Here is a 229,165-nt window from a genome sequence, read left to right on the forward strand (position 1 = left end):
GACGCGGAACGACGGCAACTGGGCGCGCATGGTCCAGGGTGGCACCCAGTCGAACACGCTCGATCCTCCGGTCCTCGTCACCACCGACAACACCTACCACATGGTGTGGGACTTCAACCTTGCCGGTACGCCGAGCGTGACTACCTCGATCAACGGCAATGTGATTGACACGGCCTATGCCGGTGACGGCGGCTCGCTGTTCTGGCAGACTGGTGGCAACGAGTTGACGCACCTGAGTCTGGCCCTTGTGAAGGACTTCCGTACCGCGCCGTTCGGTATGACCCTGCAGCTGGATAATTTCCTGATTACGGCGGTTCCGGAGCCGGCGAGTTTGCTGCTGGTCGGCCTGGCGGGTCTCTTCATCCGCCGCCGCTAAGGCACTATTGCCGCACGATCCTTCAGGACTCGTCGGCCAATTCTAAGCGTTCCTCGCAGTGGGCGAAGCTTCTGGGCTTCGCCCGCTGTATTGGGGGCCACTTCCAAGTGGCGGCCGCCGGGCCGGATGGTGCACTGAATCTCGATTGTGGCGCGTGTGGGCATGACGTCGCGCCCACGGCGCGCGACAATAACAGGATGCGATGGCGGAGATTCCGACGTTGGCTGCTCTGGTTGCTGCTGCTGCTGATCGTGGCGGGCAGTGCGGGCTACCTGTACCTTACGCGACCGGCCGCGCTGCGCGCGAAGCTGCTCGGTGCCCTGGCGGCGGCCGGGTTCGAGGGGCTCGACGCGGGACGTGTACGCTTTAGTCTGTGGGGAGTGCTTCGGGCTGAAGACGTGACGTTGGGGGCGTATCCCGGGGTACGGACGGTTGTGCCGGTGATGGTCGAAGGGTCGGCCGCGCCGCTCGTGCAGGCCGGGAAGGTAGATATCAACCTCAATCTGACGGCGCTGATATGGGGTCGGCTGGAAGTCGACGAGTTGCGCCTGGCGGGTGTGCGCATCGTAATCGGTCTGCCGGCCGAGGCACGCACCTCCGAGGATCCACCCGTCGAACTCTCCGCTGCACTGCGGGTCGAAGCGTCACCTAATCCCCAATTACCGCCGATACGGGTTGTGGATGCGGACGTGCGAATCTACAACGTCACGGCGGGGCAGGGGCGGCTCGCACACCGGCGGATGGTGAGTGTGCATGGACGCCCCCAGGGGGCAGGCAGTTACCTCTTCACGGCGACAGACCTCAGTTCGCCTGGTCCGGAGATGACCTGCGCGTGGGAGGCCGACACGCACACGGTGAAAATCTCGGGGTTCGCAAGCGACCTGACGCTCCTCGCACGCTTGGCCGACGCAGACGATCGTTGGTATCCGCGCTTCGCCCCCGCCGGCCGACTCCTCATTGAGGAACTTGCGTGGCGCTGGTCCGGGGATGAAGACGGTGTCGCCCCAAGATGGTCGCTGGCGGACGCGGAGTTGGCGTGGACAGATGGGCGGATTGTGTTGCCGCTGGAGGGGGAGGAAGGTGGCTGGCCGCGCGGTGCAGTGGCAGGACCGTTCGTGGCGTGTGAGGTCGACGAGTTGAGGGTCAGCTTCCGTGGGGCGCCAACCGGGGCGGTGGGTGTGTGGTCGGTGCGGGGTGCCGGACGCTGGCGCACCGGGGATTGGCGGTTCGAGAGCGAGGTTCGCGTTCCGGCATGGTACGCCTGGAGAGAAGCGGAGATCGCATCGGCCGAGGCCGAATTTATGAATATCCCGGTACCTTGCCCGGAGGTCTTTCCGGCTTTCGTACGTTCACCCCAATTGCCAGGTGCGCTCAAGGCACTCTTCCGCGACTATGCCCCTGCGGGCGCTGTGGACCTGCGACTCGCACTGCATCCAGCGGGCTACACAGAAGATGCCGCCCAGGGAGTGCGTGAACGCCTGGAGCTGGAGGTTCGGCCACGCAGTGCATCGTGTGAAGTGGTTCACTTCCCGTACCGCGTCGAGGAGCTGACCGGGCTGATTCGCATGGTCGCTGGGCGCATCGAGTTGCTCGAACTTCGCGGACGGCGTGGCTCGGCGGAGTTGGTGATGACCGGGGTGATTGCGGATACGTCGCGTGAGACGGGGTTCGACCTGGAAGTAAGGGCGAGTGCCGTGCCATTGGATGCGGCGTTGTATGCCGCACTGCCGGAGCGTTATCAGGGTTGGTGGCAGCAGGCCGAACCGACCGGTACGTGCGCCGCGATGGTTAGGATTCGTCGGCCGCCCGGCTCGCCCGAGACCGGGCCGCTGTTGCCGGAGGTGCAGGTTACGACGGAGTTGAAGGGTGCGGGGCTTGCGTTGGGCGACGGGAGCCGAATCGAGGAGGCGCACGGGCGCCTGCGGATTGATGCGGATGGACTGGAGATCGAGGAACTGGCGGGGCGGTGGAACGACGCGGAATTGCGACTGGCAGGCCGTGTGCTGCCGGGCGCGGATGGCAGCGAAATCGACGTGGATGTGGAGGTATACGGGTTATCCGTCGAGCGCGCGGTGCAGTTACCTGGTGGCGGGGAGTATGAATTCACAGGGCGCGTGGATGCCACGACTCATTTGCGGCGTACCGCTGGGAAAGGTGCGGAAGAGTCGGTCAGCGCGCCGCAGCCAGGCCTGGTGGGTTTCGAAGACGACTACCGTGCCGAGGTACGAACCGGCGTGCTGCGCAGTGCGGCTGGATCGTGGCAGGTGGTTCGGGGCACATTGGAGCGCGTCGCCGGCGTCGAGCGGTTGCGCGACCTGGGGCTGGAGCAGTCGTCGCCGCCCGGTCCCGCCCGCGCTGAGTTGGCCGGGCGGTGGAGCGCCGCGGGTGGGGTGGAGTTCCTGCTGGATGCGAGCGCCGCCGATATGGGTGCTTTGCTGGGTCAGGTAATTGCTGCCGACTGGTTGGCCGGGCTGGGATTCGCGGGGCCGGGCACGTTACGTGTGCAGTCGTGGCCACTGGACCAGGATCGCAGTGCGCTGGGGGCACAGGTATACGCTGCATTCCTTCATGGGACGTGGCTGCCGCTGAAGCTCTGGGACGTGAAGCTGACGGCCGAACTGGAAAGGGAGCACTTGCGCGTTCCGCAAGCACAGGCACGCATACCAGGTGGCGGGTATGTGCGGCTCTGGCAGGAAGAGGCGGGGCGCTGGGATGGTGAAGCCCGGGAACTCGACTGGAAGCTGCAAGCGCACGAAGTAGTCGTTGATGCCACTGTACGGCCGTGGCGCACCGATGTGCAGGTACTCATGGATAAACTGGCGCTCACCGCGCGGTTTGACCTTGGTCTGGACCGGTTGCACCTCCGGTGGAACGGTGATGAGATGGTGGTGGCAGCGGCGGGTGAGTTGGACTTCCGCGACAGCTCGCTGTGGCTGGGGCTCACACTGGACCGTTGTGTAGGGAAACTGACCGGTGGAGCCACGTTTGCCGGAGGAACGCTCGCAACGACCGATACAACGCTGGAACTCACGACCGGGCGGATCGCGGGTCGCGCGATCCAGGATCTGCAGACGCGGCTGGTCTATCCCGCCTGGGATGGGAGTGTGGAATTACTTGGTCTGCGCGGCACACTCTGCGGCGGCCAAGTCCGTGGCAGTCTGCGTCTCGATCCGCCGGCCGAAGCCTACGAACTGCTCCTGCAATTGCACGATGTGGCCGCCGCGGAGCTTTGGCCCACGGTGCCGGATGGGGTGTCGAGTACACCACCGAAGCGCGGCCGGATCGATGGGGACATCTGGCTACGCGGGCAGGGCAACACGCTCGCGACGTGCGGCGGCGGGGGCGTCGTGCGGCTGCGTGGTGCGGCACTGCTTGGAACGCCGGTCATCATGCGCCTGTTCACGGTTGCCCAGGCCGAAGCGGGCGACGAACTCGACGAAGCCGCGGTACGGTTCCGCTGGATGGGTACGCGCATCGAGTGCGAGCGAATCGATATCCGCAGCCCGCTGCTGCGATTCGTCGGCTCGGGAACGTGGGACATCGAGACGGACACGCTGGATCTGACGTTGTGGGGGGCGCCACCGGAACGGTGGCCCCGGCTGTTGCTGCTCAGCACGCTGGTGGATCTGGCTGGCCAGGAACTGGTGCAATACCGCGTGCGCGGCACCGTGGCTGCGCCGGAGATAACGGTCGAGCCGCTTCATCGCGTCGGCCGCGTGTTGGGTCAGATGCTTGAGGAACTGCGGGGATTGGAGCGCGTCGTACCTATTCCAGGTAGCCCAGATCGCTGAGGCGCTGCTCGAGGATGCGGCGTTCCTCGTCCGTGTACACCGGCTCGGCGGCCTTGCGCACGATCTGCACCGGCGGCTCGGATTCGACGACGGGCTCGACAGTGAACGCCTCGGTGAGCACGCGGCCCTCCATATCGACGGGGACGCGCAATCCGAGCGCCGCCAGGGCGGTCGGCGTGAGATCGACGATGTGGCCTTGGATGCGGGCGCCGGCCTTCACCAGCGGACCGCCCAGCGCGACGATACCCTCCATGCGGTGCGTTCCCTCCAGCCGGTCGAGAGGGCACCAGCGGACCGCACGGAGGCCGCGGATTTTGCGTACCACGGCCAAGCCGGGATGCGGCGACAGCATCAGGTCTGGCAGGTTGGGGTTGTTCTCACGCGGACAGCGGTATAGCTGTTCGGCCTTATGCACGGCGCGAAAGACTGGGGTGGACTGTCCGTTGGGGTGGCGCACGGTAGCGCGCCGCAGCCGCTCAGCCAACTCATCGCGCAGCGCTTCGTACTCCGACTCCGGAACGATGCCATGCGGACCCCGACCGCGCAGGTTGATATACAGGTAACCGAAGATGCCGGCGTGCATGACGCAGGCGCGGGTGCGGCTCCAGTCCACGGCCAAATCGCGTTCGATCCCGCGGCTACCCTGCTCGAACCGAGTGACACGGCCCTTTGTCAGCCGGTGCCACCAGTGCTGTGCGCGTGTCCAACCCTGGTTCCAGGGGCTGCGTAGCTTGAGATAGCCCCACTTCTGGAGTAGCAGGTTGGGCTGCACCTTGCCGTCGAGACTGCCGTGCCCGTGGTCGGACATGACCAGCACGGTGGCCTGCTGTTGGGCGGCGTACTCGAACAGCCGGCCACAGGCCTCGTCGAGTTTCGTGAAACACTGCGCCGCCAGTGCGGCCTCGGTTGGGTAGCGCTCGCAGTAGCGCGGGTCGAGGTACTTCCAGGCCTTGTGCTGTAGGTTGTCGACGAGCTTGAACACGACCATCAGGACGTCCCAGCCAAAACGATCGCCGAAGTGGGTCGTGAGCTTGACGCCCTGGTCAAAACTGCCCGCGATGTAGTCGAGATTGTCCTTGAGTTGTTCGAGCCGGCCGATGGCCGTGCGGCGCCAATTGGTGCGGTAATCGTAGTGGGGGAGCAGGCGGAAGATTTCTTCCTTCAACTCCGGCGGGTAGGTGAACTGGGCGTCCACACTGGGTGTTTCAAATCCGCTGATCATGAAACCGTTGACGGGTTTCGGTGGGTAGGTCATCGGCACGTTGATGCTGCCCACCCGCAGACCCTTCTCACTGAGCAGTTGCCAGACCGTCTTTTCACGAATTTCGTAAGTGCTGTTAAAAGTCAACGAGTGATTGAAAGCGTCGTACGTTTCGAAATCGAGGATGCCATGCCGTCCGGGCCCCTTGCCGGTCATGAAGGTCGTCCAGGCCGCGGGCGTGATCGGGGGCTCTGTCGAGTAGAGCACGCCGGCCGTTCCCTGGGCGATGAACCGCTGGAGCTGGGGCATCCGCCCGGCCGCCATCAGCGGATTCAGCACATCAAAAGTGGCACCGTCGAGACCGATGATCAGCAACCGCTCGGCAACCGCACGGAGCGGCCGCGGGGCACGCGGGGGGGGCGCGGCCTGCGGGGATACGGTCGAGGTCGGAGTGGTCATGTCGCTCCCTGGGTCCTGGTGCGACCAACGCGGTTCGCACGGGGCGCAGCATTGTAGCATAAGCTACGCCTTGCGTGTCCATCTTTTCGCGCCGGCCCGTTGGCAGGCGCTTCCCGCCCGCTCCGCAAAGCGCGGGAAGTGTACCACTGTCTGCCGGACCTGAGTAGAGTGCTTGCGGGCGGAGTGATGCCAGGCGAGTTGCTGGCGACAGGGGTGCGGACTAGGCTTAGGGGTCTCCCTGAGCGTGTCGCGCGGAGTACGCGGCGGCGGGAGCGTTGCCGGATAGGCCGTCCCATCATGCCCAAGACCACCAGGAAGCGTCCCGATACCGCGGGTCAGAAACGCAGTCAGGCCCTGCCGCAGTCCGCCCGGCCGCAACCCAACCGGCGCCGCGCGCCACAACCGGCACCACCGCCAGTCGTGGGGTTTGTATCGCTCGGATGTGCGAAGAACCTGGTCGATTCGGAAAAGATGCTCGGGCAGTTGGCGGAGTCCGGGGCGGTGCTGACGGGGGACGAAAGTGTGGCCGACACGATCGTGGTGAACACCTGCGGCTTCCTGGAGGCCTCGCGGCAGGAGGCGCTGGGAATCCTGCGTGAGTTGGCGGAGCGCAAGCGGCAAGGGGAACTGAAGCGCATCGTTGTTGCCGGGTGCCTGGTGCAGCGCGACGGCGAGAAGTTGTTGGGCGAGGTGCCGGAGATCGATGCGTTGGTGGGCGTGAATAACCGCGACGATGTAGTGCGCGCGGTTTGGCGGCACGAGCGGGAAGCGGCCCTGGATCGCTACATGGGGGAATATCACCCCCAGCCTTGGTCGGACCAGGGCCGGCTGCGGCTGACCCCGCGCCACTACGCCTACGTGCGGATGAGCGAGGGCTGCGACCAGAAATGTACCTTCTGTACGATCCCCTCCATTCGTGGCCCACTGCACTGCAAGACGCCGACGGAGCTGACGGCGGAGTGCCAGGAACTGCTGGCCGATGGCGTACGCGAATTGATCCTGATTGGGCAGGACACGACGAGCTACGGCCGGGATATCGGTTTTGCCCCCGGTCTGGCGGGGTTGCTGCGGCACCTCGATGCGAATTGTGCGACGGCGAAGTGGATCCGGCTGATGTATGTGTACCCGTCGATCTTCACGGACGAGATGATCGCGGCGATCGCCGAATGCGCCCGCGTCGTGAAATACATCGACATCCCGCTGCAGCACATGCACGACCGGGTCCTCAAGGCCATGGGGCGGCGCGTCACGCGGCAGCAGCAGGAGAAACTGCTGGAGAAGCTGCGGGCCCGGATTCCTGGAGTCACAATTCGCACGACCTTCATCGTCGGCTTCCCAACGGAAACGGAAGCCGAATTCGCCGATCTGGAGCAGTTCGTCCGCGACTTCGGTTTTGATGCGGTCGGCGCGTTTCAGTACTCGTTCGAGGCAGAGACGCCCAGTGGCCGCATGGCGGGCCACCTGCCCGCCGAGGTGAAGCAGGAGCGGCACGCGCGCCTCATGCTCGCGCAGCAGGAGATCGCCTTTGCAGCGGCCCGGAGGCGCAAGGGGGAGACCCTGGAAGTGGTGGTGGACGAGGTGCGCGGGGCAACGGTTGTGGCGCGGCACGCTGGGCAGGCCCCGGAGGTCGACGGGGTTTGTCTGCTACCGGGTACGGCCGGCCAGCCGGGTGAGTGGCTCACCGCCAAGTGCGTGGGTTCCGAAGGTTACGATCTTGTACTCAGGCCCGTGCGGGCGCGGTTGCCCCTGGCGCGCTGACCGCCGGTCATTGCACGCTGTGTGGGAGGCACTACAGTACCGCCCGCGATGGATGCGACCGCATTTCCCCATCTCGCCGCTCTGCTGCCCGGATTGCTGGGGCAATTCACCTTCACCTGGGAGGCGGTCCGCGCCGGCCCTTACGAACCCATTGCCTGGGGGGATTGGCATGGTTTCTGGCTGAGCCGTTTCTTCGCCGAGCACTTCCTCGTCGTCTACTGCGCGCCGCTGTTGCCGGTCCTGCTGCTGCTGCGAGGGGATGGTCTGCGGCGCGGCGTCGTGGTCACCGCACTCCTGTTTCTCACCTACGTGTTCGGTGCGTTGTACGCGGGACTCTGGCTGCTGACGTGCCTGGCGCTGCACGCATTCGCCGAGCGCTTCGCGATCGAGGCACAGCGCAAAGATGTGCTCCAGATCGGCCCACCGTTGGCCGCGATCGGCGTGGTGGGCGGTTGGTACGCGTTGACCATGGCGCTTGGGAAGGTCTCAATGCCCGAGGCCTGGAACACGGCCTTGCATGCGAACTTCCCCTGGGTCTACCCGCTGGGCGCGCGCGGCTGGGATTGGGAGCCGGTGTTTGTGTACCTGTGGGGCGGGGCGCCTGCTGGTTCGGTCCCGGGGTTGTTCGCCGCGCTCTTCTGGGATGTGCATTTCGTGGGGACGGCCTACCTCGCGGTCCGCATGTTGCACTACCTCTCGGAGATCAAGCGGGGGAACCTGCCGGCCGCCCAGCGTACACGGCTCAATTTCCTCGCCTATGTCTGCTACGCGCCGACCCTGATCCAGGGTCCGATCGAGCGTTTCGCGCCCTTCCAACAGGCCATGGACACCTGCCATGCGCAGCGGTGCTGGGCGAACGTGCCGCCGGCCCTGGGGCGCCTCATGCTCGGGCTGGCCAAGAACCTGCTTGCCAAAACCTATCTGACCCAACTGCTCTGGTACGAATTTCACCTTGGCCAGGACAACCTGCTGTGGCGCAGCCCGGAGGAGATCGGGAGTTTCTGGCTGTTGTACCTCAGCCCCGTGCTCATACTGCTGAAGCTCTACCTCGAGTTCAGCGGTTACTGCGACATTGCGGTCGGCTGCTCGCGGCTGCTCGGCTTCCGGCTGGTGGAGAACTTCGACCAGCCGTGGTTGGCCACGAGTCTACGAGATTTCTGGCGGCGCTGGCACATCAGTCTGTCACTGATCCTGCGCGACTACGTCTACATCGCACTGGGCGGCAACCGGCAGCGTGCCACGCTCAATTTGTGCCTCACGTTCTTCCTGTGTGGCATCTGGCACCGGCTCATTCTGCAGGTTGGCGTGTGGGGACTCCTCATGGGCCTGATGGTGGCGGTCAATCAAGGGTGGGTGGATCGGACAAAGCGCTGGGATGCGCAGCCGGAACAGGGGCTGGGACGCGTCCGCCGGCTGTGGTTGCGCTGTGCGCCGCTGCCCCAGATCGCGGCCTGGTTGCTCACGATGCACGCTTTCTTCGGTTCACTCCTGATCTTCTTTGGCGGTTGGGGTGGGGTGCGCGTACTCGGGGAGCTTTTGCGACGGATCGTAGCCGCGGGTGTGGCCTTCTGTTCCTGAGTCATTACCGGTGAGATTAAGAAAACTTTGTGGCGCAACCGCTCTCGGCGGATCATTTGCTGTTCGTGTTGACCAGTGCGGGTATACTGGATTCGCCTGTTCGGACGGCATGCGCCGTCCTTGCTGATGTCAGAGTTGCAGGGTTGGAGAGAGGCGGCGCTCCGCAGGTATGTTCCTCGGGCCGATTGTACGTACTTGGACACCGGTTGGGTTCTCCGTGCGCGCCGGCAGTGTCATGCTGCTTGGCCTGCTAGCGATCGGAACCTGGCGCGCGAATGCGCAGCCGAGCGAACTACCGGAACTTGTTGTCGTGATCGGCTCATCCGTCCTCCCCACCGATGCCGTGCTGGGACTACCCGATACGCGGGTGGGGGATACGCTCGTCATCGACCTGCGGCTGGAGAACCGGGGGGACCAGACCGTTTACTTCGAGGGGGAATCGATGCTGACGTTCGATGGACCGGCCTCCTTCGCCTTGCTCGAAGCGCCGCAGGTGATGGTGATCGATCCTGGGGAAATAGCGAAAGTGCGGTTGAGCTTTTTTCCGCTGCGACCGTGGGCGTACACTGCGGCCCTCGAGTTTCGCACGCTGGTGCCGACTGAAAGTACACCGACCGGCGACTTCCACCTCGAATTCGCTGGCCGGGGGCGGGTCCTCGACTGCAATTGGAATGGCGTGGATGATGAGATTGACCTGCTGAACGCTTTCAGCGCTGATTGTGACCAGAACGGGGTGCCCGATGAGTGTGACATCGAACTCGGACACCTCGCCGATCTCGACGACAACGGCGTCGCTGACCTTTGCGATCCCGACTGTAATGACAATGGCTACCCCGATGGCTACGAACTACTCAGGGGTTGGGAGAACGACTGCAACCTCAATGGCCGACCCGACCGATGCGATATTGCGAGTGGCGACTCGCTTGACCTGAATCACAACGGTATTCCGGATGAGTGCGAAGCGGACTGCAATGGCAACGGAATTCCGGACGACCTCGACATCGCCCTGGGTCTGAGCTCCGACTGCAATGGGAACGGCATTCCCGACGAATGCGAACTGGCCGACGGCCTGCTCGAGGATTGTGACGCCAACGGCATCGCCGATCTGTGCGAGCTCGACAGTGATGGCGACGGCATCATCGACGCGTGTGACAACTGCCCGTCTGTCTACAACCCGGACCAGCTCGACAGCAACGGTGACGGCACGGGCGATGCCTGCGCGAAGAAGGATGACACCACGAAACCAGGCGATAGCGATATTCCGGATGATGGCGGTGCACCCGGCGACGGCGGCCAACCTCCGGGCGGGGATGCGGGCGATGGCACCACTCCGCCGGCACTCGGTGACGACGACGGTCACGGTCCGGAAGACCTGCCTCCCAACAATGAGGATGCGACCCTCCCCGATCGCATGGTTGAATTCCCGGACGAACTGGGCTGCGGCGGACCGCTCTGCGGAGCCGGCCTCGCTCCGTTGCTGCCGTTGATGATCCTGGGGCTGGGCTCGTGGAAAGTGCAGCGCCGCCGTCAGGCCGGCGCCAGCCGCCCGTGCCGATAGCGCCACTCCCCGTCGACCAGCGTGCCTACCGCTCGCGATCGCACCCGCCAGCCGTCAAACGGCGTATTGCGACTGCGCGAGCGCATCTCGCCGACCGCAATGGTCCACTCCAGGTCCGGATCGAGCAGCACGATGTCGGCGGGCTGATCGACGGCCAGGGTCCCGCCCGTGACGCCGAGCAGGCGGGCCGGGTGGGTTGACAGCGCCGCGATCAGTTGCGGCCAGTCGATGCGCCCAGACTCGATCAGCGCCCGGACGAAGAGGGGCACAGCGGTTTCGAGGCCGATGATGCCGAAAGGCGCATCCGCAAACTCGTGTTCCTTGTCTTCTGCCAGGTGCGGCGCATGGTCCGTGACCAGGCAGTCGATCGTGCCATCCGCGACACCCGCAAGACACGCCTCGACATCCGCCTGGCTGCGGAGCGGCGGCTTCATCTTCATATTCGTGTCGTAGCCGGCGCAGGCCTCATCCGTCAACAGCAGATGATGAGGGCACACTTCGGTGCTGACGCGCTGTCCACGCTGCTTTGCCGCCCGCACCATCGCCACCGCGTTCGCAGTCGAGACATGCGCTACGTGGTAGCGTACTCCGGCCTGCGCCGCGAGCAGGATATCGCGCTGCACCATCACGTCCTCGCTGAGGCCGGAGATGCCCGCCAGGCCCAGGCGCGTGGCCGTGGCACCGGCATGCATGACGCCGCGCCCGGAGAGGGTGGGGTCCTCGCAGTGCTGGATGAAAAGGCGCTCGAACATGCTGACGTAGCGCATCGCCCGCAGACAAACGCTCGCATCGGCCACGCCGCTGCCGTCGTCGCTGAAGGCGATTGCGCCCGCCCGCACCATGAGGCCGATTTCGGCGAGTTCCTTCCCGCCCCGCCCCTCGGTCAAGGCGCCGATCGGGTAGACGCGCGTATGGGCGGAACGGGCCGCCTGCCGCAGGACGAACTCGATGGCGGAATCGTTGTCCAGCGGTGGTTCGGTGTTCGGCATGCAAGCCACGGCCGTAAAGCCGCCCGCGGCGGCCGCAGCCGTGCCGCTCTCAATGGTCTCCGCTTCCTCGTAGCCCGGCTCGCGCAGGTGGACGTGCATGTCAATCAGGCCCGGCGCGACGATCAGGCCGGCGGCATCGATGACCTCGTCGGCATCGGCGGGGGCGCGTCGACCCAGCGCGGCGATCTTGCCATTGCGCACGGCGAGGTCGGTGATCTCGTCGATTTCCTGGGCCGGGTCGATTACCCGCCCACCGCGGATCAGGAGGGTCTTGGTCATGTGCTGTTGTCGCCACGGGCTGGGGTCGTAGCGCGCCGCCGCACGGCGGCCACGCCGGGCGGTATCATAACGCTGCTGGCGGTGTGTGCCACGGAAGCATCAAGGTCGGCCCAGCGCGCAGTTTCCGGCCAGGCAGGAAGTGGACTGGCACAAGCTGGAGGTGCTCGGCGTGGTGCCGCGTTTCGAAGACCGCCTGTGCGCCGGGCCGCTGGTGCTCGACGGTGCGGTCGGCACCGAGCTAGAGCGGCGGGGTATCCCCTGCGAGTTGCCGCTGTGGTCCGCGCACGCGCTTCGCACCGCACCTGCGGTGGTGGCCGCGATTCACACCGACTACGCCCGCGCCGGAGCGGAGCTGCTGGTGGCGAACACGTTTCGGACGAACCCGCGGACCTTGCGGGCCGCCGGAAGCGCGGCAGAGGGTCCGGAGCTGTGTCGGCGGGCGGTCGCGCTGGCTCGCGCCGGTGCGGCGGCGGCGGATCGACCGTGCTGGGTCGCCGCGAGCGTGGGCCCGGTAGAGGACTGCTACCACCCCGAGCGGACGCCGGGTGCGGAGGCGCTGGCGGCGGAGCATGGGGAGTGGGCGGACTGGCTGGCGTTTGCGCAGCCGGACTTGGTATGGATTGAGACGATCGGGACGGTGCGGGAGGCGGTTGCGGCGGCGGCCGCAGCGCGGGAGCGTGGGCTCGCGTACGGCTTGTCGCTGATGCTGCGGGCGGATGGGGCGCTGCTCGGCGGGGAGACGCTGGCAGAGGCGGTGCGTGCGGTCGAACCACTGGGGCCGGTCGCGCTAGGTCTGAACTGCATCCCGCCAGCAGGTGTTTCGGAACTCTTGCCACATCTGCGGGCGCTGACGGGCGTACCGCTGGCGGCGTACGCGCACATCGGCAACCGGGTGCCGCTGCGGGGCTGGTCGATCGCAGAGCGCCCGACACCGGAAGCGTATGCGGCCTGCGTGGCGGAGTGGATCGAGGCGGGGGCGACGGTGGTCGGCGGGTGCTGTGGAACGACGCCGGCGCACATCGCAGCGGTGGCGGCAGTGGTGCGAAGGCGCGAATAGCGCAGATCATCGGCCAGTCGTCAGCTCGCGACGGCGGCCGCATATACGACCCGGACTCTTGTCTCCCGGTTGGGGAAACACTGGATTGCGAGGACGATGGGCGACAGTGCCATCCATACGATACGTCGAGTCGTATGCAGCTAGGGCACGGCTCGGTCCTGCGTCGCGGTCCAGTCGCACTCCATCAGCACGTAGTCCGTCGCGGTCAGGCCGAGCGCGCGGTATACCTCCTGCGCGCGATCATTGTCGCGGTCGACGTACAGCCGCAGGCCGCAGACGTGTCCAACGGCGCGTGCCCGCCGCTCTACTTCGGCGTGCAGGGCGCGGAAGACGCCGCGGCCACGCTGCTCGGGGGCGACATAGACGCTTTGAATCCACCAGAAGTCGCCGTCGCGCCAATCGCTCCACTCGTAGGTGACGAGGAGCTGGCCGACAACGATGCCCTCCACCTCGGCGACGAGGTAGAAGCCGCGGGCGGGCTCCGCGAGGACGCGCTCGACTCCACGGCGGACGGCGGCGGGGTCGAGCCGGCGGTGCTCGGTCTCAGCGGCCATGGCGACGTTGTAGGCCGCGAGCGTGTCGCGGTCGGTGGGTGCGGCCGGGCGGATGGAAAGCTCGTTCGACATCGCCTAACGTACCTGCAATTCAGTCCCCCGAGACGCGGAGCACGCGGGCAGTATACCGGTTCCACGCGGCTCCCGCGCGACGACTTCCGAGACTCCCTGATGCGAGTCGGGGGATAGGACGGTGTGCCGGCGTCTTGGATCCCCACGACCTTGGGCGCGTGATGCGGCGAGGAGTCGAACCGTTTTATGAGCGACGACTGGAACGGCAAGCGTGTCACCGTGATGGGGCTTGGACGCTTCGGCGGTGGCGTTGGCGTCGCCCGTTGGCTGGCAGCACAGGGGGCGCGTGTGACGGTCACCGACAAGGCCCCGGCAGCAGCACTCGCCGAGTCCGTCGCCGCCCTCGACGGCCGCGGCGTGACCTTGCGTCTGGGTGAACACGTTGCTGAGGATTTCGCGGCCGTCGACCTGGTGGTTGTCAATCCCGCCGTACCGGACACCTCCGAATTCGTGCAGTGCGCTCACGCGGCCGGCGTAAGTGTGACGACCGAGATCAACCTCTTCGTCGAGCGCTGCCGCGCCCGTTGTATCGGGATCACCGGCAGCGTCGGCAAGTCCACGGTCACGGCGATGACCGGCCACATTCTCGGAGTCGCGTGCGCCGCCGAAGAACCCGCGGCACGACCGGGGCGGCGGGTCTGGGTAGGGGGCAATATCGGGTGTTCGCTGCTGGATATGCTGCCGGAGATCGCCACGGATGACCTCGTCGTGCTGGAGCTCTCCAGTTTCCAGCTCCAGCGCACGCCGCTCGTGCGTTGGAGCCCGCACATCGCGTTGCTGACCAACATCACACCGAATCACCTGGACTGGCACGGGACGTTCGCGGCCTATGTGGCGGCCAAGCTGAACATCCTGCGATACCAGGATCCGGCGCGGGACGCGATCATCATGGCCGACGAACCGGTTCTGCGGGGCATGATCGACCAGCTCTTCGGCGACGTCTCGGGTGTGTGGCGCTACGGCCTGGATGGCGATCGGCCGCGCGCCATCCAGCAATCCACCGCCGCCGTTGATTGCGACGACCGGCGCATCGCCTGGCCGAACCTCGAGCTGGCCGTTCCTGGCCGGCACAACCGGCTCAACGCGGCCGCGGCGCTGACCGTCGCATACGCATTGGGAGTGCCGGGCGATGTAGCGGTGGCGGCCCTGCGGACATTCGCGGCGCTACCGCACCGCTTGCAGAGAGTGGCGGAGGTCGAGGGGGTGGCGTGGTACGACGACTCGAAATCGACTACGCCGGAGGCCGCGCTGACGGCGCTCGCCGCGTTCGAGCGGCCGGTGCTGGTCATCCTCGGCGGCTATGACAAAGGCAGCGATCTGGGGCCATTGGCGATTGAGGTCGCGCGCCGGGCGCGCTTCGCCGCCTGCATCGGCAAGACCGGTGCGGGGCTGGCGGTGGCGATCGCGCGGGCCGGCGGTGTCGCTGAGGATTGTGGTACGCTGGCGGTGGCGGTGGCGGCCTGTCGGGCGCGGGCCCAAGTGGGCGACGTGGTCCTCTTGTCGCCGGCCTGCGCATCGTGGGACCAGTTTGAAGACTATCGCGCGCGGGGTTTGGCGTTCGCGAATTTGGCGCTGGCGGGTGCGGATGTGCCGCAGTGATGCGCACCACACGACCGGATCTTGCGACACCGGCGGCCCGCAGCGCCTTTCGCCGCGCGCTGCTTGCGTGGTATCGGCGGAGTCGCCGCATACTGCCTTGGCGGGCGACGTGTGATCCCTATGCCGTGTGGGTCTCGGAAATCATGCTCCAGCAGACCCGTGTAGAGACCGTCGTTCCCTATTACGAGCGCTTTCTTGCTGTGTTCCCGGATGTGTACCGGCTCGCGGCTGCGGATGAGCAGCACGTGCTCGAGCGCTGGGCAGGGCTTGGGTATTATCGCCGGGCGCGCCTCCTCCACCGGGCCGCGCGCCAGATTGTCGCGGAGCGGGACGGTGTGCTGCCGTCCCGTGCTGCGGATTGGCAGGCGCTGCCGGGGATCGGGCGTTACACCGCGGGCGCGATCGCGAGCATCACCACTGGTGAAGTCGTGCCGGCAGTCGATGGGAACGTGCAACGGGTGCTGGCGCGCCTGCTGCGAATCACGGCACCCGTGAACCACCCGGCCACTGAGGCGCGCCTGTGGGACCATGCCGCCGCGCTTGTCGCGCCGCGCACCCCCGGAGATTTCAACCAGGCGCTCATGGAGCTGGGCGCGCGGGTCTGCACACCGCGTGGCCCCCACTGTGGGGACTGCCCGGTGCGGCGCTGGTGTGCGGCCACAATTTCCGGAGTGTCGGATGCGCTGCCGGTGAAGACCGGGCGGACACGCGTGCGCCCGGTCCGCGCGGCCGCGGCTGCAATCCGGGGGCGGGCGGGGCTGCTGCTGGTACAGCGGCCGGCGGAAGGGTTGCTGGCCGGGCTATGGACCCTGCCGACCGTGGAACTGGCGGATGGCGCGGATGCGGTCACGATGTTGAGCGCGGGCCTGGCGACGCAGTTGGGGTGTTGTGTGCCCGTCAGTGGCGCGGTCGGGGTCGTGACCCACCAATTCACGCATCGCCACCTTACATTAGAGGTCTATGCCGCGCGCTGGCCGGTTGGCGGGCGCCTCGCGCGGGCCCGCGTGCCGGCCCGTTGGGTTGATCCGGCCGCACCGGACGGACCGCTCGCCACGGTGGATCGGAAGATCTTGGCGCTGGTGTGCGCGCAGGAATCCCTCACCACGACTACCGAGCGGGTCGTGTAGCCCGCTACTGCTCGTCTTCATCCTCGGGCAGTTCCAGCGGGGTGACTTCTTCCTCTTCCTCGGGCTCCTCCGGCAACTTGGCGAGGCGCTCACGGGCGCGTGAGGCGGCCTGCGTGTCCGGGTGGGTGTCGAGGATGCGGTCGTAGAGCTCCCGCGCACGGGTGTACATCTCGATGCGGGCGAAGCGGTTGGCAAGGTCGAGCCAGCGATCCGCCTCCTCTTCGGCACGCAGCTTGGTGATGGCACTCAGCGCTTCAGGATCGTTGTTGATTCGGTCAATCGCTTCTTCGGCGGCCTTGGCAGCATCGCTGCCGGCGTACTCCTCGGCCGCGCGCCGGTAAAGCCGCAGGGCCTCGATGTAACGGCGGCTGGCCTCGTGATCGCCGGCTTCGTCGTTGAGAATCTCCCCGCGCACATTGTCGAGAGCCGACCGCATCTTCGGTCGCAGGCGGGCATCGCCCATGATCTTGCCGATCTCGGTCTCGGCCTCGCCGCGGACCGCCTCCCCTTCGAATCGCACGCTGATCTGTGACAAGATACGGATCGCGTCGTCCTGGTTATTGGCGCGGATGGATTCCTGGGCCTCTTCAAGCCACTTCTTGGTCGCTTCGAGAATCTCCTTGAGCAGCTCGTCCACCTCCTTGCCGAGCGCGTCTTCCTTCGTCACCAGCTTCTCGAGCGCTTTGGTCTGCGTATAGGCCCGGCCGAGATCCTTGCGCAGCATGAATTCGCGCACCTTGCGAATCCGGTTACGCAGCGACTGCTCATCGGTGCCCTCCGGCGGGGTACGTCGCATCTGCGCACGGACCTTGCCCTCGAGATCAAAGCCGGGGTGGAATTGGTCGGTGAGGCGTCCGCCCGTGTCGAGCATGAGCACCCAGGGGGGTCCCGGTATGCGATAGCGATCCGTGTCAGCTTCGTACCCGACGATGAACTTGACTTCCTTGCCCTTGATGACGCCTTCGGCCTGCTCCTTTTTCTGCTTGGTCAGGCCGATGATCACTACGCCTGCGCTGCCGAACTTGGTGTGCGCCGCGTTCATGATGTCGATGCTGTCAGCGGCGCTGACGGTGTCAAAGCAGAAAATCAGCACAATGCGGCTGCGGAAGCCCGCGAGTGTCGGCGTACCGGAGACGTTCTCCCACTGCTGGGCCCTGAGATAGGGCACGGGTTCGCCGATGGTGACGTTGGTCGGGCCCTCATCGCGGCGCTCATCAGGGGGCTGCCCCGGCGGGGGCTGGCCGCCACCGGGCGGGGCCTCTTGGGCGGTGACGATGCCACCGGCGCAGAGGAGGGTGAGTCCGCCCAACAAGCGGGCGAGCAGGGTACTGGGCAGGCGTGTCGACAGCATCGGGAGCTACCTCCAGGCGCGGGCTGTACCACGGCCCGAGGGACGGGCCCGCACGCGCTGTGGGAGGATACCGCGACAGCCCGGGAGTCGCCAAGCGCGCGCCTGGCAGAAGTACCCCGTGCACCTACCGGCAGCCGCGTTGTCGGGGCGTGGGACCGGGACTATCATCGACCGACACCGAGGCCCCCGGGGCCGCAGTACGTACCGATCGATGCAATCAGGAGTTGAGCGGCGATGAAGATCACCATCACCTACTGCCAACAGTGAAACTACCTTCCGCGGGCCTCCAGTTTGGCGGCCGAGCTGAAGGATGTCTACGGTGTGGACGCGGAGTTGATCGCGGGCGCCGGCGGCATCTTCGACGTTAGGGTGAACGGCAAGCTGGTGTTCAGCAAGCACGAAGTCGGGCGTTTTCCGGAGCATGCGGAAGTGCTGGATGCCGTGCAGCCGTTCGCACCCCCCGGGTAGTCATCACGGCCCCGCACACGGCCGCTCAAGCCGGGCGGCCACCGGTTCGGACCGAAGGCGGTGAAGATGCGCGTGGCGTTGACCGGGGCAACGGGATTTCTCGGTCGCTACCTCCTGCGTGAGTTGGTCGCGGGTGGGCATACCTGCCGGGCCTGGTATCGGCCGGCGAGCGACCGCAGCGGGTTGGACGACCTACCGGCCGGGCAGGTGGAGTGGGTTCCCGGCGACTTGGCGGATCCGGCCGCCGGTGCCGCACTGGTGCCGGGTTGCGATGCCGTCGTGCATAGTGCGCTGCAATGGTTGCGGTCGAACGGGCAGCGGGGCGACGACGACGTGCTGCATTTCGTCGAGCGGAACGTACTCGGCACGCTGCGACTGATCGAAGCCGCGCGGGCTGCCGGTGTGCCCCGGTTCATCTTCATTTCCACGTGCGCGGTGCATGAGCGGATTCTCGCCGATCGGCCACTGGATGAAGCCCACCCGCTCTGGCCAACCGGGCATTATGGTGCCCACAAGGCGGCGCTCGAAAAATTCGTGCACAGCTATGGGTTCGGACAGGGCTACGACATCTGTTCGCTCCGCCCCACGGGTATCTATGGCCTGGCCCACCCGGTCGAACAGAGCCGCTGGTTCGACCTAGTGCGTAGCGTGGTGCGCGGCGAGCGTGTGGTGTGCGAGCGCGGCGGGAAGGAAGTGCATGCCGCCGATGTGGCGCGGGCGGTCAGCATCCTGCTGACGGCCACGGGGATCGCCGGTGAGGCCTACAACTGCTACGACCGCTACGTCAGCGCGTTCGAAGTGGCGCAGCTTGCGAACGAACTGTCCGGCGGGCGCGCCACGCTCGAGGGTCGCCAGACGCATCCGCAACATCAGATCGATACCGGCAAACTGCGCGCACTCGGAGTAACCTTCGGGGGGACGGACCGGCTGCGCGCGACAGTTGCGGAATTGGTGGCGGTCGCGCGGCGCTAGGAATTCGGTCGCTTGTCGCGTACTCCACCGCCCAGCAATGTGAAAGGTCTCACGGCATGCAGACGGTGGCGCTCACGATCGCCGGCTCCGATCCTTCGGGTGGGGCGGGCCTCCAGGCAGATCTGAAGACCTTTCATCGGCATGGGGTCTACGGCCAGTCGGTCGTCACGCTGCTCACGGTGCAGAACACCCGTGCGGTTGCTGCGGTGCAGTTGCTGTCCCCGGATTTCGTCCTGCAGCAGCTCGACGCTGTGCTCACGGACATTCCACCGGGCGCCGCGAAGACCGGAGCGCTCGGCAGCGCTGCGCTCATCGCGGCCATTGCGGACCGCGCTGCGGAGTTCACGTTCCCGCTGGTGGTCGATCCGGTCATGGTTAGCAAGCACGGCGATCCGCTGCTGCCGCCGGATGCGGTGGCGGTGTTGCGAGAGCGCCTGCTTCCGCTCGCTACCGTCGTGACGCCGAACCGTTTCGAGGCGGCCGCGCTGGCGGAGATGGAGGTGACCGACCTCGCGAGCATGGAGCGCGCTGCGGCGGCCATCGGGGCCCGCGGGCCGCGGGCCGTACTCGTGAAAGGCGGCGATCTGGCGGGAGCCGCGGTGGACGTGCTGTGGTGCGATGGGACCCTCCAGCACTTTACCCTGCCGCGCGTACCGACTGTCCACACGCACGGCACGGGTTGCGCCTACTCGGCGGCCATCACCGCCCGCCTGGCCCTCGGGATGACGTTGCCGAAAGCCGTGGCCGCGGCCAAGGTGTTCGTCACCGCGGCGATCCAGTCCGCGCCGGGGCTGGGCCGGGGGCGCGGACCGATCAACCTGCTCGTAGAACCTTGACGGGCATCGGCTCTCACCCGCGATAGAAAGCGCGGATCGCGTCCACCACGGTCTGCTGCTGGGTCTCCGTCAGCTCCGGGTACATCGGCAGCGCCAACACTTCCGCCGCGGCCCGCTCCGCATGCGGGAACTCACCCTCCCGGTGGCCGTACTCCGCGAAGCACTTCTGCAGGTGCAGCGGCAGCGGGTAATACACCCCGTGGCCGACTTGCCGCTGCTTCAGGAACGCGGCGAGTTCGTCGCGACGCTCGCACCGTAGCACATACTGATGGTAAACGTGGCGGCCGAAGCGCTCGACCGGCGGCTGGACGTATTCCGGCACAAGTCCCGCCTCGGCGAGCAGCGCGTTGTAGCGGGCGGCCCGGGTCCGGCGGGCTTCGGTCCACGCATCGAGGCGGCGCAGCTTGATCGTGAGCAGGGCGGCCTGCAGCGCATCGATGCGGAAGTTGCCGCCGACCATGTCGTGATAGTAAGTGTGGCCGCTGCCGTGGATGCGCAGCTTGCGGGCCGTCTCGTGCAGTTCGGCGTCGTTGGTCGTCAAGGCGCCGGCATCACCGAGGGCCCCGAGGTTCTTGGTGGGATAGAAACTCAGCGCCCCGAAAGTGCCGAAGGAGCCCGCCTGCCGGCCGGACGGGTCGGTGGCGCCGATCGCCTGGGCGGCATCCTCGATGATCGGCAGGTCGTGCCGCTGCGCGACCGCGAGCAGCGCGGGCATGTCGGCAAGCTGGCCGTAGAGATGCACCGGCATCAGCACCTCGGTCCGGGGCGTGATGAGCGTTTCGGCCTGGCGGACGTCGAGGTTGTAGGTTTCCGGGTCGATGTCGCAGAAGACCGGTCGCCCGCCGAGGCGGTGGACCGTGCCGGCGGTGCAGAAGAAGGTGAACGTCGGGACGATGACCTCGTCCCCGGGGCCGACGCCGAGGGCCATCAGCGCGACGAGCAGCGCGTCGGTACCGGAAGACACCCCCAGGGCGTGCTGCGTGCCGCAGTAGGAGGCGAGGGCCGACTCAAATGCGGTCACCTTCGGACCGAGGATGTAGTAGCCCGACTCCGCAACGGCGGTGAGCTCGGCGAGAATCTCCGCCCGCAGCTCGGTGAACTGCGCGGCGAGGTTGAGCGGGGGAACGGGGGTCGGGGTCACGTCGGGAGAGACCGCATTTCCGGGGGCAGCCATGCCAACTCCTTAGTATCTGGCCAGCGCGCCGCCGTCGGTGCACGGCGGTCGGAGTACCGCAGTCGGAGTGCCGCCGTCGGACGCGCAGTCGGTATTCTAACCGTCCGCCGCCAAAGTCACGCGCCCGCCCCGCCCCAATGTGCGACGTCGACCATGGGGGGCCGACGCCGGCCATCCTCATGGCGGCGCGCACCCCGCTCCGCGGCGCAGCGTGGGAGTGAGCGATTCGGCCACCGCGCGACCCGCACGTTCCGCCGAGTATGGGGAAGCCTGCGCCCCGCCGGGGCGAAGAGGAAGGGTAAGAGACCCCTTTCCACGGGTTCCGCCTTGGCGGGCTGCGCCGCGCCGCCGCCCCATCCGTGGCTACAACCCGACGCCTCGTTGGGGCGTTCAGAGCGGATCAAAGTCCGGCTTCGCCGTCCTCGATCTGCATGATGGCCGTTAATGCGAGTGTGCTTTGCGGAGTGCGCTTACTTGACAAGCGACGAACGAGCAAAGATGCTAATGCAATGAACACTTCAACTCACGACATCAACAATGGCCAATCCGAGCATACGTTTGCAACTCTTCTTCGAATTATCGAGAACTTACTCGACGGGGTGGACGGCTACGAGTCGGAGTACGGCGACCTTCGATACTGGAAGCCAAAGAGCGTGGAAGAGGCGCGGCGATTGTTAGAAACTGTGACAGCCGCTCGATAAGCCGGTTTCTCACGGAGTTTCTTAGTTCGCACTCCCATACGATAAGCACCCGCCAGCCGTCACGACGCAGAGCGGCGATCGTTTGCTGGTCACGCTCGCGGCTCTTACTTCGCTTCTCTTTCCAAAACACGACGTTGGTGGTCGGCGTGCTGCGACCTCGCTTACAGCCGTGCATGTGCCAGTAGCAGCCGTGAACGAAAATCACTGCGCGACGCGAGCGAAACACCAGGTCGGGTTTGCCCGGCAGGTCAGGAGCGTGGAGCCGAAAGCGGAATCCCAAGCGGTGCGCGGTGCTGCGAACGATCAACTCCGGCTTGGTGTCCTTGCTGCGTATCGCTGCCATGCACCGGCGGCGCTGCGCGGGCGAGAGGGTATCGGCCACGGCGCAGCCCTCACTTCCCGCCGGGCTTGGGGCCGAACTTCTTGGTGAGGAACTTGTAGACCTCCAATTGCACGTTGCGGGGCTGACGGCGGATAAGCGCCATCGCGCTGATCGCGTCGCGCGACGTGGGCACTATCAGATTCGCTTTGTCCTTGTTATACCCCTTACACACGGCCCGGAGATTGTGTTCCTCATCCGTTCCGCCCTGACTGATCGGAATCACGTGGTCGATTTGCAAGCGGCACCTCTTGCCCGGTTCGCAGCCGGATTCCTCGCCCGCACCTGCGCCGCATACTTGGCAGGTGTAGCCGTTCCGTTCGAGGATTAGTCGGCGCAATTTGTCCCCGATGGCTCGGGAGATAACCGGTCGAAGGGCAAGCGTCTCCAGCAAGTACTCACTTGGCTTTAAATCCTCACGGTCGTTGTGTGTGAGAATCTGCATGCCGAATTCGTCGCGCAGCTCGCGGACCCGGCGCGCCCACTCGCTCACATCAGCGCCAGCGGCATCCCGCAATTGTTTGGCAGTTAGGACTACGCCCACATTGGCTTCAAAGAAAGCCTTGAGCTTTGCACGCGCACCCTGTCTCTTGCGGCTCTTCTTCATCGAGCCGCTCCCGCGATGCACTGAAAAGCCGACTGGCTGGGCAGAATGCTGAGCATTTCGGCGACATGCTCCGCGATTGAGCGTCCGAGCACAGGCGGGACCGCGTTGCCGATCTGCACGCCGACGTTGATCTTGGTCCCGCAAAACTTGAAAGTGTCCGGGAACGACTGCAACAACGCCGCTTCCAGGTGGGTAATGGGTCGGTGGGCGACGGGATGAAGGTAGCGGCCCTTCTCGGGCTTATAGAACTCGGTGCGGATCGTGACCGACGGACGATCCCACCACAGCCGGCCGAACAAGTCCGTTCCGCCTTCGGTCTTGCGCTTCCAGCAGTCGGGCATCAAGTCGAGCGGAAGATTCCAACGGTTCCCGCCCGTCGGGATGCTGCGATAGCGGGCCAGAGATTTGGCTGTGGGATTGCGTCCGATGTGCCAGTTGAAGCCCGTCGGCTCGATGGGCAGATGTCCGATGGCATCGCGGACGGTGCGCCAGCGGGGCAGGTGCTGATTCAGGAGATTCCGTTTGAGGGGGTCAACGTGCGTGGGTGTCGGGAACGAGGGCTCGCCTATCCGCGAGCCGATGACGATGGCACGCTTGCGGGTCTGCGGCACGCCGTAGTCGGCTGCGTTCAACACGCGACCTTCCACTTTGTAGCCCAGCGACTCTGCAAGCCGCTTCATCTCAACGAACTCGGCGGATTTGAGTAGCGGGGGAACATTCTCCAGCACGAATACCTTTGGCCGAGCCTGTTCAACGCATCTGAAGTAGTGCCGCCAAAGTTGGTTGCGGGGATCGTTCGGCACCCGCTCCCCGAGATTGCTAAATCCCTGGCATGGTGGGCCACCGGCGACCACATCGGCCTTCGGAAACTTCTCGATCTCCTGAATCGCGCAGTTGAGCACACGATCCGTAATGTTCGCTCGCAAGCTGTCGCAGGCGTCGCGGTCCCATTCATTAGCCAGCACGGTTCGGTACCCAGCATCCTTGAACCCGAGGGCCATGCCGCCGCACCCAGCGAAGAGTTCGATCACGCACGGCCCGTCGCCCTCGGGTTCCGCGTCGAACCGGAACGTCGCCGGACAGTCGCGGGCTTGCTTCGTGTCGCAGGGCGTGATCCGGAAGCGGTGCGAACCGATCCGCTCGATCGCCACCGTGTCACCCGGCTTGATGCCGTGTTTGGCGAAAAACTCGCGCGCCCACGCGCGCTCACGGAAGAAGCGGCGCGGCTTGCCGGTCTTGGCGTCCGTCGGGATATCCGTCAGCACGGGCGCGGCGAGTCCGTCCACGTCGAGCCGGAGCAGCTTGCCGCGCTTGCCGTTCTTCGTGGCCGCGCCGTAGCAGTCCGCCGGAAAGAAGTCGGCATGGCCGGTCAGGTTCAGGTGGTTCTGCCGGAGATTTCCGGCGGTCACACACACCAGCCGCTTTCTATGTCCGACGCGTCCGCTCATGGTGGGGTCTCATTGGGATGACGCCGATTGTAGCGAGATTCGACCCGGTCCGTACCGCTGGTGGTCGTTGGAATCCTACCGGGAAACTCGGGACGGCTTCAATCGCCTCGTTTGCCCCTCGTTGCTGCCGGTCGGCGCCGCCCGTTACACTGTCCCGATGAACCGACTCGATCAGGCCTTTGCCCAGTTCCGCGCCGCCGGCCGCCGCGGTTTGCTGCCCTATATCACCGCCGGGTACCCGGACTGCGAGACGACCGTCGAGATCCTGGCGCGGCTCGATCCGGCGGTCTGCGTCGCGGCCGAGGTGGGCATCCCGTTTTCCGACCCGATCGCCGATGGCCCGGTGATTCAGACCTCCTTCTCACGGGCCCTCGCGGGCGGCTTCCGCTGCGACGACCTGCTCGCGGCCCTGCGGGTCGGACGCGGCCGCATCGCGGTCCCCGTCCTGGCGATGGTGAGCTACTCGATCGTCTACCGCCGCGGCCCCGCCCGCTTTGTGCGCGACGCGGTGGCCGCCGGCCTGGACGGTCTGATCGTGCCCGACCTCGCCGTCGAGGAAGCGGCCGAGCTTTCCGACCTATGTGCTGCGTCCGATTGCGGGCTGGTGCTGCTGGTGGCGCCGACGACCGAACCGCGGCGTCGGGCGGCGATCGCGGCGCTGTCCCGGCCGTTCCTGTATTACCAAGCGCTCGCCGGCGTGACCGGGGAGCGGTCCGCACTGCCGGCCGACCTGGCCGCGCACGTCGCGGAACTGCGCGGCAGCACGGGCAAGCCGATCTGCATCGGGTTCGGCATCAGCACGGCGGACCACGTGGCCCAGGTCTGCGAGGTCGCCGACGGGGCGATCGTTGGCAGCGCGCTGGTGCGGCGGATGAACGCGCTCGTGTCGGCCGGTGCGGCGGGGGCAGCCGTGGCGGAGGCCGTCGCCGCCGGCGTGGAGGAGCTGGCACGCGGGTTGCCGGCGCCGCGGGCGTGACATCCGTGTCCGGTCGCGGACTGGCAGGTGTTGCGCGAGCCGGATAGACTGCGGACGGGCGCGGACCCGCACCGGAGAACACCCGCTATGGCCGTGAAACTGCACGGGCGTCACCTGCTCTCGATGAAGGATCTCACCGGGGAGGAGATTACCGCGGTGCTCGATCGGGCCGCGGCGCTCAAGGCGGACCGCGCGGCCGCACACGCCGCCGCCCCGCTCCGCGGTCAGACGCTCGGCATGCTGTTCCAGAAGCCCTCGCTGCGCACGCGGGTGAGCTTCGAGACCGGTATGACGCGGCTGGGGGGCCACGCGATCTACCTCTCACCCGTGGACTTCAAGATCGGCGAACGCGAGACGGTTGAGGATATCGCACTCGTGCTGTCACGGTACGTGGACATCCTGATGGCGCGGGTCTTCGGGCACGACATTGTCGTGGGGTTAGCGCGGCATGCGACCATTCCGGTGATCAACGGGCTGAGCGATTTCGAGCATCCGTGCCAGGTGCTGGCCGATCTGCTGACGATACGCGAGCGGAAGGGGCGTCTCGCCGGGCTGCGGGCAAACTACATCGGGGACGGCAACAACATGGCGCATTCACTGCTCTACGGGGCGGCGGGCGTTGGCATGCACATGACCATCACCGCGCCCGCCGGCTTCGAGCCCGACGCGCGCGTTGTGGCTGAGGCCACGGAGCTCGGGCGCACGACAGGGGCCGAGATCCGCGTCGTACACGAGCCGGCGCGCGGCGCGCGCGACGCTGACGTTGTTTTCACCGACGTGTGGGCGTCGATGGGTCAGGAAGCCGAGGCCGCGACGCGCAAAGAGAAGTTCCGCGGCTTCCAGGTCAACGCGGACCTGCTGCGCTACGCTCGCCCGGATGCCGTAGTCCTGCACTGTCTGCCGGCGCACTACGGCGACGAGATCGACTACGCGACCTCGCGCACGCCGAATTCGGCCATCTTCGACCAGGCCGAGAACCGGATGCATGCGCAAAACGGCCTCCTGGTGTTGCTGGCGGGCCGCTAGCAAGGAGCGCGGCACCCGAATGGAATCTGAAGCTCGTGCGCCGGCCCGCCCGAGGCGCCTGTCCGGCCCCTTGTTTCTGTTGGAGCCCCCCATGTACCGTTACACGTTCCTGTGGTCTGCTGCGTTGGTCACCCTGGTTGCGTCGACCAATCCGTTCGCCGCCGGCGACGACGCCCCGCTGCGCTATCCCGAGACCCGCAAGATCGACCAGGTCGATACGCTCTTCGGAGTCGAGATCGCCGACCCGTATCGCTGGCTGGAGGATCTCGATGCGCCCGAGACCGCGGCGTGGGTGGCGGCGCAGAACGAAGTCACCTTCGGCTTCCTCGCGGGAACACCCGGGCGCGACACACTGGGTGCCCGCATCACGGCGCTGATCGACTACGAGCGCTACGGCCTGCCTTCCAAGGAGGGTGGCCGCTACTTCTACAGCCGGAACGACGGACTGCAACCGCAATCCGTCATCTATGTCGCCGACCGGCTCGACGCCGAGCCGCGCGTGCTGCTCGACCCGAACAAGCTCTCCGCGGACGGCACCATCGCGGTGCGCGGCACGTTCGTAAGCGACGACGGCCAGTGGCTGGCGTACACCCTCACCAGTGGCGGCTCGGACTGGAACGAGATTCGCGTACGCAATGTCGAAACCGGTGAGGATAGCGAAGACCACATCCGGTGGGTGAAATTCTCCGGCGCGTCGTGGACCCGGGACAACGCGGGCTTCTACTACACCCGCTACGACGAGCCCACGGGTAACAAACTGGAGCAGGTCAATCGCTTCCCGAAGCTCATGTACCACCGCCTCGGCACAGCGCAGTCCGAAGATCGTCTTGTATATGAGCGTCCGGACCAGCCCGACTGGGGCATCGGTGGCGGTGTCACCGAGGATGGCCGCTACCTCATTATCTACCTGTCCGAGGGGACGAAGCGCGAGAACCGAATCTACTACCAGGAGCTCACCAGTGAGTCCCCCCGGACGGTTCCGCTGCTGGATGAAGCGGATGCGCAGTACAGCTTCGTGGGCAACGACGGACCGCGCTTCTGGTTCTTCACGAACCTGGAAGCGCCGCGTGGCCGGCTGGTCGAGATCGACATCCGCCAGCCCGAGCGCGTGAACTGGAAGGAGCTGATTGCGGAGGCCGCGGATACGCTCCAGGGAGTCAGTGCCGTCGGCGGGCACTTCGTGGCGGAGTACCTGCAGGACGCCAAGAGCCGAGTGGTGGTGTTTGATCGCACCGGGCAGCGCGTGCGTGATGTGGACCTCCCCACCCTGGGCACCACAGGCGGTTTCGGCGGCAAGTGGGACGATGCCGAGACGTTCTTCGTCTTTACCAGCTTCGTCGTGCCGCCGCGCATCTACCGGTACGACGTGACGACCGGTGAACGTACGCTCTTCCGTGAGCCCAAGGTGGCCTTCGATCCGGAGCGCTACGAGACGAAGCAGGTCTTCTACCCGAGCAAAGACGGTACGCGCGTCCCGATGTTCATCACCCACCGCAAGGGCCTGGTACTCGACGGTCAGCAGCCGACCCTGCTGTACGGCTACGGTGGATTCAACGCCGCCATGACGCCTTCGTTCTCGGTCAGCCGCGTCGTGTGGCTGGAGTTGGGCGGCGTCTACGTGCTGGCGAATATCCGCGGTGGCGGCGAATACGGCCGGGAGTGGCACGACGGCGGCAAGCTGGAGAACAAGCAGAACTGCTTCGACGATTTTCATGCGGCGGCCGAATGGCTCATTGCGAACCAGTACACTCGGCCCGCCCGGCTGGCAATCGAAGGCGGCAGCAACGGTGGCCTGCTGGTCGCGGCTTGTATCCTGCAACGGCCGGATCTCTATGGCGCAGGGGTGGCGGCCGTCGGTGTGCTCGACATGCTCCGGTTCCACAAGTTCACCATCGGCTGGGCCTGGAAAAGCGATTATGGCGATCCGGACGTTGAAGCCGATTTCCGCACGCTGTTGAAGTACAGTCCCCTGCACAACATCAAGACCGGGACATGCTACCCGGCTCTCCTGGCGACCACCGGCGACCACGATGACCGCGTGGTTCCCTCGCACAGCTTCAAGTTCATCGCGGCGCTCCAGGCCGCGCAGGGCTGCGCCAACCCGGTGCTGATTCGCGTGGAGACACGGGCCGGCCACGGTGCCGGCAAACCGACGCAGAAGATCATCGAGGAGATGGCTGACAAGTACGCCTTCCTCATGCGCGTGCTCGGCATGACACTACCCACCGGGGAGCCGCGCTGAGGCACGGTCAGCATTACCCAGCGGCCGCTGCGCGCCACACAGCCGGCGTGCCGGCGGCGGCGCGCTTGAGGACCGGCCCCGTGTCGCGCCACGGGGCGCGGTGGCCTGCCACGCCGCCCCTACACCGTGTATCCACCGGTAGAATGCGGTTGTCATGTTGCGGCGCTTCCGACATCGCCTGATTGTGGTTCTGCACGTCGCGATTCTGACGAGCGGCGGTCTGGCGCTGCTGGCCGCCCCGCGTGCCTGGGTGGGTGTTCTGATCGCGACGGGCGGCGCGACCCTCGGCGCGATGTTGGTCGGGCGACTCGCCAGGCGACACCTGAACGCCACGCTCGGCCGGCTGCGACGGGTCGCAGACGACATCGGCCATGGCTTGCCGGTGCCGACGCTCGATGTGCATCCCGGGGAGGACCTCTACAAACTACACGCAGCGGTCAACCTGATCGCGACCCGGTTGAGTGAGGCCCGTGCGCAGGAGGCCCGCCTGCAGGGCGAGCTGCGCCGCCGTGAGCGGCTCGCGTTCCTGGGCGAACTGGCGGCCTCAGTGGCGCACGAGGTCAACAATCCGCTCGACGGCGTGCAGAATTGCAGCCGCATCCTGCGCCGCTCGCTGCACGACCCGGCCCGCACAGAGCAGATGCTCGACCTGATCGACGGCGGTCTCGAGCGCATCGAGCTGATTGTCCGCCGCCTGCTGACGCTCGGACGCGAGCATGCCATCCGACCCAGCCCCACGCGCCTGCGCGAAGTCGTGGCAAGTGCGATAGAGTTGGTGCAGCCAAAGATCGACAGTGCGGCCGTCCAGGTGGATGTTCACCTGCTCACCGCCGACGATGAGGCCATCGTCGACCGCGCTTTGCTCGAACAGGTCCTCGTCAACCTGCTTCTCAACGCAGCCGACAGCATGCCGGCCGGCGGCCCCATCACCGTCACCGTGCGACCCACAGTCGATGTCCTACCCGATGGGCAACCTGCGCTTTGTATCGATGTGGCCGACGCCGGGCACGGCATCGCGGCGGAGGTGCGGCCGCACATCTTCGAGCCCTTTTTTACCACCAAGACCGGCGGCAAGGGCACGGGCCTCGGCCTCGCAATCGCGGCTCGCATCGTCGATGCCCATGCGGGGATGCTGACGGTTGCCCCGCGCCCGGAAGGGGGCAGTGTCTTCACCGTCGCTGTGCCACAGCCCGTTCGCCCGGTACACACCACCCCGTAAGCGGGTGCCGGGACGTTGTTGCCAGAACTTTCACCGACGCGGGTTGGGTTTCGCCGTCCGGGGTTCCGCGGCGTCACTCGGGCACTCCGCGGGGGAACCGCCTGTGGAGCAGGACCGGGAAGGTCTGGGTCACTAGGAAACATTCCAAGTGGACGTATGGCAGAAACTCACTGGTCCCCGCGGTAGACTGAAGCGCTGGCGTTTCAAAACGGGAGTGATTCCATGCGCTGCGGGCGCTGCGACTACCGGCTCTGGAACCTCGTTCAGCGCCGCTGCCCGGAGTGCGGCTCTCCCTTCCGTCCCAGCCAGTTCGAGTTTGCCCCGAGCGCCGTAGAATTCTGCTGCCCGCAATGTGGGCAGCGCTACTTCGGCACCGACGACCGCGGACACCTCGATCCCCCGGAGTTCGATTGTGTCCGTTGCGGTCAACACCTTCACATGGACAGCATGGTCATCCGGCCGTGTGCCACCGACCACGACGTGGAGGCCATGGCGGCGGGCAATCCCTGGCTGGAGCGCCGCCGTTCCGGCCACGTGCGGGCCTGGTTTGCCACGGTGGGGCTGGCACTGCTGCATCCAATGCAACTCATGGCGCAAACGCCCCAGCGCGGGCGCAATGGCGGGGCGTGGGGTTTTGCCTTGCTTACCCACTTCCTGATCTCCGCGCTGGTGGTTCCTCCTGCATGCGTCGCATCCAGCTATCTGAACGGACTCGGGCCTCCGACATCCGAAGACTGGGTCATCGCGATGCTGTTGATTCCGGCACTAGCCCTGGCGGTGCTGCTTCTCATGCTACTGTGGGCCTTGCTTACGCACGGTGTACTGCGACTCACCGGCCGCGTGGACGGCGGAGTCGGGCGCACGCTGCGGGCGTTCTGTTACGCCTCGGGTGCCAACATCGGTACGGCCATTCCCGGTCTCGGCCTGTTCAGCGGTTGGCTGTGGTGGCTGGTGGCCAGTGTGCAGATGGTACGCGCGGCGCAGCGCGTGTCGGTGCTGCGCGCCGCCTGCGCCACGCTGCTGTTGCCCGTGGCGGTTCTCCTGGCGGGTATCGTCTTCAACGTGCTGTGGTTTGCGGTATGGCTGCCGGCCGCCCGCGCGGCGGCCTTCTGGTTTCCGACGGGTCCGTTCACGATGGTGGGTCCAGGGGGAATGGGCATGGTGCCCGTTGGCGCACCGCCGCTCCAAAGTGGGCACGCCGAAACGCTGGCTGCCAACACGGCCCTATTGGACTATGCAAACACCTACGGCCAGGGCTTCGGCCCGGTGCATGCGGCCGAACTCGTATTGACGCTCCAGATGGAGGCACTCGACTTCGTCTTGCCCGATACCGGCACGTATCTCTGGCACGTGCCAATCGGGACCGTCACGTTGTCGGACTTCGAGGACGCGGAGCCAGCCGTGCAGCGCCGGCTCGTGGATACGGCGGTGGCCGCGCAACCCACTGACGTGAGTGCCCACCGCGTCGGTGACCTTGTGTTCGTGTACCACCGCATCGATCTACACAGCGCGCCTGGCGCACTCTGGCTGGTCCTCGCAAGTCCGGACCCTGACCACAACAATGCTGTGGCGAGTGCATCCGTCATTGTCGGTCTGGCGAGTAACCAGTTGATCGAGTTCACCTCCGCTGACTTTCCCGCCGCCCGCGCTGCGCAGAATGCACTGCGTGCCGCGGCCGGATACCCTGCGATCCCGAACCCCTGGGAGGTGACGCACGCCGAACCCGCGCGGACCGGCCCGGACACGGCGCCGGGGGGAGCGGAGTAAGGCGGATCGGACTCAACGTATCGGCCCGTCTGCAATTCCGCGCATCCGACCGGAGTTGACAGTCCCTTGGCCTTCAGACAGCCGTTTTTCGTGCAGCCGGCTCTGGCCTTGCTTGCCCGCTGCGCGGTCGCATGGTCTACTACCCGTTTCCACAAAGGTGGCCGGGCCGTACGCGCCGGCCCGGAGGAAGCGCATGCGCGTGCTGTCCGGCATTCAGCCGTCGGGGACCCTGCACCTCGGCAATTTCTATGGCGCGATGAAGCAGCATATCGAGCTCCAGGAGCAGCAGGAGTGCTTCTTCTTCATCGCCAATCTGCACTCGCTGACGACCGTGCACGACGCCGCCCGCCTGCGCCAACTCACGCTCGACGTCGCGGTCGACTACCTCACCCTCGGCCTCGATCCCCAGAAGGTCGTCTTTTTCCGGCAAAGCGACATCCCCGAGGTCTGCGAACTCACCTGGCTGCTCGCCACCGCCACCGGCATGGGCCTGCTGGAACGCGCCCACTCCTTCAAGGACAAGGTTGCCAAGGGCCTCACCGTCAACATGGGTCTGTTCTGCTACCCCCTGTTGATGGCGTCCGACATCCTCATCTACCGCAGCAACCTGGTCCCCGTGGGGCGCGACCAGATCCAGCACATCGAGATGACGCAGGACATGGCCACCCATTTTCATGAGGCCTACGGCCGGGAGGTGTTCACCCGCCCCGAAGCGCGGCTGAATGAAACGCCGGTGGTCCCGGGCATCGACGGTCAAAAGATGAGCAAGAGCTACGGCAATACAATCGACCTGTTCGGCGAACCGAAGGAGATGCGAAAACGCATCATGTCGATTCAAACCGACAGCACCCCGGTATCCGAGCCCAAAGACCCCGACAAGTGCAATGTGTTTGCCCTGCTCCGTCTACTGTGCGATTCGCATGAATTGGCGGACTGGGAGACGCGTTACCGGGCCGGTGGGCTGGGCTACGGCGAGGCCAAGAAGCGTCTGGCGGAACTGTACGAAGAGCGTTTCGGCGCGCGGCGCGCTCAGCGCGCCGCATGGCTCGCTCGTCCTGACGATGTGGAGGACATCCTGCGGGCCGGGGCCCGGCGCGCTCGGGCCGTCGCGCAGCAGGTGCTCTCCGATGCGCTCGACGCCGCCGGCATTGTCCGGATGACCACCGCCCAATAGCACCGCACCCCGCTTGGCCCTGTTGCGAGCCGCATGGTGTCCGAAGAGTACCGCGTCCATCTCGACGTCTTCACCGGGCCGCTGGACCTGTTGCTTTACCTGATCCGGCGTGATGAGGTGGACATCCTCGATATCCCGATCGCACGGATCACGGAGCAATATCTCGCACATCTCCGGGTACTTGAGCAGCTCGACCCGGACACGATCGGCGAGTTTCTCGTGATGGCGTCGACCCTGATCGAGATCAAATCGCGGCAACTGCTGCCGACCCTTCCCGTCGACGACTTCGGCAGCGAGGATGATCCGCGCGCCCCGCTCGTTCGCCAACTGCTCGAGTACAAGCGCTTCAAGGATGCCGCGCGGACACTGGGCGAGGCCGCCGAGGAGCGTGCCCGCCGCTTTGTCCGCCGTCCGGTCGATCTTCCGCCGGAACTTCAGGGAGTTGAGCTGGAGGAAGCCCAGGTCTGGGACCTGCTCAATGCTTTCGGCCAGATCATGGCCGCCATCGGCCGCGGCCCGCAGCAGCACGAGGTGCTTTACGACGACACCCCGCTCGAACTGCATGCGGCCGAGGTTGTGGCCATTCTCGAGCGCGAAGGTCCGAAACGATTCGATGAGCTTTTTGAATCACAGCCCTCACGCGTGCACATCATCGGGCGCTTCCTTTCATTGCTCGAGCTGATCCGCATGCGCCGGATCCGGGCCGAGCAAAGTAATCTCTTCAGTGCGATCTACCTCTTCCTGGTCGACGAGGTCGGCGAGCCGGAAGAAGCGCCCGCGCCTTTGCCCGGTAGCTGACGCTGCTCGTGCGACACGCGCGCTGAGCCGGATTACACTAACCGTGGCCTCCGTAATCGCCGCCCCGAAGCGGCGGCCGGTGGCAATCGAACCCTGTTCGAGGAGGATGCCATGAAACCCAGTGAGCGGCTGCCGCAGCTTGGTCTGACCCTGCCCCCGGTACCTGCCCCCGTGGGTGCCTACGTGCCGGCGCACCGCGTGGGCAACCTGCTCTACCTCAGCGGGCAACTGCCGCTTGTGGACGGCGCGTTGCACCTGACGGGCAAGGTCGGTGGCCAGGGTCGCTCCCTGTCTGACGGCCAGGAAGCCGCGCGTCTGGCCGCACTGAACGCTGTCGCAGCGGCGGCCGGCGCTGCTGGCAGCGTCGACGCCATCACACAGGTGGTGAAGGTGGTCGTGTACGTGAACTCCGCCCCCGGCTTCACTGAACAGCACAAGGTGGCCAACGGCGCAAGTGACCTGCTGGCTGCGGTGTTCGGCGAATCAGGCCGGCATGCCCGTGCGGCCGTGGGAGTGGCGGAGCTGCCGCTCGATGCCGCTGTCGAGATCGACGTTCTGTTCGCCGTGCAACCCTAGCGCTGGGGAGCGCCGGCAATGCCGCCGCCGTGCCAATCCGATCGAACATGAGGGCTCTGCGTTGTGACGGATCCATCGGCTGGACTGCTAGGTGTCGATATCGGCGGTACGCATGTGCGGGTGGCGCTGGTCACGGCGCACGGCGACCTGCTCGCACGGCGGACGGGCAGCATTCCCAGCGAAGGTGACCCCGAGGCACTCACTGCGCACCTCCGCGACCTGCTCGCCGAGTTGCGGGCGGAGGTCACAGCACAGCCGGAACTCGCTGGGGTGGCACTGCCCGGTGTATGGGATCCCATGACGAGCATCATGCGGAAGGCGGTGAACCTGCCGCGCCTCGAGGGCTGTCAACTCAGGGAGCTGTTCGAAGACGCACTCGACATACCCGTGCGACTCGAGGCCGACGCGAATGCCGCGATCTGGGGCCAGTGGCGGGCGCTCGACCCGCGCCCGAGCCGGTTGCTCTACCTCTCGCTGGGAACGGGTGTCGGTGGGAGTGCCATCCTCGACGGGCGCATCGTGCGGCACACGCGCAACGGTCCTGGCCACTTCGGATACCTGATCGTCGACACATCGCCGGATGCGCCCGCCGGGCGGAACAATGTACCTGGCTGCCTCTCGGCAATCGCGTCGGGGCCGGCGTTGCACCTGGCGGCGACCGGCGAAACCGACCCGCAGGCGCTCGGCGACGAGGAGCTGCCTGCTGCCGTGCTTGAGCGTGCCGCGCGGGCGCTGTCCGTGGCGTTTCTGAATCTGACGCACTTGTATGCGCCGGAGATGATCATGCTGGGCGGTGGCGTTGTCGACCACCATCCTCAACTCGTTTCCCGTGCCCAAGCCCTGTTTCGCGAATCGCGCAGCGGTCTGATCCCGCCGCGGGTTACAATCACGCGCGCTCCGCTGTCCACGCACACCGCCGGCGTCATCGGTGCGGCGCTGCTCGCGTATGCGGCAGCACGCGGAGACCTGGTGTAGTGCTGTTGCGCTGTGCAGCGTTCAATCGCAATGGTGAATAGAAAAGAAAGCGACGGCGTTCCCATGGTCGGGCGCGCCGTCGCGATGAGGTCCATCTCCGCGATTGCCGGTGAAAGCGGTTTGCTGGAACCCGTCATGCAAAGTGGGATGCCAGCGCTGCCCCAACCTCGCGCTCAGGGCGTTAACGTCGGGGGATAGCCGTAAGGCCTCCCGGGTTCAGCTAAAGGTCCTCGCAAACGATTGCTTTCGGATCGCACAACGCAGGGATCGAACCACACGTTGCTCACTCAGCACCTGAGTATAGCTCTTCGATCGGACAGATGAGGAACACAAATCCAACCCACGCCGCAGGTTTTCCGTAAACATGGTCGAGACAGTTGGTTAGACACCTGGCGAACGCACGGACTTCCGCTCCACTCCGCTTAGCCCGTCTGCTTCAAGACCAGGATCGACTCCCGTGGGGTCACGGATGGCAGGTTCCCCAGCTTCCGACCACCGGGGATCAGGTTGCGGGCTACGAGTACCTGTTCCGTTTCCAGGCCACACACCGGTGCCAGTTCTGCGAGGATCAGATCTGTCGGTATATACACATGGGCCAGCCGCGCCCCGCCCACCACGCACCAGCACGGCGCCCCGGGCCGCAGGACCCGGGCCAAGGCCCGAAAAACCTGTGCCAGATCCTCAAAGTAGGACTGAACAACGCCGGCCAGGCGTGGCTCGCCCGATGCGCGCAGCACCGCCACGGCTTCCACGGCCGCCGCAGGAAGTTCGGTTTCCCACTGCTGGGCGTATGCTCGAGGGTGCGCCCTGACCTGTGCCGTGCGCAGATCCGCGCGGTCGTTCGGTCCGTACCAGTGCGCATGCACCACCTCGAGCGGCCTGGTGATCGCGGTGTAATCGTGCCGTGATAGGTAAGGCGGCGACGTGAGGACCGCACCGACCGAAGCGGCGGAGATACCGGCGAGTTTTCGGGCGTCGCTCGCCATGACCCGCCCCGTCCCCTTGAGTGGCGTCGCAAGATCGTCGGAGATCTCGGCGAACTTTCGCGCGAAGGTCTGCCCCAAGGGTGGGGCCTGCCGCAGCGGCTTGCCGTCGGTGGTGTGCTGAGCCGCCACGGCACACAGCAACGTGGCTCGGTGCACGGGCTCGACGAGTATGTCCGCAAGTGGCTGCCAGTCGAACGGATCGGACGCGGGCGGCAGGGGGGGCAGCGGTGGCGCCGGGCCCTGTTCGCATTTCACTTGCGCGACGAACGCCAGCGCAGGTAGTGCCTCCACCCCAAGGGCAGGTCGCCCCGCGCCGGCCGCTTCGACGACGGTGGTGCCGGTTCCGGCAAACGGGTCGAGCAGCGGTGCCGTGGGACAGCCCTTGGACACGTCCGGGGTCTGGAGAAATCTGCGTACCAATTCAGGCGCGAACGCCTGCCGATAGGCCAGCCAGCGGTGTCGCGGCTCCCCCTGGAGGTCCCGGCCGACCACCAGGGGCCCGAATTCAGGGTACGGATTCAGTCGGCGAAACCAGCGCCGCTCAAGCGCCTCGCGCTCCACGGCGTCGCCGCTGGTGGCAGTGTGTCCCCGGCGTGGCGGTCGTTGGCGTCGCGGTCGCATACGCACTCTCCCTCCGAACAACCACCGCTCAGGCGTCGACGTCATCCGGCGTGCGGCCAAGACTCACGATGCTGCAAGCGAGGATCGGTTCAAGTCCCAGCCGTCGCGCTTCGGCCAGCAGTTCGTCGCTCTCGGCGCCGGGATTCACGAAGAACTCGGCGGGGCGCAGGGCGGCGATTTCCGGCAGGATGGAGCGGCCCAGCACCGGCGGCAGGTAAAGTGACACGCGGCCCACCGGTCCCGGCAGGGATGACAGGGACGGGTAGGCGCGCAGGCCTTCGATCTCCGTGGTATGTGGGTTGATCGGGTAAACCTCCCAACCCTCAGCGCGGTGTGCGCGGACCGACTTGTTACCGTACTTGGTGCGATCGGCCGATGCGCCGACGATGGCGACGGTGCGCAACATGGAACCTTCTCCATCCGGGTGACCCATAGCGCCGCAGGGTACCCCAGATGATAAAGCACTCGGGAGGGGACGTGAAACGGTGCAGCCGCACACGCTCCCAAAGACGGTTGTAAACCGGGTGCGTACAATCCCGCGCGAATACACCTTGGAGAGGTAGCCCCTGATGACCTCGCATGCGGCTCCACGAATCGCGTTTGCCCGCTCGGCCGAGCAGATCTACCTGCATGTCGGGGGACAAGCCACGCATCGCGTCGCGCTGGTGGCCGATGCACTGACCCAGGAGCTGCTGGCGCGGGTGGTCGATCGGCCGGCGGTGATCCTGGATCTCAGCGGAGCACGGTTCCTTGACAGCACATTCGCCGGCTGGCTGCTGCGGTTGCGGAACCAGCTTCGCCGAATCGATGGGCAATTGGTGCTGACGGGGACCGGCGACGGTGGGGCTGGCGCGCTGCAGACCATGGGGCTGGCCGAACTTTTTCACTGTCGGGAAATCACGCCACCGCCGCGTCTGCAAGCGGTACCCTGTCCCGAGGAAGAAATCGACGTCCCCACGATCGAATTCATGCTGCATGCTCACGAAGAACTCGCCGCCGAAAGTCCCGCCAACGCGGGCGCATTTGAGGCCATCGCCGCACAATTGCGGCGGGAGCTGGCGCGCCGTACCCCCTGCGCCCCACCGCCCCCGAACGATCCGCAGGTCTAGTGCCGCGCTTCCCTCCACCGACTGCGTGGGGGTATATTCATCCCAGCAGATGAACACGTCCCGTTACTCGAGTGCAGGTGGATCGATGAGCGACTCGCTTCGGAAGCTGGGCCTTGAAAGTGTGAATCCGGGCGGCTTCGACGGTACCTGGCTGGGCTCCGGGCCCAATCTGGAAGTCACCAGCCCCATCGACGGCAGCGTCATCGGTGCCGTGACCCAGGTCACCGAGGACGAATACGACCGCATCGTCGCCCGGGCGCACGCGGCGTTCCTGAAATGGCGTGTACTGCCGGCGCCACGGCGCGGGGAAATCGTGCGGCAACTCGGGAATCGGCTGCGCGAGGTCAAGCATGATCTCGGCGCGCTGGTCACCCTCGAGATGGGCAAGATCCTCGCCGAGGGTGAGGGTGAAGTGCAGGAGATGATCGACATCTGTGACTTCGCCACCGGCCTCAGCCGCCAGCTCTACGGTCTGACAATGCACTCCGAGCGGCACCAGCACCGCATGTACGAGCAGTGGCACCCGCTCGGCGTGGTCGGCGTGATCTCCGCGTTCAACTTCCCCGTCGCGGTATGGAGCTGGAACGCAGCCATTGCGGCCGTGTGCGGCGATGCGACTCTCTGGAAGCCGTCGAGCCATACTCCGCTGACAGCCATTGCTTGTACGAAGATCGCCCAGCGCGTGTGTGAGGACAACAACGTCGATCCAGCGATCTTCTCCCTGGTGATCGGCAAAGGTTCCACGGTCGGTGACAAGCTGCTGCACGATCGTCGCATTCCGCTCATTTCCGCGACCGGTTCCTGCCAGATGGGTTACCGCGTCGGCGAGGTGGTCGGCCGCCGACTCGGCCGGACCATTCTTGAACTTGGCGGCAACAACGCGATCATCGTGACGCCGCACGCCGACCTGAACCTGGCGTTGCGCGCAATCCTGTTCGGCGCCGTGGGTACTGCGGGACAGCGCTGCACCAGCACACGCCGCATCATCGTGCACGAGAGTCTGCGGGAGGAGCTCATCCGCCGATTGGTCGGGGCCTATGAAACCCTCACGATCGGCGACCCGCGTAAAGCGGACACGCTCATGGGACCGCTGGTGACGAAGGCCGCGGTGCAGGAATTGCAGACCGCCATCCAGCGAGTTCAGGCCGAGGGCGGCCGAATTCTCTACGGAGGCGAACCCCTCACAGGGTCTGCCTATCCCGGCGGGCACTACGTGCGTCCGTGTCTCGCGGCCGCACGGAACGAATTCTCGATTGTGCAGGATGAGACTTTCGCCCCGATCCTCTACATCATCGGCTACGGTGGAAACTCGAAGCCGCGCGACGTGGCCACGATCGAGCGCGAAATCGACGAGGCCATCGCGCTGCAGAACGGTGTGCCGCAGGGGTTGTCGAGCTCCATCTTCTCACAGCACGTGATCGAGACGGAGCGGTTCCTGAGTGCGGCAGGCAGTGACTGCGGCATCGCCAATGTGAATATCGGGACGAGCGGGGCGGAGATCGGCGGCGCCTTTGGTGGTGAGAAGGAGACCGGTGGCGGGCGCGAAAGCGGCTCAGACTCCTGGAAGGTTTACATGCGGCGGCAGACCAATACGATCAACTGGGGCAGCGAGCTCCCGCTGGCGCAGGGGTTGAAGTTCGGAGATTGATTGCGCTTCCAGCCCCCTTCCTCGCGGGGAGCGGGGGGGTGAGAATCTGCTGGATTGAATCCGCTCCCGATTGCTCCCCCATGGGGCGCGGAGTGTCGGGATAGCTGCCGAAGACCATTCGAGGACATGCTACGCAGGCCGGCCCCGTGTCCTGCAACAACCCGTACCCTCGCACCCTGGAAGCACCATGGCTGAGAGCGGCAATAACCCGGTCGAACCGCAGCTTTCGCTGGCCGAGTGCCGGCGTCGCATAGATGCACTTGACGACGAGCTCGTCCGGCTGATCAGCGAGCGCGGGCGCGTGGCCGCCCAGATCGGGCGCATCAAGTCCGCGGACGGTTCACCGATCTACGCGCCGGACCGCGAAAGCGAAATTCTGGCGACTCTGGCCCGCAAGAACCCCGGGCCCTTTCCCGACCGGGTGCTCGCCGCCATCTACCGCGAACTGATGAGTGGTTCGTTCCTGCTCGAGCGCCCGCTGCGCATCGCGTATCTCGGGCCACGCGGGAGCTATTCGCACATTGCCGCCAGCGGGAAGTTCGGAGCGTCGGTCGAGTACGTCCCCCTCACGGACATCGCGGTGATCTTCGACGAGGTGGAGCGCGAGCACGCCGACTTCGGCGTGGTTCCGGTGGAGAATTCCATCGCCGGCGGGATCGACGAGACGCTCGCCTCCTTTGGCGAGACGCGCGTCCGCATCTGTGCCGAAATCCTGCGCAAGATCCACCACAACCTGCTGGGACGCCACCCGCTTGAGCAGATCGAGCGGCTTTATTCCAAACCCGAAGTTTTTGACCAGTGCAAGTGCTGGCTGTTGGAAACCGGCCTGCTGGAGAAGTGTGTGCCCGTTGCCAGTTCGAGCCGAGCCGCCGAATTGGCCGCCAAGGAAGAAGGCGCTGCGGCCGTGGGCAGCCGCCTCGCGGCCGAGTTGTACGGCTTGCCGATCCTGCTCGAAAATATCGAGGATGACCCGAACAACATCACGCGATTCTTTGTACTGGGTCGCTCACAACCGCGCGCCACCGGCAACGACAAGACCGCGCTGATGTTCGCCACCGCCCACGAGGCCGGTGCCCTGGTGGAGGTACTGGACATCTTCCGGCGCGAGTCCGTGAACCTTGCGATGATCACTTCACGTCCGAGCCGGCGAAGGAACTGGGAGTACTATTTCTTCGTCGATGCGGAAGGGCACGCATCCGAACCGCCACTGCAACGGGTCATCGCTGCCGCCCGGGGGCGCTGCCCGGTGTTCACGGTACTCGGGTCGTTCCCGCGGTCCGGCGAGGCGTTCTAGGCACAAGGACGTTGTCGCGGTGTTCGTTGCGCGCGGCCCTGCGGTTGCGCTGGCATAGGGCCGCAGGACGCCTCAGCGCATCTTCAGCCCGGGCAGGCCCGCCAACTTGCGCAGCCGGTTCGCTTCGATCCACGCCTTCGGATGGTCCGCCAGGAAACGCGTGTAGCTCGAGGTCGTCACCCCCAGCGCCCCGGCAGCCGCCGGCACCTGGGCACCGTGCGCCGCCAGCGCATCCAACGCAAGCGCGAGTACCGCCCAGTACGCGGGATTCTTTTCGCTTACTTGAAGCCGCGCCGCCTTGATCTGGACGGACTCCGGCCAGCGCACCGCTTCCGGCAGGGGTTGCCGGATCCCTATCGCGATCGCTTCGCGCAACCGGAGGAGAGCGTTGGCCTTGTTCTGGTGCTGCGAGCGGCGTTCTTCCCCTGTCACCGTAAACCCGGTGGGGCGATGCACCAGGCGCACGGCGGAACTCACCTTGTTGCGGTGCTGCCCGCCAGGGCCACCCGTACGGTGAAAGTGCACGTCACATTCCCCGAGCAGGGCCTCATCCGGCCAGTCCAACCGAGCGCGGAGTACAGCCGGATCAAGCGGTGGCATGGCACCTTGGGAGGAGTGGTTCATCGGCAGGACTCCCGTAGGTTCGGTGCGGTACGAACTTGAAACGAAGCGCGCCGGGGAGGGGCATTTTTTTCTGCGGATGCTCGACTCTTCCCCAACTCCTCTCTGCAGGGGAGGGCTGGGAAAGCTCTACAGATCAAGGCCGATGTCGAGCGCCGCCACCGAGTGCGTCAGATCCCCGATGGAGATCCGGTCAATGCCCGTCTCCGCGATCGTGGCGACGGTTTCGAGCGTGATGCCTCCGCTGGCCTCCAGGGCGAGCTTGCCCCGTAGACTGTGGGCATCACGGTACTGTACGGCCGCCCGCAACTGCTCAGGTGTGAAGTTGTCGAGCAGCACGACATCGACCGCGGAAACTTGGCAGACCTCTGCGAACTGGTCAAGGCCGTCAACCTCAACCTCGATGAACTTGGGCGTGCTGCGCAGCCCCGTGAGCCAGTCCGTAAGGGTTTCGGCGAGTTCATCGAGCGGCACACCCGCGAGGTGGTTGTCCTTGAAGAGCACCGCGTCGTACAGGCCGTCACGGTGGTTACGGGCGCCCCCGATACGCACAGCATAGCGATCGAGCTCGCGCCAGCCCGGGAGTGTTTTCCGGGTGTCCAGCACACGAATCTCGGGGTTCACCGCCCGGGCCGCGACGACATATGCCTGGGTGTAGGTCGCGATGCCGCTCATCCGTCCGAGGAAATTCAACAGCGTTCGTTCCACCGCGAGGACCGCCGACAAGGCCCCGCGAACGGTTGCCACCGCGGTGCCGGCCTCGGCCACATCCCCATCGTTGAAACTGCGCGGTCCTGCCGGCGGGCCGAACTCCAGGGCGCGGCCGAGGCGCTTGCTGAACAGCTCGCAGATCGTCGGACCGAGTTGGAGGCCACAGAGTACACCCGGTTCGCGCGGGACGAGCCGTGCCACAACCTCCGCCGCCCCTTCGGGCAGCAGCGCCGAGGTGATATCCCCCTCCAGGCCGAGATCCTCCTCGCACGCAAGCTCAACCAGTTGGCGGGTGCGCTGCGACCACATATCACAACTCCTCGGGGGCTGGAAAACGCGGCGGGCGCTTCTCCAGGAAGGCGGCGAGGCCTTCTCGATGATCCGCCGTACGTGCCAGGGTGCTCTGAGCGAACGCCTCGCGCTCAAGCTGTTCATCGAGCGTGGCGTTCCACGCATCGTGCAGGGTGCGTTTGGTCAGGGCCAGCGCTCCAGCCGGGAGCCGTGCCAGCCGGCCCGCCAGATCGCGCGCCACCGGCAGCAGTTCATCTTCCGGCACCACGCGGTTGTACAGCCCCCAGTGCAGGGCTTCTTCCGCTGGCAGGGTTTCACCCAGCAGGCACAGTTCGGCCGCGCGGGCATACCCGGCATGTTGCATCAGCGTATAGGTGGCACCGCCGTCGGGCACGAGCCCAAGATGGATGAATGCCATCCGTAAGCCCGCTCCCGGCACCGCAACCCGCAGATCGGTTGCCAGCGCCAGACTCGCGCCAACACCGGCGGCAATGCCATTGAGCGCCGCGACCACCGGCTTCTCGAGTCCACGAATGCGCTGAATGAGTGGATTGACGACTTCGCGCAAATACGTGCCGAGGTCGCGCGGTCCCATTTCGCCCGCGAGTTGTCGGATATCCTGACCGGCGCAGAACGCCCGGCCTGTCGCGGTCAGCAGCACGCACCGGATCGACTCGTCGCGCTGCGCCGACCGCAACGCCGTCGCCAGTTCCAACCCCAGTTCCGCATCGAACACGTTCAGCCGATCGGGCCGGTTGAACAGGATGGTCAGTACCCCGCTCTCGACGGCCAGCGCCAGCGTGGTGAAGCTACCCGCCATCTGGTTCCCTTCTGCGCCGCGGCGCTGATTCTCAGCGTCCGGCGAACGCGGCTGGACGACGCTCCAGAAATGCCCGCATCCCCTCTTTCTGATCGTCCGTCGCGAAGAGCAGGTAGCAGGCCTGCCGCTCGTAGACGAGCCCTTCGCGCAGGGGCGTCTCGAAAGCCCGCTGCACTGCGGCTTTCGCGGCCCGAATGGCGAGCGGAGGTCGTCGGGCGATCTCGCGGGCGAGCGCGAGCGCCTCTTCGTCGCAGTTCTCGCGCGGCACCACGCGACTCACGAGCCCGAGTTGCAGCGCTTCGCGCGCACTGAGTGTCCGCCCGGTGAGAATCATATCCAGCGCAACCGCCTGCCCCACACACCGCGCCAGGCGCTGGGTACCACCCGCTGCGGGAATGATCCCGAGCCCCGTCTGTGGCAGCGCGAAGCGGGCCGTGTCGGCTGCGATCACAATGTCGCAGGCGAGTGCGAGTTCGCAGCCCGCCCCGACCGCGTACCCGGCCACGCCGGCCAGCACCGGTTTGCGCAGCTCGTGAAAAACGTCCCAGGCCCCGTAAGGATCGCGGGCCTGCATGTCGACGACCGATGCGTCCACGATTTCGGTGACGTCGAGCGAGGAGGCAAACGCCCGCGGGCCACCCAGCAACAGCAGGCAGTTCACCTGCGGGTGGCGGTCGAGTTGACGCAGTTCCCGGGCGAGTTCACCCATCAGCGCCACGGATAACGCATTCAGCGTCTCCGGACGATTGAGGCGGAGAACGCCGACACTGCTTTCGATTGTGATGAGCAGATCACCGGCCATGGTCGCATGGTACGGGGGCGCGCGCTGCGGCTCAATGCCGCTGGACGGCGCCCCGGCAGGTGTGACCCTGGGGCCAACTTGAGGCCAAGCCGTACACGTGAGTTGGGGCCAGCCGGAATGGATTCTCAGGTGCAGGGTGTTTGCGGTGCTGGGGCGGACTCGACCACACTGACGGGGGTGGGCAACAACTCAGCAATCGGCCGCTGCCGGGCCAGGGGCAACCCCACGGGTTGTGGCCCTTCCCGCGATTCGGCGGGTGCGCGCGGCAGGGCATGGACGGCGACGCTCCCATCCACCGCCCGCATAGGCAGCGCGCAAGCCGGAAGATCCGCATGTCGTCGGATATCGCCGCGCATGAGTCGCAAGGCCCAGCCGAAGGTGCGCCGAATGGTGCGTGTGAGCCCCCACATGCCGATGACCTGGACGGCGGCATCAGCGAGGTACAACCTGCTCTTGGGGCGCACCAGTGCCAGCAGGGCGCGCAGAGGGTTATAGAAGTACAGGTACGCGATCATGATGTTGAACTGCTTGCGCCAGGGCTGCGGGTGCTGCGACGCGACGACGTAATTCGCATCCAGCATATGGGGCTCGACACGCCGGCCGGCCGCGCTGGTATAGACAAGCCCGTCGCGAAACGCGCTTTCATAGGAGCGTGAGCCGGTCGCGGGTGTCATCATCAGCACCTGCAGACTGATGGCGCCGGCCTTGCGCAGCAGGCGGACCTGGTTCAGCAGCCCGTAGTTGCCGGTCGCACTGACCAGCGGCTGCGTGTCGTGATGCATCATCATGGGCATCGGGCAGATCCCATGGCGCCGGAGCAGGCCGAACGCCTCCGTGGTCTTGTTCACACTCTGGCCCTTATTGACCAGGGTGGCGGTCATGTCCTCGACACCGAGCCACAATGCCCGCACGCCCGCAGCGCGCACCAGCGGCAGGTGCTCACGCAGTTGGAGCGTGTCGTGGATCGTCACCTCGGTGCCCCAGCGTACTTTCTTCCGGATCGGTACGCCGTCGATTTCCGTCCGCGCAAGAGTCTCGACGATCTCCAGCGTGCGCTGCTTGTGGTTGAAGAAATTGTCGTCCGCACCAAAAAAGTACCGTAACCCGTACTCGCGGTTCAGCCGCACAAATTCGTCCGCCACGCGCGCCCCGCTCTTGACCCGGTGTTGCCGCTGGTTGTAGGCGGGGATCGGGCAGTAGGGGCAGTTGAATTTGCAGCCGAACGTGAGAACCAGCGAGGCAATTGAACTGTAGCGGCGCACCTGCTGTGGCGCGAGGGCCTGGCGTTGCAGGGTCGTTCCCCGGCTTGGCGGCTCGAGTAAGCGGTACCCGAGTGCCGGGTGCGGCAGCTCGTCGAGGTCACCCACCAGCCGCTGAATCCCCGTGTCGATCAGCTCCTCCGCCGCGCCGGTCGGTCCGGTGCGGGGGTACACGAGTCCGGGGATGTCGTCGAGCATTCCGCCGTCCCGGGCCCGCACCAACGCGGCGCGCAGTGACTCCTGCCGGCCACGCAGCTCGAGCAGGCGCTCGAGCAAACTGAGCAGGACAAACTCCTCCCCAGTAACGGCCACATCGGCCCCCCACGGCTCGCGCGGGTTCGCGCCGAACACGTCCCACGGCTCGTACACCACTTTGGGCCCGCCGGCGATGATCAGGGGGCGGTGCGCCGGGTCGATCCGGCATGCGGCGCGGATGAGTTGGTGGCAGGCGGCGGTGTGGATCTGCATGCTCGAGACGAGGAACAGGTCGGGCACGCGGCCGTCGAGCTGCATTTCGTCAGGACGGAAATTCGGGTTCCACTGCTGGAGAACGATGCGCGTTTTCGCGAAGCCGGAATCCATCAAGGCCGAACCGATCGCCCGCACACCGGCAGGGGCCATGCGCGTGTCGGCATAGATGAAGGGCAGCATGCGTGTGCGATGATCGAATGCACAGGCGATGACCGTGACCAGCTCGTGCTGTCGGGCAAGGAGGCGCAGCCGATCGCGCACACCCGTCAGGGCGCCCGCGGGACACAGTTCGTCACCGCGGTCGCGGCGAGGAAGTTCCATTCCAACCTTTCCGCCGCGCTCCGCCTCTCAGGGGTGGCTGAGAACCAGGCGCGCGCAGAGTACGTGATGCACTGCCTTCGTTCGCAGGAAGCATCCGTTTAACCTGTTCGGCCAAACACGCTGGGATTGTAGACGGACCGCTGCCATGCGTCGACCGGCGGGACGCCTCCGCGCAGAATCTTCCCAACCCTGCGTGCGTGCTCACCGATGGGTCATTCCGGCGCACGCGTACCGGCGTGGTGACGAAAAACTCTGGACTGTTCGTCCCGTGTGCCATGGCCAGCGCGCAGCCGGTGCGAGCGGGGCGGTTCTGCGGTTAGACTGCCCGACCGTCTTGTTGTGCTGCGGGTCCGCCCCGATCGATTCTATGGGCTGAAAACCGCGAAGTCGCGACCGCGAGTCGCAAGGTGAGGTGATTCATGGGCGCTAAGTCTCCGGGGGATGGTCCTGGACCACGGCGTGGGCTGCTCGATTGGATCGAGTGGATCGGAAACAAGTTGCCCGATCCAACGATGCTGTTCCTTGGTGGGGCGGCGGTGGTCATGCTGCTCTCAGCGGTCGCAGCTCAGCTCGACTGGTCGGTGCAGCCGCGGGTGTACCGGGCGACGTTTGACTTGGTGCTCGCGGAAGACGGTACTCCCCGCATCGACGAAGAGACCGGCGCGCCTCGAATTCGCCTGCGCGCAGACGAGCAGGGTCGGCCCATCCTGGAATTGACGGCCGACCTGCGGCGCGTGGAGCCGCAATTCCTGCCGGCGGAACATGCCGACGCCGTTGCCCCACCCCGGCGCGACGCGGCGGGCGAGCCCATCGTGGTGCTCACGGGCGAGTCCGGTGATGCGGAGGCCGCCCGGCCCCGCAGTCTCCTGACGAGCGACGGTCTTTTCTGGTGCCTGAAAAACATGGTGCCCAATTTTATGAATTTCCCGCCGCTGGGCGTGGTGCTGGTGGGGATGCTCGGGATCGGCGTGGCGGAAAAGACGGGTCTGCTGGCGGCGGCCTTGAAGGCGTTCGTGCAACTCGTGCCGGGGCCGCTGCTGACGCCGGCGATGATCTTTCTGGGCGTCATGTCGTCGTTGGGGGTGGATGCGGGGTACGTGGTCCTGCCGCCGCTGGCGGCGGCGTTGTACCTGTCGGTAGGCCGGTCTCCGCTGGTGGGGGTGGCGGCGGTGTTCGCGGGCGTGTCGGCGGGGTTTAATGCGAACCTGGTGGTGACGGGCCTCGACCCGATGTTGGCGGGCTTCACGACGATGGGCGCCCGGGTGTTCGACGCGGGCTACGAGGTGGCGCCGACGTGCAATTGGTGGTTCATGATCGCCTCAACGTTCGTGATCACGGCCGCGGGCTGGGCTGTGACGGCGTGGATCGTAGACCGCCGCTTCCGCGACAAGTCACCGGAGGATGGCGGTCCGCGGCGGATGTCGGCCGCGGAGGTCGCCGAGGCGCGCCACATTTCGAGCCGGGAAGCGCAGGGGCTGCTCTGGGCGGGGCTGGTGCTGGCGGTGCTGGTGACCGGCATCATCACGCTCAGCGTGTGGCCCCAATCCCCGCTGTACGGGGTCGATTCACAGAACAATTTCCCGCGCTGGGTAGCGGTGATTGTGCCGCTGATCTTCCTTTCGTTCCTGCTGCCGGGCGTCGTCTTTGGAGCCGTGGTTGGCAAGGTACGCAGCGGACGTGACCTTGCGGGGTTGATGCACGAGTCGATGTCCGGCATGGCGCCGATCATCGTGCTCGCATTCTTCGCGGCCCAGTTCATCGAGTACTTCCGGTATTCGCAGCTCGACCGCATGCTGGCACTGGCGGGCGGGCAGTGGCTGGCGGCCGCGGCATTGCCGTCCGCGTCGCTGATCGTGGCGTTCGTGCTGGTGACCGCGCTGTTCAACCTGTTCGTGGGTTCGATGTCGGCGAAGTACGCGATGTTCGCGCCGGTGTTCGTGCCGATGTTCATGATGGTGGGGATCAGCCCGGAACTGACGCAGGCGGCGTACCGGATTGGAGATTCGGCGACCAATGTGATCACGCCGCTGAACTCGTACCTCGTGATTGTGCTGGTGTACATGCAGCGGTTCGTCCCGAAAGCTGGCATGGGCACATTGATCTCGATGATGCTGCCGTACTCGGTCGTATTCCTGGTGACGTGGCTCCTGCTGCTGCTGGTTTGGCTTCAGTTCGGCTGGGATCTGGGTTGGCGTGGCCCGCTGACCTATACGCCATAGACGGGTGACAGAACGCACGGCCCGTGGCCCGCGTCTGCCGCCGGACTCCCCGAGCGGCTTGACGCGGCCCGGTTCGGACTCTACAAACAAGCACGCTCATGGCTGGTGAACGCAGTGTCCAACTCGTCGTGATCACGCCCGACCGCGAGGTGCTCAACACCGCCGCGGATTCGGTTGTCATCCCGTCCCATGATGGCGAACTTGGCGTCCTGCACGAGCGGGCACCACTGATGTGCGAACTCGGCATCGGACAGTTGCGGTATACCTTGGCGGGGCAGACGGCCGCGTATTTCATTGACGGCGGATTTGCCCAGGTGCTGCATGACCAGGTTACGGTGTTGACCAACCGGGCGCTCGCGGCCAGCGAGCTTACACCGGCCATCGTCGCGGCCGCTGAGCAGGCGGTGGGCACACACCCAAGCGGCACGCTGGAGGAGCGCGAGGGGCGGGAGCGGGCGCAGGCCCGTGTGCGGGTGATGAAGCGGCTCACCAGCGGCTAAGCTGGCACCCTGTGCCGGGACCGGGGTCTCTGCGAATTGTGACTTCCTGTCAGGGCCGGCTTCCCGGGTCGACGGGGTGGCCTACAATGCGCCCCAGCAGTATCGCGGTGGCGCGCCATGGGCGACCTTCCACTTAGCCAGGAGTTGCGGCATGCTGGTTTCCACTCTGCTGTTGCTTTGCTTCTACGGTGCCGTCGCCGATGAACCTGTCCTCACGGACGAACAGCGCAACGCATTGCCACAACATTTCGGCTTCGGCGAGATGCAAATTTACAAGCTCAAACCGAACATTCGCCTGCTGCGCGTCGCGGACCTTGACGGCGACGGCCGCAAGGACCTCGTGGTGTGGAACCAGACGCAGAGTCGGATCGAGCTCTTCTACCAGCCCGAGCCGGGGGTGTCCGTCGAGTTGGAGGAAACCGACGACGAGCTGAACCAGATTCCGAGCCGCGGTAACTTCCGGCGTGCCAACGTGCCTTGTGCATTCAACATCGTGGCCCTGGACGTGGGGGATGTGTCCGGTGACGGCCGGGCAGACCTGGTCGCCTTCACGGACAGCCGCGATCTCGCGATCATGCCCGGACTGGCGGACGGGGGCTTCGGCCCGGCCGAGCTGATCCGGGCGCGCGAGGGTGCGCCGAGCAACGGGGCCCTGACCCTCGGGGACTACAACGGGGACGGCCGCATGGATGTCGCGGTGCGCGGCGACCAGGCGCTGCTGGTCTTCCTGCAGCGGGCGGAAGGTGGCTTGGCCAATCCCATCCGGCTGGTGCATGGAATCGGTACGCCGGAGCTGCTGCTGACCGGCGATCTCAACGGCGACGGGCGTGACGACCTGTTGATCAGTTCAAGCGATGAGCGGTATGGCATGTACGTGAGTCTGCAATCGCCCAAGGGCATGCTGGCGGCGCTGCGCCCGGCGGTACTGCCGCCCTTCCGCAGCGTGACCGTGGTACCGCCGCGGGCCGGTGAGCAGGGCAGTGATGTATACGCCATCGAGCGCGCCACGGGCCGCTTGAAGCACTACCGCTGGGAGTTGCCGACCACGCTGCGCGGGGTGCGTGACTGGCCCCAGCAGATGCACTCCTATCCGATCAAGGGTACGAGCAAACGCCGGCCGCTGGCGCTCGGCGATATCGGCGGTGACGGCTTCATCGATTGTGTGACGGCGGACCCGGATGCGGCGCAGCTCATCCTGTTCCGTGGTGGCGCGGGCGGGCTCGGACCGGCGGTGACCTTCCCGGGCCTGATGAAAACGAATGACATCTGGGCGGTCGACCTCGACGGAGACGGGCAGGCCGAGGTGCTCCAGGCCAGCGCGGAAGAGCGGATGATCGGCGTATCGCGGTTCGAGGATGGCCGGCTGACCTTCCCGGCACCACTGGCGACGCGTGGCCGGCCGTACGTGGTCACGGCCGGGGCGCTGCGGGCGGGTGCGCCGGCCGACCAGATGGCGTACGTGTCCCGGAATGAAGATGACGATTATGAGCTGGTGCTGCGGCCGCTCCGGGGTGAAGGCGAGGTCCCCGAGACGGTGCTCCCGATTGTGGATCTGGATGACGAACCCGCCGGCGTCCGCTTTGTAGACCTGGATCAGGATGGGCGGAGCGACCTGCTGATCTTCGTGCGGTTCAATGCGCCGCGGGCCTTCCTGCAGCAGGCGGACGGTACGTTCGCTGCGCTACGGGGCGCGGAAACGCGTGACTGGCTGGTGAAGGAGGCGGAGCCGTTCGGGTTTGCCACGGCCGATGTGAATGGCAACGGGAAGCTGGAAGTGCTCTTCGCACAGGAGAAGCTGGCGCGCGCGATGGTGGTGCAGAACGGGCAGTGGACTGTCGTGGATCAGTACAACCCGGAGGTGGCGGATGCGCGTATCCGCGGGCTGGCGGTCCTGCCGGGGGACGATGGTCAGCCGGTTCTGGTGATGTACGAGCAGAAGGGGCGCGATCTGCTGGTTTTTCGCCAGCGGGCGGACCACACCTATGCCGTGGCACAGAGCATGCCCGTAGGCAGTTTCGACCTTGCAGCGATGCTGACACTGCCGATCGGTCATGACGGCGGCCGGGTCGGGGTGGTTCTGGCCGATCCAGACAAGCTTGCGGTGCTGGTGCCGGACGAGAACGCACCTACGCTGGTCGAGAAGCACACGTACGAGACCGACTCGCGCGACGCGTGGTTGGCGGACTCGGCGGTTGGCGATCTGAACGGCGACGGTGTGCGTGATCTGGCGCTGCTGGACTGGGGCAAGGCCTCGCTGGAAATTGTCACGACGCTTCCTGATGGTGGCATGGTGAAGGCAGCGCGGTTCCAGGTGTTCCAGGGGCGTCGTTTCTCACGGGCGCCGGACTCACGAGCCGAGCCGCGCGAATTGCAGGTTGCGGACGTAACTGGTGATGGCATCGCGGATATCGTGATCCTGGTGCATGACCGGTTGGTCGTTTATCCAGGGCAGTGAGCGCGTGGGAATGGCTCGTGGCATGCCCGAGGAGGTACTGAATCGCCCTGGCAGGAAGCGTGGTCGCGCGTGGCTTTAATGGGTGTCGCGGCGACTTGATCTCATGCGCGGTTGGGGGGGCTGCCTCTGCGGGGCAGGTTCACGGGCATGTGCCCGGTTCCACGGGATGCGTTCCGCACGGCTGGCGCTGTGTTGCGCTACCCGTGGCTACAACCCGGCGCCCCTGCCGGGGCGAAGATCAGCGTGGCCCGAGGCCGACGGCGATGCTTGTCCGGCCACCACGCGACGCCATCCCCCCGCCAGCACCACCAGCAGCGACGAGAAAATCACGATTGTGGCTCCCACCGGCCAGTCGAGCACGGCCGCGATGGCGAAGCCACCGATGCTGACCACGGCCCCGAAGGTGATCGCCAGCAGGAGGATACGGTCGTGCCCGCGGGCGACCTGCATCGCCGCGACGGCGGGGTTCGTCACCAGACTGTAGATCATCAGCCCGCCGACAGTCTGGAAGTTCACCGTCAGCACGGCGCTGGTCAGTACCAGGAACACCGTCCAGATTGGGCCCACGGGAATACCGGCCGCAGTCGCGACTTCGCGCGAGAACATGAGGGCTCGCATTTCCTTGCGGAACAGGACGATGAAGACGCCCAGTACACCACCGACCAGTAGCATCAGGCGCACATCCTGCCAGCGGCACAGCAGCAGCGAGCCCCACAGGAGACCGCGCACGACATCCTGGTCGGGCCGGCCGCTCGCGCTGTAGAGTGAAATGCCTAGAAACGCGAGTCCGAGCGATAGCGAGAACAAAACACCGATGAGGATGTTGCTGTCGAAATGGACCCCGCGCCCCTCGAGTCCGCCGAGGGCCAGGGCCGTCAGTGCCGCCGCCGCCAGCGCCGGCAGAAGCATCCACGGGACCTCGAAGCCGCCCACCACGAGCGAGCCCTGCACGCCCGCGAGCAGGGCGAACACGGCACCCGCAAGCGCCGCATGGGCAACACACACCGCGAGGAACGGAATGCGCAGCGCCACGACGTAGATCCCGAGCAGACCGGAGGACATGCCCGAGAGCACGCCGCCGGCGAGAATCGGCCACCAGAAGGGATCGATCATGCGGCCGGCTCCTCGGACCACTCGCCGGTTGGCAGGACGGCGAAACGCCCGTTGCGCTGCGCAACGGTGAGTCCCGGACCGTAGAGCGCGGCCACCAGTTCATCGGTGAGCACACCCTCTGGCGTGCCGGTGGCATGCACGCGCCCCTCCGTGAGCACGACCACGCGCGTGCAGCAGCGCGGGAGCACCTCCAGTTCGTGGCAGACAAGCAGGATGCTGGGGCGCTGCGTTGCGTAGAGCGCGTCAAGAGTTGCGACGATGCGCTCACGCCAGCCGAGGTCGAGGTAGGCCGTGGGCTCGTCAAGGACAAGCAGTTCCGGCTCCTGCACCATGGCCCGCGCGAGCAGCACCTTGCGCTGCTCGCCCCCCGACAGCTCGCTGTAGGACGCGCGCGCAAGTGGTGCCAGGTCAAGCCGCGCGAGCCAGGTTTCGACGTGGGCAGTATCCGTACGATTGAGCGCGCGCAGCAGGCCGCGGCGCCCCGTGCGGCCGATGGCCACGATTTCACGCACGGTCAGTGGCATGTGACTGGTCGTGGGCGGCTGTTGCGGGACATAACCGATTCGGCAGCGCAGGCGGGCCCAGCCGAGTGTACCGAGCCGGTTCCCGTCGACGCCGAGAATCCGGACCGAACCCTCGGTCGGCCGCCGCAGACCGAGACACACCTTCAGCAAGGTTGTCTTTCCGGCACCATTCGGCCCGAGAATGGCTGAGACTTCACCCGTTGCGACCTTCAGTGTTGGGATGTCCAACAAGGTACGCCGCCGCGCAGTGACCCGCAGAGTGTGCAGTTCCACCGCGGTGGTGCTCATGAGCGCTCCGTTGTAGTGGCTGTGAGGAGCCGCTCCACGTTGGCCCGTACAAGTTGCTCGAAGCCCGTGCCGGGATTCGGCGTGTCTGCGGGGAAGTTGTCGAATACCACCACCGGTACCCCCAGGCGTGTTGCGAGCGACTCTGCGAGTCGGACACCTTCCGGACGGTTGGCAATCACGATTTGTACAGGGGCCCCACGCTGGAGAATGGCCTCGATCTCGTCGATGCCGGCGGACTCAGCGCCGCGAAAACGGGCTGACACGGTGAGCCCGAGATACTCGCAAAAAGCCGCCTGGTGATAGCTGGTGACGATCGGGGCACCGCTCAGGCCCGCGCGCTGCAACTCCTCCCGCGCCCAGGTTGTGAGTTCGACGAGCCGTTCCTCCAAGTGTCGTAGCCGTGCGGCCGCGTGGTCGGCCGTCAGCAATCCGGCGCGCTGCAAAGTGTCCGCGACTTGGCGGCTGACCGCCGCAAAGCTACCTGGCTCACACATGCCACCGGGGATTGTGATCGTGCCGAAGACGACCGTTGCATCATGGGCGTTACGGAGCCGTTCTTCCAGGCCACGCTGGAAGTCGAACCGCAGCAGGGCCCGCGCACCGCGAATCTCGCGGAGTTGCTGGGGGCGCAGATCGAAGTGGCCGGGGCAGGTGCCGGGCTCGGCGAGTCGGATGATCCGTAAATCGCTGCTGAACTGGGCCACCGCCGCTTCGAGGTACGAATTGGCGACAGCAACAACTGGACGGGCATCATCTGGGGATGGGCTGTCGCCACAACCGGACAGAGCCAGAGGGCAGAGCAGGAGGAAGCAGTGGGTAAACGTGGTGCTGCCACGCAGCAGGTATGGCATCGTGTGACCCATCCCGGTGCCGCACAACCGCTTGACAGCCGCGCGGCGCTTATTACAACCTGTATTTACGTAACACTGACAGTGTACCCTCCGGGGGTGCCATCGCGAAGGGCATCATGCTGAACCTCGATCCCCGCATCGCCTTCTTTGATCAGGCCGCCGCGTCCTGGGATACCGCGGGGCCCCCGCATGCCGCGATCCTATCCCGCCTGGCGGGGTTGGCGCCAGAGTTGGGGCTGGCCCGCGGACAGGCGGTGCTCGAACTGGGGTGCGGCACCGGACAGGTGACGGCTTGGCTAACTGAACAGGTGGCACCAGGGGAGGTGACAGCGGTCGACTTTGCGCCGGAGATGCTGGCGCGGGCCCGCGAGCGCGGCGGCGCGGCACAGTACCTCTGCGCGGATGTGTGCATCGCCGACATCGGCGTCGCCCGGTTCGATGTGGCTTTCTGCCTGCACGTGTGGCCACACATCCGCGCACGCGGGGCGGCGCTGGCGAACCTGCGACGGTCCTTGCGGCCAAGCGGGCGGCTGATTTTGCTGCATTGTGACAGTCGGGAGAACATCAACGCGTTTCATGCGGGGTTGCCGGGACCGGTGCGGCACGATTTGCTGCCGGACGAGCCAGTGGTACGAGGAGAGCTCGCAGCGGCGGGGTTTACAGTGCAGACGTGGCGCGAGTCGGAGGACCTTTACCTGGTGATCGCCAGGGCGCTGCCAATGTCGTAACCTGTGGCGGCTTCAGGGTTGGATGTAGCGGTCGACGTCCGCGGCGGAGAGGCGGTAGACAAAGAGGGAGGCACCGATTCGATCGTCGGGCGTCCGGTGCTTGAGCTGGCTGACGAGGCGACGGGCCTGCCAGAGCGGGAGTTCTTCGCGGGCTCGGGCGCGGTGGGTGGTGGCGGTCGGGGATTCATCGGGCTGCGGGATCGACCCGGCGATCAGCGCGATTTGGTGGAAAGCATCACGGGCACGCGGCGTCCAGAAATCATCACGCAGCGTTTCATCGTAGACGCCGAAGAGTTGCGTGGCGCTGACGATGTAGAGGCCGGGCGCGGGTGGCGTGACGGGGTCTATGTGCATGTAACTCGGCAACAGCTCGCACGCGAGGAAACGGGTGGGATCCGCGCTGCCGAAATAGGCAACCCGCAGTGGTACGCCCGGGTGTCGTGCGGCATAGTCGCGGAGGCGCCACAGATCCTGGCCCCAATCCAGATTGCTGTCGAGGAGCCAGCGGTGACCGTTGCGCAGGCCACCGGAGGGTTCGTTGAAGTAAGCCAGGTAGTGTGGATATGCAAGTGCGTTGGTGGTGACAAGGCCGAGCAGCAGGATCGTCAAACAAACACGGCCCCAGCGCTGGGCGACCCAGGCGACACTGCCACCCGCCAGCACGAGCAGGGGCGGGTACAGCGGCAGGATGTGTCGGTGGCCGATGTTCACGGGTGTGGCGCAGGCCGCAGTTGCGAACAGGCCGACGAAAACAAGCAGTCCGAGCAGCAGTACGGGATCGCGTGCGGGCATCCGACGCAGCGCCAGTGCCGCAAGCCCGGCCGCGATCAGCAGAAGCGTCGTGACGGGCGTCTTGAGGGCGAATGCGAGCGGGAAGTAGTACCACCAACCGGAAGTGCGGTAGGCCCCACACAGGTAAGAGAGGCGCGCCTCCGTGTAGAAGAGTGTCTTCGCGAGTCCCAGCAGGTAAGCGTCGGGAAGCCAGCGCTGCTCTGAAGCGCTGCGGAGAAATGCACGCACGAAGCCGGGAAGCGGAGTCCCGGTGTCAGGATCATACAGGGCGCGATTCCACTGGATGGCCAAGGCACTCGCCGCCAGAGCGTACTGCCGCTCTTCGTCCGCCGTGAGCGTCCGCGGCGGGGGGTTGAGCACATCGGGCCGGAAGCCGTATGCGGCCCAGATGGAAACGTAAACAGACAGGGCCAGCGCGCCCGCGAGCACCAGCAGCAGGGCGGGCGAAAGCGCACGCTGCCGACGTGATCGCCACCAGGCGAATAGTGCCATGATCAGGAGTACTGGCAGCACAAGCGGCCAGGAGAACTTTGTGATGACGGCGGCGGAAAGGGCTGCTGCCGCAGCGGCGAGTCGCGGCCACGACGGATGGGCCAGCAGGCGCGCGGCCGTCCATACCACGAGCAGCAGGACGAAAGTGATGGGAAGGTCGGTGGTCACCAAACCGCCATGTGCGAGCAGACTGGGGCAGGCGGTGGCGAGGGTGGCCGATAGCAGTCCCGCGGTTGAGCCCAATAGATCACGACCGATGCCATACACGACGAGAACCGTGGCCGCTAGCAGTAACACTTGCATCGCGCGGCCAGCGAGCACGAGCCGATGGCTATCCAACGGTGTGTGGGTGTAGCAGAGGAGCGTGCGGCCAAACTCGAAGGCATTGGCGCGCAACCAGGCAGGATCGTCCGCCGCCGGCCAGAACGGCGAAAACAGCGCGGCCGGCGCGGTGGCCCACAGGCGCGGCAGCGGCGGGTGATCGGGTGAGAGGCGGAAGTCGCCGGTGCGCCAGTAGCTGAGACCAGCGGCCAGGTCGGCCGCCTCGTCAAAGACGAAACTGTGGCGTAGTCCGGCGGTGAACGACAGTGCAGCCGCCAACAGGGCGAGGGCCAGAGCAACCCGGACCGGCCAGCGTTTACGCACCATGGCCATGAAAGTCGGTGGCAGGGGCGCACTGGCAGCCGTAGATTCCGGGGGGACGGATCGGATCACGCGGGCTTGCTCCCGGTTGTGGGGGCGTTGGGCGCCGGCGCGACGAACTCCACCTTGATCCGGTCGGGATCCTCGAAGAAAACGGCGTAGGTGTCCGGGCCGCCGGCATGCGGGTGGCGATCGGGGTAAAGGATCGTCACGCCACGCACCACGAGTTGCGCTGTCAATTCGTCGACCTGCGCCGGTGTGTCCGCATGAAAGGCGAGGTGATTCAGACCGGTTCGCGCGCGGTGATACTGGGGTGTGCGATGTGCGGGCTGTGTTTGTACGAACACCAGGTAGGTGTCGTCGCGCCGGTAGCTGATCCCGGTGGCCCATTGCTGGTAGCGCGTGTAGCCGAGGTGTGTGAGCAGCCAACTCCAGAACGCGGTGGCGCGCTCCAGATTGGAGACGTTGACCTCCACATGATGCAATTGGCCCAGGCGCGTCATCGCGGCATTCCTGCGTAGACTTTCCGGCAGTGTGCGAAGGGGCACAGCTCAACCTCGCGCCCGACCGATCGGGCGCTACGCCCTGTCCGGAAGCGCCTCGACCCAATCGCAGAGGGGATCGAAGCCCTCGTTGCGCAAGGAACTGACCGGCCAAATCGGTCGCTCATCATCAAGCGACTCCCGCAGTTGACGCAGTGTCACCTCATTGCCCGGCAGATCGCACTTGTTGAGGACGAAACCCGTGGCGATTTCGAAGACTCCCGCCTTGGCGAATTGGACTGCATCTCCTGCGCCCGGCATCAGCAGGAGGAGCACCTGGTCGGTCACCAGGCGCACTTGCGTGTCGTTCTGGCCAGCGCCGACGGTTTCGATCAGCACGATTTCGTAACCGGCTGCGTTCAGCAGTGCGGCGATCTCGGCGCAGTGCGGGGCCAGTCCACCGGCCGTACCTTCGGAGGCCAGACTGCGGACAAACAGGTTGTGATCGGGCTCGGCCGACATGATCCGCAGTCGATCGCCGAGGACGGAACCCCCGGTTAACGGGCTGGTGGGATCAACCGCAATGACCGCGACACGGCGCCCGCGCGCGCGGAGGCCGCGGGCAAGTTTGCCGATGAAGGTGCTTTTACCTACACCCGGTGCGCCGGTCACGCCGAGCAGGATGGGGCGTCGCTCACCGGGTGGGATAACGGCCGGTTCGGTACCCGCCGAGATACGTGTGATGGCGCGCGCCAGGCCGGTCGGTGTGGCGATGTCCGGCGGGCCGAGTTGTTCGCGGATGGCTCGATACCGCACGGCGAGTTCATGCATGGCCGTGATAATCTTTGTCATCGGCGTGCCGGGGTTGAAGATCCCATCGATACGCGCCGCGCGCAGGGCGGCATGGTCCTCTTCGGGGATGATGCCGCCGACGGTGATCGGCAGTTGCAGCAGTCCCACCTCGTCGCACAAGCGCCGCAGCTCAGGCATAATGGTCAGGTGCGCTGCGCTGAGCAGACTGACGCCGAGCACATCCACATCTTCCTGCAAGGCGCTGTGTACGGTGGCAGCCGGGGTCTGCCACAGGCCCGTGTAGATCACCTCCATGCCTGCGTCGCGCAGATTGCGCACAATCAGCTTGGCACCGCGGTCATGGCCGTCGAGACCAATCTTGGCGACCAGCACGCGGATGGGGCGGGACATACCGAGCTCCGTTTAACCGGGGCGAAGTGGTGTATTCGGGCACGCTTCCGCGGAGGCGCTCTCCGGCGGAGTGGTTACTTTAGTCGGCCGGGGGCCGTTGACAACCCGCCCGCGGCGCGCGACAAGCCCTTGCTGCCCGCGTGTCATGGTGAAGCGTCGCACGGATCTGCGCCATGGCTGGCGGAAGGGCGGCATTACTGGAATGCCGCCCAGATGGGGTCGTAGCCAGCCCGTAGCGAGATTGAAACAGGTGCAGCATCGGAAGCCCGTGATCGGCATATGCGGGGGCATCGGCTCGGGGAAGTCGGCCGTCTCAGTGGAATTCGGCCGACAGGGATGTGTCGTAATCGATTCCGACCGGCTGGGGCACGCGGTATTGGCTGAGCCGGAGGTGGTGGCCGAACTGGTCCGGTGGTGGGGGCCGGAGATCCTGGCGGCCGATGGCCGGCCGGACCGGAGGCGTGTGGCCGAGCGGGTCTTCGATTCGGGGGCGGAGAAACGGCGATTGGAATCGCTGGTGCACCCCTTGATTGCCCGGCGGCGCGCCGATATTATCCAACGCGTTGCGAGAGTTCCTGCAGTCAAGGCCATCATCGTCGATTCCCCGCTTTTGCTCGAACGCAACCTTGATCGCGAATGCGATGTCATCGTGTTCGTAAACACAAGCGATCTACATAGACTGCAGCGATTGGAGGCGGAGCGCGGGTGGACGGCCGCGGAAGTCGCGCGGCGTGAGCGCTGGCAGATGCCTTTGGCAGACAAGCGCCGCCGGGCGGATTTCGTAGTCGAGAACGACGGACCGGCAGAGGCCCTGTGCCAGCAGGTGGCCGACATTCTTCAGGCAATCGCAGTTCGATACGCATAGCCCGGATACGCAAATCATGCGGTGGGCTGGCCTGGAACGGGGGACCACCCATGTGGGCGGTCCGCGTATCAGGCGAAGTGGAGTTCAGTATGGCAAAGTCACCTGCACGCAGCCCTCGCAGCAAAAAGCGTCTCCAGGATGTCATGGAGAGCATGCCCGAGGAAACCGAAGAAAAGGCGGAAGCTACCCCCGCCACCGAGGAAGACGCCTCCCAGTTTGTCGCAACGGAGAGTCTCCCCGAAGTTGCGGAAGAGACCGACGACGAGGATGCGGTTCCGGCCCAGCGACCGCGTCGGGCGGCCAAGACCGCGGGCGACGACGAACCCCCGGACCGCGACACCCATGATAAGTACGAGCGAATCAAGCGCGGCGAACTCCACATTACCGATCTTCAGAAGATGACGGTGCAGGATCTGCATGTCGTCGCGAAGGAGGAGGGGATTGAGGAGTTCGTTGGCCTGCCGAAGCAGGACCTGATCTTCCAGATTCTGAAGCGCCGCATCAGCCAGAACGGGCTGCTCTACGGGGAGGGGGTCCTGGAAGTACTGCCCGACGGTTTCGGATTTCTGCGCAGCCCGGAGTACAACTACCTGCCGTGCCCGGACGACATCTACGTGAGTCCGTCGCAGATCCGGCGCTTTGGTCTGCGGAACGGGCATGTCGTGGCGGGCCAGATCCGGCCGCCCAAAGAGAGCGAGCGGTACTTTGCGCTCCTGCGGGTAGAAGCCATCAACTACGAATCGCCGGAAGCGGTCACCGAGAAGACCAATTTCGAGGACCTGACACCGCTGCACCCGAACCGCCGGGTGTATCTCGAGACCGAACCCAAAGAAATCAACATGCGCATCGTCGACATGGTCACGCCGATCGGTTTCGGCCAGCGCATGCTGATCGTGGCCCCGCCGCGCACGGGCAAGACGGTGCTGCTGCAGAAGATGGCCAACGCCATCACAACAAACCATCCCGATGCCTACGTCATCATCCTGCTGATCGACGAGCGCCCGGAAGAAGTCACCGAGATGCAGCGCGCCACCAAGGCCGAGGTGATCAGTTCGACCTTTGACGAGCCCGCCAGCCGGCACGTGCAGGTGGCCGAAATGGTGATCGACAAGGCCAAGCGCCTGGTGGAGTATGGGCGCGATGTCGTGATCCTGCTTGACTCCATTACCCGTCTGGCGCGGGCGTACAACACCGAGGTGCCGCACTCCGGCAAGATCCTCACCGGTGGTGTGGATGCCAACGCCCTGCAGAAGCCGAAACGCTTCTTCGGCGCCGCCCGCAACATCGAGGAGGGCGGAAGTCTCACGATCATTGGCACGGCCCTCGTCGATACCGGCTCGAAGATGGACGAAGTCATCTTTGAGGAGTTCAAGGGTACCGGCAACAGCGAACTGCACCTCGACCGTCGCCTGGTCGACAAGCGCATCTGGCCGGCCCTGAACATTCCGGCCTCCGGCACGCGCAAGGAAGAATTGCTGCTGCACGAGCAGGAGCTTGAGAAGATCTACATGCTGCGGCGCGTGCTGAGCGACATGAACCCGGTCGAGGCGGTCGACCTGCTGCGCAATCGCCTGTCCAAGGTCGAGGCGAACCGGCTGTTCCTGATGACAATGAACCTGGCGTAGGACCTCGTGAGGGGCGTGCTGACGGTAGCACCGCAAGCATGCCCGGCGCGGCCGGGGTGCCAGTGGGTGCCCGTCCGCCTGGCGGGCTCTACGGCCGCGCCTGAAAACGAAGTTCCATGCCCACCGGCCTGATCCTTGGGATTGAGACCTCGTGCGACGAGACCGCCATCGCCGTGGTAGCTGGTCCGCGCACGGTGCGCAGCAACATCGTCAGTTCACAAGTCACCTTGCACGAACGCTATGGGGGCATCGTTCCGGAAATTGCGGCGCGGGCGCACCTTGAGCAGATCGATGGTCTGCTCGCAGCGGCGCTGCGGGAAGCGGGGACTACCCTCGCCGACCTCGATGCGGTCGCCGTGACGAGTGGTCCCGGTCTCGTCGGGTCGCTGCTGATCGGTGTGACGGCGGCGAAGACCCTGTCGCTCACTCACGGACTGCCGCTGATCGCCGTGGACCATATCGCGGCGCATGCCACCAGCGCAGCGCTTGTTACCGATCCTGCGCCCTGGCCGGCGGTGGCGCTGGTGGTCAGCGGCGGGCACACTTCGCTGTACCACGTACGGGATTTTCTGACGATCGAGCTGCTCGGGCAGACACTCGACGATGCGGCCGGCGAAGCGTTCGACAAAGTGGCGATGTTGCTGGAACTGGGGTACCCGGGCGGGCCACTCATCGACCGCCTCGCCCGTGGTGGAAACCCGGAGGCGATCCCGTTTCCGCGCGCGCTGCGTAGTCCGGGGAACCTCGACTTCTCCTTCAGCGGGCTCAAGACGGCGGTGTTGTACCACGTCCACGGTCCGGGTCGGAAGTACGGCTCTGCTGACCACCTGTCGGCACAGGAGAAGGCGGATGTTGCGGCGAGCTTTCAGGCCGCGCTGGTGCGCACGCTTGTAGAAAAGACCGTCGCAGCCGCTCAACAGGTTGGCGTTCGTCATGTTGTAGTGGGGGGCGGTGTGGCCGCGAATTCGGCGTTGCGCGCAGCGCTGGCGGAGGCCTGCGCGGTGGCGCAGCTCGCGCTGCACCTGACGCCGCCGCGCTTCTGCACGGACAACGCAGCGATGATCGCGGCGCAGGGGTACCACCAGTGGAAGGCGGGAAACGTAGCCGATCTCGCCATGGAGCCGCACGCGGGCTTGCGCCGTCCCGCGCGCTGAGCGCAGCCGGCTGGCATCACACTTGCCGCGCAGCCGCCGTGATTCATAATGACACCACGCAAAGGCGTCGTGCCTGCGCGGCGAACAGCGTCGAACCCCTCAAACAGCTCTGGAGCACCGTCCATGGCGGCGATCTACCTCGGCATCGATGTCGGTACCAGTGGTACCAAGGCGCTCCTGATCGACGGTCGCGGCAAGGTGCTCGCCACGGCGACAGCCGGGCACGACAGTCTGTACCCGCGCCCGGGTTGGTCGGAGCAGCGCCCGGACGACTGGTGGAAGTCCGCGTGCAGTGCGACGCGGGCGGTACTGCGCAAATCCCGTCGGGACGGTACGGAGGTGGCGGCGGTCGGGCTTTCCGGGCAGATGCATGGGAGCGTGTTCCTCGATGCCCGGGGTCGAGTGCTGCACAACGCACTGCTCTGGAACGATCAGCGCACCGGGGTTGAATGTGCGGAGATTGAGCGCCGCGCGGGCGGCCGCACGGCCCTGATTCGCATGGTGCAGAACATCGCCCTTACGGGTTACACCGCGCCGAAGGTATTGTGGTTGCGCAAGCACCACCCCCGCACATTCAAGCAGGTCCGCACGATTCTGCTGCCGAAGGACTACGTGAACTTCCGCCTGACGGATGCGCTGTGCTGCGAAGTGTCCGACGCTTCCGGGACGCTGCTGTTCGACGTCGTGCGGCGTACCTGGTCGACGAAGCTGCTCGACAAGCTCGGGCTTGATGCCGCATTGCTGCCGCCGGTGGTGGAATCCAGCGCCGTGATCGGCACCCTCACTGCCGCGGCGGCGCGCGCCACGGGGCTTGCGGCCGGGACACCGGTGGTAGGCGGAGCCGGCGACCAGGCGGCGGCGGCGGTCGGCTGCGGGGTCGTGCGGCGCGGCGTGGTGTCGGCGACCATGGGCACGAGCGGAGTGGTGTTCGCGCACAGCGAAGCGCCCGTTCCGAACGAAGCGGGGCTGTTGCAGTCGTTCTGCCATGCCGTGCCGGGGGCATGGTGCGTCTTCGGTTGCATGCTGGCGGCCGGGGGGAGTTTGCAGTGGGCGCGCGAGGTCTTCTGTGCGGATGCGTTGCGGAAGGCACGTACGCCCGCGGAACGTGATGCGCTCTACACCACGATGATCACGGAAGCCGCGACGGCCCCCGACAGTGCCTTGCTCTTTCACCCATACCTCACGGGCGAGCGCTGCCCGTATCCGCACCCGCACGCGGTGGGCGCATTCATCGGGCTGCGGCGCGACCAGGGGCGCGGCGCGTTGTTGCGCGCGGTGCTGGAAGGCATCACGCTGGGCATGGGGCGGCAGATCAAACTCATGCGTGAGTTGGGGGTGCCGATTCGGGAAGTCCGGTTAGCGGGCGGCGGCGCCCGCAACGCATGGTGGCGTCAATTGCAGGCGGACGTCTACGGAGTCCGCTGCGCCGTCATGCAATCGGAGGAGGGTTCGGCGCTGGGCGCGGCGTTGCTGGCGGCGGTAGGTGGCGGCGGATTCAGGACGGTGCCGGCGGCGAGCGCTGCGGCGGCACAGATTGCGGCCGAGCATCGTCCCGATGCGCGCCGACACAAGTACTACGCGAACCTGAGCGTGCGGCAGCGGGTGACGTACGAGTCGCTTGAACCGCTGTACCGACCATGATACCCCGCGGTGGTGGCCGACGAATCGCTAGGGGCGCGTGTGGGCCGTGGCGCCAAATGCAGGTTCAGGCCGCTTGGGAAAGCGGAAGCTGTCGAGCGTGCGGCCAAACCGATCGATCTGGTGCAACTCCAGGGTGTCGGTCTCGACGATGACATGCGTGAAGCTGTGAATGGAGTCGTCGGAGGCGCGCAGGGCCGTGGTGCCGTGTTCCTTGATATTGTAAAGCCGCGCGCCACCAGCCCCACTGATAATGTAGAGCGTACCGTCTTCGGCGGGCTGGCCACTACGCAGGGGGCCGATCCGCTGATAGTTGTGATCGTGGCCGGTGAACACGACATCGACGCCTGTATCGTCAAAAACAGGTACGAGGATGTCCTGCAATCGCCTGTCGTCGCCGTACTTGCCGCCGGTATAGGGGGGGTGATGCAGCACTGCGAAGCGCCAGCGCGGACCAGATGCGGCCAGCACTTCACGAGCCCATGGCGCGACGTGCGCGCGCAGCAGGTCCGCGTTCAGGTTCGAGTCGATCACTACCACGCGGCAGTCGGCATAATCGAACCAGTAGCTCATTTCAGCCGGTAGGCCCGGGGGACCGTTCTCGGGCAGTTCGAATACCTCGAGATAGCCGTGAGCCGCATAGGGCGGACCCGGTCCACGACCGTCGACATCATGGTTGCCCAGACTTGGCCAAAATGGGATCCGCGCGATGATCTGTTGATACGGCGCGAAGAAGCGCGCTTCGTACCGGTGCCGGGCACCGTCCGGATACACGACGTCGCCCGTGTGCAGCACGAAGTCGGCGGGGGGATGCACGGCCTGCATCTGCTGCGCGACATCGAATTGGGTTCGGCCGCCACGGCCGGTATCACCCGTTACCACGAAGGCGAAGCGGGTGCCGGTGGGTCGATTCGTCTGGAACGCGCGATTTGCCAACAGGACCCGTCCGCTGGACTCGATACGATATTCGTGGAGTGTCTGCGGCGCGAGTCCGTCCACCCGGGCGACGTGGCGCCTGCCAGTGTGCAGGACCGGCACCCGGCGCTCGGTGCCGTCAATCCTGACCGTCAGCACGCATTCGACGGGTCGGGAGGTGTACCACACCAGCATGGCACGGTCGGTATCGGGGAGTTGCAGCAACGGACCCTCGGTCACCCGGACCGGCAACAAGTAGGGTGCTGCGTAGTACAGCACCGCGGTCACGGCGAGTGCCACGACGAGCCATGCGAGCGTGGCTAATGGTGCTGGCTGCGTGGGTATGGAGGAATGCTCGTTTTGCGGGGTCATCGTCGCTCCCGGCGTCCGAGGGCCTCGCCGAGTCGTCGGGCGACATTGTCGGGGACCAGTTGCTGCACCCGGGAGATGTCACCCCCGCCCATTTCGTAAATCTGCCGGATGTAGGTGCTGGACGTCAATACGTGCTGTTCGCTTGTCAGCATAAAGATCGTCTCGACGCCACCGACGAGTCGATTGAGGTTGGCGAGTTGTACTTCCTTGGTTAGGTCCGCCATGTCACGGATCCCGCGGACGAGGACCTGGGCCCGGCACGCCTGCACAAAATCAATCGTCAGGCCGCTGTAGGTGGCAGCGCGCACGTTGGGCAGGTCAGCAACGTGCGGTTCGAGCAGTGCGAGTCGTTCCTGGGGGGTGAAGAGCTGCTCCTTGTCGGGATTCACACCGATGCCCACGACGAGCTCGTTGAAGAGCCGCGCGGCACGGCGGATCACATCAAGGTGGCCGAAGGTTACGGGGTCGAACGAGCCCTGGAAGACCGCGACGATCTGATGGGGTTCCGGGGTCATGGGAGTACGCGGGCCTCCAGCCGTTTTGGTTGCCGTGAAACCGTGCGCCGCTGCCGCCGCGGCATGCTAGGTCGACTCCCGCCCAAGGGCAACTACGCCCGGCGCTGAGGTGCTTCCCACCGGTCAGGGCCAGGTGCCACGCGCACGGTAGAGCGCGGCCAGTTCGCCCAGCATGGTGCGCAGCGCCGCCCCACGATGACTGCGAGTGTTCTTTTCGGCGGGGGGTAGCTCGGCCGAAGTGCAGCCCGTCTCGGGTACAAAGAAGTGCGGATCGTACCCGAAGCCATGGGTGCCGCGCGGCGTGTCGACGATCAGCCCCTCGAATGTGCCGGTTGTTTCGAGGACGACCGTGGTGCCCTCCACGAAGGCCATGGCGCAGCGGAAGCGGGCCGTGCGCAGTGGCAGCGGCACCGTCGCGAGAGCGGCCACCAGCTTGCGGTTGTTCGCGGCATCGTCGCGTTGCCGACCAGCATAGCGCGCGGAGTGTACGCCCGGGGCGCCGCCGAGGGCATCGACCTCGAGGCCCGAGTCGTCGGCCAAGGTTGGCAGGCCCGTGCGGGTGGCGTAGAACAGCGCCTTGATCCGCGCGTTGTCGGCGAAGGTGGCGCCATACTCCTCGGCCTCGGGGAGGTCCGGAAACTCCAGCAGGGTGCGCCAGACCAGCGGCGTATCCACGGTCAGGGCCTGCAACTCGCGGAGCTTACCCGCGTTATGGGTGGCCAGTAGAATCTCGGGCATCCCCGGCTACTCCTCCCTTTGCAGTGCCTTGGGGATTACGACCGGAAACGACGGACTCGGCAGAGTGATTCGCTCCATACGGCCATCACGCCCGCGGCGTGTCACCACCTCCGAAAAGCGATGGCCGTTCTGGAGACTCTCGGGGAAGCGCTGCTGGGCGGCCCGCATGCGCTCGTCCACGATTACCATGCGTGTACGGGATTCACCCGAGAAGGCATCCTGTTCCCGGAGTGTGCGGACGGCGCCCGCGGGATAAGTACCAATGTAGACAGAGCTGTTGGCGGTACCGTGGTGAAAGTAGGCGTCCTCGCCGGCTTCTCGCAGCAGACGGCAATACTCCTCCGCGGCCGAGCGACGGGTTTGAAAATCGTGCGTGTTATAGAAGACCGCGACGTGCAGAGACCAGTGGCCGTCCGCATCTTCGAGGTTCCACTCCGGATGGGACGAGCGGAACGTCGGCAGGACATCCATGGAAGCAAGCCGGAAAGGCAGGACTTCCTGGGCGAGACTGGTTTGCAGGGCCAGTTCCTGAATAAAACGCAAGTCACGGCTTACGTCCGGCTCGTAGCCGACCGGTGTGCCGTCAGGCGCGTAGACACGCCGATAGCGGCCGTAAAAGACGTGGGCTCCGTCGTCGTCGTGAACCACGGAAACAAGGTTACGACGCAACCCATTCACGCGGCGCAGCGCTTCCAGGTATTGATCGGCGAGCGCGTGCCGCTGTGGACCGGTGAGCGTGATGCAGCGGATAGACCAGATTTCCTCGGCGGGGCTGCCGCCCAGGAGACCTCCACCTGAGGCCGTTCCGCCCCCCGTGGTTTCACACCCACACAAGGTCAGACCGCCCACGCTCAGCGCCAGGAGACCCACAAACCGGCTTGTGCAGCGGTGCCACCAGAGCAGGGACATACACTTGTTCACAGGATACTCACCTCGGCCCGCGGCAGCGGCGCTGCAAGGGCCGCCTGCTGCTGCGCGAACAGCGCCGTGATTCCCGCCCGGCCGAGAGCCAGCATCCCAAGCATCTCATCATCGCTGTACGTGCGACCCTCTGCGGTTGCCTGCACTTCGACCCATTCATTGCGCGTGGTAAGTACGAGATTGCAGTCCACCGCGGCGCGCGCGTCCTCGGCGTAGTCGAGATCCAGAAGCAATTCACCGTTTACCAGGCCAACACTTACCGCAGCGACACCCGCGGTCAGCACCCCGGGCCCCCACCAGCCCGCGTCCGCACCGACACGCACGGCATCGGCGAGCGCGATCCACGCGCCGGTGATGGCCGCTGTACGGGTGCCACCGTCGGCTTGCAGCACATCGCAGTCGAGGATGACCGTGCGCGGCCCAAGGGCCTGCATATCGACGACCGCGCGCAGGGAACGACCGATCAGGCGCTGGATCTCCTGTGTGCGACCGTCGATCTTCGTGCGGTTACGCGCGCGACGTTGAGAGGTAGCGGCGGGGAGCATGTCATACTCTGCCGTAACCCAGCCGCGCCCGCTCGGTTCACGCCAGGGCGGCAAACCCTGCTCGATACTGGCCGTGCAGAGGACATGGGTACCACCCTGCCGGATCAGCACGGATCCGGCGGCTTGACGGGTAAAGCCACGGAGGATCTCAATCGGGCGCAACTCGTTCGCTGGTCTATTCTTGCGTTCCATATCGAACATTGGAACCGGATGCGCTGGATCGTGCAACGGTGCTGGGGCTCCCGGACCGTCGTCGCAGCGGCATGCGGTGCGCCACGGGCATCTATTTGTCTTCCCCGTCGCCCGTGTACTCCTCCGTCTCGGGCGGCGGGGGTGGTTTGATGGCGTGAAACAGGTTCCCGCCGATTACGGTTGCGGCCCCTCCGCGGAGCCGGATGACGAGAACAGCGGGGCCCTGTCGCCAGCTCGGCGATTCGACACCCGTGGGAGCATAGAACTCGACGAGGGCATCGTTGGGCAACATCCAGCGGAAGAGCGCTGGGAACTGTTCCCGGGCAGCGCGGGCCGGGGGCACACGTACATGGTCCGCACGCCACGTCTCGCTATCGAACGGGGGTATGGCTGCGATGCGTTTCTTCAAGGCGTCGCCGATCAGCGGCTTTTCGGGTTGTTCCGGAAGTGGCCCGGACAGCGGCAATTCGTGGAAGCCGGTGGCGTCGACCAGCCGGGCCGCGGCAGCCGCGTCGCCGCGCTGGAGCGCCTGCGTAAAGGCGAGCGCTGATCGCAGGGCGGCATGATGGTCACGCGCGCGCGGGGAGGCGTCGTTGGGCAGTGTCCGGGCCACGCGGGTCTGGGCTTCGGCAACCGTCTCCACTGTCGGCAGGGACTCGGGCTGGGTGGTGGTGGGTTGGGTGGCCGGCACAAGCTCATCGTCCGACGGGGGTATGCTCGGGCGTGCTCGCTGGGTCGGAGCCAGCGCGGCGCAGAAAAAAACGACGGTTGGCAGAGCCAGCCGTCGCAGCCAGGTTGCGGCCGTCCGGGCCTTGCGGACCGGATGAAACGCCGTAGCGTCACGCATGAATCGCGCCGATTTCAACTTTGAGCATCTGCTGCCGATGGCCCCAGGTCTTCTTGAAGCCCTTCCGGCGGCTGAACTTCACACCCCGTACCTTGGCGGTCTTGAGCGCTTCGACGACCTTGGCTTCGATCGTCGCGCCGGGGACGAAGGGGTGGCCGATTTTGGCTTCGCTACCTGCACCGACGAGCAGCACCTTGTCAAACGTAAGGGTGCTCTGGCCTTCGCCCAGTTCGCGCGTCTCGATCAGCAGCTTATCGCCGGTGGTGACCTTGTATTGTTTTCCGCCGTCTTCAAAAATCGCGTACACGGGTACTCCCTTGTCACGGATCGCCCCGTGGGGGTGGATCAGGTCTCGAATCAGGCAGTATACGAGTCAATCCGGTAGACTGCAATGGGCGCGAATCGGATCGATGGCGTGGGGGGTGTCCCCCCAATTCTTGCTGGCCGGCAGACGGGTGCGGGATAACACATAAATCGTTGTTTATGCGTTAGTTGCGAACGCTGCGGTTGTTCGTCCGTGCACGGCGCGGCCCCGTGCCGCTGGCGGGATGAGGCGGTGGGGGGCTCGCATGGAGTGTTCAACTTTTTTACTTGTCCGTGGCTTTGTTGACGGAAATGAGCCGGCGGCTACTGTAGTGACCATGATTGAGCCCATGATGGATGACGTAACCGAGCGTCCTACCCAACCCCGCGATATTGACCCGATCGAAACGGCCGAATGGCTGGCCTCGATCGAAGCGGTCCACCACCAAGGCGGGACGCGCCGCACGCATTTCCTGCTGGACCAGTTGCACCGCTGGGCCCTGAAGCGTGAAGTCCCGATTCCGTTCGCGGCGAATACGCCGTACATCAACACGATCCCCAAGCGTGAGCAACCGCCGTACCCCGGCGACCGCAAGATCGAGCGCCGCATCAAGAGCTACGCGCGCTGGAACGCGATGGCCATGGTGGTGCGCGGGAATCGCGAGTCGGATGGCATCGGCGGCCACATCTCGACGTTTGCATCTTCGGCGACGCTGTACGAAGTGGGCTTCAATCACTTCTTCAGGGCCAAGACGGAGCACACGTCGGGCGATCACATCTTCTTTCAGGGGCACGCCTCGCCGGGGATCTATGCGCGGGCGTTCCTGGAGGGACGGCTCAGTACGACGCAACTCCATAACTTTCGGCGCGAGTTCGGCCAGGGTGGCGGGCTTTCGTCCTATCCGCACCCGTGGCTGATGCCTGATTTCTGGGAGTTCCCGACGGTTTCGATGGGGCTTGGGCCGATCAACTCGATCTACCAGGCGCGCTTCAATCGCTACCTCGAAGACCGCGGCCTCATGCGCACAAGTGGTTCGCGCGTCTGGGCTTTCCTCGGCGACGGGGAAATGGACGAGCCCGAGAGTCTCGGGGCGATTCACCTTGCCGCACGCGAGCACCTCGACAACCTGACGTGGGTGATCAACTGCAACCTCCAGCGGCTCGATGGGCCGGTGCGGGGGAATGGCAACATCATCCAGGAGCTCGAGGCGAATTTCCGCGGGGCGGGCTGGAATGTCATCAAGGTCATCTGGGGCAGCGATTGGGATCCGCTTTTTGCCGCGGATACCGACGGGTTACTGATCCAGCACATGCACGACGTGGTGGACGGCCAATGGCAGCGCTTCACGGTCGAATCCGGATCCTATTCCCGTGAGCACTTCTTTGGCCGCCATCCCGAAATGCTGCGGCTGGTCGACCGTCTGACCGACGAGCAGATTCGCACTTTGCGTCTGGGCGGGCATGACCCGGAAAAGGTCTACGCGGCGTATGCGGCGGCGGCGGCTGCGCAGGGTCGGCCGAACGTGATCCTCGTCCGTACGATCAAGGGCTACGGACTGGGCGAAGCGGGCGAGGGTAAGAACATTACCCATCAGCAGAAGAAGCTCAACGAGGATGAGCTGCGGGCGTTCCGCGACCGTTTCGAGATACCGATCAGCGACAAGGAGCTGAAAGACGCCCCGTTCTGCCGCTTCGACGAGGGCAGCCCCGAGTACGAGTACCTGCACGAGCGGCGCAAGGCCCTGGGCGGCTACGTCCCGCAGCGCAAGGTGCGGGCGGTGTCGATCGAGCCTCCCGAGCGCAGCATGTTCGACGAGTTTCTACAGGGCAGCGGCGATCGGGCGGTGGCCACGACCATGGCGCTTGTGCGCATGCTGAACCGGCTGATGTCGGACAAGCGCCTCGGCAAGCTGATCGTTCCGATCGTTCCCGACGAAGCCCGCACCTTCGGCATGGAAGCATTGTTCCGCAGCTTCGGCATCTACGCCCACGCCGGGCAGCTCTACGAACCGGTCGATGCGCACCTGTTGATGCGGTATGAGGAGCGTAAGAACGGGCAAATTCTGGAGGAAGGCATCACGGAGTGCGGGTCGATGGCGTCGTGGATCGCGGCCGGCAGTGCCTATGCCACGCACGGCCTGACCATGATCCCCTTCTTCCTGTTCTATTCGATGTTCGGCTTCCAGCGGGTCGGCGACAGCATCTGGCTCGCGGCAGACCAGCGCTGCCGCGGCTTTCTGTGCGGTGCCACCGCCGGCCGCACGACGTTGAATGGTGAAGGGCTTCAGCACCAGGACGGCCATAGTCTGCTGCATGCAAGCACCGTGCCGACATGCCAGTCGTACGATGCGGCGTTCGCGTTTGAGTTGGCGTTGATCGTCCAGGACGGCATTCGGCGGATGTACGAGGACGGGGAGGACATTTTCTACTACCTGACGATCTACAACGAGACCTACCCGATGCCCGCGCAGGTGCCGGGTTGCGAAGAAGGCGTGCTGAAGGGCTTCTACAAATTCCGGGCGGCGGAGAAGCCCGGGAAGCTCCCGCGGATTCACTTGTTTGGCAGCGGTCCGCTGATGCAGGAGGCGCTGCGCGCACAGGAGCTGCTGCGTGAACGCTACAAGGTCGCGGCCGACGTCTGGAGCGTGACGAGCTACAACCAGCTCTATCGCGAAGCCATGGCCTGCCGGCGGTGGAATCGCCTGCACCCAGCCGCACCGCAGCGTGTGCCTTACTTCTCACAGAAGCTGGCCGCGGAACCTTGGCCGATCGTGACGACATCCGACTACGTGAGTACGCTGGCCGAGCGGCTGGCGCCGTTCGCGCCGGCGGGCATGTCGATCCTGAGCACGGATGGCTTCGGTCGCAGTGAGACACGGCGGAATCTCCGGAACCATTTCGAGACGACGGCGGAGTTCGTGACGCTGGCCGCGCTGACGGAACTGGCCCAGCGGGAACAGTTCGACCGTGCGAAGCTGCCGCAGGTCGTGGCCGACCTGGGGATTGATCCCGAGAAGCGCGACCCGGCGACGGCGTAAGTCCAACTCCGGTCCGCCCGGGGCCTGCTGGTCGGGCGCCCGGTTCTCCGGGGCCTCAGACCGTGTCTTGAGCTGTGCCGGGCCTGTCCCGTGGCACCACGGTGGCGCCACTTCGAGCCGCAGTGTTCCGGGGGGCTGGCCGAAGGAGAACGATCCCCATGGCGCTCAGCCGCGACGAGATCTGTTCGCGTTTCCTCGAAGCGGTGCCCTACGAACTGTACCCGGTGCAGGAGGAAGCCCTGCTGGCGTGGTTCGAACAGGACGGCGGCGTCATGGTCTGCGCACCGACGGGGATGGGCAAAACCCTGATTGCCGAGGCGGCACTCTTTGAAGCTCTTCACAGCGGCCGCCGGCTGTACTACACCACGCCGCTGATTGCCCTGACCGAGCAGAAATTCCGCGAGTTCCAGGATCTGGCGGAACGCTGGGGTTTCCAGCGCACCGAGGTCGGCTTCATCACGGGGAACCGGCGCGAGAATCCCGAGGCGCTGATCCGAGTAGTCGTGGCCGAAATTCTGTTGAATCACCTGCTGGCGCGCGACGCGGCGGTGGCCGATCTGGATCATGTCGGCGCCGTGGTCATGGACGAGTTTCACAGCTTCAACGACTTCGAGCGCGGCGTGGTGTGGGAGCTTTCACTCACGCTGCTGCCGCCGCACGTGCGTGTGCTGCTGTTGTCGGCGACGGTCGGCAACCCGTACGACTTCGCCGACTGGCTCAAGAACAAGCACCAGCGCCGTGTGCAGGTGGTTACGTCCACGCAGCGGCGCGTGCCGCTCGAGTTCCACTGGGTCGAGGACCGGTTGTTGACCGAGCTGCTGGTCAGCATGGCCGAGGGCGACGAGCACAGCATGCGCACCCCGGCGCTGGTGTTCTCTTTCAACCGGGAGGAGTGCTGGGAACTTGCGGAGAAGTTGAAGGGTCTGCCGCTCGTGACGAGCCGGCAGAAGGCGGAGCTGGAGCAGGCCCTCGCACCGCATGCCGACGCGCTCGCCGAAGGCAGCGGGCCGAAGCTGCGGCAGATGCTGCTGCGCGGTGTCGGGGTTCATCATGCCGGCGTGCTGCCGCGGCACAAGCTGATTGTCGAGGAACTGTTCACCGCGCGGCTCGTTCCGTTCGTCTGTTGCACGGAGACTCTCGCCGCGGGGATCAACCTCCCCGCACGCTCGTGCGTGCTGACCACCCTGCTGAAAGGCCCGCACGGCGAGAAGAAGGTGATTCCCTCCTCGGCCGCGCACCAGATGTTCGGCCGGGCCGGCCGCCCGCAGTTCGACACGCAGGGGCACGTGTACGCGGTGGCGCACGATGATGATGTGAAGATTCACAAGTGGCGGAAGCGGTATGACCAGATCGATCCGCGCTCCAAGGATCCCGGCCTCATGCGCATGCGCAAGGAACTGGAGCGGAAGCGGCCGACGCGTCGCGCGACGGAGCAGTACTGGAGCGAGGGGCAGTTTCGAACGCTCATAGCGGCCGGTCCGGCCAAGCTTGTCAGTCGCGGCATGCTGCCGTACTCGGTCCTGATCTTTCTGTTGACGCAGACAGGCACGCTGCACGAAGTGCGCCAGTTCATGGAGCGACGCTTTTGCGGCGCGGACCGGCTGGAGGGTTTCGGCAAGCAGCTTGATTTCATGCTCGCGAATCTCGCCGGGTTGGGCTACCTCACACGTTCGGAAGACGGCGACCATGTCACCCTGGACGATTCGATGCACCAGTTGCTGAACTATCGCAGCATGGATCCGCTTTTCGCGGAATACCTGGCACGCACGTTGACGCATGCGGATGCCACCGAGAAGCTCGTGGCGCTCGAAGCCGTGCTCGAAGTGCCGCGGCCGATCCTGCGCAACGTGCGGCTGCCCGAGGATCGTCTGCCGAAGGGGCCGCTGCAAACGCAGGTGCTCGAACCGCTGATGATTTCCATGGGCGTCGCCTTGGCGGGTGCCTCTGCGGAAGCCGAGCCGGAAGATGGGCCGCGCCGGTGGGTCGATCGCTGGGAAGAAAGTGACGAGCCCCCGCCGCCGACTTTTCCCGAGATGCTGAAGCTCGCGTTCGAGGCCCAGCTCGCGGCGCCCGAACCGGTCTTCGTGCAGCCGAAGTGGATCGCGGGGGATGCGTTCGAGCGCGATGGGGAGTTCTTCAAATCCGTGAAGGCGCTCGATCTGGTGAAGCAGGAGGGCCTGATCCTGCGGCACCTGCTGCGGCTGGTGATCCTCGCGGGCGAGTTCCACACACGGACGGAAGACCCTGACTACGCTCACATTGCCGAACAGGCCACGCGCACCTGTCAGCGGGTCGATCCGCAGTACACGGAGCACTTCCTCTGGGAAGCGGCCAACCAGCGCGCGGCGTTGGGTAGTACCTGAATTGCTCTGCTCGCGACCTACGGTTGTGAAGGTGCCGATGGAGGGGTGCCGGGCATCAGAATGATGCCCCCCTCCGTCTCGATCGCCTGTGCGCCTGTGAAGGCCTGGATCATCTGCACGACCTCACGCTGGCGCTCGGCGCTGTACTTCGGTCCACGCTCGACGATCGGATCGACCCCGCCGAAGTAACGCAACATCGGCAGCGTGTCCTCGTAGAAACCCCAGCCGAAACCGCGGTCCCAATAACGATGCCGATCGAAGTTGTGGTAACGTGAAAAGCTGAAGTTGTGACCGCTGGCCGGGGCGAAGTTCGGCGGCTCATAGAGGATGTCGCGAAGGTCGTAAATCGCGACGTACCACTCCCGCCCGTCCTTGTCGAACCAGCTCTCCGACCGCGCCACCTGGCCCATTTCCCACTGCTTCCGGCGTGCGACCCGGGCGCGCCAATCGGCCGGGTAGACGACGTCGCCCTGCGGGACGATGCGGGCCTCATCGGCTGCGATCAGAAGACGGGCTTCGTCTTCGCGGTAGGCCTGCAGAAGGGCTTCCTGGTAAGCCACCCGTTGATCCCCTCGAGCGGCGACGCGCTCGAGATCGATCAACTCGCGCCCCGGCCGGTAGCCGTGCCGATCGGGCTGCTGCCGTCGGATCGTGCGTTCACGCAGGGTGCGCTCGTCGACCAGGAGGTCGATATCGTCGCGTGGATCCAGCTCCGCCGAGCGGGCGACGTCGCGCGCCCCGCGGACGGCGCGGTCGAGCGCGGCATCTTCGGGGGGCAGTGGGGCCTGTTCGCGTGCGTCACGTCGCAAGCGCTCGATCGCAATGCCGGCCTGTTGGGCGCGGGCTAAAACGCCTTCCGCCTGCAGGTCGAGGTCGCTGACGTCCACTTGCGGAGGCACCTGGACGAGAAACACCTGGGCCTGCAACGCGTGCAAGGCCGCCGTGCGCAGATCATTGCTGCGCATGGCCTGCCGAGCGAGGACGAGCTCGAGTCGGGCGAGCGCGAGATGGGCTTCGAGACGGGCCTCACGCTCCTCATCGGTCCGGTTCACCACCGCGGGTGCGACCGGCCGAGCGGGCGTCACCTGGGCTGGCACCGGGTCGTCCGGCAGCGCTGCCCGCTGGGCCGCGGCCTGCGCCAGCAGCTTCTGGTCTTCGGAGGGTTCACCGGCGACCGCCAGCGCGGCGGCGGTGCCGCACAGCAGGCCCATCAGTGTACGGATCATTTCTGGGTCTCCTCATACCAGCGGCGCCAGGGCTCGCGCTCGAACCCGAAGTTCTCGCCGGAGATGCGCTTGAGGGCTTCCAACACCTCGGTGCGGTACACGGTCACCAGGCGACGCTGGAGTTCGGTGCGCAGGTCGTAACCATAGTCGCGCCACGACGAGCCCGGACAGACGCCGATCCGTGGATCATACTGAATTGGCGCGTTGCCGATGGCAACCCCTGTGATGACGGTCGGCGCGTAGACGCTGGACCAGGAGCGGAAGTAAGTCCGTACCGGGACCTCGACCAAGCGCGATCGCTCGGCCGTCAGGGCGTGAATCAGATCCGGTACCGCTTCGGCCGCCTGCAGCTTGCCCAGGCCGATCGCGGCGCGCGCCACGATGAAGTCGTTTCCGGTACGCAGGGCTTCGCGATACTGCGCAACGACGCGCGGATCATTGCGTCGGCCCAGCTCCAGGAGCGCGGCGGCACGCACGTCTTCGCTCGGGTCGACCAGCGCCAGAATCGAAAGATTCAGTGTCGCTTCGTCCTCGGTGAAGCTCGCGAGGATCTGTACGAGGAGCAGCCGGAGGTGGACCGACCCGCGCACGAGGTTCTCCGAGAGCGGCAGGATGGCCAGCGGATCACGGATGGCAAGCAGTCGCTCGCGCCCCTGGCGCCGCAGGTGCTCCAGCGGACTGCCGAGCATATTGGTAAGCACCGTGCGAATCTCGCGGTTCAGCTCTCCGCGGCGCGAGCGCAGGGCCCGGTCGTGCTCGGCTTCCGCGTCGCTGGCGACCTGGTCCGCGGTGCGGCGCTCGATGATGCGGCGACCGTCGATCCAGACGCCATTGATCTGCACATAGCCGAGCAGGCGTCGCGCCGGCTCAAAGTCGGGATCGATCTCGACGGCGCGCTGCAGGTGGCGGCGGCGCTCGGCCCGCAGGTTCTGGCTCTCACACCAGTCCGCAAGTGCCATTTGGGCCTCGGCGGTGTCGGGGGTCACCGCGACGCGTGCGACGTACTCGTCGAAGGGGGTTTCGGAGGGCTCGATCCGCTCCACTGAGGTAATCAGCACGCGCACCATGCCCACCGTCGTGCGGATGAGGTAGTGCTCGTCCTCGGTGCCGATGATCTTGCCTTCCACCGTTCCACCGGTCGCAAGGTGGAAGATGTCGGCCGGTGCGGGTGCGGCCACGGTGGCCAGGATCAGCAGCAGCCCCGTCGCGCAATCGATCCAAGGTGTCCGTCCGTATTTCCGTCGCGACGGCTGCTCATTGTTGGGGGCACTCGGTGGAAGGTTGATCGTGTGCTTCGGCACCTTGGTAACCCTCGCGGCGGTGGCACCGCCACAGCATACGATAGGCGATACGAGCCGCCCTGCGGCCATTCGGATCCTCCGCTTGATCTTAGATGCAGGCGGAGTGTCCGGGGTTCCCGTCACGCGGAAATGGGACACCTCAGAAAAACAAAAGACGCCAGTCGGCTATCATTCCGGGAGCGATCCCGAAACCGTGGGAGCCGGCTGGCGTTGAAGGCCCTGGCAGGCCCGATCGTTACTTCTTCACTTCAAATTCGGCGTCGATGACATCGTCGTCCTTCGCCGATTCGCTGGCACCGCTGTGAGCGGTGGTGGCGGAACCGGCCTCGGCACTCGCCGCACCGGCCGCACCGGCCTGCGACTTATAAATGGCTTCCGCGAGCTTATGAGACGTGCGCTCGAGCTCGCCCAGTGCGCCCTCAATCACACCGACGTCGTCGCTCTTGAGTGCATCACGGACCCGGTTGAGCGCCTGCTCGATCTCCGTGCGCGTACCGGCTTCGACCTTGTCGCCGTGCTCGCGGAGCGACTTGTCGGTCTGGTAGACCATCTGGTCTGCCCGGTTCCGCGTATCGACGAGCTTGCGCTTGGCCTCGTCCTCAGCCGCGTGGGCTTCGGCGTCCTTGACCATGCGCTGGACCTCGTCGTCGCTCAAGCCGGAAGAGGACTTGATGACGATTGACTGCTCCTTGCTGGTGCCGAGATCCTTGGCGGAAACATTGAGGATCCCGTTCACATCGATGTCGAAAGTCACTTCGATCTGTGGTACGCCGCGCGGTGCCGGTGGGATGCCGGTCAACTGGAACTTCCCGAGAGTGCGGTTGTCGCCGGCCATCTTCCGCTCGCCCTGAAGGACGTGAATGTCAACGGCTTCCTGGTTGTCGGCCGCGGTGGAGAAGACTTCCTTCTTGCTGGTCGGGATGGTCGTATTCCTTGGGATGAGCACCGTCATAACGCTGCCGAAGGTCTCGACACCCAGCGAAAGCGGCGTGACGTCGAGCAGGACGATGTCAGACTTCTCACCGGTGAGTACCGCACCCTGAATCGCCGCACCGACAGCGACGACCTCGTCAGGGTTAATGCTGCGATTGGGCTCTTTGCCGAAGATTTCCTTGGCGAGCTGCTGCACGCGCGGCATACGGGTAGAACCGCCGACCAGCACGACCTCGTCGACTTGCGCGGGGACAGCTTGGCATCCTTGAGCGCCTGCAGAACAGGACCACGGCAACGTGCGATCAATGGCTCGACGAGCTGTTCGAACTTTGCGCGGGTGATCGTGAGCTGCAAGTGCTTCGGGCCACTGGCATCCGCCGAGATGTACGGCAGATTGATGGTGGTTTCGAGCGAGCCGGAGAGTTCGCACTTGGCGCGCTCCGCGGCCTCCTTCAGGCGCTGCAACGCCATGGGATCCTGCTTGAGGTCGATGCCTTCCTTCCGGCGAAACTCCTCAGCGAGGTGGTTGATCAGCTCTTCATCGAAGTCGTCGCCGCCCAGGTGCGTGTCACCGTTCGTGCTCAGCACTTCGAAGACGTTCTCACCGACGTCCAGGATGGAGATGTCGAACGTCCCGCCGCCAAGGTCGAAGACCGCGATCTTCTCATTCGCCTTCTTCTCGAAGCCGTATGCCAGCGCGGCCGCGGTCGGCTCGTTGATGATGCGCTCAACGGTCAGCCCGGCAATCTGGCCGGCTTCCTTGGTGGCTTGCCGCTGGGCGTCGTTGAAATAGGCCGGAACGGTGATCACCGCACGGTCGACGGTCTCACCGAGGTACCGCTCGGCGGTGGCCTTCAAGTCGCGCAGGATCATCGCCGAGACCTCGGGCGGCGCGTACTCTTTGCCGCTCGCCCGGACCTTCACCAGTTCATCGGCCGCGCCAACGACCTCGTAGGGAACAATCTTCTCCTCGTGAGACACCTCGCGATGGCGGCGGCCCATGAACCGCTTGATCGAGTAGATCGTGTTGCGCGGGTTCGTGACCTGCTGATTGCGGGCGCGTTGCCCCACGAGGCGCTCACCCTTATCCGTGAACCCGACCACGGACGGGGTCAGGCGCGAACCGGAGTCGTTGACCAGCACCTTGGGCTGGCCACCTTCCATGACGGCGACCACCGAGTTCGTGGTTCCGAGATCGATTCCGATAATCTTCGACATGAGCCATCTCCCAGGTGCGCCACGCTAAAAATGTCAGCGCAAGGCGCTACCGGCTCAATGCCATGCAAGTCCGGTACCGCGCTGTTGGATGTGGGAGAATTCGCGCAACTGCATTATATAAAGTTAGTTACAGTATATTGGAGATGTGGAGCAGGCGGCTCATGGACCACCGGTACGACGCACCCTTGCGGACCACGCTGCCATTCTGACAGGTAGCCGCACTCCCCAGTTCTACCCATATGAGGGCAGGAACGTTTGCCCCCCGCATTGGGGACTCTTCACCGGCGCGTATAACTGTCGAGCTCGGGGCGGCCTTCGCCCTGGAATTTGACGACCTGTACGAACTGGACATCGCTCCAGGGCTCCTGTGAGCGTGCCAGGGCCTCAGACGAGTAGGCGCCGATCAACTCGAAAGTCTCGCCCTTCTCATTCTGCCATAGACTGGTAGCACAGCCGCGGGCAATGGCTTGGCGGGACGTGGCCCCAATCAGGAAGCCCTGTGAACGTAGACGGGCCTGCGTGCTGGCGAGCAACTCTGAGCGCTGGCTTTTTGACATGAGGATCCCCTGAAATCAGGCGCTGCCGTCGAAATCCCAGCGAGGCCCCCGGATGGCACATCACCCCCAGGTGAGCGGCGCGACCAGTGGTTATGGGACTTCTATTGTGAAGACTCATTCAGACCGGCGGTTGCGGCCGAGACTAGCTGCTGCAGCTCAGTCAGTCGGCGGTCAAAGGTGTTCACTTCATGGTTGCGAAACTGCTGTTCCATTTCGGCGCATACGTGGCTGATGTCTGGGTAACCATAGGAACCGGCGGCACCCTTGAGGCGGTGGGCCAAGAGCGCGAGTTGGTCGAAATCGAGCTGGGCGTGGGCAGCACGTAGCTCTGTCAGGCGGTTGGAGAGGCCCTGGACAAATTCTTCTACGATGTCTCGTAGCTCGGCGTCTTCAACCAGGAGCTGAGAAACGAGCCGGGCGGGTGCGGACATCACAGAATCCTCACTGACCTGGAGATAACCAGCCCGACACAGAACTGCTCCAGCGTGCCAGCGTAGAAAACTAGTGCAGACCGGGCCGGATTCTGCGGAAGCCGTTGCACTTCCGCGGGATGCACGCCGATCCTATCATCGGTCCGGTGGCCGTCGGGCGTTGCTACGGTTGGCCGGGTCGCGCAGTCTGTAGCAGTGTTTATGTACTTGGACCTTGGCGGTCGTGACCCAGGGTAGATTATGGGAGCGGCGCAGGAGTATCGGTATGTGCGGTATCGTGGCGTACGTCGGGCACCGTGAAGCCCCCCCGATCCTGATCGAGGGGCTGAAACGGCTGGAGTACCGTGGCTACGATTCCGCCGGAATCGCCGTGCTGCGTGACGGGCAATTGGTCATTCGGCGGAGCGTCGGGCGGATTTCGGCGCTGGAACAGCGGCTCGACGGCGATGTGGCTGGGGCCCGGATCGGAATGGCTCATACGCGTTGGGCAACGCACGGGGCACCGACGGAGTGCAACGCGCACCCGCACTGCGATGCGAGCGGGCGGCTGGCGTTGGTACACAACGGGATTATTGAGAACTACCGCGTTCTGCGGGCGTTTCTTGAGCAGAATGACATCCACATGGAGAGCGAGACCGATACGGAGGTGCTCGCGAAACTGGTGGGTTGGTTCTACGAGGGTGATCTCGAGGAAGCCGTTCGGCAAGCCCTGCGAGACGTGCGGGGCACCTTCGGCATCGCCGTACTGCATGCCGACCACCCCGACCAGATCGTGGTGGCGCGGCGCGGCAGCCCGCTGATTATCGGTGTGGGTCAGGACGAATTCGTGATTGCCTCCGACGCCTCCGCCATCATTCAGCACACTCCGCAAGTGCTCTACCTGTCCGACAATGAGATCGCCGTGGTGGGACCGCGGGGCTTTCGCACGACGGATCTGCAGGCCGTCGAGGTCACCAAGGAGCTCGAAGAAATTGACTGGACGCTGGAGCAGCTCGAACTCGGCGAGCACCAGCACTTCATGTCGAAGGAGATCTTCGAGCAGCCCGAAGCGCTGCGGACCTGCATGCGGGGGCGTGTCGATCTGCACGAGGGACGCGTTGTGCTCGGTGGGTTGGCCGCGGTGGCCCGGGACCTGGCGCGGGCCGACCGCATCATCCTGACGGCCTGCGGAACCGCCTGGCACGCCTGCCTTGTGGGTGAATACCTGATCGAAGAATTGGCGCGGATCCCATGTGAGGTGGAGTATGCAAGCGAGTTCCGTTATCGCAATCCGCTGATTCTCGACCGCACGGTGGTGCTGGCGATTTCTCAGAGTGGTGAGACGGCCGACACGCTCGCGGCCTTGCGTGAAGCGAAGGAGCGCGGTGCGCTGGCGCTGGGCATCGTGAATGCCGTGGGTTCGACCATCGCGCGGGAAACCGATGCGGGTGTGTATCTGCACGTCGGCCCCGAGATCGGTGTGGCCTCCACGAAAGCGTTCGTAGGGCAGGTCGCGGTGCTGTCGATGATCGCGGCACTACTGGGGCGGCGGCGGCACCTGAGCCCGGCCGCATGCCAGGAATACCTCGAGGGCCTTGTCCGCATCCCGGAGGCGGTCGAGCGGGCGCTCGACACGACCAGCCAGACGCGGCAGATTGCCGCGACCTTCATCGACCACAACAACTGGTTGTACCTCGGACGTGGGCTGCAGTACCCCGTGGCGATCGAAGGCGCACTGAAGCTGAAGGAAATCAGCTATATCCACGCCGAAGGTCTGCCCGCCGCCGAGATGAAGCATGGCCCGATTGCGCTGATCAGCAAGGGTATGCCGGTGGTTGTGATTGCCGTGCGCGATCACCTCTACGACAAAGTCGTGAGCAACATCGAAGAGGTGCGCAGCCGCGGCGGCCAGGTGATTGCCGTCGCAACCGAGGGTGATGACCAGATCCGGCAACTCGCCGAGCATGTGTTGTATGTGCCCGACGTACCGGAGTTGCTGGCGCCGCTGGTGACAGCCATCCCGTTGCAGTTACTGGCGTACCACGCGGCGGTGCTGCGCGGGTGTGATGTGGACAAGCCGCGTAATCTGGCCAAGTCAGTGACCGTCGAATAAGGAACGCGGGGGCAGTCGGACCGACGCGCCACGCGCGCGAACGGTGCGCTGCGCAGCATGGGTGCGCGGCAGCGCAGGTGAAACGCGCGGCCGCCCACCGCGCGCCCGCCCTGCGCCGGTACGCGTACCGGCGCCGCCGAAAATCGGCGGATTCTCCCGGGGCCTGTGCCGGGCATGCGCAAGACGCCGCGGGGCCGGCGCGGCATAATCCCGCCATGCACATTTGCCACGTGATCACCCGGCTCATCATCGGCGGCGCGCAGGAGAACACCCTGCTCACCTGCGAGGGGCTGGTGGCGCAGGGCTACCGCGTTACGCTGATCGCGGGACCCACACGAGGCGCAGAGGGCAGTCTCGTCCCGCGGGCGCGTGCCGGCGGCTATGAGTATGTCGAGTTGCCGAGTCTCATGCGCGCGGTGAATCCTTGGCTGGATACTCGCGCCTACCGGGATCTCATTCAGGAGTTCCAGCGGCTGCGCCCCGAGATCGTGCATACCCACAGCAGCAAGGCCGGCATCCTCGGTCGCTGGGCCGCCGACCGGGCGCGTGTCCCGCGCGTCGTCCATACCATCCACGGCATGAGTTTCAACCGCACGCAGCCGCGGCCGGTGCGCACACTGTATGCCTGGCTCGAAAGACGCGCAGCCGCCCGCACTCACGCGCTGGTGAGTGTAGCGGACGCGCTGAGTACACAGATGGTTGCCGCCCGGGTCTGTGAACCGGGGCGCCTGCGCACCATCTACTCCGGCATGGAAGTCGGGGCTTTTACGCCGTCAGCCGTGCGACGCGCGGCCGCGCGACAGCGCTGGGGCCTTACCGACGAGCACGTCGTGGTCGGAACCGTGGCGCGCTTGTTTCGCCGCAAGGGCTACGAGCAGCTCCTGTCCATCATGGCACAGGCGGCCGCGTGCGAGCCGCGCCTGCGGTTCGTCTGGGTAGGGGACGGCGCGCAGCGGTCGGAGTACGAGGCGGAGCTGCGCCGCCTGGGCTTGAACGAGCGTACCATTCTCACCGGTCTCCTGTGCCCGACGGAGGTTTCGGATCAGGTGGCGGGCTTTGATTTGCTCGCACACACCTCGCAGTGGGAGGGCTTGCCACGCGTCGTGGTGCAGGCGCTGCTTATGCAGGTGCCGGCAGTGGCCTTCGACATCGACGGGACACCGGAAGTCGTTCAGGATGGGCAGACGGGCCGCCTGATCCCGCTGAACGATCTGGACGCGTTTGCGGCGGCGCTGTGCGAGCTGGCTGCGGACGGCGGGCAGCGGCAGAGGCTGGGGGTGGCGGGGCGGGCACTGTGCCTGGAGCGTTTTGATGCGCGGCGCATGGTGGCCGATCTTGTCCGGCTGTACGAAGGGCTGATGCGCAGCTAAGGGGAGCGGGCGTGGCGCTACGCGTTGCCGCCGCGCTGGGCTTTTCGAATGGCGGCAGTCAACAGGTCACGAATTTCCTCCGGATGCGCAACGCCGCGCCAAGCGAGTGGGTGCCGCTCGTCCTCACACGGATGCACCCGCACCGTGCCAATGCCGACGAGCTTCTCGTACCACTCGGCGCTCACCGTGACGGCGCTGATCCGCATGAGCCAGCACTCGTCCGCACACACGTTGAAGACGCCTTTGAACCGCAGCACACGCCGGTTGGTGAGCACGTAAAGCCGGCTGGCCCACTGGAGCGTGGCCAAGCCCAGGCGGCCGGCCACCAGCAGCAGCAAGAGGTGGAACGGCCAGGCGGCTCCGGCCGTCATCCCGGCGGACATCCCGGCTGCCCACACGATCCCGATGCCCAGTGCCACGGCGACAACCCGCAGGGACATGAGGGGGATGAACCAGATAGCTGGTTTGAGCGAGAGTTGGATCAGCTCGTCCCCGCCGAGCATGTTGAGCTTGGCAACCTTGGCGGCCCGCACTTCGGCCGCCGGGGCAAGGTCCGCAACGGCATTCTGGAAGTGGTCCGGCGCCTCGAAGGGCAGCCCATTCTTGATCCGCGGTAGCTTCATGGCAGCAACTCCGGGCGCAGAACCGCCACGTGCGGGTAGTTGCGGTACAGGTCGTTGAAGTCGAGCCCGTACCCCACCACAAATGCATCGTCGATGTCGAAGCCGACAAAGTCAACAAAAACATCGGCGGGAGCGCGGGCGGGTTTCCGGAGCAGGACGGCCGAGCGTAAACTCCGGGGGTGACGCTCCGCCACGAGGGACTGGACGCGTCGCAGTGTACGACCACTGTCGAGAATGTCATCTACGAGCAGGACGTGGCGGTCTTGCACGTCCCCGATGAGGTCAAGGACGGTCCGCGGAGTGCCGGGCGTGGTGCTGGTGCCGGGGTAAGTTGAAATCTGCACCAGGGCGAGCTTCATCTTCAGGGGTAGTTCGCGGATGAGATCCGCCAGGAAGATGATGGAGCCGGAGAGAATCGGCAGCAATGTCAAGCCAGCATCGTCCTCCTCGGCCTCATACGTGGCGGCGATCTCAAGTCCGAGTGCATGGATGCGCGCCCGAATGGCGTCACGATGGATCAGAATGCGCGCGATATCCGCTTCGATGATCGGTCTCTCGCTTCGAGGCGCTTAGCCCGCGGGTGTCCCGTCGCCGCTATGGACGCGCCACAGCGTAGTGAGGTCGCCGCCGGAGAGGTCGCGGGCGAGCGCGGCCATGAAAGTCTCGACGTCTGCAAGGCGGCTTTCCGCCAGGCCGCGGGTGGCCTTCCAGCGGAAACCATCCTGCAAGCGTACATCCCAATAATGGTATTCTTTCTGCCTGGACCAGCTATCGACAAGCTGCTGAATCGGGCGCCCCTCCGACTGGTATTGACGGAACTGCCTCAGCACGTAAAGCATGCCGATTTCATCCAGCGCTTCGGCTTCTGCCAGAATCTGAGCTTCAAGCAGGGTCGTGTTGCGGTGGTTGCACTGGCGAATTGCATCACTCGCCAGTTGCACGGTCGGACCCGGCAACAGGTCGCCGACTTCGTCGTGCAGGATTGCTGCCCCCAACTCGCGCTGGATATCGGACGTGGGACGACTCAGGAGCTGTGCGGGTGGGTAGCGCCGCTGGTTGTACTCGAGCAGCCAGCCCGCATCGTGGAACAAGGCCGCGGCCGCCAAAGCGGTGAGGTTCGCACCATGGCCACCCACTTCAGGGAGCCCCGCGATCATTCGTGTGAGACGCATCACGCGTTCAGCGTGCTCAACAACCCATAAATCACGCTTGCCGTCATCAAGCGCAACAGTAAGGAAAGCGCGTGCTACCGGCAGTACGCGATCGATCTGAATCCGTGTGCTGGTCGTCGGCATAGACCCTCGCACTCATGCAACGGCTGCGAACGGTGGCCGCCCGTCCGAACCGGCAACTTCCGATTTGGAAACCAGTTAGGTGGAGTGTAGCCGGAGCGGCGCGTGGGAACAAGCCACGTCCGTGCGCGCACGTTGGGGGTATTGTGCCTCCTCGACCACCACGGAGTCCCGGGGGACTTCTTTACGCAGCCCCGGGAGCGCTGGAAACGAGTACTTTTCCGCAGGAAAGGTGCAAGCGTTGCCAGCCGATGATCCTGACAGCGACCCGTACGAGCGCTCTGCTCAGCGGGCGCGGTGCGCCGCCACTCCGGAGACGGCCCCGCGCGTGAGGAGCAGGCCCACATGCACGGCCTAGGCAACCGGCGGGCATTGGCAGCCCGCGACCGTAACTTGGCCACCATGCGAAGCTCACATTGGGCGAGAAAGGGAAAGTGATGGCGACCGCAGTGGCCGAGATCGGCAAGGTGCTTCCGAAGGAGCTGCAGGAAGCGATGGCACGGGTGACGGAGATCAACTCCCTGCCCGAAATCACGACCAAGATCGTGGAAGTGGTCGAGGATCCGCGCGCGACCGCACACGACATGCACGAGATCGTACGCACCGACCCGGCGCTGGCCGCAAAGATTCTGAAAGTGGTGAACTCGGCCTTCTACGGACTGCCATCGCAGATTGCGAGCTTGGACCGGGCGATCCTCATGCTGGGGCTGAGCGCGGTGAAGAACATCGCGCTGGCGGCGTCGTTGTCGCGGATGTTCAACGTAGAGATGGTGTCGGAGCAGTTTGCGGCCCGCGACTTATGGCGACACAGCGTGGCCGTGGCCGTCTGTGCACGCCTGCTGGCCGTCGCGGGCAAGGCACCGCAAGTGGATGAGGCCTTCGTAGCAGGGTTGGTGCATGACTTGGGGCTCGTCGCCGTGCAGCAGATGTTCCCCCAGAAGATGCGGGAGGCGACCGAGATCTGCTTCAACGAGCCGCGCAACTTCCGGGACGTGGAGTCGGCACTGGTGGGTGCCGACCACCAGGCATTTGGTGCGGCCTTGGCGCGCAAGTGGAAGTTCCCACCGGTGCTGCAGGCGGCCATCGGTTGCCACCATGATCCGCACGAAGCACCGCCCGAGTTCCTGCGTCTCGCGCAAACGATTCACATCGCAGACCGGCTGTGCGGATTCGGGAAGTTCGGTTTCTGGATTGTTGCGGGGACTGATCCGATCGCTGCCGCCGAACTGGCGGAAATCCGCGTGACACCGGCACAAATTGAAGCATTGCAGGACGAACTGCCCGACCGGGTTGAGGAAGCCGAAAGCGTGTTCACCGACTAGCCCGCAAGTGCGGCGCCCTGCGGGCTCACCCCCGCGTGTCGCCGCGAGGTAGGATCGCCTATGGCGCTCTTCAGCACGACAGAACCGGCCGTGTCCCCCGCCGCAGGCGAACTTCCCCAGCGCGTGCAGCAAGCGCTCGCGAAGGTGACCGAGATCGGGTCGTTGCCCGAGGTGACCGCCCGCATCGTCCAGGTCGTTGATGATCCGAATTCCACCGCGCGCGAGATCCAGCAGGTGGTCGAGGGCGATCCCGCCCTGGCCGCGAAGTTGCTGAAGATCGTCAACTCGGCTTTCTACGGGCTCCCGGCGCAGGTCGGTAATCTCGAGCGGGCTATCCTGATGCTGGGGCTCAGCGCGGTTCGCAATCTGGCTCTGGCGGCCTCTGTTTCGCGCCTGATCAAGCCCGGCAACATTTCGGCGGAGTTCACCACTCGTGACCTGTGGCGCCACAGTGTGGCCGTGGCCGTTGGGGCAAAGCTCATCGCGGGGTCGACACGTTACCCGTTGGCCGACGAGGCATTTGTTGCGGGGCTGGTCCACGACATGGGATTGATCGTCGCGCAGCAGCTCTTCGCGACCGAGGTCCGGACTGTTGCAGAGCAGTGCAGCGCGACGCCGCAGAATTTCTGCGGGCTCGAGCAGCTAACCCTTGGGGCGGACCATCAGGCCTTCGGCGTGGCGCTCGCGACGAAGTGGAAGTTCCCGCTGGCATTACGCAACGCCGTCGGCTACCACCATACGCCGGGCGACCTGCAATCCGAACACCAGCGACTGGCGGCCATCATCTACATGGCCGATATGCTTTGCTGCCGCGCGAAGCTCGGCTTCTGGCTGACGGCGCGGGCCCAGAGTCCGGCACCGGAGATGCTGCAGCTCGTCGGGCTGACACCGGCCGCACTGGGCGAAATCGCGGGGCAGTTGCCGGCGCGCGTGGCCGAAGCCGAGCACATCTTCGCCGGTGATTGACGCCGCCGCCGGCACGATTCGGACTACACCCAGTGCGCGTCCACGGCCGGGGCAGCTTGTCGCGCTGCATGACGCACCGCTACGGCGGGTGACATCGTGGGGTTCTCGTGCTTGAGGTCGAAGAGGGTCGCCAGGTGGCGGAAGGCCGCGGTGTTCCGCTGCAAGCCGGTGAACAGCTCCGCACCGGGTCCCGTGGCCGTCAGCAGGACAAGGTCGGCGGTGTGCGATGTGCCGGTCCAGCCGATGCCAGTGTAGTTGCCCAGCACCTGCCCGAGCACCCCGACCAGGTTGCGATGCTGCCGATGGAGCAGGAGCGGGAGTTGGCCGCCGTAGGCGTCCGCGAGGACACGGGCTTCGTCCCCATCCACCGTGATGCCGAGTTGCGTCTTGAACACTTCGTGCACGGCGTCGACCCGGTCCGTGGGTTCCGCCTGCCGGACGAGGGCCCGGAGGTGGTCATAGGAAACACGCGCCTGTGCCAGCCGTGCGAAGGCGCCCGTACTGTCGCCCATCCCGTTGAGGCCCGGATTGGAGTTGCCGTGGTCACTTGTGACGACGACCAGGGTGTCCTCGCGTTGATGCGCGAAATCGATTGCTACGCGCACGGCATCGTCGAACGCGAGCTGATCCCAGAAGAGCGCGGCGGCATCATTGGCATGGGCCGCGTGATCGACACGGCCACCCTCCACTTGTAGCAGGAAGCCGCGGTCGGTTGCGGCGAGACTGGTGAGGGCTATGCGGGTCATCTCCGCCAGCGTTGGAATCCGCTCGGTCAGGTCGGCCTCGTTACGGTGGTCGATGGTGTAGGGCAGGTGGCCCTCGCCGAACAATCCCAGGAGGCGCTGCGGCGCACCGGCGGCCAGCAATTCCGTGCGGCTCTGGCAGCAGGTGTAGCCGGCCGCGTGGTATTCGCCGAGCAGGTCGCGCTGGTCCTTGCGGCGGGCCGGATCGAAGTGCTCGCGTCCGCCACCGAGCAGGACATCGACAACGTCGAGGTACTGAGCCGCAATGGCCGGTTCATCGGAGCGCGTGGGTACCGCCACGGCAAAGCCCGCAGGTGTGGCATGCGTCATCGTCGTGGTGGTGACGAGGCCGACACGGTGACCCGCGTCGTGGAGCAACGGCGCGAGCGGTGTGAGGCGCGTGCCGTCGGGCAACGTATTCAAGGCGCCGTTCGCGACGCGCGAGCCGCTGCCCCACGCCGACGATGCGGCGGCCGAATCGGTCACGAGTGAGTCGAGCGAATGGGTCTCGAAGTGTCCATGGGTGGCGGTCGGATCGGCAAGCAACTCGTACCAGATCGTGCCGCCCGTGCGAACGCGCCGACTGAAGAACTCGGCCAGGGACGGCACGCCGATGCTCATGCCGTCCGACACGAGGAAAATCACGTTCTTCGGCCGACGGCGCAGGGGCGCCAGCGGCGCGGGTGGCTCTGTGGGGCGGGCCGACAAAGACGGCGTAGAGAGCAGCGCGAGAGCGCCTCCGAGCAGGCCCGTTTCGAGCAGTTGCCTGCGACTGACGGTATCCGGGGACATCGGCACGCTCCTTGATGCCCCGGCCGTAGCGGATGGCTGCCGCGCGTGCGTCGGGGGAACAGCTTGGGCCTGTATTGTAGTGAACGCGGCGCGCTCCATTCAACGGTAACGCACCCAATGCAGCAGCTCGCCGGGGGTCGGCGGCTTGCCGTACATGAGAACGCCGACACGGAAGACGCGTGCCGCGGCCCACATCATGACGACGACACTCACCCACAGCAGTGCGAGCGTCGTGAAGATCTGCCACAACGGCGTGGTTGGGTCGCCACAGATCCTCAGGATCATCACGAAAGGTGTTACGGGCGGAAGGTAGCTCAGCAAGAGACTGAAAGTTGAGGTCGGGTGCTCCGCGATGTAGTACCACGTGATTACCGGAATCATGGTGACCAGCGAAAGCGGAAACGCCATGCTCTGCGCTTCTTTCAGTTCGTTGCAGGCCGAGCCGATCGCGGCGAGCAGTGCGGCAATCAGCAGGAAGCCGGGCACGAAGTACAGCAGTGCCATGACAAGGCGGTAGGTGTTCACCAGCTCAAGCACGTCAAATCGCCGCGCTGCCAGCACGCCCACGGAGCCCCACACCGCCATCAGCACGACGCCGACGCAAGCTGTCCCGACTATCTTACCGGCGAGTAATTGTGTCGGACTGACCGCCGAGAGCAGTACCTCGATCACACGCGAACCCTTTTCTTCGATCAACGTGGTCAAGAGGCCCTGGCTGATGGCGAATGTACCCATGAAGAGCAGAAACATGAATGCGAAGGCGGTCATGAACTGCGTGAAGGGATTGGTGGCGACGGCCGCGCCCGTCTGCACGTCCGCCCATTCGATCCCCACCGGGCGCCGCAGCCCGGCGACCACGTTCGGATCGAGCCCTTGGTCGACACAGCGCTCGAGGAATACGGCAGTGTTGAGCATGTCGCTCAGGCGGCGCTGGGCTTCCAGCTGGCTATCGCGCCGCGCGACAATCACGCTGGCACCCGGAGTACTCAGGATTTCGGCCGGCACTTCGATGTAGGCATAGCGCTCCCCCGCGCGCACTTCCTGTGCGAGCTTGTCGAGCTGCGCCGACTCGGCGACCAGCGGCTCGAGCTCGAAGGGCTGGTGGGGTCGTTCCTGGTTGTGGGCCTCGATCTGGGCGGTCAGCAGGGGTTCCAGCCGTCCGCTGCGGTCGATCAGGGCCAGCTTGCGAACTTCGCGCTGCTGCTGGTCGCCGGCCCGCTCCAGTACCTGCGTGCCGTACACGGCGCCCATGATGAGCCCGGGCATGAGCACGACGCTCAGGAGGAACGCGCGCGTCCGCACGGTGGCGAGGAACTCGCGCCGGGCCACGATCCAGACCTTTTCCATGCCGCCTGCTCCTTGAAACTCTGCTCAATCGGACCCGTTGCCGCCGGCTTCGTGCGTGCCCCCCACAAGCCGGACGAAGATTTCCTGCAAGTCCGGCCGTTGCACCTCGAACCGCAGGATGCGGGCCTGCCGCAGCGCGAGTTGCAGCAGCGCATCGGGGTCCGCATCCGGCGCGAGTTCCGCGCGGATGTGGTTGCTGGTGACCTGTGCGCTCACGACGCCCGGCGCGGTGGTCAGGGGCTGCAGATCGCCGTCCGCATCGATCACGAGCATGCGCGTGGAGAACTGCGCGCGCACTTCGTTCACGGTGCCCTCGATCAGCTTGCGCCCGCGATGGATCAACACGATCCGGTCGCACAGCCGCTCGGCCTGGTTGATCTGGTGTGTGGAGAACACCACCGTCGTGCCGGCGCGCCGGAGATCGGCGATCAGGCGTTCGAGCAGATCGACATTCAGGGGGTCGAGGCCGGAGAAGGGCTCGTCGAGGATCACCAGGTCCGGTTCCTGCAAAATCGCCGTGATGAACTGGAGCTTCTGGGACATCCCCTTTGAAAGTGCTTCCACACGCTTCCGGCGCCAGTCCAGCAATCCAACCCGCGTGAGCAGTTCGTCGCAGCGCCGCCGTAGATCCTGCCCGCTCAACCCCTTGAGCCGTCCGAAATAGGTCAGGGTCTCGTCGACCGTCATCTTGCGATAAAGTCCGCGCTCTTCCGGCAGGTAGCCGATCCGGTCCCGCGCCGCGCCCGCGGTCTGCTCCCCAAGCACCTCCACCCGGCCTTCGTCGGGGTAGATGATGCTCATGATCATGCGGATCGTGGTCGTCTTGCCCGCCCCGTTCGGTCCGAGGAAGCCGAGTACCGCCCCCGTGGGAAGGCGCAGATCAAACGCATCCACGGCGGTAAAGCTGCCGTAGCGTTTCGTCACTCCTTCAAGCACTACTGCATCGGCCAAGTGCACGACCTCACTTTCCACGCCCCGGCACTTCGAGGGGGGCAGCGTACCGTCCACCCTGATCCGCCGAAAGCACGGGTTTGTCTGATGTTGTTCGCTACTTTCACGTCGCTCGGACGGCAACCGGGTTGCATGCCGACGGGTATACATTCAATATCGCGGTGGCTTGGGCGAGCCCGCGGGGGGGGGCGGACGATAGGCCCGGTGATACGAGGAGGATGGCATGTTCCGCTTCATGATACCGGCCATGGCGGGGGCGCTTGCCATGGCGCTGCTTCCCGGGGGCTGCCCCGCGCGCAGCGTGCCGGTGGCCACCATCCGTCTCACTTCGGCCGACACGGGTCGTACCATCGAGGTCGAGCGCTGGCAACGGATTCGGGTACGCTTATCGGCTAACACGGCTGCCGGTCTCACATGGACGTTGACGGAGTTGAACCAGGATGTGCTGGAATTCCAGGGGCGTGAGGATGCGCGCCTGGGACTCAGCTCAAACGACGAGCTCCTGCAGGAGGAGAACTGGTACTTCCGGGCGATTGGTCTGGGATCCACGCCTGTTCGGCTGCTGTATACCCAGGGCGGCGACTTTACTCAGCCAGTGAATATCTTTGCGATTACCGTGGTGGTGGTGGTGGGCGAGGAGTAGCCCAACGCGCGGAGCGGTCTGTGCTTACGCATCCGGCTCGCAAGTAACGGTGAGCTGCGCGGAGGAGAACTGCTCCACGTAGAGTTCGGCCCGTTCGCGGTGAGTGACGAGCAGGAGACTGACGCCACTTTCGTGTGCCTCGAGGGTCCGTTCGACAGCTTCTTCGAATTTCAGGGGGGTTAGCTGCAGGATGGTCTGGATGACGTGCTCGAAGGAGTTAACGTCGTCGTTGTGCAACAGCACGCGGAACGGCGGCAGCAGGCCGGTCTGCTGAGCCGTGCTCACGTCGGGCAGTGTGTTGGACGACATCGCCATGCCAGATACTCTCCCGGGGGGGATCGGTGGCCGGATCCGGTCCCCGCTTGGAAACTACTGCGCCTCCGCCCGGGGCGTCAATCAAAAACTCCCGGGGGGAATGGCAGGCCTGCCCGTGAGCGGTAGAATGGCCGCTGCTGAACCATCAGAATCCTGATTTCGTGGGAGATTGTGCCGATGAACTTCTGCCGCTGCGTGGCTTCGACGCTGCTGCTCGCCGCGGTCCTGCCGCTGGCCGCCCAAACACCCGAAGGCCCGCTCGCCGCCTTGCGTGCAAAGACCGACCTGAATGACGAAGATCGCACGCAGATCCGCAATTTTGTGATGGAGCGGATCACCGCGATCATCACAAACCAGCCCGGGGCAGCGCAAACGGCCACGGACGAACTGCGGACCGCTTTCACCGGAACGGAAAACTACCAGCGGGCCTACGCAACGCTCGCAGTCGAGGCGGTCGGAACGGCTTTCGGCCGAGCTGAACTGGTTCCTGCTACGCGGCTGCTCGCCGTTCTCAATACATTCAACGTGGTCGAGGCCCACACCGTCTTCCTTGAAGCGCTGCGCGATGAACGTGTCGGGGTGCGCGCTGCCGGCGCGGTGGGCCTACGGACGTTACGCAGTCGGATTGCCGAGGCCGGTGGGGACACCTTTCAGGCCGTGCTCGCGGGTTTGCAGCAGGCAGGCGCTCGGGAGCGATCCCGGGATACGCTACGTTCGATTTATGGCGCATTGAACTATGCGGGTGTTCCGGGTGTTGCGAATCCGCGCGCGGCTGCGAACGCGGTGCTGGCGTTGTTGGAAGCCCGCGCGGCGCAGTATGGCCAGGCCGAAATTCCCGCGTTGGGGGCCGACGATGCTGGGCTGCGAGCCGCCCGCGAAACTCTCGCCAACTTCGAGGATGAAACTCGCAATCGGCTCATTGTCGTGACTGGCACGCTGGTACGTTACGCGGTCGACCGTTATACCGGGGGCGAGTCGAAGCTGGCCGATGTGCGCGATGGGGCCGCTGCGAATCGCGATCAACTCGAATTCCGCAATGCAGCCGAACGGCTGGTGCTGATCGGCGAAGAATTACTGATCGAGCTACTCAAGCCGAATCCTGCCCCGCAGGTCAGTGAGAACATGCGGCGGCTGAATACGGCAAACATGAAGATCGAGTGGCAGAAGTGGAGCACCGCGCTACAGACGGCCGTCGGGCGGGATTTCGCACTCAGCCCGGGGACAGGGGGCTAGACGGGCAGACAACGGTCCGGCAAGAGTATCAAGGCACGTCCAAGGTGTAAGGCGCGCTCATCGCCATTTCTACGCAGTGGTTCAACCCATAGTGCCCAAGGTGACGTGCGTGGAACCCACAACAATGGTGCCTATCGACATCCTCGTCTACCGCTGCGTGCACAGCGCCGGCCCTGAGGGCGATGTCTGAGCATTCGTGTGGCTTGCGCTATTGCGCCCCCGTCTGCTTGTAGAAATCAGCGTTCTTGGCAATGAAAGCTTCGAGCTCTTCGGGCAGGTCGTCTTCAGAGTAAATCGCGTTCACCGGGCACTCATCGACACAGAGACCGCAATCGATGCATGTCTCGGGGTCAATGAACAGCATCTCGAATTTGTCGAAACTCGGCTCGTCCTTCCGTGGATGGATGCAATCCACCGGGCAGACGTCGACACAACTGGTATCTTTCGTGCCGATGCACGACTGCGTGATATAGTGGGGCACGGGACGGTTCCTGCTTTGTTAGGGGGCGGCCGGGCCACGGGGCGACGCTCGGACCCGAGTGGGCAGATTATAGGGAGTCGCGCGGGGGCGCCAAGCCGGTGCTTTCATCATTGTCCCGCGGTGGAAGATAACCATGCACCGTGGGTTGAAACGGCCGCCTCCGCGCCCTACCAGTAGGGGGAGCGCAGGTGGCGCGGTCCGCGTGGCGGAATCGGCGCGACCAGCCCCGGACCACCCGAATACGAAGGGCGACAACATGCCTCCGAAGCTCTCCTGGGCGGATATCGAGGATTTGGGCATTCTTCTGCATGAGCGTTTTCCGGACGTGGACCCGCTCACCGTTCGTTTCACGGATCTGCACCGGTGGATCTCCGAGTTGGAGGCGTTTGGAGATGATCCGGCCGCCAGCAATGAAGCGAAGCTCGAAGCGGTGCAGATGGCTTGGCTTGCGGAGTACCGCGACGCACAGGGCGCATGACGTCGGCCCAGCGCGTGAGTACCCCGGCATACGAGTTTGACGCGCGCTGCATGCGACAATTTCTTACGCTACGGGGTGAGCGCGGTGTGCCCGTACTTTGGGTAGTTGCCCGCATTTTGCAGATCGGATGAGGATCTATCTGGACGATCCTTGCAACCCGTTGGTGCTATGCTCCAATCGGATTGCACGGGCTTGGTCGCACGTCCGAAACGCCCGCGGCCTTGGGTTCCTCAACCCAATGGGCCGATCTTTATGCGGGCTTCCTATCCCGGGCCAGCCCGGAGCGCGGTATACTCCATGGTTCAGGTCGTTCCGGCCGCAAGGAGGTGGCCGGAGATGTGAGGAGGATCCGTCGTGTTGAAAGCCGCTGCGTTGTGCGTTTCGCTCGGGCTGACCATCGCGGTGAGCCCCCTGGGCTGTCCACCGCTGGAACCCACAGATCCGCTCCCGGTGGATCGAGGGACGATCGCTGTGACGGCCTCGGCGCCGGCAACTGCGGCTTTCGGCGAAACGGTGGGATTGCAAGCGACGGCGGACGGGGACGGACTGACGTTCGGGTGGGCTCAGATTGCCGGGGCCGGGGTGCGGATCGAGAATGCCAATGCGGCCGGTGCCAGTTTCGTGGTCCCGTCATTGCCGGTGGAGCAGGTGCTGCGTTTCGTAGTGACGGTTTCGAACGCCGCCGGTGATGTGGGGCGCGCCGAGGTACAGGTCACCATCGCGGCCGACCCGGAATATGGTCAACGTCCACCACCGGGCACAGGGGGCGGGGCGGGCGGTGGGGCGCCGCCGCGCGCGGATGCGGGTGAAGACCAGCGGCTGCTCGCGGGCGCGAGCGGCACTCTGGACGGAAATGCGAGCACGGGTTCGGGGTTGACGTTTCGCTGGCGGCAGATTTCCGGCCGCGATGCACAACTCGCGAATGCGAATGAAGTGGTCGCGCAGTTCAAGGCGCCGGGTTACAGCGCGACAGAATCGAACCTGCTTCTTTTCGAACTCACGGTGACGGACACGGCTGGGCGCACGGCGCGGGACCGCAGCCAGGTGACGGTCCGTGATCCGAAGAATGCGAGCGTGCGTGTGCGAGTGCGGACCACGCTAGGCAACTTCGACCTGGAACTGGACGACGAGCGCGCCCCCGTGACCGTGGACAACTTCCTGAGTTACGTGGATGAGGGTTTCTATACGAACACGCTCTTCCACCGTGTAATTTCGGGCTTCATGATCCAAGGCGGCGGATTCACCTCCGGCTTGCAGCAGAAGCAGGCGCGCGATCCGATCGTCAACGAGGCGGGTAACGGGCTTTCAAACGTCCGCGGCACGATTGCGATGGCGCGCACCAACGACCCGAATTCGGCCACCTCGCAATTCTTTGTCAACGTGCGCAATAACACCGCCGGCGGGGACGGACTCAGTGATCTTGATCCGGGTGGCGTCAGCGCCGAGGGATACGCTGTGTTTGGCCGGGTGGTGGACGGATTGGGTGTCGTGGATTCCATTGCGGGTGTGGCGACGGGCTCCCAGAATGGCTTTTCGGATGTGCCGATCGACGAAGTGGTGATCCTGTCGATTGAGCGGATTTCGGTAGATCGCACGGACTCGGAATAGCGGCGGGCCACCTGGATGACACAACCGGCGTCGCCCCGCAACGCTGCGGACTGACGCCGGCTGTGTTGCGCCGGGGAGTGGAAGGGGGCGTCAGTGCCGGGTGACGTCGACTACCCGTTCCACAGGCAATTGCACCTCACCCAGCTTGAGGAATCCCGGTACGAATGGACTGTTATATGCCATGTAACGCGGCGGGCCGACGATGCGCAACCGGTCGGCATGCTCCGACGCGTACGCGCGCAGCCGCCGCAGACCGCGCTCGAAGTTCCGCTCGTTGTAGCCACCGCGTTGTGCAATGGAGAGCACAGTAAGAGGCGGCCGATCTTCCACTTGTACGCGGGCGTCAGCGATGTCGGGGCCGGGCTGGCCAAGAGTGGGCCAGCGGTACAGGAATGCCATGGAGTCGGCCTGGTTGGTCGAACCGGCATAGACCATTTCGACCGGGGCGGTCATCGCAATGTCATTCCGCTTGATGTGGTTGAAAAGCGGTCGGAACATGCCGTTCTGGGTGCCGTTGCGGCCGAGAGCGGTGGCGCGCACCCGTGCGAGGCGGTAGGCGGGATAATCCTTGATGACGACTTCGTCGAGTGGACCGGGTGGCGGGAAGCCCGCGGGTAGTTCGGCCTCGCGGAACATGAACGGGGAACGCATCTCGGACTCCGGCGCGGGTTCTGGATCGGCCGTGGCAACGACCGTGTTCACGGGTTGCCGGGCCGGCGGTGTCGTAGCGCAACCCCCCAGGAACAGGCACCCGAGGAGTGCGGTCATAACACATCTGACGTGGACATGCAGGGTCAGCATGGTACCTCGCTGGAAGAGCCCGCCCCCGCGCCGTGCGGGGAGTGCCTGGATCATAGGTGGATGGCAGCCGTTTTCTGGTTGGCTTGCGTCGGCTGGGGGTGGCCGTACACTGTCGCGGTTCAGCCCGCTAACGGCGGGTGGCCGGCTGGTCACAAGGCAAAATTCAACGGAAGGGCAGACGATGGGATTGATGGACGGCAAGCAGGGCATGATCATCGGGGTGGCGAATGACCGTTCGCTGGCGTGGCACATCGCCGAGCGACTCCACGCCGAAGGTGCCAAGCTGGCCTTCACCCACCTGCCGCCACCGAAGATGGAGCGCCGCGTACGGATGCTGGCTGAGCCGATCGGCGCGACCTGCATCGTGCCGTGTGACGTATCTGACGAAGAGCAGATCCGGACGGCCTTTGCAGCCGCCCATGAGCAGCTCGGTGCGCTGGATTTTGTCGTGCACTCGGTCGCCTACGCAACGCGCGAGGCACTGACGAATCCTTACTACAAGACCTCGAAGGCGGATTTTCTCCAGGCGATGGAGATCAGTGCGTACTCGCTGGTGGCGGTGGCACGACAGGCGCCTCCCGGTGCTGAATCCTGGCGCGAGCATCCTGACGCTGACCTACTTGGGCTCGGTCAAGGTCGTGCCGGGGTATAACGTGATGGGAGTGTGCAAAGCCACGCTGGAGGCGAGTGTCCGGTACCTTGCGGGTGAGTTCGGGCGTGAAAAGGGCGTGCGGGTGAATGCGCTCTCGGCAGGCCCGGTCATGACGTTGTCATCGTCAGCCGTCGGGGGAATCGACAAGATGTTGGCGCATTACCCGGAGAAGGCCCCACTGGCACGGAACATTCGGCCGGAAGAGGTGGGCAATAGTGGGCTTTACCTGCTGAGCGACCTCGCGAGCGGTGTGACGGGGGAGGTCCACTACGTGGACTGTGGCTACAACATCGTCGGATGGTAAGGATTGCGAGGGGGGGAGGTGGGGCCGGGGGGATGCATCCCACGGAGTTCTGGCAGTGAAATTGCGGACTTTTTTGTGAGTAAGGGGGTGGGGGTCTTGCAGGCAGTGAGTTTCTGTGCTAGCTTTATACTATTCGTAGTAGTCCCTGCGGTGCCCGTTAACGACCCATAGTGGTTTCGGCATTTCGGTGCTCGCATGAGGCCCTATCAGCATACAAGTGGCTATCTCAGTGCCCTTCCCCCCATTGGGGGAGAGGTCGTGGGAAGCGCTTTGTCCATCGGTATCTCGACCCTCCCCCGATTTGCCAGCAAGGCCGGGGAGGTTTTTCGTAGCAGCTACAAATTCTGGAGGCAATGCTGCCTTCCAGCATTCGGCTGTCCGTGAACGGTTCCGAGTGTAGATTCAAGGAGGATCTCCATGCTCAAAGGGCGGCGTCTTTCCAGACTGCACCGTTGGGCCCTGTGTGGTTCGACGGGGCTCCTGCTGGCCTTTCCGTTCGGCGGCTGCAGCTTCGGCGAGTTCACCACAACCTCGTCAGTAACGCTGAGCGGCCGCGATGTGCTCACTTTTCTCCTGCGGTCGTTCGTCGTCGACCCGTTCGTTCAGGCGGTGGATCTGGGGATTGACCGCTTATTCGATCGGATCGAGGGTCAGGAGTAGGAGTCGCACCCGCGGGGTGCGGCTGGGTTGCGCAGATCGTGGCACTCGCAACGTAGCTTGTGACGCGGCACCGTCATGAGCTTGATGGCTAGGACGGCGTTTGCGAGCGCCTTTCGCCAGGGTGGCGCCTGTGTCCGGTGGGCCCACAATGGAGGAGTTCTGCATGCGACGGACTGCTTGGGGGTTGATGCTCGCGGTCGGGTGGCCGTTCCTCTCGCTGGCGATGGCGGACGTGGTCACCCTGACGGACGGCAGCCGTTTGGTGGGACAGGTGCAGCGGATGTCGGACGGGCGCATGGTGCTCGTCACGCAGTTCGCGGGGACGATCGACCTGGATGCCACGCAGATCGTTACGATCCAGACCGACGAGTTGGTCAATGTCGGGATGGACACAGGGGATCGGCTGCGCGGGGTCATCGAGTGGCACGAGCAGCTTTCGCGAGCCGTGCTCAAGACGGAACTCGGTGACATTCCGGTTGCGGTCGAGCGCATCAAGGACATCTGGGGGCCGGATGACAAGAGCCCGGAAGTGCTCGCGATGGAGGAGCAGATCAAGCTCATCCAGGAGCAGGCCGAAGCAGCCCGTGCCAAGTGGGCCGCAACGTTCGAAGTGGGCCTGCTCTACAAGGACGGTAACAGCGAAATCTTCAATGCGCGCGGCCGGATGGAGTTGCGGCGGAAGTCGGACCGTGACCTGCTGCGGATCTACGCTTTCGCGGAGTATTCTGAGGAGAACAAGCGGCGCAGCTCACACGAGATTCGGGCCGGGGCCTACTACGAGTACCTCTTTACGGAGCGGGCTTTCGTCTATGGTCGCATGGAGGTCGAGTACGATGAGTTCGAGCGCCTCGACCTGCGCTTCTCGACCGGGATCGGTGGTGGTTACTACTGGATCAAGGAAGACGCTCACGAGTTGAAGACGCTGGCCGGCTTGGGCTACCTGCATGAGACCTACAACACGGGTCTGACCCGCGATACGGCGGAGGCCGAGCTTGGGCTGGACTACCGGCTCGATGTGGCGCCGTGGGCGCGGTTTGTGCAGGAGTTGCGGTACTACCCCACGTTTGAGAGCTTCAGCGACTACCGCATCCTGTCCGACTCGTCCTTACGAGTGCCCCTGGGCGGCAGTAACATGTGGAGCATCCGGCTCGGTGCCCGCTACGAATACAAGTCGCAACCTGCGGCCGGTGTCGAGCGGCTTGACCAGACCTATTACCTGAATCTCGTGCTCGACATCGAGTAGACGAGGTGCGGCGCGGCACTTCCGGCACTGCTCACAGTGCATCCATACAGCGGCCGAACCGGCGTGTGGGTACCGGTTCGGCCGCATTGTGCTCCGTCACATGGTATGGTCGCGGGGCCATCCGTGACCCCGACCGACCGCAGTCGGATGCGGTTCAGGATTCCTCGGACTCCGAGAGTTCCGCGGCCGCGTCGGTGCCGGCCGTGACCAGCGCGCTGTGTGCCGCCGTGGGGGCGCCGCCATCGATCTCGGCGGTCGTCAGGCCGCGCAGGGTGGAGCCGATGCGCGGCCACGTATCGAGGGTACGGCGGCGTGCCCGCGACTTGGTCTCGGTGAGGGCGGTACGCACTTCGGTGAACGCCTTCTTCACGCTGGCGAGGGCGCTCTCGGCTGTGCGGGCCTGGTTGCGGAGCGAGGTGACCTCGCACTCGTAGAATTGGCGCTGTTCCACCAGGCGCATGTTCTCGCGCTCGAGGTGGGCGATCTGGACCTGGAGGGTCTTTTTCTCGTCGCGCAGCGCTTCGATCTTGTCGTCCAGGGCGCCCTGCACTTGGGTGAGTTCGCGGATGCGATCGTCCGCGGCGCGGGCGGCGAGCTGCAGTTTGTTGCGCTCTTCGGTCATCTCGCTGATCGCGATGTGCAGATCCTGAAGCTGCGACTGGAGAGCGATGCGTTCCTCGATGGTCTCGCGCTGCATGCGCTCCAGCTCTTCGACGCGGGCGGAGAGCGTCTTCTGCTCAGTGCGGAGCCCATCGCGTTCCTTCCGGACGGCGAAGAGCTCGTCGGCTTGCTTGTTGGCGGCCTTCAGCTCGGTCCGCAGACGGGTATTGTCCTTCTGGGAGAGGTTGAGCTGCTCAGCGGCGCGTTGCGCACGGGCGTTGACGTCACTGAGTTCCTCCTCGAGCGAGGTCACTTCGTTGCGTAACTGGTCAAGCGCATCCACGCGTGTCTGAAGCGTGACGACCTGCCACTCGAGCTCCTGAACGCGCTGGTTGGCGGTTTGGAGCTTCTCATTGGTGGTGGTCATCTCGCGTTCGAGGGTCTCGCGGATTTCCTGGTGCCGGTCGAGCTGGTCCTCCAACTCGTTGATCACCGCGAGCACGTCGTTACGCTCGTCGATGAAGGTTTCCTGGAGTCCACGTGGAGCCGTGCCACGATCGCCCTTGCCCCCGGCGTTTTGCTCGATGCGTTGCCGGGCCTCGGCGGTGCCAGGGGAGTCAGCGGTCGCGATGGCGCCGCCGGTCTCGAGGATGTCCTGGGCCGTGGCGTCGGGGGTGTGTCCCTCGGAGGGGCTGCCATTGCGTCGTCCGCGAGCGTTCGTCTTTTCCATGCCTCTCGCTTCCTTACGTAAGTGTAAGGGCCGGTGCCCCCACAGGGGCGGAACGGGCCCGCGCCCGACCCACACGTCACGGCGGGGCTCAACGTCGCCAATCTTTATCGGTGGGCTGGACGCGCAGTCTTGACCCGCGGGGGGGCGCGGGTGCGCAAGAAATGCGAGAACCGTGGGTTGCCCACGCGCTCGGATCCGCTTTCCGTCGGGCTCACCCGGCCGGTGCGGCGGTCCGGCGCGCGCAGTGCACGGCCGGCGGAAGGGTGCGCCGCAGCGCTGGTCTGCGGCTGTGAAGCTTGCTATACTTTTCGCGCTCGTGCTGGGGCCCCGACACAGGCAACGGGGCACGGCGGGCATGCCGGTGGCGTAGCTCAGCTGGTTTAGAGCGGTGGATTCATAACCCGCAGGTCCCCGGTTCGAGTCCGGGCGCCACCATTTCTCTCCTCTCCATTTTCTTTTCTTCCTTTCGGGGTGCGATCCTGCTTCGGGAGCGGTGTGAACGCACGGCTTCAAGGGCCGGGTCAACCATGGAGGTCGGGCATGTCAAGATCGGGGATGCTCGAGAAAGCGATCCGCAGCGGCGCGGCAGCGATGTCGGCCGAAGCCGGCCGGATTGCCCCGTAGCCGAACCGGGCGTTGATGCGATCGACGGCCTGATCGAGGCGCTCCTCCGCTTGCTCGGTGGGGAAGAGCGGTGCGGGCGCTGCGCGGACGGGAATCAGGCGCTGGAGCGTCGCCGCGATGACCAGGTAGCGCGCGTCCGGAGCGTGCGTCCATTGCTCAACCATCGCCGCGAGCAGGACGCGCGTCGAACGGGTTGGCGGCAGGGTGGTCCGGCGCGACCATTGCCCGGCGGGCAGCAGGCGCGCGGCACAGACGAGCTCGCACGTGCAGTAGCCCTCACGCCGCAGACGCTGCGCCGCCTTGGTCAGGAGCCGCACGAGTACGCGGTAAACGGCGTCGCGGTGGCGCTTCTCCGGGGGGAGGACGTGCTGGTGCCCGAGTGTCCGACGAACGGTGGCCTTGTCGGGCAGATCAAACCCGCGGATCAGCAGCCACCAGCGTTTCCCGTCCACCGAACCGAAGACCTGGGCCATCTCCTGTTCGGTCAGCGCGTACATCTGCTCGGTTGTTGTGACACGGTGGCCTTCGAAGCGCGTGCGCATCCCACGGCTGATCCCCGGCCAATCCTCCAGGTTCAGATCGTACAAGCACTGCGGGAGCATCGACGCTTCGACGATGTGCAGACCATCGGGCTTGTGCTGGTCGGCCGCAACCTTCGAGAGCAGTCGGTTTGGCGCAATGCCGATCGAACAGGTCAATGCCGCACTGAACCGTTCCTTCAAACTGTGTTTGATGGACAGGCCAAGGGCGGCGGCGCGCGCCGGATCGCGCTCGTTCCCGAGCAGTCGGCACGCGAACTCGTCAATGGAGTATTTCATGTCGACCGGAATCACCGTTTCAACCGTGTTCAGGATCGCATGGTGCAGCCGCACGTATTCGGTGGGTCGCGCGTGGACCAAGCAAATGTCCGGGCACAACCGGCGTGCTTCGCGGACCAGGGTGCCGGTGCGGACACCGCTCGGGCGCGCGGCGTAGGAAACCGCAATACAGCAGGAGGACTCGGCCGGTCGTCCATCTGCCGTGAACACCGGGACGACCCCGACCGGCCGCCCGCGCAGCCGGGGCTGCAGATGCTGCTCCGCCGACGCGAAATAGGCGTCCATGTCGACCCAGAGCGTTGTCAGGGACATGGGTTGCACTCCTTCATATACCCTAATATAATACTAACATTGTTCCCGGGCAAGCGTTGGCTGGGGCGGGGCGCCCGGTAGGGAAGTGGCGGTGAAAGTGCCGCGCCCGGATCAGCCCGGCCACGCATCGCTAACCGCGCGGCGCGCGCGGCAGGACGTCGCGGTGTGCTCCCGGGCGGTGGCCCCCGGCGATATCCATGGAGGGCGTGACCGGCGCGTCCGCGCCCGCCCCCGGTGGCGGACGTCGAGTTCCGAGGTGGCTCCGGCTTTTACATTGGCCACGGGGGGCGGCGCACCTTCTAACCCAGGCGCCGCTGCGCAATCAGCAACCCCAATCCGAGTGCAAGCAGCAGACCCGTACCGGGCTCTGGAATCACGCGCAGATTCGGCAATTCGGCGTTGGAGACGACCTGGTTCCACGCTCCCGTACCCTGGTAGCTCTGAACCACACCGAATCCGCTGACATTGCCATTATTGAAATGCAGGTGTGCGCCGGGTGCGAGCAAGCTGCCCGCCAAGCCGACGCTCTGGAGTGTCAATGATGTTGCATCGTGGAAGTTGAACAGGACGCGGGTGGCATCGATTCCGCCCGCCAGTGTGTGGCCGGCGTTGCGGAAGCTCACGGCGTCGCCGGAGACGTTTACGACCACGGTGGCGTTGGTGGGGGCACTGATGGTCAGGGAACTGGTCTGGCTGAGCTTGCTGCCATCGAGGTGAAACACGTTGAGGCCGGTGTCGCTGCCCGTCAGTCCGATGCCGCCCCAGGAGTGATAGGTTGTGGTGCCCGTGGCGGCGAGTTGGCGTAGTTGCGCGGAGTACTGGGTGTAGTCGTTCTGCAGCATGACGAAATCGAGCGGGGTACCGCGCTGCGTAGTACCGTTGGGCAAACCGAAGTTCGTGAACTGTGCACTGCCCCCGTAGCGCACGTTGCCGCGGGGCACCTGGCCTACCCGGAACTGCAAATCGCCGCCGACGATCAGATCATCCCGTTGTCCCGATGAGTTGGGCAGGGCTGCGCCGACGCTGTAGTTGGCGAAGAAGGCGTTTCCGCCCACCGCTACGCGGCCCCCGATGGAGCTCGCCGTGGCGTGCAGATCCTGGTACACGAACAGGTTGTAGCTGGTGTCGATGCCGGCGGCGGCGACTGCTGTGGCGCCGAGCAGAAGTCCGCAGAGCGGGCCAGTACGTGGGAGCATGTGGACACCTCGGTAAGGACTGCGGGCCGGGCGGAAGCAAGGCGCAACGCGCCCTGCTGAAGTGTGCGAACCGTTGCGTGCAGGTGCAAGAATCGTCTTACCCATGCGGAGGCGGGTAGTTGGCGGCGAGTCATTTCGGGACGTGCGTGTGCGGGGCCAGGAAATCGTGGTGAATTCACTTGCTCGGTCCGACAGGTCAGCCGCTATCCCGATCCCACCTGGCTGCTGTGGGGAGAGGTCAGAAGTGGGACCTTCATCATCCGATTCTCGACCCTCCCCAACCCCTCCCTGTGATGAAGGGGAGACTTGGTGTCCTCCAGCCCCCCCCATCGCTTGGGCCGCGGACAGCGTAGTCGTACGCCTATGATCCACTTGTGTTCGGGCTGCGGACCGTTGGGTGCGGTTCGCAAGCGCTTCATGCTGGACTCGTGGCTGCTTGTGCCGGAGAAGACGGCGCAGGAAACGCTGGAGAGAGGACATCCCATGAACCAATCATTCACGTATCGCCGCCTCGACAAGACCGCTGCAGCCGTATTGCTGGTGGACCACCAGTCCGGGCTCTGTAACATCGTTGGAGACTTCTCGCCGGATGACTTCAAGAACAACGTGCTGGCGCTGGGCGACCTGGCCAAGTACTTCGAGTTGCCGACCATCCTGACGACCAGCTTCGAGAACGGACCCAACGGACCGCTCGTACCGGAGCTCAAGGAGCTGTTCCCGAAGGCGCCGTACATCGCGCGTCCGGGTCAGATCAACGCCTGGGACAACGAGGACTTTGTGAAGGCCGTCCAGGCGACCGGCAGGAAGCAGCTCATCCTCGCTGGTGTTGTCACGGAGGTCTGCGTGGCCTTCCCGGCTCTTTCAGCGCTGGCGGAGGGCTACGAGGTCTTCGTCGTCACGGATGCCTCCGGGACATTTAATCACACGACCCGCGAAGCTGCCTGGCTGCGCCTGCAGGCCGCCGGCGCGCAGCTCATGACCTGGTTCGGGGTGGCATGCGAACTGCATCGCGACTGGCGGAACGACATCGAGGGACTGGGCCGGCTGTTCTCCAATCACCTCCCCGCCTATCGGAACCTCATCACGAGCTACAACGCGAAGAAGTGAAGCCTTCATGCTGAGATCATCGTGAAAACACTTACTGGCATACTTCGGCAGGCCGAACCCCATTGGGTCGGTGACGGGTTTCCCGTGCGTTCGCTTTTCTCGCACTTTGAGCACGGGGAGGCGATCAGCCCGTTCCTGCTGCTGGACTACGCCGCACCATTCGAGTTTCAGCCCACCGACAAGCCGCGGGGTGTCGAGCGTCACCCGCATCGCGGCTTCGAAACCGTGACGATCGTCTACCAGGGTGTGCTGTCCCATCGCGATTCCGCCGTATACAGCGGCATCGTAGGTCCAGGTGACGTGCAATGGATGACGGCTGCCTCCGGCATCCTCCACGAGGAGTTTCACGAGCAGGCGTTCGCCCGGCGCGGCGGGGTGCTTCAAATGGTGCAGCTCTGGGTGAATCTACCAGCGCAGGACAAGATGTCACCGCCCGGCTACCAGACGCTGCGCGCGGCGGACATTCCCAGGGTGGCGCTCCCAGGCGGCGCGGGTACGGCTCGTATCATCGCAGGTGCGCTCGGTGAAACCCGCGGACCGGCGCGGACGTTCACTCCCATGAATGTGTGGGATCTGCAATTCGCGAAGGGTGCGACCACGCTGCTGCCTGTGGTCGACGGGCACATGGCCGGACTGCTTGTTCTGGCCGGTAGCTTGCGGTTCGATGATGCGCAGCAGGCCGGCGATTGCGCCTTTGCACTCTTCGGGCGCAGCGGAGACGGTGTCGCAGTCTCAGCGCGCGAAGAGACGGCGGCTCTCCTGTTGAGCGGCCAGCCCATCAACGAGCCGATCGCGGCGCGCGGACCGTTCGTGATGAATTCGCCTGAGGAGCTTCAGCAAGCGCTTCGTGACTACCAAAGTGGCCGGATGGGGCGCCTCAGTTGAATGTGTTTCCAGTCGCAGGGTGCGACTTCGAGCAGTTCCGGCGACATTGGTGAGCATGGGAAGGTCGTGCGACTTGACCAGCGGACAGGATGGCGGTGTGGCGGGGACAGACCACATGCCGGGAATGACCCTCGCGTCAGAGCGATCCAGGACGTACGACGAAGAGTCGAGGATTTTGGGGATTCTATTTGCATTGCACTATAAGTTAGTATAATATTAGGTATGCCAGGTGGGCCCCCCAGCCCACTCTGCGGGAACGGAAACATGCACTCGCTCGTCGAAACTGTCGCAAGCCCCGTGTACCCGGTGTGCGGCCGCGTCTCCTTGGCCGGTGCGGCGCCCCGATGTGTGCGGGCCCCACCCCACGGCTGAGCCACCGGGCTCGTCGCCGCACTCGTGTTTCCACCAACACCGGAGTGGATGTGGAGTTACGTACTCTGCCCACCCGACGGGTGTGTTCCCCGGCCCGGGCGCCGGTGTGGCTGGACGCGCTCGAGCGTCCGCCCACCGGCGAACTCGTTTATCTAAAGTGAAGCTGGTCGGTCGGGTGCCCGCACGACAGACCTCAGCCCTCGATCAGCATCCGCGTCGGGTCTTCGACGCACTCCTTAATCCGCCGCAGGAACGTAACTGACTCCCGCCCGTCGATGATCCGGTGGTCGTAGGTCAGCGCGATGTACATCATCGGGCGGATCACCACCTGCCCGTTTTCAGCTATCGGTCGCTCCTTGATCGCGTGCAGCCCAAGGATTGCGCTCTGCGGCGGGTTGATGATGGGCGTCGCCAGCAGCGACCCGAAGACGCCACCGTTGGTGATGGTGAAGGTCCCGCCTTGCAGTTCCTCGACGGTGATCTTCCGATCGCGGGCGCGCTTGGCGAGGTCGCCAATCGCTGCCTCCACCTCGGCGAAGCTCAGACGCTCGGCGTTGCGAACGACCGGCACAACCAGCCCCTGGTCCGTGCTGACGGCGACGCCAATGTCGTAATAGTTCTTATAGACGAGGTCGGCGCCGCGAATTTCGGCGTTCACGGCAGGGAAGAGCTTCAGCGCGTCGATCGCCGCCTTCACAAAGAACGACATGATGCCGAGCTTCGTACCGTACCGCTTCTGAAATTCCTCGTTGCGCTCTGTCCGAATCTTCAGGACCGCCGACATGTCGACCTCGTTGAACGTGGTCAGCATGGCCATGGACTGTTTCGCCTCGACCAGCCGCTGCGCAATGCGCCGCCGCAGCATGGTCATCGGCACGGCTTCTTCGTGTCGCTCGCCGACGGGCGTGCTTGACGTGGTGGCCGCGGGAGCCGCAGGTGCTTCCTTCGGGGCCGGGGCAGCGGCCCGTTCGGCGACATGCCGTTCGACGTCTTCCTTCAGCAGCCGACCGCCGGGGCCGGTGGCCTGCACCTCGGAAGGTAGCAGCCCCGCCTCAGCCAGTGCCCGCTGCGCCGCGGGCATGACTCGGGACCCGCCGTTTGAACCGGCCGTGGCCCCCTGTTTCTTGGCGGCCCCGGTGGCGGTCTTGGCAGTCTCGGTCCCGGACCTGGAAGGTGCCGCTGCGGTCCCACCTTCTTCTATCAAGGCGATGACTTCGCCGATCCCCACAATTTCACCGGCCTGCTTGAGGTGCTTTTGCACCACGCCGCGTACGGGCGAGGGTAGCTCCATGGAGGCCTTGTCGGTTTCTATCTCGACGACCACTTCGTCGCGGTCGACGAAATCGCCTTCGGCTTTCAGCCACTCGCCGATCTGCACTTCGGTGATCGACTCGCCCGCAGATGGAATCCTGAGTTCGACGGCCATGGCCTCTCGCTTGTATGAATGGCTGCGCTCGACTTGTGAGTCGCGCTGTGGCCCAGGCCTACACCCGGGCCGGTACGTTGCCAAAGGCCTGCTCCAGCAGGCGCTGCTGTTCGAGCTTGTGACTCGCTGTGGAGCCGGTCGCCGGGCTTGCCGACTCGGGTCGCGTGATGCCTGCGAACGACCGGCCGCAGAGGGACGCGCCGAATCTTAGACGGAAGTGCGGCCAGGCGCCCATATTGGCGGGCTCTTCCTGAACCCAGAAGACGGGCGCGTCCTCGGCATATGAGGCGAGGACCGTGGCGAGCGTCTCCTGGGGCAGGGGGTAGTACTGCTCCACGCGGACAATGGCCACATCCCGGGCGGCGCGCTGCTCGCGCTCGCCGAGGAGGTCGTAGTACACCTTGCCGCTGCACAGCAAGATTCGTTTCACTTCGCCCGGTTCTTCAAGCGTATCCGGCAGCACGCGCTGGAAGCGGCCGTGGGTGAACTCCTCCAACGGTGACACGGCCCGCTTGTGGCGCAGAAGACTCTTGGGGGTCATGACGATCAGCGGTTTGCGCCACACGCGGCGAACCTGCCGGCGCAGGAGGTGGAAAAATTGTGCAGGTGTCGTGGGGTTGGCGACCTGCATGTTGTCCTCGGCCGCCATGTTGAGGAAGCGTTCCAGACGGGCACTGGAGTGCTCGGGCCCCTGACCTTCGAGCCCGTGGGGCAGGAGCAGCACGAGTCCGTTGAGACTGTGCCACTTGTCCTCGGCGCTGGCGATGAACTGGTCAATGATGACCTGGGCCGCGTTGACGAAATCGCCGAACTGCGCTTCCCAGAGCACGAGCGCGTCCGGCATTGCCATGCTGTACCCGTAGTCGAAGCCGAGTACCGCCATTTCCGAAAGCGGGCTGTTGTACACCCGGAAGGGGGCCTGGTCGGGCGCGACCTGTTCCAGTGGTGTGTAGGGTGTGCCGGTTTCATTGTCATAGAAGATCGCGTGCCGCTGGCTGAAAGTGCCGCGCGCGCTATCCTGTCCGCTCAGCCGGACCGGCGCACCCTCGGCGAGGAGTGTCGCGAACGCGAGGGCCTCGCCCGTGGCCCAATCGAGCGGCCTTTTCCCAGTGGCCATTTCCTGCCGTTCGCGCTGGAAACGGCGCAACTTGGGGTGTAGGTGGAAGCCGTCAGGCACGGCGGCCAGGGCGCCCAGCAGGGTTGTGAGCTGCTTGGGGGGGATCCCGGTATCCACTTCGGGTACGCCCATGTCCGGGCCACCGGTGTAGCTGCTCCAGATGCGACCGAGCACGCTCGGCCGGGCGGGCACGGTAAGTCCTTCGGTGCGCACGCCGCGCAGCTCTTCTTCGAGGAATTCGCGGCGGCGTTCGGCGATCTGGTCGGCCTCGGCGCGCGTTACGCCACCGAGTTCGAGCAGGTGCTTCAGGTAGCCATCCCGGACGGTACTACGGGCTTCGATCTTGCGGTAAAGCAGGGGTTGCGTGAAGGATGGTTCATCCGATTCGTTGTGACCGTGCTTGCGGTAACAGTACATGTCGATCACGACGTCGCGTCGGAAGGTGCGACGGAAGTCCAGCGCGAGACGAATGGCCTGGGCGACCGCTTCAGGGTTTTCGCCGTTGACGTGGAAAATCGGGCTCTGAAGCATCTTGGCGACGTCCGTGGCATACTGCGTCGAGCGGCCTTCGCGCGGCGTGGTTGTAAAGCCGAGTTGGTTGTTGACAATCACGTGCAGCGTGCCGCCTGTGCGGTAACCCCGCAGCTCGCTCAGGTTGAGGGTCTCCTGAACGATGCCTTCGCCCGCGAAAGCGGCATCGCCGTGAATCAGGAGCGCCATGCTGCGCTCGTGGTCACGGTCCTGGAGCCGGTCCTGCTTCGCGCGGACGCGGCCCAGGACGACCGGGTTCACATACTCGAGATGGCTGGGGTTGAAGCACAGCGCCAAATGCAGCGTGCGACCGCTTTGCGTGACATAGTCCCCATGGTGGCCGAGGTGATACTTCACGTCGCCGCGCCCGAGCCACAGTTCCGCGTCGATGTCTTCGAACAGCCGGAAGAGCTTGCGCGGGTGCATGCCCATGATGTTGCAGAGCACATTCAGGCGACCCCGGTGGGCCATCCCGATGACAATTTCATCGACCCCCTGGCCGCTGGCCTGCTCGATGGCAACATCGAGCAGTGGGATCAGACTCTCGCCGCCCTCGAGTGAGAAGCGCTTCGCGCCGACGTACTTCTTCTGGATGAACTCCTCGAAGATCACCGCGTCGGTCAGCTTCGTCAGGATGCGGAGCTGCTCCTCGCGTGTGAGCGTGATCCGGTTCTGTGTGCCCTCCATCCGCTCTTGCAGCCAGTGGCGCGCGTCCAGGTTGTCGATGTGCATGAATTGCACGCCGATCGAACGGCAGTAGGTATTCCGCAGCAGCAGCAGGATTTCCTTCAGGGTGCGCGTCGCGGAACCGCTGATGGTCCGGCTGGAGAAGGGGCGGTTGAAGTCCTGCACCGTGAAGCCGTAATAGCTCGGCTTCAGTTCCGGACGGACCGGTGGGGGTGAGTGCAGTGGGTCGATGGCGGCGATCGTGTGGCCACGCACCCGGTACGCCCGGATCAACTGGTCGATGCGGTCCTGGCTGATGGCGACCTGCGTACTCGGTGTGCTGCCGTTGCCGCGGGGTGGATTGAAGATGCTGCTGGGCCGGAAAGTTGGCCCCAGGCGCGACGGACTGCCGAAACGATCGCCTGTAGGCAATTGGGCGAAGTATACCCGCCACGCATCCGGCACAGCGGCCGGGTCGCGCAGATAGTCCGCGTAAAGGGTTTCGACAAAGGCGAGATTCGCGCAGTCGGGCAGGATTTGCTCGGAACTCATCGACCTGTTTCTCGAAGGGGCTGCCCGGTGTCGACCCAAGGGCCGGGCATGCGACAACAAGACCACGACGACGACATGGCCAGAGACCGCCGCTGCGGTACAGTTTGACCTAATTATACCGTCCGTACTGCGGCGGACGACCGTTACATTCACCGGGCCGGCCGAATTTCGCAGGTGACTGAGTGCGAGTGAGCCAAAGGCCCGCGAGTGTGGCAAACACCAGGCCGGTGCCAACCTGGGAACAGACCCCGGTCACGATGTCACCGGGAAAGTCGGGCAGGCGAGTGCCACACGGGTAGATCGCCGGATCGTACAGGATGGCTCCCCGCACACACCCGTCGGCATCCCCGCAGATGGTGATGCACAGCGGATCGACGGTGCCCACCACCCGGACGGCATCGCCGAAGGTGAAGCGGCCGGTATCGGTGATCACGTAGCGGCCGCCGCCGCCTTCGAAGATGGCGCAACCCGCACCGCGTACAAGGACACCGCACGTATCGATCTCGCGGGGACTGCTATCGGTAGTTTGGGAGATCGTGCGAGGAACGCCGGCCAAGATCAGGATGACGGTCAGCAGAGGTGCGATGCGCATCTGGAGCGCTCCGAAAAGGTGCGGGGTGCATAGGGGTTCTTCGGAGAGATCATACCCGCGGGAAGCTCCGGGAGCCCCGCCACACATAAAGCACGAACCCCTCGCCGGCATGCGCCGGCAAGGGGTTCACGCCCCCACGGAGACTCGAACTCCGGTCTTCAGGATGAGAACCTGATATCCTAGGCCGCTAGACGATGGGGGCCTCGTGCGATTCGCCCATGGGCGGATCGTGGAGGAGTCTAGACGTCGTAACTCCGCCCGTCAAGATCGGGGCATGGGCCGACGAGGAGGCCCATCCGTTCGCAGCAGAAGTAGCGTCGCCCCCCGTGATCGACGCAGAACGGCAATACTACCCTGGAACTCCGCGTCCACCCCAGGAAGCGGACGCAACAGCATCTACTGCGGGGACGACCAATCGGGTCCTGGGTCGGAATATCCGCTCCTTTGCTTGGGGCGTAAGCGTACAGCGTCATGCTCGGGCGTGGTCAAGTTCGGCTGCGCGGGGAAATAGCACGTTGTTTTCTTTATGGATATGCTGGTGCAGGTCCTGCTCAAGCTCAGCCAGGCCCCCCAGCAGCGCGCGGTACGTGTTGCACGCATCCATGGGCGGCATGTGGTCGTCCGTCAGGCGTCGTATCGTCGCAAGTGCTTCGCCCACCGTAGCGTGCTCCGACTCCATCCTCCGGATTGGACCAGCGATGGCCCCCTTCGGCACCGTAGCCGTCGTGGCGGGCGTGGCCAAGGTCACGATCAGTGGGAATAAGATCACTTCTTCCTTGTCCATGTGCGCCTGCAATTCCGCGCGCATGGCATGGAAGGTAGTGCGGACTTCGGCGAGTTCCGGGCGCCGTTCTCCGTGGACGCGGTGTACCTTGTCCACCATGGTGGTGAGGCGGGGCAACTCGCGCCGCAGGTAGGCATGGTGCGCTTCGAGGATATGATCCACCAGGTTCGTGAGAGGTTCGGTGGTCCAGTCGGTATGATCGGCGGTGTTCGTACGCTCGTCCTCCGCGCGGATCGCGGAGAGGATCTCCTCAGGGTCGAGCTCGCGCTGGTGGCAAGCATCCGCAAGCGTTTTCTTGCCGGCGCAGCAGTAGTCGATTCCGTAGCGCTCGAATACCCGGGCCCGCGCGGGGTGCTCCGCCACGAGCTGTCCGACGGGGGTCGTTCGGTCACTGGTCATCAAGGTCTCCTTGGGTTGGTATGGTGCGCGCGACGCACGTCACCAGCATAAACCTGGATGTTCTTATCTAGGATAAATCGTATCTCCCAAAAACTTGGATGTCAAGGTTGACGTTTATGGAATCGGCTGGAATCATCTCAGGGTTGGCCCGTACCGTGGCGTGGAAACCGCGTTAGTGCGGTCAGGAGGCCCTTCGTGGTCATATCTCAGACAGCAGAGTACGCCCTGCGTGCGGTCTTATGGCTGGCAACCCAGGGGGATCGTGCGATCGGCACCGCTCAGATTGCGCGGGCAACCTGTGTTCCCGCCGGGTACCTGTCCAAGGTGTTGCAGGCGTTGGCGCGTGCAGGACTGGTACAGTCTGCCCCCGGCCGCAGTGGCGGTTTTCGCCTGACGGGTCCACCGGCTGGGCTCTCGGTGCTGGCGGTCGTGCGGGCGGTCGAACCCGTGCAGCGAATTGAGACTTGCCCGCTCGGTCTCAAGACGCACGGGGTGAACCTGTGCCCGCTGCATCGCCGCTTGGACAATGCCATGGCGCTGGTTGAGAAAGCGTTGTCGGAATCCACGATTGCGGAGATGCTCATGGAACCGAGTGCCTCGAAACCACTCTGCGAGATCGTGGCGGGGAGTGCGACGTTGCGCATCGTCACGGAGCGGTGACGCTTGGTATTGCGGCTCACCGCACGTCCATTCGGCAGAGCGGGGAAGTGTGATGGACTGGCAAGTCGTGTTACGTGCGTGCGAGCGGCAGTGGCAGGCCGACACCGTGGACGGGGCCTGGGGCGGCGGGCGTTGTGGGATGGTCCTTGAAGCGCGCCGGTGAGATCACTTCGACAAAACGCCCGAACAATGTCAGCGGCGACGCGTCCTCGATTCGTACCCGGACGAGCGCCCCGATCTGCTCAGGTGACCCGTCGAATACGGTAATCAGGTCGTGGGGTGTGCGGCCCACCAGTTGCCGTGGAGCTACGGGCAGACCGGCTTTCCCAACTGGGGCGCCGGAGGCCCGCCCCATGGGGACAAGCGCCGGAGCCGTGTCCGCATGGCCGCGGTCGGTTTCGGATTCCTGGGCGCGGCGGGCGGCCTTGCTGTAGCCCTCGACGAGAACCTCGACCGTGGCGCCGATGAGATGCTGCTTCTGCCGATGACTGATCTCGTACTGCACGGCGAGCAGTTCATTGTTGCGCCGGGCCTTGACCTCTGCCGGGACATCATCCGGCTTCACGCGATCAGCCGCGGTCCCCGGCCGGGGGGAATACTTGAACACGAAGATACTCTTGTATTCGACCGCGCGGACCAGGGTGACGGTTTGCTGGAAGTCCTCCTCGGTCTCACCGCAGAAGCCCACGATGAAGTCCCCGGCCAGCGCGATGTCGGGGACGTACTTCCGCGCCGTATCCATCAGCTTTCGGTAGCTGTCAGCCGTGTAGGGCCGACGCATCGCTCGCAGGACCTGGTCCGAGCCGCTTTGGGCCGGGATGTGCAGGTAAGGACAGATGCGTGGATAGTCGCGCATCACGCGAAAAATGTCCTCGTCCCAGTCTGCAGGAAAACTGGTCACGAAACGAATTCGGTCAAGTCCCTCGATGGAGTGCACGCGTTCGAGCAGTTCGGCGAATCGCACGGGGCGATCGCCGTCGCGGTGGACATACGAGTTCACTGTCTGGCCCAGGAGCGTGACTTCCCGGCAGCCGCGCTCCGCGAGCAGGCGCGCCTCGGCCACGATGTGGTCGGCCGGGCGACTGCGTTCCTTCCCACGGGTGAAGGGTACGACGCAGTAGGTGCAGAACTTGTCGCAACCGCGCTGCACGCGGATATAGGATTGGAGCACGCTTTCGTCCGGAGCCGCGCTGCGGGACAAATCGAGCGCCTCCAGACTGTCATACTCCAGAGCCCGCTCGAGTACCTCAATGCGGCGTGACTGGGTGCCGGCGAGTGCGGTGATCTGGGCGTGCTGTTCCCAGACGGTGCGCAGTAAGTCGGGCAACTGGTGCAGATCGCCGGGGCCGCACAGCAGGTCGAGGTGCGGGAACTGGACGAACAGCCCCTCGTTCTGGCGCTCCGCCATGCAGCCGAGTACTCCGACAACAAGAGCCGGGCGGCGCTCCTTAAGCCGCTTGAGCTGCCCCAGCCGTGAGAGGACTTTGTCCTCAGCGTGCTGCCGGACACTGCACGTGTTGAAGAGGATGATGTCAGCCGTCCGGGTTGAATCGACCGGTTGCAGGCCGAGTTCGCGCAACTGCCCCTCGACGAGCTGACTATCCAGCACGTTCATCTGGCAGCCGAATGTTTCCAGGAAGTACGTTGATGCCTGCACGCGGGCGTTACCTCGATCGCTTGGTTCACGATCCATTCTTTGCCGAAGTTGTCGTGGCCTGACTGCGCCCGCCGAGCTGAACCCGTGCTTCGGCCGCTGCCGCCCGGACGATTTCCGGCGTGTGCGGCCCGGAGACCAGCTCTGCGAAGATGGCGTCGGCGGTTTCGATGCGGCCCAGTCGTTCCTCGGCTCTGGCCCCGTAGTATACCGCCCATCCGGCCACTGTCGGGTCTGTGGCGTCTCGGGCGAGCGACGCTAGCTCCGTGCGTGCCTCCGTGGCCTGGCCTAATTCAATCAGGCAGCGTCCATGTAGCAGGCGCCAGGGTGCCCGGAATTCGGCGGGGACGAATCGCATGGCTCGGGTGAGCAACCGTTCAGCACGGGCAAACTCACCGCGTTCGACCGCGTCCCGGGCAGCGCGAAAAGTCATCGAGTCGGTGTCCAGTACGATCCCGGCCGCAGGCGTAGCCGGACGCTGGTCCCGGGAAGGGCCGTCAGCGTGAGGTAGCAATCCCAACGGGCGGTCGCCCTTGGGCTCCGCCGAAGCAGGTGGTGAATCAGCGGGCGAGTGCTGTCCGCGGCCGCGGGTATCGGACGTAGCCGGCTCCCCGGTTGTCTCTGGAGGGGACTCGGTGGCCGAGGTTGATGGCGGAACGGTGGGCCCGGTGGTGTCGGGCAGGATCCCAAGCGGGCGCCGCCCGTAAGCTGGTTTCGTAGTCGGGGTTGTGCCCGAGGATCCTGTGCTGTCTGTGGGTAAGATCCCTATCTGCCGGCGCCCCTGTGGGGGTGGAGTGTTGTCGGCAGCGGAGGGCTGTGTTTCTGTGGAGCGGTCAACCTGGAGGAGTCCCGGGTCCTCGTCGTCCCATAGCACTGCTTCAGTCCAGAGTTGTTGGAGTCTGTTGGCACCCGGGAGTCGGCTGGGGCCTCTGAGGGCACGTTCGAGCACAGCGCGCGCTCGGGCGTTGACGTCGCTACGGGGGGGGCCGGGGAACTGGGGGATGTATGAGCCACCAACGCTAGGCCGATTGGCAGCAAGTTCAATAAACAGTTCCACGGCGCGGTCGAATCGTCCAGCGTGGTCCGCGGCCCGGATGGTTCGCGCACGGAACAAGTCGCCACGCCAGCCGGTCGGACCACTCCGCAGGGCAGCATCGTAGTTCTCCAGTGCGACCGACCAATCGCCTCTGGCGGCGGCCGTCTCAGCAGCGGTGAATATGGTGTGATCGTCAAGCTCGATCGAGTCGATTTCCGTCAGCGGTTTCCGCAGGATCTGGTCCGAAACGCCGCGGAATACCAGGTGGTCTTGGCGGAAGTCGAGCACGGTGACCCCCTCGAAGGGGGGGCGGCCAGTCAGAACGACCGTGTCGGCGAAGACTGGCAAAGTGGCCGTAATGATTGGAATGCTTTGTAGGATGCTGGAGAAAATCCGGGACATGACGATAGTATAAGTGGCGGCGGGTGACATTTCGCGCCAAACTGCAAAAGGGGCGGCGACGAGCGTTGCAGCCGCGCTCCACATGCTGTACAACCCGGGTGCGGAACGGACGCCGTACCCCGTGAGCGAGGAAGGCTCAATGCTTGCTCACCGACGAAACACCGTCGTAGTCATCGCCCTCGTGGCTTCCATGACCTTGGGAGTCTCCCTGCTCTATGCGCTGGAGCAGAGATTCTTCCCGGAACGTACGGCGTTTCGCACCGATGCCCGGCTCACGGCCGAACTTCCGACGCGTTTCACGCGGGTCGCCGTGCACTACGCCCACTTGCCCGAGGGTGCTACCCTGCGCGCGGTGGCGGAGGCATTCCCGAGCGACGATACCGTTCTCGTCCTGGCGGAGCGGGACGGTTTGTTCTTTGACGTCGCGGGCAGCACGGTCCACCTCGTCGTCCTGGGCACGGAGGACACCGACGAATGGAACCGGCTCAAGCTGCGCGTGATGCGGGCGCTGGACCAGCTCAGCCAATCGAGCGGCGTCGGATTGCTGCCCGTCCAGCTTACGACCAGCACGGATGACACCGTGGCGGATCGTGGTGTTCAGGTCTCCGAGCTGGTTGAATTGTTGCGACTCAAGCAGGTTGTCCGTTGATGTTTGCGACGGACGCACTGGCAACCCCGCGGCCCCGCGTATGGCGAGGTGCGGGGTTTCTCATTGGTACGGTCGGCGTGGGCCGGGGGCAGCCCACTGGACTTGCGGAGCGATGCGGCGTATCAGAAGGGACGACGGTGGCTGACATGCGGTGGGCCGCGGGCCCTGGGCCTTCGTCGCGTCGGGATGCATAGCGGCGGATGCCAACACGCGCGGTACCCATTCTGTCGGGCTACGAAGTCGTGGCGCGTCTCGGCCGCGGGGCGGGCGCGGTCATCAGTTTGGCGCGCGACTTGGACCGCAACCGTCAGGTTGTCGTCAAACACGTCGTGCGGCGGGGGAACGAAGACGAGAAATTCATTGCCCAGGCGGAGAATGAGTATGATGTCGCCGCCGCCGTTGAACACCCTTTTCTGCGAAAGTGCTATGACATTGTGCGGGTCCGGCGCTGGTTCGTTACCCGGGAAGTATTGCTGATCATGGAGTATGTTGAGGGCGAACTGCTCGAGGAGCAGCCGCCGGAAACGCTGCCCGCCCTGCTGACGACTTTCCGCCAGATCGCCGAGGGGCTTGCGGCGCTGCATCAGCAGGGATTTGCCCACGCCGATATCAAACCGAACAATGTCCTTATTCCACGCACTGGTGGGGTCAAGATCATTGACTTCGGGCAGAGTTGTCCGCTCGGGTACACGAAAGAGCGCGTACAGGGCACCCCCGATTACATTGCCCCCGAACAGCTCCACCGTCAGCCGATCGACCAGCGCACTGACGTCTACAACCTCGGCGCCACCATGTATCGCCTCGTGACCGGGAAGTGGTTTCGCACGCTCATCAACCTGGGGCCGGCCACCGGCACGCGCATCGCGCTCGAATCGGAGCGCGGCAACTTTCCGCCGCATGAGGTCAACCCAACCGTGCCCTTGCCTCTCTCCAAGCTGATCGTCGAGTGCTGCAATACTCAGAAGGTTGAGCGCCCGCGTGACATGAAAGAGGTCATCGCCCGCCTGGATGTCGTTCTCCACGTCATCGAGCGCGACAGCGCGCTCGTTTGGCGCCCTCCCGGGGGTGACGGGCTCGCCCGCCGTTGACAGACGCGCCGCGCCGCGGCAACGTACGATCCGCTTCCGTTCGGGTTCCCGAGGAAAGGTCAAGTCGTGGAGTCACTCGCCAATCCGGTCGCCGCCGAGCGCGTCCTCCGCGAAGCCGCGCAACTGAATCGTGATGATCCCAATCGCTCGGGCTCCCTCCTGAACTTCGGCCGCGCGGGACAGGTTGTCATGACCGGGGACCTCCATGGTCACCTGCGAAACTTCGAGAAACTGCAGCGGTTCTGCGCACTCGAACGCAGCCCCGGCCGCTACGTCGTGATGCACGAACTGATTCACATGGAGCCCGACCCGCCCGGTGCCCCCGACTACTCGATCGACCTGCTCGTGCGTGCGGCGGCCTGGAAGTGCGAACACCCCGACAATGTCTTCTTCCTGCAATCGAATCACGAACTCTCCCAGCTGGTGGGCCACGAGATCACGAAGGGGGGGCGCCTGGTACTGCATGATTTCGCGCGCGGCGTCAAAGAGCGCTATGGGCCGGCGGCGGACAGCATCCTTGCGGCCGTCGAGGATTACGCCCGGTCGCTGCCGTTGGCCGCACGGCTCGCCAACGGGATATTCCTTTCGCATAGTCTGCCCGACGCGCTGTTCATGACGAATTTCGACCTGACCATTTTCGAGCGCGAGCCCACGGCCCGCGATGTCGCCGCGGGTGGGCCGGCGTACGCGATCGTGTGGGGACGCTTCCACACACCGGAAGTTGTTGCCCAGTACGCCGGTCTGTTCGGGGCCCGCGTTTTCGTGGTGGGTCATCAACCGCAGGAGATGGGCCACCGCCGCATTGGCAACCTGCTAATCCTGGCCAGCGACCACGCCCACGGTGTCTTCCTGCCGATTGATCTGGCGCGCGAGTACACCGCGGAGGAGTTGGAGCGAAACGTTCGCAAGTTCGTATCGGTCGAGTAGGGTGAGCGGGGGGTGGGGGGCTGCGAGTATGCCTTGGTTATGGGGCTTTGAAGTTTAATATGGACAGGCCTCCATCCCGGTTGGCGGGGTACGCTGAAGCCGCGCGTGGGACCGTGCCGATCTTCCCGCAGGACCGTGTTCACTGGCCGGGGCACCGGGTCGGGCCCCCTGCACGCCGGCGCGGCGCACGCTCCTAGAATCCTCCGGACGCGACTCCGGATTGCGCGCGTTGGGTAGCCGACCGCCGCTGAGGTATCGGAGATGACGCCGAACTTTGAGCCATATATCGCACTGCGCAAGCTGTTTGACGGGCTGGTCGAGCAGGTCTTCATGGTCGACATCGGAATTTGCGACACGCAACTCACCACGTATTTAGGCGAGATGCTGAGCGACTTTGTCCATGTCGATCGTATCTACCGGCTCAAGACGATCGATCACAAGGTCATCCGCGAGCTTTCCGAGATGGAGGCCGCGGCCGCACTCGGCCCGGAGGTGCCCGAGACCCAGCGCCGGCGGCTCGTGAACAAGTACATCGGGGACTTCACCCTGTTTTGGACCGGGGTCTACCCCGAGCACTTGCGGCCGCGACACCAGGGCGGCATCGATCGTTTCGACCTTTATCTGCGACAGGGTAAACGCTCGTACGGGATTGCCAGTGAACTGACCGATCCTCATGACCGACCCGCGCCAGAGGTCCTGCAGCAGCTCAGTGAACAGTTTGAGTGCTGTGTCCACGGTTTGCAGCTTGTGCGAGCGAACTGGCAGCGACTCGCAGCCCGGCCGACCCCCAACTAGTGGGCGTGGCAATTGCCACCGGACCCACTTTTCCCCACCCGACCGCGACCCGTGCGCACTGTCCGCTAAAAAATCCCTCCGAATCCAAAATAGCAGGGATTTGAGCTGCTGCGGGTTCAAACCATCATACTAATTGTGGTTAAGATTAACCCTACTACCATTTCTTGTAGTTTGCCGTAACCGCACCCGCAGCGGGCATCTTCCCCATTTTTACATTCTTGAGTCTCCGTCCGAGAAATTGGCCCAGGAGCCCTTGCAACTGTGTGCTTTGGTGGTATATTTGCCAATGTGATCCCTATCAAGGGAGCCAAGTGGTTCGAGGTGGACCAAGGCGAGCGGTGGTGAGCATGTTTCTGGCAGGCGCTCACGATCTGACAGTCGACACAAAGAACCGGCTGTCCATCCCGTTCGCAATCCGGAGAAAGCTGAGCGAAGAGCTTGATGGGCACTCATTCTACGTGATGCCCGGAAGGCGGAAGGGCACGTTAGCGCTGTATCCGGAGAAGTACTTCGAGCGACTGCGCAGCGAGGTGCCACCAGACGACGCCTTGACGGATGAAGCGTATGAGTGGCGCCAATTCGAGTACGCGAACAGCCCTCTGCTGGAGCCGGACAACCAGGGCCGGGTCCTGTTTCCGGAGCGCATGTTGCGACGAGCGGGACTTGAGCGCGACGTGACCTTGCTCGGCGTACGGGACCACCTTGAGTTGTGGTCGCGGAAAGACTACGAGGCCTTCGAGGCCGCGATGTGGGACGCCTATCCTGAGCGGCGGACCCGGGCCATCGAAGAGGTGAAACAACTGGTGCCGGCCGGGAAGACCGGTGCGACGCCGATGGAGACGTCGGCGAACGAGCGAGCGACAGGGTTGGGTTCGTGAGGGGTGGGCTGCGGCGGCGCGTTTTCGAGCGGCGCGTCGCCGCGGCCCACACAGATTCGGGAGCCGGGCCCCGCAGTGGGTAGCGGGGTGCCGCGCCACGCAAGGAAGTGTGGCATGCTCCGCAGGACAGTCGTGCCGGGCTGTCCAGTCCTAGGTTCGCCGCCGGTCATGGATGGCCGGCGGCGGCCCCTTTTGGTTTCGCTTCGCGCAAGTTCGCAGAGCGTGCGTGCACTCTAGCGGGCTGCGGGGCGACATGTCCAGTCCTCCCCGCATAGACGTGGCGGGTGCGTTGCCGTGGCTTCCACAGCGTTCCAACACGAGCCCGTGCTGCTGACAGCGGTGCTGCAGCATATCGATCCGCAACCGGGTGACGTGATTCTGGACGGGACAGTGGGACTGGGTGGGCACGCAACCGCTTTGCTCCCGCGCATCCAGCCCGGTGGGCGCTACATCGGTCTGGATCTTGATCCGCTCATGCTTGCCCAGGCGCGTGAACGGCTGGTGGAATGGCTGGACCGCGGGTTGTCTCTACACCATGCGAACTATGCCGACTTTCCGACCGTGCTGGCAGAGTGCGGCCTGTCCGAAGTGCGGCATATGCTGCTCGATCTCGGGGCCAACTCAGCGCAATTCGAAGATGCCGGGCGGGGATTTTCGTTCGACCGGGACGGGCCGCTCGACATGCGATTCGACCCTGGTGGTGATGTTCGCGCCCTGGACCTCGTGAACCGGCTCAGCGAAGCCGAACTCGCGGACCTCTTCTGGCGGAATGGCCAGGAGTCAGCCAGCCGTCGCATTGCGAAGCGCATCTGCCAGGTGCGTCACAGCGGCCGAATCACGACCACGCTTGCGCTGGCCGGGGCGGTTGCTTCGGCGGGAGCCGGCGAGGGGAAGACGCATCCTGCAACGCGTGTGTTCCAGGCGTTACGGATTGCGGTGAACCGTGAGTTGGAGAATGTGGAGCGTTGCCTGAGTGCGGTGACGGAACACCTGCGCCCGGGCGGGCGGCTGGTGGTGATCAGCTTCCACAGTCTTGAAGACGCCCTGGTGAAGACCTTCCTGCGTGCGGCACGCCAGGCGGGCACTTTTGAAGAACTGACGAAACGACCGGTGATCGCGGATACGGCGGAGCGGCGGGCCAATCCACGGAGCCGCAGTGCGAAGATGCGGGCAGCCGCACGGATGGATGCCCCGCGTGCGTGAGGAGGTTGCGATGGCGCTCAACGTGAAAGCAGCGATGGCAGTCTGCGTCTCGTTCATGGCAGGACTCTGCTGCCTGATGTATCAGGTTGAGACGCCTCGTGTTGTCGCGGCGGCCCCGCTCCTCCATGCCGCCGAGTACGCCAGTCGACCGGTGGCGGGACATCCCGGGCTGATTGCCGGAGATGTCGAATGGCGCGAAGAGCGGGCGCGGCAGTTCAATCGCCCCAACCCTTTGGCGCGGCTTGATACGGAGGCCGACGCGCACCCCACGTCCGCGGAGGCGCTTGCAGCACGTCGCGAAACGGCCCCATCACAGCGGAGCGGCCCGCCCTACCGCCGTTACAACGGAAGGAAGACCCGGTCGTTGCAGCAGCGGAGTTGCGGATTCCGCCCTCGCCGACTGCTCTCGCCGCCCGCAAGGTGGAGCCGCCGGAGCTGGTGGCCCGGCCGGTCTCCAACCAGCAGTCCGCACCCGTCGATGTGCCGGCGGTCCAGCCACCTCAGCCCATGTCGGTGGTGGCGCCACCCACAGGGCCCGTGCCAGCAGCCGGTTCAGCCACGGCGCGGCAAACTTACACGGTCGCCGCGGGCGACAGTCTCACACGGATCGCGCGCCGGCACTACCAGTCGACGGATACGCGTTATGTGCGCCTTTTGCTGGAGGCGAATCCGCAGATCGCGAAGCGGCGGAATGCGGTTGTGCTGGTGGGGGAGGAACTGCTGCTTCCTCCGGTTGCGGCGGAGCCAACTTCGGCCACAGCTCCGGGAGCGGTTGCTGGGGGACAACCGGTGGAGCGTGCTGTTGCTCCGGCTTCCGCCCAGAAGTCGGCTGAACGCTGGTATACGATTCAACCGCGGGATACTCTGGAGCGAATCGCCCAGCGTGAACTCGACGATGGTGCCCGCTGGCGCGAGATCCTGCAGTTGAACGAGAAGCTTAACCCGCACAGGATACAGCCGGGTATGCGAATCAAGCTGCCGCCTGCGGACCGGATCGCGCTGCGTTAGTGCCACAGCGTACGTTTGGCGCCGGAATCGAGTCGGCAGCGGTCCTGTGGTGGCGGAGTCTCTGCGCTGATGACGCTGTTCCGTACGATTCTGGTGCTGTTGCTGGGACTTGTACTGATGCTGGCCGTGGTGATGTTGCGCGCGGATACGGCGCGACTGCACCATCAAGTTGCACGCGTGGAGCGTGAGACAGAACTGATTGTGCAGCAGATTGCAGACCGCGAGATTGAGGCGGCCCGCCTCCGAAGTCCGATGCAGATTTGGGAGCAGCTTAAACTGGCCGTGGAGCGGACGTTACCACAGGAGACCGCGCCGCCGGTCGCACCGCCGCGTCGCAGATAGGTTTGCGCGGATCAGTCCATGCGGGGGCGGGTTCAGGTAGTCGTCAGGTGGGGGGTGAGGTTGGTTCGATGCGCTGGAGTGGCATCCTGGTCGCGGTGGTCGCGCTGCTGTTGACTGGTGGCGCGGGGCGGCTGGCCTACATCGCTGCCACAGAGGGTGAAAGTCTGCGGCAGCGCGCGGAGCGCCAGCAGCGCACCTCGTGGACCATCCCCGCACGGCGCGGCGAGATACTGGACACGCGCGGCCGGGTGCTGGCGGGGACCACCCGCCGCCCTTCGGTGTTTGTGGACCCTGGGCTTGTGCCGGATGCTCTCTCGGCGCGGTTCGCGGCCACAAGTGTAGCGCCGGTGCTTGGGATGAAGCCGGAGGAGCTGGAACGGGATCTGCGCACCTGGTCCGAGTCTGAAGTTCGCTTCAAGTGGCTCAAGCGAGCGATTACGGCGGACGAGGTTGCCGCGCTCGAGCGGGTGGTGTCGGCCCGACGGTTACGGGCCTTCATCGTGCAGGAGGAGCCGCAGCGAGAATATCCACAGGGCACAGTCGCCACCCAGTTGCTGGGGTTCGTCGGACCCGGCCTGCGCGGTTCTGATGGTCGGGAGGTGACGACAGAGATGCTGCAAGCCGGTACCGGTGCCGGTCGCGGCTACGAAGACCTCATCGGCCGGGCCGGTATCGAGGCCATGTACGACGCGGTTCTGGCCGGGCGACCGGGGCGGCGATCGGTGGTGGTGGACGTGGGGCGGCGTACGCTGGTGGCGGCTCCGGAGGCGTTCGAGCCGGCGCGTGACGGCGGTACGGTTTATCTCACCATCGACGCTTACATTCAGCAGATCGTGCAGCGGCACCTGGCTCGGGCTTACCGGGAGTACCGGCCGGCATGGGTGGCCGGCGTGGTCATCGATCCGCAGTCGGGCGAAGTCCTTGCAATGGCGACAGTTCCGTTCCTCGCGCCGGATCAGTCGCTGCCGGAGGAGTTCGCGGGTCCACGGCTGCAGGATCCGGACGGGCCGCAGGCCCTCTGGCGGAATCGCGTGGTCACGGATTCGTACGAGCCAGGCAGTATCTTCAAGCCGTTTGTGGCTGCGCTGGCCGTAGAGGAGGGGGTGGCGCGCCTGGACGAGGTCTTCCCGATCGGAGGGGCGGTGCACAATTTCGGTCGGCGGCAGATCCGCGATACGCATCCACATGGACCGCTGCCGTTGCACCAGATCATCAGCAAGTCGAGCAATATCGGCATGGGCATGGTGGGGGCGCGTGTCGGGATGGAACGGCTGCACCGTTACGTCCGGAGTTTTGGTTTCGGCGATGTCACCGGCATCGGCCTGCCGGGTGAGCACACGGGTCTCGTGCAAAGTTTTGACAAGTGGAACCCGTCCTTCTCTCCGCAATCCATTCCGATCGGGCAAGAGATCGCGGTCACCCCTCTCCAGATGGTGAGCGCGTTCAGCACCTTCTGCAATGGCGGAATTCTTTATCGACCGCGGATCATCCGTGGAGTAGTGGGGCCGGACGGGGAAACGCTGGTGGACAATTCCGAGCCGGTTGCGATCCGGCGCGTGTTGAGTGAGAAAACTTCCCGTGAGTTCCGCCTGCGGGCCCTGGTGGAGACGGTGACGGAGGGCACCGCCCACCGGACGGCGAAGCTGGAAGAATGGCAGGTCTTCGGCAAGACGGGCACAGCGCAGGTCGCCGGCGGCCGTGGGCGCGGCTACTTGCCTGGGCAGTACATCGGTTCGTTCATCGCCGGGGCGCCGTCGGACCATCCGCGGGTCGTGGTACTCGTATCGGTCTATCTGCCCGACGCACGCAAGGCCTATTACGGTGGTGTCGTGGCGGCTCCAGTGGTGCGCGACATCATCGCGGATGTGCTGACCTACATGCGGGTGCCGCGGGAACTGCCGGAGGTCGTCTCCAGTCCTGCACGGCGCCGGTGATTGCGGACTGCCGCGGGCCCGAGGGGTTCCGCCCGCGAAGCGGAAGGCGTATAAATACTCCGGAGGCGCGCGAGCGGAGGGTAAGCCGCTGCGTCGGCCGCCGTGTGCCAGGCGAACTGCATGGATGCGTCGCGATGAATCACGTGGGAAGTGCGATCCCCGCATGGAATGTGGGGGCGTTGCTCGCAGGGCTCGTGCCGTCCGCTGCATGGCAGGCGCGCGCGACCGAAGTTGTCACGGCGGTTTGCGACAATTCGCGCCGCATCACCCCCGGCGCGGTCTTTGTGGCCCTGCGCGGCACACAGTCCGATGGGCGGAACCATGTGCCCGAGGCACTCGCGCGTGGTGCGGTACTGGTATTGGGGGAAGGGTTCTCGGATACAGGTGACCCGCGCATCGTGGATATCCCCGACGCGCGTATGCTGCTGGCGCAACTTGCGCTGCGCTGGTATGGGCTCGCGGCCGACGGGTGCGGCGGGATGAAGCTGCTCGGCGTGACGGGCACGAACGGCAAGAGCACCACGACCTTCATGACTCGCGCGATTCTCCGGGCGGCCGGCTGGCGCTGCGGATTGCTGGGAACGGTGCAGTACGAACTGTGCGGGCGCAGTGTCGCAGCTCCCATGACCACGCCGGGACCGCTCGACCTCGCCGCCTATCTTCGCGAGTGTGCGGACCACGGGGCCGTTGCGGCCGTCATGGAGGTCTCGAGCCATGCGCTGGATCAGCGCCGCACCGAGGGGCTGCGGTTCGCAGCGGCGGCGTACACGAACTTGAGTGGTGATCATCTTGACTACCACGGCACGCTGGCGGCTTACCGGGGGGCCAAGGCGCGCCTGTTTGAAGGACTGGCGGCTGATGCTGTGGCGCTGGTGAATCGCGACGATCCGGAGCATCGGCACATGGTGGCGCGGACGGCCGCGCGCGTGATCGGCTATGCGCTCGATGCGCCGGCCGAGATCTCGGCGACCATTTCGCGCAGCACAAGCGAGGGGACCTACTACCGCCTGCGGATCGACGGCCGCGAACTGGTGCTGGAGAATGCCTTGGTCGGTCGGCACAACGTCTACAATGCATTGGCCGCCGCCGGCCTGGCGTGGTCGGTCGGCGTGCCGGTGGAGTCGATTGCCGACGGACTGGCGGCGCTGCGGAATGTCCCCGGGCGGCTGCAACGAGTGCCGTGCGAGAGTGCGGCGGATGTCTTCGTGGACTACGCCCACAGTGATGATGCCCTGCGAAACGTGCTCAGTGTGCTGAAGCCGCTGACGCGCGGCCGCCTGATCGTCGTTTTCGGGTGCGGTGGGGACCGCGACCGCACCAAGCGGCCGCGCATGGCGCGGGTGGCCGCCGAGTTCGCGGATGCGATCTACGTGACCAGTGACAACCCACGCTCCGAAGTTCCCACGGAGATCATCGCCGAGATCCTTACCGGTTTCGACCCGGCCGCACGTGTGCGTGTACAGACCGATCCGGACCGAGCCGCGGCCATTCATGCGGCGCTGAGTTTGGCCACCGGCGGTGACGTAGTGCTGATCGCAGGCAAGGGGCACGAGGACTACCAGATCATCGGCTCGCAGCGCATTCATTTCGACGATGTGGAGGTTGCGATCGCGGCGGCCGCGAGCTTGTCGGCTGCCACGACCGGGACGGAGAGGCAGCGCGCGTGATCAAACTGGTGTTGAGCGAAGCGGTGCAGGCGATGGCCGGACGGCCGTGGGGCGAGTTGTCCACGGTCAGCGTGGCCGGGGTTTCGACGGATTCGCGTACAACGGATGCAAGTGATCTCTTCTTCGCAATTCGCGGGGAGCGCTTCGACGGACACGCCTTTGTGCTGGACGCACTGCGGCGCGGCGCGGTGGCCGCCGTAGTCGCGGAGAGCTCTGCGCCGCGTATCGCGGAGCAACTGCGGTCGGCGGACTTGCCTCTGCCTGCGGCAGCCGTACTGATCGAGGTGGACGATACGACCCGGGCGCTCGGACAACTTGCGGCCTTTCACCGGCAACAGATTGCGGCCGAGGTGATTGCCGTGGTCGGCAGTAACGGCAAAACCACCACCAAGGCCATGATTCACCACATTCTGAGCGCGCGCCTGCGCGGACGCTGCTCCCCCAAGAGCTTCAACAATGCGATCGGTGTGCCGTTGACGCTGCTGTCGGCCGAGCAGGGTGATGAATACCTCGTGGTCGAGATCGGCACCAACGCACCGGGGGAAGTGGCCGAGTTGGGAGCCCTCGTCGAGCCCGATATGGTCGTCTTGACTTGTATCGGCGAGGAGCACCTGGAGGGTCTCGGCGATCTCTCGGGCGTGGCGGCCGAAGAGTGCTCCATTCTGAAGCATGTCCGGCCGAACGGCTTTGCGGCCGTGAACATCGACGCACCTGAGATTCAAGAATTCCTGCCGACCGGTCAGCCGCGCCTGACAACCTTCGGTCGGCATCCGGATGCCGACGTGCGGATCACATCGCCGGAGTACGACTCCCCCTGGCTCACTTTCCGGGTGAATGAGCGTTTTCCGTTCCGGTTGCGGATTCCGGGCGTGCACAACGCGCTCAATGCAGCCGGTGCGGCCACCATCGCGCGGCGGCTCGGTTTCGATTATCCGGAGGCCGCGGCACGGTTGGAAACTTTCACCCCGCCGCCCATGCGTAACGAGCTGCTCGAGTTTGCCGGGCTCACCCTGATCAACGATGCGTACAACGCGAACCCGCAGAGCGCCGCGGCCGCCCTGGATGTGCTGCAGCGCATGCCGTGCCGCGGCCAGCGCGTGGCGGTGTTCGGTGAGATGCGCGAACTCGGGCCACGGTCGGCCGACCTGCACCGGCAGTTGGCGGAGAGTCTGCGTGAGAGTGGAGTCGATCGGGTCGTACTGGTGGGCGCCGCGGTTGAGAGCATGTATGACGCGATGTCGAGCGGCGGGCTATTCGGTCCGACCATCGAGTGCTGCCGGGATGTGACGGAGTGCCAGGAGCGTCTGGCGGAAACGCTGCAAGCAGGCGACGTGGTTCTCTTGAAGGCGTCCCGGGCGGTGGAACTGGATCGGCTCGTGGTACCCCTGCGGGAGGCGCTCTGCGCGAGGTCGCCGGCGTAAGATGCTGTTCCACCTGATGGATTGGCTGGGTGAGGGGCGCGGTTATTTCTACAAGGAGCCGTGGGTCCGTGCCGTAATGGCGATCCTGGTCGCCTTCGGCGTGGTGTGGGCGCTCGGGCCGCGCGTGATCCGGCTGCTGGTGCGGCTCAAAATTGGAGATCGGCCGGAGTTCGACCACCAATCGCTCAACGAGATCATGCGGAACAAGGCGAATACGCCGACGATGGGCGGGGTCCTGATTGTCTTCGCCATCCTGATTACGACGCTGCTGCTGGCCGCGCTCGACAATTATTACGTGCTGCTCGGGATCTTCTGCCTGTTGTGGCTGGCTGCCCTGGGCAGTATTGACGACTGGCTGAAGCTCACGGCGGGGCGCCGCTCGGGCACGCGTACGGGGCTGCGCTTTTGGGAGAAGCTGGTCTTTCAGATGGCTTTGGGCGTGCTGCTGGCGATTTTCGTGCACCGTTATGGGGCCGCGGTGATGGACGAGGCCCGCTGGGGGCCCGACCTCGCCGCACCGTACAATCTCAACTTCACCGCGTTGAATGTCCCCTTCTACAAGCAGGGGCTCACCGCTCTGAGCATACCCGCGTTCTATCTGATCACGGTGCTTGTGGTGGTCGGCACATCCAACGCGGTGAACCTGACCGACGGGATGGATGGCCTCGCCAGCGGTTGCATGACGCTGACCGCCTTCGCCTTCATGCTGCTGGCGGTAGTCATTGGCACGGAGACTTATGCCCGGAATCTCGATTTCCGCTACATCCAGCATGCCGCCGAACTGGCGGTGGTGTGCGGTGCGATCGTGGGGGCCTGCCTGGGATTCCTGTGGTACAACGGCTACCCGGCCCAGGTGTTCATGGGCGACACGGGTTCCCTGCCGCTGGGCGGCCTGATCGGGTATGTGGCGATCGTCACACGGCTGGAGCTGTGGTTGTTCATCGTCGGCGGCGTGTTCGTGATCGAGGCGTTGTCCGTGCTGATCCAGGTGGGCTATTACAAGCTATCCGGTGGGCAGCGGGTGTTCCGCTGCGCGCCGCTGCATCATCATTACCACCTCGGTGGATTGAACGAAACCCAGGTGGTCATGCGCTTCTGGCTGCTCGCGGCCCTGTTTGCGGCCTTCGCGCTGTGGACGGTGAAGCTGCGCTGACGGGGAGGACCCGCGGTCAGAAGGCGAGCATGGCGGAAGGAACGCTGGCGGTGACACTCGGCCCGTACATTCACGAACACTCCGGTGTCCGGCAGCGTTACGACTGGACCATCGTCTTTCTGACCGGCGTGCTCATGACGCTAGGGGTCGCCATGGTCTATTCCGCGAGCGTCTCGATTGAAGCGGAACCCTTCGATTGGCGGAACTGGTTGAACAGCCCGCTGCGGCAGGGCTTGTTCGCGCTGGTCGGCTTCATCGGGATGCTCACCGTTGCCCACCTCGACTACCGGGTCTTCGCCTGGTCGGGGCCCTGGGGTGGCGTGCGAGTGGTGGTTCCCGTGGGCATCGCGCTGCTCCTGCTCGTGCTCGTCCTGATCCCCGGTATCGGGCGTGAGGCCCTCGGCGCTCGTCGTGCCATGGAACTGCCGGGGCTTGGTTTTGGATTCCAGCCCTCGGAACTGGGCAAAGTCGCACTCGTCGTCTGGCTTGCTGCAATGATGTCACGACCTCGGGGTTACGGCGCTGCGCGCACCAGTGGGCCACTCGAGTCCGAATGGGGCGTTTCCACCGGCGGCACGGTGCTGGCCGGTGATATCCGCCACTTCACCACCGGCTTCGTGCCGACCGTCGCTGTGGCCGGACTGATCATCCTGCTTACGGTGATCGAGGATTTCGGCACCGCCGCCCTCATGGGCGCCGTGCTGGTCTGTCTGCTGGTGGCAGGTCGGGCGCGGTGGCTGCACCTGCTTATGCTGGCGGTCCCGATCGCGGTCGCCGGGGCCGTATTCCTGTTCGGCAAGGAGTATCGCCGGACACGTTTACTCACATGGTTTTCCGATGCCCCGGACCCCTCGGCCGAGGGATACCAGATTCACCAGGCCCTGCTGGCGATCGGCTCTGGTGGCTGGACCGGCCTGGGCCTCGGCCGCGGCATTCAGAAATACGGCTATATCCCGCAGGACCACAACGACTTCATATTTGTCGTGATTTGTGAAGAACTGGGTGTCGTCGGCGGGCTGGCCGTCGTGCTGCTGTTCCTGCTCCTCTTGTGGCGGGGTTGGCGCGTCGCGGCGCGGGCTGCGGATCCATTCGGCAAGCTGCTGGCACTTGGCCTGACGTTGATGATCTCCTTGCAGGCGGCCTTTAATATCGCCGTCGTGACCAACAGCATTCCGACCAAGGGCATCTCGCTTCCGTTTGTCTCGGCCGGCGGCTCCGGTGTGGTCGTCCTGGGGCTCGCAGCGGGGCTCCTCGCAAGCATCGGCCGGGAGCGCGCCACGCCGACTTGAGCGGCCAGCCACTTCTGCCACCGCGACAACTCCGGCAGAAAATCGGCTGCCCGCGGCCGGTCCTCATGCTATCCTTACACGACGCAGGTTCAATGCACCGGCACCTCCAGGAGCGCGGCATGCGAATCGCGTACGGTGTGTTCGGCTATGGGCGGGGTCACGCTACGCGCACCGCCTCGGTCCTGCCGGACCTTTGCCGGCGACACGAGGTGCGGCTCTTTGCGGGCGGTGATGCCTACGATCAACTCTCGATCGACTACCCGGTCGTGCGCATACCGACCCTGGGTTATGTGTACAACGCGCGCGGGCAGGTTTCGACTTTGCTCACCGCACGGCGGAACGGTTGGCACGTGCTCGACATGCTCTTGCGCGGCCCGCAGTTCCAGGCCGTGCGCGATGCGGTCCTGGACTTCAATCCCGACGTCGTGATCTCCGACGCCGAGCCATGGATGCACCGCATCGCCCGCTACCTGCGCATCCCGCGGATTGGTTTCGACCACTTCGGAATCATGGTCTATTGTCGACCACAGATTCCTTTCGGAGATCGGATTCTCAGCCGTCGTGACGTATTCGTCTACCGTGTGCTCATGGGCCGGCCGGAACGCATCATTGTCTCCAGCTTCTACGACGCGCGGCCGCGCTGGCCGCGCGTCGAAATCGTTGGTCCACTCTTGCGCGACGCGGTGCTGCGGGCGCAGCCGACCCGAGGCGATTACCTACTGCTCTACTTCAACAAGGGCGCACACCTGTTCCGCCCGCATATCGAGGCCGCCCTGAGGGCAGCGGGGCATCCGGTACGGATTTACGGCGTACCGCGCCGTGGGACTGATGGAAATCTGCAGTTCCGCCCGCCGAGCAATGTCCCGTTTGTCGAGGATATGGCGAACTGTCGGGCGATCATCAGCACAGCCGGCAACCAGTTGGTGGGTGAAGCCGTACAGTTGGGCAAGCCGATGCTCGTGATGCCCGAAGACTGTGTCGAGCAGCGTTTGAACGGGGCGGCCTTACAGCGCGCCGGTCTGGGGCAATGCGTCCGGCATGCGGACTTCTCCGCCGAGCACATTGCGCACTTCCTGGCGGAGGAGGAGCATTACCATGCGAACATCCGCCGATCGGCGCGCAACGGCCGGCAGGAGGCGGTCGACGCGATCGAACGCTTCATCACGGAACTGACCGGTCGGAGGCCGGTGGCTGCGGAGCAGGTCGAGGTCGGCTAGCATTCCCACGAACGGATTGGCGCCGTGCTGCGGCGCGCGACGGATGATGAAGGAGGCCGGGTGCGGATGCGCCTTGCGACGTGGACCAGTGCGGTGGTGCAGAACCGGATGGGATGGGTGCCCCGACCGTCGTGGTGCACCTATCTCCTCACTTTTCGCTGTAACGCGCGCTGTCAGATGTGCGATTCGTGGCAGATTCCGCCCGGCGAAGAATTGACCCCCGCGGATGTTCGCACCGTGTTCGAGAAGATTGGTCGGCTGGATGTCGTGCGGCTTTCCGGGGGCGAGCCCTTCCTCCGGACCGATTTTGCCGAAATCGCCGAACAGGTCTATGCCGCTTCCCGACCGGATGTCCTGCACATCACGACGAACGGCTCGTACCGGAAGCGCGTGCAGTCGTTTGTGGAGGGCTTTTCTGCGCCGCGGAAGCTGCGCTTCATGGTGTCGTTCGACGGGCTGGAGGAGGAGCACAACAGCAACCGGGGACCGGGTGTGCCGTTTCGCCGCGCCGTCGAGACGGTGCGGGTATTGGCGGACTTCCGCGAGCGCTATGGCATCGAGGTGAGCGCGAACCACACGGTGATCTCCCCCCAGTCACTGGCCGACAACGAGGGGCTGCGCGCGACCCTGGGGGCACTCGGTGTCGAAGTGCACTCGGTGTTGGCCTATGCCGACTCCGCGATGTACGGCCTGACGCTGCACGGAAAGTCGGCCGAGCACCTGATCGTGCCCCGGGGCTACCCGCTGCATCCCAAGCTCGCCGGTGTCGACGCGGTGGGTTTCGTCGAGCGCGAGCTGGAGCGCGTCGACGAGTTCAGGTCGCCGTTGTTGCGGCGTGGGAAACGCTACTACCTGCGGGGCTTGCTGGCGCGCCTGCGTGACGATGCGACCCCGAAGCCGCAGCCGCGCTGCGTCGCCCTGCGCAGCCACATCCGTGTCCTGCCCGACGGCAGCGTACCGGTCTGCCAGTTCAACACGCAGAAGGTCGGCAACCTGAAGCACCAATCGTTCGCAGAGGTTTGGCACAACGAAGATACGCGCGAAGCGCGGGCCTGGGTGGATGGCTGCCCCGGCTGCTGGGCCGAGTGTGAAGTGATGCCGAATGCCATTTATTCGGGTGACATACTGCGGACGGTGCTCTGATGCGACTCGTCTACCCGCCACGCCAGCGCGGTACACTGGCGTGGGATGCCCGCCATACGGCCTTGCGATCACGCCAGTTTCAATACCACTTCCTCTGCCTGAGTGTATTCGCCGCCACCGGCCTGCTTGGGGGTTGCGGTCCCACGGTCGCCGCCGGTCCGCCGGAGCCCCAAGGCACGCTGAACGATCCCCGCATCGCGGAGGCCTCGGGACTCGTTGCGAGCCGACGCTATCCCGGGCTTTTCTATGTACACAACGATTCCGGCGACAGTGCCCGCGTCTTTGTCATCGACGGGCAGGGGCGCACGCAGGCGGTCATCGTACTGGAAGGTATCCGCGCGGTGGACTTTGAGGACATCGCGCTTGCCCCGGGCGCTGCGGACGGCACATTCGATGTGTGCGTGGCCGATATCGGTGACAACAGTGCCCGCCGCCGGACGGTGGCCGTGCATCGATTCCCGGAGCCCGAGTTGCCCAGCGCCGCCACATCCCAGCCGTCCGAACGTGTGCCGCCCGAAGATCCGGCGGCGGCCCCGACCGTGCGTGTGCGGCCGGTGAGCACGGTTTTCCGCTACGCGGATGGACCGCAGGATGCGGAGGCGTTTGTCGTCGATCCTTGGACCGGTGACGGCTACATCCTTACCAAGCGCATCGACGGTTTGATGCGCATCTACCGTCTGGCGGCACCGTGGCCAGAGAGCGGCGAGCACATCCTCCCGCTCGTGCACTCGGAGCGGTTGCCAATGGCCACGCCACGCGCCCAGATCGTGACGGCCGCCGACATCAGCCCGGATGGCACGCGGCTGGCTGTACGCTGTTACCTGGACGGGTGGGAGTGGCGCCGGCCGCCCCGAGCTTCGTCGGACCTTGCCGGTGCCGGTGCTTTTGCGGCGTTCTTCGCGGAGCCCCCCGAGTCATTGCGGCTCGCGATCGAGCGCCAGGGCGAGGCGCTGGCCTATTGTGCGGACGGTGCTGCGATTGTGACGGTCAGCGAGGATCGCGGTGCGACGGTGTGGCGCACCGAATTGGACGAGGCCACGCCGTAGTCGGCAGCCGTGGCGCATGGTTGCCGGGGGGTAATGGACGCGGATATCCTGTGCGCCATGGCGTCGGCCGCCGGGCCGCGTCCACCTTTCCTGTTTGCCGAGGTGTTGTATGGCTGCGATGCCGGAGTCGATCACACCGCTGCTCGAACAGATGGAATCCCTGGGCGCCAGCGACCTGCACCTCAAGACCGGCGTACCGCCCGCGTACCGGATCGCCGGAGATCTGCGGCGCACCCAGTTGCCGAAGATCGAGGTCAACTCAAGGGTCATCGAGCGCTTGATGGAGCCGCTGATCCCGCCGGCGCGCCGGCACATCTTCGAGGAGCTGGGTGGACTCGACTTCGCGTATCACCTGCCCAACGGTGATCGTTTCCGCATCAACATCATGCGCTCATGCGACCAGATGCACGCGGCGATTCGTCGTGTGAAGGGGACCATTCCCGACTTCGAGTCCCTGCACCTGCCGCCGATCTTCCGGAAGCTGTCGGAGGAGACCAATGAAGGGCTGGTGATTGTCTGCGGCGTGACGGGCTGCGGCAAGAGCACGACGCAGGCCGCCATGATCGACCACATCAACGCGCTGCAACCCGTCAACATCATCTCGATCGAAGACCCGATCGAGTACACTTTCCACCCGAAGAAGGCCTTCGTCTCGCAGCGCGAGATCGGGCTCGATGTTGTCAATTTCGCCGATGCGCTACGCGGCGCCGTGCGACAGGATCCCGACGTGATCTTCATCGGTGAAATGCGCGACCGCGAAACGCTGATGGCCGCGCTCCAGGCGGCGGAGACCGGCCACCTCGTCTTTGGCACGCTGCACACAGCCGACACGATGCAGGCGCTCGGCCGCATTCTCGAATTCTTCCCGCCGGATCAGCACGCCTTCATTCGCAGCTCGCTGGCGAACAGTCTCAAGGCGATCTGTGCTCAACGTCTCGTGCCTTCGATCGACCCGAAGATTTCACGTGTGCCCGCCACGGAAGTGCTGCTCGGTGAGGCCATCGTGAAGGAGAAGATTCGCGAAGCCGCCGACACCGACCTGCCGGAGATTATCAACGGCAGTCGTGAATCCGGAATGCGGAACTTCACCCACTCCCTCGCCGAACTGATCGACCAGGGCCTCGTCTACACGGACATCGCCATGGAGTACGCCCCGAACCGCGAGGCCCTCAAGGGTCTCATGCAGGGTATCAAGACCTCGGCGCAGACGCTCGTGCACCGTGTCAAGCGCGGTGGCTGATGATGGTGGCGCGTGGTGTGCGCACGGTGGGTGCACGCACCCTGGTCCGCCTGGCAGACATGTATCGCGGACTGTTGGCCATCGTCTACGCCGGGCTCGGGCCGGCCGGCGCCTATGCGGTGAGCGCTGTGTTGGCCCGGTTGCTCTATGCGCTCCTGCCGCCGCTACGCTGGCGCAGCGTGGGACACTGCCGCGCTGCGCTGGGCCGCCGGTTGCCGCCGCACCTGATCGCCGCGGTTGCCGCCGAGTCATTTGTGCAGCGCATCTGGAATCTCACCGACCTGCTCCTTGCTCCGCGCCTGCTCCACCCGGGCACCGTGTCACGTTATGGGGGCCGTCCGCCGGCCGCCTGGCTCGCTGATCTGCACGCTGCTCAAGCGCGGCGGCAACCGCTGCTGCTCATCACCGCGTATTTCGGGCCGTTTGAACTGCTACCGCTCTTTTTCGGTCTCGCCGGTGTTGCGATGGCCGTGGTGTATCGCCCCCACGAGAATGCAGCTTTCGATCGCTTGCGTCACCGTGTACGCGGCCTCGGCGGTTGCGAATTGGTGCCCGACCATGAAGCAGTGCGCCGTGTGCCGCAGATCCTTGCGACAGGAGGTACAGTTGCACTCGTCGCGGACCACGCCGCACCGCGTCATGGTGTGCCGATCACTTTTTTCGACCTGCCGGCGACCGCCCCCAAGACCGTGGGTCTGCTCGCGCAGCAGTACGGAGCCGAGGTTGTTGTTGCGGGTTTACGCCGCGTACGTCGTTCCTTCCGGTTCGAGTTCATCTCTGTCGACGTGATTCGTCCGCCAGACTGGTCGGAAGCCCCCGACCCCATCAGGATGATCACGCAGCGCTATGTTCGTGGCTTGGAGCGACTGATCTGCACCGACCCGACCCAGTACGCGTGGGCGTACGCCCGTTGGGGTGAGGAGGTCGCGCAGCGGTTGGCCGTGGAGGCGGCTGCGAAGTGAGCGTGGGCGCGGCGATCCCCCTTTAGTAGGCTCCTCGCTGTTTTGTGTGGGTAAGACCGTGAGCTTGGTGACGTAAGTTGTGCGGGGTCTGGCGCTTTTCGATCGGGCGGCGGTCGGAGAGGATGCGGCGGATCAGGCGGCCGCAGCGGCATCCGATGGGGCTCCGCCCCAAACCCCGCCAGGGGCTCTGCCCCTGAACCCCGGCTTCTTTCCCTCCGGTGAGAAGGAAGCCGCCGGAGAGTTCGCGGCCAGACTGCAAGGAAGCCGAGTGATGCGCGATCAGATGCAGGAGCTGTTCCGGGTGGCATTGGGGCTGGCCGAGCCGTGGGTCGTCAGCAAGATCGAGTTTTCCGGGGACCGGCAGCAGCTGGAACTCTGGCTGGACTTCCTTCCGGCAGCCGCTTCGCTTGCCCGGAGTGCGGACGCGCCGGTTGCGGGGCCTACGACAGCACGGAGCGGACCTGGCGGCACCTGAACTTCTTTCAGCACAAGACGCTATTGCACGCCCGGCAACCGCGGGTCGAGTGTCCGGACCACGGGGTCAAGACGGTTGAAGTGCCGTGGTCGCGGCCGGGTTCGGGTTTTACGCTGCTGATGGAGGCGTTCATCCTGATGTTGGTGCAGGGCGGCATGACGCCGGCGCAGGTGGCCGTTCTGATCGGTGAGCACGACACGCGGGTGTGGCGGGTCTTGCAGCACTATGTCGAGCGGGCCCGCGCGCGGCGGACTTCTCGCCGGTGACCGCCATCGGCGTGGACGAGACTTCCGCCCGCGCGGCCACAACTACATCAGCGTGTTCATGGATTTGGGCAACGAGCCAAGCCGGGTGCTGTTCGCCACCGAAGGCAAGGATGCCCGGACCGTCGCGGCGTTCAAGCGCGACCTGGAGGCTCACGGCGGGCGGGCCGAGCAGATTGAGGAGGCCTGCCTGGACATGTCGGCGGCGTTCATCAACGGTCTGCGCGAGCAGTTCCCGGAGGCCCAACTGACCTTCGACAACTTCCACCTGATGAAGCTGCTGGGGCTGCGGTCGATCAGGTCCGGCGTGAGGAACAGCGGACACACCCGGAACTCAAGGGCACGCGTTACGTCTGGTTGAAGAACGACTGGAACCGCACCGAGAAGCAGGCCCGCGTCTTTGACGAGTTTGCTCCAGCAAGCTGGCGACCGTGCGGGCCACGCACATGAAGAGTGTCTTCCAGGATCTCTTCGCCTGCGACACCGTGGAAGAGGCTGAACCGCTGCTCAAGCAGTGGTACTTCTGGGCCACCCACAGCCGGATTCCGGCCATGATCAAGGCGGCCAAGACGATCAAGAAGCACTGGGCCGGCGTGCTGCGCTGGTTCACTTCGCGAATCAGTAACGGACCGCTGGAGGCGATCAACAGCCTGATCCAGTCGGCCAAGAGAAAAGCCCGCGGCTTCCGCTCGACCCACTACCTGATCACCATGGTCTACCTGATCGCCGGAAAACTCGACTTCAAGCTGCCGGCCATCGCTCAGGTTACCCACACAAAATAGCGAGGAGGCCTTTAGTATCAACGGCTTGTGGTGCTGCTGCGCTCTGGGCGGCGGCGTCCGTGGCCGTTCTCCCGGCTCAGTGGCGCGAGCAGACGGCGGAGCAGCTTGGCCAGCGTCTCGCGCTCGTCGGGGGTTAGATGGGCGATGACGCGCGCGGCATCTGCGAGGCGCGTGCCGACGGCCTGATCTGCGACGTCCCGGCCGGCATCCGTAAGTCGAATCAGCACACCACGGCGATCCTCGGGGTCAGGCAGCCGCTCAACGAATCCCAGAGCCTCGAGCCGGTCAATGCGGTTGGTCATCGCGCCGCTCGAAAGGGTCATGGCGCGCAGCAGTTGCGTGGGTGAGAGCGTGTAGGGAGCCCCGGACCGGCGCAACGTCGCCAGCACGTCAAATTGCCAAAGTGTCATTCCGTGTACAGAGAGGGCCAAGTCTGTGCGTTGCTCCAGATGCTTGTAAAGCATCAGCAGACGACTGACCACGGCCAGGGGGGTGGGGTCCAGATCCGGGCGCTCGCGGTGCCAATCTTCCAGTAGCTTGTCCACCGGATCTGATTCCATGTCGGGGATGATAGCCAGGAAAATGATTATGTCAAGTATCTTGACGCAAAGAAGATCGGCGCTATATCTTGATATCAAGCCAAATGGCCGACATGCCGGTGGCATCCAGCCCCGACGTGGGCGGTGTCTCGGGCTGAAAGGAGCTTGGCAGGAGACGTTATCGCGACCAAGAGCGGTCCAACGGACGTCCGGTAACGCCAGCAATCCCGAAATCACGGAGGTATGAGATGATGTTGGGCGAACCTACGCATACGAACGGGGAGGACGGGCACCTCGTGGAACGCTATCAGCCAGTGACGCGATCGAATGTCGCGAAGCAACCGGCTTGGGAGCGGCTTGACCCGTCCTTGCGCGAGGCGACCATGGTCGTCTCGACGGTCTTGCCGTTCCGCACCAATGCCTACGTGATGCGCGAACTCATCGACTGGTCGCGCGTGCCGAACGAACCCATGTTCCAGCTCACCTTCCCTCAGCAGGGCATGCTGAGCGAAGACGATTACGAGACCATGGCCGAGCTGGTACGCGCAGCGGCCCCTAAGGACGAAATCGAGCGTGAGGCAAACCGGATCCGCCGCACGCTCAATCCCCACCCTGCGGGACAGTTGACCCACAACGTGCCGACCTGGCAGGGCGAGCCGCTGCCGGGTGTACAGCACAAGTACCGGCAGACCGTGCTTTTCTTTCCCAGCAACGGGCAAACTTGCCACGCGTATTGCACCTTCTGCTTCCGCTGGCCGCAGTTCGTGGGCATGGACGACCTGAAGTTTGCCAATAAGGAGATCGAACAGCTCATCGGCTATCTCGGCGCGCACCCGGAGGTCACGGATGTTCTGTTCACAGGGGGCGATCCCCTGATTATGAGCACCAAGCTGTTGCGGCGCTACATCGAAGCCGTGCTCAGTGCTGATCTGGAGCACGTCAGCACGATCCGCATCGGCACAAAGTCCGTGGCGTATTGGCCGCAGCGCTTCGTGACGGACGCGGACGCCGACGACCTGCTCCGTTTGTTTGAGGAGGTGGTTGCATCCGGGCGGCAATTGGCGCTGATGGGCCACTACAGCCATCCCGTTGAGCTATCGACCCCACTGGCGGAGGCCGCTGTGCGCCGAATCCGGGCCACCGGCGCGAACATCCGCATGCAGAGTCCGTTGATCAAGCATGTGAATGACAGCGCCGAGACGTGGGCGGAGTTGTGGCGGCGCGGCGCCCAGCTCGGTTGCATCCCGTACTACATGTTCGTGGAGCGCGATACGGGTGCAAGGGACTACTTCGCATTGCCGTTGGCCCGCTGCTGGGAAATCTTCCGCAGGGCCTACCGGAGTGTCTCGGGCGTCGCCCGCACGGTGCGCGGACCGTCGATGTCGGCGTTTCCCGGCAAGGTGCACGTCCTGGGCGTCACGGAGTTCGGCGGCGAGAAGCTCTTCCTCCTCGAGTACCTCCAGTGTCGCAAACCTGAGCTCGTCCGGCGCCCGTTCTTTGCAGAGTATGATCCCACGGCGGTTTGGTTCGACCAGCTCAAACCCGCCACGGAGCACGATCGGCCGTTCTTCTTCGCTCCTCAGGAACTCGGCGCCCGGCGCCAGGTCGTGCAACTGCGACTGGCGAAGTAACCCGCCGCGTCGGGTGAGCTGGGCAAGCGGTTGGTTGAAACCGGCCGTGCTTGCGCGCCGGTTTCACAACCGCTTGCCAGCGCACCGGGTCCCTACCTATCGGTTCCAGAACTCGGCGCCGTACACCGCCTCGTCCCCCAGCTCCTCCTCAATCCGGAGCAGCCGGTTGTACTTGGCGATGCGGTCACTACGGGAGGCGCTGCCGGTCTTGATCTGCCCGGCGTTGGTGGCGACGGCGAGATCGGCAATGGTCGTGTCCTCGGTCTCACCGCTGCGGTGGCTGATCACCGCGGAAAAACCGTTACGCATGGCGAGGTTGATGGCCGCAAAGGTTTCGGTGAGCGAGCCGATCTGATTGATTTTCACGAGGATCGAGTTGGCCGACTTTTCGCGGATACCGCGCTGCAGGTACTCGACATTGGTCACGAATAGATCGTCGCCGACGAGTTGCAGCTTGTCGCCAAGCTTGGCGGTGAGCTTCTGCCAGCCCGCCCAATCGTGTTCGGCGAGGCCGTCTTCGAGACTGCGGATGGGGTACTTTGCGGCCCACGAAGCCCACAGGTCGATCAGCTCATCGGAGGTTGCGAGCCGGTCCGGGTTTGAACGGAAGAAGCGGTACTTGCCCGTCTCCTTGTCGTACATCTCACTGGTCGCCGGATCGAGCGCAATGTAGACATCCTCACCCAGCTTGTAGCCGGCCTGTTCCACTGCCAGTGCGATGACCTCAAGGGCCTCATCATTGCTCTTGAGCGACGGTGCAAAGCCGCCCTCGTCGCCGACGGCCGTGTTGTAGCCGCGATCCTTCAGTACCTTCTTCAGGTGGTGAAAGATTTCCGTGCCCATGCGCAGCGCTTCGCTGAAGGTGGATGCGCCCCACGGCTGCACCATGAACTCCTGGAAGTCCACGTTGCTGTCCGCGTGCTTACCGCCATTCAGGATGTTCATCATCGGCACCGGCAGGACGTGCGCGCTGGCGCCGCCGAGGTAGCGATACAGCGGCATGCCGCTGTAGCCGGCGGCGGCCTTGGCGACCGCGACCGACACGGCCAGCACTGCGTTGGCGCCCAGCTTGCCCTTGTTCGGTGTGCCGTCCAGTTCGAGCAGCCGGCGGTCAATCTGCTCCTGCCAGCGCGGATCGAGGTCGCACAATGCCGGTGCGATGATCTCGTTGATGTTGTGGACGGCTTGCAGCACACCTTTCCCGAGGTAGCGCGCCTTGTCGCCATCACGCAGTTCCACGGCTTCGTTCTCGCCGGTGGATGCGCCGCTCGGTACAGCCGCCGACGCGAACGTGCCGTCTTCAAGGAGCACGTCGGCTTCGACGGTGGGATTGCCGCGCGAATCGAGGATCTCGCGGGCGACGATGGATGCAATCAGGGGACCGTCTGCCATACTCAGTTCTCCTGGGGTTGCGTGGTCGGCTGCGTGGTCGGCAGCGTCAGGTCAGGAACCGGGGCCGGAGGTTCCGGCCGCGTGACGGAAGCCAGCGTGACAACGTTGCGATCGGGTGGCGTGCCGCGGTCGCGGTACACGATCATCTCGATTTCGTCGCCCGGCTGGAGACTTTCGAAGGGACTGAAACGATCATTGATGTAAATTTCGCCATCACTCGACAGCAGGCAGGCGATGAGCTCCCCCGCGGCTGCTGTACGATGCGGCCAGGTGTCGAGCCGCACGGTGAATTCCTGGCTCTCGGCGCGGATGCTTTCGATGATCCCTTGGCGTACTTCGTGCCGGCCAGGTGCGGGCTGTTCCCGGCACCCCGTCAGCAAGACCAATCCGAGACCGGTCAGCAGTCCGTACGCGACTGCAAGGCCGCGCTGCAAACAGGTGCGATAGGTTGCCGAATGCGCCATGGCCCGGATTCTAACGGCTGCCGCGCGCCTTCCCAGCATGGTAGTGGACCATTTTGTCGGACACACGACCGGCCAGAGTGGCAGTACTGGCAGGTGGGGGAGGTGAAACACATCCAGCCGTCGGCCCCCTCGGCAAATCGCCCTGGGTGAGAACTACGAAACGTCCTTCCTTGAATAGAATCGCGAGTACGGATCGCGGAAACGGAGCGAACTCTGCGGATCGCTCTCCATCCGCTTGGCACGGAAATTGCCCATGGTTCGGCGCAGGGTAGTACGATTTCGGCCGCCCGCGTCGACAAGAGGATTTTCAAGATGCGCTGGTTAAACAACGTGAAGACCGCGATGTTGCTCGGGGGCCTGATGGGGTTGTGCATTGCAGCCGGGTACTTTCTGACCGGCGGCCTGCACGGCATCGTCCTCGGTTTCATTTTCGGCGGCGTCGGCAACTTGATTGCCTTCTTCTTCTCCGATCGGATCGCGCTGGCGGCCATGCACGCCCGTGAAGTACCGCGGGCCGAGCTGCCCTGGCTGCATGACATGGTTGAGCGGCTTGCCGCCCGCGCCGGGATTCCTGCGCCGCGGGTGTACATCTGTCCGCAGCCGGCGCCGAATGCGTTTGCCACCGGGCGGAGTCCGGCACATTCCGCCGTGGCCGTGACGGAGGGTATGTTGCGGGCCTTCCCGCAGCACGAGGTCGAAGGTGTCCTGGCGCACGAGATCGCCCACATCAAGCACCGCGACGTGCTCATCAGCACGTTGGCGGCTGTGATGGCCGGCGCGATCAGCATGCTGGCTTACATGCTCATGTTCATGGGTGGCGGGCGTAACAACGCGAACCAGAGTCCCTTCGCCATCGTGGGTGCAATTGCGATGATGCTGCTGGCTCCGCTTGCCGCCGGGCTCATCCAGATGGCGATCAGTCGGCAGCGGGAGTATGCGGCCGACTCGTATGGCGGCGAACTGTGCGGCGACCCCCGCAAACTGGCGAGTGCCCTGGCCCGCCTGCAGGTCGGGAACGAACGGATCCCGATGGACACGAACCCGGCCTTCCACAACCTGTACATTGCCGAGCCGCTATCGAGCGGCGGGATCGGCGGTCTCTTCGCGACGCACCCGCCGATTCAGAAGCGGATTGCGTTGCTGCAGGAGCAGGCCCGCAGCGCTCGCGCGTAACCTCCGACTGGTAAAAGGGGGGGAGCGAAGGTGCAGCATGCCACCTATCGTTCCCACCCAGGGAGGTCCGCTCTGCTACTCCAGCAGATCGCGGGCGGCATCAAACTCGGGCGGCAGTTCTGTCGCCGTCGGCAGGTCCCCCGCGTGGGCGGCGATGAAATCCTCGAGTGCCCGGATGCGTTCCTGAGCACGGTTCAGGGCGGCCCGGGTCGCGAGCAGTTCCGCTTGCAGGTGCACGATCGCCGCCATCTCCTGCGCGTCGAGCCGAATGCCGTGTGCGGCTGTGGTCGGCCGGTATGTGGCCAGACCGTGTCCGTGGGGACCACGAATTGTATATCGGGCCTCGATTACGCCGTTACGCACGTTCAGGCGGTCGAGGCCGGATCTGCGGGCGGCCGTGGCGCGCAGGTGCTGCACGTCCGTGGCGCGCTGGGCGAGCAGGCGGGCCTGGGCGGGACTGCGACCAGGATAGGCGACCGCGCTGTCGGGCGGGCCACCCAGTAGCGGTGCAAGCGAACAAAGCAGGCAGGTCAGTGGGGACATGGGCGTTCTCCGGCGACGGCACGAAGCGGCCCGGGCATTCCGGGCGGGGTCCATGCAGAGATAGAGCGGCGGTAAACCGGGTTGGTTAGCCGATTTTGCAGTGTTCACCGGGGTGGATCAGCCCTTCAGGCCACTGGTGGCGATGCCCTGGATGAACGTGCGCTGTGCGAACAGGAACAGGATGATGACCGGTATCACAATCAGGAGACTGGCGGCCATCAACTCGTTCCAGGGGGTGTCGCCGGCCTTGGTCTGAAGCGCCTGGAGGCCCAGTGCGAGCGTGTACTGGTGCTGGTGAGAGAGGTAGATCAACGGACCGAGGAAATCGTTCCACACGAACAGGATGTGGAACAGGGCGACGACGGCGAGCGCGGGTCGCGACAGGGGCAGGATGATGCGCCAGAAACAGCCCCACCGCGAGCACCCGTCGAGCAGGGCGGATTCCTCGAGTTCCTGCGGCAAGCCGAGAAAGAACTGCCGTAACAGGAAGATATTGAACGCGCTGCCAAACCACGCCGGCACCCAAAGTGGCAGGAACGTGCCGATCCACCCAAGGTGCTTGAAGATCATGTACGTGGGTACCATGAGCACCGGAAAAGGAATCATCATCGTGGCGAGGCAGACGGCAAACATGGCGTTCCGCCCCGGGAAGGGGACGCGCGCGAAGCCGTACGCCGCGATGGCGCTGGAGAGGACCATCCCGACGAGACTCAGGGCTACGATGATCAGGGTGTTGCGCGCGTAGCGGAGGTAATCGAACGGTTGTTGGCGGAGCTGGTCGGTCGCGTCCGTATCCGCCTGTCCGAACAGGATGCGGGGATAGGCCGAGGCATCCGGGGGAGTGAGCGGGGACTCATTCGGTGCGGCCGGCCGCGGGAAGAAGGCCAGTCGCCCCTTTCCCAGTTCCTCGGGCGGAGTCACGCTGGCGGCGACGATGCCGAGGAGTGGCGCCAGGAAGAGCAGTGACACCCCGCCGAGCAGGAGGTAGATCAGCAGCCGTGGAGCTCCGCGATGAAGACGAGACTGTCGGCGGTCGTCGCGGGTCATGGCTCACGCTCCCCGGTAGTGCACGAAGCGGCGGCTGACAAAAAAGACGAGCGCTGTCAAGGTCAGGATGATGAGAAGCTGAACCCACGCCATGGCGCTGGCGTAGCCCATCTGGAGATAGCGGAACGCGTTGTCGAACAGGTACATCGTGTAGAAGTACGTACTGTCTTGGGGACCCCGCTGGCCGCGCCACAGAATGAACGGCAGCGCGAAAATCTGCCAGGTTGCAATGATGGCGATGATGACGTTGAAAAGGATCACCGGGCTGAGGCCGGGTAACGTGATGTGCCAGAAGCGGCGCGCGGTCCCAGCGCCGTCGATGGTCGCGGCCTCGTAGAGCTCTACGGGAATTTCCTGCAGTCCCGCCAGGTAGATCACCACGGGCGACCCGATGAACCAGAGACTGACCAGGACCAGGGCGGCCAGCGCCCACACGGGGTGTCCGAGCCAATCGGGTTTCGGGAGGAGCAGGGCTTGCAGGGCCTGGTTGATCTGACCGGTCTGCGGGTTCAGCAGCCAGAGCCAGACGATCCCAGCGACGACCACCGGGACAATCGTGGGAACGAAGATACACGCGCGGAAGAAGCCCTGCCCGCGCACGGGCTGATTCAGGAGAATCGCGAGCAGCACTGCTGCGACCGTGCCGAGAGGAATCGCGCAGGCGGCGTAGACCAGCGTGTTGAACAGAACCCGGCCAAAGAGCGGGTCACGTGTGAGTGCAGAGTAGTTGGCGGCGCCGATGAAGACGGGGGCCTGCAGCAGGGGGTAGTCGCAGAAACTGATATAAAGCGATAGTGCCAGCGGCGCGGCCAGAAAGATCAGGAAACCCAGCCACCATGGGGCGGTCCAGAGCAAACCTGTGAGCCAGCCGGCGGAGGTTTTCAATGCGGATGCTCCTGCGGGGTGGCACCCTCCTGAAGCCGCGGGGCACGTCGGGGGGAGGTACGCGGCGCCCGCAGGCCGCGGCGCTGCGTGGCCATCTGCTCGTAATCCTGCACGATTTTGTCGATCTTCTGCTGTGCGCGTGTCAGCGTACGCTCCAGGTGGTCGCCGCGCATCACGGCGTTCAATGTACTGTTGAGTTCGTCGTTGACGGCCAGCCAGGTGGGCATCTGCGGGAACCCGAAGATGTCGGGGCTCTGCGCGAGGTGCTCGAAGGTGCGGATGAAGGGGTTCGGATGGTTGTCGTAGAAATCCGGGCCGGCATCGCGAAAGGGGGAGAGCTTGCCGTGCGCCTGGCAGAGTTCTTCGAGCACTTCCGGTTGCAGTACATAGGCGAGGAACCGCAGTGCGGCACGCGGTTCCCGGGCGCCGCGCGGGATGACGAAGATGTCAGTCGATGCAAAGGCGTACGCGCGGTCGGCGGTGGCACTGGGGAACGGCGCCACGCCGATGTCAAGCTGCGGGGCGTAGGTACGCGCCCAGTTCACCATCCACGGACCCTGGAAGAGCATGCTCAGACGTCCTGCCAGGAAGGCGTTCTGGGCGCCCTCGATCGGTCCCGATGTCGCCTCGAAGCTGCGGATCGCGTCCCAACCGAGCTCCACGCGCTGCCGCACGATCCACGCGTATGCCGCCCGTGCTTCCTTGGACAGCAGTTTATAACGTTGTCCATCCCACAATTCGGCACCGAAATAGCACGGCCACACCCACGGCCACCAACCGAGCATGGCGGTTGACTGGGTGAACCCGAGTTGCGTGATTTCGGTGCGATCGGCGTCCCAGCGTGTCAATCGGCGGGCGTAGTCGTCAAGCTCAGCCATCGTGCGCGGCGGGCGGTCCGGGTCGAGCCCGGCGGCGCGAAAATGCGCGCGGTTGTAGAGCAGCGCTATCGTGAACGGTGCGCTCGGCAGCGCGAAGAGTTGGCCCTGGTAACGGCACAAGTTGGTCCAGACGGGTGCGAAACGGTCGGTGTCGAGGCCGATCTCGGCCGTGAGAGCGTCGAGGGGGAGAAGGGCGTCGCGATCCGCGTAGTTCGCCAGCAGGGCATCGTAGATACCGGCCAAGTCAGGTGGGTCGCCCCCGGCGATCGCGATGAGCAGACGTTGCTCAATGCTGCTGATCGGGGTGTATTGCACCCAGATTCCATCCGTTGCTCCGATCGTGGCGTTGTAGCGGTCGACGATGCGCTGCATCGCAACACCCTCTACGCCACTCCACTTTTCCCAATACCGGATGACCGTCCGGTCCGATGGGGCATTGGCCGGGCCGCGCGGGCCGCAGAGCAGCAGCGCGACGGCCGGTGCACCAAGAACAAGGGTTAGCAGCAGCGCGCGCAGGTTCATGGTACGAGCATCATCCCAACGCCGGGGCGCGCGGACGGCGCCGCCCGCCCCTCATCATCCATGAATCCACGGGGTGGTTGCTTGCATTCCCCAGGGTGGGTCTCCGCCGGCATCACCAGGGCTCCTATGGCGGGCAATCGCTTGGTGCGCGGTCCGGCCCGCCGCTCAACAGGCAGGTGGTCAGCGCGTCAAGGTCGCTTCCGTCAACCACGAGGTTTCCGTTGCGATCGACGCACGAGCACCGCTCCGGGGCAGCCGGCTGCGCACATGTCTGCCAGCTCGCGAAATCGTGCAGATCCACATCCCCATCGCGGTCGGCGTCGGCCCACAGCGGTCCACAGTCGCACGCATCGCCGACGCCGTTGCCGGCGGTGTCCGTCTGCCACGGATTCCACACCTGCGGGCAGTTGTCGTAAGCATCTGCAATCCCGTCGCCGTCCGCGTCGGGCTGGAACGGCTGCCGGGCGCGGAAGAAACCCGGCGCCATCGTTTCGACCAGACCGAACAACAGGAACGTGTGATCTACCAGTGTGGCGTCGCCCGGCAACCAGCCCGGCTGGCTTGGCGCAATGCGGGTCAGGCCGTACCGCAGCCGTGCATCGCTCGCAACGGGCTGGTCGGAGAGGAACTCGAGCGCCGTGTCGAGATCACGCCAGCCCGCAACTGCCGCGGGCGCGAATACGCCGACGTGCGATTCGATCGCATCGACGGTATACCCGGTAGGACTGACGCCGGCAGTCAATCCGTAGCGGTAGAATTCGCCGAGCGCGAATGCGCAGTAGAGCTGATCAGCGCGGCGGTGCAGGTCCATGAGCCGGCGGAACTCGGCGTGCCCCGCAAAGTCTGCATTGAAGTAGTACTGCTGGTGAACCCAGAAAGCGGGGGCGTAGGTATTACTTGGGTCGGTGATCGTCGGAATGCCGCGGTAAGTAGCGAGCGGGACCTGTGCGGGGTCCAGCCAAAGGGGTGCCACCGCCTGGGCCCTGAGGGGCTGCGGCTCGCGCAACGCGAGACTCACGACGAGCATGTACTCATTCCAGGGGCGGACGTTGCCGAACAGTCCGCCGCCGGCCGGTGACATGCCGAGGTAGATCCCGCCGTCGAGGTTCGGACGAATGGCCGCGTTGAAGTCGGTCGTATCGAAGAGCTGTTGCGCCAGTACGCCGACGTCACCGTCGGTGATGTAGTGGTTACGCGCGAAAAGCGCGCCCGACACGAGCAGTGCGGACCCGATCGGGCTATAGCTCGCATCCCATCCGCCACCCGCATATGCCCCGGTCTGAGGATTCATGAAGTGAACCCAGTGGCCATCCGGTTGCCGGTCTGGCACGACCCCGGGCGTTTGTCCGGCATATGCCGCCAGAATCCGCTTCGTGCGCTCGAGCGCGGTGGCGCGGTCCAGCACCCCCACATGCTCCAGGGCACACAATCCGAGCAGCGCGAAGCCGGCCGCATCCGGTGTGGCCGGGTGAAAGGGGGGCACCGCCGGCGACAAGGTCAGCGAGTCGCGTACCAGGCCGTTCGGTTGGATCGCGTTGAGCAGGTACTGCCGCAGACGCAGGAGCTGATCGCGTCGCGCGGCATCGCTGTCCACGGGTAGGTCGGTGCGTCGCAGCGTCCAACGCGACCACTGGATTCCGGACGGCTGCCCCCCGCCCACCGCCACGCCTAGTCCCTCGATGCGGATCCAATTGGTCTGTCCTGGGACGAGGCGCTCCAACGGGATCGTCGCCGCGAGCACGCGCGGGCTATCAATCGTTTCGCGTCGTACCTCGACCAGGTCGGTCAGGGTTGGCCCGGCCAGAATCCGCAGGTCGAAGGTTTGACTGAAACGGTGCGGGATCACCATGCGAAAGCGGTATTGCCGCGCCGTGGTGGGTAACTGTGTCGGCAGGTCGAAACCGACATCGATTCGGCTGCCTTGCCAGCCCATCTCCGCGGGCCAAACTGCGGTCTGCCCGATGTGGCCTGCGAAGCCGCCGGGGTAGGTCAGCGACCAGGGCGGATCGGCGAAGTTGGTGATGTCGAACAGCACTTGCGCAGGTGCAACGGCACACGCGGCGAGCGTGAGGCAGGCCATGGCAGTGTTGTGAACGGTGCGGTTCAAGGCACAACTTCCTCGGGGCTCCGGCCCGACACCTGGCCGGTGCGGCCGACATGCCGGCGCAAGGCGGACCAGCCACCCGTGGCGATCAGTTCAGCATACCACTTTCCACTGGCCTTGACGGTCCTTTTCTGCGTGTGAGGGTCGCAGTGGATGAGTCCGAAGCGCTTCGAGAAGCCCGCCGACCACTCCAGGTTGTCGAGCAACGACCAGGCGAAGTACCCGCGCACCTCGGCCCCCGCCGTACGCGCTGCCTCGATCGCCAGGAGGTGTTCGCGCAGGTACGCAATGCGGTCGGGGTCATGCACGAATCCAGTCTCATCGGCGGTGTCTGGCAAGGCGGCGCCGTTCTCCGTTACATAGAGCGGCAACCGGCCGTACCGCCGGTGCAGCCATAACAGCAGTTCGGTCAAACCCTCTGGCGTGATGGGCCAGCCCATCTCGGTGTATGCGCAGTCGAGCTGCGGGACCACCTCTGCATCCATCGGTCCCGCACCGGGCGTGTAGCGGATCACGTCGCTGAAGTAATAGTTCAGCGCCACGAAGTCCATTGACCGCTGCAACAGCCGTGTATCCTCCGGTGTGAAGGGGGGCAGGAGGTCACCCAGGCGCTCACGCAGCACGGCCGGGTAGTCGCCGAACCAAGGGGGGTCTCCAAACCAGCCCGCGAAGTTGAGCAAGGCGCGCTCGGCGGCTGCGACATCGTCCGGATGCTGCGAAGCGGGGAAACAGTACGTGGAGTTCAGGGCCAAACTGATTGCGCTACCGGTCCTTGGGGGCAGCTGCCGATACTCTGCCACGGCGTACGCGTGTGCCCGGAGCAGGTTGTGCCCAGCGCGGTATGCCAGGGCGTCATCACGGATACCGGGCGCGTGGGTGCCGTGGCGGTGCCCCGCCTCCACCACGACCCACGGTTCGTTGAGCGTGAGCCAGAGGGGGACACGGTCAGCGAGGCGTTCGAATACGATCCGGGCGTAGTCGGCGAAGATCATGGGCAGGTCCGGGTGGGTCCACCCGCCGAGCTCCATTTGCAGGGCAGCGGGCAGGTCCCAGTGGTAGAGCGTTACGAGCGGTGTGATGTTGGCCGCGCAGAGCGCGTCCACCAACCGGTCGTAAAAATCGAGTCCGGCCGTATTGATCGCGCCGCGGCCAGTCGGCAGGACCCGCGGCCACGCAATGCTGAACCGATAGCCGTTGAGGTGCAGCGCGCGCATGAGGTCCACGTCAGCACGCCACCTCCGATAGTGGTCGCAGGCCATGTCGCCCGTTTCCCCGGCGTTCGTCTTTCCAGGCGTGTGGCAGAAGACATCCCAGATACTGGGCCCCTTGCCATCAGCATCGGGCGCGCCCTCGATCTGAAAAGCGGCTGTGGCAGCGCCCCAAAGGAAAGAGTCGTGGGCGCCGCTGGGCATCAGGAGCCACTCCGCAAAGTCGACAGGGGCGTCAGGGTATTGTCCGCACCTGTGCAAACCATTGACAATATTGAAGTTGCGATCGCAACCCGGGTCATGCGGACCTTTCCGCGGTGGTCCGGATCGCATATTCGGATTCAGAATATCGACTTCTGAAAGCGCTTGCAATGCCCAAAACAGTGGGTTATACTCTGCAAGGCGTGAGATTCCTGGAATCAGGTCTCGCGTGAGGCACGTCCATGGGTCCACCAACATTTCGGAGGTAGGAAAGCATCATGAAGACACAAATTCGGTCTCAACGCGGTCGGGTACTTATCGGAGTCCTGATTGCCGCCGTGGGTTGTCTGCCGGCTGTCGCAGCGATCACGGACATCAACGCCGCGCTCCTGCAGGAGCGCGTGGTCAACTTCTATCCCGGCTCCACCCTCGCCACCGTCAACAACTTCCCGGCCATGATCAGTCTAACCGAGTCGGCGTTCGGCGCCGGCACAGGTTTCGCGAACCGGCACGACGCCTGGTTCTCTTCGGACGGTGGGGTGACCCAGCATCTGACGAACAATGCGGACGCCTTCGATATCTCGGTCAGCGTAATGCTCGACGTGGGTTCGATTGCGCCGCGCAAGGAAGCCGGTTTCCGCATCGGCGGCGGCCTCTTTATTCTGACCTCGGATGGCGAAGTGGCAGCCTTCGGCGGAGCCCTGCCGTTCCACACGTTCGGCAACAGCGCCTACGGAGTAGGTGACGTCGCGACCATGCGGGTTATTTATCGTCCAGGGGCCCAGTCGACGATCGAATACATTCTCAACGGCAACAGCAGTGGTGAGAAGCCGTTCGGCAACGTTGAGAACGGGATCATCGACGGCTCGACCATCGGCCTGTTTGGCCAGTTTCAGCCGAACGTGAATAACCCGGACGACTTCGCGCAGTTGGAGTTCCGGAACATCCAGATCGCCGTGCCGGAGCCCGGCAGCTTCGTGTTGCTGTTGCTGGCGGGGACGGTGGTGCTGGCGCGTGGGAACCGTCGTGGCTAAGGTGAATGGCCACCGCGATGTTGTGCCCCAGTTCGCATAAGTGTGCGCTACACGGAGCCGGCCCACGTGCTGTTTAGGTGTGCCGGCTCCGTTTGCTCTGAGCGGTGGAGTTGTAGAGGAGCCGGGGCCAACGAACGGTGGAGTATGAAGGCATGATGCAATACACGATCAAGCGCCGTACACGGCAAACGGCCGGCGGATTCACCCTGATTGAATTGCTGGTCGTTGTGGCGATCATCGCCCTGCTGATTTCGATCCTGCTGCCGGCCATGACCCAGGCCCGAAACAAGGCCAAAGACACGGCCTGCATGTCCAACATGCGGCAACTCGCACTGGCATCAACGTATTACATAGACGACAACCGCGGGACCATACAGCACATCCGCGGCGAGGACGGGGGCAGTGGCGGTCAGTACGTCCACTACGACATCATCTTCAACTTTTGGCCCTACCTGAAGGATCTCAAGATCTATCGCTGCCAGCGGGCGGTCGGGGATTCCTCGGTGAAGGTGATCGAGGCCGACCCCACCTCGACACGTTACTACACGGTTGAGAAGTCCGACGCGCGTTTCCTCCAGGCGTTCCAGGAGCAGTGGTGGCCCGCCTTGGATCCGTTTGCGATCCCGGGGTCACGCATTCCGGATTTGTACACGGAGTACTGGCCATCGACCTGGGGTCGCAATGCCTCCTGGGGTGGACAGAAAGTTCCGCCCATCAACGGCGGCGTCATGACCAAGATCCCGGCGCCGACCTATGCGGTGGTGATCGCCGATGCGATGTGGGACTGGGCGGTGGGCACCGCGAACCCGCAGCAGGATCCGCGGAAGGCGCGCCCGCGGCACGGCCGGGGCAATCACTTCGCGTTCCTCGATGGGCACGTGGAGTTCGTGATCCAGGCCAAGTACTACGATCCGAAGCAGGGGCCGGCGAACTACGTGACGCGTGACCGGGATCCGTGGGGTAATGGGCCATTCTATGCATGGGGTGTCTACAAAGGACCCATCGGTGGGTTGAGCGCACACTACAACGTACCCTAGCTGCCGTGCTCTTGGTGCCCCCGCGCAGCTAAACCGGGCGTGGCGGATGGAAGCGAGACTTTTGAATCAGGACGGAAAGGGAAGCGATGCGAACACGAACCATGGCAGTAGGGGTAGCGCTGGTGTTAGGTTGTACGACGCTGGCCCTGGCCCGACAGAACGTCACACGGAACGGCAGTTTTGAGCAGGGTCCGGGTACGAGCGCCTTCGCAGCCGAGGGCTGGACGCTCACATCCGGCACCACGGATTTCGACATGTTTCGGCAGGGTGGCCGTAACTTTTCACCTGAAGGCGGCAACTACGCCATGCGCATGCGCTTCGACCGTGGCATTGCCAACCCGCTCGGGATCTACCAGCAGGTCGCGGTGCAACCCGGGGATTCGATCGTGGGCAGTCTGCACATGCTGACGCCCGCGGCGCTGCCGATCGGTGGCGATGCGGTGGCCGGCTTCGCCCTGATATTCCTGAACAGTAACGGCGATCCAATCTCGCAGGTGCTGGTCGACGTGCTCGACGGTTTCTCCGCCCCGGATATCTGGACCGCCGCCACTTCCGGCGCCGTGGTTGCGCCCGCGGGCACGGCGGCCGTCCGGTATCAGTTGTTTTGGCAGTATGTCACCACCAGTTCTGGCGAGGCCTACGCCGACGGCTGCATCCTGGCCATTAACGGCGGGGGTAACGTGCTGGTGAATGGTGATTTCGAGCTGGTGGGCCCGGATTTCCGGCTGCCCGCACAGTGGACGGGCTTCGGCGGTTTTCAGTGGACGGAGGAACTTCCGTTCCACGGCGTAAAGTCACAGAATATCTGGGTCAACGCTGCCAGTGGATTCTCGGGTGTGTTTCAGGACATGAAGGTGGCGCGCGCGGGGGATCGCGTGCGCGTGCAGGTTTGGGTGTACAACCCGTCGGCCGGTGGCCTGCAAGAAGGGGCGGCCGCGGCGGTGAAGCTCGAGTTCCAGTCCGTGCCGGGCACGTCGGTGCCGCCGCCCGTCGAGAATCTCGGCTTTGACGACACATTGACTGATGATGTGTGGACCCCCATCGCGCTGCAAACCACCGTTCCGACCGGCATCACCAAGGCCCGCATTGTGATCCTCCAGTTTGACGAGACGGATGGCAACGGACCGGTTTGGGTGGACGATGCGCGTGTGACGCGCAGTTCGCAGCCCGGCGTGCCGAACTACCTGCTCAATGGTGGCTTCGAAGATGGTGCGACGGTCCCGACCCACTGGACGCGGTTCCGCGGTTTGACCTGCAACGCTGTGAAGAGCGCCTTTGAGCTTCCTCCGCCCCTGGGTCCGGTGGACGGCTTCTCGGTCTTGAAGATCTCGGGGAACTGCGTGGCCGGAGTCTACCAGGACATCGAGGTGACGCCCGGCGAGACGATCGACGTCAGCGCGCAGTTCCTGTCGGCGGCGGTCCTGGGATCGTTTGCACACCCGGATGCATCCGCGGGCGTGAAGGTCGAATGGATCGCGGGGCTGTTGCCACCCCAGGTGGATATCTTCGCAACCAATGAGAACACGCTGCAAGCGTCGGAGAACCTGACGGATGTATGGGTTCCGCTTTGGATCGACTACACGATGCCGGCCGGTACGGCTGCGACGCTGCGCGGCACGGCCATCGTGGGGCGCTATGGGGCGCCCGATGCGGAGGTCTTCTTCGACGGTTTCGAAATGGTGATTGTGCCGTTCTTCAACGGCTCGGACGTGAACAACGACGAACTTCAGGACATGTACGACCTCTACTGGCTACAGCAGTGCTTCACGGGTGGAGCGCCGATCGTGGCCTACAACTGCATCGTCTTTGACCACAATGACGACGGCGACGTGGATGCGGAGGACTGGCAGTTCTTCGCGCCGCGTTTCACCGGTCCGTAGAAACATAGGTCGCGGCACGCGGCCAGGATGATTGGGAGCAAGGGATCGACCGGCTGGTGCGGAGGTACGCTTCCGCGCCAGCCGGCGGCGTTTTAGAAGTCCTGCTGGGCAGGAGAAGCGATGGTTCGGCGTCCGTACGGGGTGACCGCGGTGCTCGCCTGGCTGGGCTTGGGACTCGGACAGCTGGCTTGCGCTGACGATCGCGTGCAGGTCCTCGATCCGTGCCGTGATCCCGCGACCTGGGAAGTGCTGCCTTCCGATGGTGTTCGTGCGGAGTTGACGCGCGTCGACGGGGAATCCGGCCCCGCTTTGCGCTTGTCCTTTGATTTCGAGCGCGGCATGGGCTTCGTTGTGCTGCGCCGCACGCTTACACTGGACTTGCCGGAGAACTATCGCTTCGGCCTGCGCGTCCGCGGCCAGGCCCCCGCCAACAACCTGGAGTTCAAGCTCGTCGATCCGAGTGGAGACAATGTCTGGTGGGTGAACCAGCGAAGTTACGAGTTGCCGCCCGAGTGGACGCAACTACGGTACCGCGCGCGGCACTTCGAGTTCGCGTGGGGCCCCGCGGGGGGGGCACGGCTCGCGCGCCTTGGCGCCATCGAGATAGCCGTTGCGGCGGCCGATGGCGGGCAGGGTTATATCGACTTCGACGCGCTGACGTTTGAGGCCCTGGCCCCGCCGGAGCCGGTCCACGCGCCTCCGCAGATCGTGTGGGCGAGCGGCGCGGAGAAGCGCGCATCGCAGACCCTGCCGGCAGACGGGAACTTGGCATGGCGGAGTGCCACCGGGGTACGGGGGCCGGCCCTGGTGATCGACTTCGGCCAGATGCGGGAGTTCGGCGGCCTCGCGTTGCTTTGGGGTAGCGATGCCTACCCAACCAGCTACGACGTGGAGGTGTCCGTAGACGGCGGTACGTGGGAGTGTGTGGCCGCGGTGCGTGGGGCGCGCGGTGGGCAGCGCTTCGTACCCATTACCGACGGAGAAGCGCGCCAGTTTCGACTGGTGATCCAGGCGACGGCATCCGACGGACCCGTGGACCTGGAGCGACTCGAGATACTCCCACTTGAGTTCTCCGCTTCGGACAATGCCGTTTACGCACACGTCGCCCGCCAGGCCCCGCCCGGCTGGTACCCGGAGTACTTCCTGCGGCGCCAGACGCCCTGGACGGTCGTCGGTGTCGCGACAGATGATAAGGAGGCCCTGTTCTGTGCCAATGGCGCCGTCGAGCTGCACAAGCTCGGCTTCCGCGTTGAGCCGTTCCTGTGGCTTGACGGCAAACTGGTCACATGGGCCGACGTGATCCGCACGCCGTCCCTTGACGAAGCGTACCTCCCCATTCCGACGGTCACGTGGCAGTCCGAAGGACTGCGTCTGGAGATCACACCGCTCGCGGACGGCCCACCGGGGGAATCCTATCTATTGCTCGCGTATCGCCTCTCCAATGCGCGCTCGGAGGCAGTGCGGGGTGAATTGTTTCTGGCTGTGCGGCCGTTCCAGGTGCTGCCACCGTGGCAGGCCCTGAACTTGACGGGCGGCACGGCGCGGGTGGACACCTTACGCTGGGATGGTGTGGAACTCCACGCCAACCTCGGTACGCGACTGGTACCATGGACGGCGCCAGCGGCATTTGGCGCGAGCACCTTCGCTGGCGGTGAGATTGTGGAATACATCGCGGTGGGCACACTACCTGCCGCACAGGAGGTAGTCGATCCTCGACGACTCGCGTCGGGTGCTTTTCGGTATCCGCTGGATTTGGCACCGGGGGCGGAGATGACGGTCGTCGTCTGTGCGCCGCTGCATGCGTCCGCGCCGCCGGTGCCCCCCCGCGCCGAAATCGACCGTGTCTTCGCGGAACGCCGCGCGGCGGTAGCCGACGGATGGCGCACGCTGCTCAACCGGGTACAGATTGTCTTGCCGCCAACCGGCGCGGATCTCGTAAACACGTTTCGATCGACCCTCGCGTACATTCTGATCAACGCGGACGGTCCGGCGATTCAGCCCGGCTCGCGCACGTACGAGCGGAGCTGGATTCGTGACGGGGCCCTGACCTCGACCGCGCTCCTCTATGCCGGTCACACTGAGCAGGTGCAAGCTTTTCTGGACTGGTATGCCCCGTACCAGTACGAAACCGGCAAGGTCCCGTGCGTTGTGGATCGCCGCGGTCCCGACCCCGTGCCGGAACACGACAGCACAGGCCAGCTCATCTACCTTGTGCAGAAGCTGTTCTGTTTTACAGGCGACCGCGCGGTGCTGGAGCGGCACTGGCCGCACGTCGTGGCCGGTATCGGCTACCTCCAGGCGCTGCGGGCGGAGCGGTTGACGGCGGAGTACCGCGACGGGCCACCGGAGCTGCGGGCGCTGTACGGCCTCGTACCGGAGTCGATCAGCCACGAGGGGTACTCGGCGAAGCCGATGCACTCGTACTGGGACAGTTTCTTCGTAGTCCGGGGGATGCACGCTGCAGTGGCGATTGCGCGGGAGCTGGGACACGGCGAGCAAGTGGCGGCGTGGCAGCGGCTGTTGGACGACTACCGCGCGAGTTTGTACGCGTCGATGCGACTGGCGCTGGAGCTGCGCGAGATCGACTTTATTCCGGGCTGCGTCGAGCTGGGTGACTTTGACGCCACCTCCACGGCGATCGGGGTGTACCCGTGTGGCGAACTCGGCCGTATTCCGGAGCCACAGCTCCACAACACGTTTGAGCGGTACTTCCGCTTCTTTGAGGACCGCCGGGCGGACCGGATTGCATGGGATCGGTACACCCCGTACGAGTTACGGTTGATCGGTACTTTCGTGCGACTGGGACAGCCGGAGCGGGCGCATGCGCTGCTGGACTGGTTCATGACGTATCGCATCCCGCCGGCGTGGAATCAGTGGGGTGAGATCGCGTATCGCGATCAGAACGCGCCGGAATTCGTCGGTGACATGCCGCACACCTGGTGCGGTTCCGAATTCATGAAGGCGTTCCGCAGCTTCTTCGTTTACGAGCGTGATACGGACGACGCACTGGTGCTCGCGGCGGGCGTGCGGGAGGAGTGGCTGGAGGGCACGGGGAGCGCGGTGCGCGGTTTGCCGACGGAGTATGGGCCCGTGACGTACACCTTGCGAAGTGACGGTGGTGAGCTCACGCTCGAACTGCGCGGACCCGAGCGAATTCCGCCGGGGGGTGTGGTCCTGACGCTGCCGGTGGCCTGGCGCGGTGGCACGGTACGGGTGAGCGCTCCACCCTTCGTAAGTCGGGCGAATGAAGTGGTGCTGCGCACGACGCCGGTTACGGTGCGGGTAGCGAAGCGGGAGGAGGGAAAAGGGGCACAAGACACCCCGTGACATCCGCTTCACGCGGCCGGCGGAGCCGACGTACTTTCCGGCGTCACCGCTCGCAGGGTGGCGCCGCAAGAGTCGCGCACCACCAGCTCCGGCCGCAACGATATGCAGGTGACCGGACGCAGTGGGTCACGCAGCCGCTCGCAGAGCAAAGCAACGGCTTGTGCTCCCATCTCTGCCATCGGTACGCGAATCGTAGTCAGTGCCGGCCTCGTCATCCGTGCCACGCGCGTGTCATCGAAGCCGACAACCGCCAGATCCTGTGGTACGGACAATCCACACGTCGCGGCCGCGGCGACGACACCGGCCGCCATCTCATCGTTCGCCGCGAACACGCAGTTCCGCGGACCTGCCCACGCGCGCACGTGCTCGAGTGCCAGCGCGTACGCCGAGTCATACTGGTAGTCGAGGTGATAGACATCCGCGGTGCACAGCTTCAGCCCCGCTTCGGCCAGCACGTGTAGGTACGCCTCCAACCGCGCGATCGTATCGACGTTCGTCTCCAGCCCGCCGATGAAGATCACGCGCTCGGCCCGGCACGGTCCGACCACGTGCCGCATCAGTGTCATCGCACCCTGCCGCTGGTCGATTACCACCGAATCGTGCGGCGTGCCGTCCACATCACCATCCAACACAACGAAGGGCCGTGGAAAATCCGCGAGCACCTCCTGAATGCTGTCTGTTAGCTCCGAAACCAGCACGACCACGCCGTCAAGCAGAGTCCGCTGCTGCAGGGCATGCAGCAGGGTGTGGCTGTCATCGCCGTCGCGCGCCGAGGCCACGACGAGGTTGTAGCCCGACGCGCGTGCCTGCTGGTTTGCGCCGCGGATAATCTCGGAATAGAATTCGCCGTGCAGATCCGGCAGCACCAGCCCCACGATCTCACTGCGCCGCAGCATCAGCCCGCGCGCAAAGGCGTTCGGCCGATAACCCAGCTCCGCGATCGCCGATTCCACCCGTTCACGCGTATGTTCGTTCACCAATTCGCGGCGGTTGATCACACGCGATACGGTACTGATGGACACCTTGGCGCGGTGCGCCACATCGGCAATCGAAACAGCCATGGACCACCTGCTGTCCAAGCCGGAGGGAGGGTCTGAGACCTTTTGACAGCGCTTTCACTTCACGATAGGGTGCGGAGCCATGAACTGTCAACTCATTTCTACGGCATTGGTTGTGGCGATTGTGGTGGGGTGCGCCACTGTCCATCCTACCCGCGCAGCGCAATCGGCCGACGGCACCGCCGGCGCAAGTCCGCCCACGCCCACCACGCTACCCGCGGAGTCCGTCCGCCGCACAGCCGAGACCGATGCTGCCCAGCGGTACGCATTCAGCCCCGAGGAAGAGCGGTTGCTCGAAGAAATCCAGCATGGCTGCTTCCTCTACTTCTGGAAGGAAGTCGGCGCGCCGTCCGGCCTGGTGAAGGACCGGAAACTCGGCCCGGTGTCGAGCATCGCGGCTGTTGGATTCCAGCTCTCGTCGTTGCCGATCGGCGTCGAGCGAAAGTGGATCACGCGGGCCGAGGGTGAGGAGCGCGCCCGCACAGTCCTGCGGTCACTGCTGGAGCGTGATGACAACAAACGTTATGGCGTTTACCTGCACTATCCGGACCTCGACACGGGGGGCCTTTCGCGGGCGGGATACGAGATCGCGGCCAGCACCGTGGACCATGCACTGCTGATGGCCGGCGCGATTCCGGCGGGTGTTTACTTCGGCGGCGAGGTGCGTGCGCTGGTCGATCGGCTCATCGCCGAGACCCACTGGCGCGCGTTTTCGGTGGGGGAGGGTGGGCTCCTCTCCATGGGCTGGAAACCAGCCGACCCCGCGCAGATGGATGGTGAGGGTCAGTTCATTCGCTGGTACTGGAAGGACAGCGGCGACGAAGAGCGCCTGATCTACTTCCTCGGCGCGGGCGCGCCGCGGGCAGAATATGCCCTGCCACCGGAGTTGTACTACCGCACTGCACGGCATTTGAAACGCTGGGAAGACGGTCCACCTTACGTCGTCACCTACCCCGGCGCGCTATTCACCTACACCTTCAGTCACTGCTGGATCGACTACCGGAAATTCGACGCCGATGATCCCGCCCGCTTCGGCAGTGACCTACCCGCGGTCGATTGGTTCGAGAATTCGCGCCGCGCCGTGCTCACACACCGCGCCCGCTGCATTGCCATGGCGGACACTTACAAGACCTTCGCCGAGGATCGCTGGGGCCTGAGCGCCTGTGACGGACCGAGGGGCTATATGGTCCCCAACGTGCAGCCCAACCTGGCGAAGCGTGACGACTGGCACCAGGGCACGATCGCGCCTTACGCCGCCGGCGCCGCCATCATGTTCACGCCGGCGGAGAGCGTCGCTGCATTGCATGCTTTCCGTTTTTTGAAGGATGCAGACGGCCGCCCGGTTGTCTGGCGTGACCCGGCCGAGGGGGGCTACGGCCTGGCCGACGCGTTCAACCTGGAGCTCGGTTGGACGAGCCCGGACTACCTTGGCATCGACCACGGCCCGTTGCTACTGGCGATCGAGAACGTTCGGACCGGGCTCATCTGGCGACTTTTCATGGAGCACGATGTCGCCCAGCGCGCCGTCGAGCGACTGGGCTGGAAGCGGCGCGCCACGGGGAGCGAAGCGAGCCCGTCGCCCTGAAGCGAAAAAGCGAGCTGCGGGGTCATGATGGTCTTCTTCCTACCGTGCCCTGCGCGTGTTTGCCCCGGTTTCTCGGATGGCGACACCGGTCATCTGCGGACCCTCCAGACTCCGCCACAGGTACCAGGTCGCGTAGGTCCGGTAGGGCCGCCATGGCTCCGCCAGTGCGAGCATTTCCTCCCGCGATAGGAACTCCGCGCGGCCCAGCAGGGTCCGTACCGCCTTCCGCAGACCAAGATCATCGATCGGCCACACATCCGTCCGCCCCAGGCAGAAGATCAGCAGCATCTCCGCCGTCCAGCGCCCGATGCCCTTGATACGAGTCACGGCCGCGAGCACTTCTTCATCCGACATGCGCTCCAGCTTGGCGCGCGTCAGTGTACGATCTGCGAACACGGCCGCGAGCTCGTGAACATAAACTGCTTTCTGCCTTGAGAGTCCCACTGTGCGCAGCTCGTCCAGTGTTTGCGCCATGACCCCGCGTGGCGAGAGTCGTCCGTGCGGGCACGTGGATTTCAGTCGGCGAAACACGGCCGCGGCTGCGGTCATCGAAACCTGCTGTTGTGTAATCGCTGCGCTCAGGCAATGGAACGGGTCGCGGGTCAGCTTGGGGCGGTGCGGGCCGATGGATCGGATCAGGGCCGCCAGCCGTGCATCGGCAGTCGCCAGGAAGCGCAGTGCCGTCCATGCGGCCTGGTCGGGGTCCGTTGTCGCTGGTGACAAAGGTTTGCGATCCAGAAACGACATGGCCGGTCCAGGTGTTAGGGTGTTTGTTTGCGACCGGCGGGCGTCCGCAACTCGGAGGCGGGTTCACTCATGATCATGAGCGGCATGCGGTACGGCTCGCGCCGGCCGGCGTACCAATCGCGCCATGCCAACTCGGCCTCGGCCGCATTCGCGAGACCGACAGCCGCCCACCAGCGATCCCCCGGCCGCTCCGCGAAGCGTCGCGCCAGCTCGGCCGCAACCGAGGGCGTGTCGGGTGCCTGCGCACCCAGCACATCGAGAAGCCAGGCCGTCAGGGCGGCCGAGTCTGCATAGAAGCGCTCGACTTCGCGGGGCAGTGTTTCGGCCGCGAGCAGATGTCGTACTGAGGGTGTCGAGGTACCAAGTCGCAGGCGATACAGGAGGCGGCGCGCGGGGGGTTCCGCCTGTAGTGCAAGACCCTCGTCAATCGCCAATGGGGGTATACGTTGACCCAGGGCTTCGGCCAGCACCAGGTGCGTCAGTTCATGTGGAAGGGTACTGCTCAGCAGCCATGGATCCCCCTGGAACACGTGCAATTCGCGCGTCAGCACACGTTCACCCTGCACGCGCGTATGGCTGACGGCGAAGGTGATGCCGCGCGTTTGGGTGGCGGCGTGCAATTCCTCCTGCGAGGCATGCACATGGATGGTACACGGCGGATTCCATACCATCTCTGCGGGGCGACCCAGCCATGCCGAGATCCCTTCGTAATGACGCTCGGCTGCACGGGCCACGCGTTCGGCCACGAGGTCGTTGCGTGCCCGGACTACGAAACCACGGGCGGCCCGGTCCTTCCACACCTCCGGCAGCGCGACGGCCCAGAACCCGTCGCGCCGTTGGGTCGCGATCGTGTCGTACAACTGCCGTGCCCGGGTGATTGCTTGTTGTCGCAGCGCAGCGACCGCTTCGCGCCGCTGGTCGACCGCCGGCAGTTGCCAATCCACGCCCAGCGCAGCCGCATAGGTCCGCCCTGCGGGTACAAGGTCACCGGCCCGTTCAGCGAGCTGCGCTCCGATGATCTGCCCGAGGATGATCTCGTCGGTCAGTTCCAGCACTTCGATCGTCCGCGCCAGCAGGCGCCCCGCCGCGTTGGGGTCACTCAGCACCTCCGGCCCCTGATCGCCAAGTGCCAGTGCCAGGCACACGAGCCAGCGCGAGGCGATGCGGCGGTCATGGGTGGTTTTCTCAGCCAGTAACGATTCATACAGCGCGAATGCTTCGGCGAAGTTACGGGCCAGGTAGTGATCGTCCGCTGCCCCCAGGCGCGCGCGCTGCCGGCGCTCGGTCAGTGCCGTGGACAGATCGGGGCGCAGTGCCTGCATCTCGTTCATCAGGTCCAGGGCGGCCTCGAACAACTCGAGGTCAAGCAGGCGATCGATTTCCGGCAATTGCGCGCCCGCCCGCTCCCGGGCTTCCAACACCCAATTTCGCAGACGGGCGGCTTCGGCATGCTGCGCGTCGAGCGCGAGGACGGCTTCGAGCGCCGCTAAGCTGTCCGCGAACCGCCGTTCTGCCAGCCAGAGCTCGGCGAGTGCCAAATGCAGGTGGATGTACTCGGCCCGGACCGCGGCATCTCCGGACTGTGCGCGGAGTGATTCCTGCACCAGCCGCAGGGCCGCTTCGGTCCGTCCCTCGGCGAGGTGTGCCAGCAACTGCGCGCGGAGTCCGGTTGTGACCGGTGCCGTGGTGGGCGGGGATTGCGCGATCGTCCCGGCACCGCAGGCCGCCAGTGAGACCAGCACGGTGATCAGCCCCCGCCGCTTGAGCGTGGAGGTGCCGGACATAGAATGGCGCCGCCAGAGCGGGTCGTGCTGCATCATCCCGCGTTTCCTCCTGGCCCGGCCGCGTTCGTGCCGGGAACGCCCCGAGGACTTCGCATTATACGGGCCTACCCGCCTGTGAAAGGAATGGACGCATGGTCAGTTGGGTGTTGCGTGGTTTGTTCGTGGCGCTCGTCATGGCGGTTGCCATCCTGGCGGCGGGGGATGAAAAATCGGGTGTCAGTGGTCAGGCGGTGCCGTGGGCATTGAGTGCGACGGGTTTCGCGGTCGCCCTGGTCGTGGTCGAGGCGTTCCTGTTGCGCAAGTCGTTGGCTGCATTGTCCGGAGCGTTCCTTGGCCTGGTCGCAGGCATCGTGTTTGCTTACGGCCTGGGCCTGATCGTCGACCTGATTGTCGAGGTGTACCTGGGTGGCGAAGTCGAGCAACCGATGGTGGGGGTTATCAAGCTGCTGCTCGGCATCGTCTCCTGTTACCTCACCATCAGCTTCATCCTGCAATCCAAGGATGACATCCGATTCGTCATTCCCTACGTCGAGTTCGCCAAGCAAACCCGCGGCAACCGTCCGCTGATCCTCGATACGTCGGTCATTATTGACGGCCGGATTGCCGACATCTGCGATACGCGCATCATCGACTCGGCCATTTTCATCCCACGTTTCGTGCTGCAGGAGTTGCAGACGATTGCGGACAGCGCCGACAAGCTGAAGCGAAATCGCGGTCGCCGCGGTCTTGATATGCTCAACAAGCTCCAGACCAACGACAAGGTGGAGATCCGGATCTCCGAAACGCGGCTTCCCAGCGGTGAGGAATCCGGCGACGTGGACCAGAAACTGGTCGCACTCGCGAAGAAGCTCGACGGTCGGATTGTCACGAACGACTACAACCTGAATAAGATTGCCCAGATCCGGGGCGTGGACGTGATTAACATCAACGACCTCGCGAACGCACTCAAACCGGTGGTCATGCCCGGTGAGACACTGACGGTCAAAATCATCAAGCCGGGCGAGGAGGCCGGGCAGGGCGTTGGCTACCTGGAAGACGGGACCATGGTTGTCGCTGAGAACGCGCGCGACAAGATCAATGAGGACGTCACGCTCACCATCACCAGTGTGCTGCAGACCTCCGCTGGGCGCATGATTTTCGGCCGTCCCGAGGGCGAACCACCGCCCGGCCGGCGCCCCCGCGCGCGGATCTGAGGTTCTGCGCCCGGGGCCGGTGCGGCGTTCTGTGCCTTCTATAATCCAGCCGACGTCGGATCGGAGCGCGGTGCCGCCTAGATCGATCGTGACCGGACCCCGGGTACTTCCCGGCCGGGCCGGTCCCAGCCAGGAGAACGCATGCACGTTATTGTCGCCAGGCCTCGTGGCTTCTGTGCGGGCGTGGAGCGCGCGATTCGCGCCGTGGAACTTGCACTGGAAGAATTCGGTCCGCCGATCTTTGTGCGCAAGGAAATTGTCCACAATCTGCATGTGGTCAACCGGCTGCGGGCGCGGGGGGCAACGTTCGTGGAAGAGCTGGACGAGATTCCCGCCGGGGCGGTCGCGATTCTCTCCGCCCACGGCTCACCGCCGGAGGTGTATTCCGAAGCGCTGCGGCGCGGGCTGCGGGTGGTCGACGCGACCTGTCCCCTCGTGCGCAAAGTGCATGTGGAAGTCAGCCGTTACGTGAAGCGTGGGTACCGCATTGTCCTCATTGGTCATGCCGGCCATGACGAAGTGATCGGAACCATGGGCCAGGCACCCGCCGAAACCGTCCTGGTGGAGACACTGGCGGATGTCGCGCGACTGGCGCTCGATCCACAGCAAGCCGGGGTGATCCTCACGCAGACCACTCTTAGCCAGGATGACACGCGCGAACTGGTCGAGGCGCTGCAGGCACGTTTCCCCCACCTCGAGTTGCCACCGTCCGACGACATCTGCTACGCAACGCAGAACCGGCAGAATGCGGTCAAGGAGATTACGGACCGGATCGACCTGCTGCTCGTGGTGGGCTCGAAGAACTCCTCGAACTCACAGCGGCTCACCGAGGTGGCCCGCGCACGTGGGGTCGCCTCGTACCTGATCGACGGCCCGGACCAGATTGATCCGGCTTGGCTGGAGGGGGTTCAGACGGTCGGCGTATCGTCCGGCGCGAGTGCCCCGGAGGACATCGTGCAGGGTGTGCTGGCGTGGCTTGAACGGGCCGGGCTCGACTCGCTGGAAGAGGTGGATGCCCCTGATGAAGGCGTCACTTTCACTTTGCCGAAGTTCACCCAGTTGACGCGCGCCGGGCAGGCCACCTCATAGCCCTGCGGCGCACCGGCTACGAGGACCTTGGTGCGGTAGTCGACTCCACCAGCAGTTCCGAAACGACATTGAGCAATTGCGTTGGTGTGAAGGGCTTGGTCAGGGTGCGAGTGGCACCCAAACCGCTTGCACTGGCCAGGAACACATTGTCCTGCGCGCCACTGATCGCCAGGATTTTCGCCTGTGGCGCCTTTTGCCGCAGGTGCAGAATGGTCTCGATCCCGTCACGTTCCGGCATCAGAATGTCGGTGATCACGAGATCGAACGGAATCGCATTCACGGCCCGCATCGCCTCCAGACCATTGGCTGCCTCGCACACATCGTAGCCGGCCCGCTCCAGACTCAGTCGCATGACCTTGCGCACTTCGTCGTTGTCGTCCGCTACGAGGATGCTTGGATTGGAACTCATGCCGCACACACCTCCCGCGTTCTGGTTATGGTCAGCACAGCAGGTGCAAGTCCCTACGGTGCCGTGGGCCGGCGCCGGGCCGACCCGCGATGTTCATCGGCACAAGTTCTTGATATGGAGAAGTCAATTTGCGAGAGAAAGCCCGATACGACGGCCAGCCCCATGGCAGGCCGCTACCCTCTTAATCCGTAACCGGTTTTTTGATACCTACTCAAAGAGTTGGGGCTGACGCGGATCGTCCGCGGTGGTGAGGAATTCGCCGTCCGCCACCTCCACACGGATGCGTTGTCCGCCTCGAATCGCCGAGACTGTCCGGATAACCGCGCCCGTGCGCCGGTCGCGCGAAATGCTGTACCCACGCCTGAGAACCTGCCGCGGATCACAAGCTGCGATCATCGCCACCCGTGCTTCAAGCTGCCCCAGCGCATGCCGCAGACCCAGGCGTAGGGCACTCCGCATACGCACGGCCACCGTTCCAACATGTTCGACCAGACGCACCAGGCGCGCCTGTGGTCCACGTCGTTCGAGCCGTTGGCGCGCCACCGCGAAGCCACGTTCCGCTTGACTGAGACGCTGCCGCAATACCCGCTCGCAGCGGATGGATCTGAGATCGAGGGCCCGCGCAGCCGCGAGCAACCACCTCCCCTGCGAGAACCGCAGCAGCAGGGTCTCAGCGTTGCGCAGCTTCGCACGGTGCCGGTGGATCCGCTGTGCCAGTACACGGAGAGCGCCTAGTTGGATCTCGTCAATCTGCTGGGACAAGCGCCGCAGCCGCGCCGCTGGATAGGAAAAGGGCTCGGCGGCAAGCAGCGCGCAGATCCGCGCGGGCCAGTTCGAGCCGAGAGCCCGCCCGGCGTTCACTGCGCCGCACAAGCTGGGCCACGGTCGCCAGCAGGTCGGCGCGCTGCGGCGCGACCAGTTCGGCCGCTGCGGTCGGTGTCGACGCCCGAACGTCAGCCACCAGATCGCTGATGGTGACATCGACTTCATGCCCGACCGCGCTGATGACCGGAATCGCGCTCGAAGCGATCGCGCGTGCCACGACCTCCTCGTTGAAGGCCCATAGGTCCTCGAGCGAACCGCCGCCCCGTCCGACGATCAGCGCATCGACCCCGCCGAGTTCCGCCCGCACATGGTTGAGTGCGGCGATGGCCGCGGCGATCTCTGCGGCCGCCCCGTCACCCTGCACACGCACCGGGTACACCAGCACTTCCAAGGATGGGAAACGCCGCGCCAGCGTACGTAGAATGTCGCGAATCGCAGCGCCCGTCGGACTCGTGACGATAGCGATCCGTTGCGGAACCCACGGCAGGATGCGTTTGCGCTGCGGGTCGAAGAGCCCCTCGCGCTCAAGGCGTTCCTTCAGCTGACGAAAGGCCACTTCCAGCGCACCCATGCCCCGCGGTTCGAGCTTGCGGCAAGTCATCTGGAAGCGGCCGCGCTGCTCGTAGACCTCCAACTCCCCCGTCGCAATGACTTCGAGCCCGGCTTCGGGCTGGAAGCGAAGCCGCGCGGCCGTGCTGCGCCACATCACGCATTGCAGCTCGCTGAAGCGGTCTCTCAGTGTGAAGTAAAGGTGCCCGCTGGCCGGGCGGGAGAAATTGCCGATTTCACCGAGAACGTGCAAATCAGGAGGGACACCCTGAACAAGTGCCGCGCGTACCAGCTCGTTGACCTGTCGCACGCTGAGCAGGGCGGCCTGCGGCTCACGGCCGGCACGAGTCGGCCGCCGACGTATGCGACTGGGGTCGAATGGCCTGCGCTCCGTCACGTGGCGCTGATCCTCGTCCAGCGGTCTCGGACTCTCCCAGACACGGATGCTACCGCATCGTCCACTCCCATGCGAACCAGGGCAGGTTCCGGGCAGATATGAAAGAGCCCCACGGGGCTAACCCGCGGGGCTCGTTGCAGCCGGTCGAATGGAATCGTGGTGCGTCAGCGCTTCGAGAACTGGAAGCGGCGGCGGGCCTTGCGCCGGCCGTACTTCTTGCGCTCCACCTCGCGGGCATCGCGCGTCAGGAAGCCGGCATCACGCAGTGATGATTCGAGGTGTGCGTAGGCCTTGACCACCGCGCGAGCCAGGCCCAGGCGCACGGCACCCGCCTGCCCCGTGTGCCCGCCACCGTTGGCGTTGACCAGTACGTCCCAGTTCCGGCGGGCGCCGGTCAGATCCAGCGGGGCAACCGCGTCCGTGCGATCCTGTGGTTCGGTGAAATACTGCTCGACATCGCGGCCATTGACGAGAAATTTTCCGCTCCCCGGTTGCAGGCGGACACGCGCGACGGAAGTCTTGCGGCGGCCGGTGCCGAGATGCGTGCCAATCTTGGGCTCGGTTGAGAGGATTTCGGGTTGCGGCTCACCGCCAGCATAGGCCGGGGGAACCAGCGTGGTGCCTGGGGTGGCAGTCGGGGGCGAATACGGAGCGTCGGTCACGGTCGGTTCACCTCATGCCTACAGGGGCAGGGGCTCGGGCTGTTGGGCCTGGTGGATGTGCTCGTTCCCGGTGTAGAGCTTCAGCTTCAGAAGCATCCGGCGGGCCAAGGCGTTCTTGGGTAGCATCCGGCGAACGGCTTCCTGCAGGACACGTTCGGGGTGCCGCTGCAGCATGGCCTGCATCGTCGTCTCTTTGAGGCCGCTCGTATGGCCGGAGTAACGCTGATAGACGACCTGTTCCTTCTTGCGTGTCCCGTTGATCCGCACCTTGCCCGCATTGAGGACGATGACATGGTCGCCCGTATCCACATGGGGGGTGTAAGTGGGCTTGTGCTTGCCCATCAGCACCGTGGCAATACGGACCGCCAGCCGGCCAAGTACTTGGTCCGTGGCGTCCACGACGAACCACTTGCGGTCGATATCACTGGCCTTGGCCTGGTAACACTTGTTCGCAGTCTTCATAGTCGCTCTCCCTGCGAGCCGGTTGAGCCGGTCCGCTGGTTGGGAATCCGCCAGTATACGAATCCGAGCCGGGGCGTCAAGGCGGGTTCGGGTGTCTCCTTGGGGGGCTTGGGGCGGTGGACGGGCCGATGCCAGTGACTTCTCCGCCCCCTTGCCGTCGAAATCGGACCGGGCTATACTGCCCGGCTCGATATTCTTTGCAGAGGAACGCCCATGGCCAGGATCAAGGCCAAGCCCCACAAGGGCTTGAAGAAGCGTGTCAAGCTTTCCGCAACGGGTAAGCCGCGGTACAAGAAGTCGTTTGCCGGCCACTTGATGAGCGGAAAGTCGGGACGGCGGCGGCAGCGGCTGCGGCGGGTCGGTGTTCTGACGGGCAAGCTGGCAGAGAACGTCCGCTTGGCGATTAATGGCCAGTAGGCGCGTGCTGCGCTGAGGAGATACAGACATGCCTCGAGTTCGTCCCGGCAGTGCCACCCGGCAACGACGCAAGCGGGTCCTGAAGCGCGCCAAGGGTTTCTGGGGGTCGCGCAGCAAGCTTTTCCGTGTTGCCAAGCAGTACGTGACCAAGGCCGGCCAGTATGCCTTCCGCGACCGGCGCGCCCGCAAGCGTGAGTTCCGGGCACTTTGGATCATCCGCGTGACCGCGGCCTGCGAAGCCCGTGGGATTTCCTACAGCAAGTTCATGGGCGGGCTGAAGCGAGCCAGTGTCGCCCTCAACCGCAAGATGCTGAGCGAGGTCGCGATCGCTGACGCCCACGCCTTCGACCGCCTCGTGGATATTGCGAAAGCCCACTGCGACCAGAACGCGGCGGCCTAAGCCGGGCTCTACTGCCGATACCTAGGTATCGGCGCCTGTACGGGGCCGGACGCCCGCCCAGAGGGGCCGGAGCGGCAGTCTGGTCCTTGACCCGCGACGAGGACGCAGATGACGGCGCAGGCCGCAATCTCGTTCGAGCGCGTCACGACAACCGACGGGGCGGTTCTCACTCTCAAGCGACGGCCATGCCCCGGAGGTGCGCCGGTCCTGTTCGTCCACGGGATTTCCGTGAACGCCGACCTTTGGGACCTGCCCCCGGTCACAACTCGCCACTTTCAGTTCGAGAGTCTCGCCACCCGCCTGGCCCGGCAGGGATATGACGTCTGGTTGCTGAATCTGCGCGGCCACGGGTCCCCGCACATGCTCAGCGCCCCCCCGCCGGGACAGGCCGACTGGTGTGTGGACCACTTCCTCCTCTATGACGTGCCGGCGGCGGTGGCCCACGTGAGTAAAGTTGCCGGGCAGCGCCCGTGGGTCATTGCCAACAGCATGGGCGCGATGAGCACCGTGGGCAGTCTGCTGGGTGCGCGCCTCGTGCGGGGAGTTGATGGCGATCACGGTGAGCGTATCCTGCTCGATGATGAGCTTGCGGCTGTCCGCCAGGGGGACCTTGCCGGACTGGTCACAGTGGAGTTTCCCGCTGTACTGCGGTGGCCGCACAGCTATTTTGACACCGCCGGGCGGTTCCGCTGGGATCGGCTACTGGAGGAACGCTGGCCTGCGCCCGGGGCGTCGAATGTGCTGTTTGAGGTCCTCTCACGGTGGCGCTGGCTGGAGCTATCCTTGGCAGCGGCCGGGCAGGTGCCGACCGGATGGTTCCGCCCGAACGGCCCGCCCTGGTGGGGGCAGGCGCCCGCTCCGGTGGCTGTCCCCGCAGAATGGATGGCCATGCGGCTGACACAATTCGTGCTGAATGTGGCTGGACTCTTTACCGGTGCGACGCAACACCGGGCGGAGGTGTTCCTGCGCGGCAGGCGGTTTGTAACCGACCACATGAAAGCCGGTGTGCTGAGGCAATTGGCGAAGTGTGTGCGTCTGAGAACGTTCTGCAGTGCATTGGGTGCACCGGATTGCGTCTACGCCGACCACTACGATCGAATTGTGTTGCCGGTGCTGACGCTCGCGGGCGGCCGAGACCGCATCGCAAACGCGGCTAGTATGCGCGTCGCGTTCTTCGACCGCGTCAGCTCGCGGGACAAGACCTGGCGGCAGTTCGAGGAATTCGCGCACGGAGAATTTGAAGCGGCGCCGGAGGCCTGTACGCAGGTCTACCCGGTGATCGAGCAATGGCTCGCGGCGCGGAAGTAGGGGCTTGAATGGATGGAAGCAGGCGGTGCCGGGGCGCAGGGAGAAGTTGTCGCGTGCCTCACCATTCCGCCTGCCTGACTTGCGGCTGCCGGCCTGTGACCGGCAGAGGGCAACCGATCCTCCCCGGCGTCGATCCGAGCGCTGTGCGGGCTGGAGATTCGCCCTTACAATCCGGTTACAGGGCGGGCAGCGACCCGCGATCATTGCAAAGCGCGGCAATGTGCCGGTGGAGATGTGGCCATGGCGGCGGGCGAACTACAGGTTGAACAGGCGGTCGCGAACTTTCGCGCGGAGTTCAGCAAGTTGCGGGCGGAGATCGGCAAGATGATCGTCGGGCACGACGACATCGTGGAGGGTGTGCTGGTCGCGCTCTTCGCCGGGGGCCACGTTCTGCTCGAAGGCGTGCCGGGGTTGGGCAAGACACTGCTCATCCGGACGTTGTCGGAAGCCCTCAGTCTCGATTTTTCGCGCGTCCAGTTCACGCCTGACCTGATGCCCGCGGACATCATCGGCACCAACATCATCAACGAAGATCCGCAGACGGGTCGGCGGCAGTTTGAGTTCCAGCGCGGTCCGCTGTTCGCGCAAATGGTGCTCGCCGACGAGATCAACCGCGCAACGCCCAAGACCCAGTCGGCCCTGCTGGAGGCCATGCAGGAGCACGGGATTACGTCCGGTGGTGTGCGCTACAAGCTGGTCGAGCCCTTCTTTGTCATGGCAACCCAGAACCCGATCGAGCAGGAGGGCACCTACCCGCTGCCCGAGGCCCAGCTTGACCGGTTCTTCTTTAAGCTCGTGGTTGGCTATTCGTCGCGTGACGAGCTCAAGACGATTCTCGATCGCACGACATCGGGCTACCGCGCCGATATCCAGCCGGTCATGAGCGGTGCACAGATCGTCGCCGGGCAGGAGCTGTGCAAGCGCGTTGTGATCGCACCGCATGTGCAGGACTATGGCATCCGGCTTGTGCTGGCGACGCACCCGAACGGGGCCTTTGCACCCCCGGTCGTCAACAAGTATGTTCGCTGGGGGTCGAGCCCGCGCGGCGCACAGGCCATCACGCTGGCCGCGAAAATCTACGCGATGCTAGACGGCCGCTACAACGTCAGCTTCGATGATGTCCGGAAAGCGGCTGTGCCCGCGCTGCGACATCGCTTGCTGCTCAATTTTGAGGGCGAAGCCGAGGGGCTCAGCACTGACTTCGTCCTGAACGAAATCCTCGCAGCGTTGCCCACGGCGGCGGAGAAGGCAGCGTAGAGGGCGTCCGCGTGGCACACCGCCTGCTTGCCGGTCAGCGAGGAGGAGTGCGGCGCAGGTCCGGATTCTCGCGCGCCTGGCGCTGGAACATGGCGTGTGCCAGCACGGCCAAGGTAACGGGGATCAACAGCGCGTAGTAACCCAGCCACATTGCCAGCGGGAAGCTGATGAGTGGGATGCACAGTCCCCGCAAGCCGGTCAGTGCAATGTGAATGCCCATGTACAACTCGGACTGGTGCGGCCGGGCGAAGTACAGGTGTCCGATGTTCCAGCCAATGGTGCCACCGGCGGCCCCGAGGCCGTTGAAGATACGTCCGATGATCAGCAGCGGGACAACAAAGCTGAGGGCGTCGAGGCCGAAGACCTGCAGGACCAGCATGCCGGCCGCGATGCACGCATACGAAGTCACCCAGCAGGCGCTGTTATGAACGCGGAAGCGCAGGATATTCACCCGGTCGAAGTAGCGCGCCCAGAAGCCCACCGAGAACAGGACGACAATCGACGGAATCAAGTGCAGAATCGCCTGCGAAAGGATGTAACTCGTCTGCACATCCTTTGTCAGGGCGTTCACCAGGATGGGGTCCGTGAAGAAGTTCGCCGAACCGAGCAGGAACTGTGCCAGCATGTAGCGAGCATAAAGCCGGTCCGTGCGCAGGATCGTGACGGCTTCGCCCAAGCCGCTAAGCCAGCTTGCGGGCCGGTGAGCCGCACCCGCCGCCGAGACCGCGGTGCGATGTGCCGCAAAGTCGCGCAATGCGGCACGCTCCCCGCGGACCCGCATCCGAGCCAGCGGAATCAGCGAGAGTAGGCCGATCGCGCAGACAGCCGGATACACGAACCGGTACGCGTCGGGGGACTGCTCGTAGGTCAGCCCGATCACGGTGGTCGTCAGCGCAATGGCGATGAGCTGGGCCATCTGCAACCGGCCGGCAATACGGCCACGGTGCGTGGCGGGGTAGTTCAGGTTCCATAGGGAGGTGCGGAGGGTCACGATGCCGCAGAGGAACAGGTGGGCCAGCCCGATCTGAGCGGCGAAGACCCACGCACCCCAGGGTTTCCAGGTGGCCGAGGTGAGACCGATCGAACCCAGGACCACCGCGGTGCAGAAGATGAGTGTGCGGAAGAGCGGCTTACGCGGACGGCTGCGGATGAACGATGCCCACAGCACACTAAAGAGGTTCATCACGATGGGAAGCTGCCAGATGAGTGTCGTCTGGAGCTTGTTGGCCTCAAACGTCTTGGAGGCGACGATCGCAACCATCGCGCTCTCCGCCGAGCCGCGCACAATTCCCCAAAGCATGGTTTGGTAGCGCTCGGCTGCATAAGTCGGGCGTGCCATGACCGGCAGGTCGTCGGTGCGAAGGAATTCGAAGAGTCGGCGGATCATTGTGTAGGGGGGTATGGTAGCGACATTACCGCCAGGCGCGGTGAGCTTGTTTTGACAGGGGACCCCGGGAGCGGGATAATCCCAATGGGGATGCGCGGATCCGTGTGGCTGTCTGCACGGAGACCAGCCGCCGTCTGTGAAGGCGGCACAGTACCGCCCTGAGGGCGCCGTGATGGGAAGTTTCAGTCCGATCCACTGGATCGTGATCGGGATCGTCGCGCTGTTGTTGTTCGGTAATCGCCTGCCTGAGGTGGCGCGCTCGATGGGGCGCGCGTTCAAGGAGTTCAAGCGTGGCCTGAGCGATGTCTCGGGCGAGTTTTCGCGCGACGACGACGAGAAGGACGGCAAGGACGAACGCAATCGTCGGCGTGACGAGCTTGACCATGACCGCGAGGAGCGCGGTCGGATTTCAGACCGCGATGCGCCGCGAGACCGCGACGATGCTAAGGTCAGCTCGCGCCGCGACGATGATGAGGAGACCCGGCGCTAGGGTTCTGCCGCCGGGGGTATGCGCCAAAGCGTGGGGTTCTCTGCCGGGTGGAGCACGTGAAGCCGGCGCCCGGATAACGCCCGGTTTCCTACGCTGCTTCCAATCAGGATGGGGGATAAGGCGCGATTTAGGTTACAGGCCGCCGCGAAAGCCGAGTCAGGTCGTTGCAACCGCCGTTCGGGCCGCACCGACTGGCTCACTTTCGATCTTGTCCGGATTCTGCCGTGGGCCGTTATGCCACGTCCCAGGTTTCGCCGGCGCGGAAAAGCGCCTGAAGGTTCCCAGTACCCTGCTGGTCCCGCGCGGCGGCGAGCTGGCCCATCAGCAGATCTTCATACACCGGCTTTTCCATGGCCCGGAAGACCCCGAGCGGCTCGGGAAACTCCGGGTGCGTGAGCCGTGCCAGCATGAAGGCCGTCGAAGGGTCGTGTGTGCGCTCGTCGTGAATGATGAGATCATCCGGCGACACCTTGGCGAGTTCAACGATTTCCGGCTCGTCGCCGTTGAAGCGCAACCCCTTGTCCCGGTTGTTTCCGAAGATGAGCGGTTTGCCGTGCTCGAGGTACACGATGTGCTCGTGCTTCGTCTGGCGATCCGTGGCCCAACTGTAGCAGTCGTTGTTGTACACCGTGCAGTTTTGGTAGACCTCGACGAAGGCGGTGCCCTGGTGTGCGGCCGCCCGGGCGAGCACGTACTGCAGGTGCTCCAGGTCGGTGTCCACGGCGCGTGCGGCGAAGGTGATTTCCGCCCCGATCGCTACGGAGATCGGATGAATCGGGTGGTCGATCGAGCCGGCCGGTGACGACTTCGTGCGTGTGCCGAAGTCGCTCGTGGGTGAGTACTGGCCCTTGGTCAGGCCGTAGATCCGGTTGTTGAACATGATGATCTTCAGGCCGATGTTCCGCCGAACGGCGTGCAAGAAGTGGTTCCCGCCGATGCTGAGGGCATCACCGTCGCCCGTCACAACCCAGACATCCAGCCCGGGGTTCGCACATTTTACGCCGGATGCAATGGCCGGCGCACGGCCGTGGATGCTGTGAAAGCCGTAGGTATCCATGTAGTACGGAAACCGGCTTGAACAACCGATGCCGGAAACGAACACCGTGTGGTCGCGATCGGTACGCTGCCCGGCGAGGACCTTTTGAAGCTGCACCAGGATCGAGTGGTCGCCGCAGCCGGCGCACCACTTAACCTGCTGGTCGGTTTTGAAGTCTTTGAACGTGAGGGTGGAATCCGGGGTCGTACTCACGATGCCTGACCTCCGAGCAGGGCGTCGAGATGCTCGCGAATATCACTCACACGGAACGGTCGTCCTTGCACCTTATGCAGGCCGAGCGTGTCCACGAGGAAGTTGCCGCGCAGCAGGAACTCGAGCTGGCCCATGTTGAGTTCACAAACGAGGATGCGCCGAAACCGCTTCAACAGAGTGCCAAGGTTCTGCGGGAAGGGGTGCAGCCAGCGGATGTGCGCATGCGACACGACCTGTCCGTCCTCACGCGCCCGTTCCACCGCGGTCCGCACCGCGCCGAATGTCCCCCCCCACGAGACGACCAGCAAATCGCCTTCCGGTTCGCCGTACACCTCCTGGTCGGGCACGTCGCGGACGATGCCCGCGATTTTCCGCGCCCGGTGCAGCGTCATCCGCTGGTGGTTCTCCGGAACATAGCACACGTTCCCGGTGACATCCTCTTTTTCAAGCCCACCGATGCGGTGGCGGAGGTTCGGGGTCCCGGGAATCGCCCAGGGTCGCGCGCCGACCTCGTTGCGCTGGAACGGTTTGAAGGTCAGAGGGTCGGTCGCGTGCTGGATGGGAATGGGCGTCAACTCGGCCGGCGCGGGGATGCGCCACGGTTCCGAGCCCTGTGCCAGGTAGCCATCGGTCAGCAGAACCACCGGCGTCATGTACTTCACGGCGATGCGGGCCGCCTCGATCGTGGCCCAGAAGCAGTCCGCCGGCGATTGCGCCGCAAGCACTGGTAACGGGCAGTCGCCATTGCGGCCCAGGATGGCCTGCCACAGGTCGGACTGCTCCGTCTTGGTCGGCAGGCCCGTGCTCGGCCCGCCGCGCTGCACGTTGACGATCAGCATCGGCAGTTCGGTCATGACCCCCAGGCCGATCGCCTCCTGCTTCAGTGCCATGCCCGGGCCACTTGTGCCCGTCACCGCCAGCGCGCCCGCAAACGCAGCGCCCACCACAGCGCACATCGCGGCGATTTCGTCCTCGGCCTGAAAGACCCGCACGTCAAACGTCTTCATTCCCGACAGCTCGTGCAGAATCTCGCTGGCCGGGGTGATCGGGTAGCTCCCGTAGAACACGGGCTTCCCGGCCAGTTCGCCGGCCGTCACGATCCCCAACGCTGTCGCCTGGTTCCCCGTGATGTTACGGTAGGTGCCGGGCTCGAGCTGCGCCGGCCGCACTCGAAAGCGCTCACCGAAGATTTCCGTCGTTTCGCCAAAGTTGTAGCCCGCCTCGAGCGCCAGCCGGTTGGCGGCTGCGACTGCCGGGGCTTTGCCGAATTTGGCATTGATCCAGCGAATCGTCGGTTCGAGCTGCCGTTCAAACAGCCAGAACAGCACGCCGAGTGCGTAGAAGTTCTTGCAGCGCCCCGCGTCGCGTTGACCCAGGCCCGTCTCGCGCACGGCCCCAAGCGTCTGCGTCGTAACGGGAATCTTGTAGAGCTGGTAATTTCGGAACGCGTCCGTCTCCAGCGGGTTCCCATCGTACTGGGCGCGCTGCAGGTTGGCCGGCGTGAACTCATCCTCGTTCACAATCAACACGCCGCCCTCAACCAGGTCCGGCAGATTCACCTTCAGCGCGGCCGGGTTCATCGCCACGAGCACGTCCACCCGGTCGCCAGGAGTGAAGATCCGCCGGCTGGCAAAATTGATTTGAAACCCGGAAACCCCCGCCAACGTCCCCATTGGTGCGCGGATTTCCGCCGGAAAATCCGGGAACGTGGCAATGTCATTGCCGAACATCGCGGAAGTCGCCGTGAACTGGCTGCCCGCGAGCTGCATGCCGTCCCCGGAATCACCGGCGAAGCGGACCGCGGCCTGCGCCAATTCGCGAATCGGTGTGGCGCGTGGTGGATCGGAATGGACGTCGGTACCTGTTGCAGTGCCCATCGGACCCCTCAACTTGAAAAAGAAATAACTGCCGCGCAAGCAGCACACAGACGCGTCGGCGTCAAGAAGCTGGAGACCGTGGTGTCGTGGAAAATGTTCACCTTATGTGCCGCGCGGGTGCAGATGCGAGACGGTTCCACAGAAATCTTATCGTACCGCGCGGGGCACCGAGCTACCACCCCCGTGCAGCGAAACCCGCGTGCAGGGCGCAACTTAGGTGTCATCAGTCTGCGTTGAGACGCGCCCGACGGTGTGCCCCGAAAGCGATCTCGGACCGTGGCGGCTTGTCAGTCCCCTACATGGGCCGTATCTTCACGAGTGCGGCGGAGGGGGTCGCCGCCTGGGCGAGAGTGAGTTCAATCCGATGCGTACCAGCGCGCGTTTACGACGCCTGCCGCCCTATTTGTTTGCCGAAATTGACCGGCAGAAACGCGCTGCGCGGGATGCCGGGCGCGACATCATTGATTTCGGTGTGGGTGACCCCGACCTCCCGACCCCTGACTACATTGTCGCGCGGCTCCGTGCCGCCGCCGGCCGCCCCGAGAATCAGCGCTATCCGCAAGGCACAGGGAGTCGCTCATTCCGCCGGGCCATGGCGGCTTTTCTCCAGCGACGTTACGGCGTCACGGTCGATCCCGAACAGCAAGTGCTGGCCCTGATTGGCAGCAAGGAGGGCATCGGTCACCTGCCGCTGGCCCTGCTCGACCCCGGGGATGTGGCTCTGATCCCGTGCCCCGCCTACCCGGTGTATCGCTCCGGGACGATCTTCGCGGGTGCGGAGCCGTTTACCCTTGAGCTGCGCGAGGACCGCGGCTTCCTGCCGGATCTCAAGGGGATCCCCGCGGAAGTGCTGCAGCGTGCCCGGCTGCTCTTCATCAATTACCCGAACAACCCGACCGGCGCCACTGCACCTTTGTCGTTTTATGAAGAGGCGGTTGCGTTTGCCCGGCAGCACGACCTGATCGTCGCCCAGGACGCCGCCTACAACGACATGTACTTCGGCGACCACGCGCCGCACAGCATCCTTGAGATTCCCGGTGCGGCTGAGGTCGCCGTTGAGTTCCACTCCGCGTCGAAGTCATTCAACATGACTGGCTGGCGCATCGGTTTCGCCGCCGGTCGAGCCGACGTCCTCGCCGCACTCGCCGCGATCAAGGCCAATCTTGACAGCGGGGCTTTCACGGCCGTGCAGGAAGCGGCCGAAGAGGCCTACACACAATACGACCATGCCGAAATCGTGCAGCTCCGCGAGGTCTACCGCGCGCGCGTGGCAACGTTGTGCGGACCGCTGCGGGAGATGGGCTTCGGAGTGCGGGTCCCACAGGCGACGTTCTACGTCTGGGCGCGCGTTCCCGCGGGGCTGGACTCGATGACGGTGTGCCGCCGGCTGCTCGCAGAGGCCGATGTGGTCTGCGTACCCGGCGTCGGTTTCGGGGCGGCGGGGGAGGGTTACGTGCGTTTTGCACTGAGTGTCTCGGCCGAACGCATCGCCGAAGCGGTGCGCCGCATGGGAGCGATCCGATGGTAGACGACCGCGGCGTATTCATCGCCCTGGGTTCGAACCTGGGAGACCGGGAGCGGCATCTGCGCGAGGCGCTCGTCGAGCTTGTCGCAGAAGGCGACATTCGCGTGGTGGCCTGTTCGGGATTGCACGAGTCACCTGCCGTGGGCGGGCCGCCCGGCCAACCGCCCTACCTTAATGCGGTGGCTGAGCTGGCAACCGACCTTCCCCCCCGCGTGCTCCTCTACCGCTTGCAGTCGATCGAATTGCAGCACGGCCGTCAACGTCAAGTGCGCAATGGCCCGCGGACACTCGACCTGGACCTGCTACTCTACCGCGATCTTGTCGTCGAAGAGCAGGACCTGCAGGTGCCCCACCCGCGCATGTGGCAGCGCCGCTTCGTCATGGAACCGCTGGCCGAAGTGTGCGACCTGGCGCGGCTGGTCGCAGCCCGGCGGCTGCGGCCGTTGCCAACTGCCCAGGAGTCACTCCGGGATGTACATCGACATCGCAGCGGCGCAGAAGTCGTGGCGTGACGTCTATCGGCTCTGCATCGGCTTCATCAACCCGCGCCCCATCGCCCTCGTATCATCGGTTTCACCCGCCGGTGTCGCGAACCTTGCGCCTTACAGCTTCTACAACATGGTTTCCTCGAATCCGCCGGTGGTCATCTTCTGCCCCACCACGCGACGCGACGGCGGGGCCAAGGACACACTCTCCAACGTGCAGGCGACGGGTGAGTTTGTCATCGCCACCGCCACGGCGGCCATCGCGAAGGCGATGAACAAATGTGCGGCCGAAGTGCCGAGCACGCGGAGTGAATTCGATTTCTGCGGCTTGACCCCGGTTCCGGCACGAACGGTGCGCGCCCCGCTCGTGGCCGAGTCCCCGGTGAATCTCGAATGCACGCTGCGGCAAATCGTATCCACCGGGACGGGCCCCGGCAGTGGCAATGTGGTCTTCGGCGATATCCGCGCGCTCCATGTTGCCGACGAGATCCTCGACGACGAGGGCATCCCTGATCCGCGCAAGCTCACGACGGTGGGGCGCCTGGGTGGGGCCTGGTACTGTGACGTGACCACCCCGTATGAGATGAAGATTCCGACCGTCTGATGCCCCGACACGGCCGGCGGCGGGTGGGAGGGGATGAGACGCTGCGGAAAAATGGCTGCCAACCGGCCCTGCTACCGACGCCGGGTCGAAACGCTTCGTGCGGTCGGGGCCATGGTCCATCCGATACACCCTAATGCATGTACCCGTGAGGTGCCGACGCGGAGAAACAGCCCATGCAAGAGCTGGCCCCCCATGCAAACTTCGCCGTGGCTCCGCGGGACGTTCCTGGGGGGCTGTGCATTCGATGGTTATTCGGTGGAGCGGGACTGTTCGGATGGGCTTTTCTCACTCTAGGTTCGGTCGGGGCGTGGGTCTTCCTGCCAAATTCCGACCAGGGCTGGCTGACCATGCGCGGTCCGAAGGCCACCGTAGCGGGGGTCGTGACTGACGCGGAGGAGACCCAGTTTTCCATCGGTGGAAGTGAACACCACCGCGGCACGCCGGTATACCGTACTGAGTTTACCTATAGTGTCGATGGGGAGAGCTACAACGGTGTCAGCTTTCAAACCGGTTCATGTGGGCGGGAGCCCGGCCAGTCCGTCCAGGTTGAGTACCTGCAAGCCCGCCCTGACAGAGCGCGGGTGGTCGGAATGCGCGCGGCGCCGATGCCCCCCTACTTGCTCTGGGTATTGATTTTTCCGCTGATCGGCGGTGGCCTGGCGTTCTACCAGTGGCGCAGCGGCTTGCGCACGATTGCGCTGCTGAGGCACGGTCATGTCGCACTCGGCACCCGGCTCAGCACCCACCGGACGAACGTGCAGATCAACGACCAGACCTTGTATCGCGTGCGTTTCTCCTTCCAGGCGGAGTCTGGCCAGAGGCACGAAACGGAAGTACGAACGTTGAATCCCCAGGCGCTTGAGGACGATGCGGCGGAACTGCTGCTGTACGACCCGGTCAAGCCTGAGCGGGCCGTCGCCGTTGACAACCTGCCCGGTCACGTACGAACCGACGAGTACGGCCAAATTTGCGCCCCGGGAATGGGCGTGTGGCTGTTCCTGTTGCCGCCGTTGTTGGCGATCGTGGTGAATGGGGTCGCGGCGCGGCTGGTATTGCTGTGAGGAGTTACCGCACCGTGCGGCTGCACCGCGCGAATACCGCTCCCAGCCCCAGTTCTCCCAACAGTTCATCCTCACGCGCGTGCATGGCCGCATAGTCCTGCGGGGACTGGTCGTCATAACCCGCGAGGTGCAGGACACCATGCACGACGTACAGCGTCAACTCGGCCGCCACGGCCTGCGCAGTGCGCTGGGCCGCGGGCACCGCCCGGGCAGCGACATCACGGCAGACCACGACCTCGCCATCCAACACACCGCGCTGTCGATCGGTTCCCAGGTCGAAGGTGATTACGTCGGTCGGTCCCGGCAGTCCGAGGAACCGCGCGTGCAGGGTTGCCATGGCCCGCGCGCCGACCACCGCGATCGAGAGTTCTCCGCTGCAAAAGCCCTCCGCGTTGGCCACATGCCGCGCGGCGCGTTGCAGCAGCGCGACACCCCGCGCCGGGCGACGCAAACGCCAGGCGACCGCCACGGCGAGCTTACGTCCACCGCCCTCTTCCGACCCGCTGGCTTCAACTCGTCGCACGGGCTTCCGTCGCTTTCCGCTCCTCCTTCGGCCCACTGGGATAGCGCACGCGCCCGTGGTACACGCTGCTGAGCGTCTTGACGAGCGAGGCGCGAATGACCGCCAGCTCGCGGAAGGTCAGATCGCACTCATCGAATTGTCCGTCGACCATGCGTTTCTGGATCATGCGATCGACCACGTCCTCAATCCGGTGCGGTGTCGGTTCCGACATGGCCCGCACAGCTCCTTCAACCGTATCGCACATCATGACAATCGCCGTCTCCTTCGTCTGCGGTTTGGGGCCCGGGTACCGGAACTGCGACTCGGGAATCTCCGCGTCGCCTGGCCGGCGCGCCTGGTTGGCGGCGTGGAAGAAATACTCGACGACGCAGGTGCCGTGATGCTCGGGAATGAATGGCCGCAGTGCTGCGGGCAGGCCGTATTCCTTGGCCATTTCCACCCCGTCCTTGACGTGCGCGATGATGACGAGATGGCTCATCGCGGGGGAAAGGCGCTCGTGGCGGTTGTCGCACCCGAGGGCCTGATTCTCGACAAAATACTCCGGCTTGTTGATTTTGCCGATGTCGTGATAGTAAGACCCGGTCCGCGCCAGCAGGCCATCCGCACCGATCGCGTCGGCTGCGGCACCTGCCAGTGTCCCCACCAGCAGACTATGGTTGTAGGTGCCGGGGGACTCCGCAGCCAGCATGCGCAGCAGTGGCCGGTTCGGGTCGCACCACTCCAACAGTGTCATGCTGGTTGTCACACCAAAGAACTGCTCGATCAGGGGCAGCGTCCCCTCGACCAGGAAGGTTGCAACGAGCGTGGCGACCACCGCCCAGAGCACGCGTGTCTCAAGGATGAACTGTAATTCCTGATTCCCCATGAGCCCATCGAGGAAGGTCAACAGTCCAACCAGCACGGCCGCGATACCACCCACCATGACGATGCGTCCGCGGCTGCGAATCTCGCGCAGGCCGAGAAAAAGCACGATCGACAGGACGACAAGGGTGGCAAGGAAGGTGGCATCCTGCCCGGCGGCCAAGGCGATCAGCAACGCCATCAGGCCGGTTGTCGCATAGGCGGGGCCACGCCGTGACACGACCGCCAGCAGGGTGACCGCGAGCGCGTGCAGACCGATCGTTGCGTGGGGGTAGGGCGTGTAGAGCACCGTGGCCCGCACCAGGCCGAGAATCAGGAGCAGGGCGGCGGCCATCACCAGCCGCCGAAGAGGCGGCCCGAGGGACTTGCGGTGCACGACGAAGATGTAGCCACCGAGTCCGAACACGAGCACGAAAGCAACCGCGCCGCGCGCGAACGCGGCGAGCCGGTGTGCCCGATCGAAAGCCGGGTCCACATCCCGCCGGGCAAGGTATTGCCGCTGTTCTTCGCGGAGCACCAGCAGTTCATCGGCCGAGATGGTGCCCGCATCGGCCAGAGTCGCCCCGGCGGAATACTCCACATATTGGGTGACGACGCGGTCTGCTGCCGCCTGCGCCTCGCGGGTTGAACGGGCAAAGTCGTAGCGGTAGAGGGGCTTGGCGGTGGTCGCGACGGGGGTGCGCAGCATGGTGCGGAGCGAAGCAACCATCGCCGGCCGCAGGGCCTCGGGAAACGCATGGGCGGCTTCGCCGATGACCGTGACGACGTGCTCCGGGTTGTTGCTGAAGAGCAGCCGCGTGATCGGTATCGCACGTTCAACCTGCTGCTGCGGATCTACGAGAATGGCGTTGATCGCGATGCCGCGGCGGGCGGAGTCATTGGCCTCGACCAGCGGTTGGCGCATCAGCAGTTCGATCGCCCGGTCCACGGCATGGGCGAAGCGGCGATCTTCCGGGTCGGCCGCGAATTGCAGTAACTCGGCGGCACCAGCCGGGTCGAGCACCAGGTCCAGCGCCGCGGCCTGTTCGATGAGTCGGGCGGTGTCACCGGCGCTTTCCCGGGCAAGGCGAATCGCACTGCTCAATCGACCGGCCAGATCCCGCAGCAACGTGGCGTCGAGGGTGTAGTAGTCCTCGGTCCGGTCCCGGGCCCGCATGCGTTCGACCTGCGTGGCGCGCTCATCCTCGATGCGGAAGGCGACGCGCGCGGTGATCGCGCGCGGTGCCCGTTCGCCGACCTGCAGGAGGAGCGGGGGGGCGCCGGCATTGACGATAATGGCCGCGCAGGTAGCACAGAGCAGCAGGTAGGCCAACGGCGGGACGTGCAGGTGCTCGGAGACGCGATGATACCACGTCAAACGGCGCTCGGCCTTGGAGCGCCGGATTTCCTTCTGCCGCGCGGTTTGTCGTGCGAATAGACGCATGCCAGGAGAGCTCTTTACGGTTTGTCGGCCGGCAACGGTACGGGGCTTGCTTCACTCTCTGGGGGGTGTGGGAGTTGCTCCGCTTCGGCGTCGGCCGGACGCAGCCGCGGACCACCGGCACGATCCGAATAACGGGCGACGATGCGCTGCACGAGTCGGTGGCGGACGATGTCCAGTTCCGTGAGCCGCAGAATCTCGACCCCCGGTACGCCCCGCAGGCGACGAACCGCGTCGATCAGGCCTGACGGCTGGTTGGGCTCGAGGTCAATCTGGCTGTCGTCGCCGGTCACAATCATGCGGCTGTGGTGGCCCAGGCGCGTCAGGAACATCAGCATCTGCGATGGGGTCGCGTTCTGGGCCTCATCGAGGATGATGATGGCACTATTGAGCGTTCGGCCGCGCATATAAGCAAGCGGAATGACTTCGATGATGTCGTTGACCATGAATCGCTTGAGCTGGTCGAAGGTCATCATGTCATGCATTGCGTCGAAGAGCGGTCGAAGATACGGGTTGACCTTCTGCTGGAGGTCCCCAGGCAGGTAGCCGAGCTTCTCGCCGGCCTCCACCGCGGGGCGCACCAGGACGATTCGCTTGGCATCACCACGTTTGAGCTGGTGGACGGCCAAAGCGACGGCGAGGTAGGTCTTGCCGGTCCCTGCCGGCCCGAGGCAGACAACCAGGTCGTTGGCGAGCATGGCCTGGATGTAGTGCCGCTGCCCGTCGGTTTTGGGGGCGATGGTCACGTCCCGGGAGAAAACGGTGATGACGTTGGGATCGCGGCGTCCTTCACGCTCATCGACCTCGGCCAGGGCGCTCAGGACCGATTCGTCGTCGAGGTCGCTGCGATTCCGCAACAGCTCCTGAAGCCGTTCGAGAACCGCGGCGGCCCGGGCCACTTCCGGCGGTTCACCGAGGATGCGGACGGTGGCGCTGCGGGCCTGTAGCTTGACCCCCAGGGTGTCGCGGATTTGCCGCAGGTGTCGGTCGCCCGGCCCGAAGAGCTCGGCCCGCCGGTGCGGCTGGTGCAGCGTGATGGTCAACTCCATGGCGTGGTAGCGTATTCGCCCTGGGGCTGTTTTGCCAACTTCGGCCCCAGCGCGGTCATGCGAGCGGCCGAGCGGAGACCCCCGCCGCGCTCCAGGCGTGGGGTGGTACTCCGGAGGGTCAGGGTGTTCCGCGCACGTTTTACTTGCGCGCGGTTGAAATGGAGGCGCATCGTCGTACAATCCGGCCGGCCTGCCCGGGCCGCGGTACGGCTGGCGAAGCCGACGCGGGCCGGTTCCAGCGGGAATGGCCGCCACCCGCCGCCAGCGGAAGGAGTAGCGCGTGAGTACGTTGACGAAGGTCATGGTCGTCCTGAACGCGGTTGTCGCGATCGCTCTCAGCAGCTTGGTCATTGCGAGCGCCGCCCGCTGGACCAACACGCAGCAGACGATCGAGCACTACCAGACGCTGTACGCGGCCGAGATGGCCGACAAGCTTGCGCTGCAGGGGAGTATGGCGGCACTGCTCGCGATTCAGAATGATGACAACCGGGTCCTGCGAAACCAATTGTCGCAGCACGAAACCGCTGCCAACGCGAATGCCGAGCAGACCGCGGCACTGCGGATCGAGCTCTCGCGGGCCGTCATCAAAGCAGAGGCAGCCGAAGCCGGCCGGAAGAAGCTCGAGGAAATTCTCGGAGTGCAATCGGTCGAGTTGAGCAACCTGCAATCGCAGAACCGGACCCTGCTCGAACAGAATATCGACCTGCAGACGCGCAATCAGCGGCTGTCGGGTCGCAATCTCGAACTTGCGGGTCAGCTCACGGTCGCGGTGGACGAGAACCGCAATCTGCAGGAGAAGAACTTCGCCTTGAGTCGGGCACTCCAGGAGGCCCAGGACCAGCTCGCGAGCGGGCGCCGGCCGACGCGGGCGGACGAGACCCCCGTGGGTGTCGTGGCCGCGTCGCCACTGGTAGCCGGGCCGATCCGCGGCGAGATCATCAAGATCGACGGCCGGCTTGTGAGCATCAACATCGGCGAAAGTTCCGGGGTGGTTTCCGGCATGGAGTTTCTGGTATACCGCGGTCAGACCTACATCGGCGACATTCGGATCGATACGGTCTGGCCGAAGCAGGCAGGCGCGCAGGTGACGCTCGAGAATACCGGCGAGCAAATCCGGCCGGGTGATACAGTGGTTTTCGGCTGGGATCGCGGCTAAGGGGTACGGCAGGGCCGGCGGTGGCTTTCACCGGCACGACAGATAAGCAGAGGTTTCATTCATGACGAGCATGAACACCGGACCCCGGCCGGCGCGCCCCGTGGGCGAAAGTGACGTCTACACCGGGCTGCTGGTGGTTTCATTTCTGGCGATGCTGGCGGCGACGATTTATGTCGCCTATCGCGCCGCGACTGCACTTGGCGGCCTGCTGCCGCCCGGCGGCGCCTAGCTCGGGTCTGGTGCGGTTCAGTCGGCACGCTGGTCCGCAAGTGGTTCGGCGGGTACGATGCGCGACGCGGTCTGATTGAAGCGTCGTCGACCTCTACTTCCTGCGGAGACAGCGGTGTTCCTGCGCCGGCTGATGGGTTTGTTCAGTCTCGACATGGGGATCGACCTGGGCACCTGCAACACCCTGGTCGCCGTGCGCGGCGAGGGGATCGTACTCAACGAGCCCTCGGTCGTGGCCGTCAAGCGCGGCTCGAACGAGGTGGTGCAAACGCCCGATGGTCCGGCGGTCGGCCTGGCCGCCAAAGCCATGCTGGGGCGTACACCCGGTTCCATCTCTGCGATTCGGCCGCTCAAAGACGGTGTCATTGCCGACTTTGAGATTACCCAGGCGATGCTCAGCTACTTTATCCGCAAGGTGCATGGCAATCGGGGTCTCGCGCACCCGCGTGTCGTGATCGCGGTTCCCTCCGGTATTACCGCCGTGGAGAAGCGCGCGGTCTTGAACTCGGCCGAGCGTGCCGGTGCCCGGCGTGTGTACCTCGTAGACGAACCGATGGCGTCCGGTATCGGGGCCGGCCTGCCGGTACATGAGCCGCGTGCATCCATGATTGTGGACATTGGCGGTGGCACCACCGAGATTGCCGTCCTGAGTCTGTCGGACATTGCGGCCTGTACCTCGCTGCGCGTGGCCGGCGATGATATGGACGAAGCGATCATCAACTATATGAAGCGCACCTATAACCTGATGATTGGGCCGCAGACCGCAGAGAGCATCAAGATTCAGATTGGATCGGCTTCCGCCCTGAGCGAAGAGCTGAAGATCGAGGTGAAGGGGCGCGACATGATCAGCGGCCTCCCGCGCCGCGCGGTACTCACGAGCGAGGAAGTTCGCGAGGCCCTGAAAGAGCCCATTGGACAGATTATCGAGGGGGTGCTGCATACCCTCGAGCAACTCGAGCCCGAGTTGGCCGCTGACCTCGTCGACAACGGAATTTGCGTCGCGGGTGGCGGGGCCCTGCTGCGCGGTCTGGATACCGTCCTGACCAAGGCGTCGGGGCTCGATGTGCGTGTGGCGGATGATCCGCTCTCCTGCGTAGCCCGGGGCACGAGTGCGTGCCTGGAAGACCTCGAAGTTTGGGTCCGGGCACTCGACTCCGACGAGGACGATTACTAGGCCCCGATGGGTTTCGGTCGTGGCCGATCTCGGAATGGGCGAGTTCGCCGGGCGGATGGGTGTACAGGATGTCGCGGCTTTCCAGGTCCGAGACATTTTGGGTCCTGATCGCCGCTTCGGGGGTCAGCGCGTTTGTATTGCCAGGGAGTTGGACGGCGCCCGCCCGGAACCTGGTACAATCACTCACCACGCTCCAGTATCCGTTTTATTACGTCGCGAGTACGTTGCGGGGTTCGCAGATTGAGCTGCCTGAAGGGGAGCACGGTGTCGAAGACCTGGCCCGTCGTGTGGTTGAACTGGAGCGGCAGGTTGCCAATCAAGCGGCACGACTCCGGCAATACGATCGCCTGATAGCGGACCTGACAGGGTTACGGGCCCAGCTTCCGGACCCCCATAGCAGATTGGTTATCGGACGTGTTGTGGGCTACGAGTCTACTGCGACGCGCTCGGTCTTGCAGGTGCAGGTCAGCGATGGTGACGCCGGGAATCTGGTCCGTACCGGCATGTGGGTGGCAGCGGGGCAACTCGTTGAGCCCATCGAGGCGGAACGGATCGGTGGACACACACTAACACAACGGCAGTGGCTGATCGGCCGGGTGCTGGAGGTTCGCGCGCGCGTGGTGACCGTACAGCTCGCGACGGACGTCGGTTTCAAGTCGGTGCAGGTGCGTGGTGCCCGCCTGGTCGGCCCCCCCGAGTCACCCGTGCTGGAGTTGAGCGCGGAAGCGTGTCTCGTCCAGGGGGCGGGGCGTGGGCAAATGATCGCACGGGACGCCTGGGAGGACTATCTTGGGAAGGGTTTCGAGTACATCGTACCTGAACCATCAGGGGAGCTGCCGGTGCCGCTGCTCCTCGGTCGGATCCGCGAGTCGACGCCCGTCGGACGGGGGCAGCACTTCAATCTGACGGTGGAGCCGCTCGGTGCTGCCGATCGGCTCACGCACGTCTTTATCCTGGGGCGGCGGTCAGGATGAGTGGTGGGAGCGGGCCGGCGTCCGCAAACTTTGTGCGGGGCGGGGGCTTGACGCATATCTTAGCGCTGGTATTCTAACACGTCTCGGCCCGTTGGGCCGGGATTGGTATCGGGGTACAAGGCGAGCGCGGTAAAGGGTCAGGTACGACATGGCGGGAGAGCGTATTCGCATCCGAATGGAGGCCTACGACCACCGGGCACTGGATGCCTCGGCGGCCGAGATCGTCGACCAGGCCAAGCGGACCAGCGCGACAGTGCGTGGTCCGATTCCGTTGCCAACCCGGATCGAGCGCTACACCGTGCTCCGGTCGCCCCATATTGACAAGAAGTCCCGCGAGCAATTCGAGATGCGCACCCACAAGCGGGTGATCGATATCTTTGAGCCGACCTCCCGTACCGTGGAGGCGCTCAACCGGCTGGTTGTGCCGGCGGGCGTGTTTGTGAAGATCAAGGCGTAGACGAACCCTTGCAGTAGGGCGCTGACGCGGATGGGTAATGCGCGGACCGGCTTTCCGGCCCGCGTCTGGTAGGAGTGCCGAGGCATGATCCCGGCGTTGCTAGCTCGTAAAGTCGGCATGACGCAGATCTTCGCTCCGGACGGAGCGCGGACCGCGGTCACGCTGTTGGAAGCGGGACCCTGCGTGGTTTTGCAGGTGAAACAGGCCGAAGGTGTGGACGGCTATCATGCAGTCCAGATCGGCTTTGGCGATGTGAAGCCCCACCGCTCTACGCTGCCAGAGATCGGCCATGCCCGCAAAGCGAAGACCTCACCGAAGCGGTTTGTCCGTGAGATTCGCCTGGCGGAGCCGACCGACAAGCAGGTAGGGGACACCCTCACGGTGGACTTGTTCCAGCAAGCGGGCGTGCAGTGGGTGGATGTCATCGGTACCACCAAGGGGCGCGGAACGCAGGGCGGGATGAAGCGGTGGGGTTTCGGTGGTCAGCCCGCTTCGCACGGCACCGAGCGGAAACACCGCTCGCCGGGTAGCATTGGTGGCCGCGGGCAAAACCGCGGCACGAGCGGGGCGATCAAGAAGGGTAAGCGGATGGGCGGCCATATGGGCAATGTTCGCCGCACAGCCCGCTGCCAGTCTTTAGTGGGGGTTGATCCGGAAAACAACCTGCTGCTCGTCGCCGGTTCGGTTCCGGGGCCCAACGGCGGTTACGTGGTGGTCCGCAAGTCCAAGACGCGGGCATAGCCGCGGCGTGTGCATAGGTGGAGCGATGTTAGAGCTACCGGTATACAACGCGACAGGCGAACGGGTCGGCGTAGAGCAGTTGGACGAAGCGCTGCTTGGCGGCGACGTCAACGCCCGCCTCCTGAAGCAGGCGGTCGTGATGTACCACGCCAACCGACGCCAGGGGACGATTCGCACGAAGAGCCGCGGCGAAGTCGCCGGGTCCACGAAGAAGATCTATCGGCAAAAAGGTACAGGTCGGGCCCGCATGGGTCCCATCCGGTCGCCGGTCCGCCGCGGCGGTGGTATGGCTTTTGCAAAGCGGCCGCGTGATTTCCGGAAAGCCATGCCGGCGCGAATGCGGCGGTTGGCGCGCAACCATGCGGTACTCGCGAAGATTCGCAGCTCGGATGCGGCCATTATTGACGGCTTGCAGCTGGCAGCGCCGAAGACGGGTCCGTTTGCCCGGCTACTCGCGGCGCTTCAGGCCGACCGTGGTTGCGTATTCGCGACCAGAGGTATCGACCAGAACGTCTACAAGAGCGGCCGCAATATTCCCCGTACCGAAGTGATGGATGTTGCGGCCCTCAATGCGTATGCGGTGCTTTCGCGGAAAAAGCTGCTGTTCACCCGCGAGGCTTTTGAGCAGTTCAAGACGCTGGCCAACGCACCGCGGCGGCGGCCGGCGGCCGCCGGTGCGGAGTAGCGAGTAAAGCGCGATGGATATCTACCACACGATCATCAAGCCGCTCGTGACGGAAAAGAGCACGCACCAGTCGCGCTCGAGCTCGAAGGAGCATGGTGGCACCTACACGTTTGAAGTGCACACCGAGGCGAACAAGGCCCAGATCCGGAACGCGGTAGAGCAGATTTACGGCGTGAAGGTGCTGGACGTGCGGACGTCGAACCGCCCCGGCAAGGTGCGGCGGTTCCGTTTCCGGTACGGCCAGACGCGGGCCACGAAGAAGGCGGTCGTAACGGTGGACCGAGACAGCGCCATCGACCTGTTCTAGTGAGGTACGGCCGGGCACTGCTGTGGCAGTGGAATCGGCGAGGTAGTTCCGATGGGTGTTAAGCTTTATAAGCCGACGACGCCGGGCCGGCGTAACTCGAGCGTGAACGACTACGCCGAGATCACGCACAAGCACAAGAACCGGCCGGTGAAGGCGCTGATTGAGCCTTTGAAGAAGCGTGGCGGTCGCAATCACTCCGGCAAGATTACGGCGTGGCACCGCGGCGGCGGCAACAAGCGGATGTACCGCATCATCGACTTCAAGCGCAACCTGGACAACGTGCCGGCGCGCGTACTCGAGATTCAGTACGACCCGAACCGTTCGTGCCACATCGCACTGCTGGAATACACCGGGGGAGAGAGAGCGCTACATTCTGGCGCCGGTCGGTTTGAAGGCGGGCGACGGGGTGGAGAGCGGCGCAAAGGTCGAACCGAAGGTCGGTAACGCCATGCCGTTGGCGGGCATCCCGCTGGGCATGGAAGTGCACAATATCGAGTTGAATCCCGGCCAGGGCGGGAAACTGTGCCGTTCGGCGGGTAATGTGGCGCGACTCATGGCGCGTGAAGGCGACTGGGCGACCCTGCAGCTCCCTTCGGGCGAAATGCGGCAGGTGCGGGTGGAGTGCCGGGCGACGATCGGGCAGGTTGGGAACCTCGACCACCAGAACATCAGCTTGGGGAAAGCGGGCAAGTCGCGCTTCCTGGGGCGACGTCCGCACACGCGCGGCAAGGCGATGAACCCGCACGCGCATCCGATGGGTGGCGGTGAAGGGCGCTCGAACGGCGGCCGGCATCCGTGCTCCCCGTGGGGCAAGCTGGCCAAGGGTGGTCGGACGCGCAATCCGCGCAAGGTCTCGAATCGACGAATTCTGCGGCGGCGCATCACCAAGTCATATGGTGAGGCGAAGCTGCGCCGGAAGTGGTAAAGCGGCACGAGGACACGGCATGGCGCGCAGCCTGAAAAAAGGCCCCTACGTCGACGAAAGCGTCTTCAAGAAAGTCATGAAGTCGCGCGATTCGGGCAGTAACGGCCCGGTTCGCGTCTGGGCGCGGGCCTGCACGATTGTGCCCGAGTTCGTCGGCATGAACTTTGAGATTCACAATGGCCGGCACTTCATCAAGTTGTACGTGACGGAAGACATGGTCGGCCACAAGCTGGGCGAGTTCGCACCGTCGCGAACCTTCAAGGCCCATATTGGCCGCAAGACCTAAGCCGGACCGAGGAGACGGTGGCAATGGCCTGGACCGCGACACACCGCTACGCCCGTATCGCCGAGCGCAAGGCGCGCCTCGTGATCGACCTGATCCGGGGGCTGCCGTGTGATCAGGCGCTGGCGGTCTTGCAGTTCACGCACCGGCGTGCCTCAGGCATGGTGGACCGCGTGCTCCGCTCGGCGATGGCGAATGCGAATGAAGGCGAGGCGTCCATGGGGCGCCTGTACGTATCCGAGGCCCGCGTGGACCCGGGTCCGATCATCAAGCGTTTCCGCCCCAAGGATCGTGGGCGGGCGCACTCGATTCAGAAGCGCACCAGCCACATCATCGTGGCCGTGGCGGAGAGGTAGTCTGCCGTGGGTCAGAAGTGCCATCCGGTCGGATTTCGTGTGGGCATCACCGAGGGCTGGAAGTCCCGGTGGTATGCCCCGAAGGCGGCGTTCGGCGTATTCCTCGTCGAGGACGAACGGATTCGCCGCTACGTGGACGAGAACCTCAACCGCAAGCCGCCTTACGCAGGTGTCGCGCGGGTCGAGATTGAGCGTACCCGGGACGAGGTCAAGGTCATACTCCATACGGCCCGGCCGGGTGTCGTCATCGGCGCCAAGGGTGCGGAGGTTGACAAGCTCAAGGAGCGCCTCGAGGACCTGATCGACCGGCGCGTGTCGGTGAATATCGTGGAGATCAAGAACCCGGATCTCGACGCACACCTGCTGGGCGCTTCGATCGCTGAGCAGTTGAAGAAGCGCATGAGCTTCCGCCGGGTAATGAAACAGAAATGCGAAACCGCGATGGAGGCGGGCGCCAAGGGCGTCAAGATCATCTGCTCAGGCCGGTTGGGCGGGGCGGAGATGGCGCGGGTCGAGACCCAGATGCTGGGATCGATTCCCCTCCAGACGCTGCAGGCGGACGTGGATTTCGCGATCACCACGGCCGTGACGACCGTCGGTGCCATCGGCATCAAGGTCTGGATTTACCGTGGCATGTACGGCGAGCAGCCGGTCGAACGGCCGGAGGCGAGCCGGTTCCGGCGGCGTGGTCGTCGCTAGAGGTCATCTGGAGCAGGGTGCCGCAGGGCACAGGAGCAAGCGGTCATGCCGGCGATGATGCCGAAGCGTGTGAAGTACCGGAAGGCCCAGAAGGGCCGGAACCGCGGCAACGCGACGCGTGGGAACACGGTTGCGTATGGCGACTACGGCTTGCAGGCGCTGGAGCCCGGGCGCGTCAGCGGGCGGCACATCGAGGCCGGCCGTGTCGCGGCGCAGCACTTTCTGCAGCGTGAAGGACGCGTGTTCATCCGGATCTTCCCGCACAAGTCGGTCTCATCCAAACCGCTCGAGACCCGCATGGGTAAGGGCAAGGGTGAACCGGATTACTGGTGCGCCCTGGTGAAGCCGGGCACGATGCTGTACGAAATCAGCGGGGTTTCGGAAGTGGTGGCCAAGCAGGCGCTGCTGCGCGTCGCCCACAAGATGCCCGTCGGCACGCGGTTCGTCGTGCGGCGGCACGGGCTGTAGGACCATCGGCATGAAGATCGAAGAAATCCGGGCCATGAAAGCCGACGAGCTGCACGGCGAACTGGAACGCCTCCGGCGTCACCTGTTTGACCTGCGGGCGCAGTCGGTTACGGAAAAGCTCGCGGATCCCACGCAGCTCACCAAGGCGAAGCGGAACATTGCCCGCCTGCTGACGGTGCTGCATGAGCGCGGCGAGAAGCATATTGAGCAGCGGCAGGCGCACCTGACCGCGCAGGCGGCGCGACAGAAGTAGATTGGACAGCACAGCGCGGCCACAGGGTGGCCGCAGGTGGAAGGCGTCATGAGCGCAGAACCCAGCAATCCCGCGGTAACCGTCCCAAGCCCGCGAAAAACGCGCACTCACCAGGTGGGTGTGGTCACCTCGGCGGGCCGGCAGAAGACCATCGCCGTGGAGATCTCGTACAAGGTCCGGCACCCGAAGTACAACAAGTTCCTAAGCCGGCGGACCAAGTTCCACGCCCACGATGAGCATAACGAGTGCCAGCCCGGCGACCTGGTTGAAATTGCCCACTGCCGGCCGTTGAGCAAGACCAAGACGTGGCGGCTCGTACGGGTGGTGCAGCGGGCGCCGGGGCAGAAAGGGGCGCGCGCTTGATCACCCAGTACACGCGGCTGGATGTCGCCGACAACACCGGCGCGAAACGGCTGCAAACGATCCAGGTGCTGAAGGGCTCTTCGGCGCGCCAAGGCAAGCCGCGGCTCAGCAAGGGTGGCGTCGGCGACATTATCATCGCCTCCGTCAAGCAGGCCCTGCCGCAGTCGGATTACAAGAAGGGGGACAAGGTCCGCTGCGTCATTGTTCGCACGCGGTATCCCACGCGGCGGAAGGACGGCAGCTACGTCCGGTTCGACAGCAATGCGGCCGTCATCATCGACGCGGAGAACAACCCGAAGGGCACGCGTGTGTTCGGGGCCGTGGCCCGCGAGTTGCGCGAGAAGAACTTCACGAAGATCATCTCGCTCGCGGAGGAGGTCTGGTAGCGATGGCAGCACGCATTCGCAAGGACGATATTGTCATGGTCATCTCGGGCGACCACAAAGGGGCCCGAGGCAAGGTGCTGCGCGTGATTCCCGATCGCGACCAGGTGGTGATCGAGGGTGTGAACCTGGTGTATCGGCACGTGCGGCGTTCCCAGAAGAATCCGCAGGGCGGCCGCATCCAGAAGGAAGCGCCCCTGCCGGCGTGCAAGGTCATGCCGATCGACCGCAAGACCGATCGTCCGACGCGCGTCCGGTTCGAGGTGCAGCGCGACGCCGCGGGCAAGGTAACAGGCAAGCGTCGGATCGCCACCGGGCGGAAGAGCAGCGGTGAGGAGATCAGCGTGGTCACGCGACATACGCGGTCCGCACCGGCTGCGGCTGGAAAGGCAGGGCGGTAGCGATGGTGCGTCTACAGGCGAAGTATCGCGAGGAAGTGCTGCCACAGCTCAAGCAGGATCTGGGCCGAGTGAACCCCATGTCCCTGCCGAAGCTCGAGAAGATCGTGCTGTCGATGGGGTTGGGCAAGGCGGTCGCGGAATCCACCAACAAAGCCCGCGACAACAAGCGTTTTGTCGAGGCCGAGGCCGCACTGGCCACCGTGGCGGGCCAGAAGCCGCTGGTGTGCAAAGCGCGCAAGAGCGTGTCGAATTTCAAGCTTCGACAGGGCTATGACGTTGGTCTGAAGGTGACCCTGCGCGGCCAGCGGATGTACGAATTCCTGGATCGCCTCATCACGCTGGCAGTGCCGCGTGTCCGCGACTTCCGGGGTCTGAACCCCGGCAGCTTCGATGGGCGTGGTAACTATGGCATGGGGCTGACCGAATACGGCGTGTTTCCCGAAATCAACCCGGACAAGGTGACAGTGCAGCAGGGACTGAATATCACGATCTGCACCACGGCCCGGAGTGACAGCGAAGCGCGGCTCCTGCTGACCCTGCTGGGCATGCCGTTCCGCAACTAGGGTGTACGCGGGTCCGGGCCCCCGGTGGTTCCCGGCCGAGGACAGGTGAACGATGGCACGACTGGGTCTGAAGCTGAAGTGCAAGAAGAAGCCCAAGTACAGCGCGCGGGCGTATACCCGCTGCGAGTTGTGCGGGCGTTCGCGGGCGGTTTACCGGAAGTTCCGGATCTGCCGCTGCTGCTTCCGGAAGCTCGCGCTCGAGGGGCGCATCCCCGGCGTGATGAAGGCCAGTTGGTAGAAGAGGACGAGCAGAATGGCGACTTCCGACCCGATCGCTGACATGCTGACGCGGATCCGGAACGGCAACCGTGCCGGTCTGAAGCGCGTGCGCATCCCGCGCAGCAAGGTATGCCTGGGCATTGCCCGGGTATTGAAGGAAGAGGGCTACATTGTCGACTATGCCTCGATCGACGACGCCAACCAGGGCGTGATCGAAGTCGACCTGAAGTACGGCTCGCAGGGCGAAAAGGTCCTGCAGGACGTGCAGCGTGTGAGCCGGCCGGGCTGCCGGCGGTACCAGGGCGTGACGGAGCTGCCACGCGTGCTGGACGGGTTGGGGATCTCGATCGTGTCGACCAACAAGGGCGTGTTGAGTGACCGCCAGTGCCGCAAGGAAAAAGTCGGCGGCGAAGTCCTCTGCACGGTGTGGTGAGTTATGTCGCGGATTGGCAAGAAACCCATTCCGATTCCGAAGGGTGTCACGATCGAAGTGGCCGGTCGTACCATTCGGACGAGCGGCCCGAAGGGTGCGCTGGCGCTGACGGTTCCCGCCCCGATCGACGTTGCGGTCGAAGGTGCGGAGGTCCTGGTACGACGGCCCGATGACAGTCGCGATGCGCGTGCCCGGCACGGACTGGTGCGGGCGCTGATCGCCAATGACATCCATGGCGTGACAGTCGGGTATGCGATCGGACTCGAGATTTACGGAACCGGTTACTCGGCCAACCTCGACGGCAAGAAGCTGATGATCAATTGCGGTTTCATGGGTCGCGGCGTGGGCAAGAAGGCCCAGTTCGAGATCCCGATTCCTGACGGCTTGACCGTCAAGGTCGAGGTTCCGACCGCGCGTGGCAACAATGAGCCCGCGAAGTTCACCGTGAGCGGCGCGAGCAAGCAGATGGTGGGTCAGTTTGCGGCCGAGGTCCGCAAGATTCGCAAGCCCGAGCCGTATCTCGGCAAGGGTATCCGCTACGCCGGTGAGCAGATTCGCCGGAAGGCCGGCAAGGTCTTCGCGGGCGGCTAGGAAGCAGTGGCGCGGGTGCCGGACAGAGGCCGCCCCCGTGTTTGAGGAACGGTGCGATGAAACACGAGCTGGTCAAGCATGTGCGGCAGGCGCGGCGCGTATTGCGCGTTCGCAAGTCGGTTTCCGGCACGACCCGGCGGCCGCGTCTGGCAGTGGCCCGCACCTTGAAGAATATCACGGCGCAGATCATTGATGACGATACCGGCCGGACCCTGTGTTCGGCATCCACCCAGTCCCGCGAGTTGCGGGCGGCGGTCGGCGGCAATGGCGGAAACGCCAAGGCCGCTCAGATCGTCGGCAAGGCGCTGGGTGATAAGGCGCGGGCGCTCGGGATTGAGTGCGTCGCGTTCGACCGGCGTGGGCGTAAGTACCACGGCCGGGTGAAGGCCCTCGCGGACGCAGCCCGCGAGGCGGGACTGAAGTTTTAACCGCAGGCAGGACACGATCCAATGGCGAACAGGCCGAGTGGCAGACCGAGGCGCGGAGAGCGCCGGGGGCGCGACAGCGGTGGTTTCGGTGATGAGCGCGGCAATCTCGAAGATGCCTTGGTGAAGCTTTACCGCTGTGCGACCGTGGTGAAAGGTGGTCGCCGATTCTCGTTCGGCGCACTGGTCGTCGTCGGTGATCGGCAGGGCCAGGTGGGGCTGGGTTATGGCAAGGCCAACGAGGTTCCGCCGGCGGTGGAGAAGGGCGTCAAGCAGGGCCGGCGCAGTCTCATCCGTATTCCGCTCCGTGGCACTACGATTCCACATCGCGTGGTGGGCCGCTTCGGCTCCAGCCGGGTGGTCATGATCCCCGCCAGCGAAGGTACGGGCGTCATCGCGGGCAACACGCCGCGCAAAGTGCTCGAGCTCGCCGGTGTGAAGGACGTGCTCACGAAGTGCTACGGGTCGACCAGCCCGAAGAACCTCGTGAAGGCGACACTCCATGGTCTGCAGCAGCTTCGCACCCGTGCGATGATCGAGGAGTTGCGGGGAGTGAAACTCGATCTGCCCCCCGAGCGCCAAGCCATGAAGACGGCGATCGGTGAGCCCGTGCTTGCGACGGCCGCGACATCCGGCACCGTACCCGCCGCGGCAGTGGAGGAGACGAGCCATGATGCTCAATGACGTAACGGCGGAGGCGGGCGCCTCGAAGCGGCGCAAACGTGTCGGCCGGGGTGAGTCAAGTGGCCACGGCAAGACCTCTACCCGCGGCAACAAAGGTTGCCAGGCCCGTGCGGGCGGCGGCACCCGGCCGCTGCACGAAGGCGGACAGATGCCGATTTTCCGGCGTCTGCCGAAGCGCGGCTTCAGCAACGTGAACTTTGCGCAGCGTTACGAGGTTGTGAATCTCGCGGCGCTGGAAGCGGCCTTCGAAAATGGAGCCACGGTCAATGCGGATACCCTGCGCGAGAAGCATCTGATCGACGGCTCCGAGCCGCGCATCAAGATCCTCGGGTATGGCGCATTTGCGAAGAAGTTGACCGTCGTTGCGGACGCCTTCAGTGCGGGTGCTCGTACGGCGATTGAGCGGGCCGGCGGACAGGTACAGGAGTTGTCCGCCCCATCGCCTGCGGAGAAGTGGCGAGCCAAGCGTAATGTGAAGGCGCGTGAGCGGCGCGCGAAGAAATCGTCCGGCAAGGCCCCCACGGCCTCCGCGCCGGTGAAGCCAGCGTCGAAGCCGACCGAGGCGTAGCCCCGCCGCTGCCAGGGCGGTTCGAGGATAACGTCGGATGTTGCGTGCGTTTATCAACGTCTTCCGCGTGCCGGACCTTCGGAAGAAGGTGCTCTTCACGCTGCTGATGCTTTCCGTGTACCGGGTCGGCTTTTATGTACCGCTGCCCGGTGTCAATCAGGACCAGCTCGCCCGCCATTTCCAACAGATGGGCGGCGGGATGGAGCAGGCGGCCGAGCTCTTCGCCATGTTCACCGGAGGTGACCTGGGGCAGAGCACGCTCTTTGGCCTGGGCATCATGCCGTACATCAGCGCGTCGATCATTCTCCAGCTCCTCGTGACGGTGATTCCCGCCCTGGAGAAGCTCCAGAAGGAGGGAGAGTCCGGACGGCGGAAGATCACGGAATACACGCGCTACGGAACGGTACTGCTCTGCTTCATCCAGGCGATTTTCTGGATCAGCTATCTGAATCGCTCCGGTCTGGTATACCCCGCGTATCTGAATTCGGTCGCTTTCTGGTTGATCGGTGTGACGGGGTTGATGGCCGGTACGCTGCTGCTGATGTGGGTGGGTGAGCAGATCGATGCCTATGGTATCGGCAACGGCATCAGTCTGATCATCATGGCGGGCATTATTGCCCGTATGCCGTACGTGTTCTACGAGGTCGGCGGTGGACTGCTGGCCAACATACGCGGAACGACCAGCGCTCTGGCGATGGGCCCGGAGACCGTAGTCTTCCTCATTGTTTCGTTTATCGGCGTAGTTGCCGGTGCGATCCTGATCACCCAGGCACAGCGCCGCATCCCGATCCAGCAGGCCCGCCAGACGCGCGGCCGGCGCATGGTCGGCGGCATGAAGCATTACCTCCCGCTGCGGGTCAACCACGGCGGTGTCATGCCGATCATTTTCGCGAGCTCGTTCCTGCTGTTCCCGAGCGTGATCTTCGGCTGGCTCGCGCAGGCCCAGATCTGGCCCTTCGGCCTCTGGGACTTCCTTTCGCGCGCCTTCCTGCCCGGCAGCTTCGTGCACGATTTCACCTACGTCGTGATGGTCTACTTCTTCGCCTACTTCTGGGTTTCGGTGCAGTTCCGACCCAAGGAGATGGCGAATCAGCTCCGCGATATGGGCAGCTTCATTCCGGGGCTGCGACCGGGCAAGCGCACCGAGCAGTACCTTGAATCGGTCATGACGCGGATCACGTTCGTGGGCGCCGGCTTCCTGGCGGTCATTGCCCTGATTCCGACCGTGGTCGCTACCCATCTCAATATCCCGTACCGGATTTCGGCTTTCCTGGGTGGCACCGGATTACTGATCGTTGTGAGTGTGGCGCTCGACCTGATTCAGCGCATTGAAGCGAATCTGGTCCAACGCAATTACGAGGGCTTCCTGGGGCCAGAGGGTGGCGGGCGTGTCCGCGGCCGAACGTAGGAATGCATGGCGGCGAAGTGGTTGATCTTTCTCGGTCCGCCCGGTTCGGGCAAAGGCACGCAGGCCCAGCGTGTATGTGGCAAATTTGAGCTGACGCAGCTTTCGAGTGGCGACGTGCTGCGGCATGAGCGACAGATCGGGAGCGATATCGGAAACCGCGTGGCAGCGATCATGGATTCCGGTCAGCTTGTCTCAGATGAGTTGATTACCGGGGTCATGCTGGCGGCGATCGACCGGCTCGGACGAGAACGCGGCTTTATTCTGGATGGTTTTCCCCGCACCCTGCCGCAGGCGGAGTCGCTGGCGGGCGGCCTGCGGGAGCGCGGCATGCATCTCGACGCCGTCGTCGACCTGCTGCTCGATGATGAGGAGATCATCCGGAGAATTGAGGGTCGCCGGGTTTGCGTAGAATGCGGCGCCACCTATAATGTAAGTTTCCTTCCGCCCAAGGTGGAAGGAGTGTGCGACAAGTGTGGCCGCCCGAGTGTGATCCAGCGGCCGGATGACCGCCGCGACGTGGTCGCGACGCGGCTGGCAACGTACCGCCGTCAAACGGTGCCGCTGATCGAGTACTACGAGCGGCAGGGCTGTCTGCACGTGGTGGACGCATCCGTACCGGCCGCTGAGGTCGAGGAGCGTATCAGCCGCATCATTGAAAGGGCAGGATCCGCCTGATGCACCACCGCGTCGGAGCAGGCATCGTGGTGAAGTCCCCGCGTGAGATTGAACTCATGCGAGCGGCGGCGCGCGTGGTTCACGGCGTGCTGGAAGAGCTCGCCAGGCTTGTACGGCCGGGCGTAACCACGCTCGAGCTCGATCGCCGGGCGCACGAGTTGATCACGAAGGCCGGTGGGCAGCCGCTCTTCAAGGGCGTCGTGCATCCGCAGGCGAAGATTCCGTTTCCGGCGAGCATCTGCGCGTCGGTGAACGAGGAGATTGTCCACGGAATTCCGAATGATCGGCCGCTACAACCCGGCGACATCGTGAGTGTCGACTGCGGTGTGCGGCTGAAGGGCTATTGTGGCGATGCGGCCCGCACGTTCAAGGTTGGCGAGGTACAGCCCGCCATCCGGAAACTGCTCGAGGTGACCGAGCAGGTGCTGGATCTTGCCATCGAGCGGATCAGGCCGGGTGTGCGCTGGAGCACCATCGCGAAGCAGATGCAGGCGTTTGTGGAAGCGGCCGGTTGTGGTGTAGTGCGCGACTTCGTCGGGCATGGCATTGGCCGGGAAATGCATGAGAAGCCGAGCGTCCCCAACTTCTGGGATCGTGGGCAGCGCGAAGCAGACTTCGAGCTGGTCCCCGGGATGACGCTCGCGATTGAGCCCATGGTGACAGCCGGTCGGCCCGAGGTGCGGGTGGGTGACGGCACCGGCTGGCCGATGGTGACGGTGGACGGCTCCTGGGCCGCCCATTTCGAGCACGACGTGGCGGTGACCGCCACGGGTGCGGATGTGTTGAGTGACGGACGATAACGGAACCCGCGGGCTTGAGGCCGTGGTAGCGGACCCCTGCGACGCGCTTCGCGGAGGGGCCGGAGGTGTGCGACGATGAAGGTCCGCAGCAGCGTGAAACGGATCTGCGAGAACTGCAAGATCATCAAGCGCAAAGGTGTCGTACGGATCATCTGCACGAATCCACGGCACAAGCAGCGCCAGGGCTAGGTCCCGGCAGAAGAGGCGAGTACATATGCCACGTATCGCAGGTGTTGACATTCCGACGCAGAAGCGGATCGATATTTCGCTCCGCTACATCTACGGTATTGGCCCGAAGCGGGCGCTGGAGATCCTGCAGAAGGCGAACATCGAACCGCAGGTGCGGGCGAACAAGCTGACCGAGGAAGAGGTCAGCCGGATCGCCGGCATCATCGAGAGCGATTTTGTCGTCGAGGGCCAGTTGCGGCGCCAGGTGCAGCAGAACATCGCGCGCCTGCGCGAAATCCGCTGCTACCGCGGGCTGCGGCATATCCGCGGGTTACCGGTGCGCGGGCAGCGCACCCGGACGAACGCCCGCACGCGCAAGGGTCCGAAGAAGACCGTGGCCGGCAAGAAGAGCATCAAGGAAATGCGCTAAGTAAAGGCGCAGCGACCATCGCAAGGGAGCCGGAGCTTTGGCTAAGGCAGCAACAGCAAAACGGCGTGTGCGACGTAACATCGCGAAGGCCATCGTGCACATTCGCGCTACGTTCAATAACACGATCGTCACGATTACGGACATCAACGGTGACACACTCTGCTGGGCGTCGGCCGGGTCCGTGCCCGCCGCGGGCGGTGACAAGAAGTTCACCGGCGCCCGCAAGAGCACGCCCTTCGCCGCACAGCGGGCCGCCCAGTTCTGCGCCTACGAGGCGAAGAAGCATGGGGTGGTCGAGGTCGAAGTGCGCGTCAAGGGGCCTGGTGCCGGGCGCGAGTCGGCCATTACCGCCATGCAGGCCGCCGGCATCCGCATCCAGTCGATCGAAGATGTGACACCGCTGCCGCACAACGGCTGCCGGCCGCGCAAGCGGCGGAGGGTCTAGGCCATGGGTCGATACACCGGACCGAGCACGCGTCTGTCGCGCCGCGAAGGCGTGAATCTGATGCTCAAGCCGATTCGTGACGAGACGGGCAAGAATCCGCTCGAGCGCGAGTACAAGAACTATCCGCCCGGCATGCACATGCTCCGCCGTGGCAAGACCTCGGACTATGCCGTTCGGCTGCGCGAGAAGCAGAAGGTCAAGCGCCACTACGGTGTGCTGGAGAAGCAGTTCCGCCGCTACTTTGAACTGGCGACCAAGTCGCCGGGCAATACCGGCGAGGAATTGCTCCGTACCCTGGAGCGGCGGCTTGACAATGTCGTGTATAAGACCCGTTTCGTCGCCGGGCGGCGCGGCGCGCGGCAGGCGGTGGTCCATGGCCACATCCTGGTGAACGGCCGCAAGGTGGATCGCCCGGGCTACCTGGTGCAGGTGGGCGACCGGATCAGCATCCGGGCGCGTGAGAAGAGCACACAGTACGTGCGGGCGCAGATTGCCCTTCTGGAGGGTGTTTCCAACCCGCCGGCGCAGGGCTGGCTCGAAGTCGACCCCAATAAATTGGAGGCAACCGTCGTAGCGCTGCCGGGACGGGACGATGTTCTGATCCCGGTCGAAGAGTTGCTGATCGTCGAGTTTTGCTCGCGGTAAGCGGTGAGACAAGCGGTGAAGTGGGGACTTGGGCGCGCGAGAGCGGCGGCTCGGGAGGCGTAGAGCGTATGCGGATTCGATGGCGCGGGTTGGAGTTGCCGACGCGGGTCGTTCGTGACGAGGCGATGAGCACCGACCGATATGGCCGGTTCATCGTCGAACCGTTCGAGCGCGGTTTTGGCACGACGGTCGGTAACAGTTTGCGACGCATTCTGTTGTCGAGTCTCGAGGGATCGGCGGTCACGCGTGTTCGCATTGCGGGGGCCGACCACGAGTTCATGTCACTGCCGGGCGTGCTCGAGGACGTGACCTACATCATCCTCAACATCAAGTCGCTCGTTGTGCATCTCGATGCCGAGCAGCCCAAGACCATGCGCGTGGAGCGCAAGACCCGCGGAGAAATCCGTGCCGGCGATTTTGTCTGTGATCCCGCGATCACCATCCACAACCCGGATCTCCTGATCGCGACTCTCACCGACGATGTGCCTTTTTCGGCTGAGCTCACGGTCGAGCGCGGCCGCGGTTATGTGCCGGCCCCCGAACACATCGACGAAAACACTGAAATTGGTGTGATCCCGGTCGACGGGCTTTTCTCCCCGGTGACGCGCGTCCGCTATCGAACCGAGGACACGCGCGTAGGCCAGAAGGTGAATTACGACCGGCTGATTCTCGAAGTGTGGACCAAGGGTACCACGCGGCCGGAGGATGCCCTGGTCGAGTCGGCGAAGATCCTGCGCAAGCATCTGAACCCGTTTACGCAGTACTTCGAACTGGGCGAGCACATGACCGCCGGGCAAGCGCGGAGCGTACCTGCCCATATCGAGGTTAACGACGAACTGCGGCGTAAGCTGGAGCGTCCCCTCAGCACGCTCGACCTCTCGGTCCGCGCCAGCAACTGCCTCGAAGCCGCCCGCATCGCGACCGTGGGCGACCTGGTTCGGTTGACCGAAGACGATCTCATGCAGTTGCGCAGTTTCGGCAAGACGTCGCTGGTCGAAGTGCAGCAAAAGCTGCTGGAAGTGGGCCTGGCGTTGGGCATGGGCCGCGGTGATGACAGCCCTGATGTGGATGGCGGCCTGGATGCGACCGAGCCCAGTGCCGCTCCGCTTGGATAGATCGTGAGGTAGGACCATGCGGCATCGTGTAGGCGGTCGGCGCCTGAACCGTACATCGAGCCATCGGCGCGCTCTGCGGCGCAATCTCGTGCAGAGTCTCATCGAGCACGGCGAGTTGCGCACGACGGTCGTGAAGGCCCGGGATGTGCGCGCCTTCGCCGAGAAACTCGTCTCGCTTGCCATTGACGGCAGTCTCGCTGCCCGGCAGCGGGCCGAAGCCCTGCTGCAGGATCGCTCGATCGTCCCGGCCGAATTCCAGGCCGACTATGACAAGCTCAGTGACGCGAAGCGGGCCCGCACGCTGCGCTCGCGCTCGGGACGACGCTACCGCACGAACACGACCCGGCCGGGGCTGAAGTTCACGGCCGAGTCAGTGCTGCACAAGCTTTTCGCGGAGATCGGTCCGCGGATGAAGCAGCGCAACGAGAAGCTCGGCAGTCAGGGCGGCTATACCCGCATCATCAAGCTGGCGGACCGCCGGCTGGGCGACGGCGGACAGCTTGCCATTCTGCAACTCGTCAGCGCTGATGACCCACCGCGCAAGCAGAACAAGGACAAGACTGAACGCAAACGGCGAGCGCGCGTCAAGTACAGCGTCTACGCCGGTAAGCCGCGCGCCCTCGGCCGGCGGCGTGCCAGTGCACGCGCAGCCACGCCAACGGAGGCCGCTCCGGCTACCCCCGCCAGCGAGGCCCCACCGCAGGGCGAGTAACCGCGGGCCCCGTAATCGGGAGCACGCTATGTCCATCTTTACCAAGATTGTGGCGGGGGAGATCGCTTGCCACCGGGTGTACGAGGATGAGCATGTGCTCGCATTCCTCGACATCCGTCCGCTGGCCGATGGGCACACGCTGGTCATCCCCAAACGTAGCGTCGAGCGCCTGGACCAACTTACAGAGGATGAGGCCGCTGCGCTCGGGCGGGCTTTACTCCGGGTAGCGCGCCGCGTTGTGACCGTAGTGGGAGCGACGGATTACAACCTGCTACAGAACAACGGCGCTTGCGCGGGCCAGGAAGTCCCGCATGTGCACTTCCACATCATTCCGCGTCACCGCGGGGATGGGTTGGGGTATCGCTGGCAACCGCAGGACCGCACACCGGAAGCACTTGCGGCGCTGGCAGCACGCCTGATCACTACACCGTAGCTTGGCGTTTCTCGCTTCGAAGACATCCGGCTTGTACGACTCGCTGGGTGATAGCGATCCGTGGAACACCGCGGCAACTCAACAACCCCATTATGATGATTCATCTCTGCAATGTTTTTGACGAGCCACGATTCCTGATCTAGTTTTCACTGTAAGCGCAGGGTCGCATCCGCTGAACGCGAGGCGGCTCGGGCTGAGCCCCTTGATTTCATTGTTTGGGCCCATTTCCCACCGATTCGTACACCCTGAGCCGGCCTGCATGTTTCTATCCTGTCGTTTGCGCTCCCGGCGCAGCACGTGATGTGATCGTTGCGCCATGTGGGCGCGGCATGGGAATCCAGTTCCGGTTCGTCGGGAAGCGAGGCGCGACATGTGCAAGTGGATCATGGCTGCTGTATTTCTATGGGGGGTGTGCGGTACGGCCATCGGGTTTGAACCGCCAGGGCTGTCGGACGAATCGTTGCGGCCACGTACCGGACCGCCACCGCCTGAGTGGGAGCCGGCGGAGGTTCGGCCGGAGCCGGGAGACTTGGGAACACCATTCTCTGCGAACGCCGAGGGGGATACGGAAGCCCTGCTGGGGACCGCGGATGAGGCCGGGTCTGTGCGTTGGCTGGGGGACATCCTGGTGACAGACTCCACGATGAGCCGCGTTGAGCCGGCCATGACGAGCACTCCGGACGGCGTGCTCTTCATTGCAGTCGAAAGCTACGGTGCGATGGATGGATGGGTGACGGTCTATCGCTCAACCGACGGCGGCGCCCACTGGCAGGTTCGGATTCACTTCAAGACGGGGGTGGCAGCGCGGAACCCGGCGCTTACCTACGCCGAACGAGCCAGTGGCGAAAAGTGGCTGTTCCTGGCCTACGAAGCCACGATGGCGGACGACACCAAGCGCATCATGGCCATACGCTTTGACCCGGACACGCTGGACTGGACACCGACGACGGCCGTGTCGGGGCTCACGGCGGCGCCCGATATCCATCCGGCCGTCTGCACAGACAACCTGATCTACGATGTGTTTTACGTGTACATCGCCTACACCGTAAACGCGATCGACAACTACCCGGTGATGTTCGTGCGCAGTCTGGACTACGGGCTGACCTACAGCACACCCCAGAACATCACCGGTGGCAGTGAGGCCTCCTCGCATGTGACGCGCCCTGATATCGCCTACGGCACGGCGGGGCTGTTTGTTGTGTTCGAGAAGCCCGGGTGGACCGGCAGCACATGGGCAACGCAGGTCTGGCTCGCGAAAAGCAGCAACTTCGGCGGGACCTGGGCAGCCCCCGTGCAACTGACCTCGAACACGCAGGGTGCAACGCGACCCGCCGTGGTGGCGGCCGTCGGGTCCCCAACCATACTGGCGGCCTATACCTACGCATACACGAGTGACACCGACGTACACTACTCCTATTCAACAGACGGCGGTTCAAGCTTCAGCGCCGACCAGACGATGCCCTGGACATGGGATAACGAAGATGCGGTCGCGCTGTGCGCCAGCACCAGCGCCGGCCGATTCCATGGCGCTTTCTGGCGCGATTACGATATTGTCTACACTTGGGCGGACGTGGCGACTCCCAACGTCTGGGCCACGGCAACCGTACTCAATGAGGCCAACTGGGCGAGCGGGACGAACCGCCGACCGGCGATATGCGTTGACCCGACACGAGCCATTACGGACCAGGCGTGCGTGGCCTGGACCGACTATCGTGGTCCGATGTACGACATCTACTTCGACGCCAGCTTCCGTCGCGGGGCCTGTTGCGCACTCGACAGCATGTGCAGCGAGACGACCGAGGCCGCCTGTGCAGCCATGGGGGGGCGCTGGATGGGCGAGGGCAGCACCTGTGACGCGTACACCTGCCTGTACGACCCGTGTGAAGACGACTTGAGCGCACCGCTGGCCGTGTTGACGCTGGGTGATTTCCAGTGTGTTGCGGCGAATGCCAGCACGCCCGTGTACGGCACGGCGAACGATCCCGACGGGAACCTGGACACGTGGCGACTCGAAGAGCGCGGGATGAGCAGCGGCACTTGGATCCTGGTCGCGGCGGGCTCAGCTCCCGTGAACGGCGGGTTGTTCGCGAACTGGCTGCCGGCTGCCCCCGGCTATCGCATGTTGCGCTTGACCGTAGAAGATAAGTGTGGGCATGCAACCAGCGCAGAACGCCTCATGCACGCGGATGCCGGACCGTATGCTGCGATCAACACGCCACTCTCTGGTAGCGTTGTGGGTGGTACCGCGGTGTGCATCGATGGTATCGTCGGACATGGAGTTTGCGGGATCTCCTGGGATCTCGCCTATCGGCCGGTGGGGGGGGCCTGGGTGACGCTCGCCACCGGCACGAGTTCCGTGCATAACCTGCCACTCGCGCACTGGAATACGACCACCGTCCCAGACGGTTCCTACCAGTTGCGCTTGCGCAATACCTCGATCGGCGGCACGACCAGTGTCACGATCCCGGTCACGATCGACAACACGGTACCGGTCGCGGTGCTCGACGAGCCGCTGAACTGTGTCTGGGTCGACGGAACCGTGCAGATCTACGGCGTGGCTACGGATACAAACCTGACGCAATGGGATCTGCAATGGACCGGTGGCGAATCAAACCTGTGGAACACGATTGCGACAGGCCATGCGTCCCTAAGCGGCTTGCTCGCTGAGTGGGATGTCAGTGCCTTGCCGAACTGCGCGTACACGCTTCGGCTCGTGGTTCGTGACGCCGCACAGCTCAACTGCACGAACGACGTGCACTGGCGTGAGTACCTCGTTTCGCTGCGGGTGGGGCTGCCGGGCACCGATGCGGATCTCGACGGCGACGGCGATATCGACATACACGACTTCGCGATCTTTGCGTTGTCGTTTACCGGTCCGGAGTAGTTCCCTGGATCGTGGGACGCGCATGGACACCGCTCGGTGCCGATGCTCATGCGCGTCCCCTTGCGGGCGGATTCCGCCGATCTATAATACGAGACCCCCATGGGGACGTAGCTCAACTGGGAGAGCGCTGCGTTCGCAATGCAGAGGTTGAGGGTTCGAGTCCCTTCGTCTCCACTAGGCGCCTGGCCGGTACGGCAGGCGTCTTTTTTTCTTTTAATGAGACCATCAATCGTCGCTATTATAAGACGTTGTACGCAAAGTTGGCGTCTTCATCCCCAACGATACGCTCACCAAACACTGGCAGGGGGGGCCTTGCGCTGCCGATAGAGTGCGGATGAACGTCCACGCTGCACTTTGTTATCATTGCAGTCGCGGCTGCTTCCGACATACGATAAAAGGTCCGCGTAACCTAGCCGCCCGGCTGGCGTTGCGTCGGTGATGGAACTTTCGGGCTGCTGCGCTTTGGAGGTAGATCAGAATGGGCACCCGTTTGCGCTTGGTGGATTTGCTGTTGGTTGCACTCGTCGTTACAGGTCTGCCTTGGGCGGCTGCCCAGGAGCGCCCGGCTCCAACCGAGATTCAGTCGTCCAACCCCCAGGTTCAACCGCAGCCGGTGACACCGGCAGTACCGGATGGCCCTCAGCCGCGGCTTGAGTTGAGTGGCACCGTGTACGAGATGGGTGAGGTCTGGCAGGGCGAACCGGCGGAGAAGGACTTCACCGCCACAAACCGCGGCGATGCCCCGCTGACGCTGCTCGTCCGGGCGACCTGTGGCTGCACGGTACTCTCGCAGCCGAAGTCGCCGCTCGAGCCGGGCGAATCCACCACCTTCAAGATTTCATACCGCACGGATACCACGCCCGGTCCGGCGAACAAACGCGTCATCGTCTCCACCAACGATCCGCTCCAGCCACAGGTGAACATCGAGATCAAGGGTAACGTCAAGCCACTGCTGGAGACGAAGCCCGCCCGCGGCATTACCTTCCGGAACCCCGAGCGGGATACGCAGGCCGAGGAGAAAGTGCAGCTTGTCAACAACTTTCCGCAGGCCATGACGCTGCGTTTGCGCGAGGGGCAGAACTTCGGTCGCTTCCGGGTGGAGCTGCGCGAAGTTACTGCCGGCAAGGAGTACGAGTTGGTGGCCACGACCTTGCCGCCGCTCAATTCCGGTAACAATTATGTCCAGGTCGTACTCGAAACCGGCCTCAAGGAAGTGCCGCAGATCACGATCCCTGTCGTGGCGACAGTCATGCCGCGCATCCATGTGAACCCGCCCACACTCATCGTGCTCTCGTCGGCCGAGCGTGAAGTGCAGCGCGTCATGCAGATCCGGTACAAGGCCGATCAGCCGTTTGAGATTCTTGAGATTGACCCGGGGCTCTCTGGCGTGAAGGTCGAAAAGCTACCCTCCCCGATCGTCGCTGGGGAATACGGCTTGCAGCAACTGCGGGTGACGCTGCCGCCCTATAGCGCGATTCCGGAGCGCGGCGCCGCGATCACCATACGCACCAACGATCCGAGCGATGAGTTCAAGACGCTGACGATTCCGATTCGTCGCCAGGTGGTGGCGGCCGCAACCGGTGCTCGTCGTCTCGGCCCGGGCGGTGTCGTGATGCCGGCCGGCGACGCTCCGCAGCCCGCTCCCAGCACAACCCCGGCACCGCAACCGTCGCCACCCGCTGCTGAGCGGCAGTCCCCCTCGGCGGAACCGGAGCGCCCCACCGCCGGGTAACTGACTCTTGTATCTGTGGTGCATGAGAGACCGGCCGCTATCGCAAACCTGTCTTCGTGTTGGAGAGAGTGCGGGCGAGGGGCGTTGTTTGCGGGTTTTCGACCCTCACCACACTCCCTGCCAGGCCCGTGGGGCGTGGCACCGTGCGCTGTCGACACACTCGTATGTGCGTTCGGGGACGGTTTGGCGCCGGGGTTGGCTCAGGCGGACCTGCTTAGGATGACGAGGATGGGGCTGGACCTCGTGAGTCTCCGGATTGGCCAACCCCTGCTCCGCACTCCGGACAGCACCCACTGACATTGCCGGTGAGACAGTAGCCGCAATGCAGGCAGCAGCCGTGTCGAGCGCGCCACCACCTTCGTACCCGTGGGACCATCCAGATAAGCGCAGACCCGAACAGGATCGCCCACAGCAACAGTGGATTTGCTTCCACGCGCCACCAGCATGTGCCGGTACCGAGATACTTCTGCCAGGAAAGCACACCTGGCAGCCGCCCGGAATGGACAAGTTGCGGAATGGGCCGGTGCAGATTGCGTTCGTCCAGGTGGAGTGCGCCCTTGAGCGTCCAGCCGGAAAATGTCACGGTCAGGTTGCCAATCGGCTGTCGCGTGGAGATATCTGACGGACGATCGTGTAAATCCATGCCCCAAGTGACGTGACCTACCGTGAACGAGAGCACCGTGAAAAGTACAAACGCTACAGAGAGTCCAAGAAACAACAAGCTCATGCAGCGCTTCAGCAACCAGAATACGATCCGGATGACCCGCATGGTGGAGTTCCGCTTGTGGGAAGCTGCCGTTGTACCGGCGAGCGATGTAGGGTTCGGTTAGTTTGAACCCCATTCGGCAACGCCCTGGCTCCATGCATTGTAACAGCCCTCTCGATGCGTACGATGCGGTCCCCGCTCGGTAGGGGTGTGCAACCTGTGCGGGCGGAAGATGATCGCAGCGCCGACCGTCAAGACCTCGGCCGACGACGTGCAGCCCGCCAAGCCACGGCGCACCCCGTCATTTCCGCGCAGGCGGGAATCCAGAGTTCACGGGACGCCGCGCACAGGTCTACGTCCGGCTGCTATCCCTCCGGCTCGATGTCCTGGCACACGAAGGAGCATTCGACTTCGCTTGTCGCCGTATTGCAGCGGTACATGACAGACTTCACGCCGCGGGGTGCGCAAGTCGAAATCGCGCTCTGCGTGCATTCATGCTGGGTTGGACTGCATCCAGTCTGCTCGTCGCGTGTCGCGTCCCCAAAGAGCCCGCGCATCACGCCGAGCATGACGTCGGCGGTGAAGTCAGCCGGGAACTTGCCTACCCACAGAGCGTCGAAGGTGCACTCCAGCACGACGCCGTGTTGCTGGCTTGTCGCCACGGCGACCATGGTGCCATCAGCATCGAGCGGGAAGAGGATCGCCATTTCCAGCGCGCTGTCGGGTGGATAGCGGAACGTCTGTGATCCGAAATCCACCAATGAACTTAACTGTCGCTTCGGCAGGCGAATGCCGATCTCGAGCGTTACGTCCTCGATGCGAGTCCTCCCGTCGAAACCAGTCATTGTGCCGCGCCCCAGCAGCGACACGCCCGCTTCCTCGCGCCATGCGCTGCGCGGTCGGCCACGCGGGTCGGCGAAGCTCACACTGATGATCGAGTCGTCGGCCGGCTGGAACAACCGGGCACGGAAGCTGGGCGAGTAATGGGATTGCGGCGTCTCGACGATGGACGGCAACACTTCGATCGCGGGCACCGACACGTCGACGAATTGAGATGAGACCTTGGGATTGGCCCCGGTGGTCGCTGGTCCGCGCTCTACGGCCGTCGTCGAGGCCTGCTGCGACGTTGTGGTCGGCGGCGCGGGCGTGCGTGCCCATGCGCCCCATGCGAAGGCGACGGCGCAAAGCGCAGCTAGCGCGCCGACGAAAGGAAGAACTCGCTTGCTCATGACAGTTCCCTCTGGAGATGCTGGGTGGAGATTTGCCCCCCCCCGCTGGGGAGAGCACGGGTCTCCATTAAGAGACTATGGTCCACATATCCGCGAACGTCAAGAGGATTCTGAGTAATGTGGGCGAATACTCGTGCGCACGAACTGCGACGCGCGAGACGGAACGGTCACGCGGTCCACTCGCTTCATGTCGCGTCTGGCGCTTACGGATGCATCGAAATCGCGCGATCGCGATCCGCAGAGTGAATTGCAAGCGCTGGGGTTGGCTTCCATATGGCATGACGGTATGTTTGCTAAACCGTTTCAGCGGCCTCGCAGGGCGACCGGCCGATGAGTAGCCAAAAGGAGCCAGGTGATGATGATTGCCGTTCAATTGCAAGCCGAAATCCGTAAGCGGTCGCTGCTCATCGGGACTGGGGTGGTCGTGCTCATGGCGTATGCGAGTATGGCAGGGGCAGCCAGTAGCGAGGGGAAGATCTTCGTGCCGATTCCGTTGGCCGACAAGGTGCGCGCCACGGAGGCGACACAGGCGGACATTGGCGCCGCCGAGGCGGTGTTCGACGGCCAGCGCGACACCGTGCTCCGCACCCCGGCGATCAACCCGGCGTTTGTGCGCGTGGAGTTCACCGAGCCGATCACCTTCGAGCACATCCGGCTGCATCTGATCGATACGCGGCACACCTGGTCGCTGGCGGCCGCGGACAGCCTTGAGGATCTGAAAGCGCAGAGCGGGTCGTTTCGGTGGCTGAAGCAGGATGTGGTGAGTCGCGGCGCGCAGGTGGAGGTGCCGTTCGAGGAGCCGCAGACCATTCGGGCACTACAGTTCGACGTGCGGCGGCAGGGCGGCGACGACTTTGTTCACGTGTATGAGATTGAACTGTGCCGACCGGGTGCGGTTGAGCGGCTCATGATCGAGCGCATTTCTTCTCGGCGGCAGGCGATCAGCCCGGCGACAGCGCGGCCGGTAGAAGAATTGATCGAGGTGCCGGTGCAGACGGTAGTGGCGCTGGGCGCACGGGCCGCGGCGGGGGATGCGGTGCTGGAGGTGGGGAATGAGGTGCGATGGGAGTCACGCAGCCCGGGCGTGGAGTTGTGGCTCGACAAGCCGGGTGAATTCCTGGTGACGGCCGAAGGACAGCATGAGGTGGTGGCGAAGTACGGTGATTTCACGGAGACCATCCAGGTTGTCGGTACGCCGCGACGGGTTCGGAATCGCGAAGCGGATGTCGAGATCTGGTACATCGAGCGGCTGCCTCGGATCGACTACGACGGACCGAACGCCGGCCTGCCGGTCGAAGGGCAGGAGGTCACGTGGCGCGGGCACTTGTACAACTGGGGTCGGGGCGCGGTCCGGGTGGAATACGAGTGGAAGCTGAACGAAACGATACTCAAGACGGGCACGGTGGAGCTTCCGCCAGGGCCGCCTTCAAACGAAACTGTGACCGTTGACCTGCCATGGCGGTGGCAGGGCGTACGGCACGACCTGACGCTCACGCTCACACCGCCGCGGAATTACCGCGACCTCGTCCCCGCCAACAACACGCTAACAATCCAGACGGACGCGATTACGGTTGGGTTCTGGGTGGAGCAGTCGCTGTGGGACCACCACCACGAGTACCAGCACTGGTTGCCCACACACGATGCGAACAGTTTTGCGGGCTGGTCGCAGCGCATGATGCGACAGTGGAACCAGATGTTCGCCGAGGCGAAATACCCGGAGTTGCCGAATGGTGTGACCGAACGTGTTCGGCTGGATCGACTGGTGATTGTGCCGGATTTCGCGCTGCCGCTGTCCGGCGGGTTGCCTTCGAACAACCCGGATCGCAGCGACAAGACGGTCGATATGACTTGGGGCCACGAGGCGGGTGATTTGCGGCCGGGCTTCGAGGTACCGGAAGATCACTGGTGGTCGCCGGTGCGGGCGTTGCGGGCCTTTGCGCGTGGAAGCATCGCGGCGCAGCAGGAGGATCCTCCGTTTTGGTGCGGACTGGGGTACATCCATGAGTTGGCCCACGCGCGTTACCTCGTGGATTCATACGGATTCAATGTGCATACGGGTACCGAACGGGACCCGGCGCAACGGATCAACTTCCCGCTGAAGGATGAACACGGCTATGTTCTGGGTCGTTACATGCCGTTGGACCAGGACATTCAGCGCTGGCGAAAGTATCCGGGCCAGATGGGTGGCAACTATTGGGTTTGGAGTGTCTTTGAGGGCATGTGCTGGGAGCGCGTCCGCGGACAACGGGCCCGGGGTGGCAACTGCAACTCCCCGCCGACGATCGGTGAGTTTTTGCAGGACATTCCAAGCGAGGTGGTGTTGCGTTATGTAGACAGTGCAGGCCGACCACTGGCGGATGCGGAAGTATGGGTGTACCGCGCGCGCGGTTCGGGAAAGGACTGGTATACGAAGGTATTCGTTGATGCGCCGGATCTGCAGAAACGCACCGATGCGGACGGGCGTGTCTCGTTCGACCGGACGCTGTGGGCGGAAGACGGGCGTATTCGCCACGGTTTCGGGCATTCGAGTGCCGTGGCGTGTGTCCGTATCACGCACGCAGGCCAGCACTACTACACGTTCGAGGAAGTTACGGACGCGAACCTTGCGTACTACCTGGGACATCGGGAGCGGTATGAGTTTCTGCGACAGATTCGACTGCGCACGGGAGCGCCGGACCCGGGGGAGTGGGATGTGAACGACCGCTGGGAGCCGGAGGGCATCGGCTTCGGTCGGCGGTAAGGCACGGCGCAACGGGCTGACAGCGGCCAGCAACCGGAGCCGGTGACCGGAGTGGGGACTGGCGCCGGTGACTGCGGTGGTGCTTGGAGCCGGTGCTGGGCTGCGAATGCCGGACCGGCCTGCGCTGCAGAAGTGTTGCCGGTGCTCGTGACTGGAAAATTGATCGTGCTGGCTTGACAGCAGCGCACGGCGCGCAGATACTGCTACACCTTGATTGCGGGGTAGAGCAGTTGGTAGCTCGTCGGGCTCATAACCCGGAGGTCGCAGGTTCGAGTCCTGCCCCCGCTATTCCGGCCGCTACAACTTTCCCGGTTGTGGCGGCCTTTTCGTTTTGGACCACGCGGCCGTCCGGCAGGACGGTCATCGGCCCCACCACCTCGGCGATGAAGCGATTGACCTGGGCGGGCGTCATCAGCCCGGCGAAGTTGGCCTTCGCCTCCAGGAACGCCTGCCGGCAGTCGGCCATCAGGTCGTCCATGTCGAGTGCGGCCTGCACCGCGACGGACTCCAGGGCCTGCCGGAGTTCCTCCCGCTTGGCATCCTGCTCGGCGAGCTGGCGGGCCACCGCCTTCTTGGCGCCGGCCTCGATGTCCGGGTCGGCGAGCAGGCGGGTCAGGTTGCCGATGAACTTGTCCGCTTCCGCGATCTCGCCCTTGAGCCGCGTCGTCTCGCTCCGGTTCGCTTCCAGCGCTTCGCTCGCCATCGCCGCGACTTCGTCCAGCACGCCGTCCATGTTGTCGAAGACGGCGCTCATGGCGGCTTGGACGCGCTCCATGAGCTTGTCCTCGCGCAGCGACGCCCGGTTGTCGCAGGCCTCCGGCCCGTGCGACTGCCGGTGGCCGCAGGCGTAGTAGCGGTACGCGCCCTTGGCGTTGCTGCTCTTGCGGGCGTAGAAGACATTGCCGCACCCGGCGCAGAACAAGTGGCGCGTGAACGGCCGCACTTCCTTCGCCTCGCGCGGCCGGTCGATCCGGTTGGCCGCAAGCTGCGCCTGGGCGCGCTCGAACGTTTCATCGTCGATGATGCGCAGGGACTCGTCGCGATTGACGACGTGGCGATCCTCATCGGTCCAGCGTGGCACGCGCCGGCCGGTGCCGCGATCGAGCTTGAAGCAGCGACGCAGGTAGCGGACTTCGCCGACGAGCATGGCATTGGTGAGGATGCTGCGGATGGTGCCGAAGCCCCACGGCCCGCCGAGCCGCGTCGGCACGCCGCGCTCCCTGACGCGACGCGCCACTTCCTTGAGGCCGATCGACTCGGCGAGGTACGTCTCGAAGATGAAGCGCACCGTCTCGGCTTCCTCTTCGTGGACGGCGAGCCGCTTCTTTCCATCCTCGCCCTGGACGATCCGATAGCCGTAGGGCGGCGGCCCGCCGGTCCAGCAGCCCTCCTTGTGCCGCTGCACGAGGCCGGCCCGCGTGCGCTCCGCCAGCACGCGGCTGTAGTCGGCGGCGACGACGAGTTGCACGCCGCGCGCGAGGGCATTGGTGCCCTCGGTGACGCTCACGACTTCCACGCCGTGCTGTTCGAGATGCTCAACGAGCACATGCGTCTCTGCCGCCCGTCCGAGCCGGTCGTACTTGTAGACGTAGAGCCTGTTGATGCGCCCGGCGGCCGCTTCCTCCATGAGGCGAAGCAGTTCCGTGCGCCCGCCCGTCGTGCGGCCCGTCTTGGCCTGGTCGATGAAGTGACGCAGCTCCTTGCCGGCGGCGCGCTCGCACGCCTCGACCTGCACGGTGACACTGGTGGAGTCGTCCTGCGCGTGGCTGGAGTAGCGTGCGTAGAGCGCGTCGTACTTACGCCCCGCGCCGCCGTGACCGTTCCGTCCGTTCGATTGGTGCTTCGCTGTCGTGACCATCATCGCTCCCGCGGGGCTCACCCGCCGCCCTGTCGATACCGCCCTTTCGTTCACGGTAGAGCGCGACGGCCCGTGCCGCGACGACGCGGACCACCCACCCGCGAAGGGCGGCGTGGTCGCGTACCACTATACCGCCCGGGTCAAGCGCGGTTGCGCCTTCCGCGACGGCATTTCGCGCCTTCGCGGATGATGCACGAGCTGGAGCGCGTCGCGGCACGCATGGCCTCCGTGAAGCGCCTCAGGCGCGCTGCCCCATGCGGTCGCGCAGGCGGCGGTAAGCGGCCGTGACTTCCTTGAAGCGCTGCACGGCGAGTTCGACCAGGTGCGGTTCGACGTTCTGCCCATTGAACCGGTCGGGGTGGTACTTGTGGCAGGCGACCCGATACGCCTTCGTGACCTGCTCCGGAGTGGCGCCGCGTTTGAGGCCGAGCACGGCAAGGTCAGCGTCGAGCGGATCGGCCGACGCCGGCGTTTCCTGCGCGGGCTGCGCGTCCTCGTCATCGGGATACCAGTGGTGACGGGGGCGACTCCGCTGACGCTGTCGCTCACACTCCTGTGACAGCTGGTCCAGGTACCTGAGTAAGCCGTCGAACTCCGCGCTTGCACACTCCTCGATGTACCGAAGACCCCATGCCGACACTGAGACCATTGACGACAACCGGTAATGCACGTGGCAGTATGTTCTGCCTCCGTCCTCCCAGCATGCTGCGGCAATGAAGGTCGGAAGTCTCAGCCAGTGTGCATCCTCTGAGCCCCGCAGCCGCTTGACGGTCATCTCACCGCGACGGAAGACGCCGCCGTCCAGGTAGCCCTTCGACAGCTTGCACTGTCGTTCTCGGAAGTACCGGATCATGCCGTCCCTTGCGGAGGCGGGTGGCAGCGACGTGTGGGCGCCTTTTGCCCACGTGATCGCCGGGCCATTCCGCAGCACCCTCCGAAGCGCCCAGAGTCCGCTCACAAGACCGGCAGCAATTCCAACGACTATCGGGTCCATGTTCTGCTTACCTCCCTCTGGTCACTCTCGCTCCTGCTGCGGAGGTTCGGGTTCACGGCCCTTGTCGGCGTCGCGCTGCTGCTCCGCCTGCTTGAGGCGCTCTTCGAGGATGGAGGGCTGTTCGTCGGGGTCGCGCGACTCGCCCTGGCGTTCCTGCATGACTTCGCCGGGCGTCTTCGTGCCGTAGATGCCGTACACCGTCGGCTGCGCCACGTTCGATTCGGGATACAGTGCGCCACGAAGTTCCGCTAAGCCCAAGCGAAACATGGCCGAGGCGTGCCCGGCGCCGATCTTCTGCGTTGACTCTTCGCGTGCCATCAGTGTGTTCTCCTGTGAGTGAAGGGGTTACCGTCCGTCGCGCATCCGGCGGAACGTTTCCGCCGTGCCGGTTTGTTCAACAAAGGCATCGTGCAGGTCCATTGCCCGGCGGTGCTGCAGCGCGCCGCTCATGCCGGTCGAGGCGGCGGCGCACACTCCGGCGAGCGCCAGGTATGCCGCAAGCGGGACGCTCACGGTGGCGCAGCAGAAGGCGAAGCAGGCCATGTAGACCGGCTCGATGATCGTCTTGATCCGATGTTCCGAGCTGCGCTTCCAGACCTTCTGCAGGGTCGGCGTGCCGTTGTAGAGGGTGTGCGGCTGAGGCCCGCCGCGCCGTACGCGCGACTTCGTGCGAATCCGCGCGCCGAGGAGCGCCAGCCAGTAGAGGGCGAGGAAGACGAGCATCGGCTTGGCGCTGTGGCCTTCCCAGAAGGCGGGCCAGATGAGGATGCACACCGTCCCGGCCGCGGCCTGGAGGCCGAAGTAGCGCTCGCCGAACGAATCCGATCGGCGCAGGAACACCTCGACCGTGACGCCGAGCGTCCTGGTAACGAACGTCATCACGCCCAGGAAGTTGTTGAAGTCCTTCTTCGAGACGACGGGTTCGGGTTGTTGTCGATCCAGCATGGTCGTACCTCCGTTGATTCGTGCGCGCAGTCACCGCGCGGGCGGTCCGGGCCGCCTTTCCTTGCCGCTCATGTCACGCTGGCGCTATGTCCTCTGGTGAAACTGCACCGGGAGCCAGCCGCGACCCGATGCCCTGAACGCTCTCCCGTTCTGAAATACGATGCCGTCCACGATCCAGTTATTGTCGGGGCCGCCCGTGCGCAGCCGCGTGAACTCGCGCGGTTCGACCTCCGCCTCCATGACCTCCGAGAAGCCGCCGCTCGTCGTGCCGTTCTCGCGCGTCCAGTCGAGGCCCAGCAGGGCACTGAGCTGATCGTCGGCCGCGTGCGAGTGATTGCCGCTCGCCCGGCACTGCAATGTGCGGCCGATGAGTCGCGAGGCCCACTCGTTCGTCACCGGGTCGCTGTTGCCGTGAAAGACCTTCGTGTTGAGGTTGGCCAGCAGCGAGTCCGTCTCGACGCGGGCCTTCTCGTTGCCGCCGAGCGCGGCCACGAAGTTGCTGTAGTTCTGGCTAAGCAGCACCGTTGCGACCCAGGCCGACCGGCATGTCGCCTGGAACTGAAAGTCGTAGCTCGTCAGGAAGTGCTGCGCCTCGTCGGCCCACAGAAAGACAGGCCGGGGATTCTCCTGCACATTGCGCCGCTCGATCTGCTTCTGAGTGCAGTATTTCCAGACCACCTGTGCGAACTGGCCGACTTCTGCAAATTCCTTGACCGGCAGGTCGATCAGGATGATCTTGCCATCCTGCACGGCCTCCGGCGTCAGCGTCGTGTCCGTGCAGAACATCTCGCGGAGCAGGCCGCGATTGCACGGGTCGAGCCACCCCAGGACCGTCGCCTGAATGGTGCTTCGGGTACGTTCAGCAAGGCCAGGCCACTCGAGTAAGAAATGATCGCACGCCACGCCGAAGTCATGCTGCTGGCGTGGCGTCTTTGACTTGGCATCCGCCGCCTTGATGTGCCGGAAACAGGCCGAGGATTCCTGGAATTGCGCGTCGCAGACCTGCGCCGGCGACGTCGGCGCCGTCAGGAACACCTTGACCAGTTCCGGCACAGACACGCTGCCGGTCGCCAACGCGAGAATGTCCACGGCGCAGCGCAGGCCCATCAGGCCGCGATCCCGCCAGAAGCTCCCGTCGTCGCCCCCGCCACCCGTCCGGCGATTGCGATCCTTGATCTCCATGACGTTCTCGAACAGCATGACGATGTTCTCAGTCAATCCAGCGCCCTCGCCCTGCCGGGTGAGTTCGTGCGCCAGAAAGTTGAAGCGATGCGAACAGTCGCTCCCAACCACGATCAAATCGTCCAGCCGATTCGTGTCGCGGCAGTAGCCCTCCCACAGGGCGCGCTCGTCCGCCTTCGCGGTCAGCACCAGGCCGCCGAAGCCGCACGAGAGCATCGTGCGGGCGATCAGCCGGCCGGAGCCGCTCGTCTTGCCCGAGCCGGTCGCGCCGAGGATCAGCGTGCCCTCCACCGCGTCGCGCAACGTCCAGGCGTCCTCGCGCGACCAGTGCAGCAGCGGCAGCGCGAGCAGATCGGAGAGTTCGCGCACGGCGCGTTTGTGTTTCCTGAACAGTCCGAGCATGGCTTACTTACCTGCCTTCCGCTTGGCGTCCTGTTCCGACTTCCACAGCGTGGCGATGATGAACAGCACGAACGTGGGGATGAGTTCCATGATGAAACCTCCTACTTCCCGTTGACTGAGATGCCCTTGGCGACTTCTGCCAGCGGCCGACCGTCGGCGCCGGCGTGCTTGAGCTGTTCGGCAAGGTCGATGAACCAGGTAACGACTGAATCGATGCTGAGCGTCGGCGCGGAGACGGAGATCGACCGGCCCTCGCCGAGCTTGATGACAACGCGCTCGCGCGCGACGCGCTGTCGTCTGCCCGTCCGTGGAGCGGGACGACCCGCCTTGACGGCCTTCGTCTCCGCGACCAGCCGGTCGCGCGTCAGCCGCCCGTCGAGCACCGCCTGGATGAGCCGCTCGCGCTCCGCCGCGTCCGGCACGGTCACGATCTGGTAGGCGCTGCTCATGGGGATGCGCCCCGCGTCGATCAGGTCATGCACCTGGCGCGGCAGCACAAGCAGCGAAAGCAGCTTGGAGATGGTGCCGGGCGACGGCCGGCCGAGCCGCAGCGAGACCTCCGCCGCCGACCAGCCCGTCGCCTGCATCAGCTCGTGAACGGCGCGGGCGTGCTCGGTGACTTTCAGGCCCTGGCGCTGCGTGTTGGCCAGGAGTTGGAGCGTGACCCGCTCAGCCGGCGTCGGGGCCTTCTCGGCGATCAGCATCGGCACGGTTGCAAGGCCGGCGCGACGGGCTGCGTCCAGCCGGCGGTGTCCGTCATCGACGATGAGGGCATCACCTTCGTAGTGGCCGAGCAGCGGGACGAGGATACCGTTCTGCGCGATGCTCTGCGCCAGCGACACCTGCTCTTCTTCGTCGAGCCCCGCCCGCACGTTGCCGGACGACACCGGCTTGTTCGTCGGTACATGTTGGATGATGTGCTCCGGCATGGTCAGTTCCTCCCGGCCTTGTCACGGAGTTCCTGGAGTTCGATCTCGTCGTAGAGCTTCCGCTTCTCCCGCTCGCCCAGGCCCGATCGAACAGCGGCGATGGCGCCGATGATGTAGGCGATGTCGTCAGCGAACCCCAAGACAGGGACCACATCGGGGACTACGTCCAACGGCGACACACACATCAGGACAAGTCCCGCCGCCGTCGCGTACTTGGTCAACTCCAAACCGACTGCCCGCAGCTTGCTCTGCGGCAGAGCTAGAAGGATCAGCATCGCCAGGAACAGCAGTGTGCTGCATCCGACGAACAGCTTGAGGAACGAGAAGAACTCAGCCACAGTGGTCCACCTTTCTCGCGCCCTATACGCGCGAAAACGCCGTGCCCATCTCCCAGGGCCCGGCGTGCATTGGTTGTAAAGGGGATGTCTCCGAGTCGAGGCGGCGGTGCGCCCGCTCACTCTTGATCCGTCAGATTGTGCGGCATTGTTCGCAAAGGTCAAGATTCAAGCCGAGAGTTTCACGAGCACGCATTTCACGCCTGGCCAAAAGCGGGCCTCATCGCTCGAAAACGCAGGTTTTGGTGGGTGGTGAGAGCGGCGGAATACGGACTCAAGATCACAACGAGAAGGGCGATGATTCCTACGACGGTGCTCCCCAGCCGTGGCTACGAATCAGCAGAGCAATGACGTACACGACAACCAGCAAGTCGATAACGGGCGCGCTCCATGACGACTGGTCGCTCAAGAGCGCGATGAGCAGTTCGATCAGACTAAACAGCCCGCTCGCCTCACGCTCGTCCGCGACCGTCCGGTTCCACGGCCGGAGTGTCAACCAGGCCGCCCAGGTCGGCGGGCAGATCCGATTCGATTGGAATCTCTTCGGGCAAACCGGGTGCCCGTTCGCTCCTGACCGCCCGGAGATACTCGGCCGCACCCGCGCCGTATCCGAGTGCCGCGTGGCGCAAGATGCTCGGCCGATCCCGGAAATCCGCGAACTCCGGATCCCGACGGAGCTCCTCCAGGCGGACCATTCCCGCTCGCAGAAACCCGGCAGGATCGGAGGGCCAGTACGCGGCTGCCTGTCGGAACACGCTCGGCGTGTCTCGGAAGCATGCGAATTCAGGATCGCCTGCCAGTTCTTCCGACCGACGCATCACGCCTCGTAGGTACTCAGCAGGGTCGGATGCGTGCGCCACGGCCGCATGCCGCAAGATGCCCGGGGCGGACTGGAACGCCGCAAACTCCGGGTTGCGCTCAAGCGCGTCGATACGATCCTTGACTTCGCGCAGATACTCCCGCGCCCGGCTGGGATAACGACACGCCGCCTGACGCAGCAGGCTTGGTGTGTCACGGAAACAGGCCCACTCGGGTTCATCGGCCAATGCGTCAGCCAATCTGGCGGCGGTTCGCAGGACCTCACCCGCACGGTCCGCGTAGAGAATGGATGCGTCCCGAAGCAGACTCGGAGAGCCGTGAAAGGCTGCCAGTTCGGGATCGCGGCGGAACTCCTCGATAAGGCGTATGACCTTTCGCAGAAACCCGGCAGGATCAGACGGGTACTTCACCGCCGCGTGCTGGTACACGCGCGGCGTCTCCGCGAAGCAGGCGAATTCCGGGTCATGGCGAAGCTCCCTGACAGTTTCGATGACCGACCGCAGGAACTCCGCCGGGTTCGTTGGGTACGTGAAGGCTGCATACTTCAGCACACTCGGAGTATCACGAAAGCACTCGAACCGCGGATCGCGGCTCAGCGCTTCGACGCGCCGCTTCACCCCTCGCAGAAACTCCGCACTGCGAGTCGGGTACTTGAGGGCCGCTGCGCGCAACATCCCCGGCGTGTCGCGGAAGCACGCCAGCTCGGGATCACGGGAGAGTTCTTCCGTGCGTCGGAGCGCTCCACGCAGGAAGCCTCCGGGATCGGAAGGGTACCCAACGGCAGCAAGGCGGAAGACGCTGGGTGTATCCCGGAAACCCGCGAAGTGCGGCGACGCCACCAGCGGCGCCAAATCGCCCTGATAGACGGTAACGCTCGCCACCCGGTCAGGAGAAAGGTCAAGCAAGGCTGCGTTGGCCAGCAGTTCTCCGGTCAGAATCTGGTACACGGGCTTTCTGAGATGCGATGGGATTGAAATTGAACGGCGTCGGCATAGTTCCTCAAACCCTCGCATAAGCCGCTCGGCGGCTTGCCTCTCGTCGGCAACTGCCGCAGACACCAACCGGCTCCGTTCGATTGTCGAGACGGACGCCGCGGCCGTCGCATCGGATAGATGCACACCACCCCTGAGCGCCTTCCCGCTCATGCGTTGCACTTCGCGGGCCTCGGCGATGAACCGCTCCGCTGCTTTCAGGGCATCCAGGTCGATGCCTGTTGCGCCCAACTCCTCTTCCGCCTCCGACATCTCCGATCAACGACTCATCGTTCTCTCCGTGGACCATACCTGTAGCACGTGCGGCGGCGATCGCGTGTGACGTTTGCATGACAAATGCGCCGCGCGTGCTTCCGATTCGCCCAGTGTGCCACATGTCCGCGCCAAGCGCGAGCACTCTTCGCTGTCCAGCCCCTAAGCCGCCAGTGCCGCAATTGACGAAGCAGGGAGCCAGTCCGACAGCGCCGTCCGCGCCGGTACGACCAGTTCCCGGATCTGATACGCGCAGCCGATCCGACGCGGCGCGGACAGCCGCCGCCGTAGCCGATCGTGCAGGATGGCGCGGGCGTCGTCCGCATCCGGGCCGGCAAACCGGAGCTCACGGAGAGATTGACCAACCCGTCCGTAGCGGACGGTGACGACCCAGTGGCCGAGCAGGTCCCGGCCGACGGCCAGCTCGTACCGCCGGTGATGGTTCAGCTCGTCGCTGTGCGCCTCCAGGGCGATCGTCAGGAGGTCGAGCATCCCGCCTCCGTCGCCGGTGATTCCCTCAGGTACTGGTAAAGCGTCTCGCGGCTGATACCGAACTCGCGGGCGAGGCGAGCCTTCTTCTCGCCCCCGGCGACGCGGGCGCGCAGTTCGGCGATGCGCTCCGGTGACAGCGCCCGCTTGCGGCCGCGATACACGCCGCGCTGCTTGGCCAGCGCGATGCCCTCGCGCTGCCGCTCGCGGATGAGTTCACGCTCGAACTGGCCCACCGCGCCGAGCACGGTGAGCATGAGGTTCGCCATCGGCGAATCCTCGCCGGTGAAAAGCAGGTTCTCCTTGATGAACTGGACGCGGATGCCGCGTCGGGTCTGCTCCTGGACGACGCGGCGCAGGTCGTCCACGTTGCGCGCCAGGCGGTCCATGCTGTGGACGACGATCGTGTCCCCTTCGCGGGCGTAGGCGACCAGCGCCTTGAGTTCGGGACGGTCGGTGTCCTTCCCGGATGCCGCGTCGGTGAACACGCGGTCGAGTTGCACCCCTTCGAGTTGCCGCTCCGCGTTCTGATCGTACGAACTGACCCGCACGTACCCGATCCGTTGACCCTTCCCCGACACCTTCCCTCCATACTGTCAGGAAAGGTCTATGACATCGCGCCGCACCTGTCAACAAATACTTGAAGCGACTCTACTCTGACAGGCTCCGCGCAAACTGTCTGACATCAGGCTGGGGTAGACCCTACCCTGACAGGTTGGACGCCGGCCGCGCTCTCGGATGACTGGTTCACACCATTCTTCCACCGCCAGAGTAATTCTATTCGGCGGATCCCGCCGCCATGAAAGCCGTCCCTCCGCGCGGTGGAAGGATGCGCATGGAAAGCATGTAGCCACTGGCGGATGCGCTCAGTCATTTGTCACACAATTGTCATTCACAGACGCGATCGGATGCGCTATGGTCGCGGTTTACCAGCTCACACTTTGCTCCTGATGTCCGCACCCAACCCGCTTCACCTCGCCAACACCGCCCAGCAGATGGCCCGCAGCGCACCCGCATCCGACGCGGTCGTCTTCAACAAGGTCGCGATGGTCTGCATGGGCGTGATGGCGGTGGCGTCGGTTATGCAGGTGCTCCAGCCGTTGCTCCGCGACCTGAACCGCAAGCACGCTGCCGACGAGCACCGACGGGGACGCGGGCGCGGTCGCTGACCGCAGCACTACCACTCGATCGCATCGACCACTGTCTCGCTATCGCCGGCCTGTAAACCGGCGTTGCGGTCGGCCTCCCTCACCCACGGCACGCGGTGGCGCGTGATGCCCTCGAAGAGACGCACCGAGGGGCGGACGTCGGCGTTGAGATTGCGGCCCCTGATGCGGATCTTCTGCCCTCCCGCCGACAGAGTGATGCCTTCCGAAGGATCGAACTCGACCCGCTCCAGCCAGCCGTAGCCGATAGCCACGATGCTGCCGTCCTTGCGGCGCAGCTCCAGCATGACGGCCCGGTCGCGGATGCCGCCGCGCAGCCAGCCGAAGGCGCCGAGGTCGTCGCAGGCGTCCGCTTCCGCGTGGTTGTCGCTCGCTCCCAGGCGGGACTCGCGGCCCGTCACGTATCGTTGCAGCACGGCGCTATCGCTCATGGATCAATCGCTCCTGTTCTGTGTGCATGTTGCGCGCGGCGTCGGGAATCGCCGCCAGCCGCTCCAACCTTTGCAGCGTGGCGGCGCGCTCTCGCACGTCCCGCCCGGCAACGAACTCCGTCGCCGTAAGCCGGTCATCCGAACGGCTGACCGCTTCCAGCAGGGCCTCCTTGTCATCGGTGTAGATGGTCGCGCGTTCGCGCCCGCGGCTGACGCTGACGTAGAACTGCTCGCGTGACGACGCGGGCAGTGAGTCGGACGACTGACCAATGAATACGCGGTCCACCGTCTTGCCCTGGGAAGCATGGCTCGTCACGACGTAGCCGTGCGCCAGGTGGCCGTAGTGTTTCGAGACGGTCCAGCCGTTCTGCAGGACGATGTTCCCGCCGGCGTCGAAGCCGCGCACCGTGCAGAGCGCGCCGTTGTTGAGCCGGTGCCTGCCGTCGGCCGTCATGCCGTTCTTCGTGACGCGCAGCACGTCGCCGGGGGCAATGGGCAAGACCGACGGCCGGTAGACCTGGAAGTGGTCGGCCTGGTCGAGCGGCAGGGGATCATCACCGACCGCGACGCGTTCGCCCTTGCGATGCCCCTTCGCGTTCTGGTGGAACACCAGCACGTCGCCGGGAGCGTAGTTCAGCGCGTCCGCCCTCTCCGCTTCCGTCAGGTTCGCGCTCTCCAGCGCCAGGAAGATCCGCTCCCCTTCGGCCAGCCGGCCGGATTGCTTGAGCCGCGCGCGGATTTCATCGGTGATCCACTCGCCCTCTAGGTGCGTCGGCGAGACGACCAGCGCCGTCTTCCCCTCTTCCACCGACGCCACGTAATCCTCGGCCAGTGCCTTGTAGCGCTCCGTCTCGCCGATCTCGCGTATCCACCCCAACCGATCCAGCTCGCGGAAGCCGTCCTCCGTTCGGGCTTCACTCAGCGCCCGCACGGCTTCCCGGTAGTCGCGGCGCTGCCGCAAAATCTCCCGAATCTCTGCCGGCACGAGACCGGCTTCCTCTTCGAGCAGCCGCAGCGCCGCACCGCGTTCGACCGAGCCGTGCTGCCGGCGATCGCCGGAGAGGATGACCCGCGCCTCCAGCCGGTCCGCCAGGTCGAACACTCTCGCCATCGTCCTCGAGCCGAGCAGCCCTGCCTCGTCGATCCAGACGACCTGCCCGGCGACCTGCGCCTGCATCCGCTCATCCACAAGCAGCCGCGCCACGGTGTCGGCGTCGGCAAATCCCTCGACGTCGCGCAGCACGCCGCGGCTGGCGTCCGCTGAAGGAGCGAAGACAAAGGCGCGGCGCCCGCCCGCCTCAATGCCCTCGACGGCTTCCTTCATCATCGTCGTCTTGCCCGTGCCGGCGGCGCCCCGGATCAGGATCACCCGGTCGGTCGATTCCAGCACATGCCGCACGGCGCGTTGCTGGTCGGCGTTGAGCCAGTCGCGCGTGAGCGCGTGGTTCGCCGTACCGAGCGGCCGGCACGTCCCCCTGCCCCCGCGCGCGAAGCCGAGCATGCGCGTCTCTTCCTCCAGCACGCTCCGCGTCGTGGCCAGCCGTCGCCCGTTCCGTTCGGCGGTCACCAGGTGCTCCGCCTCCAGGCTGCGCGTCACCGACTCCGGCGAGGCGCGGCCGACCGAGTGTTTCATGGCTTCGGCGAGCAGCTTTCGTTCCGGGACGACGGCGCTGCGCTCGAAGCAGTGCCCCACGGCGTGCAGCGCCGCCTCGCGCGCCGCCCGGCCGTCCTCCGGGATGCTCTCGAGTCCGAGGCGGCTCTTCGCGGCCGTCAGCGCGGCCAGCTCATCCGCCGTCATGCGGGACATCCACTCGCCGCGCAGCTCGTCGAGCGTCAGGTCCTTCTGCTTCTTCTCCCGTGTCTTCGCGCCCAGTTCGCCCTTGGCTCGTGGGTCGGTGATGCCGGCCTCGCTTGCCTTCTCTTCAATGAGCGCCGTCCGCCTTGAGAACTTCTCGATGGCCGACTGCGGCACGCCGGCCAGTTCCCAGCCGTGCTTGGTCCGCCGCGTCGGCAGGCCGAGTTCCTCCAGCCGCCGCGCCAGGCGCGAATGGAACACCGCCTCGAAGAACGGCGCATCGCGCTTCAGCCCCGCGAACTGCCCGGCCTTCCAGCGGGACTCCTTGTCGTCCCAGGTCGTGTTGAACACGAAGCAGTGCGCGTGCAGGTGCGGGTCGGGCACGCCGTCCACCGGCCGAGCCGTGAAGTGGACGAACTCGCCCCACACCATGTTGCCGGTCGTCCGGTCCTCGTTGCGACCGCCGACGCGCACGCGCGTCTGCATCTCGGATTCGATATCCTCCATCGTCGCCTCGACCGACTCGCGGAAGGCGTCGAGGAGTCGCTCGTCGCGCGTGAGCCCGTAGAGGATCGAGACGCTCTTGGGCACGTGGAAGTTGAAGTCGTAGCCGACCCGCCGGTCGCGCTTCGTGCGCGGCGTCAGCGTCTCGCCCGTCGCCGGGTGGCGATTGTCGCACAGCGCATCCCAGTCCTCCCGGCGCACGTTGCCGGAAAGGCCGAGCCGCCCGGCCCCCTCGCCTTTCCATGCGCCGACGAGTTCCTGCCCCTCCGCGTAGTAGTCGGCGGTCGAGTAGTAGCTCTTGGCGCCTTCGGGCGTACTGTTCTGGGTGATGCGAAGCATGGTGACGCGATAGTTCCTACCGCGTCATTCGCAATCGTCAAGAAGTTGTTCGCGTGGGGGTTGATTTCTTTCACCGAGTTTCACGACGGACCGACCGAACATGAGCGGCCGGCTCTGTCTTGCCACGGGTTTCAAGCGGACTTCCTCTCGGCGGTTTTATGTGAGGGTAGAGCCTCCCGTTGGTCCATTTCCAGCCAACCGACCCACCGGGACCATGACGGCCTGAACTTGCCCACCCCCGGCGGATTCCACGCTGGGTCAGCTCACCTCCACCCCGCATACAGGCACTGTCATCGAAGCGTCACGTGCTATAAGCCGAAGCTCGGTTCCCAGACCCAAGCGATCTGCTGGGTTCCCGCACATTCCCGCGCTCCTCACATGGCGCAGGACAGCGCTGGGATCAAGAGCGAGAGCGCGCATGCCCGCGCTGCAGTGACAGATTGTCCAGCGCGCGCAGCATCGGATCCTTCCGCAACAATCGCGGAAGAGCCCGAGGCCCAGGTGCAGTATCTCCTCCCCACCGCTCCCGGGCTCGCTGCATCAGACAGCTCATCTACCAAGACATGCGGACTCGCAGAGCACATGCTGGGATATGATTGCTCAACATGTAGCCGTCGCCTAGGTCAAGCCCCTCTACGCAGGCAGTGTCTCCCACAGCGGGAGGTTGATTCAACGCCCCTGAGACGCCGGGTCCACGAGCAACGATGTGCCCGGTATTCGGCATACCGTCATCGCTCTTGCTTTCCAGCTGGAAGCACTCGGCGGGCGTCAACTGCGGACTCGCTGCGATGTACTCACCATTCGCCCCAATCTCCGTTACGGCATTGAGCTCATAGTAATGCCGTCCCGCATGGGAGAAGCCGACAATGGAGTTGGACCGTCCCAGTCGCGCAGGCGGTAAACTCCGTGTGACGTCTGTTATGGGACCGGTCGGCAACCCGGTCGATGACACGATCGCACTATTCCCTTCCGTTCCGAACGCACCATCGATCAGACCCGCTTCGGACAGGTGTCGGAAATGAGCCAGAGGTTCGCCGACGGCCACTGGTGAGCTATCTGTGGGGTTCACGTTCTCGATCACTCCATTGCCATCACCCAGGCCGACGCCGCCTGCGTTCGCGCCGGTGAACGCGAAGAAGCCGAATGCGGACGCCTGAGCGACTTGCAGGTCACCCGGAATCCCACCAAATCGCCCACGATATGTTTGCACTGCCGCGTTGTATTGCTCCAGCTGCCCGATTGTCGCCCGGACTTCGGCCGCCCTGACCAGGTCGCGCCCAGCAAGTATGACACCGGTTATCAGTCCGATGACAACCAAGACGACTGCTACCTCAACGAGGGTGACTCCGTCGTGACGAGCCGCCCTGTTAAACTCACATCCCGTCATCGTAAACCTTCACTCGTTTACGGTTGTATCCCGCTTGCACTGCCGCCACCTGGCATTGCCTGAATATGGTGCCACCGCGCTGTCAGCGCACCGAACGCTAACGCGATCGGTCCTCCACACCCAGGCTCGCTGCTCGGCGTAAAGATACGACCGTCGTCTGATCGTGGAGGCATTCTTCCGACAGCAGCGCCCCAAGGCGAAGCTTGCCACACAGTTGAGACAGAAGCTCTCGCGCTTCGATCCCCTGTGCGGTAGTGTCGGTAAACAGATGGTACATCCCGGATATGGCCACCAGAGCGTCCTGTCGTCGCATCTCAACAACGCGTCTCCCATTCAACGCTGCATCGAGAGTCATAAACGCGTCGGCAATCAGCGAAACTGTTTCAGCAGGAAGCCCGTGCAGGCGCTCCTTATCGAACCAAGCCGCCCACGACACCGCACGTACCCTCGCCTCGTCACTAG

The 229,165-nt window shown here is 64.9% G+C and carries 208 protein-coding genes, 4 tRNA genes and 5 pseudogenes (1 of these 217 only partly in view); 127 read left to right on the forward strand and 90 right to left on the reverse strand.

The genetic code is table 11. The annotated features are described in order from the left end of the window. A protein-coding gene (locus IPM18_08030) for a PEP-CTERM sorting domain-containing protein (protein MBK9119535.1) crosses the window boundary here: on the forward strand, window positions 1-376 show its 3' end. The gene continues 383 nt to the left of window position 1, outside the view; 376 of the gene's 759 nt are visible here — the last part of the coding sequence; its start codon lies off the left edge, out of view; the stop codon is at window positions 374-376. Between the two features lie 197 nt (window positions 377-573). Beyond that, window positions 574-4,167, forward strand: coding sequence for a hypothetical protein (locus IPM18_08035; GenBank protein ID MBK9119536.1), 3,594 nt, complete (start codon window positions 574-576; stop codon window positions 4,165-4,167). Here IPM18_08035 and IPM18_08040 read toward each other — a convergent pair. Further along, window positions 4,142-5,827 carry an alkaline phosphatase family protein gene (locus IPM18_08040; GenBank protein ID MBK9119537.1) on the reverse strand — a complete coding sequence of 562 codons (1,686 nt, stop codon included), beginning with the start codon at window positions 5,825-5,827 and terminating at the stop codon, window positions 4,142-4,144. The two genes, IPM18_08035 and IPM18_08040, sit on opposite strands and share 26 nt — an antisense overlap. A gap of 297 nt (window positions 5,828-6,124) precedes the next feature. Here IPM18_08040 and rimO point away from each other — a divergent pair, with 297 nt between their 5' ends. The 3 genes from rimO to IPM18_08055 all read left to right on the forward strand — a co-directional run bounded on the left by rimO (window position 6,125) and on the right by IPM18_08055 (window position 10,721). Then, window positions 6,125-7,585 (forward strand): 30S ribosomal protein S12 methylthiotransferase RimO, encoded by a 1,461-nt coding sequence (gene rimO, locus IPM18_08045; GenBank protein MBK9119538.1) that lies wholly within the window; start codon window positions 6,125-6,127, stop codon window positions 7,583-7,585. A gap of 48 nt (window positions 7,586-7,633) precedes the next feature. Next, window positions 7,634-9,163 (forward strand): MBOAT family protein, encoded by a 1,530-nt coding sequence (locus IPM18_08050; protein ID MBK9119539.1) that lies wholly within the window; start codon window positions 7,634-7,636, stop codon window positions 9,161-9,163. Window positions 9,164-9,380: 217 nt separating this feature from the next. Further along, window positions 9,381-10,721 carry a thrombospondin type 3 repeat-containing protein gene (locus IPM18_08055; GenBank protein MBK9119540.1) on the forward strand — a complete coding sequence of 447 codons (1,341 nt, stop codon included), beginning with the start codon at window positions 9,381-9,383 and terminating at the stop codon, window positions 10,719-10,721. Here IPM18_08055 and IPM18_08060 read toward each other — a convergent pair. After that, the gene (locus tag IPM18_08060; protein ID MBK9119541.1) at window positions 10,691-11,989 is read right to left on the reverse strand and encodes a dihydroorotase; all 1,299 of its coding nucleotides are present in this window, start codon (window positions 11,987-11,989) and stop codon (window positions 10,691-10,693) included. The two genes, IPM18_08055 and IPM18_08060, sit on opposite strands and share 31 nt — an antisense overlap. A gap of 85 nt (window positions 11,990-12,074) precedes the next feature. Here IPM18_08060 and IPM18_08065 point away from each other — a divergent pair, with 85 nt between their 5' ends. Further along, window positions 12,075-13,046 (forward strand): homocysteine S-methyltransferase family protein, encoded by a 972-nt coding sequence (locus IPM18_08065; protein ID MBK9119542.1) that lies wholly within the window; start codon window positions 12,075-12,077, stop codon window positions 13,044-13,046. 140 nt (window positions 13,047-13,186) lie between these two features. Here the strand turns inward: IPM18_08065 and IPM18_08070 are convergent, their stop codons facing one another. Further along, a complete protein-coding gene (locus tag IPM18_08070) occupies window positions 13,187-13,672 on the reverse strand; it encodes a GNAT family N-acetyltransferase (protein MBK9119543.1) in 486 nt (161 codons plus the stop codon). A gap of 186 nt (window positions 13,673-13,858) precedes the next feature. Between IPM18_08070 and murD the strand changes: the two genes are divergently transcribed. Beyond that, window positions 13,859-15,271 carry a UDP-N-acetylmuramoyl-L-alanine--D-glutamate ligase gene (gene murD / locus IPM18_08075; protein ID MBK9119544.1) on the forward strand — a complete coding sequence of 471 codons (1,413 nt, stop codon included), beginning with the start codon at window positions 13,859-13,861 and terminating at the stop codon, window positions 15,269-15,271. After that, on the forward strand, window positions 15,271-16,398 hold the full coding sequence (gene mutY / locus IPM18_08080; GenBank protein MBK9119545.1) for an A/G-specific adenine glycosylase: 1,128 nt from the start codon (window positions 15,271-15,273) through the stop codon (window positions 16,396-16,398). The genes murD and mutY overlap by 1 nt, the downstream gene beginning before the upstream one ends. Window positions 16,399-16,402: 4 nt before the next feature. Here the strand turns inward: mutY and IPM18_08085 are convergent, their stop codons facing one another. After that, complete coding sequence (locus IPM18_08085; GenBank protein MBK9119546.1) at window positions 16,403-17,749, reverse strand: hypothetical protein; 1,347 nt, start codon at window positions 17,747-17,749, stop codon at window positions 16,403-16,405. A gap of 291 nt (window positions 17,750-18,040) precedes the next feature. On the opposite strand from IPM18_08085, the gene IPM18_08090 reads away from it, so the two are divergent. From IPM18_08090 to thiD, 3 genes are all read left to right on the forward strand, one after another. Further along, window positions 18,041-18,217 (forward strand): Rdx family protein, encoded by a 177-nt coding sequence (locus IPM18_08090; GenBank protein MBK9119547.1) that lies wholly within the window; start codon window positions 18,041-18,043, stop codon window positions 18,215-18,217. Between the two features lie 66 nt (window positions 18,218-18,283). Further along, window positions 18,284-19,189, forward strand: a complete 906-nt coding sequence (locus IPM18_08095) for an NAD(P)-dependent oxidoreductase (protein MBK9119548.1) — start codon at window positions 18,284-18,286, stop codon at window positions 19,187-19,189. Between the two features lie 56 nt (window positions 19,190-19,245). Further along, window positions 19,246-20,025 carry a bifunctional hydroxymethylpyrimidine kinase/phosphomethylpyrimidine kinase gene (thiD, locus tag IPM18_08100; GenBank protein ID MBK9119549.1) on the forward strand — a complete coding sequence of 260 codons (780 nt, stop codon included), beginning with the start codon at window positions 19,246-19,248 and terminating at the stop codon, window positions 20,023-20,025. Between the two features lie 13 nt (window positions 20,026-20,038). On the opposite strand, the gene IPM18_08105 is transcribed toward thiD, so the two are convergent. From IPM18_08105 to dcm, 4 genes are all read right to left on the reverse strand, one after another. Continuing rightward, window positions 20,039-21,199: a DegT/DnrJ/EryC1/StrS family aminotransferase gene (locus tag IPM18_08105; protein ID MBK9119550.1), complete on the reverse strand. Its 1,161-nt coding sequence runs from the start codon at window positions 21,197-21,199 to the stop codon at window positions 20,039-20,041. A 576-nt stretch (window positions 21,200-21,775) separates the two neighbouring features. Continuing rightward, window positions 21,776-22,282, reverse strand: a complete 507-nt coding sequence (vsr, locus tag IPM18_08110; GenBank protein MBK9119551.1) for a DNA mismatch endonuclease Vsr — start codon at window positions 22,280-22,282, stop codon at window positions 21,776-21,778. A gap of 10 nt (window positions 22,283-22,292) precedes the next feature. Further along, the gene (locus IPM18_08115; GenBank protein ID MBK9119552.1) at window positions 22,293-22,886 is read right to left on the reverse strand and encodes an HNH endonuclease; all 594 of its coding nucleotides are present in this window, start codon (window positions 22,884-22,886) and stop codon (window positions 22,293-22,295) included. Further along, window positions 22,883-24,334: a DNA (cytosine-5-)-methyltransferase gene (gene dcm, locus IPM18_08120; GenBank protein ID MBK9119553.1), complete on the reverse strand. Its 1,452-nt coding sequence runs from the start codon at window positions 24,332-24,334 to the stop codon at window positions 22,883-22,885. Before dcm ends, IPM18_08115 begins: the two co-directional genes overlap by 4 nt. A 157-nt stretch (window positions 24,335-24,491) precedes the next feature. On the opposite strand from dcm, the gene IPM18_08125 reads away from it, so the two are divergent. The 9 genes from IPM18_08125 to IPM18_08165 all read left to right on the forward strand — a co-directional run bounded on the left by IPM18_08125 (window position 24,492) and on the right by IPM18_08165 (window position 35,087). Next, window positions 24,492-25,310, forward strand: a complete 819-nt coding sequence (locus IPM18_08125) for a tryptophan synthase subunit alpha (GenBank protein MBK9119554.1) — start codon at window positions 24,492-24,494, stop codon at window positions 25,308-25,310. Between the two features lie 87 nt (window positions 25,311-25,397). Continuing rightward, window positions 25,398-26,336 (forward strand): ornithine carbamoyltransferase, encoded by a 939-nt coding sequence (argF, locus tag IPM18_08130; GenBank protein ID MBK9119555.1) that lies wholly within the window; start codon window positions 25,398-25,400, stop codon window positions 26,334-26,336. Between the two features lie 91 nt (window positions 26,337-26,427). Beyond that, the gene (locus tag IPM18_08135; protein MBK9119556.1) at window positions 26,428-28,578 is read left to right on the forward strand and encodes a S9 family peptidase; all 2,151 of its coding nucleotides are present in this window, start codon (window positions 26,428-26,430) and stop codon (window positions 28,576-28,578) included. Between the two features lie 154 nt (window positions 28,579-28,732). Continuing rightward, window positions 28,733-29,797 carry a hypothetical protein gene (locus IPM18_08140; GenBank protein ID MBK9119557.1) on the forward strand — a complete coding sequence of 355 codons (1,065 nt, stop codon included), beginning with the start codon at window positions 28,733-28,735 and terminating at the stop codon, window positions 29,795-29,797. Between the two features lie 222 nt (window positions 29,798-30,019). Beyond that, window positions 30,020-31,564 (forward strand): zf-TFIIB domain-containing protein, encoded by a 1,545-nt coding sequence (locus tag IPM18_08145; protein ID MBK9119558.1) that lies wholly within the window; start codon window positions 30,020-30,022, stop codon window positions 31,562-31,564. Between the two features lie 193 nt (window positions 31,565-31,757). Then, window positions 31,758-32,738, forward strand: a complete 981-nt coding sequence (gene trpS / locus IPM18_08150; GenBank protein MBK9119559.1) for a tryptophan--tRNA ligase — start codon at window positions 31,758-31,760, stop codon at window positions 32,736-32,738. A 33-nt stretch (window positions 32,739-32,771) separates the two neighbouring features. After that, on the forward strand, window positions 32,772-33,536 hold the full coding sequence (locus IPM18_08155; protein ID MBK9119560.1) for a segregation/condensation protein A: 765 nt from the start codon (window positions 32,772-32,774) through the stop codon (window positions 33,534-33,536). A gap of 111 nt (window positions 33,537-33,647) precedes the next feature. Beyond that, the gene (locus IPM18_08160; GenBank protein ID MBK9119561.1) at window positions 33,648-34,112 is read left to right on the forward strand and encodes a RidA family protein; all 465 of its coding nucleotides are present in this window, start codon (window positions 33,648-33,650) and stop codon (window positions 34,110-34,112) included. A gap of 63 nt (window positions 34,113-34,175) precedes the next feature. Next, window positions 34,176-35,087, forward strand: coding sequence for an ROK family protein (locus tag IPM18_08165; protein MBK9119562.1), 912 nt, complete (start codon window positions 34,176-34,178; stop codon window positions 35,085-35,087). A gap of 422 nt (window positions 35,088-35,509) precedes the next feature. On the opposite strand, the gene IPM18_08170 is transcribed toward IPM18_08165, so the two are convergent. Continuing rightward, window positions 35,510-36,694, reverse strand: coding sequence for a hypothetical protein (locus IPM18_08170; protein ID MBK9119563.1), 1,185 nt, complete (start codon window positions 36,692-36,694; stop codon window positions 35,510-35,512). A 28-nt stretch (window positions 36,695-36,722) separates the two neighbouring features. Further along, a complete protein-coding gene (locus IPM18_08175) occupies window positions 36,723-37,100 on the reverse strand; it encodes a CoA-binding protein (GenBank protein ID MBK9119564.1) in 378 nt (125 codons plus the stop codon). A 163-nt stretch (window positions 37,101-37,263) separates the two neighbouring features. On the opposite strand from IPM18_08175, the gene IPM18_08180 reads away from it, so the two are divergent. The 3 genes from IPM18_08180 (at window position 37,264) to pheA (ending at window position 40,745) form a co-directional block, all read left to right on the forward strand. Beyond that, window positions 37,264-37,803, forward strand: coding sequence for an STAS domain-containing protein (locus tag IPM18_08180; GenBank protein MBK9119565.1), 540 nt, complete (start codon window positions 37,264-37,266; stop codon window positions 37,801-37,803). A gap of 85 nt (window positions 37,804-37,888) precedes the next feature. Continuing rightward, window positions 37,889-39,451, forward strand: coding sequence for an aldehyde dehydrogenase family protein (locus tag IPM18_08185; GenBank protein MBK9119566.1), 1,563 nt, complete (start codon window positions 37,889-37,891; stop codon window positions 39,449-39,451). Between the two features lie 187 nt (window positions 39,452-39,638). Next, the gene (gene pheA, locus IPM18_08190) at window positions 39,639-40,745 is read left to right on the forward strand and encodes a chorismate mutase (protein ID MBK9119567.1); all 1,107 of its coding nucleotides are present in this window, start codon (window positions 39,639-39,641) and stop codon (window positions 40,743-40,745) included. Window positions 40,746-40,817: 72 nt separating this feature from the next. Here the strand turns inward: pheA and IPM18_08195 are convergent, their stop codons facing one another. The 5 genes from IPM18_08195 to IPM18_08215 form a co-directional block, all read right to left on the reverse strand. Beyond that, on the reverse strand, window positions 40,818-41,345 hold the full coding sequence (locus IPM18_08195; protein ID MBK9119568.1) for a peptide chain release factor-like protein: 528 nt from the start codon (window positions 41,343-41,345) through the stop codon (window positions 40,818-40,820). 150 nt (window positions 41,346-41,495) lie between these two features. Beyond that, window positions 41,496-42,386 (reverse strand): carboxylating nicotinate-nucleotide diphosphorylase, encoded by an 891-nt coding sequence (nadC, locus tag IPM18_08200; protein ID MBK9119569.1) that lies wholly within the window; start codon window positions 42,384-42,386, stop codon window positions 41,496-41,498. A 1-nt stretch (window position 42,387) separates the two neighbouring features. Then, window positions 42,388-43,188, reverse strand: coding sequence for an enoyl-CoA hydratase/isomerase family protein (locus IPM18_08205; GenBank protein MBK9119570.1), 801 nt, complete (start codon window positions 43,186-43,188; stop codon window positions 42,388-42,390). A gap of 31 nt (window positions 43,189-43,219) precedes the next feature. Continuing rightward, entirely contained in the window at window positions 43,220-43,990 is a 771-nt protein-coding gene (locus IPM18_08210; protein ID MBK9119571.1) for an enoyl-CoA hydratase/isomerase family protein, read from the reverse strand. A 125-nt stretch (window positions 43,991-44,115) separates the two neighbouring features. Continuing rightward, a complete protein-coding gene (locus tag IPM18_08215) occupies window positions 44,116-46,041 on the reverse strand; it encodes a radical SAM protein (protein MBK9119572.1) in 1,926 nt (641 codons plus the stop codon). A gap of 419 nt (window positions 46,042-46,460) precedes the next feature. Here IPM18_08215 and IPM18_08220 point away from each other — a divergent pair, with 419 nt between their 5' ends. From IPM18_08220 to IPM18_08230, 3 genes are all read left to right on the forward strand, one after another. Next, on the forward strand, window positions 46,461-48,260 hold the full coding sequence (locus tag IPM18_08220; GenBank protein ID MBK9119573.1) for an AbgT family transporter: 1,800 nt from the start codon (window positions 46,461-46,463) through the stop codon (window positions 48,258-48,260). A gap of 98 nt (window positions 48,261-48,358) precedes the next feature. After that, on the forward strand, window positions 48,359-48,760 hold the full coding sequence (locus IPM18_08225) for a F0F1 ATP synthase subunit epsilon (protein ID MBK9119574.1): 402 nt from the start codon (window positions 48,359-48,361) through the stop codon (window positions 48,758-48,760). A gap of 151 nt (window positions 48,761-48,911) precedes the next feature. Beyond that, the gene (locus IPM18_08230; protein MBK9119575.1) at window positions 48,912-51,215 is read left to right on the forward strand and encodes a VCBS repeat-containing protein; all 2,304 of its coding nucleotides are present in this window, start codon (window positions 48,912-48,914) and stop codon (window positions 51,213-51,215) included. Between the two features lie 207 nt (window positions 51,216-51,422). Here IPM18_08230 and IPM18_08235 read toward each other — a convergent pair whose 3' ends face one another. Genes IPM18_08235 through IPM18_08245 form a run of 3 tightly spaced genes read right to left on the reverse strand, consistent with a single transcriptional unit; the run spans window position 51,423 to window position 53,991 of the window. Next, a complete protein-coding gene (locus IPM18_08235; protein ID MBK9119576.1) occupies window positions 51,423-52,328 on the reverse strand; it encodes a metal ABC transporter permease in 906 nt (301 codons plus the stop codon). Continuing rightward, complete coding sequence (locus tag IPM18_08240; protein MBK9119577.1) at window positions 52,325-53,140, reverse strand: ABC transporter ATP-binding protein; 816 nt, start codon at window positions 53,138-53,140, stop codon at window positions 52,325-52,327. Before IPM18_08240 ends, IPM18_08235 begins: the two co-directional genes overlap by 4 nt. Continuing rightward, the gene (locus IPM18_08245) at window positions 53,137-53,991 is read right to left on the reverse strand and encodes a zinc ABC transporter substrate-binding protein (protein ID MBK9119578.1); all 855 of its coding nucleotides are present in this window, start codon (window positions 53,989-53,991) and stop codon (window positions 53,137-53,139) included. The genes IPM18_08240 and IPM18_08245 overlap by 4 nt, the downstream gene beginning before the upstream one ends. A 116-nt stretch (window positions 53,992-54,107) precedes the next feature. Between IPM18_08245 and IPM18_08250 the strand changes: the two genes are divergently transcribed. Continuing rightward, complete coding sequence (locus IPM18_08250) at window positions 54,108-54,719, forward strand: methyltransferase domain-containing protein (protein ID MBK9119579.1); 612 nt, start codon at window positions 54,108-54,110, stop codon at window positions 54,717-54,719. Between the two features lie 12 nt (window positions 54,720-54,731). Here IPM18_08250 and IPM18_08255 read toward each other — a convergent pair whose 3' ends face one another. The 3 genes from IPM18_08255 to IPM18_08265 all read right to left on the reverse strand — a co-directional run bounded on the left by IPM18_08255 (window position 54,732) and on the right by IPM18_08265 (window position 58,330). Beyond that, a complete protein-coding gene (locus IPM18_08255) occupies window positions 54,732-56,717 on the reverse strand; it encodes a glycosyltransferase family 39 protein (GenBank protein MBK9119580.1) in 1,986 nt (661 codons plus the stop codon). Further along, window positions 56,714-57,148: a VOC family protein gene (locus IPM18_08260; GenBank protein MBK9119581.1), complete on the reverse strand. Its 435-nt coding sequence runs from the start codon at window positions 57,146-57,148 to the stop codon at window positions 56,714-56,716. Before IPM18_08260 ends, IPM18_08255 begins: the two co-directional genes overlap by 4 nt. 75 nt (window positions 57,149-57,223) lie before the next feature. Beyond that, complete coding sequence (locus IPM18_08265; protein ID MBK9119582.1) at window positions 57,224-58,330, reverse strand: cobalamin-dependent protein; 1,107 nt, start codon at window positions 58,328-58,330, stop codon at window positions 57,224-57,226. Window positions 58,331-58,598: 268 nt separating this feature from the next. On the opposite strand from IPM18_08265, the gene IPM18_08270 reads away from it, so the two are divergent. The 4 genes from IPM18_08270 (at window position 58,599) to xylB (ending at window position 63,615) form a co-directional block, all read left to right on the forward strand. Next, on the forward strand, window positions 58,599-59,195 hold the full coding sequence (locus tag IPM18_08270; protein ID MBK9119583.1) for a dephospho-CoA kinase: 597 nt from the start codon (window positions 58,599-58,601) through the stop codon (window positions 59,193-59,195). Between the two features lie 152 nt (window positions 59,196-59,347). Next, entirely contained in the window at window positions 59,348-60,820 is a 1,473-nt protein-coding gene (rho, locus tag IPM18_08275; GenBank protein ID MBK9119584.1) for a transcription termination factor Rho, read from the forward strand. 116 nt (window positions 60,821-60,936) lie between these two features. Beyond that, complete coding sequence (tsaD, locus tag IPM18_08280) at window positions 60,937-61,974, forward strand: tRNA (adenosine(37)-N6)-threonylcarbamoyltransferase complex transferase subunit TsaD (GenBank protein ID MBK9119585.1); 1,038 nt, start codon at window positions 60,937-60,939, stop codon at window positions 61,972-61,974. A 123-nt stretch (window positions 61,975-62,097) separates the two neighbouring features. After that, window positions 62,098-63,615: a xylulokinase gene (gene xylB, locus IPM18_08285; protein MBK9119586.1), complete on the forward strand. Its 1,518-nt coding sequence runs from the start codon at window positions 62,098-62,100 to the stop codon at window positions 63,613-63,615. A 27-nt stretch (window positions 63,616-63,642) separates the two neighbouring features. Here xylB and IPM18_08290 read toward each other — a convergent pair whose 3' ends face one another. The 7 genes from IPM18_08290 to rplU form a co-directional block, all read right to left on the reverse strand. Further along, on the reverse strand, window positions 63,643-64,899 hold the full coding sequence (locus IPM18_08290; protein ID MBK9119587.1) for a metallophosphoesterase: 1,257 nt from the start codon (window positions 64,897-64,899) through the stop codon (window positions 63,643-63,645). Next, entirely contained in the window at window positions 64,896-65,414 is a 519-nt protein-coding gene (gene coaD / locus IPM18_08295) for a pantetheine-phosphate adenylyltransferase (GenBank protein ID MBK9119588.1), read from the reverse strand. Before coaD ends, IPM18_08290 begins: the two co-directional genes overlap by 4 nt. Before the next feature lie 123 nt (window positions 65,415-65,537). After that, the gene (gene rdgB, locus IPM18_08300; protein ID MBK9119589.1) at window positions 65,538-66,152 is read right to left on the reverse strand and encodes an RdgB/HAM1 family non-canonical purine NTP pyrophosphatase; all 615 of its coding nucleotides are present in this window, start codon (window positions 66,150-66,152) and stop codon (window positions 65,538-65,540) included. A gap of 6 nt (window positions 66,153-66,158) precedes the next feature. Continuing rightward, on the reverse strand, window positions 66,159-67,073 hold the full coding sequence (locus IPM18_08305; GenBank protein MBK9119590.1) for a hypothetical protein: 915 nt from the start codon (window positions 67,071-67,073) through the stop codon (window positions 66,159-66,161). Next, window positions 67,070-67,819 (reverse strand): ribonuclease PH, encoded by a 750-nt coding sequence (gene rph, locus IPM18_08310; protein MBK9119591.1) that lies wholly within the window; start codon window positions 67,817-67,819, stop codon window positions 67,070-67,072. The genes IPM18_08305 and rph overlap by 4 nt, the downstream gene beginning before the upstream one ends. Before the next feature lie 82 nt (window positions 67,820-67,901). Beyond that, window positions 67,902-68,657: a hypothetical protein gene (locus tag IPM18_08315; GenBank protein ID MBK9119592.1), complete on the reverse strand. Its 756-nt coding sequence runs from the start codon at window positions 68,655-68,657 to the stop codon at window positions 67,902-67,904. Beyond that, window positions 68,650-68,964 carry a 50S ribosomal protein L21 gene (gene rplU, locus IPM18_08320; GenBank protein MBK9119593.1) on the reverse strand — a complete coding sequence of 105 codons (315 nt, stop codon included), beginning with the start codon at window positions 68,962-68,964 and terminating at the stop codon, window positions 68,650-68,652. The genes IPM18_08315 and rplU overlap by 8 nt, the downstream gene beginning before the upstream one ends. 349 nt (window positions 68,965-69,313) lie before the next feature. Between rplU and aceE the strand changes: the two genes are divergently transcribed. Next, the gene (gene aceE / locus IPM18_08325) at window positions 69,314-71,998 is read left to right on the forward strand and encodes a pyruvate dehydrogenase (acetyl-transferring), homodimeric type (protein MBK9119594.1); all 2,685 of its coding nucleotides are present in this window, start codon (window positions 69,314-69,316) and stop codon (window positions 71,996-71,998) included. Window positions 71,999-72,156: 158 nt separating this feature from the next. Beyond that, the gene (locus IPM18_08330; protein MBK9119595.1) at window positions 72,157-74,361 is read left to right on the forward strand and encodes a DEAD/DEAH box helicase; all 2,205 of its coding nucleotides are present in this window, start codon (window positions 72,157-72,159) and stop codon (window positions 74,359-74,361) included. 17 nt (window positions 74,362-74,378) lie between these two features. Here the strand turns inward: IPM18_08330 and IPM18_08335 are convergent, their stop codons facing one another. From IPM18_08335 to IPM18_08355, 5 genes and pseudogenes are all read right to left on the reverse strand, one after another. Further along, entirely contained in the window at window positions 74,379-75,587 is a 1,209-nt protein-coding gene (locus IPM18_08335) for a hypothetical protein (GenBank protein ID MBK9119596.1), read from the reverse strand. After that, entirely contained in the window at window positions 75,584-76,888 is a 1,305-nt protein-coding gene (locus IPM18_08340) for a HEAT repeat domain-containing protein (protein ID MBK9119597.1), read from the reverse strand. Before IPM18_08340 ends, IPM18_08335 begins: the two co-directional genes overlap by 4 nt. Before the next feature lie 235 nt (window positions 76,889-77,123). After that, window positions 77,124-79,039 (reverse strand): annotated as a pseudogene (gene dnaK / locus IPM18_08345) (molecular chaperone DnaK). A gap of 278 nt (window positions 79,040-79,317) precedes the next feature. Further along, window positions 79,318-79,596, reverse strand: a complete 279-nt coding sequence (locus IPM18_08350) for a hypothetical protein (protein MBK9119598.1) — start codon at window positions 79,594-79,596, stop codon at window positions 79,318-79,320. A gap of 101 nt (window positions 79,597-79,697) precedes the next feature. Continuing rightward, window positions 79,698-80,030, reverse strand: coding sequence for an Hpt domain-containing protein (locus IPM18_08355; GenBank protein MBK9119599.1), 333 nt, complete (start codon window positions 80,028-80,030; stop codon window positions 79,698-79,700). 262 nt (window positions 80,031-80,292) lie between these two features. Here IPM18_08355 and glmS point away from each other — a divergent pair, with 262 nt between their 5' ends. After that, the gene (gene glmS, locus IPM18_08360) at window positions 80,293-82,119 is read left to right on the forward strand and encodes a glutamine--fructose-6-phosphate transaminase (isomerizing) (GenBank protein MBK9119600.1); all 1,827 of its coding nucleotides are present in this window, start codon (window positions 80,293-80,295) and stop codon (window positions 82,117-82,119) included. Between the two features lie 215 nt (window positions 82,120-82,334). Further along, complete coding sequence (locus tag IPM18_08365) at window positions 82,335-83,489, forward strand: glycosyltransferase family 4 protein (protein MBK9119601.1); 1,155 nt, start codon at window positions 82,335-82,337, stop codon at window positions 83,487-83,489. Window positions 83,490-83,506: 17 nt separating this feature from the next. Here the strand turns inward: IPM18_08365 and IPM18_08370 are convergent, their stop codons facing one another. The 3 genes from IPM18_08370 to IPM18_08380 are packed head-to-tail and all read right to left on the reverse strand — an operon-like array spanning window position 83,507 to window position 85,407. Continuing rightward, complete coding sequence (locus IPM18_08370; protein ID MBK9119602.1) at window positions 83,507-84,112, reverse strand: PH domain-containing protein; 606 nt, start codon at window positions 84,110-84,112, stop codon at window positions 83,507-83,509. Beyond that, complete coding sequence (hpt, locus tag IPM18_08375; protein MBK9119603.1) at window positions 84,109-84,660, reverse strand: hypoxanthine phosphoribosyltransferase; 552 nt, start codon at window positions 84,658-84,660, stop codon at window positions 84,109-84,111. Before hpt ends, IPM18_08370 begins: the two co-directional genes overlap by 4 nt. A 21-nt stretch (window positions 84,661-84,681) precedes the next feature. Continuing rightward, on the reverse strand, window positions 84,682-85,407 hold the full coding sequence (locus tag IPM18_08380; GenBank protein ID MBK9119604.1) for a hypothetical protein: 726 nt from the start codon (window positions 85,405-85,407) through the stop codon (window positions 84,682-84,684). Window positions 85,408-85,841: 434 nt separating this feature from the next. On the opposite strand from IPM18_08380, the gene IPM18_08385 reads away from it, so the two are divergent. After that, the gene (locus IPM18_08385; GenBank protein MBK9119605.1) at window positions 85,842-86,726 is read left to right on the forward strand and encodes an HDOD domain-containing protein; all 885 of its coding nucleotides are present in this window, start codon (window positions 85,842-85,844) and stop codon (window positions 86,724-86,726) included. A 60-nt stretch (window positions 86,727-86,786) separates the two neighbouring features. Beyond that, on the forward strand, window positions 86,787-87,692 hold the full coding sequence (locus IPM18_08390; protein MBK9119606.1) for an HDOD domain-containing protein: 906 nt from the start codon (window positions 86,787-86,789) through the stop codon (window positions 87,690-87,692). 23 nt (window positions 87,693-87,715) lie between these two features. On the opposite strand, the gene IPM18_08395 is transcribed toward IPM18_08390, so the two are convergent. The 3 genes from IPM18_08395 to IPM18_08405 form a co-directional block, all read right to left on the reverse strand. Beyond that, window positions 87,716-89,227: an alkaline phosphatase gene (locus IPM18_08395; protein ID MBK9119607.1), complete on the reverse strand. Its 1,512-nt coding sequence runs from the start codon at window positions 89,225-89,227 to the stop codon at window positions 87,716-87,718. A gap of 99 nt (window positions 89,228-89,326) precedes the next feature. After that, the gene (locus tag IPM18_08400; protein MBK9119608.1) at window positions 89,327-90,574 is read right to left on the reverse strand and encodes an ABC transporter permease; all 1,248 of its coding nucleotides are present in this window, start codon (window positions 90,572-90,574) and stop codon (window positions 89,327-89,329) included. Between the two features lie 24 nt (window positions 90,575-90,598). Then, complete coding sequence (locus IPM18_08405) at window positions 90,599-91,675, reverse strand: ATP-binding cassette domain-containing protein (GenBank protein ID MBK9119609.1); 1,077 nt, start codon at window positions 91,673-91,675, stop codon at window positions 90,599-90,601. Window positions 91,676-91,748: 73 nt separating this feature from the next. Between IPM18_08405 and IPM18_08410 the strand changes: the two genes are divergently transcribed. Beyond that, window positions 91,749-92,168 carry a hypothetical protein gene (locus tag IPM18_08410; GenBank protein MBK9119610.1) on the forward strand — a complete coding sequence of 140 codons (420 nt, stop codon included), beginning with the start codon at window positions 91,749-91,751 and terminating at the stop codon, window positions 92,166-92,168. A gap of 24 nt (window positions 92,169-92,192) precedes the next feature. Here the strand turns inward: IPM18_08410 and IPM18_08415 are convergent, their stop codons facing one another. Further along, window positions 92,193-92,483 carry an ATP-dependent Clp protease adaptor ClpS gene (locus IPM18_08415; protein ID MBK9119611.1) on the reverse strand — a complete coding sequence of 97 codons (291 nt, stop codon included), beginning with the start codon at window positions 92,481-92,483 and terminating at the stop codon, window positions 92,193-92,195. A gap of 177 nt (window positions 92,484-92,660) precedes the next feature. On the opposite strand from IPM18_08415, the gene IPM18_08420 reads away from it, so the two are divergent. Then, on the forward strand, window positions 92,661-93,716 hold the full coding sequence (locus IPM18_08420) for a hypothetical protein (GenBank protein MBK9119612.1): 1,056 nt from the start codon (window positions 92,661-92,663) through the stop codon (window positions 93,714-93,716). A 208-nt stretch (window positions 93,717-93,924) separates the two neighbouring features. Here the strand turns inward: IPM18_08420 and IPM18_08425 are convergent, their stop codons facing one another. Then, on the reverse strand, window positions 93,925-94,197 hold the full coding sequence (locus tag IPM18_08425; protein ID MBK9119613.1) for a ferredoxin family protein: 273 nt from the start codon (window positions 94,195-94,197) through the stop codon (window positions 93,925-93,927). Window positions 94,198-94,453: 256 nt separating this feature from the next. Here IPM18_08425 and iscX point away from each other — a divergent pair, with 256 nt between their 5' ends. Beyond that, complete coding sequence (gene iscX, locus IPM18_08430) at window positions 94,454-94,675, forward strand: Fe-S cluster assembly protein IscX (GenBank protein ID MBK9119614.1); 222 nt, start codon at window positions 94,454-94,456, stop codon at window positions 94,673-94,675. Window positions 94,676-95,677: 1,002 nt separating this feature from the next. Continuing rightward, on the forward strand, window positions 95,678-96,283 hold the full coding sequence (locus tag IPM18_08435; GenBank protein ID MBK9119615.1) for a peptidylprolyl isomerase: 606 nt from the start codon (window positions 95,678-95,680) through the stop codon (window positions 96,281-96,283). A gap of 90 nt (window positions 96,284-96,373) precedes the next feature. Here IPM18_08435 and IPM18_08440 read toward each other — a convergent pair whose 3' ends face one another. Next, entirely contained in the window at window positions 96,374-97,051 is a 678-nt protein-coding gene (locus IPM18_08440; protein MBK9119616.1) for a heme-binding protein, read from the reverse strand. A 214-nt stretch (window positions 97,052-97,265) separates the two neighbouring features. Here IPM18_08440 and IPM18_08445 point away from each other — a divergent pair. From IPM18_08445 to IPM18_08455, 3 genes and pseudogenes are all read left to right on the forward strand, one after another. After that, a pseudogene (locus IPM18_08445) lies at window positions 97,266-98,040 on the forward strand (enoyl-ACP reductase). A gap of 417 nt (window positions 98,041-98,457) precedes the next feature. Beyond that, the gene (locus IPM18_08450; protein ID MBK9119617.1) at window positions 98,458-98,700 is read left to right on the forward strand and encodes a hypothetical protein; all 243 of its coding nucleotides are present in this window, start codon (window positions 98,458-98,460) and stop codon (window positions 98,698-98,700) included. A 163-nt stretch (window positions 98,701-98,863) separates the two neighbouring features. Then, the gene (locus IPM18_08455) at window positions 98,864-99,943 is read left to right on the forward strand and encodes a DUF481 domain-containing protein (protein MBK9119618.1); all 1,080 of its coding nucleotides are present in this window, start codon (window positions 98,864-98,866) and stop codon (window positions 99,941-99,943) included. 154 nt (window positions 99,944-100,097) lie between these two features. Here the strand turns inward: IPM18_08455 and IPM18_08460 are convergent, their stop codons facing one another. Next, entirely contained in the window at window positions 100,098-101,273 is a 1,176-nt protein-coding gene (locus IPM18_08460; protein MBK9119619.1) for a hypothetical protein, read from the reverse strand. Window positions 101,274-101,633: 360 nt separating this feature from the next. Here IPM18_08460 and IPM18_08465 point away from each other — a divergent pair. Continuing rightward, window positions 101,634-101,708, forward strand: a tRNA-Met gene (locus IPM18_08465). 86 nt (window positions 101,709-101,794) lie between these two features. Here the strand turns inward: IPM18_08465 and IPM18_08470 are convergent. Next, entirely contained in the window at window positions 101,795-103,027 is a 1,233-nt protein-coding gene (locus IPM18_08470) for a DNA polymerase (GenBank protein MBK9119620.1), read from the reverse strand. A 299-nt stretch (window positions 103,028-103,326) separates the two neighbouring features. Next, the gene (locus IPM18_08475; GenBank protein ID MBK9119621.1) at window positions 103,327-104,223 is read right to left on the reverse strand and encodes a choice-of-anchor A family protein; all 897 of its coding nucleotides are present in this window, start codon (window positions 104,221-104,223) and stop codon (window positions 103,327-103,329) included. A gap of 483 nt (window positions 104,224-104,706) precedes the next feature. Here IPM18_08475 and IPM18_08480 point away from each other — a divergent pair, with 483 nt between their 5' ends. Next, entirely contained in the window at window positions 104,707-105,330 is a 624-nt protein-coding gene (locus IPM18_08480; protein ID MBK9119622.1) for a hydrolase, read from the forward strand. 21 nt (window positions 105,331-105,351) lie between these two features. Then, a complete protein-coding gene (locus IPM18_08485; GenBank protein ID MBK9119623.1) occupies window positions 105,352-106,215 on the forward strand; it encodes a pirin family protein in 864 nt (287 codons plus the stop codon). Window positions 106,216-106,780: 565 nt separating this feature from the next. Here the strand turns inward: IPM18_08485 and odhB are convergent. The 5 genes from odhB to ric form a co-directional block, all read right to left on the reverse strand. After that, window positions 106,781-108,013, reverse strand: a complete 1,233-nt coding sequence (gene odhB, locus IPM18_08490) for a 2-oxoglutarate dehydrogenase complex dihydrolipoyllysine-residue succinyltransferase (GenBank protein ID MBK9119624.1) — start codon at window positions 108,011-108,013, stop codon at window positions 106,781-106,783. 58 nt (window positions 108,014-108,071) lie between these two features. Further along, complete coding sequence (locus IPM18_08495) at window positions 108,072-110,879, reverse strand: 2-oxoglutarate dehydrogenase E1 component (GenBank protein ID MBK9119625.1); 2,808 nt, start codon at window positions 110,877-110,879, stop codon at window positions 108,072-108,074. A gap of 109 nt (window positions 110,880-110,988) precedes the next feature. After that, window positions 110,989-111,471, reverse strand: a complete 483-nt coding sequence (locus IPM18_08500; GenBank protein ID MBK9119626.1) for a hypothetical protein — start codon at window positions 111,469-111,471, stop codon at window positions 110,989-110,991. 129 nt (window positions 111,472-111,600) lie between these two features. Continuing rightward, window positions 111,601-111,673, reverse strand: a tRNA-Glu gene (locus IPM18_08505). Between the two features lie 267 nt (window positions 111,674-111,940). Next, window positions 111,941-112,654 (reverse strand): iron-sulfur cluster repair di-iron protein, encoded by a 714-nt coding sequence (gene ric, locus IPM18_08510; protein ID MBK9119627.1) that lies wholly within the window; start codon window positions 112,652-112,654, stop codon window positions 111,941-111,943. Window positions 112,655-112,849: 195 nt separating this feature from the next. Between ric and IPM18_08515 the strand changes: the two genes are divergently transcribed. After that, window positions 112,850-113,314 carry an Rrf2 family transcriptional regulator gene (locus IPM18_08515; GenBank protein MBK9119628.1) on the forward strand — a complete coding sequence of 155 codons (465 nt, stop codon included), beginning with the start codon at window positions 112,850-112,852 and terminating at the stop codon, window positions 113,312-113,314. A 70-nt stretch (window positions 113,315-113,384) separates the two neighbouring features. Here the strand turns inward: IPM18_08515 and miaB are convergent, their stop codons facing one another. Next, the gene (gene miaB / locus IPM18_08520) at window positions 113,385-115,007 is read right to left on the reverse strand and encodes a tRNA (N6-isopentenyl adenosine(37)-C2)-methylthiotransferase MiaB (protein ID MBK9119629.1); all 1,623 of its coding nucleotides are present in this window, start codon (window positions 115,005-115,007) and stop codon (window positions 113,385-113,387) included. Further along, window positions 114,997-115,401, reverse strand: a complete 405-nt coding sequence (locus IPM18_08525; GenBank protein ID MBK9119630.1) for a tetratricopeptide repeat protein — start codon at window positions 115,399-115,401, stop codon at window positions 114,997-114,999. The genes miaB and IPM18_08525 overlap by 11 nt, the downstream gene beginning before the upstream one ends. Window positions 115,402-116,190: 789 nt before the next feature. On the opposite strand from IPM18_08525, the gene IPM18_08530 reads away from it, so the two are divergent. The 20 genes and pseudogenes from IPM18_08530 to IPM18_08625 all read left to right on the forward strand — a co-directional run bounded on the left by IPM18_08530 (window position 116,191) and on the right by IPM18_08625 (window position 137,888). After that, entirely contained in the window at window positions 116,191-116,382 is a 192-nt protein-coding gene (locus tag IPM18_08530; protein MBK9119631.1) for a hypothetical protein, read from the forward strand. 163 nt (window positions 116,383-116,545) lie between these two features. After that, window positions 116,546-117,055 (forward strand): hypothetical protein, encoded by a 510-nt coding sequence (locus IPM18_08535; GenBank protein ID MBK9119632.1) that lies wholly within the window; start codon window positions 116,546-116,548, stop codon window positions 117,053-117,055. 200 nt (window positions 117,056-117,255) lie between these two features. Next, on the forward strand, window positions 117,256-118,143 hold the full coding sequence (locus IPM18_08540; GenBank protein MBK9119633.1) for a serine/threonine protein kinase: 888 nt from the start codon (window positions 117,256-117,258) through the stop codon (window positions 118,141-118,143). A gap of 66 nt (window positions 118,144-118,209) precedes the next feature. Further along, window positions 118,210-119,070 (forward strand): hypothetical protein, encoded by an 861-nt coding sequence (locus tag IPM18_08545; GenBank protein ID MBK9119634.1) that lies wholly within the window; start codon window positions 118,210-118,212, stop codon window positions 119,068-119,070. A gap of 261 nt (window positions 119,071-119,331) precedes the next feature. Then, window positions 119,332-119,865, forward strand: coding sequence for a hypothetical protein (locus IPM18_08550; protein ID MBK9119635.1), 534 nt, complete (start codon window positions 119,332-119,334; stop codon window positions 119,863-119,865). Between the two features lie 341 nt (window positions 119,866-120,206). After that, window positions 120,207-120,743, forward strand: coding sequence for a hypothetical protein (locus tag IPM18_08555; GenBank protein MBK9119636.1), 537 nt, complete (start codon window positions 120,207-120,209; stop codon window positions 120,741-120,743). 294 nt (window positions 120,744-121,037) lie between these two features. Next, on the forward strand, window positions 121,038-121,946 hold the full coding sequence (gene rsmH / locus IPM18_08560; protein MBK9119637.1) for a 16S rRNA (cytosine(1402)-N(4))-methyltransferase RsmH: 909 nt from the start codon (window positions 121,038-121,040) through the stop codon (window positions 121,944-121,946). 378 nt (window positions 121,947-122,324) lie between these two features. Beyond that, window positions 122,325-122,954 carry a LysM peptidoglycan-binding domain-containing protein gene (locus IPM18_08565; GenBank protein ID MBK9119638.1) on the forward strand — a complete coding sequence of 210 codons (630 nt, stop codon included), beginning with the start codon at window positions 122,325-122,327 and terminating at the stop codon, window positions 122,952-122,954. Window positions 122,955-123,023: 69 nt separating this feature from the next. Further along, window positions 123,024-123,296 carry a hypothetical protein gene (locus IPM18_08570; protein ID MBK9119639.1) on the forward strand — a complete coding sequence of 91 codons (273 nt, stop codon included), beginning with the start codon at window positions 123,024-123,026 and terminating at the stop codon, window positions 123,294-123,296. A gap of 68 nt (window positions 123,297-123,364) precedes the next feature. Continuing rightward, window positions 123,365-125,230, forward strand: a complete 1,866-nt coding sequence (locus IPM18_08575; protein MBK9119640.1) for a penicillin-binding protein 2 — start codon at window positions 123,365-123,367, stop codon at window positions 125,228-125,230. Between the two features lie 134 nt (window positions 125,231-125,364). Continuing rightward, window positions 125,365-126,897: a UDP-N-acetylmuramoyl-L-alanyl-D-glutamate--2,6-diaminopimelate ligase gene (locus IPM18_08580; GenBank protein ID MBK9119641.1), complete on the forward strand. Its 1,533-nt coding sequence runs from the start codon at window positions 125,365-125,367 to the stop codon at window positions 126,895-126,897. Further along, window positions 126,894-128,318 carry a UDP-N-acetylmuramoyl-tripeptide--D-alanyl-D-alanine ligase gene (locus IPM18_08585; protein ID MBK9119642.1) on the forward strand — a complete coding sequence of 475 codons (1,425 nt, stop codon included), beginning with the start codon at window positions 126,894-126,896 and terminating at the stop codon, window positions 128,316-128,318. The genes IPM18_08580 and IPM18_08585 overlap by 4 nt, the downstream gene beginning before the upstream one ends. A gap of 1 nt (window position 128,319) precedes the next feature. Then, complete coding sequence (gene mraY, locus IPM18_08590; GenBank protein MBK9119643.1) at window positions 128,320-129,471, forward strand: phospho-N-acetylmuramoyl-pentapeptide-transferase; 1,152 nt, start codon at window positions 128,320-128,322, stop codon at window positions 129,469-129,471. 29 nt (window positions 129,472-129,500) lie between these two features. Next, on the forward strand, window positions 129,501-130,760 hold the full coding sequence (locus tag IPM18_08595; GenBank protein MBK9119644.1) for a cell division protein FtsW: 1,260 nt from the start codon (window positions 129,501-129,503) through the stop codon (window positions 130,758-130,760). 119 nt (window positions 130,761-130,879) lie between these two features. After that, on the forward strand, window positions 130,880-131,977 hold the full coding sequence (locus IPM18_08600) for a hypothetical protein (protein ID MBK9119645.1): 1,098 nt from the start codon (window positions 130,880-130,882) through the stop codon (window positions 131,975-131,977). 66 nt (window positions 131,978-132,043) lie between these two features. Further along, window positions 132,044-133,120 carry a radical SAM protein gene (locus tag IPM18_08605; protein MBK9119646.1) on the forward strand — a complete coding sequence of 359 codons (1,077 nt, stop codon included), beginning with the start codon at window positions 132,044-132,046 and terminating at the stop codon, window positions 133,118-133,120. After that, on the forward strand, window positions 133,120-134,166 hold the full coding sequence (locus IPM18_08610; protein MBK9119647.1) for a hypothetical protein: 1,047 nt from the start codon (window positions 133,120-133,122) through the stop codon (window positions 134,164-134,166). Before IPM18_08605 ends, IPM18_08610 begins: the two co-directional genes overlap by 1 nt. 109 nt (window positions 134,167-134,275) lie before the next feature. Continuing rightward, the gene (locus IPM18_08615; protein MBK9119648.1) at window positions 134,276-135,406 is read left to right on the forward strand and encodes a PilT/PilU family type 4a pilus ATPase; all 1,131 of its coding nucleotides are present in this window, start codon (window positions 134,276-134,278) and stop codon (window positions 135,404-135,406) included. After that, window positions 135,406-136,368, forward strand: a complete 963-nt coding sequence (locus IPM18_08620) for a lysophospholipid acyltransferase family protein (GenBank protein MBK9119649.1) — start codon at window positions 135,406-135,408, stop codon at window positions 136,366-136,368. Before IPM18_08615 ends, IPM18_08620 begins: the two co-directional genes overlap by 1 nt. A gap of 283 nt (window positions 136,369-136,651) precedes the next feature. Beyond that, window positions 136,652-137,888 (forward strand): annotated as a pseudogene (locus IPM18_08625) (ISL3 family transposase). Between the two features lie 17 nt (window positions 137,889-137,905). Here the strand turns inward: IPM18_08625 and IPM18_08630 are convergent. Beyond that, on the reverse strand, window positions 137,906-138,448 hold the full coding sequence (locus IPM18_08630; GenBank protein ID MBK9119650.1) for a MarR family transcriptional regulator: 543 nt from the start codon (window positions 138,446-138,448) through the stop codon (window positions 137,906-137,908). Window positions 138,449-138,810: 362 nt separating this feature from the next. Here IPM18_08630 and IPM18_08635 point away from each other — a divergent pair, with 362 nt between their 5' ends. Continuing rightward, window positions 138,811-140,058 (forward strand): lysine 2,3-aminomutase, encoded by a 1,248-nt coding sequence (locus IPM18_08635; protein ID MBK9119651.1) that lies wholly within the window; start codon window positions 138,811-138,813, stop codon window positions 140,056-140,058. A 96-nt stretch (window positions 140,059-140,154) separates the two neighbouring features. Here the strand turns inward: IPM18_08635 and eno are convergent, their stop codons facing one another. Both eno and IPM18_08645 read right to left on the reverse strand, forming a co-directional pair. Beyond that, complete coding sequence (eno, locus tag IPM18_08640) at window positions 140,155-141,450, reverse strand: phosphopyruvate hydratase (GenBank protein MBK9119652.1); 1,296 nt, start codon at window positions 141,448-141,450, stop codon at window positions 140,155-140,157. 2 nt (window positions 141,451-141,452) lie between these two features. Continuing rightward, window positions 141,453-141,914 (reverse strand): hypothetical protein, encoded by a 462-nt coding sequence (locus IPM18_08645; protein ID MBK9119653.1) that lies wholly within the window; start codon window positions 141,912-141,914, stop codon window positions 141,453-141,455. Between the two features lie 312 nt (window positions 141,915-142,226). Here IPM18_08645 and IPM18_08650 point away from each other — a divergent pair, with 312 nt between their 5' ends. After that, window positions 142,227-143,087: a zinc metalloprotease HtpX gene (locus IPM18_08650; protein MBK9119654.1), complete on the forward strand. Its 861-nt coding sequence runs from the start codon at window positions 142,227-142,229 to the stop codon at window positions 143,085-143,087. A gap of 75 nt (window positions 143,088-143,162) precedes the next feature. Here the strand turns inward: IPM18_08650 and IPM18_08655 are convergent, their stop codons facing one another. From IPM18_08655 to IPM18_08680, 6 genes are all read right to left on the reverse strand, one after another. Beyond that, a complete protein-coding gene (locus IPM18_08655) occupies window positions 143,163-143,630 on the reverse strand; it encodes a hypothetical protein (GenBank protein ID MBK9119655.1) in 468 nt (155 codons plus the stop codon). A gap of 117 nt (window positions 143,631-143,747) precedes the next feature. After that, entirely contained in the window at window positions 143,748-144,677 is a 930-nt protein-coding gene (locus IPM18_08660) for a carbohydrate ABC transporter permease (protein MBK9119656.1), read from the reverse strand. 3 nt (window positions 144,678-144,680) lie between these two features. Continuing rightward, complete coding sequence (locus IPM18_08665) at window positions 144,681-145,562, reverse strand: sugar ABC transporter permease (GenBank protein MBK9119657.1); 882 nt, start codon at window positions 145,560-145,562, stop codon at window positions 144,681-144,683. Continuing rightward, window positions 145,559-146,962, reverse strand: coding sequence for an ABC transporter substrate-binding protein (locus IPM18_08670; GenBank protein ID MBK9119658.1), 1,404 nt, complete (start codon window positions 146,960-146,962; stop codon window positions 145,559-145,561). Before IPM18_08670 ends, IPM18_08665 begins: the two co-directional genes overlap by 4 nt. A gap of 124 nt (window positions 146,963-147,086) precedes the next feature. Further along, window positions 147,087-147,989: a thrombospondin type 3 repeat-containing protein gene (locus IPM18_08675; GenBank protein ID MBK9119659.1), complete on the reverse strand. Its 903-nt coding sequence runs from the start codon at window positions 147,987-147,989 to the stop codon at window positions 147,087-147,089. Between the two features lie 1,076 nt (window positions 147,990-149,065). Next, window positions 149,066-150,478, reverse strand: coding sequence for a beta-glucosidase (locus IPM18_08680; protein MBK9119660.1), 1,413 nt, complete (start codon window positions 150,476-150,478; stop codon window positions 149,066-149,068). Window positions 150,479-150,753: 275 nt separating this feature from the next. Between IPM18_08680 and IPM18_08685 the strand changes: the two genes are divergently transcribed. From IPM18_08685 to IPM18_08700, 4 genes are all read left to right on the forward strand, one after another. Continuing rightward, the gene (locus IPM18_08685) at window positions 150,754-151,509 is read left to right on the forward strand and encodes a hypothetical protein (GenBank protein ID MBK9119661.1); all 756 of its coding nucleotides are present in this window, start codon (window positions 150,754-150,756) and stop codon (window positions 151,507-151,509) included. A 152-nt stretch (window positions 151,510-151,661) separates the two neighbouring features. Further along, window positions 151,662-152,546 carry a prepilin-type N-terminal cleavage/methylation domain-containing protein gene (locus IPM18_08690; GenBank protein ID MBK9119662.1) on the forward strand — a complete coding sequence of 295 codons (885 nt, stop codon included), beginning with the start codon at window positions 151,662-151,664 and terminating at the stop codon, window positions 152,544-152,546. A gap of 86 nt (window positions 152,547-152,632) precedes the next feature. Further along, the gene (locus tag IPM18_08695) at window positions 152,633-154,426 is read left to right on the forward strand and encodes a hypothetical protein (GenBank protein ID MBK9119663.1); all 1,794 of its coding nucleotides are present in this window, start codon (window positions 152,633-152,635) and stop codon (window positions 154,424-154,426) included. Between the two features lie 120 nt (window positions 154,427-154,546). Next, window positions 154,547-157,753 carry a discoidin domain-containing protein gene (locus tag IPM18_08700; protein ID MBK9119664.1) on the forward strand — a complete coding sequence of 1,069 codons (3,207 nt, stop codon included), beginning with the start codon at window positions 154,547-154,549 and terminating at the stop codon, window positions 157,751-157,753. Window positions 157,754-157,761: 8 nt separating this feature from the next. Here the strand turns inward: IPM18_08700 and IPM18_08705 are convergent, their stop codons facing one another. Further along, window positions 157,762-158,814, reverse strand: coding sequence for a LacI family DNA-binding transcriptional regulator (locus tag IPM18_08705; GenBank protein ID MBK9119665.1), 1,053 nt, complete (start codon window positions 158,812-158,814; stop codon window positions 157,762-157,764). Between the two features lie 79 nt (window positions 158,815-158,893). Here IPM18_08705 and IPM18_08710 point away from each other — a divergent pair, with 79 nt between their 5' ends. After that, window positions 158,894-160,396, forward strand: coding sequence for a hypothetical protein (locus IPM18_08710; protein ID MBK9119666.1), 1,503 nt, complete (start codon window positions 158,894-158,896; stop codon window positions 160,394-160,396). 39 nt (window positions 160,397-160,435) lie between these two features. Here the strand turns inward: IPM18_08710 and IPM18_08715 are convergent, their stop codons facing one another. Further along, the gene (locus IPM18_08715) at window positions 160,436-161,119 is read right to left on the reverse strand and encodes a DNA-3-methyladenine glycosylase 2 family protein (protein MBK9119667.1); all 684 of its coding nucleotides are present in this window, start codon (window positions 161,117-161,119) and stop codon (window positions 160,436-160,438) included. A 38-nt stretch (window positions 161,120-161,157) separates the two neighbouring features. Further along, window positions 161,158-162,963 carry a hypothetical protein gene (locus tag IPM18_08720; protein ID MBK9119668.1) on the reverse strand — a complete coding sequence of 602 codons (1,806 nt, stop codon included), beginning with the start codon at window positions 162,961-162,963 and terminating at the stop codon, window positions 161,158-161,160. A 95-nt stretch (window positions 162,964-163,058) separates the two neighbouring features. On the opposite strand from IPM18_08720, the gene IPM18_08725 reads away from it, so the two are divergent. Beyond that, window positions 163,059-164,120: a PIN domain-containing protein gene (locus tag IPM18_08725; GenBank protein ID MBK9119669.1), complete on the forward strand. Its 1,062-nt coding sequence runs from the start codon at window positions 163,059-163,061 to the stop codon at window positions 164,118-164,120. A 141-nt stretch (window positions 164,121-164,261) separates the two neighbouring features. After that, window positions 164,262-165,209 (forward strand): 4-hydroxy-3-methylbut-2-enyl diphosphate reductase, encoded by a 948-nt coding sequence (ispH, locus tag IPM18_08730; GenBank protein MBK9119670.1) that lies wholly within the window; start codon window positions 164,262-164,264, stop codon window positions 165,207-165,209. 16 nt (window positions 165,210-165,225) lie between these two features. On the opposite strand, the gene IPM18_08735 is transcribed toward ispH, so the two are convergent. From IPM18_08735 to rplM, 5 genes are all read right to left on the reverse strand, one after another. Further along, window positions 165,226-165,618, reverse strand: a complete 393-nt coding sequence (locus tag IPM18_08735) for a response regulator (GenBank protein ID MBK9119671.1) — start codon at window positions 165,616-165,618, stop codon at window positions 165,226-165,228. 207 nt (window positions 165,619-165,825) lie between these two features. Then, the gene (locus IPM18_08740; GenBank protein ID MBK9119672.1) at window positions 165,826-166,380 is read right to left on the reverse strand and encodes a hypothetical protein; all 555 of its coding nucleotides are present in this window, start codon (window positions 166,378-166,380) and stop codon (window positions 165,826-165,828) included. Further along, on the reverse strand, window positions 166,364-167,389 hold the full coding sequence (gene xseA / locus IPM18_08745; GenBank protein ID MBK9119673.1) for an exodeoxyribonuclease VII large subunit: 1,026 nt from the start codon (window positions 167,387-167,389) through the stop codon (window positions 166,364-166,366). The genes IPM18_08740 and xseA overlap by 17 nt, the downstream gene beginning before the upstream one ends. Window positions 167,390-167,553: 164 nt before the next feature. Next, window positions 167,554-167,940, reverse strand: coding sequence for a 30S ribosomal protein S9 (gene rpsI / locus IPM18_08750; protein MBK9119674.1), 387 nt, complete (start codon window positions 167,938-167,940; stop codon window positions 167,554-167,556). 129 nt (window positions 167,941-168,069) lie between these two features. After that, a complete protein-coding gene (rplM, locus tag IPM18_08755) occupies window positions 168,070-168,513 on the reverse strand; it encodes a 50S ribosomal protein L13 (GenBank protein MBK9119675.1) in 444 nt (147 codons plus the stop codon). 213 nt (window positions 168,514-168,726) lie between these two features. Between rplM and IPM18_08760 the strand changes: the two genes are divergently transcribed. The 4 genes from IPM18_08760 to IPM18_08775 all read left to right on the forward strand — a co-directional run bounded on the left by IPM18_08760 (window position 168,727) and on the right by IPM18_08775 (window position 171,895). After that, window positions 168,727-168,930, forward strand: coding sequence for a 50S ribosomal protein L35 (locus IPM18_08760; GenBank protein ID MBK9119676.1), 204 nt, complete (start codon window positions 168,727-168,729; stop codon window positions 168,928-168,930). Window positions 168,931-168,958: 28 nt separating this feature from the next. Then, window positions 168,959-169,330 carry a 50S ribosomal protein L20 gene (rplT, locus tag IPM18_08765; protein ID MBK9119677.1) on the forward strand — a complete coding sequence of 124 codons (372 nt, stop codon included), beginning with the start codon at window positions 168,959-168,961 and terminating at the stop codon, window positions 169,328-169,330. Window positions 169,331-169,438: 108 nt separating this feature from the next. Continuing rightward, on the forward strand, window positions 169,439-170,638 hold the full coding sequence (locus IPM18_08770) for an alpha/beta fold hydrolase (protein ID MBK9119678.1): 1,200 nt from the start codon (window positions 169,439-169,441) through the stop codon (window positions 170,636-170,638). A 240-nt stretch (window positions 170,639-170,878) separates the two neighbouring features. Next, window positions 170,879-171,895, forward strand: coding sequence for a MoxR family ATPase (locus IPM18_08775; GenBank protein ID MBK9119679.1), 1,017 nt, complete (start codon window positions 170,879-170,881; stop codon window positions 171,893-171,895). A 34-nt stretch (window positions 171,896-171,929) separates the two neighbouring features. On the opposite strand, the gene IPM18_08780 is transcribed toward IPM18_08775, so the two are convergent. Continuing rightward, complete coding sequence (locus IPM18_08780; protein ID MBK9119680.1) at window positions 171,930-173,234, reverse strand: hypothetical protein; 1,305 nt, start codon at window positions 173,232-173,234, stop codon at window positions 171,930-171,932. 184 nt (window positions 173,235-173,418) lie between these two features. Between IPM18_08780 and IPM18_08785 the strand changes: the two genes are divergently transcribed. Further along, on the forward strand, window positions 173,419-173,772 hold the full coding sequence (locus IPM18_08785; GenBank protein ID MBK9119681.1) for a twin-arginine translocase TatA/TatE family subunit: 354 nt from the start codon (window positions 173,419-173,421) through the stop codon (window positions 173,770-173,772). Window positions 173,773-174,004: 232 nt separating this feature from the next. Here the strand turns inward: IPM18_08785 and IPM18_08790 are convergent, their stop codons facing one another. Both IPM18_08790 and IPM18_08795 read right to left on the reverse strand, forming a co-directional pair. After that, window positions 174,005-175,021 carry a 2-oxoacid:ferredoxin oxidoreductase subunit beta gene (locus IPM18_08790; protein MBK9119682.1) on the reverse strand — a complete coding sequence of 339 codons (1,017 nt, stop codon included), beginning with the start codon at window positions 175,019-175,021 and terminating at the stop codon, window positions 174,005-174,007. Beyond that, entirely contained in the window at window positions 175,018-176,898 is a 1,881-nt protein-coding gene (locus IPM18_08795) for a 2-oxoacid:acceptor oxidoreductase subunit alpha (GenBank protein MBK9119683.1), read from the reverse strand. The genes IPM18_08790 and IPM18_08795 overlap by 4 nt, the downstream gene beginning before the upstream one ends. Before the next feature lie 364 nt (window positions 176,899-177,262). Between IPM18_08795 and IPM18_08800 the strand changes: the two genes are divergently transcribed. The 4 genes from IPM18_08800 (at window position 177,263) to IPM18_08815 (ending at window position 180,573) form a co-directional block, all read left to right on the forward strand. Further along, window positions 177,263-178,426 carry an LL-diaminopimelate aminotransferase gene (locus tag IPM18_08800; GenBank protein ID MBK9119684.1) on the forward strand — a complete coding sequence of 388 codons (1,164 nt, stop codon included), beginning with the start codon at window positions 177,263-177,265 and terminating at the stop codon, window positions 178,424-178,426. Further along, entirely contained in the window at window positions 178,420-178,935 is a 516-nt protein-coding gene (folK, locus tag IPM18_08805) for a 2-amino-4-hydroxy-6-hydroxymethyldihydropteridine diphosphokinase (GenBank protein MBK9119685.1), read from the forward strand. Before IPM18_08800 ends, folK begins: the two co-directional genes overlap by 7 nt. Beyond that, entirely contained in the window at window positions 178,895-179,512 is a 618-nt protein-coding gene (locus IPM18_08810; GenBank protein MBK9119686.1) for a flavin reductase family protein, read from the forward strand. Before folK ends, IPM18_08810 begins: the two co-directional genes overlap by 41 nt. Window positions 179,513-179,685: 173 nt before the next feature. Beyond that, the gene (locus IPM18_08815) at window positions 179,686-180,573 is read left to right on the forward strand and encodes a DUF3592 domain-containing protein (protein ID MBK9119687.1); all 888 of its coding nucleotides are present in this window, start codon (window positions 179,686-179,688) and stop codon (window positions 180,571-180,573) included. 4 nt (window positions 180,574-180,577) lie between these two features. Here the strand turns inward: IPM18_08815 and ybeY are convergent, their stop codons facing one another. The 3 genes from ybeY to IPM18_08830 are packed head-to-tail and all read right to left on the reverse strand — an operon-like array spanning window position 180,578 to window position 184,426. Continuing rightward, window positions 180,578-181,096 carry an rRNA maturation RNase YbeY gene (gene ybeY / locus IPM18_08820; protein MBK9119688.1) on the reverse strand — a complete coding sequence of 173 codons (519 nt, stop codon included), beginning with the start codon at window positions 181,094-181,096 and terminating at the stop codon, window positions 180,578-180,580. Then, complete coding sequence (locus IPM18_08825) at window positions 181,083-183,380, reverse strand: HDIG domain-containing protein (GenBank protein MBK9119689.1); 2,298 nt, start codon at window positions 183,378-183,380, stop codon at window positions 181,083-181,085. Before IPM18_08825 ends, ybeY begins: the two co-directional genes overlap by 14 nt. Window positions 183,381-183,394: 14 nt before the next feature. Continuing rightward, entirely contained in the window at window positions 183,395-184,426 is a 1,032-nt protein-coding gene (locus IPM18_08830; GenBank protein ID MBK9119690.1) for a PhoH family protein, read from the reverse strand. Window positions 184,427-184,706: 280 nt separating this feature from the next. On the opposite strand from IPM18_08830, the gene IPM18_08835 reads away from it, so the two are divergent. From IPM18_08835 to IPM18_09020, 38 genes and pseudogenes are all read left to right on the forward strand, one after another. Then, window positions 184,707-185,582 (forward strand): hypothetical protein, encoded by an 876-nt coding sequence (locus IPM18_08835; GenBank protein MBK9119691.1) that lies wholly within the window; start codon window positions 184,707-184,709, stop codon window positions 185,580-185,582. 61 nt (window positions 185,583-185,643) lie between these two features. Continuing rightward, window positions 185,644-185,811: a hypothetical protein gene (locus tag IPM18_08840; GenBank protein ID MBK9119692.1), complete on the forward strand. Its 168-nt coding sequence runs from the start codon at window positions 185,644-185,646 to the stop codon at window positions 185,809-185,811. Window positions 185,812-185,943: 132 nt separating this feature from the next. After that, entirely contained in the window at window positions 185,944-186,984 is a 1,041-nt protein-coding gene (locus tag IPM18_08845) for a rod shape-determining protein (protein MBK9119693.1), read from the forward strand. Window positions 186,985-187,052: 68 nt separating this feature from the next. Further along, complete coding sequence (locus IPM18_08850) at window positions 187,053-187,958, forward strand: hypothetical protein (GenBank protein MBK9119694.1); 906 nt, start codon at window positions 187,053-187,055, stop codon at window positions 187,956-187,958. A gap of 148 nt (window positions 187,959-188,106) precedes the next feature. Further along, window positions 188,107-188,415 carry a 30S ribosomal protein S10 gene (gene rpsJ / locus IPM18_08855; protein ID MBK9119695.1) on the forward strand — a complete coding sequence of 103 codons (309 nt, stop codon included), beginning with the start codon at window positions 188,107-188,109 and terminating at the stop codon, window positions 188,413-188,415. 84 nt (window positions 188,416-188,499) lie between these two features. Then, window positions 188,500-189,156, forward strand: coding sequence for a 50S ribosomal protein L3 (gene rplC, locus IPM18_08860; GenBank protein ID MBK9119696.1), 657 nt, complete (start codon window positions 188,500-188,502; stop codon window positions 189,154-189,156). Between the two features lie 25 nt (window positions 189,157-189,181). Next, the gene (rplD, locus tag IPM18_08865; protein ID MBK9119697.1) at window positions 189,182-189,841 is read left to right on the forward strand and encodes a 50S ribosomal protein L4; all 660 of its coding nucleotides are present in this window, start codon (window positions 189,182-189,184) and stop codon (window positions 189,839-189,841) included. 13 nt (window positions 189,842-189,854) lie between these two features. Further along, a complete protein-coding gene (rplW, locus tag IPM18_08870) occupies window positions 189,855-190,148 on the forward strand; it encodes a 50S ribosomal protein L23 (protein MBK9119698.1) in 294 nt (97 codons plus the stop codon). Between the two features lie 51 nt (window positions 190,149-190,199). Continuing rightward, a pseudogene (gene rplB, locus IPM18_08875) lies at window positions 190,200-191,073 on the forward strand (50S ribosomal protein L2). Window positions 191,074-191,092: 19 nt separating this feature from the next. Continuing rightward, on the forward strand, window positions 191,093-191,359 hold the full coding sequence (gene rpsS, locus IPM18_08880; protein ID MBK9119699.1) for a 30S ribosomal protein S19: 267 nt from the start codon (window positions 191,093-191,095) through the stop codon (window positions 191,357-191,359). A 23-nt stretch (window positions 191,360-191,382) separates the two neighbouring features. After that, complete coding sequence (gene rplV, locus IPM18_08885; protein ID MBK9119700.1) at window positions 191,383-191,712, forward strand: 50S ribosomal protein L22; 330 nt, start codon at window positions 191,383-191,385, stop codon at window positions 191,710-191,712. A 6-nt stretch (window positions 191,713-191,718) separates the two neighbouring features. Further along, window positions 191,719-192,411, forward strand: coding sequence for a 30S ribosomal protein S3 (rpsC, locus tag IPM18_08890; protein MBK9119701.1), 693 nt, complete (start codon window positions 191,719-191,721; stop codon window positions 192,409-192,411). A gap of 45 nt (window positions 192,412-192,456) precedes the next feature. Continuing rightward, window positions 192,457-192,879, forward strand: coding sequence for a 50S ribosomal protein L16 (rplP, locus tag IPM18_08895; protein ID MBK9119702.1), 423 nt, complete (start codon window positions 192,457-192,459; stop codon window positions 192,877-192,879). Between the two features lie 10 nt (window positions 192,880-192,889). After that, complete coding sequence (rpmC, locus tag IPM18_08900) at window positions 192,890-193,132, forward strand: 50S ribosomal protein L29 (protein MBK9119703.1); 243 nt, start codon at window positions 192,890-192,892, stop codon at window positions 193,130-193,132. 48 nt (window positions 193,133-193,180) lie between these two features. Continuing rightward, window positions 193,181-193,495: a 30S ribosomal protein S17 gene (rpsQ, locus tag IPM18_08905; protein MBK9119704.1), complete on the forward strand. Its 315-nt coding sequence runs from the start codon at window positions 193,181-193,183 to the stop codon at window positions 193,493-193,495. After that, entirely contained in the window at window positions 193,492-193,881 is a 390-nt protein-coding gene (rplN, locus tag IPM18_08910; protein MBK9119705.1) for a 50S ribosomal protein L14, read from the forward strand. Before rpsQ ends, rplN begins: the two co-directional genes overlap by 4 nt. Window positions 193,882-193,883: 2 nt before the next feature. Further along, the gene (gene rplX / locus IPM18_08915; protein ID MBK9119706.1) at window positions 193,884-194,279 is read left to right on the forward strand and encodes a 50S ribosomal protein L24; all 396 of its coding nucleotides are present in this window, start codon (window positions 193,884-193,886) and stop codon (window positions 194,277-194,279) included. Between the two features lie 2 nt (window positions 194,280-194,281). Continuing rightward, window positions 194,282-194,842, forward strand: coding sequence for a 50S ribosomal protein L5 (gene rplE, locus IPM18_08920; protein ID MBK9119707.1), 561 nt, complete (start codon window positions 194,282-194,284; stop codon window positions 194,840-194,842). Between the two features lie 52 nt (window positions 194,843-194,894). Then, the gene (locus IPM18_08925) at window positions 194,895-195,080 is read left to right on the forward strand and encodes a type Z 30S ribosomal protein S14 (protein ID MBK9119708.1); all 186 of its coding nucleotides are present in this window, start codon (window positions 194,895-194,897) and stop codon (window positions 195,078-195,080) included. 15 nt (window positions 195,081-195,095) lie between these two features. Continuing rightward, the gene (gene rpsH / locus IPM18_08930; GenBank protein ID MBK9119709.1) at window positions 195,096-195,494 is read left to right on the forward strand and encodes a 30S ribosomal protein S8; all 399 of its coding nucleotides are present in this window, start codon (window positions 195,096-195,098) and stop codon (window positions 195,492-195,494) included. A 3-nt stretch (window positions 195,495-195,497) separates the two neighbouring features. Next, the gene (gene rplF / locus IPM18_08935; protein ID MBK9119710.1) at window positions 195,498-196,085 is read left to right on the forward strand and encodes a 50S ribosomal protein L6; all 588 of its coding nucleotides are present in this window, start codon (window positions 195,498-195,500) and stop codon (window positions 196,083-196,085) included. Between the two features lie 56 nt (window positions 196,086-196,141). Further along, window positions 196,142-196,513: a 50S ribosomal protein L18 gene (locus tag IPM18_08940; GenBank protein MBK9119711.1), complete on the forward strand. Its 372-nt coding sequence runs from the start codon at window positions 196,142-196,144 to the stop codon at window positions 196,511-196,513. Between the two features lie 21 nt (window positions 196,514-196,534). Next, window positions 196,535-197,194, forward strand: a complete 660-nt coding sequence (rpsE, locus tag IPM18_08945) for a 30S ribosomal protein S5 (protein MBK9119712.1) — start codon at window positions 196,535-196,537, stop codon at window positions 197,192-197,194. Continuing rightward, on the forward strand, window positions 197,181-197,762 hold the full coding sequence (rplO, locus tag IPM18_08950; GenBank protein MBK9119713.1) for a 50S ribosomal protein L15: 582 nt from the start codon (window positions 197,181-197,183) through the stop codon (window positions 197,760-197,762). Before rpsE ends, rplO begins: the two co-directional genes overlap by 14 nt. A gap of 37 nt (window positions 197,763-197,799) precedes the next feature. After that, complete coding sequence (gene secY, locus IPM18_08955) at window positions 197,800-199,170, forward strand: preprotein translocase subunit SecY (GenBank protein ID MBK9119714.1); 1,371 nt, start codon at window positions 197,800-197,802, stop codon at window positions 199,168-199,170. Window positions 199,171-199,176: 6 nt separating this feature from the next. Next, window positions 199,177-199,845: an adenylate kinase gene (locus IPM18_08960; protein MBK9119715.1), complete on the forward strand. Its 669-nt coding sequence runs from the start codon at window positions 199,177-199,179 to the stop codon at window positions 199,843-199,845. Then, entirely contained in the window at window positions 199,845-200,645 is an 801-nt protein-coding gene (gene map, locus IPM18_08965) for a type I methionyl aminopeptidase (GenBank protein ID MBK9119716.1), read from the forward strand. Before IPM18_08960 ends, map begins: the two co-directional genes overlap by 1 nt. Before the next feature lie 75 nt (window positions 200,646-200,720). Beyond that, window positions 200,721-200,834, forward strand: a complete 114-nt coding sequence (rpmJ, locus tag IPM18_08970; protein MBK9119717.1) for a 50S ribosomal protein L36 — start codon at window positions 200,721-200,723, stop codon at window positions 200,832-200,834. A 25-nt stretch (window positions 200,835-200,859) separates the two neighbouring features. Further along, the gene (rpsM, locus tag IPM18_08975; protein ID MBK9119718.1) at window positions 200,860-201,243 is read left to right on the forward strand and encodes a 30S ribosomal protein S13; all 384 of its coding nucleotides are present in this window, start codon (window positions 200,860-200,862) and stop codon (window positions 201,241-201,243) included. Between the two features lie 37 nt (window positions 201,244-201,280). Next, complete coding sequence (gene rpsK, locus IPM18_08980; protein MBK9119719.1) at window positions 201,281-201,688, forward strand: 30S ribosomal protein S11; 408 nt, start codon at window positions 201,281-201,283, stop codon at window positions 201,686-201,688. Between the two features lie 3 nt (window positions 201,689-201,691). Next, complete coding sequence (gene rpsD / locus IPM18_08985) at window positions 201,692-202,333, forward strand: 30S ribosomal protein S4 (GenBank protein MBK9119720.1); 642 nt, start codon at window positions 201,692-201,694, stop codon at window positions 202,331-202,333. 68 nt (window positions 202,334-202,401) lie between these two features. Further along, window positions 202,402-203,448 carry a DNA-directed RNA polymerase subunit alpha gene (locus IPM18_08990; protein ID MBK9119721.1) on the forward strand — a complete coding sequence of 349 codons (1,047 nt, stop codon included), beginning with the start codon at window positions 202,402-202,404 and terminating at the stop codon, window positions 203,446-203,448. Window positions 203,449-203,464: 16 nt separating this feature from the next. Next, window positions 203,465-204,160 carry a 50S ribosomal protein L17 gene (rplQ, locus tag IPM18_08995; GenBank protein ID MBK9119722.1) on the forward strand — a complete coding sequence of 232 codons (696 nt, stop codon included), beginning with the start codon at window positions 203,465-203,467 and terminating at the stop codon, window positions 204,158-204,160. Between the two features lie 28 nt (window positions 204,161-204,188). After that, complete coding sequence (locus IPM18_09000; protein ID MBK9119723.1) at window positions 204,189-204,593, forward strand: HIT family protein; 405 nt, start codon at window positions 204,189-204,191, stop codon at window positions 204,591-204,593. A 370-nt stretch (window positions 204,594-204,963) separates the two neighbouring features. Then, window positions 204,964-207,477 carry an exo-alpha-sialidase gene (locus tag IPM18_09005; GenBank protein ID MBK9119724.1) on the forward strand — a complete coding sequence of 838 codons (2,514 nt, stop codon included), beginning with the start codon at window positions 204,964-204,966 and terminating at the stop codon, window positions 207,475-207,477. A 101-nt stretch (window positions 207,478-207,578) separates the two neighbouring features. Continuing rightward, window positions 207,579-207,651 (forward strand) — tRNA-Ala (locus IPM18_09010). Between the two features lie 304 nt (window positions 207,652-207,955). After that, window positions 207,956-209,209, forward strand: coding sequence for a DUF1573 domain-containing protein (locus tag IPM18_09015; GenBank protein MBK9119725.1), 1,254 nt, complete (start codon window positions 207,956-207,958; stop codon window positions 209,207-209,209). 680 nt (window positions 209,210-209,889) lie between these two features. Next, window positions 209,890-210,039, forward strand: a complete 150-nt coding sequence (locus IPM18_09020; protein ID MBK9119726.1) for a hypothetical protein — start codon at window positions 209,890-209,892, stop codon at window positions 210,037-210,039. A gap of 241 nt (window positions 210,040-210,280) precedes the next feature. Here the strand turns inward: IPM18_09020 and IPM18_09025 are convergent, their stop codons facing one another. Further along, a complete protein-coding gene (locus tag IPM18_09025) occupies window positions 210,281-211,144 on the reverse strand; it encodes a hypothetical protein (GenBank protein ID MBK9119727.1) in 864 nt (287 codons plus the stop codon). Between the two features lie 355 nt (window positions 211,145-211,499). Here IPM18_09025 and IPM18_09030 point away from each other — a divergent pair, with 355 nt between their 5' ends. Beyond that, window positions 211,500-213,884, forward strand: coding sequence for a hypothetical protein (locus IPM18_09030; protein ID MBK9119728.1), 2,385 nt, complete (start codon window positions 211,500-211,502; stop codon window positions 213,882-213,884). Between the two features lie 215 nt (window positions 213,885-214,099). Continuing rightward, window positions 214,100-214,172 (forward strand) — tRNA-Met (locus IPM18_09035). Here IPM18_09035 and IPM18_09040 read toward each other — a convergent pair. From IPM18_09040 to IPM18_09095, 12 genes and pseudogenes are all read right to left on the reverse strand, one after another. Next, a complete protein-coding gene (locus IPM18_09040) occupies window positions 214,132-214,965 on the reverse strand; it encodes a recombinase zinc beta ribbon domain-containing protein (protein ID MBK9119729.1) in 834 nt (277 codons plus the stop codon). The two genes, IPM18_09035 and IPM18_09040, sit on opposite strands and share 41 nt — an antisense overlap. 303 nt (window positions 214,966-215,268) lie before the next feature. After that, window positions 215,269-215,745: pseudogene (locus tag IPM18_09045) on the reverse strand (recombinase family protein). 235 nt (window positions 215,746-215,980) lie between these two features. Next, the gene (locus tag IPM18_09050; protein MBK9119730.1) at window positions 215,981-216,736 is read right to left on the reverse strand and encodes a J domain-containing protein; all 756 of its coding nucleotides are present in this window, start codon (window positions 216,734-216,736) and stop codon (window positions 215,981-215,983) included. A gap of 21 nt (window positions 216,737-216,757) precedes the next feature. Continuing rightward, window positions 216,758-217,054, reverse strand: a complete 297-nt coding sequence (locus IPM18_09055; GenBank protein MBK9119731.1) for a hypothetical protein — start codon at window positions 217,052-217,054, stop codon at window positions 216,758-216,760. Window positions 217,055-217,081: 27 nt separating this feature from the next. Then, window positions 217,082-217,681 (reverse strand): hypothetical protein, encoded by a 600-nt coding sequence (locus tag IPM18_09060; protein MBK9119732.1) that lies wholly within the window; start codon window positions 217,679-217,681, stop codon window positions 217,082-217,084. An 84-nt stretch (window positions 217,682-217,765) separates the two neighbouring features. After that, window positions 217,766-219,265 carry a TraM recognition domain-containing protein gene (locus IPM18_09065; protein ID MBK9119733.1) on the reverse strand — a complete coding sequence of 500 codons (1,500 nt, stop codon included), beginning with the start codon at window positions 219,263-219,265 and terminating at the stop codon, window positions 217,766-217,768. Window positions 219,266-219,366: 101 nt separating this feature from the next. Next, entirely contained in the window at window positions 219,367-220,194 is an 828-nt protein-coding gene (locus IPM18_09070; protein ID MBK9119734.1) for a ParB/RepB/Spo0J family partition protein, read from the reverse strand. Between the two features lie 2 nt (window positions 220,195-220,196). After that, window positions 220,197-220,532 (reverse strand): DUF1232 domain-containing protein, encoded by a 336-nt coding sequence (locus tag IPM18_09075; protein ID MBK9119735.1) that lies wholly within the window; start codon window positions 220,530-220,532, stop codon window positions 220,197-220,199. A gap of 301 nt (window positions 220,533-220,833) precedes the next feature. Beyond that, entirely contained in the window at window positions 220,834-221,025 is a 192-nt protein-coding gene (locus IPM18_09080) for a hypothetical protein (GenBank protein MBK9119736.1), read from the reverse strand. Next, window positions 220,982-222,592, reverse strand: coding sequence for a hypothetical protein (locus IPM18_09085; protein MBK9119737.1), 1,611 nt, complete (start codon window positions 222,590-222,592; stop codon window positions 220,982-220,984). Before IPM18_09085 ends, IPM18_09080 begins: the two co-directional genes overlap by 44 nt. 162 nt (window positions 222,593-222,754) lie before the next feature. Next, window positions 222,755-223,084 carry a WGR domain-containing protein gene (locus IPM18_09090; GenBank protein ID MBK9119738.1) on the reverse strand — a complete coding sequence of 110 codons (330 nt, stop codon included), beginning with the start codon at window positions 223,082-223,084 and terminating at the stop codon, window positions 222,755-222,757. Continuing rightward, window positions 223,069-223,662: a recombinase family protein gene (locus IPM18_09095; GenBank protein MBK9119739.1), complete on the reverse strand. Its 594-nt coding sequence runs from the start codon at window positions 223,660-223,662 to the stop codon at window positions 223,069-223,071. Before IPM18_09095 ends, IPM18_09090 begins: the two co-directional genes overlap by 16 nt. 369 nt (window positions 223,663-224,031) lie before the next feature. Between IPM18_09095 and IPM18_09100 the strand changes: the two genes are divergently transcribed. Then, entirely contained in the window at window positions 224,032-224,250 is a 219-nt protein-coding gene (locus IPM18_09100; protein MBK9119740.1) for a hypothetical protein, read from the forward strand. An 8-nt stretch (window positions 224,251-224,258) separates the two neighbouring features. Here IPM18_09100 and IPM18_09105 read toward each other — a convergent pair whose 3' ends face one another. Both IPM18_09105 and IPM18_09110 read right to left on the reverse strand, forming a co-directional pair. Beyond that, a complete protein-coding gene (locus IPM18_09105) occupies window positions 224,259-224,678 on the reverse strand; it encodes a hypothetical protein (GenBank protein MBK9119741.1) in 420 nt (139 codons plus the stop codon). Beyond that, window positions 224,668-227,316, reverse strand: coding sequence for a relaxase domain-containing protein (locus tag IPM18_09110; protein MBK9119742.1), 2,649 nt, complete (start codon window positions 227,314-227,316; stop codon window positions 224,668-224,670). The genes IPM18_09105 and IPM18_09110 overlap by 11 nt, the downstream gene beginning before the upstream one ends. Between the last annotated feature and the right edge of the window lie 1,849 nt (window positions 227,317-229,165).

It is taken from the genome of Phycisphaerales bacterium, assembly GCA_016716475.1.
In the GTDB taxonomy this organism is placed as follows: domain Bacteria; phylum Planctomycetota; class Phycisphaerae; order UBA1845; family Fen-1342; genus JADJWG01.

Coding starts and splice junctions, on each gene's coding strand:
- murD (MBK9119544.1), top strand. CDS start 13,859: ATGAGCGACGACTGGAACGGCAAGCGTGTCACCGTGATGGGGCTTGGA.
- IPM18_08830 (MBK9119690.1), bottom strand. CDS start 184,426: ATGGAGTTGACCATCACGCTGCACCAGCCGCACCGGCGGGCCGAGCTC.
- IPM18_08180 (MBK9119565.1), top strand. CDS start 37,264: ATGACCTCGCATGCGGCTCCACGAATCGCGTTTGCCCGCTCGGCCGAG.
- IPM18_08370 (MBK9119602.1), bottom strand. CDS start 84,112: ATGAAGCTACCGCGGATCAAGAATGGGCTGCCCTTCGAGGCGCCGGAC.
- ispH (MBK9119670.1), top strand. CDS start 164,262: ATGCACGTTATTGTCGCCAGGCCTCGTGGCTTCTGTGCGGGCGTGGAG.
- IPM18_08385 (MBK9119605.1), top strand. CDS start 85,842: ATGGCGACCGCAGTGGCCGAGATCGGCAAGGTGCTTCCGAAGGAGCTG.
- IPM18_08390 (MBK9119606.1), top strand. CDS start 86,787: ATGGCGCTCTTCAGCACGACAGAACCGGCCGTGTCCCCCGCCGCAGGC.
- mutY (MBK9119545.1), top strand. CDS start 15,271: ATGCGCACCACACGACCGGATCTTGCGACACCGGCGGCCCGCAGCGCC.
- IPM18_08105 (MBK9119550.1), bottom strand. CDS start 21,199: ATGGCTGCCCCCGGAAATGCGGTCTCTCCCGACGTGACCCCGACCCCC.
- IPM18_08705 (MBK9119665.1), bottom strand. CDS start 158,814: ATGGCTGTTTCGATTGCCGATGTGGCGCACCGCGCCAAGGTGTCCATC.
- rpmJ (MBK9119717.1), top strand. CDS start 200,721: ATGAAGGTCCGCAGCAGCGTGAAACGGATCTGCGAGAACTGCAAGATC.
- IPM18_08400 (MBK9119608.1), bottom strand. CDS start 90,574: ATGGAAAAGGTCTGGATCGTGGCCCGGCGCGAGTTCCTCGCCACCGTG.
- IPM18_08145 (MBK9119558.1), top strand. CDS start 30,020: ATGCGCTGCGGGCGCTGCGACTACCGGCTCTGGAACCTCGTTCAGCGC.
- IPM18_08990 (MBK9119721.1), top strand. CDS start 202,402: ATGCGGATTCGATGGCGCGGGTTGGAGTTGCCGACGCGGGTCGTTCGT.
- rplE (MBK9119707.1), top strand. CDS start 194,282: ATGGTGCGTCTACAGGCGAAGTATCGCGAGGAAGTGCTGCCACAGCTC.
- rph (MBK9119591.1), bottom strand. CDS start 67,819: ATGTTCGATATGGAACGCAAGAATAGACCAGCGAACGAGTTGCGCCCG.
- IPM18_08615 (MBK9119648.1), top strand. CDS start 134,276: ATGGCTGCGATGCCGGAGTCGATCACACCGCTGCTCGAACAGATGGAA.
- IPM18_08215 (MBK9119572.1), bottom strand. CDS start 46,041: ATGGAACTTCCTCGCCGCGACCGCGGTGACGAACTGTGTCCCGCGGGC.
- IPM18_08170 (MBK9119563.1), bottom strand. CDS start 36,694: ATGCGACCGCGACGCCAACGACCGCCACGCCGGGGACACACTGCCACC.
- IPM18_09000 (MBK9119723.1), top strand. CDS start 204,189: ATGTCCATCTTTACCAAGATTGTGGCGGGGGAGATCGCTTGCCACCGG.
- IPM18_08380 (MBK9119604.1), bottom strand. CDS start 85,407: ATGCCGACGACCAGCACACGGATTCAGATCGATCGCGTACTGCCGGTA.
- iscX (MBK9119614.1), top strand. CDS start 94,454: ATGCCTCCGAAGCTCTCCTGGGCGGATATCGAGGATTTGGGCATTCTT.
- IPM18_08700 (MBK9119664.1), top strand. CDS start 154,547: ATGGTTCGGCGTCCGTACGGGGTGACCGCGGTGCTCGCCTGGCTGGGC.
- rpsS (MBK9119699.1), top strand. CDS start 191,093: ATGGCGCGCAGCCTGAAAAAAGGCCCCTACGTCGACGAAAGCGTCTTC.
- IPM18_08840 (MBK9119692.1), top strand. CDS start 185,644: ATGACGAGCATGAACACCGGACCCCGGCCGGCGCGCCCCGTGGGCGAA.
- IPM18_08095 (MBK9119548.1), top strand. CDS start 18,284: ATGCGCGTGGCGTTGACCGGGGCAACGGGATTTCTCGGTCGCTACCTC.
- IPM18_08825 (MBK9119689.1), bottom strand. CDS start 183,380: ATGCGTCTATTCGCACGACAAACCGCGCGGCAGAAGGAAATCCGGCGC.
- rpsJ (MBK9119695.1), top strand. CDS start 188,107: ATGGCGGGAGAGCGTATTCGCATCCGAATGGAGGCCTACGACCACCGG.
- IPM18_08405 (MBK9119609.1), bottom strand. CDS start 91,675: ATGTATACCCGTCGGCATGCAACCCGGTTGCCGTCCGAGCGACGTGAA.
- IPM18_08550 (MBK9119635.1), top strand. CDS start 119,332: ATGACGCCGAACTTTGAGCCATATATCGCACTGCGCAAGCTGTTTGAC.
- IPM18_08620 (MBK9119649.1), top strand. CDS start 135,406: ATGATGGTGGCGCGTGGTGTGCGCACGGTGGGTGCACGCACCCTGGTC.
- IPM18_08635 (MBK9119651.1), top strand. CDS start 138,811: ATGGTCGTCTCGACGGTCTTGCCGTTCCGCACCAATGCCTACGTGATG.
- IPM18_08415 (MBK9119611.1), bottom strand. CDS start 92,483: ATGGCGATGTCGTCCAACACACTGCCCGACGTGAGCACGGCTCAGCAG.
- IPM18_09025 (MBK9119727.1), bottom strand. CDS start 211,144: ATGAGCAAGCGAGTTCTTCCTTTCGTCGGCGCGCTAGCTGCGCTTTGC.
- IPM18_09100 (MBK9119740.1), top strand. CDS start 224,032: ATGTCCGCACCCAACCCGCTTCACCTCGCCAACACCGCCCAGCAGATG.
- IPM18_08250 (MBK9119579.1), top strand. CDS start 54,108: ATGCTGAACCTCGATCCCCGCATCGCCTTCTTTGATCAGGCCGCCGCG.
- IPM18_08125 (MBK9119554.1), top strand. CDS start 24,492: ATGAACCGACTCGATCAGGCCTTTGCCCAGTTCCGCGCCGCCGGCCGC.
- IPM18_09070 (MBK9119734.1), bottom strand. CDS start 220,194: ATGCCGGAGCACATCATCCAACATGTACCGACGAACAAGCCGGTGTCG.
- IPM18_08085 (MBK9119546.1), bottom strand. CDS start 17,749: ATGCTGTCGACACGCCTGCCCAGTACCCTGCTCGCCCGCTTGTTGGGC.
- IPM18_08660 (MBK9119656.1), bottom strand. CDS start 144,677: ATGACCCGCGACGACCGCCGACAGTCTCGTCTTCATCGCGGAGCTCCA.
- IPM18_08685 (MBK9119661.1), top strand. CDS start 150,754: ATGAAGACACAAATTCGGTCTCAACGCGGTCGGGTACTTATCGGAGTC.
- IPM18_08760 (MBK9119676.1), top strand. CDS start 168,727: ATGGCCAGGATCAAGGCCAAGCCCCACAAGGGCTTGAAGAAGCGTGTC.
- folK (MBK9119685.1), top strand. CDS start 178,420: ATGGTAGACGACCGCGGCGTATTCATCGCCCTGGGTTCGAACCTGGGA.
- IPM18_08655 (MBK9119655.1), bottom strand. CDS start 143,630: ATGTCCCCACTGACCTGCCTGCTTTGTTCGCTTGCACCGCTACTGGGT.
- mraY (MBK9119643.1), top strand. CDS start 128,320: ATGCTGTTCCACCTGATGGATTGGCTGGGTGAGGGGCGCGGTTATTTC.
- IPM18_08710 (MBK9119666.1), top strand. CDS start 158,894: ATGAACTGTCAACTCATTTCTACGGCATTGGTTGTGGCGATTGTGGTG.
- IPM18_08815 (MBK9119687.1), top strand. CDS start 179,686: ATGCAAGAGCTGGCCCCCCATGCAAACTTCGCCGTGGCTCCGCGGGAC.
- argF (MBK9119555.1), top strand. CDS start 25,398: ATGGCCGTGAAACTGCACGGGCGTCACCTGCTCTCGATGAAGGATCTC.
- IPM18_08960 (MBK9119715.1), top strand. CDS start 199,177: ATGGCGGCGAAGTGGTTGATCTTTCTCGGTCCGCCCGGTTCGGGCAAA.
- IPM18_08650 (MBK9119654.1), top strand. CDS start 142,227: ATGCGCTGGTTAAACAACGTGAAGACCGCGATGTTGCTCGGGGGCCTG.
- IPM18_09065 (MBK9119733.1), bottom strand. CDS start 219,265: ATGCTCGGACTGTTCAGGAAACACAAACGCGCCGTGCGCGAACTCTCC.
- IPM18_08475 (MBK9119621.1), bottom strand. CDS start 104,223: ATGCTCCCACGTACTGGCCCGCTCTGCGGACTTCTGCTCGGCGCCACA.
- rimO (MBK9119538.1), top strand. CDS start 6,125: ATGCCCAAGACCACCAGGAAGCGTCCCGATACCGCGGGTCAGAAACGC.
- IPM18_08600 (MBK9119645.1), top strand. CDS start 130,880: ATGCGAATCGCGTACGGTGTGTTCGGCTATGGGCGGGGTCACGCTACG.
- IPM18_08775 (MBK9119679.1), top strand. CDS start 170,879: ATGGCGGCGGGCGAACTACAGGTTGAACAGGCGGTCGCGAACTTTCGC.
- IPM18_08460 (MBK9119619.1), bottom strand. CDS start 101,273: ATGGAAAAGACGAACGCTCGCGGACGACGCAATGGCAGCCCCTCCGAG.
- rpsD (MBK9119720.1), top strand. CDS start 201,692: ATGGGTCGATACACCGGACCGAGCACGCGTCTGTCGCGCCGCGAAGGC.
- IPM18_08185 (MBK9119566.1), top strand. CDS start 37,889: ATGAGCGACTCGCTTCGGAAGCTGGGCCTTGAAAGTGTGAATCCGGGC.
- IPM18_08795 (MBK9119683.1), bottom strand. CDS start 176,898: ATGGGCACTGCAACAGGTACCGACGTCCATTCCGATCCACCACGCGCC.
- IPM18_08495 (MBK9119625.1), bottom strand. CDS start 110,879: ATGAGTTCCGAGCAAATCCTGCCCGACTGCGCGAATCTCGCCTTTGTC.
- rplO (MBK9119713.1), top strand. CDS start 197,181: ATGATGCTCAATGACGTAACGGCGGAGGCGGGCGCCTCGAAGCGGCGC.
- IPM18_08350 (MBK9119598.1), bottom strand. CDS start 79,596: ATGTCAAAAAGCCAGCGCTCAGAGTTGCTCGCCAGCACGCAGGCCCGT.
- IPM18_08060 (MBK9119541.1), bottom strand. CDS start 11,989: ATGACCAAGACCCTCCTGATCCGCGGTGGGCGGGTAATCGACCCGGCC.
- IPM18_08330 (MBK9119595.1), top strand. CDS start 72,157: ATGGCGCTCAGCCGCGACGAGATCTGTTCGCGTTTCCTCGAAGCGGTG.
- eno (MBK9119652.1), bottom strand. CDS start 141,450: ATGGCAGACGGTCCCCTGATTGCATCCATCGTCGCCCGCGAGATCCTC.
- IPM18_08235 (MBK9119576.1), bottom strand. CDS start 52,328: ATGATCGATCCCTTCTGGTGGCCGATTCTCGCCGGCGGCGTGCTCTCG.
- rdgB (MBK9119589.1), bottom strand. CDS start 66,152: ATGCCCGAGATTCTACTGGCCACCCATAACGCGGGTAAGCTCCGCGAG.
- IPM18_08725 (MBK9119669.1), top strand. CDS start 163,059: ATGGTCAGTTGGGTGTTGCGTGGTTTGTTCGTGGCGCTCGTCATGGCG.
- IPM18_08735 (MBK9119671.1), bottom strand. CDS start 165,618: ATGAGTTCCAATCCAAGCATCCTCGTAGCGGACGACAACGACGAAGTG.
- rplQ (MBK9119722.1), top strand. CDS start 203,465: ATGCGGCATCGTGTAGGCGGTCGGCGCCTGAACCGTACATCGAGCCAT.
- IPM18_09110 (MBK9119742.1), bottom strand. CDS start 227,316: ATGCTTCGCATCACCCAGAACAGTACGCCCGAAGGCGCCAAGAGCTAC.
- IPM18_08220 (MBK9119573.1), top strand. CDS start 46,461: ATGGGCGCTAAGTCTCCGGGGGATGGTCCTGGACCACGGCGTGGGCTG.
- IPM18_08720 (MBK9119668.1), bottom strand. CDS start 162,963: ATGATGCAGCACGACCCGCTCTGGCGGCGCCATTCTATGTCCGGCACC.
- IPM18_08525 (MBK9119630.1), bottom strand. CDS start 115,401: ATGACTTTTCGCGCTGCCCGGGACGCGGTCGAACGCGGTGAGTTTGCC.
- IPM18_08680 (MBK9119660.1), bottom strand. CDS start 150,478: ATGCCCAGCGGCGCCCACGACTCTTTCCTTTGGGGCGCTGCCACAGCC.
- IPM18_09030 (MBK9119728.1), top strand. CDS start 211,500: ATGATGATTGCCGTTCAATTGCAAGCCGAAATCCGTAAGCGGTCGCTG.
- rplT (MBK9119677.1), top strand. CDS start 168,959: ATGCCTCGAGTTCGTCCCGGCAGTGCCACCCGGCAACGACGCAAGCGG.
- IPM18_08050 (MBK9119539.1), top strand. CDS start 7,634: ATGGATGCGACCGCATTTCCCCATCTCGCCGCTCTGCTGCCCGGATTG.
- IPM18_08195 (MBK9119568.1), bottom strand. CDS start 41,345: ATGCCACCGCTTGATCCGGCTGTACTCCGCGCTCGGTTGGACTGGCCG.
- IPM18_08135 (MBK9119556.1), top strand. CDS start 26,428: ATGTACCGTTACACGTTCCTGTGGTCTGCTGCGTTGGTCACCCTGGTT.
- IPM18_08315 (MBK9119592.1), bottom strand. CDS start 68,657: ATGCGTGACGCTACGGCGTTTCATCCGGTCCGCAAGGCCCGGACGGCC.
- rplW (MBK9119698.1), top strand. CDS start 189,855: ATGGATATCTACCACACGATCATCAAGCCGCTCGTGACGGAAAAGAGC.
- IPM18_09085 (MBK9119737.1), bottom strand. CDS start 222,592: ATGTCGGAGGCGGAAGAGGAGTTGGGCGCAACAGGCATCGACCTGGAT.
- IPM18_08230 (MBK9119575.1), top strand. CDS start 48,912: ATGCTGGTTTCCACTCTGCTGTTGCTTTGCTTCTACGGTGCCGTCGCC.
- rplP (MBK9119702.1), top strand. CDS start 192,457: ATGCCGGCGATGATGCCGAAGCGTGTGAAGTACCGGAAGGCCCAGAAG.
- IPM18_08440 (MBK9119616.1), bottom strand. CDS start 97,051: ATGACCGCACTCCTCGGGTGCCTGTTCCTGGGGGGTTGCGCTACGACA.
- IPM18_09015 (MBK9119725.1), top strand. CDS start 207,956: ATGGGCACCCGTTTGCGCTTGGTGGATTTGCTGTTGGTTGCACTCGTC.
- IPM18_08205 (MBK9119570.1), bottom strand. CDS start 43,188: ATGGCGGGTAGCTTCACCACGCTGGCGCTGGCCGTCGAGAGCGGGGTA.
- coaD (MBK9119588.1), bottom strand. CDS start 65,414: ATGACCCCGGAACCCCATCAGATCGTCGCGGTCTTCCAGGGCTCGTTC.
- IPM18_08035 (MBK9119536.1), top strand. CDS start 574: ATGCGATGGCGGAGATTCCGACGTTGGCTGCTCTGGTTGCTGCTGCTG.
- pheA (MBK9119567.1), top strand. CDS start 39,639: ATGGCTGAGAGCGGCAATAACCCGGTCGAACCGCAGCTTTCGCTGGCC.
- IPM18_08690 (MBK9119662.1), top strand. CDS start 151,662: ATGATGCAATACACGATCAAGCGCCGTACACGGCAAACGGCCGGCGGA.
- rpsM (MBK9119718.1), top strand. CDS start 200,860: ATGCCACGTATCGCAGGTGTTGACATTCCGACGCAGAAGCGGATCGAT.
- IPM18_08810 (MBK9119686.1), top strand. CDS start 178,895: ATGTACATCGACATCGCAGCGGCGCAGAAGTCGTGGCGTGACGTCTAT.
- IPM18_08470 (MBK9119620.1), bottom strand. CDS start 103,027: ATGTCCCTGACAACGCTCTGGGTCGACATGGACGCCTATTTCGCGTCG.
- IPM18_08210 (MBK9119571.1), bottom strand. CDS start 43,990: ATGGCCGGTGATCTGCTCATCACAATCGAAAGCAGTGTCGGCGTTCTC.
- IPM18_08940 (MBK9119711.1), top strand. CDS start 196,142: ATGAAACACGAGCTGGTCAAGCATGTGCGGCAGGCGCGGCGCGTATTG.
- rpsQ (MBK9119704.1), top strand. CDS start 193,181: ATGAGCGCAGAACCCAGCAATCCCGCGGTAACCGTCCCAAGCCCGCGA.
- IPM18_08290 (MBK9119587.1), bottom strand. CDS start 64,899: ATGACCCCGCAAAACGAGCATTCCTCCATACCCACGCAGCCAGCACCA.
- IPM18_08395 (MBK9119607.1), bottom strand. CDS start 89,227: ATGTCCCCGGATACCGTCAGTCGCAGGCAACTGCTCGAAACGGGCCTG.
- IPM18_08535 (MBK9119632.1), top strand. CDS start 116,546: ATGCTTGCTCACCGACGAAACACCGTCGTAGTCATCGCCCTCGTGGCT.
- IPM18_08570 (MBK9119639.1), top strand. CDS start 123,024: ATGACGCTGTTCCGTACGATTCTGGTGCTGTTGCTGGGACTTGTACTG.
- IPM18_08420 (MBK9119612.1), top strand. CDS start 92,661: ATGAACTTCTGCCGCTGCGTGGCTTCGACGCTGCTGCTCGCCGCGGTC.
- IPM18_08365 (MBK9119601.1), top strand. CDS start 82,335: ATGCACATTTGCCACGTGATCACCCGGCTCATCATCGGCGGCGCGCAG.
- IPM18_08845 (MBK9119693.1), top strand. CDS start 185,944: ATGGGTTTGTTCAGTCTCGACATGGGGATCGACCTGGGCACCTGCAAC.
- rplV (MBK9119700.1), top strand. CDS start 191,383: ATGGCCTGGACCGCGACACACCGCTACGCCCGTATCGCCGAGCGCAAG.
- rpmC (MBK9119703.1), top strand. CDS start 192,890: ATGAAGATCGAAGAAATCCGGGCCATGAAAGCCGACGAGCTGCACGGC.
- IPM18_08450 (MBK9119617.1), top strand. CDS start 98,458: ATGCTCAAAGGGCGGCGTCTTTCCAGACTGCACCGTTGGGCCCTGTGT.
- IPM18_08800 (MBK9119684.1), top strand. CDS start 177,263: ATGCGTACCAGCGCGCGTTTACGACGCCTGCCGCCCTATTTGTTTGCC.
- glmS (MBK9119600.1), top strand. CDS start 80,293: ATGTGCGGTATCGTGGCGTACGTCGGGCACCGTGAAGCCCCCCCGATC.
- IPM18_09005 (MBK9119724.1), top strand. CDS start 204,964: ATGTGCAAGTGGATCATGGCTGCTGTATTTCTATGGGGGGTGTGCGGT.
- IPM18_08260 (MBK9119581.1), bottom strand. CDS start 57,148: ATGACGCGCCTGGGCCAATTGCATCATGTGGAGGTCAACGTCTCCAAT.
- IPM18_09105 (MBK9119741.1), bottom strand. CDS start 224,678: ATGAGCGATAGCGCCGTGCTGCAACGATACGTGACGGGCCGCGAGTCC.
- xylB (MBK9119586.1), top strand. CDS start 62,098: ATGGCGGCGATCTACCTCGGCATCGATGTCGGTACCAGTGGTACCAAG.
- IPM18_08240 (MBK9119577.1), bottom strand. CDS start 53,140: ATGAGCACCACCGCGGTGGAACTGCACACTCTGCGGGTCACTGCGCGG.
- IPM18_08610 (MBK9119647.1), top strand. CDS start 133,120: ATGCGACTCGTCTACCCGCCACGCCAGCGCGGTACACTGGCGTGGGAT.
- IPM18_08335 (MBK9119596.1), bottom strand. CDS start 75,587: ATGATCCGTACACTGATGGGCCTGCTGTGCGGCACCGCCGCCGCGCTG.
- aceE (MBK9119594.1), top strand. CDS start 69,314: ATGGATGACGTAACCGAGCGTCCTACCCAACCCCGCGATATTGACCCG.
- IPM18_08630 (MBK9119650.1), bottom strand. CDS start 138,448: ATGGAATCAGATCCGGTGGACAAGCTACTGGAAGATTGGCACCGCGAG.
- IPM18_08695 (MBK9119663.1), top strand. CDS start 152,633: ATGCGAACACGAACCATGGCAGTAGGGGTAGCGCTGGTGTTAGGTTGT.
- trpS (MBK9119559.1), top strand. CDS start 31,758: ATGCGCGTGCTGTCCGGCATTCAGCCGTCGGGGACCCTGCACCTCGGC.
- map (MBK9119716.1), top strand. CDS start 199,845: ATGCACCACCGCGTCGGAGCAGGCATCGTGGTGAAGTCCCCGCGTGAG.
- thiD (MBK9119549.1), top strand. CDS start 19,246: ATGCAGACGGTGGCGCTCACGATCGCCGGCTCCGATCCTTCGGGTGGG.
- IPM18_08040 (MBK9119537.1), bottom strand. CDS start 5,827: ATGACCACTCCGACCTCGACCGTATCCCCGCAGGCCGCGCCCCCCCCG.
- IPM18_08675 (MBK9119659.1), bottom strand. CDS start 147,989: ATGCTCGTCGTGAGTCTCGCGTTGCGCGAGCCGCAGCCCCTCAGGGCC.
- IPM18_09060 (MBK9119732.1), bottom strand. CDS start 217,681: ATGCTGGATCGACAACAACCCGAACCCGTCGTCTCGAAGAAGGACTTC.
- IPM18_08580 (MBK9119641.1), top strand. CDS start 125,365: ATGAATCACGTGGGAAGTGCGATCCCCGCATGGAATGTGGGGGCGTTG.
- rplX (MBK9119706.1), top strand. CDS start 193,884: ATGGCAGCACGCATTCGCAAGGACGATATTGTCATGGTCATCTCGGGC.
- tsaD (MBK9119585.1), top strand. CDS start 60,937: ATGCCCACCGGCCTGATCCTTGGGATTGAGACCTCGTGCGACGAGACC.
- IPM18_08850 (MBK9119694.1), top strand. CDS start 187,053: ATGTCGCGGCTTTCCAGGTCCGAGACATTTTGGGTCCTGATCGCCGCT.
- IPM18_09090 (MBK9119738.1), bottom strand. CDS start 223,084: ATGCTCGACCTCCTGACGATCGCCCTGGAGGCGCACAGCGACGAGCTG.
- IPM18_08245 (MBK9119578.1), bottom strand. CDS start 53,991: ATGCCATACCTGCTGCGTGGCAGCACCACGTTTACCCACTGCTTCCTC.
- rpsE (MBK9119712.1), top strand. CDS start 196,535: ATGGCGAACAGGCCGAGTGGCAGACCGAGGCGCGGAGAGCGCCGGGGG.
- rho (MBK9119584.1), top strand. CDS start 59,348: ATGCCCGAGGAAACCGAAGAAAAGGCGGAAGCTACCCCCGCCACCGAG.
- IPM18_08670 (MBK9119658.1), bottom strand. CDS start 146,962: ATGAACCTGCGCGCGCTGCTGCTAACCCTTGTTCTTGGTGCACCGGCC.
- IPM18_08155 (MBK9119560.1), top strand. CDS start 32,772: ATGGTGTCCGAAGAGTACCGCGTCCATCTCGACGTCTTCACCGGGCCG.
- rplM (MBK9119675.1), bottom strand. CDS start 168,513: ATGAAGACTGCGAACAAGTGTTACCAGGCCAAGGCCAGTGATATCGAC.
- IPM18_08480 (MBK9119622.1), top strand. CDS start 104,707: ATGAACCAATCATTCACGTATCGCCGCCTCGACAAGACCGCTGCAGCC.
- IPM18_08595 (MBK9119644.1), top strand. CDS start 129,501: ATGGCGGAAGGAACGCTGGCGGTGACACTCGGCCCGTACATTCACGAA.
- IPM18_08070 (MBK9119543.1), bottom strand. CDS start 13,672: ATGTCGAACGAGCTTTCCATCCGCCCGGCCGCACCCACCGACCGCGAC.
- IPM18_08140 (MBK9119557.1), top strand. CDS start 28,733: ATGTTGCGGCGCTTCCGACATCGCCTGATTGTGGTTCTGCACGTCGCG.
- secY (MBK9119714.1), top strand. CDS start 197,800: ATGTTGCGTGCGTTTATCAACGTCTTCCGCGTGCCGGACCTTCGGAAG.
- IPM18_08925 (MBK9119708.1), top strand. CDS start 194,895: ATGGCACGACTGGGTCTGAAGCTGAAGTGCAAGAAGAAGCCCAAGTAC.
- IPM18_08540 (MBK9119633.1), top strand. CDS start 117,256: ATGCCAACACGCGCGGTACCCATTCTGTCGGGCTACGAAGTCGTGGCG.
- rplF (MBK9119710.1), top strand. CDS start 195,498: ATGTCGCGGATTGGCAAGAAACCCATTCCGATTCCGAAGGGTGTCACG.
- rplD (MBK9119697.1), top strand. CDS start 189,182: ATGTTAGAGCTACCGGTATACAACGCGACAGGCGAACGGGTCGGCGTA.
- IPM18_08160 (MBK9119561.1), top strand. CDS start 33,648: ATGAAACCCAGTGAGCGGCTGCCGCAGCTTGGTCTGACCCTGCCCCCG.
- IPM18_08575 (MBK9119640.1), top strand. CDS start 123,365: ATGCGCTGGAGTGGCATCCTGGTCGCGGTGGTCGCGCTGCTGTTGACT.
- IPM18_08265 (MBK9119582.1), bottom strand. CDS start 58,330: ATGTCCCGCCCCATCCGCGTGCTGGTCGCCAAGATTGGTCTCGACGGC.
- nadC (MBK9119569.1), bottom strand. CDS start 42,386: ATGTGGTCGCAGCGCACCCGCCAACTGGTTGAGCTTGCGTGCGAGGAG.
- IPM18_08410 (MBK9119610.1), top strand. CDS start 91,749: ATGTTCCGCTTCATGATACCGGCCATGGCGGGGGCGCTTGCCATGGCG.
- dcm (MBK9119553.1), bottom strand. CDS start 24,334: ATGAGCGGACGCGTCGGACATAGAAAGCGGCTGGTGTGTGTGACCGCC.
- IPM18_08500 (MBK9119626.1), bottom strand. CDS start 111,471: ATGCGCATCGCACCTCTGCTGACCGTCATCCTGATCTTGGCCGGCGTT.
- IPM18_09050 (MBK9119730.1), bottom strand. CDS start 216,736: ATGGACCCGATAGTCGTTGGAATTGCTGCCGGTCTTGTGAGCGGACTC.
- IPM18_08770 (MBK9119678.1), top strand. CDS start 169,439: ATGACGGCGCAGGCCGCAATCTCGTTCGAGCGCGTCACGACAACCGAC.
- IPM18_08455 (MBK9119618.1), top strand. CDS start 98,864: ATGCGACGGACTGCTTGGGGGTTGATGCTCGCGGTCGGGTGGCCGTTC.
- IPM18_08605 (MBK9119646.1), top strand. CDS start 132,044: ATGCGCCTTGCGACGTGGACCAGTGCGGTGGTGCAGAACCGGATGGGA.
- IPM18_08780 (MBK9119680.1), bottom strand. CDS start 173,234: ATGGCACGCCCGACTTATGCAGCCGAGCGCTACCAAACCATGCTTTGG.
- IPM18_08225 (MBK9119574.1), top strand. CDS start 48,359: ATGGCTGGTGAACGCAGTGTCCAACTCGTCGTGATCACGCCCGACCGC.
- ric (MBK9119627.1), bottom strand. CDS start 112,654: ATGACCAGTGACCGAACGACCCCCGTCGGACAGCTCGTGGCGGAGCAC.
- rplC (MBK9119696.1), top strand. CDS start 188,500: ATGATCCCGGCGTTGCTAGCTCGTAAAGTCGGCATGACGCAGATCTTC.
- odhB (MBK9119624.1), bottom strand. CDS start 108,013: ATGGCCGTCGAACTCAGGATTCCATCTGCGGGCGAGTCGATCACCGAA.
- IPM18_09055 (MBK9119731.1), bottom strand. CDS start 217,054: ATGGCACGCGAAGAGTCAACGCAGAAGATCGGCGCCGGGCACGCCTCG.
- IPM18_08115 (MBK9119552.1), bottom strand. CDS start 22,886: ATGAAGAAGAGCCGCAAGAGACAGGGTGCGCGTGCAAAGCTCAAGGCT.
- IPM18_08175 (MBK9119564.1), bottom strand. CDS start 37,100: ATGTTGCGCACCGTCGCCATCGTCGGCGCATCGGCCGATCGCACCAAG.
- miaB (MBK9119629.1), bottom strand. CDS start 115,007: ATGGATCGTGAACCAAGCGATCGAGGTAACGCCCGCGTGCAGGCATCA.
- IPM18_08645 (MBK9119653.1), bottom strand. CDS start 141,914: ATGGCGCATTCGGCAACCTATCGCACCTGTTTGCAGCGCGGCCTTGCA.
- rpsH (MBK9119709.1), top strand. CDS start 195,096: ATGGCGACTTCCGACCCGATCGCTGACATGCTGACGCGGATCCGGAAC.